General features: G+C 51.3%; 209 protein-coding genes, 1 tRNA gene, 2 pseudogenes, 7 riboswitches and 1 other annotated feature (1 of these 220 cut by a window edge). Of the genes and pseudogenes, 151 read left to right on the top strand and 61 right to left on the bottom strand.

Annotation, left to right across the window (positions count from 1 at the left end; translation table 11 throughout):
• The 7 genes from B212_RS0124875 to B212_RS0124845 all read left to right on the top strand — a co-directional run.
• On the top strand, window positions 1-27 hold the end of the coding sequence (locus tag B212_RS0124875; RefSeq protein WP_019913920.1) for an ABC transporter permease subunit. 963 nt of this gene lie to the left of the window's left edge; the window shows 27 of its 990 coding nt (coding positions 964-990); the start codon falls outside the window, past its left edge; the stop codon is at window positions 25-27.
• A gap of 19 nt (window positions 28-46) precedes the next feature.
• Entirely contained in the window at window positions 47-937 is an 891-nt protein-coding gene (locus tag B212_RS0124870) for a carbohydrate ABC transporter permease (RefSeq protein WP_019913919.1), read from the top strand.
• 85 nt (window positions 938-1022) lie between these two features.
• The gene (locus B212_RS0124865; RefSeq protein ID WP_019913918.1) at window positions 1023-2717 is read left to right on the top strand and encodes an extracellular solute-binding protein; all 1695 of its coding nucleotides are present in this window, start codon (window positions 1023-1025) and stop codon (window positions 2715-2717) included.
• Between the two features lie 87 nt (window positions 2718-2804).
• Window positions 2805-4715, top strand: coding sequence for a cache domain-containing sensor histidine kinase (locus B212_RS0124860; protein WP_019913917.1), 1911 nt, complete (start codon window positions 2805-2807; stop codon window positions 4713-4715).
• A complete protein-coding gene (locus B212_RS0124855; protein WP_019913914.1) occupies window positions 4712-6295 on the top strand; it encodes a response regulator in 1584 nt (527 codons plus the stop codon). The genes B212_RS0124860 and B212_RS0124855 overlap by 4 nt, the downstream gene beginning before the upstream one ends.
• 60 nt (window positions 6296-6355) lie before the next feature.
• The gene (locus B212_RS0124850) at window positions 6356-7159 is read left to right on the top strand and encodes an aminoglycoside N(3)-acetyltransferase (RefSeq protein ID WP_019913913.1); all 804 of its coding nucleotides are present in this window, start codon (window positions 6356-6358) and stop codon (window positions 7157-7159) included.
• A 47-nt stretch (window positions 7160-7206) separates the two neighbouring features.
• Complete coding sequence (locus tag B212_RS0124845; protein ID WP_019913912.1) at window positions 7207-7845, top strand: histidine phosphatase family protein; 639 nt, start codon at window positions 7207-7209, stop codon at window positions 7843-7845.
• Between the two features lie 83 nt (window positions 7846-7928).
• Here B212_RS0124845 and B212_RS0124840 read toward each other — a convergent pair whose 3' ends face one another.
• Both B212_RS0124840 and B212_RS0124835 read right to left on the bottom strand, forming a co-directional pair.
• On the bottom strand, window positions 7929-9212 hold the full coding sequence (locus B212_RS0124840) for an MFS transporter (RefSeq protein ID WP_019913911.1): 1284 nt from the start codon (window positions 9210-9212) through the stop codon (window positions 7929-7931).
• Between the two features lie 28 nt (window positions 9213-9240).
• On the bottom strand, window positions 9241-10146 hold the full coding sequence (locus tag B212_RS0124835) for an ArsR/SmtB family transcription factor (RefSeq protein ID WP_019913910.1): 906 nt from the start codon (window positions 10144-10146) through the stop codon (window positions 9241-9243).
• A 203-nt stretch (window positions 10147-10349) separates the two neighbouring features.
• On the opposite strand from B212_RS0124835, the gene B212_RS0124830 reads away from it, so the two are divergent.
• Together B212_RS0124830 and B212_RS0124825 are read left to right on the top strand one after the other, a co-directional pair.
• Window positions 10350-10943 (top strand): RNA polymerase sigma factor, encoded by a 594-nt coding sequence (locus B212_RS0124830; protein ID WP_019913909.1) that lies wholly within the window; start codon window positions 10350-10352, stop codon window positions 10941-10943.
• Window positions 10915-12003, top strand: a complete 1089-nt coding sequence (locus B212_RS0124825; protein WP_019913908.1) for a DUF4179 domain-containing protein — start codon at window positions 10915-10917, stop codon at window positions 12001-12003. Before B212_RS0124830 ends, B212_RS0124825 begins: the two co-directional genes overlap by 29 nt.
• A 114-nt stretch (window positions 12004-12117) precedes the next feature.
• Here the strand turns inward: B212_RS0124825 and serS are convergent, their stop codons facing one another.
• A complete protein-coding gene (serS, locus tag B212_RS0124820; RefSeq protein ID WP_019913906.1) occupies window positions 12118-13413 on the bottom strand; it encodes a serine--tRNA ligase in 1296 nt (431 codons plus the stop codon).
• A gap of 395 nt (window positions 13414-13808) precedes the next feature.
• Here serS and ssuE point away from each other — a divergent pair, with 395 nt between their 5' ends.
• Window positions 13809-14363, top strand: coding sequence for an NADPH-dependent FMN reductase (gene ssuE, locus B212_RS0124815; protein ID WP_019913904.1), 555 nt, complete (start codon window positions 13809-13811; stop codon window positions 14361-14363).
• A gap of 202 nt (window positions 14364-14565) precedes the next feature.
• Here ssuE and B212_RS0124805 read toward each other — a convergent pair whose 3' ends face one another.
• The 3 genes from B212_RS0124805 to B212_RS33425 form a co-directional block, all read right to left on the bottom strand.
• Window positions 14566-14928, bottom strand: coding sequence for a hypothetical protein (locus B212_RS0124805; protein WP_019913902.1), 363 nt, complete (start codon window positions 14926-14928; stop codon window positions 14566-14568).
• 812 nt (window positions 14929-15740) lie between these two features.
• A complete protein-coding gene (locus B212_RS33430; protein ID WP_019913900.1) occupies window positions 15741-16361 on the bottom strand; it encodes a hypothetical protein in 621 nt (206 codons plus the stop codon).
• A 77-nt stretch (window positions 16362-16438) separates the two neighbouring features.
• Entirely contained in the window at window positions 16439-16984 is a 546-nt protein-coding gene (locus tag B212_RS33425; protein ID WP_019913899.1) for a hypothetical protein, read from the bottom strand.
• 268 nt (window positions 16985-17252) lie between these two features.
• Here B212_RS33425 and B212_RS0124785 point away from each other — a divergent pair, with 268 nt between their 5' ends.
• From B212_RS0124785 to B212_RS0124760, 5 genes are all read left to right on the top strand, one after another.
• A complete protein-coding gene (locus tag B212_RS0124785) occupies window positions 17253-17444 on the top strand; it encodes a hypothetical protein (protein WP_019913898.1) in 192 nt (63 codons plus the stop codon).
• A 159-nt stretch (window positions 17445-17603) separates the two neighbouring features.
• Window positions 17604-18374 (top strand): ABC transporter ATP-binding protein, encoded by a 771-nt coding sequence (locus B212_RS32375; RefSeq protein ID WP_019913897.1) that lies wholly within the window; start codon window positions 17604-17606, stop codon window positions 18372-18374.
• The gene (locus B212_RS0124775; RefSeq protein WP_019913896.1) at window positions 18371-19000 is read left to right on the top strand and encodes a hypothetical protein; all 630 of its coding nucleotides are present in this window, start codon (window positions 18371-18373) and stop codon (window positions 18998-19000) included. The genes B212_RS32375 and B212_RS0124775 overlap by 4 nt, the downstream gene beginning before the upstream one ends.
• Window position 19001: 1 nt before the next feature.
• Window positions 19002-19685: a hypothetical protein gene (locus B212_RS0124770; protein WP_019913895.1), complete on the top strand. Its 684-nt coding sequence runs from the start codon at window positions 19002-19004 to the stop codon at window positions 19683-19685.
• A gap of 283 nt (window positions 19686-19968) precedes the next feature.
• The gene (locus tag B212_RS0124760; protein ID WP_269636975.1) at window positions 19969-20517 is read left to right on the top strand and encodes a S41 family peptidase; all 549 of its coding nucleotides are present in this window, start codon (window positions 19969-19971) and stop codon (window positions 20515-20517) included.
• A gap of 244 nt (window positions 20518-20761) precedes the next feature.
• Here B212_RS0124760 and B212_RS0124750 read toward each other — a convergent pair whose 3' ends face one another.
• The 4 genes from B212_RS0124750 to B212_RS0124735 form a co-directional block, all read right to left on the bottom strand.
• Entirely contained in the window at window positions 20762-21793 is a 1032-nt protein-coding gene (locus B212_RS0124750) for a ribonucleotide-diphosphate reductase subunit beta (RefSeq protein WP_019913891.1), read from the bottom strand.
• Window positions 21794-22294: 501 nt separating this feature from the next.
• Window positions 22295-24628: a ribonucleoside-diphosphate reductase subunit alpha gene (locus tag B212_RS0124745; RefSeq protein WP_019913890.1), complete on the bottom strand. Its 2334-nt coding sequence runs from the start codon at window positions 24626-24628 to the stop codon at window positions 22295-22297.
• Between the two features lie 117 nt (window positions 24629-24745).
• Window positions 24746-25261 carry an anaerobic ribonucleoside-triphosphate reductase activating protein gene (gene nrdG / locus B212_RS0124740; RefSeq protein ID WP_019913888.1) on the bottom strand — a complete coding sequence of 172 codons (516 nt, stop codon included), beginning with the start codon at window positions 25259-25261 and terminating at the stop codon, window positions 24746-24748.
• Window positions 25258-27243 (bottom strand): anaerobic ribonucleoside triphosphate reductase, encoded by a 1986-nt coding sequence (locus B212_RS0124735; protein WP_019913886.1) that lies wholly within the window; start codon window positions 27241-27243, stop codon window positions 25258-25260. The genes nrdG and B212_RS0124735 overlap by 4 nt, the downstream gene beginning before the upstream one ends.
• Window positions 27244-27545: 302 nt before the next feature.
• Window positions 27546-27775: riboswitch (cobalamin riboswitch) on the bottom strand.
• 363 nt (window positions 27776-28138) lie between these two features.
• On the opposite strand from B212_RS0124735, the gene B212_RS0124725 reads away from it, so the two are divergent.
• From B212_RS0124725 to B212_RS0124715, 3 genes are all read left to right on the top strand, one after another.
• On the top strand, window positions 28139-28447 hold the full coding sequence (locus B212_RS0124725) for an MTH1187 family thiamine-binding protein (RefSeq protein ID WP_019913883.1): 309 nt from the start codon (window positions 28139-28141) through the stop codon (window positions 28445-28447).
• A gap of 131 nt (window positions 28448-28578) precedes the next feature.
• Window positions 28579-28650 (top strand) — tRNA-Thr (locus tag B212_RS0124720).
• Between the two features lie 418 nt (window positions 28651-29068).
• Window positions 29069-29944 carry a hypothetical protein gene (locus B212_RS0124715; protein WP_019913882.1) on the top strand — a complete coding sequence of 292 codons (876 nt, stop codon included), beginning with the start codon at window positions 29069-29071 and terminating at the stop codon, window positions 29942-29944.
• A 60-nt stretch (window positions 29945-30004) separates the two neighbouring features.
• Here the strand turns inward: B212_RS0124715 and B212_RS0124710 are convergent, their stop codons facing one another.
• The 3 genes from B212_RS0124710 to B212_RS0124700 form a co-directional block, all read right to left on the bottom strand.
• Window positions 30005-30469, bottom strand: coding sequence for a L,D-transpeptidase family protein (locus B212_RS0124710; RefSeq protein ID WP_019913881.1), 465 nt, complete (start codon window positions 30467-30469; stop codon window positions 30005-30007).
• A 217-nt stretch (window positions 30470-30686) separates the two neighbouring features.
• Entirely contained in the window at window positions 30687-30911 is a 225-nt protein-coding gene (locus B212_RS32370; RefSeq protein WP_019913880.1) for a hypothetical protein, read from the bottom strand.
• Window positions 30912-31101: 190 nt separating this feature from the next.
• Complete coding sequence (locus tag B212_RS0124700) at window positions 31102-31377, bottom strand: helix-turn-helix domain-containing protein (RefSeq protein ID WP_019913879.1); 276 nt, start codon at window positions 31375-31377, stop codon at window positions 31102-31104.
• Between the two features lie 551 nt (window positions 31378-31928).
• Between B212_RS0124700 and B212_RS32365 the strand changes: the two genes are divergently transcribed.
• The 4 genes from B212_RS32365 to B212_RS0124675 are packed head-to-tail and all read left to right on the top strand — an operon-like array spanning window position 31929 to window position 33327.
• Window positions 31929-32153 carry a hypothetical protein gene (locus tag B212_RS32365; RefSeq protein WP_156830211.1) on the top strand — a complete coding sequence of 75 codons (225 nt, stop codon included), beginning with the start codon at window positions 31929-31931 and terminating at the stop codon, window positions 32151-32153.
• A complete protein-coding gene (locus tag B212_RS0124685; protein ID WP_019913876.1) occupies window positions 32143-32469 on the top strand; it encodes a hypothetical protein in 327 nt (108 codons plus the stop codon). Before B212_RS32365 ends, B212_RS0124685 begins: the two co-directional genes overlap by 11 nt.
• Window positions 32459-32863 (top strand): RidA family protein, encoded by a 405-nt coding sequence (locus B212_RS0124680; protein WP_019913875.1) that lies wholly within the window; start codon window positions 32459-32461, stop codon window positions 32861-32863. Before B212_RS0124685 ends, B212_RS0124680 begins: the two co-directional genes overlap by 11 nt.
• Window positions 32864-32907: 44 nt before the next feature.
• Window positions 32908-33327, top strand: a complete 420-nt coding sequence (locus B212_RS0124675; protein WP_019913874.1) for an ASCH domain-containing protein — start codon at window positions 32908-32910, stop codon at window positions 33325-33327.
• A gap of 352 nt (window positions 33328-33679) precedes the next feature.
• Here B212_RS0124675 and B212_RS32360 read toward each other — a convergent pair whose 3' ends face one another.
• The gene (locus tag B212_RS32360) at window positions 33680-34057 is read right to left on the bottom strand and encodes a hypothetical protein (protein WP_019913873.1); all 378 of its coding nucleotides are present in this window, start codon (window positions 34055-34057) and stop codon (window positions 33680-33682) included.
• 833 nt (window positions 34058-34890) lie between these two features.
• A riboswitch (cyclic di-GMP riboswitch) is annotated at window positions 34891-34980 on the top strand.
• A gap of 81 nt (window positions 34981-35061) precedes the next feature.
• Between B212_RS32360 and B212_RS34050 the strand changes: the two genes are divergently transcribed.
• The 12 genes from B212_RS34050 (at window position 35062) to B212_RS0124610 (ending at window position 48933) form a co-directional block, all read left to right on the top strand.
• Window positions 35062-37215 carry a choice-of-anchor A family protein gene (locus tag B212_RS34050; RefSeq protein WP_198015886.1) on the top strand — a complete coding sequence of 718 codons (2154 nt, stop codon included), beginning with the start codon at window positions 35062-35064 and terminating at the stop codon, window positions 37213-37215.
• A gap of 380 nt (window positions 37216-37595) precedes the next feature.
• A complete protein-coding gene (locus B212_RS34760) occupies window positions 37596-37847 on the top strand; it encodes a hypothetical protein (protein WP_156830210.1) in 252 nt (83 codons plus the stop codon).
• Window positions 37848-38001: 154 nt separating this feature from the next.
• On the top strand, window positions 38002-38943 hold the full coding sequence (locus B212_RS0124655) for an alpha/beta hydrolase (protein WP_019913870.1): 942 nt from the start codon (window positions 38002-38004) through the stop codon (window positions 38941-38943).
• Between the two features lie 508 nt (window positions 38944-39451).
• Window positions 39452-40993 (top strand): HD domain-containing phosphohydrolase, encoded by a 1542-nt coding sequence (locus B212_RS0124650; RefSeq protein ID WP_051128333.1) that lies wholly within the window; start codon window positions 39452-39454, stop codon window positions 40991-40993.
• A 215-nt stretch (window positions 40994-41208) separates the two neighbouring features.
• Window positions 41209-41598, top strand: a complete 390-nt coding sequence (locus tag B212_RS0124645; RefSeq protein ID WP_019913867.1) for a NusG domain II-containing protein — start codon at window positions 41209-41211, stop codon at window positions 41596-41598.
• Window positions 41582-42133 (top strand): Gx transporter family protein, encoded by a 552-nt coding sequence (locus tag B212_RS0124640; protein ID WP_019913866.1) that lies wholly within the window; start codon window positions 41582-41584, stop codon window positions 42131-42133. The genes B212_RS0124645 and B212_RS0124640 overlap by 17 nt, the downstream gene beginning before the upstream one ends.
• Before the next feature lie 29 nt (window positions 42134-42162).
• Window positions 42163-43020 (top strand): ATP-binding cassette domain-containing protein, encoded by an 858-nt coding sequence (locus tag B212_RS0124635; protein ID WP_019913865.1) that lies wholly within the window; start codon window positions 42163-42165, stop codon window positions 43018-43020.
• On the top strand, window positions 43005-43910 hold the full coding sequence (locus B212_RS0124630; RefSeq protein ID WP_019913864.1) for an energy-coupling factor transporter ATPase: 906 nt from the start codon (window positions 43005-43007) through the stop codon (window positions 43908-43910). Before B212_RS0124635 ends, B212_RS0124630 begins: the two co-directional genes overlap by 16 nt.
• Window positions 43903-44694 (top strand): energy-coupling factor transporter transmembrane component T family protein, encoded by a 792-nt coding sequence (locus tag B212_RS0124625; protein ID WP_019913863.1) that lies wholly within the window; start codon window positions 43903-43905, stop codon window positions 44692-44694. Before B212_RS0124630 ends, B212_RS0124625 begins: the two co-directional genes overlap by 8 nt.
• Before the next feature lie 20 nt (window positions 44695-44714).
• A complete protein-coding gene (locus B212_RS0124620; RefSeq protein ID WP_019913862.1) occupies window positions 44715-46640 on the top strand; it encodes a peptidase U32 family protein in 1926 nt (641 codons plus the stop codon).
• Window positions 46641-46748: 108 nt separating this feature from the next.
• Entirely contained in the window at window positions 46749-48047 is a 1299-nt protein-coding gene (locus tag B212_RS0124615) for an aspartate aminotransferase family protein (protein ID WP_019913861.1), read from the top strand.
• Window position 48048: 1 nt separating this feature from the next.
• A complete protein-coding gene (locus tag B212_RS0124610; RefSeq protein WP_019913860.1) occupies window positions 48049-48933 on the top strand; it encodes a UbiA-like polyprenyltransferase in 885 nt (294 codons plus the stop codon).
• 565 nt (window positions 48934-49498) lie between these two features.
• Here B212_RS0124610 and B212_RS0124605 read toward each other — a convergent pair.
• The 4 genes from B212_RS0124605 to B212_RS0124590 form a co-directional block, all read right to left on the bottom strand.
• Entirely contained in the window at window positions 49499-50479 is a 981-nt protein-coding gene (locus B212_RS0124605) for a polyprenyl synthetase family protein (RefSeq protein WP_019913859.1), read from the bottom strand.
• Window positions 50480-50496: 17 nt separating this feature from the next.
• On the bottom strand, window positions 50497-50946 hold the full coding sequence (locus B212_RS0124600; protein ID WP_019913858.1) for a hypothetical protein: 450 nt from the start codon (window positions 50944-50946) through the stop codon (window positions 50497-50499).
• 235 nt (window positions 50947-51181) lie between these two features.
• On the bottom strand, window positions 51182-53062 hold the full coding sequence (locus B212_RS0124595; protein ID WP_019913857.1) for an FAD-dependent oxidoreductase: 1881 nt from the start codon (window positions 53060-53062) through the stop codon (window positions 51182-51184).
• A gap of 48 nt (window positions 53063-53110) precedes the next feature.
• Window positions 53111-54019, bottom strand: a complete 909-nt coding sequence (locus tag B212_RS0124590) for a hypothetical protein (RefSeq protein ID WP_019913856.1) — start codon at window positions 54017-54019, stop codon at window positions 53111-53113.
• Window positions 54020-54523: 504 nt separating this feature from the next.
• On the opposite strand from B212_RS0124590, the gene B212_RS0124585 reads away from it, so the two are divergent.
• The 8 genes from B212_RS0124585 to B212_RS33415 all read left to right on the top strand — a co-directional run bounded on the left by B212_RS0124585 (window position 54524) and on the right by B212_RS33415 (window position 65715).
• Window positions 54524-55942, top strand: coding sequence for a sensor histidine kinase (locus tag B212_RS0124585; protein ID WP_019913855.1), 1419 nt, complete (start codon window positions 54524-54526; stop codon window positions 55940-55942).
• 95 nt (window positions 55943-56037) lie between these two features.
• The gene (locus tag B212_RS0124580; protein WP_019913854.1) at window positions 56038-57312 is read left to right on the top strand and encodes an MFS transporter; all 1275 of its coding nucleotides are present in this window, start codon (window positions 56038-56040) and stop codon (window positions 57310-57312) included.
• 17 nt (window positions 57313-57329) lie between these two features.
• Window positions 57330-57995, top strand: a complete 666-nt coding sequence (locus B212_RS0124575; protein WP_019913853.1) for an oxidoreductase — start codon at window positions 57330-57332, stop codon at window positions 57993-57995.
• Between the two features lie 100 nt (window positions 57996-58095).
• The gene (locus tag B212_RS0124570) at window positions 58096-58476 is read left to right on the top strand and encodes a RidA family protein (RefSeq protein WP_019913852.1); all 381 of its coding nucleotides are present in this window, start codon (window positions 58096-58098) and stop codon (window positions 58474-58476) included.
• Between the two features lie 316 nt (window positions 58477-58792).
• A complete protein-coding gene (locus B212_RS0124565) occupies window positions 58793-61243 on the top strand; it encodes a glycoside hydrolase family 31 protein (RefSeq protein WP_019913851.1) in 2451 nt (816 codons plus the stop codon).
• 123 nt (window positions 61244-61366) lie between these two features.
• Window positions 61367-61672, top strand: coding sequence for a hypothetical protein (locus B212_RS34755; RefSeq protein ID WP_156830209.1), 306 nt, complete (start codon window positions 61367-61369; stop codon window positions 61670-61672).
• Between the two features lie 137 nt (window positions 61673-61809).
• Window positions 61810-64899: a DEAD/DEAH box helicase gene (locus tag B212_RS0124560; RefSeq protein ID WP_019913850.1), complete on the top strand. Its 3090-nt coding sequence runs from the start codon at window positions 61810-61812 to the stop codon at window positions 64897-64899.
• Window positions 64900-64932: 33 nt separating this feature from the next.
• Window positions 64933-65715 carry a hypothetical protein gene (locus tag B212_RS33415; protein WP_019913849.1) on the top strand — a complete coding sequence of 261 codons (783 nt, stop codon included), beginning with the start codon at window positions 64933-64935 and terminating at the stop codon, window positions 65713-65715.
• Between the two features lie 340 nt (window positions 65716-66055).
• Here B212_RS33415 and B212_RS0124550 read toward each other — a convergent pair whose 3' ends face one another.
• Entirely contained in the window at window positions 66056-66772 is a 717-nt protein-coding gene (locus tag B212_RS0124550) for a hypothetical protein (protein WP_019913848.1), read from the bottom strand.
• A gap of 298 nt (window positions 66773-67070) precedes the next feature.
• Between B212_RS0124550 and B212_RS0124545 the strand changes: the two genes are divergently transcribed.
• From B212_RS0124545 to B212_RS0124530, 4 genes are all read left to right on the top strand, one after another.
• A complete protein-coding gene (locus B212_RS0124545) occupies window positions 67071-67847 on the top strand; it encodes a zinc ribbon domain-containing protein (RefSeq protein ID WP_019913847.1) in 777 nt (258 codons plus the stop codon).
• A gap of 35 nt (window positions 67848-67882) precedes the next feature.
• Window positions 67883-68716: a TrmB family transcriptional regulator gene (locus B212_RS32340; protein ID WP_019913846.1), complete on the top strand. Its 834-nt coding sequence runs from the start codon at window positions 67883-67885 to the stop codon at window positions 68714-68716.
• Window positions 68717-69029: 313 nt separating this feature from the next.
• On the top strand, window positions 69030-69335 hold the full coding sequence (locus tag B212_RS0124535) for a hypothetical protein (protein WP_019913845.1): 306 nt from the start codon (window positions 69030-69032) through the stop codon (window positions 69333-69335).
• Window positions 69336-69380: 45 nt separating this feature from the next.
• The gene (locus B212_RS0124530) at window positions 69381-69977 is read left to right on the top strand and encodes a xanthine phosphoribosyltransferase (protein WP_019913844.1); all 597 of its coding nucleotides are present in this window, start codon (window positions 69381-69383) and stop codon (window positions 69975-69977) included.
• Window positions 69978-70404: 427 nt separating this feature from the next.
• Here the strand turns inward: B212_RS0124530 and B212_RS0124525 are convergent, their stop codons facing one another.
• Window positions 70405-71346: a diacylglycerol/lipid kinase family protein gene (locus B212_RS0124525; RefSeq protein WP_019913843.1), complete on the bottom strand. Its 942-nt coding sequence runs from the start codon at window positions 71344-71346 to the stop codon at window positions 70405-70407.
• A 92-nt stretch (window positions 71347-71438) separates the two neighbouring features.
• The gene (locus tag B212_RS0124520) at window positions 71439-71777 is read right to left on the bottom strand and encodes a DUF4870 domain-containing protein (RefSeq protein WP_019913842.1); all 339 of its coding nucleotides are present in this window, start codon (window positions 71775-71777) and stop codon (window positions 71439-71441) included.
• Window positions 71778-72283: 506 nt separating this feature from the next.
• Here B212_RS0124520 and B212_RS0124515 point away from each other — a divergent pair.
• The 3 genes from B212_RS0124515 to B212_RS0124505 all read left to right on the top strand — a co-directional run bounded on the left by B212_RS0124515 (window position 72284) and on the right by B212_RS0124505 (window position 73531).
• Window positions 72284-72472 carry a hypothetical protein gene (locus tag B212_RS0124515; protein ID WP_019913840.1) on the top strand — a complete coding sequence of 63 codons (189 nt, stop codon included), beginning with the start codon at window positions 72284-72286 and terminating at the stop codon, window positions 72470-72472.
• 454 nt (window positions 72473-72926) lie between these two features.
• Window positions 72927-73064 carry a hypothetical protein gene (locus B212_RS34750; protein WP_019913839.1) on the top strand — a complete coding sequence of 46 codons (138 nt, stop codon included), beginning with the start codon at window positions 72927-72929 and terminating at the stop codon, window positions 73062-73064.
• A gap of 2 nt (window positions 73065-73066) precedes the next feature.
• Window positions 73067-73531, top strand: a complete 465-nt coding sequence (locus B212_RS0124505) for a DUF420 domain-containing protein (protein ID WP_019913838.1) — start codon at window positions 73067-73069, stop codon at window positions 73529-73531.
• A gap of 122 nt (window positions 73532-73653) precedes the next feature.
• On the opposite strand, the gene B212_RS0124500 is transcribed toward B212_RS0124505, so the two are convergent.
• Genes B212_RS0124500 through B212_RS0124490 form a run of 3 tightly spaced genes read right to left on the bottom strand, consistent with a single transcriptional unit; the run spans window position 73654 to window position 77714 of the window.
• Complete coding sequence (locus B212_RS0124500; RefSeq protein WP_019913836.1) at window positions 73654-75243, bottom strand: methyl-accepting chemotaxis protein; 1590 nt, start codon at window positions 75241-75243, stop codon at window positions 73654-73656.
• A gap of 44 nt (window positions 75244-75287) precedes the next feature.
• Window positions 75288-77255 (bottom strand): chemotaxis protein CheA, encoded by a 1968-nt coding sequence (locus B212_RS0124495; RefSeq protein ID WP_019913835.1) that lies wholly within the window; start codon window positions 77253-77255, stop codon window positions 75288-75290.
• A 30-nt stretch (window positions 77256-77285) separates the two neighbouring features.
• Window positions 77286-77714, bottom strand: a complete 429-nt coding sequence (locus tag B212_RS0124490; RefSeq protein ID WP_019913832.1) for a chemotaxis protein CheW — start codon at window positions 77712-77714, stop codon at window positions 77286-77288.
• A gap of 212 nt (window positions 77715-77926) precedes the next feature.
• On the opposite strand from B212_RS0124490, the gene B212_RS0124485 reads away from it, so the two are divergent.
• Both B212_RS0124485 and B212_RS32335 read left to right on the top strand, forming a co-directional pair.
• The gene (locus B212_RS0124485; protein WP_019913831.1) at window positions 77927-78892 is read left to right on the top strand and encodes a tyrosine-type recombinase/integrase; all 966 of its coding nucleotides are present in this window, start codon (window positions 77927-77929) and stop codon (window positions 78890-78892) included.
• 369 nt (window positions 78893-79261) lie between these two features.
• On the top strand, window positions 79262-79582 hold the full coding sequence (locus B212_RS32335) for a hypothetical protein (protein WP_019913830.1): 321 nt from the start codon (window positions 79262-79264) through the stop codon (window positions 79580-79582).
• Between the two features lie 217 nt (window positions 79583-79799).
• On the opposite strand, the gene B212_RS35840 is transcribed toward B212_RS32335, so the two are convergent.
• The 3 genes and pseudogenes from B212_RS35840 to B212_RS35830 all read right to left on the bottom strand — a co-directional run bounded on the left by B212_RS35840 (window position 79800) and on the right by B212_RS35830 (window position 82041).
• Window positions 79800-80336: a cellulose binding domain-containing protein gene (locus B212_RS35840; protein ID WP_442950122.1), complete on the bottom strand. Its 537-nt coding sequence runs from the start codon at window positions 80334-80336 to the stop codon at window positions 79800-79802.
• 276 nt (window positions 80337-80612) lie between these two features.
• A pseudogene (locus B212_RS35835) lies at window positions 80613-81314 on the bottom strand (endo-1,4-beta-xylanase); the annotation flags it as partial.
• Window positions 81247-82041, bottom strand: a complete 795-nt coding sequence (locus B212_RS35830; RefSeq protein ID WP_332258151.1) for a carbohydrate binding domain-containing protein — start codon at window positions 82039-82041, stop codon at window positions 81247-81249. The pseudogene B212_RS35835 and the gene B212_RS35830, both read right to left, overlap by 68 nt.
• Window positions 82042-82424: 383 nt before the next feature.
• Here B212_RS35830 and B212_RS0124470 point away from each other — a divergent pair, with 383 nt between their 5' ends.
• From B212_RS0124470 to B212_RS0124390, 17 genes are all read left to right on the top strand, one after another.
• Window positions 82425-83153, top strand: a complete 729-nt coding sequence (locus B212_RS0124470; protein ID WP_019913829.1) for a hypothetical protein — start codon at window positions 82425-82427, stop codon at window positions 83151-83153.
• Window positions 83154-83213: 60 nt separating this feature from the next.
• Entirely contained in the window at window positions 83214-83609 is a 396-nt protein-coding gene (locus B212_RS0124465) for a GntR family transcriptional regulator (RefSeq protein ID WP_019913828.1), read from the top strand.
• 15 nt (window positions 83610-83624) lie between these two features.
• Window positions 83625-84551 (top strand): ATP-binding cassette domain-containing protein, encoded by a 927-nt coding sequence (locus B212_RS0124460; protein WP_019913827.1) that lies wholly within the window; start codon window positions 83625-83627, stop codon window positions 84549-84551.
• A gap of 4 nt (window positions 84552-84555) precedes the next feature.
• The gene (locus B212_RS0124455; protein WP_019913826.1) at window positions 84556-85458 is read left to right on the top strand and encodes an ABC transporter ATP-binding protein; all 903 of its coding nucleotides are present in this window, start codon (window positions 84556-84558) and stop codon (window positions 85456-85458) included.
• Window positions 85451-86755, top strand: coding sequence for an ABC transporter permease (locus tag B212_RS0124450; protein WP_019913825.1), 1305 nt, complete (start codon window positions 85451-85453; stop codon window positions 86753-86755). The genes B212_RS0124455 and B212_RS0124450 overlap by 8 nt, the downstream gene beginning before the upstream one ends.
• A 328-nt stretch (window positions 86756-87083) precedes the next feature.
• The gene (locus B212_RS0124445) at window positions 87084-87278 is read left to right on the top strand and encodes a hypothetical protein (protein WP_019913824.1); all 195 of its coding nucleotides are present in this window, start codon (window positions 87084-87086) and stop codon (window positions 87276-87278) included.
• Window positions 87279-87543: 265 nt separating this feature from the next.
• Window positions 87544-89418: a DEAD/DEAH box helicase gene (locus B212_RS0124440; RefSeq protein WP_019913823.1), complete on the top strand. Its 1875-nt coding sequence runs from the start codon at window positions 87544-87546 to the stop codon at window positions 89416-89418.
• Window positions 89419-89431: 13 nt separating this feature from the next.
• Entirely contained in the window at window positions 89432-89767 is a 336-nt protein-coding gene (locus B212_RS0124435) for a hypothetical protein (RefSeq protein ID WP_019913822.1), read from the top strand.
• Window positions 89768-89906: 139 nt separating this feature from the next.
• Window positions 89907-90620, top strand: coding sequence for a hypothetical protein (locus B212_RS0124430; RefSeq protein WP_156830207.1), 714 nt, complete (start codon window positions 89907-89909; stop codon window positions 90618-90620).
• 491 nt (window positions 90621-91111) lie between these two features.
• Complete coding sequence (locus tag B212_RS0124425; RefSeq protein WP_019913820.1) at window positions 91112-92194, top strand: hypothetical protein; 1083 nt, start codon at window positions 91112-91114, stop codon at window positions 92192-92194.
• A gap of 701 nt (window positions 92195-92895) precedes the next feature.
• Window positions 92896-93366 carry a hypothetical protein gene (locus B212_RS0124420; RefSeq protein ID WP_019913818.1) on the top strand — a complete coding sequence of 157 codons (471 nt, stop codon included), beginning with the start codon at window positions 92896-92898 and terminating at the stop codon, window positions 93364-93366.
• A 620-nt stretch (window positions 93367-93986) separates the two neighbouring features.
• The gene (locus B212_RS32325; RefSeq protein ID WP_019913816.1) at window positions 93987-94913 is read left to right on the top strand and encodes a ParA family protein; all 927 of its coding nucleotides are present in this window, start codon (window positions 93987-93989) and stop codon (window positions 94911-94913) included.
• Entirely contained in the window at window positions 94906-95589 is a 684-nt protein-coding gene (locus B212_RS33410) for a HEPN domain-containing protein (RefSeq protein WP_019913815.1), read from the top strand. The genes B212_RS32325 and B212_RS33410 overlap by 8 nt, the downstream gene beginning before the upstream one ends.
• 247 nt (window positions 95590-95836) lie before the next feature.
• A complete protein-coding gene (locus B212_RS0124405) occupies window positions 95837-97804 on the top strand; it encodes a hypothetical protein (RefSeq protein ID WP_019913814.1) in 1968 nt (655 codons plus the stop codon).
• Between the two features lie 619 nt (window positions 97805-98423).
• Window positions 98424-99113, top strand: coding sequence for a hypothetical protein (locus B212_RS0124400; RefSeq protein WP_019913813.1), 690 nt, complete (start codon window positions 98424-98426; stop codon window positions 99111-99113).
• A gap of 265 nt (window positions 99114-99378) precedes the next feature.
• Window positions 99379-99572, top strand: a riboswitch (cyclic di-AMP (ydaO/yuaA leader).
• A gap of 171 nt (window positions 99573-99743) precedes the next feature.
• Entirely contained in the window at window positions 99744-100238 is a 495-nt protein-coding gene (locus B212_RS0124395; protein ID WP_156830205.1) for a hypothetical protein, read from the top strand.
• Window positions 100239-100263: 25 nt separating this feature from the next.
• Window positions 100264-101685, top strand: coding sequence for a flotillin family protein (locus tag B212_RS0124390; RefSeq protein WP_019913811.1), 1422 nt, complete (start codon window positions 100264-100266; stop codon window positions 101683-101685).
• Between the two features lie 147 nt (window positions 101686-101832).
• Here B212_RS0124390 and B212_RS0124385 read toward each other — a convergent pair whose 3' ends face one another.
• On the bottom strand, window positions 101833-103011 hold the full coding sequence (locus B212_RS0124385; RefSeq protein ID WP_019913810.1) for a serine hydrolase domain-containing protein: 1179 nt from the start codon (window positions 103009-103011) through the stop codon (window positions 101833-101835).
• Between the two features lie 164 nt (window positions 103012-103175).
• Between B212_RS0124385 and B212_RS33405 the strand changes: the two genes are divergently transcribed.
• Window positions 103176-103628 carry a hypothetical protein gene (locus B212_RS33405; RefSeq protein WP_019913809.1) on the top strand — a complete coding sequence of 151 codons (453 nt, stop codon included), beginning with the start codon at window positions 103176-103178 and terminating at the stop codon, window positions 103626-103628.
• 93 nt (window positions 103629-103721) lie between these two features.
• The gene (locus tag B212_RS0124375; RefSeq protein ID WP_019913808.1) at window positions 103722-103907 is read left to right on the top strand and encodes a hypothetical protein; all 186 of its coding nucleotides are present in this window, start codon (window positions 103722-103724) and stop codon (window positions 103905-103907) included.
• On the opposite strand, the gene B212_RS34740 is transcribed toward B212_RS0124375, so the two are convergent.
• The 5 genes from B212_RS34740 to ytxJ all read right to left on the bottom strand — a co-directional run bounded on the left by B212_RS34740 (window position 103851) and on the right by ytxJ (window position 106433).
• On the bottom strand, window positions 103851-104261 hold the full coding sequence (locus B212_RS34740) for a hypothetical protein (protein ID WP_156830203.1): 411 nt from the start codon (window positions 104259-104261) through the stop codon (window positions 103851-103853). The two genes, B212_RS0124375 and B212_RS34740, sit on opposite strands and share 57 nt — an antisense overlap.
• Window positions 104262-104283: 22 nt before the next feature.
• Entirely contained in the window at window positions 104284-104736 is a 453-nt protein-coding gene (locus B212_RS0124365; protein ID WP_019913806.1) for a hypothetical protein, read from the bottom strand.
• Window positions 104737-104764: 28 nt separating this feature from the next.
• Window positions 104765-105274, bottom strand: a complete 510-nt coding sequence (locus B212_RS0124360) for a hypothetical protein (protein WP_019913805.1) — start codon at window positions 105272-105274, stop codon at window positions 104765-104767.
• A gap of 155 nt (window positions 105275-105429) precedes the next feature.
• Window positions 105430-105597, bottom strand: a riboswitch (cyclic di-AMP (ydaO/yuaA leader).
• Window positions 105598-105867: 270 nt separating this feature from the next.
• Window positions 105868-106110 (bottom strand): glutaredoxin family protein, encoded by a 243-nt coding sequence (locus B212_RS0124355; RefSeq protein WP_019913804.1) that lies wholly within the window; start codon window positions 106108-106110, stop codon window positions 105868-105870.
• Entirely contained in the window at window positions 106107-106433 is a 327-nt protein-coding gene (ytxJ, locus tag B212_RS0124350; protein WP_019913803.1) for a bacillithiol system redox-active protein YtxJ, read from the bottom strand. Before ytxJ ends, B212_RS0124355 begins: the two co-directional genes overlap by 4 nt.
• A gap of 195 nt (window positions 106434-106628) precedes the next feature.
• Between ytxJ and B212_RS0124345 the strand changes: the two genes are divergently transcribed.
• Complete coding sequence (locus tag B212_RS0124345; protein ID WP_019913802.1) at window positions 106629-107351, top strand: SDR family NAD(P)-dependent oxidoreductase; 723 nt, start codon at window positions 106629-106631, stop codon at window positions 107349-107351.
• A gap of 125 nt (window positions 107352-107476) precedes the next feature.
• On the opposite strand, the gene B212_RS0124340 is transcribed toward B212_RS0124345, so the two are convergent.
• Complete coding sequence (locus B212_RS0124340) at window positions 107477-108928, bottom strand: DHA2 family efflux MFS transporter permease subunit (protein WP_084673427.1); 1452 nt, start codon at window positions 108926-108928, stop codon at window positions 107477-107479.
• Window positions 108929-109217: 289 nt separating this feature from the next.
• Between B212_RS0124340 and B212_RS0124335 the strand changes: the two genes are divergently transcribed.
• A complete protein-coding gene (locus tag B212_RS0124335; protein ID WP_019913800.1) occupies window positions 109218-110678 on the top strand; it encodes a methyl-accepting chemotaxis protein in 1461 nt (486 codons plus the stop codon).
• A gap of 44 nt (window positions 110679-110722) precedes the next feature.
• Here B212_RS0124335 and B212_RS0124330 read toward each other — a convergent pair whose 3' ends face one another.
• From B212_RS0124330 to B212_RS0124315, 4 genes are all read right to left on the bottom strand, one after another.
• The gene (locus B212_RS0124330; RefSeq protein ID WP_019913799.1) at window positions 110723-111244 is read right to left on the bottom strand and encodes a hypothetical protein; all 522 of its coding nucleotides are present in this window, start codon (window positions 111242-111244) and stop codon (window positions 110723-110725) included.
• A 159-nt stretch (window positions 111245-111403) separates the two neighbouring features.
• Window positions 111404-111937 carry a hypothetical protein gene (locus B212_RS0124325; RefSeq protein ID WP_019913798.1) on the bottom strand — a complete coding sequence of 178 codons (534 nt, stop codon included), beginning with the start codon at window positions 111935-111937 and terminating at the stop codon, window positions 111404-111406.
• A gap of 184 nt (window positions 111938-112121) precedes the next feature.
• Window positions 112122-113189, bottom strand: coding sequence for a HAMP domain-containing sensor histidine kinase (locus tag B212_RS0124320; protein ID WP_019913796.1), 1068 nt, complete (start codon window positions 113187-113189; stop codon window positions 112122-112124).
• Complete coding sequence (locus B212_RS0124315; RefSeq protein ID WP_019913794.1) at window positions 113186-113857, bottom strand: response regulator transcription factor; 672 nt, start codon at window positions 113855-113857, stop codon at window positions 113186-113188. The genes B212_RS0124320 and B212_RS0124315 overlap by 4 nt, the downstream gene beginning before the upstream one ends.
• 201 nt (window positions 113858-114058) lie before the next feature.
• On the opposite strand from B212_RS0124315, the gene B212_RS35555 reads away from it, so the two are divergent.
• From B212_RS35555 to B212_RS0124300, 3 genes are read left to right on the top strand one after another with little or no spacing between them, the layout of a single operon-like run.
• The gene (locus tag B212_RS35555; RefSeq protein WP_019913793.1) at window positions 114059-114238 is read left to right on the top strand and encodes a MerR family DNA-binding transcriptional regulator; all 180 of its coding nucleotides are present in this window, start codon (window positions 114059-114061) and stop codon (window positions 114236-114238) included.
• Between the two features lie 24 nt (window positions 114239-114262).
• A complete protein-coding gene (locus tag B212_RS35550) occupies window positions 114263-114421 on the top strand; it encodes a MerR family transcriptional regulator (protein WP_232231581.1) in 159 nt (52 codons plus the stop codon).
• 36 nt (window positions 114422-114457) lie between these two features.
• A complete protein-coding gene (locus B212_RS0124300; RefSeq protein WP_019913791.1) occupies window positions 114458-114796 on the top strand; it encodes a thioredoxin family protein in 339 nt (112 codons plus the stop codon).
• A 51-nt stretch (window positions 114797-114847) separates the two neighbouring features.
• Here B212_RS0124300 and B212_RS0124295 read toward each other — a convergent pair whose 3' ends face one another.
• Entirely contained in the window at window positions 114848-115756 is a 909-nt protein-coding gene (locus B212_RS0124295; RefSeq protein ID WP_019913790.1) for a CHAD domain-containing protein, read from the bottom strand.
• 233 nt (window positions 115757-115989) lie between these two features.
• Between B212_RS0124295 and B212_RS0124290 the strand changes: the two genes are divergently transcribed.
• Complete coding sequence (locus tag B212_RS0124290) at window positions 115990-116946, top strand: lipoate--protein ligase family protein (protein ID WP_019913788.1); 957 nt, start codon at window positions 115990-115992, stop codon at window positions 116944-116946.
• A 241-nt stretch (window positions 116947-117187) separates the two neighbouring features.
• The gene (locus B212_RS0124280) at window positions 117188-117406 is read left to right on the top strand and encodes a hypothetical protein (protein WP_019913785.1); all 219 of its coding nucleotides are present in this window, start codon (window positions 117188-117190) and stop codon (window positions 117404-117406) included.
• 26 nt (window positions 117407-117432) lie between these two features.
• Here B212_RS0124280 and B212_RS0124275 read toward each other — a convergent pair whose 3' ends face one another.
• Window positions 117433-118212: a carbon-nitrogen family hydrolase gene (locus tag B212_RS0124275; protein ID WP_019913784.1), complete on the bottom strand. Its 780-nt coding sequence runs from the start codon at window positions 118210-118212 to the stop codon at window positions 117433-117435.
• A gap of 383 nt (window positions 118213-118595) precedes the next feature.
• Between B212_RS0124275 and B212_RS0124270 the strand changes: the two genes are divergently transcribed.
• The 8 genes from B212_RS0124270 (at window position 118596) to B212_RS0124235 (ending at window position 125035) form a co-directional block, all read left to right on the top strand.
• Window positions 118596-119024, top strand: a complete 429-nt coding sequence (locus tag B212_RS0124270) for a MarR family winged helix-turn-helix transcriptional regulator (RefSeq protein ID WP_019913781.1) — start codon at window positions 118596-118598, stop codon at window positions 119022-119024.
• A gap of 40 nt (window positions 119025-119064) precedes the next feature.
• Window positions 119065-119700, top strand: a complete 636-nt coding sequence (locus B212_RS0124265) for a nitroreductase family protein (RefSeq protein ID WP_019913780.1) — start codon at window positions 119065-119067, stop codon at window positions 119698-119700.
• A gap of 60 nt (window positions 119701-119760) precedes the next feature.
• Window positions 119761-120057: a putative quinol monooxygenase gene (locus B212_RS0124260; protein WP_019913779.1), complete on the top strand. Its 297-nt coding sequence runs from the start codon at window positions 119761-119763 to the stop codon at window positions 120055-120057.
• Window positions 120058-120085: 28 nt separating this feature from the next.
• Complete coding sequence (locus B212_RS0124255; RefSeq protein ID WP_019913778.1) at window positions 120086-121261, top strand: pyridoxal phosphate-dependent aminotransferase; 1176 nt, start codon at window positions 120086-120088, stop codon at window positions 121259-121261.
• 193 nt (window positions 121262-121454) lie between these two features.
• The gene (locus B212_RS0124250) at window positions 121455-121829 is read left to right on the top strand and encodes a hypothetical protein (protein WP_019913777.1); all 375 of its coding nucleotides are present in this window, start codon (window positions 121455-121457) and stop codon (window positions 121827-121829) included.
• 93 nt (window positions 121830-121922) lie between these two features.
• Window positions 121923-122249 (top strand): ArsR/SmtB family transcription factor, encoded by a 327-nt coding sequence (locus B212_RS0124245; RefSeq protein WP_019913776.1) that lies wholly within the window; start codon window positions 121923-121925, stop codon window positions 122247-122249.
• A gap of 106 nt (window positions 122250-122355) precedes the next feature.
• Window positions 122356-124131: a SulP family inorganic anion transporter gene (locus B212_RS0124240; protein ID WP_019913775.1), complete on the top strand. Its 1776-nt coding sequence runs from the start codon at window positions 122356-122358 to the stop codon at window positions 124129-124131.
• A gap of 202 nt (window positions 124132-124333) precedes the next feature.
• Window positions 124334-125035: a DUF1361 domain-containing protein gene (locus B212_RS0124235; RefSeq protein WP_019913774.1), complete on the top strand. Its 702-nt coding sequence runs from the start codon at window positions 124334-124336 to the stop codon at window positions 125033-125035.
• Here the strand turns inward: B212_RS0124235 and B212_RS0124230 are convergent.
• On the bottom strand, window positions 125011-125352 hold the full coding sequence (locus tag B212_RS0124230; RefSeq protein ID WP_019913773.1) for an MGMT family protein: 342 nt from the start codon (window positions 125350-125352) through the stop codon (window positions 125011-125013). The two genes, B212_RS0124235 and B212_RS0124230, sit on opposite strands and share 25 nt — an antisense overlap.
• A 336-nt stretch (window positions 125353-125688) precedes the next feature.
• On the opposite strand from B212_RS0124230, the gene B212_RS0124225 reads away from it, so the two are divergent.
• The 6 genes from B212_RS0124225 to galU all read left to right on the top strand — a co-directional run bounded on the left by B212_RS0124225 (window position 125689) and on the right by galU (window position 131854).
• Window positions 125689-125985 carry an antibiotic biosynthesis monooxygenase family protein gene (locus tag B212_RS0124225; protein WP_019913772.1) on the top strand — a complete coding sequence of 99 codons (297 nt, stop codon included), beginning with the start codon at window positions 125689-125691 and terminating at the stop codon, window positions 125983-125985.
• A 14-nt stretch (window positions 125986-125999) separates the two neighbouring features.
• Window positions 126000-126812 (top strand): phosphotransferase family protein, encoded by an 813-nt coding sequence (locus B212_RS0124220; RefSeq protein WP_019913771.1) that lies wholly within the window; start codon window positions 126000-126002, stop codon window positions 126810-126812.
• A gap of 25 nt (window positions 126813-126837) precedes the next feature.
• Window positions 126838-127404, top strand: a complete 567-nt coding sequence (locus B212_RS0124215) for a DUF1697 domain-containing protein (protein ID WP_019913770.1) — start codon at window positions 126838-126840, stop codon at window positions 127402-127404.
• Between the two features lie 202 nt (window positions 127405-127606).
• Entirely contained in the window at window positions 127607-129829 is a 2223-nt protein-coding gene (locus B212_RS0124210; protein ID WP_019913769.1) for an ArnT family glycosyltransferase, read from the top strand.
• A 90-nt stretch (window positions 129830-129919) separates the two neighbouring features.
• Complete coding sequence (locus B212_RS0124205) at window positions 129920-130903, top strand: glycosyltransferase family 2 protein (protein WP_019913768.1); 984 nt, start codon at window positions 129920-129922, stop codon at window positions 130901-130903.
• Between the two features lie 21 nt (window positions 130904-130924).
• Window positions 130925-131854 carry a UTP--glucose-1-phosphate uridylyltransferase GalU gene (galU, locus tag B212_RS0124200; protein WP_019913767.1) on the top strand — a complete coding sequence of 310 codons (930 nt, stop codon included), beginning with the start codon at window positions 130925-130927 and terminating at the stop codon, window positions 131852-131854.
• A gap of 500 nt (window positions 131855-132354) precedes the next feature.
• On the opposite strand, the gene B212_RS0124195 is transcribed toward galU, so the two are convergent.
• From B212_RS0124195 to B212_RS0124180, 4 genes are all read right to left on the bottom strand, one after another.
• On the bottom strand, window positions 132355-132921 hold the full coding sequence (locus B212_RS0124195; RefSeq protein WP_019913766.1) for an FAD-dependent oxidoreductase: 567 nt from the start codon (window positions 132919-132921) through the stop codon (window positions 132355-132357).
• 86 nt (window positions 132922-133007) lie between these two features.
• The gene (locus B212_RS0124190) at window positions 133008-134582 is read right to left on the bottom strand and encodes a sensor histidine kinase (RefSeq protein WP_019913764.1); all 1575 of its coding nucleotides are present in this window, start codon (window positions 134580-134582) and stop codon (window positions 133008-133010) included.
• Window positions 134579-135265, bottom strand: coding sequence for a response regulator transcription factor (locus B212_RS0124185; RefSeq protein ID WP_019913763.1), 687 nt, complete (start codon window positions 135263-135265; stop codon window positions 134579-134581). Before B212_RS0124185 ends, B212_RS0124190 begins: the two co-directional genes overlap by 4 nt.
• A 204-nt stretch (window positions 135266-135469) precedes the next feature.
• A complete protein-coding gene (locus B212_RS0124180; RefSeq protein ID WP_019913762.1) occupies window positions 135470-136351 on the bottom strand; it encodes a LysR family transcriptional regulator in 882 nt (293 codons plus the stop codon).
• 123 nt (window positions 136352-136474) lie between these two features.
• Here B212_RS0124180 and B212_RS0124175 point away from each other — a divergent pair, with 123 nt between their 5' ends.
• The 10 genes from B212_RS0124175 (at window position 136475) to B212_RS0124130 (ending at window position 148819) form a co-directional block, all read left to right on the top strand.
• Window positions 136475-137392, top strand: a complete 918-nt coding sequence (locus B212_RS0124175) for an ACP S-malonyltransferase (protein WP_019913761.1) — start codon at window positions 136475-136477, stop codon at window positions 137390-137392.
• Window positions 137389-139035 carry a malonate decarboxylase subunit alpha gene (gene mdcA, locus B212_RS0124170; RefSeq protein WP_019913760.1) on the top strand — a complete coding sequence of 549 codons (1647 nt, stop codon included), beginning with the start codon at window positions 137389-137391 and terminating at the stop codon, window positions 139033-139035. Before B212_RS0124175 ends, mdcA begins: the two co-directional genes overlap by 4 nt.
• A 3-nt stretch (window positions 139036-139038) precedes the next feature.
• Entirely contained in the window at window positions 139039-139863 is an 825-nt protein-coding gene (locus B212_RS0124165) for a triphosphoribosyl-dephospho-CoA synthase (RefSeq protein WP_028531026.1), read from the top strand.
• 26 nt (window positions 139864-139889) lie between these two features.
• The gene (locus B212_RS0124160; RefSeq protein WP_019913758.1) at window positions 139890-140189 is read left to right on the top strand and encodes a malonate decarboxylase subunit delta; all 300 of its coding nucleotides are present in this window, start codon (window positions 139890-139892) and stop codon (window positions 140187-140189) included.
• Window positions 140179-141852 carry a biotin-independent malonate decarboxylase subunit beta gene (gene mdcD, locus B212_RS0124155; protein ID WP_019913757.1) on the top strand — a complete coding sequence of 558 codons (1674 nt, stop codon included), beginning with the start codon at window positions 140179-140181 and terminating at the stop codon, window positions 141850-141852. The genes B212_RS0124160 and mdcD overlap by 11 nt, the downstream gene beginning before the upstream one ends.
• Entirely contained in the window at window positions 141846-142466 is a 621-nt protein-coding gene (locus B212_RS0124150) for a malonate decarboxylase holo-ACP synthase (protein WP_019913756.1), read from the top strand. Before mdcD ends, B212_RS0124150 begins: the two co-directional genes overlap by 7 nt.
• Before the next feature lie 80 nt (window positions 142467-142546).
• Window positions 142547-143668, top strand: coding sequence for an acyltransferase family protein (locus B212_RS0124145; protein ID WP_019913755.1), 1122 nt, complete (start codon window positions 142547-142549; stop codon window positions 143666-143668).
• A gap of 388 nt (window positions 143669-144056) precedes the next feature.
• Window positions 144057-145220 carry a glucose-1-phosphate adenylyltransferase gene (locus B212_RS0124140; protein WP_019913754.1) on the top strand — a complete coding sequence of 388 codons (1164 nt, stop codon included), beginning with the start codon at window positions 144057-144059 and terminating at the stop codon, window positions 145218-145220.
• A 23-nt stretch (window positions 145221-145243) separates the two neighbouring features.
• Window positions 145244-146347: a glucose-1-phosphate adenylyltransferase subunit GlgD gene (gene glgD / locus B212_RS0124135; RefSeq protein ID WP_019913753.1), complete on the top strand. Its 1104-nt coding sequence runs from the start codon at window positions 145244-145246 to the stop codon at window positions 146345-146347.
• Window positions 146348-146386: 39 nt separating this feature from the next.
• Window positions 146387-148819 carry a glycogen/starch/alpha-glucan phosphorylase gene (locus B212_RS0124130; protein WP_019913752.1) on the top strand — a complete coding sequence of 811 codons (2433 nt, stop codon included), beginning with the start codon at window positions 146387-146389 and terminating at the stop codon, window positions 148817-148819.
• A gap of 108 nt (window positions 148820-148927) precedes the next feature.
• Here the strand turns inward: B212_RS0124130 and B212_RS0124125 are convergent, their stop codons facing one another.
• Window positions 148928-149407, bottom strand: a complete 480-nt coding sequence (locus B212_RS0124125) for a GAF domain-containing protein (protein WP_019913751.1) — start codon at window positions 149405-149407, stop codon at window positions 148928-148930.
• 168 nt (window positions 149408-149575) lie between these two features.
• Here B212_RS0124125 and B212_RS0124120 point away from each other — a divergent pair, with 168 nt between their 5' ends.
• Window positions 149576-150130, top strand: a complete 555-nt coding sequence (locus B212_RS0124120; RefSeq protein WP_019913750.1) for a GNAT family N-acetyltransferase — start codon at window positions 149576-149578, stop codon at window positions 150128-150130.
• 30 nt (window positions 150131-150160) lie between these two features.
• Complete coding sequence (locus B212_RS0124115) at window positions 150161-151675, top strand: MDR family MFS transporter (RefSeq protein ID WP_019913749.1); 1515 nt, start codon at window positions 150161-150163, stop codon at window positions 151673-151675.
• 130 nt (window positions 151676-151805) lie between these two features.
• On the opposite strand, the gene B212_RS0124110 is transcribed toward B212_RS0124115, so the two are convergent.
• Window positions 151806-152273 carry a MarR family winged helix-turn-helix transcriptional regulator gene (locus B212_RS0124110; RefSeq protein ID WP_019913747.1) on the bottom strand — a complete coding sequence of 156 codons (468 nt, stop codon included), beginning with the start codon at window positions 152271-152273 and terminating at the stop codon, window positions 151806-151808.
• 336 nt (window positions 152274-152609) lie between these two features.
• Between B212_RS0124110 and B212_RS0124105 the strand changes: the two genes are divergently transcribed.
• Window positions 152610-153926 carry an MFS transporter gene (locus tag B212_RS0124105; protein ID WP_019913746.1) on the top strand — a complete coding sequence of 439 codons (1317 nt, stop codon included), beginning with the start codon at window positions 152610-152612 and terminating at the stop codon, window positions 153924-153926.
• An 88-nt stretch (window positions 153927-154014) separates the two neighbouring features.
• Here the strand turns inward: B212_RS0124105 and B212_RS0124100 are convergent, their stop codons facing one another.
• Window positions 154015-154422 carry a hypothetical protein gene (locus B212_RS0124100; protein ID WP_019913745.1) on the bottom strand — a complete coding sequence of 136 codons (408 nt, stop codon included), beginning with the start codon at window positions 154420-154422 and terminating at the stop codon, window positions 154015-154017.
• A 441-nt stretch (window positions 154423-154863) separates the two neighbouring features.
• Here B212_RS0124100 and B212_RS0124095 point away from each other — a divergent pair, with 441 nt between their 5' ends.
• Window positions 154864-155637: an ABC transporter ATP-binding protein gene (locus B212_RS0124095; protein ID WP_019913744.1), complete on the top strand. Its 774-nt coding sequence runs from the start codon at window positions 154864-154866 to the stop codon at window positions 155635-155637.
• Window positions 155616-156884 (top strand): ABC transporter permease, encoded by a 1269-nt coding sequence (locus B212_RS0124090; RefSeq protein ID WP_156830201.1) that lies wholly within the window; start codon window positions 155616-155618, stop codon window positions 156882-156884. Before B212_RS0124095 ends, B212_RS0124090 begins: the two co-directional genes overlap by 22 nt.
• Before the next feature lie 88 nt (window positions 156885-156972).
• On the opposite strand, the gene B212_RS0124085 is transcribed toward B212_RS0124090, so the two are convergent.
• Complete coding sequence (locus B212_RS0124085; RefSeq protein ID WP_019913742.1) at window positions 156973-158241, bottom strand: NAD(P)/FAD-dependent oxidoreductase; 1269 nt, start codon at window positions 158239-158241, stop codon at window positions 156973-156975.
• Window positions 158242-158411: 170 nt separating this feature from the next.
• On the opposite strand from B212_RS0124085, the gene B212_RS0124080 reads away from it, so the two are divergent.
• The 3 genes from B212_RS0124080 to nadE all read left to right on the top strand — a co-directional run bounded on the left by B212_RS0124080 (window position 158412) and on the right by nadE (window position 161593).
• Complete coding sequence (locus tag B212_RS0124080) at window positions 158412-160133, top strand: two-component system sensor histidine kinase NtrB (RefSeq protein WP_019913741.1); 1722 nt, start codon at window positions 158412-158414, stop codon at window positions 160131-160133.
• Window positions 160134-160252: 119 nt separating this feature from the next.
• Window positions 160253-160687, top strand: coding sequence for a BrxA/BrxB family bacilliredoxin (locus B212_RS0124075; RefSeq protein ID WP_019913740.1), 435 nt, complete (start codon window positions 160253-160255; stop codon window positions 160685-160687).
• A gap of 96 nt (window positions 160688-160783) precedes the next feature.
• Window positions 160784-161593, top strand: coding sequence for an ammonia-dependent NAD(+) synthetase (gene nadE, locus B212_RS0124070; protein WP_028531023.1), 810 nt, complete (start codon window positions 160784-160786; stop codon window positions 161591-161593).
• A 79-nt stretch (window positions 161594-161672) separates the two neighbouring features.
• On the opposite strand, the gene B212_RS0124065 is transcribed toward nadE, so the two are convergent.
• Window positions 161673-162491: an alpha/beta hydrolase family protein gene (locus B212_RS0124065; protein ID WP_019913738.1), complete on the bottom strand. Its 819-nt coding sequence runs from the start codon at window positions 162489-162491 to the stop codon at window positions 161673-161675.
• Window positions 162492-162731: 240 nt separating this feature from the next.
• On the opposite strand from B212_RS0124065, the gene acpS reads away from it, so the two are divergent.
• Together acpS and mutY are read left to right on the top strand one after the other, a co-directional pair.
• A complete protein-coding gene (gene acpS / locus B212_RS0124060; RefSeq protein ID WP_019913737.1) occupies window positions 162732-163142 on the top strand; it encodes a holo-ACP synthase in 411 nt (136 codons plus the stop codon).
• The gene (mutY, locus tag B212_RS0124055) at window positions 163142-164416 is read left to right on the top strand and encodes an A/G-specific adenine glycosylase (RefSeq protein WP_019913735.1); all 1275 of its coding nucleotides are present in this window, start codon (window positions 163142-163144) and stop codon (window positions 164414-164416) included. Before acpS ends, mutY begins: the two co-directional genes overlap by 1 nt.
• A 525-nt stretch (window positions 164417-164941) precedes the next feature.
• Here the strand turns inward: mutY and B212_RS0124045 are convergent.
• Complete coding sequence (locus tag B212_RS0124045; protein WP_019913733.1) at window positions 164942-165550, bottom strand: superoxide dismutase; 609 nt, start codon at window positions 165548-165550, stop codon at window positions 164942-164944.
• A 600-nt stretch (window positions 165551-166150) separates the two neighbouring features.
• On the opposite strand from B212_RS0124045, the gene B212_RS0124040 reads away from it, so the two are divergent.
• The 11 genes and pseudogenes from B212_RS0124040 to folE all read left to right on the top strand — a co-directional run bounded on the left by B212_RS0124040 (window position 166151) and on the right by folE (window position 177726).
• Window positions 166151-166570 (top strand): GNAT family N-acetyltransferase, encoded by a 420-nt coding sequence (locus tag B212_RS0124040; protein WP_019913732.1) that lies wholly within the window; start codon window positions 166151-166153, stop codon window positions 166568-166570.
• A gap of 225 nt (window positions 166571-166795) precedes the next feature.
• Window positions 166796-167413 (top strand): signal peptidase I, encoded by a 618-nt coding sequence (gene lepB / locus B212_RS0124035; RefSeq protein WP_019913731.1) that lies wholly within the window; start codon window positions 166796-166798, stop codon window positions 167411-167413.
• Between the two features lie 18 nt (window positions 167414-167431).
• Window positions 167432-168616 (top strand): annotated as a pseudogene (gene queG / locus B212_RS0124030) (tRNA epoxyqueuosine(34) reductase QueG); the annotation flags it as partial.
• A 265-nt stretch (window positions 168617-168881) separates the two neighbouring features.
• Complete coding sequence (locus tag B212_RS33395; protein WP_084673344.1) at window positions 168882-170723, top strand: sensor histidine kinase; 1842 nt, start codon at window positions 168882-168884, stop codon at window positions 170721-170723.
• A gap of 3 nt (window positions 170724-170726) precedes the next feature.
• Complete coding sequence (locus B212_RS0124015) at window positions 170727-171560, top strand: response regulator transcription factor (protein WP_019913727.1); 834 nt, start codon at window positions 170727-170729, stop codon at window positions 171558-171560.
• 260 nt (window positions 171561-171820) lie between these two features.
• On the top strand, window positions 171821-173116 hold the full coding sequence (locus tag B212_RS0124010) for an ABC transporter substrate-binding protein (RefSeq protein ID WP_019913726.1): 1296 nt from the start codon (window positions 171821-171823) through the stop codon (window positions 173114-173116).
• A 122-nt stretch (window positions 173117-173238) separates the two neighbouring features.
• Entirely contained in the window at window positions 173239-174123 is an 885-nt protein-coding gene (locus tag B212_RS0124005) for a carbohydrate ABC transporter permease (RefSeq protein ID WP_019913725.1), read from the top strand.
• 12 nt (window positions 174124-174135) lie between these two features.
• Window positions 174136-174963, top strand: coding sequence for a carbohydrate ABC transporter permease (locus tag B212_RS0124000; protein WP_019913724.1), 828 nt, complete (start codon window positions 174136-174138; stop codon window positions 174961-174963).
• A gap of 22 nt (window positions 174964-174985) precedes the next feature.
• Window positions 174986-176743 carry a bifunctional metallophosphatase/5'-nucleotidase gene (locus B212_RS0123995; RefSeq protein WP_019913723.1) on the top strand — a complete coding sequence of 586 codons (1758 nt, stop codon included), beginning with the start codon at window positions 174986-174988 and terminating at the stop codon, window positions 176741-176743.
• A gap of 88 nt (window positions 176744-176831) precedes the next feature.
• Window positions 176832-177083: a YneF family protein gene (locus B212_RS0123990; RefSeq protein ID WP_019913721.1), complete on the top strand. Its 252-nt coding sequence runs from the start codon at window positions 176832-176834 to the stop codon at window positions 177081-177083.
• Between the two features lie 49 nt (window positions 177084-177132).
• The gene (folE, locus tag B212_RS0123985; protein WP_019913719.1) at window positions 177133-177726 is read left to right on the top strand and encodes a GTP cyclohydrolase I FolE; all 594 of its coding nucleotides are present in this window, start codon (window positions 177133-177135) and stop codon (window positions 177724-177726) included.
• 141 nt (window positions 177727-177867) lie between these two features.
• Here the strand turns inward: folE and B212_RS0123980 are convergent, their stop codons facing one another.
• The gene (locus B212_RS0123980; RefSeq protein WP_019913718.1) at window positions 177868-179067 is read right to left on the bottom strand and encodes a Fe-Mn family superoxide dismutase; all 1200 of its coding nucleotides are present in this window, start codon (window positions 179065-179067) and stop codon (window positions 177868-177870) included.
• 99 nt (window positions 179068-179166) lie between these two features.
• Window positions 179167-180207 carry an alpha/beta fold hydrolase gene (locus tag B212_RS0123975; protein ID WP_019913717.1) on the bottom strand — a complete coding sequence of 347 codons (1041 nt, stop codon included), beginning with the start codon at window positions 180205-180207 and terminating at the stop codon, window positions 179167-179169.
• Window positions 180208-180451: 244 nt separating this feature from the next.
• On the opposite strand from B212_RS0123975, the gene B212_RS0123970 reads away from it, so the two are divergent.
• Window positions 180452-181201 (top strand): IclR family transcriptional regulator, encoded by a 750-nt coding sequence (locus tag B212_RS0123970; protein WP_019913714.1) that lies wholly within the window; start codon window positions 180452-180454, stop codon window positions 181199-181201.
• Between the two features lie 116 nt (window positions 181202-181317).
• On the opposite strand, the gene acnA is transcribed toward B212_RS0123970, so the two are convergent.
• Complete coding sequence (gene acnA / locus B212_RS0123965) at window positions 181318-184062, bottom strand: aconitate hydratase AcnA (protein ID WP_019913713.1); 2745 nt, start codon at window positions 184060-184062, stop codon at window positions 181318-181320.
• Window positions 184063-184278: 216 nt separating this feature from the next.
• Between acnA and B212_RS0123955 the strand changes: the two genes are divergently transcribed.
• The 10 genes from B212_RS0123955 (at window position 184279) to B212_RS0123910 (ending at window position 192797) form a co-directional block, all read left to right on the top strand.
• Window positions 184279-184788 carry a hypothetical protein gene (locus tag B212_RS0123955; RefSeq protein ID WP_019913711.1) on the top strand — a complete coding sequence of 170 codons (510 nt, stop codon included), beginning with the start codon at window positions 184279-184281 and terminating at the stop codon, window positions 184786-184788.
• A gap of 71 nt (window positions 184789-184859) precedes the next feature.
• Window positions 184860-185888 (top strand): amidase domain-containing protein, encoded by a 1029-nt coding sequence (locus tag B212_RS0123950; protein WP_019913710.1) that lies wholly within the window; start codon window positions 184860-184862, stop codon window positions 185886-185888.
• Between the two features lie 19 nt (window positions 185889-185907).
• Window positions 185908-186999, top strand: a complete 1092-nt coding sequence (locus B212_RS0123945) for a D-alanine--D-alanine ligase (RefSeq protein WP_019913709.1) — start codon at window positions 185908-185910, stop codon at window positions 186997-186999.
• A gap of 47 nt (window positions 187000-187046) precedes the next feature.
• Window positions 187047-187364, top strand: coding sequence for a hypothetical protein (locus tag B212_RS0123940; protein WP_019913707.1), 318 nt, complete (start codon window positions 187047-187049; stop codon window positions 187362-187364).
• Window positions 187361-188368, top strand: a complete 1008-nt coding sequence (gene uvsE, locus B212_RS0123935; RefSeq protein WP_019913705.1) for a UV DNA damage repair endonuclease UvsE — start codon at window positions 187361-187363, stop codon at window positions 188366-188368. Before B212_RS0123940 ends, uvsE begins: the two co-directional genes overlap by 4 nt.
• Window positions 188369-188586: 218 nt before the next feature.
• Window positions 188587-189471, top strand: a complete 885-nt coding sequence (locus B212_RS0123930) for an inositol monophosphatase family protein (RefSeq protein WP_019913704.1) — start codon at window positions 188587-188589, stop codon at window positions 189469-189471.
• 16 nt (window positions 189472-189487) lie between these two features.
• Entirely contained in the window at window positions 189488-189751 is a 264-nt protein-coding gene (locus B212_RS0123925) for a hypothetical protein (protein WP_019913703.1), read from the top strand.
• 100 nt (window positions 189752-189851) lie between these two features.
• The gene (locus tag B212_RS0123920) at window positions 189852-191147 is read left to right on the top strand and encodes a stalk domain-containing protein (protein ID WP_019913702.1); all 1296 of its coding nucleotides are present in this window, start codon (window positions 189852-189854) and stop codon (window positions 191145-191147) included.
• A 321-nt stretch (window positions 191148-191468) separates the two neighbouring features.
• Window positions 191469-192032, top strand: a complete 564-nt coding sequence (gene def, locus B212_RS0123915) for a peptide deformylase (RefSeq protein WP_036669979.1) — start codon at window positions 191469-191471, stop codon at window positions 192030-192032.
• A 144-nt stretch (window positions 192033-192176) separates the two neighbouring features.
• A complete protein-coding gene (locus B212_RS0123910; RefSeq protein WP_019913700.1) occupies window positions 192177-192797 on the top strand; it encodes a hypothetical protein in 621 nt (206 codons plus the stop codon).
• Window positions 192798-193181: 384 nt separating this feature from the next.
• Here the strand turns inward: B212_RS0123910 and B212_RS0123905 are convergent, their stop codons facing one another.
• Both B212_RS0123905 and B212_RS0123900 read right to left on the bottom strand, forming a co-directional pair.
• A complete protein-coding gene (locus B212_RS0123905; RefSeq protein WP_019913699.1) occupies window positions 193182-194498 on the bottom strand; it encodes a glutamate-1-semialdehyde 2,1-aminomutase in 1317 nt (438 codons plus the stop codon).
• 139 nt (window positions 194499-194637) lie between these two features.
• A complete protein-coding gene (locus tag B212_RS0123900; RefSeq protein WP_019913698.1) occupies window positions 194638-195690 on the bottom strand; it encodes an LCP family protein in 1053 nt (350 codons plus the stop codon).
• A gap of 103 nt (window positions 195691-195793) precedes the next feature.
• Between B212_RS0123900 and bcp the strand changes: the two genes are divergently transcribed.
• Window positions 195794-196261: a thioredoxin-dependent thiol peroxidase gene (gene bcp / locus B212_RS0123895; protein ID WP_019913697.1), complete on the top strand. Its 468-nt coding sequence runs from the start codon at window positions 195794-195796 to the stop codon at window positions 196259-196261.
• 118 nt (window positions 196262-196379) lie between these two features.
• Window positions 196380-200675, top strand: coding sequence for a 2-hydroxyacyl-CoA dehydratase (locus B212_RS32305; RefSeq protein WP_019913696.1), 4296 nt, complete (start codon window positions 196380-196382; stop codon window positions 200673-200675).
• A 179-nt stretch (window positions 200676-200854) separates the two neighbouring features.
• On the opposite strand, the gene B212_RS0123885 is transcribed toward B212_RS32305, so the two are convergent.
• Entirely contained in the window at window positions 200855-201541 is a 687-nt protein-coding gene (locus tag B212_RS0123885; protein WP_019913694.1) for a DinB family protein, read from the bottom strand.
• 225 nt (window positions 201542-201766) lie between these two features.
• Here B212_RS0123885 and B212_RS0123880 point away from each other — a divergent pair, with 225 nt between their 5' ends.
• Both B212_RS0123880 and B212_RS0123875 read left to right on the top strand, forming a co-directional pair.
• Window positions 201767-202222 carry a MarR family winged helix-turn-helix transcriptional regulator gene (locus B212_RS0123880; protein ID WP_019913693.1) on the top strand — a complete coding sequence of 152 codons (456 nt, stop codon included), beginning with the start codon at window positions 201767-201769 and terminating at the stop codon, window positions 202220-202222.
• Window positions 202219-203757 carry a DHA2 family efflux MFS transporter permease subunit gene (locus tag B212_RS0123875; protein ID WP_019913692.1) on the top strand — a complete coding sequence of 513 codons (1539 nt, stop codon included), beginning with the start codon at window positions 202219-202221 and terminating at the stop codon, window positions 203755-203757. Before B212_RS0123880 ends, B212_RS0123875 begins: the two co-directional genes overlap by 4 nt.
• A gap of 519 nt (window positions 203758-204276) precedes the next feature.
• Here B212_RS0123875 and B212_RS0123870 read toward each other — a convergent pair.
• Complete coding sequence (locus B212_RS0123870) at window positions 204277-204573, bottom strand: zinc ribbon domain-containing protein (protein WP_019913691.1); 297 nt, start codon at window positions 204571-204573, stop codon at window positions 204277-204279.
• Window positions 204574-204670: 97 nt separating this feature from the next.
• Window positions 204671-205612: a helix-turn-helix transcriptional regulator gene (locus B212_RS0123865; RefSeq protein ID WP_019913690.1), complete on the bottom strand. Its 942-nt coding sequence runs from the start codon at window positions 205610-205612 to the stop codon at window positions 204671-204673.
• Window positions 205613-205760: 148 nt separating this feature from the next.
• Here B212_RS0123865 and B212_RS32300 point away from each other — a divergent pair, with 148 nt between their 5' ends.
• Window positions 205761-207023: an MFS transporter gene (locus B212_RS32300; RefSeq protein WP_036668471.1), complete on the top strand. Its 1263-nt coding sequence runs from the start codon at window positions 205761-205763 to the stop codon at window positions 207021-207023.
• Between the two features lie 28 nt (window positions 207024-207051).
• On the opposite strand, the gene B212_RS0123855 is transcribed toward B212_RS32300, so the two are convergent.
• The gene (locus B212_RS0123855; RefSeq protein ID WP_019913688.1) at window positions 207052-207708 is read right to left on the bottom strand and encodes a DedA family protein; all 657 of its coding nucleotides are present in this window, start codon (window positions 207706-207708) and stop codon (window positions 207052-207054) included.
• Window positions 207709-207820: 112 nt separating this feature from the next.
• On the opposite strand from B212_RS0123855, the gene B212_RS0123850 reads away from it, so the two are divergent.
• The 4 genes from B212_RS0123850 to guaA all read left to right on the top strand — a co-directional run bounded on the left by B212_RS0123850 (window position 207821) and on the right by guaA (window position 214811).
• Complete coding sequence (locus B212_RS0123850; protein ID WP_019913687.1) at window positions 207821-209170, top strand: polysaccharide deacetylase; 1350 nt, start codon at window positions 207821-207823, stop codon at window positions 209168-209170.
• Window positions 209171-209322: 152 nt separating this feature from the next.
• The gene (locus B212_RS0123845; RefSeq protein ID WP_198015884.1) at window positions 209323-210657 is read left to right on the top strand and encodes a DUF58 domain-containing protein; all 1335 of its coding nucleotides are present in this window, start codon (window positions 209323-209325) and stop codon (window positions 210655-210657) included.
• Entirely contained in the window at window positions 210626-212938 is a 2313-nt protein-coding gene (locus B212_RS0123840) for a DUF4129 domain-containing transglutaminase family protein (protein WP_019913685.1), read from the top strand. Before B212_RS0123845 ends, B212_RS0123840 begins: the two co-directional genes overlap by 32 nt.
• A 334-nt stretch (window positions 212939-213272) precedes the next feature.
• Window positions 213273-214811 (top strand): glutamine-hydrolyzing GMP synthase, encoded by a 1539-nt coding sequence (guaA, locus tag B212_RS0123830; RefSeq protein ID WP_019913683.1) that lies wholly within the window; start codon window positions 213273-213275, stop codon window positions 214809-214811.
• 259 nt (window positions 214812-215070) lie between these two features.
• Here guaA and dgt read toward each other — a convergent pair whose 3' ends face one another.
• Entirely contained in the window at window positions 215071-216534 is a 1464-nt protein-coding gene (gene dgt / locus B212_RS0123825) for a dGTP triphosphohydrolase (RefSeq protein ID WP_019913682.1), read from the bottom strand.
• A 368-nt stretch (window positions 216535-216902) separates the two neighbouring features.
• Between dgt and B212_RS0123820 the strand changes: the two genes are divergently transcribed.
• The 9 genes from B212_RS0123820 to B212_RS0123780 all read left to right on the top strand — a co-directional run bounded on the left by B212_RS0123820 (window position 216903) and on the right by B212_RS0123780 (window position 229878).
• A complete protein-coding gene (locus tag B212_RS0123820) occupies window positions 216903-217841 on the top strand; it encodes an NADP-dependent oxidoreductase (protein WP_019913681.1) in 939 nt (312 codons plus the stop codon).
• Between the two features lie 438 nt (window positions 217842-218279).
• Entirely contained in the window at window positions 218280-218888 is a 609-nt protein-coding gene (locus tag B212_RS0123815; RefSeq protein ID WP_019913680.1) for a DUF6707 family protein, read from the top strand.
• 107 nt (window positions 218889-218995) lie between these two features.
• Window positions 218996-219095, top strand: a riboswitch (purine riboswitch).
• Window positions 219096-219220: 125 nt separating this feature from the next.
• The gene (locus B212_RS0123810) at window positions 219221-220621 is read left to right on the top strand and encodes an NCS2 family permease (protein WP_019913679.1); all 1401 of its coding nucleotides are present in this window, start codon (window positions 219221-219223) and stop codon (window positions 220619-220621) included.
• A gap of 183 nt (window positions 220622-220804) precedes the next feature.
• Window positions 220805-222793, top strand: coding sequence for a hypothetical protein (locus B212_RS0123805; RefSeq protein WP_019913678.1), 1989 nt, complete (start codon window positions 220805-220807; stop codon window positions 222791-222793).
• Window positions 222790-226614 (top strand): phospholipid carrier-dependent glycosyltransferase, encoded by a 3825-nt coding sequence (locus B212_RS0123800; RefSeq protein WP_019913677.1) that lies wholly within the window; start codon window positions 222790-222792, stop codon window positions 226612-226614. Before B212_RS0123805 ends, B212_RS0123800 begins: the two co-directional genes overlap by 4 nt.
• Before the next feature lie 49 nt (window positions 226615-226663).
• Entirely contained in the window at window positions 226664-227656 is a 993-nt protein-coding gene (locus tag B212_RS0123795; protein ID WP_019913676.1) for a glycosyltransferase family 2 protein, read from the top strand.
• Window positions 227646-228050, top strand: coding sequence for a GtrA family protein (locus tag B212_RS0123790; protein ID WP_019913675.1), 405 nt, complete (start codon window positions 227646-227648; stop codon window positions 228048-228050). The genes B212_RS0123795 and B212_RS0123790 overlap by 11 nt, the downstream gene beginning before the upstream one ends.
• Before the next feature lie 30 nt (window positions 228051-228080).
• The gene (locus B212_RS0123785; RefSeq protein ID WP_019913674.1) at window positions 228081-228737 is read left to right on the top strand and encodes a sortase; all 657 of its coding nucleotides are present in this window, start codon (window positions 228081-228083) and stop codon (window positions 228735-228737) included.
• An 83-nt stretch (window positions 228738-228820) separates the two neighbouring features.
• Window positions 228821-228901, top strand: a riboswitch (cyclic di-GMP riboswitch).
• A gap of 73 nt (window positions 228902-228974) precedes the next feature.
• Window positions 228975-229055, top strand: a riboswitch (cyclic di-GMP riboswitch).
• Between the two features lie 13 nt (window positions 229056-229068).
• On the top strand, window positions 229069-229878 hold the full coding sequence (locus B212_RS0123780) for a transglutaminase-like domain-containing protein (protein ID WP_019913673.1): 810 nt from the start codon (window positions 229069-229071) through the stop codon (window positions 229876-229878).
• A 494-nt stretch (window positions 229879-230372) separates the two neighbouring features.
• Window positions 230373-230686, top strand: a sequence feature (16S ribosomal RNA rRNA prediction is too short).

Genomic DNA, 230686 nt, shown 5'->3' with positions numbered 1-230686 from the left:
AAAATCAACGATACGTCGCTGTTCTAGGACAAGGAGGAATGGATTCATGTTTGCTCTCAAACGCAAAACCAAAGGCGAAGCCCTGTTCGATATCGCCAACAATCTGATTATGCTGTGTGTCTGCTTCCTGACGCTGTACCCGATCTGGTATGTGCTGATCAACGCCTTCAATGACGGGAATGATGCGATGCTCGGCGGTATTTATTGGTGGCCGCGCGTGTTCAGCCTGAAGAATTTCGACGCGGTGTTCGCGAGTCCCGGCATTATGCAGGCTATGGGCGTTACGGTAGCCAAAACCGTGCTGGGCGTGGCGGTGCATGTATTTTTCACGGCGATGGTGGCTTATGCGCTATCACGTAAAGGGCTGATTGGCGGCAAGCTCTATATTCTTCTGGGGACGATTACACTGTTCTTCAACGGCGGATTGATTCCGACGTTCCTCTTGAACAGGGATCTGCACCTGCTGGATAACTTCCTGGTCTACATCATTCCGGTGATGTTCAGCTTTTTCGATCTGATTATCTTCATGACCTTCTTCCGGGAAATTCCCGAGGGGCTGGAGGAGGCGGCGCGGATTGACGGAGCGAACGACTGGTCCATCTTCCTGCGGGTGGTGCTTCCGGTATCCATGCCGGTCATTGCTACGATTGCGCTTTTTCATGGCGTGTATCAGTGGAATGATTATTTTGCCGGCATCATCTATATCAATAACCCGGATCTGCAGCCGATTCAGACGTACTTGTTCCGGGTCGTGGCGCAGTCCAGCTCCAACCAGATGATGGTGGCCGTGCAGGGCAGCAGTGTTACCAAAAGCGTAACCTCGCAGTCGATCAAGCTGGCGACAATGGTCGTTACCACCCTGCCGATTGTGTTCGTCTATCCGTTCCTGCAGCGTTATTTCGTGAAAGGCATGATGATCGGCTCGATCAAGGGCTGAGGCAACAATAACTCCTCCGGCGCCCTGCATACGGGTGATGGAGTTGAGCTTATAATCTACAATCTTAGAAAAGGGGTAAATAAGCATGGGCATGAAACGTAAGCCGAAAACAATGGTGCTGCTCTTGGGGCTGATACTGGCATTCACGGTTGCGGGTTGTTCAAGCGGCAATAATGCCGGAACGGGTGCCAAGGATAATACGGGGAGCGGAACGAACGCGGCGGAGGCCACCAAAGCACCGGCGGAACCGGCAAAAGCTGCAGCTTCAGCGGATGAGCCGGGCTGGAAAAGCGACACCTCACCGATTACATTTGACTGGTATCTGAACTTTGCCTGGTTCCCGAATAAATGGGGCGTAGATCCAACCTCTCAATATGTAACGAAAAAAACCGGCGTAAACATTAACTTCATCGTCCCGGCAGGGAACGAGAATGAGAAGCTTAACACGCTGATCGCCTCCGGCAAGCTGCCTGACTTCATTACGCTGGGCTACTGGGAAGACGCCATTAAGAAAATGATCGAAGGCGAGATGGTGCTGCCGCTGAACAAGCTGGCTGAAGAATACGATCCATACTTCTTCAAGGTGTCCGATGCCGACAAGCTGGGCTGGTACACGCAGCCGGACGGTAATGTGTACGGCTATCCGAACTCTTCTTCTTCACCTGCTGACTATAAAAAATACGGAGCGAACTACGTCTCCAACCAGACCTTTGTCGTCCGCAAGGATATTTATGAAGCCATCGGCAGCCCGGATATGCGCACCCCGGAAGGCTTCCTGAATGCGCTGAAAATGGCAAAAGAAAAGTTTCCTGAAGTGAACGGCCAGCCGCTGATTCCGCTGGGTCTGCATGAGTTCACCGAGAACGGCAACGACTCCCTGGAAGGCTATATTCAGAACTTCTTGAACATCCCTTGGGAGAAGGACGGCAAGGTCTATGACCGCGAGACAGACCCCGAGTATGTACGCTGGATGAAGACACTCCGCCAGGCCAACCAGGACGGACTGCTGGCGAAGGATATTTTTATCGACAAACGGGCTCAAATGGAGGAAAAGATTGCGCAGGGCCGCTACTTCGCTATGCTCTATCAACGGACGGACTTCGCTTCCCAGCTCGGTACGATCTTCCAAAAGAATCCTGAGCAAACCTATATCGCGGTTGACGGACCCGCAGACACTAAGCTGGACCCTCCGGCCCTGAACGGCCCCGGAATTTCCGGCTGGACCGTAACGCTGATCTCCAAGGATGTGAAGGATAAAGCGCGTGCCATTAAATTCCTTAGCTACCTGAACAGTGAGGAAGGAAACAAGGACCTTTTCCTCGGTGAAAAAGGGGTCAGCTATGATACAATTGACGGCAAAGACCAGTTTCTTCCGGAGGCCTTTGATCTGATGAACAAGGACCGTTCCGCATTTGACAAAAAATACGGCTCGTCCTTCACCTTCTGGATGCTGCAAAATACGAATATCACCGACCAGTGGGCTCCCAAATCGGTAGAGCCGTTCAAGCAGCTCGAAGACTGGACCCGCGGCAAAGCCGTCAACACCTCGGAATTCCAGCAGATTGATCCTACAGGCAACTCGCCGGAGGGCATTATCGCCACCAAGCTGAAGAATCTGCGCGGCAAAACATTGCCGAAGCTGCTGATGGCAGCCTCCGATGCCGAATTCGACAAGCTCTGGAGCGATTATCTGGCGAAGAAGGTGAAAGAAGGCCAGGCGGCCTTTGACGACTACCGCCAGAAGAAATATGAAGAGAATAAGAAGAAGCTTGGCATGTAAAATTGCCGGAGACCCAATTGCCCGCTGAGCGCGGGCTTTTGGGTTATTGTCTTTTTTTTGACTACAGCCGTTCAGGTGAGGTGCAAGGTGCATAAAGTGAATATACGCGAACGGGCCAGCGTTTTATGGAATTCATTCTGCTACTGGTGGGGGCGGAGATCGCTCCAGAGCCGGCTGGTGGCGGCATATATTTTTATCATTCTGGGCCCCTGTCTGCTGGTGTCCGTCTATTCCTACAGGGCGATCAACAATACGTATGTCCGGGATGCCATCGACAAGAACAGCTATGTGCTGCAGATGGAGAAGCTGCATATCCTCAATCAGATCGAAGCTATGGAGCGGGCGGCGCAGATGGCGTATTCCGACAAAACGGTGCAGAACTATCTGGTGAATGAGAGCGATCCGTCGCTTAGCGAATTGATAGATTTTAATACAACAACCTTTGTGAACATGAACCGCATTCAGATCAACAACCCGAATATTGAGCATTTGCGACTCTATTCGGGCAGCAGGAATGTGCATGAGATCTGGCCGATTATTTTCCGGGAGGACCGGGTCTCCATGGAGCCGTGGTTTCAAAAGGCTTTGGAGCTGAAGGGGCAGGAGCTGTGGTCTTTTCAGAGCAAGGACCCTGATTTGATGCAGCGGTACTCCGGCAATCCCCCCGAGGGACAGCCGAAGGTCTCTTTGCTGCGGGAGATCAGTATTCCTGCCGGGCATCATGTCGGAATGCTTCAGGTCGATATGCTGCTCAGCCGCTTCACGCCGAAGACCTACACCGATGTGCGCGACAACCAGTCGCAAATGTTCATTACGGGGGATGGGGTGCACCTGTTTACGCGCCCGGACAACTCTTTTGTACTGGAGCACCCGAAGCTGACCGGAGCGATTGCGAAGCGCCTGCAGAAGTATGCGGAGACCGGGGAGTGGGAGGTCCGCTACAAGGAGAACGGCAAATCTTTTTTGCTGATTCATACCCCGCTTACGGAGATCGGCGCGTCGCTGCTGAACGTGGTGTCGATGGACAGTGTCATGGAGCGTATCTCGCATACCCGCAATCTCATTATCGGACTCAATATTGGCTTTATTTTTCTGGTTACGGCGATTGCCTATGTGCTGAATGCCTTCATTCTGAAGAATCTGCGCCGCTTGACGGAAACGATGAAAAGGGCGCGCAGGGGAGAAGCGTACACAAGCATTAGCATCCGCGGGGGCGGGGAGGTTGGCGAGCTGGCGCATCATTTCTCCAAGTTGATGAATACAATCAATACACTGGTCGCCCAGGCGGTGCATAAGCAGGCGCTCTCCAAGGAGGCTGAGCTGCGGACACTGCATAACCAGATTGATGCCCATTTCCTCTATAATACGCTGGAAAATATTAAAATGCTGGCGGAAATTGAGAATCAGCGGGCGATCTCCGATGCGCTGACCTCGCTCGGCGGCATGATGCGGTACAACTTCAAGTGGTCGGGCGAGTATGTGAAGCTGCGGGATGAAATCCGCCATATCGAAAATTACATTGAAGTGATGAATATCCGGTTTGAGCATCCGGTTATGCTGGAGCTGGGGATTGACGCCCCTTATCTGGAGCTTGAGGTGCTGAAGATGTCGCTGCAGCCGATTGTGGAGAACAGTGTAAAGCACGCCTGGTCCACCATGAAGGAAGAGCTTGCCGAGCGGAGCATTTCCATCCGTATTTCGGAGGCGGCGGGAGATATCTTAATCGCGATCCGCGATAATGGCTGCGGGTTAACGCCGGAGCGGCTGTCAGAGCTGCACGAATCCATCTATGCCAAAGAGGAGCCGGGTGCGGACGCCTCCGGGTTTGCAGCGGGCGGCTACAGAGGAGGAGGCATCGGACTGCGCAATGTGCATCAGCGGTTGCAGCTCTTCTACGGCGGGGCCTACGGGCTGGAGGTGCGGAGTGAAGCGGGGAAATGGACGACGGTATTAATGACGCTGCCTAAAGTTCTTTTGACAGGGGATCGACAGACATGAAGAAGCTGCTGATTATTGACGATGAGAAAATGATCCGCCAAGGCCTGCAGGCCATGATTGAACGGGAATATCCGTCCGCATACAGCATCGCGCTTGCCGGGAACGGGGAGGAGGCGCTCGCGCTCTACAGGCAGGAACGCAGGGATATTATTATTACCGATATCCGTATGCCGGTCATGGACGGGATTACGCTGCTGGAGCGTCTGTCCGCTGAAGCGGGGCCTGGCGGCGAGGGACCGGCCGTTGTGATCCTGAGCGGCTACGATGACTTCGAATATGCGAAAAGCGCCATCCGCTACCGCGTGAAGGACTATCTGCTGAAGCCGATCCGCCGCGAGGAGCTGTTCGGGATTCTGGAGCAGATCGGGCGGGAGTGGCGGGAGCAGGAATCCAGCTCCCGCAAGCGTGCGGAGGAAGCGGAAGGCTACCGCAGGGAGCTGCGCACGGCCCGGCTGTGCGGATTGCTGCTGCAGGAGGCGGTCCAGCCGTCCCCGGAGCAGCAGGAGGAGCTGAGCTGTCTGCCGGTTCCTTTTACGGTGGGGGTGCTGAATTTCTATTATAACGACGGCTCCCGAATGAAGCCGGCAGAAGTGCAGGGGAGGGTGGAACGCTTGAGCGGCCCGCTGAAGGAGCGGTTCGCGGAGATTCTGACGGACTGGGAAGGGAAGCTGGTGCTGGTCGGGAGGAGCAGGGACGATTTTCGGGAGCTGTCCGGGCTGGCTGCTTCGCGGGAGCTGTCCGGGCTGCTGATCGGGATCGGCGGTGCAGCCCGGAATCCGGCAGACTTTCATACCGGGTACCGGGAAGCCTGCCGGGCGCTGCAGTACACCTTCCTTCCGCCGCAGGCCAGCTTCATGGATTACGCGGGTCTCCGGGAAGGGCGGCTGCGTTTCCCCGTGCCGGAGGAGGAGCTGCGCAAGCTGCTGAACATGCTGGGCACAGACCGCGAGAAAGAGATCAAGAGCTTGCTCGGGACGATTTTTCAACTGGAGCAGTTGCCGCATTTAGACCTGGCGTATGTGGAGAATGTGGGCCGGAGCATGAACGAACGGGTGCTGGATGAGGTGTTCCGCCTGCATGGAGAGGCCTCTGTAGAGGTACTGAAGCTGTACCGGACGGTAGGCAATCTGTATAATTTCCGCCATTTCCATGACTATTACCGGACACTTGAGCATTTGCTCATCACCGTGAACGACTATATTATAGGAATTAGATCGGCCCACACCGAGCATGCCGACATGGAGGAAGCGCTGGCTTATATCGAGGCGAATTATGCCCGCCAACTGAATATGGCGATGGTGAGCAACCATGTGTCGCTGAACTATTCTTATTTCAGCGAGGCCTTCAAGGCCTACACTGGAGAGAGCTTTGTGCTGTATCTCAAAAGAGTCCGCATCCGCCACGCCAAATCGCTGCTCTCTGAGAACCGGATCAAGCTGGCCGGCGTCTCCGAAGCGGTAGGCTTCGAGACGAGCAAGCAGTTCACCCGCGTGTTCAAGGAGCTGGAGGGCATCGCCCCCGGCGAGTACCGCGCCAAGCTCCTGATGGAGCGGCATGCGGGGGATTCTACCCATAATTAATAGAAGAAAAAGCAAGGTTTAGCTGGGCTGGGCTAGGCAAATGTGGAGGTTGAGCTTTGAATGGAAGAAATCCAAGGAGAATTGATTACTGTAGAGACACTGGCGGGAGATTTCCGGAGGCTGGGCGTCCAGGCGGGGATGACGCTGCTGCTGCATTCATCCTTTAAATCGCTGGGCCAGTGGGTAGCGGGTGGGCCGGTGGCGGTTATTCTTGCGCTGGAACAGGTGCTTGGGGAAGAGGGAACGCTGGTGATGCCGACCCACTCTGCAGATTTAACCGATCCGTCAGGCTGGAGCAGGCCGCCGGTGCCGGAGTCCTGGTGGCAGGACATTCGGGAGCATATGCCGGCGTATGACCCGGACCTTACGCCGCTGCGGGCTATGGGGGTTATTCCCGATACCTTCCGCAAGCAGCGGGGCGTAAAGCGCAGCAGCCACCCGATTCATTCTTTTGCAGCATGGGGCAGGCACAGAGATGTGATTATTGACGGTCATGCGCAGGAGTATGGGATGGGCGAACGGTCCCCCTTGGCCCGAATCTACGATCTGAACGGCAGCGTGCTGCTGCTTGGTGTGGACAGCTTCAATAATACTTCGCTGCATCTGGCCGAATACCGGGCGGAGTATTCCGGGAAGCAGGAGGTCCTCGCGGGAGCGCCGATGCTGGTGGATGGCGTCAGACAATGGGTGGAGTTCAAGGATTACAATTGGGACTCTGAGGATTTTGCCAGGATTGGTGAGGCGTTTGGACAAGAGACGGGACGGATTACATATGGAAAGATCGCGGCAGCCGCAGCCCAACTCATCCCGCAGCGTGAGATTGTGGACTATGCTGTGAAATGGCTGGGACGGAACCGGCGGTAGCTTTGAGAATCAAATCGTAGTTTGTTACTAAAAAGGGGTGGATGAATATGGCCGCAACAACGGTTTTTTTGACACGGCATGGACAGACGGAGTGGAATGTGCAGAACCGGATGCAGGGGCATCTCGACTCGGCGCTTACACCGCTTGGCGTGCTCCAGGCGAAGTGGCTGAACAAAGGGCTGCGGCAGGAGCAGCTTGATGTCATTTATACAAGCGTAAGTCCCCGGGCGCTGCGGACGGCAGAAATTGTCCGCGGGGAGCGGAATGTGCCGCTGATTCCCTGCGATGAGTTCAAAGAGATCAGCATGGGGTATTGGGAGGGCCGTGATTCGGCGGAGATTCAGGCGCAGGACCCCGAGCAGCACCGCTATTTCTGGGAGGACCCGGAGAAATTCGGCGTAGAGGGCAGCGAGACCTTTGCCGGAGTGCAGAAGCGTGCGCTGGGTAAGCTGCGGGAAATCGTGGACGGACATGAGGGGCAGAACATCCTGATTGTTACGCATACGGTAGTGATCAAAGTGCTGATGGCCTATTTCGAAGAGAGAGCGATGAACAAGCTGTGGGAGCTGCCTTATATTTATCCTACCTGTCTATGCAAACTAGAATTTACTGACGGCAAGGCCGAGATTCTGCTCCACGGGGATACAAGCCATTACGAGGACGACGAGGCTTGGATGGAATCTTGAGAATTTGTCTAAAAGAATAGCTTCAGCCTGCAGGCGATGTTCCGGGTGTACCGGCATCGCCTGTTTCGGTGCTGTGCGGCATGTTACCGTTTCGCTAGCACATTCTGTACTGCAGATGCTGGTCTGCTGCTCTTCAGATGTCTGGCTTCAAGCGCGGCAAGATCGCCATCGAGCATCCGGAGGCCGGGAAGCAGCAGGGCCGCTGCGGCGCATGACGCCGGGAGCAGTCCGGCGGCAAAGAACAATGTAGGCACACCGTAGGCCTCGGCAACTGCGCCTCCGATAAAAGCGCCAAAGGGCTGCAGGCTGCCGCCAATCAGAAAACGGATGGAGTTCACCCGCCCCTGAAGGCTTGGGGGAACCAGGCGGCCGTGCAGCGAGGAGCTTAACGAGCCGAAGAAGGGGCCAAGAGCGCCGGATACAAATACGGCAGCAAGAGCAAAGGGAAAGCTTGGGACCAGCCCCCACATAGACGTAATGACACCGATGGTTCCCAGACTGCCAAGCATTACCAGACGCCTGTGTGTAATCTCGCCCATCAGGGAGATCACCCCAAGCCCAACCAGCGTTCCGAGTGCCGATGCTGTGGTCAGCGTGCCCATAGCTGCCGCATTCCGGTGGAGCACTTCACGCACATAAGGGACCATCATCGTCCAGACGGCGATGGAGCTTAGATTGCTGACTGAAGCCATAAACATAATCATAAGCATGGCCGGAAATTGCTTATAGAAGGTGAAGCCTTCGGCAATTTCACGTATGTAGCCGGAAACGGAGAAGCTGCTTCTGCTTGTGGCGGCAGCCGGCTTGGGCTGCTTCGGCAGGCACAGCAGCGTGGCGATAGCGGCAATGTAGCAGAGCATATTGACGCCAAGCGCCGGAAGCGACCCGCTGGCAGCGGTCAATACGCCGGCCAGCGCAGGCCCAAGCAGCGCCGCCGCTCCCTTGCAGCCGTCGATGACGGCGAAGGCGCGCACCAGCTTCCGGCTGTCGGCGACGCCGGGAATAACGGCCATCGCCGTCGGCATGAACAGCGCGGCGCAAGCGCCGCTAAGCCCCGCTGCGGCGAATAAATGCCAGAGCTGGAGCTGGCCGGCGAGGCCCATGCCCAGCGGAAGCGCGATCGCCAGCAGCCGGATCGCGGCCAGGCAGGCCATGAACCGGACGCGGGGCAGCCGGTCGGACAGCGGCGAGCCCAGCAGGCGCAGCAGCAGCTCCGGGATGCCGGAGGTTAGCGCGAGCGCTCCCATGACCAGCTTGGAGCCGGTCAGCTCATAGGCCAGCCACTCCATGGCCAGCAGGCCGAAGGCATCTCCGAAGGCGCTTAGGGAAATCGTTGACAGCAGACCATAATAGCTGCGTTTCAGCATAGGGTATTCACTCCTTTTCGCGGCCCGTTTAGCTTTTCAGATAGTCAGACATTCGCTGCGGCAGTCCATTCAGCGCTTCCAGACGCAGGCTGTACGCCGCGCTTTTGCCACTGGTGTGGACTATAACCAGTCCAGCCGCCCGCAGCGCGATGAGATGATAGTGGATGGTGCTTTTGGACAGGCCGACCTGCCGGACAATTTCGGTGAAGCTTAATTGTTTGTCCGCAAGCAGGCGGAGAATGTACAGCCGGGTCTCATCCGACAGTGCCCGGGTCAGCCGGAGCAGTGCAGGGGCAGGACGCCCTTCCTCCGGCGGAAGCACATCGCAGGAGTAGCTGGTGAACACAAATTCATCGTAGAAAGTGGAAGTGACCAGCGGGCGGGCATGATATTGCGGGATCAATATGATCTGTTTCATTTGTTCCCCGGGGCTAAACCGCATCCCCTCCGTCGCCTGCTCGTAGACCTCCATACCATTGGTACCGTTCAGCGTGTTCTGCCGGAACTCAGCTTCTCGCCCCAGCCCTTCGAGGATAGCGGGATTTATTCCGCTGAAGTACCGTTCATCCCATTCCCGCAGAATTTCAGAAGCGCGGCTGCGCAGCTCGGCCAGATTGGAGGGCACCGATGACCCGAAACGGGCTTTTATCTCATACAGCTCTCCTGAGGACAAGCCATCATACCAATCCAGGAAGCCGGACACGGAACGTTCTCCCGGGCAGCTCCAAATGTAGGGTGTGAGTGTGAAATCCCCGTTATCCTTAGAGAACTGCTGCATCTGCTGAAGCTGCCCAGGGGATAGCTTCTTCTGCACCTCCTGGACCCAGAGCTTTCCTGATTCCAGAGCATTGTGATTCTGCTTCCCGAGAAAAGCGGCCAGGCTGCTAAAGCATTCATACATCGGGGCAAAATCGACTTCAACCTTATAATTCATGCGAATTCCTCATTTCCGATATAAGCTATTGAACCTGAATTTTTGTTCTATAAATATAGAACTTTTATTTTGTTATATTATATACGAACTAATTTTAGATATCAATTAAATAGAACATTCTCCTCAAAAAGAAAATAATTTTGCACCTTGCTGTCACAAATCGCTGTGCTTTTCAGTTATATAGGCGAGAAAGGAGGGGGCTTGTGGATAAAGCGGCAGCCTCCGGGATGAACACCGGAACAGAACTGGAATTATTAGTGGAGCAGGCCCAGCGGGGCGATATGCAGGCCTACACCCAGGTCATCCGGCATTTTCAGAGACCCATTTATTTGTACTGCTATTATCTGCTTGGGAGTCAGGAAGAGGGTGAGGATGCAGCGCAGGATATTTTTATTAAGGCACTGGAGAACATTGGCGGTTTTACGAAAAAGGTGTCTTTTTCAGCCTGGCTGTACCGGATTGCACGGAATCACTGCTTGGACCTTATAAAAAAGAGAAGCAAGGGCTTCCGGCTCCTGGCACTGTACAAAAGACAGCAGCAGTACACTGAGCCTGCCGCAGCCGGCCTCGGATATACCGAACTGGTGCATGGGCTGCTGGAGCAGCTCAGCATGGAGGAACGGCAGATCCTGCTGCTGCGGGCACTGGAGGATTATGCCTTTGACGATATCGCTGCTGTCATGGATATGAACCCGGCTACCGTGCGCAAGAAATACGAGCGGCTGCGCAAAAAGCTGGGCAGACAGAAGGAGAATGGAGGGAAGCTCATTGGAGAACCGTACAACAACAGAGGATGAACGGCTGGAGCACATCAGCAGATTGATCCGCAACACTCCCGTGGAAGTGGAACTGGTGGACCGTACTATGAAGCGTTTTGAGGCAAAGGGGCGGAACAACAGGGCACCACGAAGAAGAAAAGTAGCTGTACTCTTGGCTTCTGTAATGCTGCTGATCTTGTCTCTCCTGGGTGCCGGCTTCATCTCACCAACGCTGGCGGCATCTATTGGGCAAATTCCCGTGCTGGGCTCTATCTTTGAGCTTGCCGGTGATCTGGGTCTGCGGACGGCGAATGAGAAGGGACTGGCGCTGACACCGGACCGGAGCGATAGCCACGAAGGGTTAACGCTGAATGTGCCTGAAGTCTTGTTCGACGGAGTCCGGGTTTCAATTGGCCTTGAGCGCCGGACGACGGAGGAAAGATTCCTGAAGCGTGAGCTTGGCGATCTCTTGGGTGACATTAAGGTCTCAATTAATGGTGAAGACCTGCGTGCTTATGGACTGAAGTATGGAGGGAGCTCCCCGGGTGTATTTATTTTAAAAGGGAAGGATGATGCCTCCAGGATCGTCCAATTCTCCGATATGCGGGGTCAAGGGGGGCGGGCCTTGCCGGATAAGTTCGAGCTGCTGCTGACGGTTCATATGGACGGGATTTTGGATCCTTTCCACATTACACTTCCGGTGGAGAAGAAAACCGCAAACAACCTGATTGCGCAGCCGGTTACCCGGGAGCATGCCGGAATGATCTTTACACTGGATAAGGTAGAGCTCACGCCGATTACAAGCCTTATAACGACACGGATTGAGCTGCCGGAGGGACAAAGGATCAGCGAGAAGCTGCCTTCAATGGGCTTTGAATTGGCCGATGACAAAGGCAATCTGGTAAGGGCAGTGAACGAAGGCGTGGGATTCAGTGCTACAGGCGGAAATGTTTTGACTACCGATACGTTATTTGAACCGCTTCAGCAGCCGGTCAAACAAGTGACCATCCGAACCTACAAGATTCTCAGTATTGATTCCGAAGGCTATGTGGACAAGGAGTATATTCCTGAATTTGAGGTTGTTGTGCCGGTGAAATAGAGAGGGGCCGGATATCAGCCATTCAGCAAGCTGCATCAAAAGAGAGACGGCTCCTGAAGCGCAACTGCGCTCCGGGAACCGTCTCTTTGCAATGTACAATGTGCGTCGCCTGCTCTAATTCCTGTTCGGCGGCGAAGCAGGAAGAATCTCACGCCCGTCCATATATTTGCGCAGCGCCTTCGGAATATAAATCGAACCGTCTTCCTGCTGATGGTTCTCCAGCAGCGGAATCAGAATCCGCGGTGTGGCGACTGCGGTATTGTTGAGGGTGTGGCAATATTGCAGGCGTCCGTTCTCATCCCGGAAGCGGATGCCGGAGCGGCGGGCCTGGAAATCATGCAGATTCGAAGCCGAATGGGTCTCGCCGTATGCGCCTCTGCTCGGCATCCAGGTCTCAATGTCGTATTGCTTGTGCGTCTTCAGCGCCATGTCGCCGCTGCACACAGCCACTACGCGGTAGGGCAGCTCTAAGAGTTGCAGGATATGCTCGGCATTTGCCAGAATCTCCTGCAGCATCCGCTCCGATTCTGCCGGATCATTCCGGCAGATCACGACCTGTTCGATCTTTGAGAACTGGTGTACCCGATACAGGCCGCGCACATCGCGTCCCGCCGAGCCGACCTCGCGGCGGAAGCAGGCCGACATCCCGGCCAGCCGCAGCGGCGGTTCAGCATCAACGATCTCATCGCTGTACAAGGAGACGAGCGAGACCTCCGAGGTTCCGGCCAGCCAGCGCTTTTCTCCGTTCAGCTCATAGGTCTGATCCATCCCGCCGGGGAAAAATCCGGTCCGCTCCAGCGCCTCCGGGCGGACAATAACCGGCACGTCCATCACGGTGAAGCCGCGCCCCGTCAGCACATCCAGCGCCAGCCGCTGCACGGCGAGGTGCAGATACAGTCCCATGCCCTTCAGCACGTAGCTGCGCGGTCCTCCGGCTTTGACCCCGCGCGGAATATCAATGATGTCGTGAAGCTCGCCGAGCTCCACATGGTCGCGCGGCGTGAAGCCGAAGTCCGGCAGGCTGCCGGTCCGCCGCAGCTCCACATTCTCGCTGTCATCGGCCCCGATGGGCGTGTCCGCCGACACCGGGTTCGGTGCGAGCAGCAGCAGCTCGCCGCAGCGCTGCTCCGCCTCGGCCAGCTCGGCCTCCAGCTTCGTCAGCCTGCCGTTAATCTGGCGCACCTGCTCCTTGGCGGCGTCTCCGCCCTCGGCATCCCCCTGGCGCAGCAGGCGCTCGACCTCCTTGGTCAGCCTGTTTCGCTCCGTTCTTTGCTGCTCGGTTTCCCGCCGCAGCTCCCGCCGTTTGTCGTCCCATTCGAGCAGCTCATCCAGCGGAAAAATCACTTTTTTCCACTTGGCCGTATTTCTTACGAGTTCCTCATTTTCCCTGATCCAGTTCATGTCCAGCATGCCGCTTCGCTCCTTTTGATCTAAAAAAATACAAAAAACGCCCTCATCCATGGGACGAGGAGCGTTAGCTCGCGGTGCCACCCAGGTTGACCGAATCCCCTGGCTTCACAGCAGGATAAGGCCCTCTTTGGTCTTCGCGGTAACGGGCGAAACCCGGTAAACTTAGGGAACAAGTAATTTGCTCCGGTCGCAGACGCCTCACGGTTGGATGCCGGTCATGGGCTTGATCGGGATGTAGTATTGCCGCTTATTATAGCTCAGGATAGAGCCCTGCGCAAGGTTTGCAGGTTTGACAATATTCCTTGTAATCTGATAGGATTATCTTAAAATTTGAAGGGATTTGCACCCGGAATAGCGGCAGATCCTTATTATAACGAACGGAAGAGGTGGAGAAAATGGCCAAAATAGTTGTCATCAACGGAACACCATCCCTGGTCTCCCGGGTTAATGCGGTTATTGAATATGCGGAGGCTGATTTGCGCGGGCATGGGTTTGAGGTAGAGCGGATTAATGTGGCGGAGCTGCCTGCGGAGGACTTGATTCATACCCGCTTCGAGAGCGAAGCCATCGTTAAGGCTAACGGCCTTGTGGCCGAAGCCGACGCGGTAATTGTGGTCAGCCCGGTATACAAGGCATCTTATACAGGGGTACTCAAGACCTTCCTGGACCTGATCCCGGAAAAAGGCCTTGCCGGCAAAATCCTGCTCCCGCTCTTCATGGGCGGCAGCCTGGCGCATCTGCTCACGATTGAGTATGCGCTGAAGCCGGTACTCTCTGTGCTGGGTGCGCGCCATATTCTGGGCGGTGTGTATGCGGTAGACTCACAGGCGGTGCGTAATGATCAGGGGGTTGTCGAGCTCGCAGACGAGCTTAAGCTGCGTCTGGACAGCGTGCTTGCAGAGCTGGCGGAAGAAACCGCGCATAAGGTGGAGCGCAAGGCTGGTAAGTAAGGTTGTGAATCAGAAACGCAAGAAAGAACTCTTGAGACAAATCGTCGATCGAGGGGTTTTTCTTTAATTGCTGATGAGTCGAGCTTTCTTCAGAATTTTGTTGTGTTTCTGCTCGATGTTTTGGCGATTACGATCGCCTTCTCGTCCATTAAGGATCTGATTTGTGTACTGTTTTACGGTGAGATTTCCCTCAAGGTAACGATCACGCAAGTTGTTCTTGCTCTTCGGTGCCACTGCCTTGCTCATCAGGATCGCCATTCTCTCTTTGCCCATTAACATATTCAACGAACATTAGAGATGTCAGGGCGTTGGCGAAGTATGTTAAGTAATCGTCTTCGTTTAAGTTATCAAAAGCTTCTTTCTGCTGCTTTACGATTTCTGTCGGTTTGAGATGAATTAAAAAGGCGAATTTAAACTCGTCGCCACCTCGAATTCGTTTTATAGTGAAAAACGTAATTCCTCCGAACAGAACTATCACAATAATACCGATAGCCATCAAAGTCCATGGTTGCGCACAAGCCTTTAAGATTACGTTACCAACTGCCTTGAATATTTTTTTCGTCAAATAGGCCACCCCGACAACATTTTTTAAGAACCTAACCAGTCAAAGGCAACGCTTTTTATTTTTTTCTGTCAATAATAAAAGTTTCTATTGTCATAGAGTACGTATGAATAATGTTCCAGATAATAGATATTGAGATCATACGAAAAAACCGTACCCTGCCATTTTCGGCGGGGTATTTACATAGGGAGTGATAGCTTGAGCATTACATACAAAGTCCTGGAGAGCGACACAGACTTTCTGACTGCGGCCTTGGTGCAATCCAAGGTTTCCGTATGGTACAGGGAGGAACTGTTCTGAATGTTATGGACCTGAATATCACTGGCTACACGCCATAGAAAGTTGGTTTGAAGATTGGAATGAGCGTGGAACAGTTTTTGTTTGGAATATAAAGAAATTTATTCATCAAGGCAGTTTAACCGCTGTAGAGTGGTACTTTAAATGTGAGTATGAGGCTAGAGGTTGGGAAATTGACGGTGTATCATTAATTGAATTTAATTACAATAACTTGATTGTGAACTTAAAAGAGTTCCAATCTAAAATACCACATTATCATCCATACAAGTAAATTTTAACTGCTATACTCTATGTGGATAAAAGCAATGACGTTATTGCTTGTAAACATTGCTTTATTGATTTATTGGTGAAATGAGGTATATACAGAAAACAACCCCGTCATCCTTAAGGTCGGCGGGGTTGTTTTTTTATCTAAAAGTTTTTTAAGTCTAATATAGGGTATAAGTTCCAGTGTTGTAATGCCCCGCATAGTGACTTGAAGTTTGAGAAGCTGTAAAACTAATCTTAAAGACTTGATTTCAGGCTTCTAATCCTCCGGTGTAAGTATATGTGGCGGTAGCGTAGAAATTTCCATTTATTAACCACCATATTTCACTTGCATTTAAAAGTTTTGCTTCAAGATTTCCAACAAATACTTTTGAGCCAACAAAGATTGAACCGGTATTAGCTCCATCTATTTGAACACTTAGCAACTCTTTAAATTGTCTGAATGATCCTGAACTATAATAATAAGCGTATATTTTTAGAGTTGGCTTGTATAGGCTGGTTACATCTTGGACGATTGATATTTCTTTAACCCATGTATCAGTAGCTTTTGCTGAAAAATTATCATTTGATGACTTAGAAGTTTTATCGGGATTATTCCTTTTGGCTTCCTCTATTGTAATGCCCTGTAATTTTGCGATGGAAGTGATGGCCTCCTCATAACTGATGTCTCTAGTAGTTACACCGTCAGGTAAATCATCAAGATTATTCAAGTCTAGTTTTCCTTGATGTACTAATTCATTAGTAACTGCGGAAGTGGTATCTGGTGGATTTGGAACACTTTGAGCATAAGCTGCTAGAGAACCGGAGAAGAACAGATTTGATGATAAAGCGAGAGTTAAAGCAAGAGTAGTAGCAACAATTTTAATCTTCATATACTAGTATCTCCTTTTATATGGAGTACTACCATTATAACCCATGGAAAAATATTGTAAAGAAGATTTAAAAAAACTTATTTATGATTTATTTTAAAAGATTCAATAATATTGGTGATTCTTAAAATCATATCATGATTTTTATCTGTTTCAGTTGGATTATCTGGTAAAAATAATCCCCATTCCTGAATCTTTCCATTAGTTTTTACAAAACCAGATACATTAGCCCCGAATCCGCCTATTTTTGCAGTTTCCAACGTGAGTCTATTATCGTGAAATACATTCGTAAGTAGATTTTCGGTTCCAATGAAGAAGACTGGATAAGTTATATTGCTAAAAAAATCTTTATATTCTTGTTTTACTGCTTCAGAAAAATATTCTTTTGTAATAATTAGGCCATCAAATGTATTGTTCTCAACAGCAGTAATTTCTTCGAGACTTTTTTGGGCATAATTAACATTTTTGATCTTTTCAAATGGATTATCCCCAACTACTGCAATTTCTAATTGAGTTGATGGGAGAGGATAAAGAGCTGCTTGAGAAACAATATTTTTATTGTTGTCACAACCTATTACAAACACTAATGATAACATTGCAAGAAATAATGAAATTCTAACTTTCATGAAGTTCTCCCCTTTTTTTGGTAAATTGGGTTAAAACATTTGTTTATTATAGTATATATAAAGCTATATGTAAATAAATCCTAAAAATGCAAGTGTGGCATGCTGGGATGTGATGTTTGTGTGAAACAGTTTGAATAATTTTGATTCAGTATATACATGTATCGAATTCCTCAACCAATCACGACGCCGGCTACGCAAAAAAATGAAATAAAAAGGAAAATCTAATTCGAGTAACTATTATAAAAAAAGCCCCGGGAGCTTTCAAATCTTGGCAGGTGGTTTTTCAAAAACAAAGCCCATTCCTGTAACGAATAAAAATATGGTGAATGTGGATTTTGATTCTTTTTTTGCAAGGAAATTAGGAGATCACTGCCTTGATAAAAAAGTGCTGGTTACATATGATGGCTCTATATATCCTTTTATGGAATTAAAAAATAAAGTTGGGAATTTTAAAAAATAACGGGTTCCATTTGGCGCTTCAAAAGCTGATGTCTGAGTACTGGAAAAAAAGCGTAGACAAGTATGGAAATAAATGTGCTTATTGTGAATTCCGCTATGCCTGCAGCTCTTGTTCATTTTTTAATACGGAGGGCTGTCAATATGATTTGGAGGAAGGAAAATGGACATCGTCATTAACCAATTAAGTAAAACCTTTGGAACGTCAACAGTGCTTGAGGATATTAACCTAACAGTTAAAACGGGCCAGGTATACGGTTTGATCGGTCCAAATGGGGCAGGAAAAACAACGCTGACACGAACCATTCTCGATATCTACAGACCCTCCAGCGGAACGGTTGCTGTCAATGGAATTAAGAGCAGTGATTCTTCGTTTAATGAGATTAGAAAGCAAATTGGTTGTGTGCTGGATCAGTTGGGATTATATAAAAGTCTGACAGCCTGGGAGAACATAGAGTTGTTTCACCGTGTTTTCTTTCCCAAGGCATCCAAGCAACAAAGGGACAAAGACATCAACGAATGCATTAGAATGGTTGATTTAGAACAGCACAAAGATAGTAAGATTACCTTCTTCTCCCGGGGCATGAGGCAAAGATTGGCTTTGGCCAGGGCTTTTATCGGCAAACCGCAATTGCTTATTCTTGATGAGCCGACCAGAGGGCTGGATGTGGAAGGTAATTATATGCTGAGGAACTATATCAAGGAAATGAAGAGCAGAGGTCTAACCGTATTCATTAATTCCCATCATTTAAGCGAACTGAAAAAAGTTTGTGATGTGTATGGGTTTATTAAAAATGGAAAATTGATCGAGGAGGGCAACTACTCCCATTTAGCTGCGAAGTATCTTACGGGACCTGAGGAAGCAGACATGGAGAAGCTATACCGATTTATATTTCAACTTGAAGAGATGAATGAAATGATGGAATCCTCATGAAAATACTTCAGAACCCTGTGATGTGGCTTTCTATTAAAATGTTCAGGCAGAGATGGGTTACCTTTGTGTTGTATTCCATCATACTTGTTAGCCTCCTCCAATCACAGGTCTATATTAATTTCATTGTGTTATTGCCTTATTTTTGTTTTCTGGCTGTACTGAAAATGCTCTGCACTGATTATTTACGGGGGCATGAAGAGACGCTGGTAGTTCTCGGATACTCGATTGAGAAGATAGTAGGTAAAACCGTCCAAGCGGCCATGCTGTGCTCCTTTTGTATGAGTATTGGAACTACACTTATCGCTTTAGCTGTTATGGAGTTCACAGGCCATAATCTCATACTGAAACCTGTGGATCTTTTATTTACTGGCGGATTGTATGTGTCATTATTTCCTGTAGGGCGGCTGATCCTTATGAGAACGCTGCTACAGAAACGAATGGGTAAAATATGGAATTATCTTATTGAAATAGGTTATGTCCTTGTAATCATGCTCTTGTATTTGTTGCTTCCGGTTAGCTACTGCCTAATATTTTTTATTTTGACGTCTATTCTCATTTTTGGTTTCCAGCAGCAGTTCTTGCCGAAACAAGAGTGGAACAGGTTCTTTGAAGGGAGTATGAGATAGAATGAATGCTCTTTTATGGAAACGGTATAAAGAAATACGCACAAATAAAATAAAATTATTTATCACTCTTGTTTTACCGATTATCTATTTTGCCTTATTAACGGGCTTCTCCGTTCCCCGCCATATTATTGTGTCCTATTTCTCTCTGGCATGCATGTTGATTGGAAATCTGGGGCATTGGAATATTGAGGATCTGGTGCATAGTGAAACATTGTTGACAACACCGCTCACACCCTTCAAATTGTGGTTTGCAAACTGGATGCTGGTAGCAGGATCGGGCTTTATTATTGCACAAATATATTTGTTAATGATTTCGTTTGGCAGTCTGCTAATCAGCGGTCAATTTTATATCAGTGACGTCCTATACTTTATAGAGAATATTGCGTTCTCATTTCTGGGTTTCTCACTCCTTGCGGCAGCGACAGTGCACAATGTGGATTTCACTAAATGGAAGCAGTATTTGACTGGTGTGTTCAGTATATTTAACTTTTTGTTTCCTTTCGCTCCTTTTCTATTTGCTTCTATTCTACCTACGGGAATATGGATCACCTTAGGGGCTGTGGCTTTAGGCATATTGCTTACAACTCTTTCCTTGTTAATTGCCAGAAGTTCAAGACGGGAACGCTTGGTCCTGAATATTCAGAAACTCTCTGAAGCTTATGAGATAAAATTGCTTAACGATTGAACAGAGGGGGGAATCTGATGATTTTTTCGCATAAAAATAATGATGAGTCTGAGCTGGTCAAAGAGTGCATGGAGTACTATGAGTTGAACGATATATTTTTGAATCAGGATCAGCGATATCAACAATTGAAAAATGAGTTAATGAATTCATCCATGGTTGATCTCAAGTCCTTTAAACAATTTATTCAAGATACCAGGGGAACTGTTTTACTGATTTTTTAATTGGAAAAGCCCACTCGGACAGTATTGATATCAAAGAGCAAAAGCATTTTGAATATAGATTGGTGGAGAGTTTTCTCTACATAAACTTGTCTTATTTTACGAAAAAATCAGTGGATCAGGCATTTCAAATCATGAACCAGTATAAGGATCGTCCATATCTAATTTTGGATTTGAGAAATTCCCCAGGTGGTTACATTGATGCTTGTATGTCTTTTTGCCGATTTCTTATTAAAGATAAAAAAGAGATAGTAACCTTATATTATAAAAATAAAAAAGTAACCTACTATTCAGATGAACTTGCGCTGCTAAGCTATGGGAAAATTTATGTTTTTGTTAACGAACAAACTGCTAGCTGTAGCGAAGTTACCGCTTTGACATTGAAGACTAATTTGAAATCGGTTCAGCTAATCGGAGAAAGAACAAAAGGAAAAGAATGCGGCCAAGAAATTATTGTTAATAAATCCAAAGGATTTTCTATGATTGTAGCTTCTTTTATTTGGAAGTGTAATACTTATGGGATGGAAGATCTTCAGTGGTTTATACAAAACGATGTTGGAGCGAATACTCACTTCGCAACGGATGACGACTATTTCAAAATGGCTTTAAATTAATTTAGGGGGGGATTGTTTGACTGACAGAATGAGTGGAGTACTCTGGCTACTGGTTGCATATTTGATAATTGTAGGGGTTGCTGCAATAGCCGGCAAAAGAAATCGAAATTATATACCCGAGCTCAAAAAGACACTCTTAACGATTGGAGGGATTTTCGTTATTGTTGGCTTTTTTGTTCTGTTTATATTTTAAAAGGTAGAAGCCCTTTACATCCCAGATCGGTGTAAAGGGCTTTTTAGATGCTTACAAATCATCGAACCCGTTGTCGTCGCCGACCTTGCCGTAGTTGCGGGACTTGGCTTCGAAGAAGTCGGTTTTGGTCGCGTTCAGCGCTTCGTCGGAGAAAGGCTTGATCCACGGCATGCAGTTGACGTCTACGCCTTGGTAGGCTTTGTCCAGGCCCATCAGGGTCAGGCGTTTGTTGGCGGTGTATTTGATGTAGTCGCTCAGCTCATTCATATCAATGCCGCGCACGTTAGTCAGCGTGTAGTGGCCCCAATTGGTTTCCAGCTCTACGGCGCGGTCAATGGTCCGGTAGACATAATCCATGTTCTCCGGCGTGTTCAGTTCAGGGAAATCGACCAGCAACTGCTTGAATACTTCAGCGAAGAAGTAGCAGTGCTGGTTCTCGTCACGCTGAATGTAGGAGATCATCTGGCTGGTGGCCATCATTTTTTGGTCGCGGGCCAGGTTGTAGAAGAAGGCAAAGGTGCTGTAGAAGAATATCCCCTCCAGAATCAGATCGGCCACCATCGCACGGAAAAAAGTCTCCTTGGACGGCGCATCGCGGAAATCCTGGTAGATGTTCGAAATGAATTGGTTGCGCTCCAGCAGCACCGGATCATGCTTCCAGTATTCAAAAATCTCCTTCTGCTCGCTCTCCGAGACAATGGAAGACAGGACGTAGGAGTAGGATTGGTTGTGTACAACCTCCTGCTGCCCGATGATTGCCGAAATCGCCTCCAGAGAAGAGTCGGTAAAATACCGCTTCACATCGCCGACAAACATCGTCTGCATCGAATCGAGCACCGCCAGCAGGCTGATGTTGATTTTGAACACACGCTGTTCCTCTGCCTCCAGCAGCGGGAACTGCTGCGCATCCTTCGACATCGGAATTTCATCAGCGATCCAGTGGTTCAGCAGCAGCACCTTGTACAGCTTATACATATGCGGCATGCGGATATCGTTCCAGTTCAGAATGCCCGAGCATTCCCCGTCGATGATGCGGGTGGACTGGTTCGGGGCTTCGGTATTAAAAATCTTTTGCAGTTGCATGTTTATTTCCCTCCTGTAATTTGCATGATTCCGCCTGATATTCTTACTGAAACAACTATGACTATATAGTGGAACGTTTGAATGAAAGAACGTTAGTGTGGCAGTCTCCTCGCAGATAAATGCATTTAGTGCAGCTATTTACTGCTGTGGAGCCTTTTTATGAGCTATAACTGTAGTTTCAGCAACTAAAAATAGAGAATTCCTGCAATTAAGCTGATTTCCGCCTGGATAATTGCACAGAGTACAGTTAAATTGTGTTTATCTGCCAAAAGCCAGGCTATAGCTGTACAAAGTACAGTTAGTCGGCAAGGCGGGAGGCGTGTGGAACTGAAGAGGTGAGAACGACCGCCGGAAGGCTCTGCACCGGAAAGCCTTCCGGCGCAAAACCGACAATCCTTAATTTAAGCTGTCTGCGGATTCCACCTCGAACAGCGACCGGAAGCCCAAACATTCCTCGTAGTGACGGCTATAGCGCGGGTGTTTGAAGTTAGGATGAAAGGCTTAGCTCGCGCAAGACTCGCACTCTTCTATGGTTAGTGCACGGCTCCGCACATAATAGGTCGATTTCAGACCGCCCTTCCAGGCGTTCAGGTGCAGCGCCAGGAAATCGGTGGCTTTGATGTCCGGGGTCACGTACAGATTGAAGCTCTGTCCCTGGTCCACATGGCGCTGGCGGGCCGAGGCCATGCGGATGGACCAGTTCTGGTCGATTAGGAACGCCGTTTTGTAGTACCAGATGGTCTTCTCGGACAAATCCGGGGCCGGGTTGGCGATCTTGTAGGTGGTTTTCTCCTCGTAGGAGAGCAGCTCGTAGAGCGGATCAATGCTGGCTGTGGAGCCGGCGATGATCGAGGTCGAGCCGTTCGGGGCAATCGCGAACATCCAGGCGTTGCGCACGCCGTCCGCAGCAACCTCCTGCTGGAGCTGACGCCATTGCTCAGTCGTCACATACTTGCCTTCCTGCTCGCCGCTGGTATAGCCGCGCGAGGTGAAGTAGGCGCCGGTCTCCCAGTCAGAACCGGCGAACTTCGGATAACGGCCCTTCTCGCGGGCCAGTTCCAGGCTTGAGCGCACCAGCAAATAGTTGATGTGCTCGTACAGGTGATTGTTGTATTCCACGGCTTCCTCGGACTCCCAGCGGATACCCTTCAGCGCCAGCAGGTGATGCAGGCCGAAGGTGCCGAGGCCGACAGCGCGGTATTGGCTGTTCGTATACTGCGCCTGCAGCACTTCAATATTGTTGATGTCGATAACATTGTCGAGCATGCGGACCTGAATCGGTACCAGGCGCTCCAGCACACCGGCTGGAACAGCGCGGGCCAGGTGAATGGAGTTCAGGTTGCAGACTACGAAGTCGCCGGGGATTTTGGAGATGACAATCCGGGTCTGGCCGTCCTTCGTAACAAGCTCCTCCTGCTCGATCACTGTAGCCGACTGATTCTGCATAATCTCCGTGCACAGGTTGGAGGAAAAGACCATCCCCTGGTGGCGGTTCGGGTTGGAACGGTTCACCGTATCACGGTAGAACATGTATGGCGTGCCTGTCTCGAGCTGCGATTTCATGATCCGCTTCATGATGTCGATGGCCGGAACCGTGATGCGGGAGAGCTCCAGATTGGCGGTAGCTTCGGCATATTTATCACGGAATGCGCCTTGCCCCAGCGCCTCGTCATAGAAGTCCTCCAGACCCAATGCGCGTCCATTGGCATCCTTCCAGCCCATCACCTTCTTCACTTCATGCGGGCAGAACAGGTTCCAGTGGCCGCGTGCTTCCACAGCCTCCATGAACAGATCGGGCAGACAGACGCCGTGGAACACGTCATGCGCGCGCATCCGCTCATCGCCATTGTTCAGCTTAAGGTCGAGGAAGGCGAGAATGTCTTTATGGAAGACGTCAAGGTAGACTGCGACGGCGCCCTTGCGCGTGCCGAGCTGGTCCACGCTGACAGCGGTATTGTTCAGCTGGCGAATCCACGGGATGACGCCGGAGCTGGTGTTCTTGTGGCCGCGGATATCGGAGCCGCGGGCCCGCACCTTGCCGAGGTAGACGCCGATGCCTCCGCCCATTTTGCTGAGCCGGGCCACATCGGTATTGGAGTCGAAGATGCCTTCGAGCGAGTCGTCCACAGTGTCGATGAAGCAGCTGGAGAGCTGTCCGGCAACCTTTTTACCTGCGTTGGACATGGTTGGGGTGGCAGCGGTCATGTAGATGTTGCTCATCGCCCAGTAGGCTTCTTTTACCAGATCCATGCGTTTCTCTTCCGGCTCTGTGTGCATGAGGAACATGGCGATGATCATATAACGCTCCTGCGGCAGCTCCATTACACGCCCGTCGAAATCATGGGCCAGATAGCGGTCCGAGAGAGTCAAAAGCCCGATATAATCGAACAACAGGTCGCGTGTGTAGTCGATGCAGCCGCCAAGCTCAACAATCTGCTCCTTGGTATAGTGGGTAAGCAGCTCTTCGCGGTAGATGCCTTTCTTCACCAGATCGGTTATTAGGGGGTAGAGCTCGCCATAAGGTTCGTCCGGGTAGGCTTTGTAGCGGCGGTTGACGGCAGCTTTCTTATACAGGGAGGTCAAAAGCGACCGCGCAGCAGCGAACTTCCAGTCCGGCTCTTCTTTGGTTACAAGCTCAAGTGCGCTCATTGTAAAGGCGCTGCTGATCTCTTCTCCGCTAACCTCGTCACGGCGCAGCTTGGACTGCACCCCGCGCAGCAGAGTTTCTTTGCTTAGCTGGTCAAGACCTTTCAGGATACGGTCGGCGTACACGGAGAGGCGGATTTCATCAAAAGCCAATTGGCGGTTGTCGGGTTTCACTACGAGCTGTGGCATGGTTCATACATCCCTTCATTTTTTTGGGTATAATTTTCAATATCAAAAATTGAACTATATGAGCGCAGAAGGCGGCCCGCATGAACGCTTGGCCTGCCCTTTGAAAGTTAACGTAAGTTATAGATCAGCCGGCTGCCAGTGTACGATCTCCGTACCGGCAAGACTGGCGGGAATGTCAATAATCCGCTGGTTGCTGCTTCCCCGGTAGGGGAGGGTGGTATCCTTAAGCTCTTCCACAAACCGGCCGTCAATGACCACGTGGCACAAGCTCAGCAGGTTCCACTCCGGTGAGCCGGGAGCGGTTGTAAGCTCTTCGTAGGTATAACCTGTGTAAATCCAGATGGAGAAGTCCGGCAGCACGCTATGCAGCTCCTGAATGAAGCCCGCCGCCTCATCTGCCGAGAAAAAAGGATCGCCGCCTGCCAGCGTCAGCCCGTCGAGCAGCGGATTTGCGGCCATTTCCGCAATGATCTCCCGCTGCCTCTCCAGGGTGAAGGGCTCGCCGAAATTGAAATTCCAGGTCTTCGGATTGAAGCAGCCCGGGCAGCGGTGGCGGCAGCCGCTGAGGAAGATGACGGCCCGCATGCCCTCTCCCTCGTTGATTGATTCCGGGTAGTAGCCGCAAATATTCATAGATGCTTAACGCGGTCCCGTACTTCAGCTTGCTTGGCGGCGTTGAAGCGGGTCTGATAGTCGCCGGTCAGATAGCCGGTTACCCGGCGCAGACGGCGGATATGCACGTCGTTCTCATGCGCGTCGCAGGAAGGGCAGTTCGTGCCAATCACACCTTCGTAGCCGCAGGCCGAGCAGCGGTCAATCGGGTGGTTGATGCTGAAATAGCTGACCTGCTGCTCCAGCGCGTACTTGATAATCTTCACAAAAGCCGCCGGATTGCTGCGGGCATTGCCGTTCAATTCCACATAAGAGATCGCGCCGGCGTTGCAATATTCGTGGAACGGAGCCTCCAGGCTGATCTTCCGGGCTGCGCTCAGTTCATAATAGACCGGGATGTGGAAGGAGTTCGTATAGTATTCACGGTCGGTAACGCCCGGGATCGAACCCAGCACCTTGCGGTCGACCTTCGTGAATTTGCCGGACAGTCCTTCAGCCGGTGTAGCGAACAGCGTGATGTTGAGGTTAAGCTCATCGCTCTTGCGGTCACAATATTCCCGCATATGGCGGACGATGGCGACCGCTTTGGCGTGAACCTCCATATCCTCGCCGTGGTGCTTGCCGTACATAGCCTTCATGCACTCTGCCATCCCGATGAAGCCAAGCGACAGACTGCCATGCTTCAGCAGCTCGCCTACGCTATCCTCAGGGGCCAGTGCTTGCCCGCCTTCCCAGACCCCTTCGCGCATCATGAAGTCGGAGGCTTTGGCTTTCTGCGCGGCCTGGATGCGGAAGCGGTGAAGCAGTCCATCCAGTGCGATGTCCATATAATGGTTCAAATCATCGTAGAAGCCCTGTTCGTCGGCAACTAGCCTGCGGCCTGTAACCGTGCCGTGAGCCAGCCCTAGACGCACCAGGTTAAGGGTATTAAAGGATAAATTGCCTTTGCCGGAGCAGTGGTTGCGTCCAAAGCGGTCGCCCAGCACCCGGGTACGGCAGCCCATCGTTGCAAATTCAGTATCCGGGTCGGCCGGATCATAATATTGCAGGTTGAGCGGCGCATCCAGATTGGCGAAGTTCGGATACAGTCTGCGCGCGGAGCATTCGGCGGCTTTCAGGAACAGTTCATAGTTAGGATCGCCCTGCTGCTGGTTGACGCCTTGCTTGCATTTGAAGATCTGGATAGGGAACACTGGCGTTTCACCGCTGCCCAGGCCGTTCATAGTCGCCGTAAGCAGTGAGCTGATCACGAGCTGGCCCTCTGGTGAAGTGCAGGTACCATAGTTAATGCTTGTAAAAGGAATCTGACCGCCCGAGCGGCTGGACATCGTATTCAGGTTATGTATCATGCTCTCTGCCGCCTGAAGCGTTTCGCTCTCCGTCTCCTTCAGCGCAAAGCGGAAGGCCCGCGGATACTGCTCAGCCAGATCGCTGCGGCTCATGTTAACTTCGCCGAGATGCTCGCCGGCTTGTCCTTCTTCGAAGTACTCCAGTCCTTTGCGGAACAGCTTGGCGAAGGACTTGGTTACATAAGGAGCCAGATCAAAATCCAGCTTGTTGGCGGACACGCCGCCGTACTGGGCATTTTGCTGAGACTGGAAAATAATCGCCACCAGTGACATCGCGGTCATAATCGAGTTCGGTGGCCGCACACTGCCGTTGCCGGTGTTGAAGCCTTCGCGGAGCAGCCGCTCGAATGGAATAAAGATGCAGTTGGTTGTCCCGATGACGTACTGGTCCAGGTCGTGGACATACACCACGTTATCGAGGGTAGCCTGCATCAGTTGCGGCGGCATCGTGAAGTTGCGGGCATACCACTTGGAGTATTCACTTCCGAACTTGCTCATTTTGCCGGAAAAGCTCTCCCCGTTCAAATTGGCATTCTCACGCAGCAGATCTAAATCCCGGCTGTCGATAATATCGCGACCTAAATGGATAACTTCCTCTAACATAACCTCTTGTGTAGTTTGTTCAGCGTTGTGCCGTTTCTCCAGCAGCGTCATTGTGCAGCACTCTCCTCTCGATATATAAGAACGTTCTAACCAGGTCAACTGACATTAATAAAAAAGCATCTCCCGCCGAGGAAGGCGGAAAATGCCCGGATGCGTGGCGCAAATAACCGAAGCGCGGATATTTGCGGATGGTCTCCATGGAAATAAGCTTTCCCGCAGAAGCCGATACCTGAAGGCAATAAGAATTATCGCCTTCAGGTATCGGCAGCCTTGGCTCCCCGTCTTAGGGAAGGCTACATCTGCTTGTGCAGGCCGCATGCGGACACCTCTCCTGTTCCTCGCAGGCGTAAATGATGGTGCCCGGAATCAAGGCAGGTCTCCTGGCTTCCGGTGAATCCCGGAGGCGCCTTCCCAAGGGGGAATGTCCCTCAGTGGCTTGAGCCTCAGGATACTGCTCCGCAGCGCTTCATGACGCTGTGGGGCATCCGGTTACAGTGGCGGGACCACAGCGGCTTTGCACCGCGTTTCCCTATTAAGCTTCAGCACTCTTGTAAAGGTGAAGCACCTGATTCCACTATATTTTGTTGTCGCTATATAAAATTAACTCAATATATTGTGTTTGTAAATACTTTTTTGCAAGTCCGCGCCCCGAGCGGGTTCAGCCGCTTTACGCACAGATGATCCACAGCTAGTCCACAGATGTACCGGCGTTAGTCCACAATTCATCCACAGATCATCCACAGATCATCCACAGAATAACGACAAATTTTGCCGAATCCAATTCATAAATTGTCCCACAAAACGCCACAAAGGCTTCATATCTGCAGTGAGTGTAATCATAGGATTTCGTGAGGAGGGATGCCGGGACTTTAGGGTGATTTGTGACGCCAGACAGGAGTTGTTACAATAGAAGGGACTGGAGACTTATATATAGGAGGGATTTCGAATGGCGATTGGCGAAGTAACCGTAATTCCGATCGGCACAGGCAGCACCAGCCTCAGCAGCTATGTGGCGGATATGCAGCGGGTGCTGGAGACGGTGGAGGGCATTACCTACGAGCTTACATCCATGGGCACAATTATCGAAGGACCGCTGCCGCGGATTCTCGCTGCTGTAGAAGCGCTGCATGAATCTCCTTTCTCAGCGGGCGCGCAGCGCGTCTCTACTTCACTTAAGATAGATGACCGCCGCGATAAGGTCTCTACGAGCCGCAGCAAGCTGGAATCGGTGGAGCGCAAGCTGCTGGAGCAATAGTTCTGGGAGACTAGGCTGAATGTAGACCCGGCAAGCTGGGGCTAAAAGGTCACGGTCTATGATAGAAAGGGTTGCGTTTTTCTCCGTACGCTGTATAATGTATTTTGTTTGACAGAAAAATCATGCTTTAAGCTGGTGTAGCTCAGGGGTAGAGCAACGCACTCGTAATGCGTAGGCCGGGGGTTCAATTCCCTTCACCAGCATCCTTAAGAAACCATATATAGCGCGGCTTTCCGGATTTTCGGGGGTCGTGCTTTTTTTCATAAAATCGCCTCTGATCTATCATTCATCTACCCTGTAAAGAATTAGATAAATTCGAAGACAGTCAAAAAGAGAAAAAAAATTCAAATAGCTCCTAATGACATGACGAATAACCTCAAGGGAAAACTTGAGGTTATTCGTATTCAATCCATTTGGCATGCAGGTGATGGCGGCCGGATCGTGGCAGCTACAGGATTTTTGGTGATCTTAAACGATTGGGTTGGTATTTAGTGAAACATTATTTAATAATAAGCGTCTAATAAGAAGAGAAAAAGGATGATAATGCCATAAGTGGCTTTGCAGCTCCCTAAGATCATAGGAATTTCCAGCTGTATTCCTTGAAAGGGTGGAAATCGAGAGATGAATAAGATCGCTAGTTTTTCTATTATTTTATTGGCCTTGACATCTATACTGGGTTGTAACAACAACGCTGATGTAAAAGAAACGTCCAGTCAAAGTAACGTATCTCAAAGTAATGTATCCCAAAGTAAAAATGGGAATTCTATTCCTCAAAAAGTTGAGGGCAATGAGGCGGCAGGAAGGAATTCGTTTGATTCTTCGATATATTATGCCTCAGAAAACAATCCAACAATAAAGAATTCTGATAACCAAATCGTTTGGAAAGAAGGGAACGTAGTGCTTACCGCCGCAATTTCTAAGGCGGAGGGGGAACAAGTTCACCAGTCCAATACGGTGATTAGTTCTATAACAGTTGAAAGTAGTAACGGAACTTATACTATTGCACTTGATAAAAAACCATTAGGTATTCAGTCGGTGGACTTATCTAAAAACAACCAGTTAGCTGTTCATGTGAGAGATCATGAAGGATCAAGATTAATACTATTAAGTCTTTCAAGCGGAAAACAGATTGTGCTGAACAACCTTCCCGAGACTGGTAGTGAAAAAATAGATAGTTACAATTGGTCCCCCGATGGGAATACAATTGCTTTTGGCATTGGTAATATAGGTTCCAGTTACATTGCATTGTACAACACTGAGGATAACACTTTTTCGAATCTTTCAGAGAAAGACTTTACACTGATTACATCGGTAGTTTGGCATAAGGACGGTCAAGGTTTCGATTTTTTAAGTCAGACAGATGATGCTAAGAATCCTGTAATTCTTTACCAGTATACATTAAAAGATCATTTGATCAGCAAGGTGACTGCAAATCTCACTGAAAACGAACAAACAACCTTAACAACAAAATATTTACCGATAAAAATAGAAAAATAATATTTAATTAAAAGCAGAATAAGGATGGGCTTAAGCCCATCCTTATTCTTGCTTCTTCGATTAGCTTTCAGTGATAGTCACCTTTCCAGTGCCTCCACCCAATGTTGAAAGAACATAAATCAAACTAGCTTGGTCATCTTCAGATAGTCTTACGCAACCATGCGTTGGACGCAGCGGGTAGTTAATTGCACCTGGATCTGCTGCCGCACCACCGTGAATCCAAAGACCTGAGCGGCCCATTTGTTTTGCGGTCAAAGCATCGCCACTGACAGGGTCCATAACAACATATTTTTGCTTACCATAAGAACGAATGTTATCTGTTGTTGGGGACATTGGACCTTCTATTGTTGCTGTATATACTCCAGTCGGAGTGCATCCGTTGATTACATTCCAAGCGGTATTGAATTCTGAGCGAGCAAGGCATTGTTTTGGGCCAAATACCAAAGCTCCACTATCATTATACATTTTCAACGAACCAAATTGCTTACGATCTGTCTTCAAGGCAATCATAATATGATATCCCATTTTTAAAACCTCCAATTTTTTTTGAAGGGTTAGCTGATGGAGGCGCAGATTAAACTAGATAGCTCCATATCATTGTATTCTGCATCAATCGCCTTCTATTTAATAAGGTGATAGGGTTTGAGTTTTTACAACCTCGGAATACTTTTGTATCTAGGACAGAAGGGTGGCCGCCGGGTACCATCGGTTTCGTAAATATTCAGCCCCTCGATATAAATATTTATACTTGCCCTTCGGCCTCAACCCCGCTACCCTTGATTACATCATTCAAATTTATGCCATGGTTACTTAATAGCACAATGCTATCTTCTATATTCCTTACTTTTTGTTGATGCTCAAGCTCTTTGATCTGTTTGGCTATCTTCCTTAAGTCGTCCTCAATTTTATCTTTTTTCTTTTTTAAAGTTTCTTCCTTCTCCATTAGCTTTAGTAGTTTGTCTTCCACAGAAAAACCTCCTTCAAACTTTAACAATCATAGTAGTCATGCTTGTAACTGATTTTTTTATAGAAATACCATGAGTGCCATCAAAGCAAAAATGGTGATCCCAATAACTATTCATCCGAGCTTGGAATGATAATGAAAGAGCAGTCCAGGCAATCAAAATGATGATTACAAAAAAATGCCCCGTCAGTGATTATACTGGCGGGGTTTCTTCGTTTATTAGCAGATCAGAGATATCACATTCTAAATAAGCGGTTAATCGAGAAAGAAGTTCTCGCGGATATCTTTCCATAGTATCGTTATAAAGGTCCTGTACGGCTCCAAGCCGGTAATCAATATCTCTAGCCACCTGGCGAACAGAAACGCCTTTAGTCCCACCAATTGCAAAAGCAGCGGGCGAACATTCTTCATAGATACTTATGAAAACCCCGTTACTCAAGAGGAAATGGTTGATTTTTTGATAGAACATGATTTATAACCGCCTGATGATGGCCCGAGGGATACGGGCCGAAACCTATCGGCAACCGCCGGGATGGTTAGGGTTGTCAGAAATCTTTCACGAAAACCTCAAAGAACCTTATGATAGAACCGCAGCATTGCCTGCATGAAAATGCTCAGTACTTCTGGGAGTAGTTACGACAGTTGTAAAATTACCATGTTTAATACTAAATAAACTCCCTTATATTAACATGTGATATAAGGGAGTTTTTGATGATACTCAGTAATTCATCTACCTATTCATCTACCGCCTCGCAAGTACTTATCGAACCTTATAGAACCCTAAAAAACGCACTCGTAATGCGTAGGCCGGGGGTTCAATTCCCTTCACCAGCATCCTTAAGAAACCATACATAGCGCGGCTTTCCGGATTTTCGGGGGTCGTGCTTTTTTTCATAAAATCGCCTCTTATCTACCATTTATCTGTCCTGTACTTAAGCTAATTCATTTACAGATTGTTCCAAGTCCAATATACTAAACAGTATTGAGTTCGGAAGTGCCGATAACAATATGGATAGGGGCGTGAAGAAGATGGTGTCGCAGCCGGGTATATTCTTCGGAGGATTTAGTGTATTTGCATTCTTGATTTGGCTGGTATGCACTGGACTAGGGATTTATGCTTTTGTTCTCTTTGTAAAGCTTGCGCGCAGAGGGATTGTAGCTCTGGATCTGTATAATCACGCCAAAAATCTTGAAATCCGCCAGCGGTATGAGTCCGTCAATAAGGATGGTAATGATGGGCACTAAGAAAAAATCCGTAATTCTTTTCACAGCTTTGCTGCTCCTCATGACGGCCTTTTTACAACCCGAACTGATTCACGCGGCGGCTGAAGGAACTATTATCGAAAGTGGAACGGAAGATAGGCTGATAGAGCAATATGGGCTTGAAAAACCGGAGTCGTCAACTTCACCCTCCCCGGGTGGAATGGATGTGGGGACAAGCCATCCGGCGCTATTTTTTGTTACAATGAATAGGCTGATTGTTAATCCTTATCTTTATATGATTCCTGAGCTTATACATCATTGGATTCAATGGAAAGTGGGAAGTCTACATGCAGAATGAACGGTTAAAATTCATAAACCCTGAAGCCTTGCCGGCGTCCTCCGGGTACACGAGTGTGGTGGAAGTCAGAAATGCACGGACAATCTATATCTCCGGACAGATAGCCATGAACAAGGATGGCCAAGTTGTAGGGGCAGGCGATCTGGCCGTACAGACCAAGCAGGTATTCGAAAATATCAAAGGCGCCTTGGCGGCTGCGGAAGCCAGCTTTGAGGATGTGGTGAAATTGACGTTTTTTGTGACCGATATTTCTAAAATGCAGGTTGTCCGCGACATTCGGGACCAGTACATTAATACTATCAATCCGCCGGCCAGCTCAGCAGTTGAAGTCCGCAAGCTGATCAGGGATGATCTGCTGATTGAGATTGAGGCTATCGCCGCCGGGAGCTTATAGAGCTTGGGGGCTGCAATTTTGGTTAGGGCGAGGAGGCGGCGACAATGAGATGCTTGACGATCCGGCAGCCCTGGGCGACATTGGCCGCTCTTGGGGAAAAGCAATTTGAGACCCGTTCATGGAGAACGGCTTATCGTGGTGAGCTGGCTATTCATGCAGGGATGGGTATCGACAAGTCCGTGTGCAGGCAAGAGCCGTATAAATCGGTATTGGCCCGGCACGGATTCACCGCTGACAATCTGCCCGCCGGAGCTATTATCGCCACATGCCGCCTGACCGATTGCCATGAGGTGACTTCTGAGGATGCCGTGGAGGGCTGGCCGGGCGGCAATGAATATATTTTTGGCGATTATACAGAGGGACGGTTTGCCTGGAAGCTGGAAGGCGTAGAGCTGCTTGCTGATCCCATACCTGCTAAAGGACGGCTAAGCTTCTGGGAGCACCCTGTCCGGGAGAGAGAGTAATATTCTATTCTTTTTGGGGAGATGTCCAAGCTGTCTGGTGGTATGAATGGGTTAGCTCGCGGGTAATCTTAGTATATATGTTCTGAAGCGCAGTTTTGCGCCAGGAGCTACTCTGGGTACACAGGAAAGGGCGTATGCATAAGGAATGGGAAGTCTTCTTATTGCGTGGCTATGTATGCTTTGCTTGTTTTTTACGTTTAAGGACAGAGTGAGCCGAAAAATTCTATATCCCGTAGCACTGGTGGTTATTCTTGGCTCGCTGGGCTATTGGAAGGTATTAATGTAATTGTTATCCACTGATGGTCTTGCCGACTTTTATGGCGAGGCCTTTTTTGTGGGGGAAATAAGGCATTTAGCTGCTCCGCATCCGGGAGGTGGAAATATCCAGCTTCAGGTATTTGCGCATATGGGTCGTGGCCTGAGTGGCAATGATATGGTCCAGCAGCAGCATTCGTTCATGATACCCCCGGCAGACAAATTTGACCTCGATACCGTCCTCCCGCCGCAGTTGTTCGTAGACCTTGACGCCCCGTGTTCTCATTTCAGCCCGCACATCACGCAGATCAGCGGTTGCCGCGTTTGCGGCTGCATGCAGAACCTCTATGTAGGGGGCGGGGGTGCGCAGCTCTTTGGACAGAATGGCAGCATCGCGCTCAAAGGCCGATATAACCAGCGGCAGCATGATATAAGATTTAACCAGCGTATTGTCTGTACTCTCCGACCTATGCATGGAATCTACCACCTCAAAAAAAGAACATATATTCGTATTTTAACCCAGGCTTCAAAAAATAATCAATAGTATTTTAAAAAAACGCAATAAATGTGATAAATTTCACAATAAAGTCCGAAGAATTATTTTATATTAAAATTGAAATATTAAAGATTGAAGCTTAACAAATAAAGCATCTCAAAAGGAGAATAGTGATGAGTCATGAAGGAAGTCTCCGCCGTGGTTTGGTATTCGGTTTGCTCCTAAGCATTCCGTTGTGGGTGTCCATGATTGGCTGGATGCAACTGTTATAAAATACAAACCCGCTATATCCGCATTGCCTGGCCACGATAGCGCATATAGCATACATAGATGTCGACAAGAAGAAACGGCTTCGTCGTCCTCTAGAAGAGGCGGCATCCGTTTCTCCAGAAAGATAAGGATAATTTGTTATGGCGTAAAAAATATACATTTTTATCTTTTGAAATACTGCTGCCGGTAACTTTCGGTGACAGTTTTTTTGCATTATTAGGACGTAGTGACTTGATGCAGCATTGTTCGACAAATAGTTCCGAAAGACTAAATTTTAATATTAAAAATTAGTGATTTTAAATAGCGGAAGGATCACATGAAGCAGAAGAAGCTGCCGCATACGCTGTTTGTTGAACGCTGTTTCAGACGGGAGTAAGCTGGTTAATCCTTATGCATAGCGGACTGTAGCGGATTTTCGCATCCAAGCTTCCAAAAAAATAAAAAGGAATAGATTGACAATATGGAGGTGGAACAGCTAAACTTACATTAGGTCAAAAGTAACAAATGTCATAGACTATCTGGAACTTTATAAATTTATACGATCATGTAAAACGCAAACCGTTCGAAAGAACGGGACGCAAAGTCAGGAATCTAACGCCCGCTAGACGGGTTATGATTGTCCGGCCGCCGTGAAGCTAACCCTTCTTGGCGGTCTTTTTGTTGTTATAGTTTTTTCTTGAAATCATAGAGTATTTAATAGGAGGTGCATGCGATTGAAGAAAAGAGTGCAAAAGACGGCAGCTCTGCTATTGGCAGGGATGCTGACAGTAGGCAGTGTGATTACTGGGGGATGGGAGGTTAATGCAGCGGCTAGTATGCCCTATACGCCTACACCGGTTTTGGGGGTAGCCGGCAATTTTAATGCTTTTATCTTTGGGGACTTCACGCAGTCATACGATCAGATTCATGGAAGGCTTGCGGCCGCAGGGAATATTACTTTGCAGGGGTACGGTGTATCCAAGGACGCCCCGGGCGGAGACGTGCTTATCGCTGGCAAGAACATTACCTTCTCGAATGGGACGGTTCATGGAACAACTGTATACGGTGGTACTCTAACGGCCGATCAAAGCACTACGCTTCAGGGGGGCTCGCGAAAGGATACACCGATTAATTTCGCAGCGGAGGAGCAGTTTTTGATTGCGCGTTCGGGTGAGCTGGCCGCTTTGCCGCAGACACAGCCCTTTGTCAGGGATTCCGGAAAAGTAACGATCAATGCCCCGAAACCCTACAATGTCATTAATATGACGGCTGCCGATTGGGCAGCGACCAACAATATGGTGTTCAATATAACGGGGAATGCAACGGTTGTTATCAACGTAAGCGGGGCCTCAGTGCACATCCCGAGTTTTCAAATTGATGGGAGCAATCCCAATAAGGTATTATTTAATTTTTATGACGCCGTTAGCTTGAAAATCGACAACACAACCATCAATGGTACAATATTGGCGCCACGGGCCGAGGTGTACTATGATTATGCGGAACTGCACGGCACACTCATTGCAAAATCGTTCAACGGCCATGTGCAGATGCACCATTATCCGTATGAAGGAACGGAACCACCTTTGACACCAACACCAACACCGAGTGCGACACCGACGGCAACACCGAGTGCGACGCCAACACCAACGGCGACGCCGACGGCAACACCGACACCAACACCGACGCCGACGCCGACACCAACGGCGACGGCAACACCGACGCCAACACCGACGGCAACACCAACACCGACGCCAACACCGACGGCGACACCAACGCCAACGCCGGAGCCAACACCGACGCCAACGCCAACGGCAACACCGACACCAACGCCAACGCCGACACCGACGCCAACGGCAACACCGACACCAACGCCAACGCCGACACCGACGCCGACGGCAACGCCGACACCGACGCCGACGGCAACACCGACACCGACGGCAACACCAACGCCGACGCCGGAGCCAACACCGACACCAACGCCAACACCGACACCAACACCAACGCCAACGCCGGAGCCAACACCGACACCAACACCAACGCCAACGCCGGAGCCAACACCGACGCCGACACCAACGCCGGAGCCAACACCGACGCCAACACCGACACCAACGCCGGAGCCAACACCGACGCCAACGCCAACGCCGACATCAACACCAACACCGACACCGACGGCAACACCAACGCCAACACCGACACCGACACCAACGCCGGAGCCGACACCAACGCCAACACTAACGCCAACACCGACGGCGACATCAACGTCGACGCCAACACCAACGGCGACATCAACGTCGACGCCAACACCGACGGCGACATCAACGTCGACGCCAACACCGACGGCTACATCAACGTCGACGCCAACACCGACGGCGACATCAACATCGACGCCAACACCGACGGCGACATCAACATCGACGCCAACACCAACGGCAAGCACGTCGCCGGCACCAAGCACGTCGCCGACGCCTAGTGCGACACCGGTGCCAAGTGCAGCACCAACGCCAACTCCCACTACCTCGGTCGAATTTGTTCCTCCGGTAGTGGTACAGCCAACACCAACACCAACAACGATAATTGGCACAATTGTGGATAATGAGACGGTGATCAATGAAGATCCTATACCTTTAGGTCCTGTAGCAACTGCCGTTCCTGTGAAGCCTGCGGCATCTATACAGCCAACGCCGGCTCCTGCTCCAACCGCAGGTCCGGAACCGGATGAACAAGTCGTTATTGATGACGAGGTTCCTCTGGGTACCGTGGATACGGTCGATAAGCTTCCGCAGACCGGGGAATCCAGCCCGGCCCCTTACTATATCGCCGGTTTAGCCATTGCCGGAGTGGGGCTGCTGCTCGGAAGAAAGGCAAGAATAAGCAAGCGTAAGCGCTAAGGCTAGGCCAAAATCAGTAGATGAACCGTAAAATAGTAAGCTGCTTCTTGGAGATTCAATCTCCATGGAAGCAGCTTTTTTAACTAGCTCAATAGCAACAGCAAAAATGCCGCTGTTGAGGATAAAGGGTTATTTAGCTCAGTAACAGCAGCAAAAATGCCGCTGTTGAGGGCAAATGGTTGTTTAGCTCAGTAACAGCAGCAGAAATGCCGCTGTTGAGGATAAAGGGTTATTTAGCTCAGTAACAGCAGCAGAAATACCGCTGTTGAGGGCAAATGGTTATTTAGCTCAATAGCAACAGCAAAAATGCCGCTGTTGAGGGGCCAATGGTTGTTTAGCCCAGTAGCAACAGCAGGAATGCCGCTGTTGAGGGCAAATGGTTGCTTAGCTCATTAACAACAGCAGAAATGCCGTTGTTGAGGGGTAAATGGTTATTTAGCTCATTAACAACAGCAGAAATGCCGTTGTTGAGGGGTAAATGGTTATTTAGCTCAATAGCAACAGCAAAAATGCCGCTGTTGAGGGGCAACTGGTTGCTTAGCTCAGTAACAACAGCAAAAATGCTGTTGTTACAGCACGAACGGTTGGTTTGTTCAGTTGTTGAAGCACGAACAGGCGTGTTTCTCCTGTGACTCTGCTAAATAAAAATTCACCGCAGCTACAGAATAGCCGAACCGGCATTTTCAGCTCCTCCCAGGGCCATGTTATACTATGCTGAAGTCAGAAGTGTGCTACGCCTGGGCAGCGTCTGGGGGTTAACTAGTTGAAGGAAAGGTGGCGGCGTCTATGTGGAGTGTAATCATACTTGCAGTTGTTATCATTATTGCGGGCGCTGTTATATATGCCGGATTTTTTTTCTATGGAATCGCGGTCAAGCGGGCGCCCAAGGAGTTTATGAGCAAAACCCCTGATCTGAAGGTGGACCCGCCGGTTGCCGGGGCGTCCTGGGGGGAGGGGGCGGAATGGATTGCCAGCCACAGCTTCAGAAATATTGAGCTTACCTCAGATGAGGGGTTGAAGCTGCGAGGCTATTATCTGCCGTCAGACCGCGCTGCCGGACGGACAGCGATTATTGCCCACGGCTATTCCGGGAAAGGCAAGGATATGGGGGCATATGCCAAAATCTATTATGAGAATCTGGGCTACAACGTACTGATTCCCGATGCCAGGGGACATGGCGACAGCAAGGGCGATTATATTGGATTTGGCTGGCCGGAGCGCAAGGATTATTTGCGGTGGATCGGGCACGTTGTGGCGGAGAGCGGACCGGAGGCACAGCTTGTGCTGCATGGGGTATCCATGGGCGCAGCAACGGTGATGATGACAGCAGGTGAAGAGCTTCCGCCGCAGGTAAAAGCGATCGTCGCCGACTGTGGATATACCTCGGTTAAAGCGCAGTTGTCTTATCAGCTATGGCGGATGTACCGTCTGCCCAGCTTTCCTTTTGTCCATAGCGCCAGCCTGGTTACCCGGCTCAAGGCAGGGTATTTCTTCGGGGAAGCTTCAGCGCTGAAGCAGGTGCGCAAAGCCCGGGTGCCTATCCTGTTCATCCATGGGGATGCTGACAGATTCGTGCCTTATGCCATGCTGGATAAGCTGTACAAGGCATGCCGGGGGCCGAAGGAGAAGCTTGTAGTGCAGGGGGCGGGCCACGGACTCGCTTACGACACGAACAAGGCGGAGTATATCGGCAGAGTTAGTGATTTTGTGAGGCGTTATGTACAGTGAGCTTGAAAAACTCCCCTTAAACGTAGACGCGCCCGATATCTGCGATAAAGCAGTTATCGGGCGCTAATATGTTCCACACATGGGGCCGTTCCTTATGATTCAAGAAAGCGGCGAAGCCATGTCTTCTCGTATATTTAATCCCCCGCCGTCCGTGAGAAAAACGGGTGTCTTGGTTCCTTGTTATTTCCAGCAGCCGTGTGGCGAGAATAATCCTTCCAATACGACAAAAGCCCTACCTCTCTTTTGTCCTTGCGGCTCCATGACCGCGCCAGTGCGAATCGGATAACTATGTTCGAATTTAATCTCATAAAAAGGAAGAGTACTGCAAGAAAACGTAAGATTTTGTGTCCAAAATGCCGATACTAAGTAAAAAGTAGTAACTGATCGGCCTGACATCTTCTTGATGGGATAAGTACACGGAAAAACAAATATCTTCTATATTACCACGATGTTTTTGAAAATGCAAATATATAACAAGCTGGGCGGCAAGGCTGGAAACGGGGGACTGATGGATTTATTCGCAGCTTTTTTGAGGAAGCAAATTCGTAATTACATGTTCGGCTCGGTTGTAGCTGTGCTTGCGGTGGGAAGTCTTGTTCTGCTCTCCTCACTGCAAATAAGCAAAGTGGAGTATCTAAGGCTGTCGATAGTGCTGCTGCTTTCCTTTGTAATCATGGTCTTTACGGAGATCAGTATTTTTATCAAGCAAATGAAGCCGCTCCGCGCGGCGCTGAACGAGCAGAAGCCGACACTGGCTATGCTGGAAAAGGCGTATTTGCAAACGCATCGGCTGCCGAAGGTTGCGGTGCATCGTATACTTGGGCCTCATTTGCTGGGACTTTCTCTGCCTGCATTTCTTATGACCGCGTGGCTGATCTGGACTGGACTCGTCAGTTTTCCTTATTACTATTTATTGATTGCGGTTGTCGGGGCTGTTCTGGTGGCCTGCATGCATGCGCTGATTGAATTTTTTCTGACGTGCTCGGCCATTATTCCGCTCATCAAGGAATTTAGAAATCGGGCTTTGGAAATGTACGGTGTCGATTTTTCGCTGGAGGGGCATGTTTTTGTATCTATCCGGCCCAAGTTTCTGGTTAGCTGTATGCTGATCGGCACGTTTCCGCTTTTTCTGTTCATCATGGCAACACAAATCCGGCTGCTGACGCTGAAGAGTGTGCCCGCTTCAGACTTGAATGGTTATTGGGAATGGGCGGGGCTGGTCCTGGTGATCGGTATTTTGTTCTCTTCCGTAGCGGCCTGGCTTCTGACCGCCAGTGTGCAGCATCCCATCAATGAACTGTACCAGGCAATGAACAACGTTAAGGATGGGCGTCTCCTGCAGGTGCAGGATGAATATTCCGATGAATTCTCCAAGCTTGTGGCCGGATTTAATATGATGGTCCGCGGGCTGCAGGCCCGGGAGCAGCAGAACAGGCAATTGCTCGACAGCTATTTCACTACGCTTGCCGTAGCGCTGGACGCCCGTGATCCATATACCGCAGGCCATTCGCTGCGAGTGGCGGAATACTCGGTTATTATCGGGCAATTGGCCGGCCTGGCGGGCCAGAAGCTGGATAATCTGCGCAAGTCGGCCCTGCTGCATGATATCGGCAAAATCGGTGTGCGGGACAGCGTTCTGTTCAAAGAAGAGAATCTGACGGATGAAGAATTCGACCAGATTAAAAGCCACCCGGTTCTGGGAGAAAATATTCTGCGGCAAATCGAGCCGGTGGAGATTATGGCCCCCTACCTTGGCGGTGTGAGATCGCATCATGAACGTTATGACGGCAAAGGATACCCCGACGGCTTAGCGGGAAGGGCTATTCCGCTGTTCGGACGGATCATAGCGGTGGCGGATGCGTATGATGCCATGACCTCAGACCGTCCCTACCGTAAAGGAATAAGCCATGAACGGGCTCTCGAAATTCTGGAACAGGGAAAGGGAACCCAGTGGGACCCTGAGTTTGCCGGCTTGTTCATCGCGTATTTCAGCAAGAGCGGAAAGTCCGGGAAATCTGCTGAATCGGGGTATCCGGGCCGGACGGGGTAATCGTCCTTTATGTGTTTTAACATAGCAGTATCCTAATATTTCTTGCTGAAGCGGATGCTATCCATTTAATAGGAGGTATCCGCTTCGGCTTGCGTGCCTATTTTGTGAACTGCTCCCTAAAACCGACAATTAACGAGTACATTCATTGAAGGATTGAAGACGGACCGTTATAATTAATAAGTCTGGATTTTAACTAAAAAATAAGGGAGATCATTATGAAACGCGCAGATGTGCTGCTGGTTTCCATCGTGCTCATTGCCGCGCTCGCTTTTCTCGTACCGAGATGGTTCTCGAACGATGCTGATAAGGCCGGGCCAGGCAAGAATCTTGTGGCTAATATAACGGTGGACGGCAAGCTGTATAAGACAGTGAAGCTTACAAAGGAAGAACAAACGATTGATATCCGCACGGAACGCGGCTATAACATTCTGAAGGTGCATGATTATGGGATTGAAATGTATGATGCGGACTGCCCCGACAAGGTATGCCTTGGTTTTGGCACGATCAACCGTCCCAAACAGACCATCGTCTGTCTGCCGCACAGGGTGCTAGTGGAGGTTGCCGGCGAGTCGGGGGAGGATGGTATAGATGCCTATGTCCAGTAGTGAATCGGCAAAGGCTTTGAAACGAACGGTGATTGTGGCGATTTTCGCCGCAGTGGCTGTAGTGCTGAGTATTCTGGAGGCCCAAATTCCGCTGGTCGGCGTCGGGCTGATGCCGGGTGCCAAGCTGGGTTTTGCCAACATTATGATTCTGACTTGCATTTTCTTTTTACGCGGACGTGACGCTTTTGTACTGGTGATTCTGAAGACTTTGCTTACCGCATTCCTCCTGGGGACTTTCTCAAGCTTGCTGTTCAGTCTGTTTGGCTCGCTCTTCAGCTTTGTGGTCATGTTCCTGCTGGTGAAATGGGGCGGCAAAAAATTCAGCGTAATCGGAATTAGTATCGCCGGGGGACTGGCCCACAATACCGGACAATTGCTTGCCGCTTCGATAGTATTCAAATCCATGAGTATATTCTACTATCTGCCGATCCTGCTGATTACCGGGATTGTGACGGGGATTGCCGTCGGGTTCGCAGTTCGTTATCTGGTGGCGTCGCTGTCCAAAATATCGCTGTTTGAAGAGTTTTTGGGCTGACGGTTCACATCAGCGGAAGGATGACTAACATGAGTGAAACAAATAAAGAGATAGAAGACGGGGCGGCGCAGGCTGTTATTGCTCTGGATGGAGTTTCGTTCGGCTATGATCCGGAGCATCCTATTCTTCATAATATTACGTTGTCCATCCCGAAGGGACAATGGGTAAGTGTGGTGGGGCCGAACGGCTGCGGCAAGTCTACGCTGGTAAAGCTGATGAACGCTCTGCTGCCCAAAAGCGCTGGAGACATCGTCATTTGCGGCCATATACTTAATGAAGACAACATTGGAACGATCCGGCAACTCATTGGCATGGTGTTCCAGAATCCCGACAATCAGTTCATCGGGGCTACGGTTGAGGAAGATATCTTATTTGGCCTGGAAGGGCTGTGTTTGCCATATGCGGAGATGGAAGAGCGGCTCAGCATCTATTCCGAAAAGCTGGGCATCCGCCATCTGCTGTCCAAGCATCCCGGTGAGCTGTCGGGCGGGCAGAAGCAGCGGGTTGCCATTGCCTCCATTCTTGCCATGAAGCCAGGCATCGTCATCTTTGACGAGGCCTCTTCCATGTTGGATGAGGGGAGCCGCGATGAGCTGCTTGGCATCCTTCAGGATATGCGTGCGGAAGGGCAATACACGATCCTGATGATCACACATGATGCGGACGAAATTCTGGCATCGGATCGTGTGCTTGCCCTGCATGACGGCGGCCTTGCGGCTGATATTACCCCGGGCGAGCTGTTTCGAAATGCGGAGCTTCTGGAGAAGTGCCACCTGCGGGAGCCTTATGCTTGGCGGCTAGCCCGTGAATTGCAGAGCCTGGGAATCAGGGTGGATGTTCCCGCCAGTGAAAAGGAGCTTATAGATACGTTATGGCCATTCAACTAGACCAAGTAAGCTATACCTACGCTGACAAAAGCCTGTGGAGGCAGACAGCGCTGCACGATATTACCCTGGGCATCCCCAAGGGCTCGCTGACCGGGATTGCCGGGGCGACAGGCTCCGGCAAGTCTACGCTGCTGCAACTGTTCAACGGAATTCTGAAGCCGACCCAGGGTGCAGTGAACGTGCTGGATGTTGTCATCCGCGCCGGGGAGAAGTCGCCGAAGCTGCTGCCGCTGCGCCGCCGGGTCGGGCTGGTCTTTCAATTCCCCGAGCAGCAGATGTTCGAGGATACCGTGGAGAAGGATTTAATCTTCGGACCGCTGAATTTCGGCATGAGCCTGGAAGAAGCCAAGGAGCGTGCGCGCAACGCGCTGCTCGATATGGGGCTGGATCTCGCCCTGCTGGACCGCAATCCGTTCCGTTTGAGCGGAGGACAGATGCGCAAAGCGGCCATTGCCTCCGTACTGGCTATGGACCCGGACATCGTCGTGCTGGACGAGCCGACGGCAACGCTGGACCCTGTCAGCCGCGCCGAGCTGATCGCGCAGCTTGAGCGGCTCTGCCGCGAGCGGGGCCGGACGATTATCATCGTCACCCACCGGATGGATGAGCTGCTGCCCTATGCCGACCGCTGGGTTCTGCTGAAGGAGGGCCGGATTGCCTTTCAGGGCAGCGGCGGGGAACTTGCCGCAGACCCGGCCATTCTGGAAGGCTGCGGACTTACGGTGCCTCATTCGCTCCGCTACTGGCGGGCGGTTGCTGACCGCTTCGGTCTGCATGGCGAGAAGCCCCGGCTCACTGCGGAGAGCCTCGCGAAGCTGATCGCCGGCTTATCGCCGGCTGGGGCAGAGCGTTCCGGTGAGCACGAAGAAAAGAGGGATGCCCATGAATGAGCGGCTGCTGCTGGGACGCAGCATTGAGACCGGCTCGTGGGTGCATAAGCTCGATGCCCGGTCCAAGCTAACAGGAATGATGCTGTATGTAGCCGTCATTCTGCTGTCGAACTCGTGGCCGGCGATGGCGCTGCTGGCTGTATTCTCAATTGCGGTGATGGCTTCGACACGCATACCGCTGAAATATTTCATCAAGGCGGCCAAGCCTTTGCGTTATATGATGCTGTTCATTTTCATTGTGCAGCTCCTGTCCGTTAAGGAAGGGGATGCAATATGGTCTGTCGGCTCATTCTCGCTGCATGAGGGCGGCCTGCGTCTGGCAACTTTTTCAGTTATCCGCATGCTGTTCCTGATTACGTTCACGGCACTGCTTACCTTCACGACCACTCCGGGCAAGCTGAATCAGGGTCTAGAGGGTATATTGTCCCCGTTCAAGCGCCTTGGGCTGTCGCCGGACCGGATTACGCTGATGATCAGCATTGCCCTGCGGTTCATTCCGACGATTCTCGATGAAGCGCAGATTATCATGAAAGCCCAGGCCTCAAGGGGAGCGGATCTGAAGGAGCTGCCTTTGAAGGAGAAGGCGAGGATGCTCGTTTCCCTGCTTGTTCCGGTGATTGCGAGCGCGTTCCGGCGGGCTCAGGACCTGATTTACTCGATGGAAGCCAGGGGCTTCCGCATGGATGCCCCGCGCAGCCGGTATCACCGTCCAAGGTGGGGCGGGGCCGATACAGTTTTTGTAGCGATGTTTGTCATCATGGGAGTTGCAGTGGCGTTATTGTGAAATTTTAGGGGGAACTGACAATGGCAAGATATTTTAACGGTAAGGAAATCGAGCTTCTGGCGCCAGCCGGGACGTTTGATATTTTTAAAGAGGTGATTCAGTCCGCTTGTGACGCTGTATATTTTGGCGGCCCGGTACTGAATATGAGAATGATGCGCAAGGGCTATAATCTGTCACATGAAGAAATTATCGAGGCAATTGATATCGCCCATAGCTTGGACAAAAAAGTATATATCACTGTAAACAACCTTTTCAGCGAGGAAGATGTGGAAGAAGCCAGAGAGTACCTGCGTTTTCTTGATGGTGCCCGTCCCGATGCGCTGATTGTTCAGGATATGGCTGTGCTGGAGCTGATCCGGGAGATGGGGCTTACCCTTCACGTTCATGCTTCGGTCATGATGAATGTGCATAATCTGGAGATGATCTACGCGCTGCGCGATTTCGGAGTTACCCGTGTGGTGACCTCGCGGGAGATGGATCTGCAGACGGCAAAGCTGCTGGGGCAAAGAAGCGGGATGGAGCTGGAATATTTCATTCATGGCGATATGTGCTCCGTGCACGGGGCGAACTGCTATTTCAGCTCCCAGGTGTTTGGCATGAGCAGCAACCGGGGCAAATGCATGAAGCCTTGCCGCTGGGATTACCGGATTAAACGGGACGGCTATGTGTTCCCTGCGGAGTACCCGCTCGCCGTGAAGGATATGTTCATGTATGAGCATCTTCCCGAGCTGATCGAGTCAGGCATTACATCTTTCAAAATCGAAGGCCGGATGCGCGACAAGGAATTCATGGTCTCCCTGGTCAACAGCTACGGCGCAGCCCTTGACCGTTATATTGATGATCCGCTGGGTTTTGACCGGACGGTGGACTCCAAAGAGCTGCATAAGAACCGGAAACGTGATTTTTCAACGGCATATGCTTTTGGCAAACCGGGTCTGTCGAACATCAACCGCCGGTATGAGGGTACAGGCAAGTTCTACAGCACAGGCAAAGTATTCAGTACGCCAACTGCAGAACGTGAATTGTCCGAGAAACGTGTGCTGGAGCTGCGTGAACGACTGGCAGAAGCCAAACGTGCGCCGAAGGGCAAGCCGGAGCTGGCAGTCCGGGTCAATAACATGGATCAAGCCCGGTTAGTGCTGGAGATGGGCGTGGATAGCCTGTACCTGCCGGGAGATGTATTTGAGCCGGACCAGCCGTTCACGAAGCAGGACATTAAGGAGCTTGGAGCCATTAAGGGCCAAACGAAGCTGTACCTTGGGATGCCGCGGATGATGACGGAGCTGCATTTTGACCAGTATGACCATCTGCTGAACGGAGAACGCCTGCCGATTGACGGGCTGATGATTACCAACCTTGGAGCCATTCGCCGCTACAGAGGTACAGGATATCCGATGATTGGCGATGTCAATCTGAATGTGTATAACCACCTTGCTGCCGAACTGTATACCGGACTTGGGCTGGAGAAGCTTACGGTCTCGCCGGAGATGACGATGGAGCATTTTGCCGCCTTCACCTCACATTGTGAGCTGCCGCTGGAGGTCGTTGTACATGGTACACCGGCGCTGATGTATATGGAGCATGATCTCTTTGAGAATACCGAGGTTATGGAACCGATTGGCGAAGAGGATAATCTGTATGTCAACAACAGTGTGCTGGTGCTCAAAACCGATAAAGGCGAAAATCCCGTCTACCGTGACCAATTTGGCCGCTGTCACCTGCTGTTCTCCAAAGAGCTCTGTTACCTGCCTATGCTGAGTGAAATGAGCGGATTGGGGATTTCCAGCTTCCGGATTGAAGGTGCGACTTACAGTACAGAAGAGCTGCGTACAATCATTGCCGCGTATCAGGCTGCGATTAACGGTTCGGGTGGGCAAGAGGATCTGCTGGGCGGACTGAAGCCTGTGTATGCGGGGTATACCTTAGGTTCTTTGCAGTTCAATTAATATATTTAAATTTTAAAAGATTAGGTTAGCGCGTATAATAATGGTAAGTGGTAATATGATAAGTTACTATTTTCACAAAGAAATAGGCTGAAAGAGAGGGGACCCATCATGAAGCAACAAGAAACCATCGGAAGAGCAGCGGTTGCCGCCAAAAGAAAACAATACTTCTATCCGTGTACAGCGCACTTTTATCGGGATGCACCGCAATTGGTACGTGGAAGCATGCAATTTATCTATGATGAACATGGCAAGCGGTATACCGACTTTTTCGCCGGAGTCTCCGTCGTTGCCTGTGGTCATTGCAATCCGGTTATTACGGCGCGCACGATAGAGCAGCTTCAGCAGCTCCAGCACACCTCGACGATCTATCTCACACAGCCCAACGTGGATCTGGCGGAACGGCTGGAGGAGGTGCTTCCAGGGAATCTGCGCCGGAGCTTCTTCGTCAACAGCGGCTCTGAGGCCAATGAGGGGGCACTGCTGCTGGCCAGAATGCATACCGGACGCAAAGGCTTTATTGCGCTGGAGAGCGGCCTGCATGGGCGGACCAATCTGACGATGAGTGTAACCGGACTGCAAATGTGGAGAACGGACAACTATCTGGATGAGGATGTAACCTTCATTGAACGTCCTTACCATCCTGAGCTGACCCTGGAAGAAGCTGCTGCGGTTTCCCTGAAGAGCTTGAAGCGGGTGCTGGAAGAGAAGGGGAACACTATCGCGGCAATGATTGTAGAGCCAATTCAGGGAAATGGGGGCATGATTATGCCTGCCCTCACCTATTTCCGCGAGGTTAAAACGCTGCTGGACCAATACGGAGTGCTGCTGATTGCTGACGAGATTCAGACCGGCTACGGACGCACGGGAACAATGTTTGCCATGGAACATTTTGGCGTGGTGCCGGATATCATCAGCATGGCAAAAGCGCTGGGCAACGGGGTTCCGGTAGCCGCTTTTGCGACCACAGATGAAATCGCGGCTTCACTGAACCGTCCTTCCGCTTCGACCTTCGGGGGCAACCCCGTGTCGGCGGCGACGGCACTTGCCGTGCTAGATTATATCCGTGATGAACAGTTGCCGGAGTGTGCGGCTGAGCTTGGGGCACGGCTGAAGAATGGGCTGCTGTCGCTTCAGCAGCAGTTCCCGGGAATGATTGCTGATGTGCGCGGAACCGGGCTGATGCTGGGAGCGGAGCTAACGGCGGCAGACGCAGCCGGAGCGGCAGAACTGACTGATGCTGTGCTGGAAGAGATGAAGGACCGTGGGTATCTGATTGGTAAAAATGGCGTGGGCCGCAATGTACTGGCCTTTCAGCCGCCGCTGGTCGTTACCGCCGGGGATATTGACGGTATGATTGCAGTGCTCCATGAGGTGCTGCTGCAAGCTTCAAGTGAAAAGGAAGAATGATATGGCGATATTGAATGCGGTCAAAACCTCTGCGCTCAAGCTGAAAATGTTCAGTGAGCTGGTGATGTTCTCCCACACGCTGTTTTCCCTGCCTTTCGCCATCATCTCGATGGTATGGGCAGCAGGCGGCTGGCCTTCCGGCCATATGATGCTGTGGGGGCTGATTGCGCTGATTGGCGCGCGTAACGGAGCGAATGCTTTTAACCGTCTGGTTGACCGGACCTTTGACGGTAATAATCCGCGTACAGCACATCGCCATCTGCCGCAGCGGCTGCTTGTGGAAAAAGAAGTCATCCTGTTCATCATCATCAACTATGCTCTGTTTATCTTCGCTTCCGGAATGCTTAATTTGCTCTGCCTGCTGCTGTCTCCTGTGGCCATTGTCCTGATTTCCAGCTACTCTTATACGAAGCGCTTCACCTTTCTCAGCCATTTGTACCTGGGCTTTGTCATCGCTTCGGCACCCATCGGCGCCTGGTTTGCCGTGACGGGGAACATTGCGTTCACTCCGTTCGTGATTGGTACGGTTGTTATGCTCTGGATTGCCGGCTTTGACATTATTTACGGCACCCAGGATATCGACTTTGACCGGCGGAACGGCCTCTGGTCGATCCCGAGCTTCTTCGGGCTGGAGAACGCCCTGCGCATCTCCAAAGGGCTGCATTTCATTATGATTATGCTGCTGCTGTTCCTGTACTTCTGGCGCGATCTGGGCTGGATGTACCTGGTGGGCATCGCCATTGCTACCGTGCTCCTGATGACGGAGCACAAGATCATCAGACCTCATAACCGGCGGATGATGAAGGTGGCTTCTTATAATTTGAATCAAATCATCAGTATGGTGATTTTGCTGTGCACGCTGATTGATTATTTTGTTGTTAGCTAGGGTGTGCGGGGGCGGTTAGGAGAGGCTCCACTCCGGGGAATGTTTGGACTTCCGGCCGCTGTTATGTTTGGATTTCCTGATTTTGTTCCGCTGTCCGCGGTAGAAATCCAAACATAAAGGCGGACGCTACCGCTCCTCCAGTTCCAAAATTCCCCGCAGTGAAGTCCTAACCTGCTTAGCTAACAACAAAAAGACAACATGCCTGCCCAGCAGCTGTGGGCAGGCATGGCGCGGAAAGCTGGCTTCGCGGCTTTCCTGGCGGGGGAGTGCGGCCTTCAAGCAAGGCCGGTTGGCCGAGATTGAAGCGGGGTTGCTTTCCGAAACGGAAAGAAAGCAAGTAAAAAGACAAGCAAGACCAAAGCAAGACCAAAGCAAGACACAATGAGCTAAACATCATAGCTAAACTCACTTACGGGCGCTTCGCTGCGTTCGTTAGTTTAGCCTCCGAATCACCTGAAGACGCAAAAAAGCTCCCGACTGGGAGCTTTTTTGCGTCTTATCGCGTTATTGAGGATAACGCGTAGGCCGATAGCAGGTTTGCTAGTCTCCTCCCCACTAAGCCCCCTTACCGGTCACGCCCGGCAAAATACTGCAGCAGTGTCTCCAGGTCGGCATGTGCCGGGTAGCTGGATAACTGGTCAACAATGGCGGCGGCCTGCGCAAGATAGTCCTGGCTGACGCCTTCGGTGCGGGCGAGAGCATCGCTGCGGTTGATCAGGCTCAGCACATGGGCAACCTCTTCGTCGGAGGAGGCGGGGCCGATTGTACGGATGGCTGGAGCCAGCTCGGGGTCCTGAAGGGCGAACAGGACAGGGAGTGTAACCTGCCCGTGGCGCAGGTCGCTGCCGGCGGGCTTGCCGAGCACATCGGCAGACTGGGTGAAGTCCAGCAAATCATCCTGGATTTGAAAAGACATGCCAAGCGCCTCGCCAAAAGCATAAAGCAGATTAGCAGTCTCCTCTGTGCTGTCGGTGGAAAGTGCGCCTACCCGCAGGCAGGTGGCCATCAGCATTGCCGTTTTGTTGCGTGATTTCTCCAGGTATTGCTCAAATGTAAGGCTGTAGTCGTAGGCATGCTCCATTTGCTGATATTCACCAAGACAAAGCTGGGCGGTAGCTACAGAGGATAAATCGTGAACGTAGCGGTTTTTGTCTCCGGTGTATTTACTGAGCAGCTCAATGATGCGGGCAGACATATAGTTGCCGATATGCACTGCCGATAAGACGCCGGTCTTAGTGTGCAGGGCCGGAGCGCTGCGCCGCAGCTCGGCATCGTCAATAATATCATCATGAATTAATGAGGCCACATGAATAAATTCAGCAGCAGCGGACAATTGCAGAGTTCGGCGGCTTGAGGACTTGCGCCCGAAACGGCTGCCAACAATGACCATGAGCGGACGGAGCCGTTTGCCGCCGGAGCCGGTCAATTCCAGAATACTCTGTGCGAGTTGTGATTTTTTGGGTACATCTCTGTCACGGGCCACAAGATTTTGAATTTCAAGGTTAATTTCATTCAGGTCTATATTTAAGGCTTCATGGAGCTTCATTGTATAGTTCCCACCTGTCAAATGGCTTTGCTTGTGCGGCTTCGCTGCCTGCGCTCTTGAATCAGGAACTGTTCAATCCCAGCCGCCGGGTTTTGTTCCGAGAAGTCTCCATTTGACCGCGCGATTTGCAATTTTTTAATTGAGGGTGCCAAATAGGCAACGAGGTCCAGCTCACGGCATTTCACCGCAAACTGCAGATAAAAGCTGTATAAATAATCTCCATCCAAAATGTTGCGGGTCAGGTCAGGATGATGTGGGACACATTCCATATGGCGTCCAGCCGCCATAGTAAGAATGGTATAAATGCCAAGCAAATGGATTTTGCGGTCATATTCCAGATCATGGCGTTCCAGTACCGAAAGTAGCTGCTCACATTCTGCCGGAGAGAGATGCAACTGAATTCCGGCGATGGGTGACATCTCAGCCTCAAGCAGCCGGAAGGTATCTTCAATGAGTTTTCTGTTCACAAGATTCTCTCCTTCTTGTCGGTTTTGCCGGAAGAAACCATAGCCTTGATTATCCCTACAAAACCATTATTGAAAACAAAAACCAGCTAAATCACCTTGGTAAACAAGGAGAGTAATGTGTCCCAGGGACACATTACTCTTAAGAACAACATATTCAGTTGCAGCAACATAAGAAACACATAAGTCACTGCTATTATAAATTACATGGTGTACAGAACAGTCAACCGCTGAATCGTCAGTCGGTAAACAGATACCATCGCCGCACGAGCGGGATTCGTTTCCACTGCTTTTTCAGCCAAGGAAGAACGTAGTAGTCGAGACCGAACACGCTGCCCGATCCGCCGATGCAGGCAATAGCCGCCCCAACGTACCAGAGCATTTCGGTAGCCGCCATCTTGGTCGACCAGATCATCACGGCCATGGCTATGGTCGCCAGGGAAGAAAGAGCTGTGAACAGACCTACGATAAGCATAACACCAAAGACGATTTCGGCACAGACCATACCGATTTGGAACCATTTTGCCAGGAAGGTATAACTTCCGTCGTTGTTGTAGAACATTAAATCCATGAACCAGTTGGTAATGTCATAGACAAAGCCTGGAACCGGCAAGGCCGATACGGCTTCTTTGGCAGTGGACACCGCCGAAGCTGCGGACTGCGCATCTACCGTTGTTTTAACGGCATCCACGGCAACGCTGGCTGAAGAGGCAGCATCTGTTGCAAATGGAGCAGCAGGGATCAGGAAGATCTTATTCGGATCAACCCAAATCTTTCTCAGCTTATCTATACCTTCATATAACCACATACCACCGAGAAGCATACGGAGCGGAACCAGCCAGAAGTTCGGTGAGCGTTTGGAGAAATAGCCGCCCACAAAGCTCTTGCGGTTTTCAACATGGAAGAACTCGTGCATCATGTAAGTCCATACCTTGTTAAAACCTACCACTTGAGACAGGTAGAACATATTGATAAAATGCTTGGACAGCATAGCCATAAATCCAGTGAGCATAAAGAGCTTGCCTGGAAGACCTACGTTGGCAACGCCGTAGCGGCTGCCGATGGAGACCATCGTACCGTGGAAGCCTGGCTTGTATGCCTTCTTAGCTGTACCGCTAATGTCAGCGGCAATGTTGTTAGCGATGATTGGAGCAGCTTGTTCAGCATTCTCAACCATTTGCGGAACCGGACGGGTCTCACCTTCCGGAATGAAGAAGATGTTGTCCCCTACAACGTACACGTTCTTGTGGTCAACACTTTCCAGATGCTCATTCGTCACGATCCGTTTGCGTCCTTGCTGCTGTACTTCAAGACCGCCGACGATATCGGAGCCTTCCACACCTGCGGTCCAGACAATAGTCTTGGCATCGACGATGTTCTTCTCGCCGAGAGCCACGCTGCCATCGCCAACTTCGGTGATCTTGGCGCCGGTCACGATTTCGACCTTCAGCTTGCGCAGACGCGCCTCAGCCTTCTGAATCAGCTTATCCGGCAGGATTGGCAGAATCTTCGGAGCCATATCGGCCACGATCAGGCGTACTTCAGACGGGTCAATAAAGAATTCCTTGCAGAGCTCTTCACGCTGTTCAGCCATTTCCCCAACCAGCTCGACACCAGTGAAGCCGGCACCGATAATGACAAAGGTTAGCATTGCGCGGCGTACTGCAGGGTTCTTTTCTTTGGCCGCTTGAGTATACATATCGCGAATTTGGCGTTTGAGCGCAACCGCGTCATCGTAGGACCAGAAGGAGAAGGTATTCTCCTCGGCTCCCGGAATGCCGAAGAATGTTGGCTTGCTGCCTGTGCCGATTACCAGGTAATCATAAGCATAAGTAGCTTTGTCGGATTTCAGCTTGTTGCCCTTGAAATCAATGTTGCTGATTTCGTCCAGAACAACATCCACTTTGAGACCCGCAAAAATTTTCTTCAAATCAACTTTGATAGAATCCTCAGGCGCACGGTTCGCTGAAACCTCATGCAGCTCAGTCAAAAGAGTGTGATAAGGATTGCGGTCGATCAGTTTGATTTCTACATCTTTGTTGTTCTTATACTTTTTTGCCAGTTTCTTAGCCGTGAGCACGCCGCCGTAGCCGCCACCCAAAATGACTATTTTCTTCAAGAGAAACTCACCTCATTCGTCTGATTAGCTGCAAAAAGGTAGCGAATGTTATTTCGCGCCTTCGAGGGCTTTTTCTGCCAGTGTAAAGTATTCACCAACGTGGATGGATACGCCGGAAATAGCGTCAGTTTTGCCTTCTGCATCAATGGTTGGGGCAGCGCCTTTATTATCAAGGAAGTATTTCTCGGCCAGGGCGATTTCTTCATGCCATTCAGCGGAAGCGCCGCCGGCTTTCATGCCGTATTTGCCATCTATGGAATATTGCTTTTTGTCATCGCCGGCAGCATTCACGCCGCTGAAGTTAGCAGCTACGATATTGCCGTCCGCAACAGTAATAGCAACAGTGGATTTCCAACCGGATTCTTTGTCCATTTCGCCTTCAGCAGTGTATCCGCCGTCTTTGTAAGGACCAGCTTGTGTAGGACCAGCGGCCAGAGCGGCTTGAGATGCCGTTACGAAATCACTAACGCCTACGGAAACACCGGAGATGGCATCAGTTTTGCCTTCGCCATTTACTACAACTGCTGCAGGGTCTTGTTTTTCAACCAAAAAGGCTTCAGCTTTAGCAGCTTGCTCATGCCATTCGGCTTGGCCGCCGCCTTTGGATACCAGACCGTATTTGCCGTCTTCAGAAACTTTTTTCTTCAGGTCGCCTGCGTTTTTAACGTTGAAAGCGTCCCAGTCAGCTTTAGTGATTTTTCCGCCTTCAACCGTCAGGATTACGAAGGATTCCCAGCCGGTTTTTTCATCAGCAGGAGCTGTGCCGTAGTATGTTCCATCTTGATACTTGCCTGCTTCAGTTGTGCCGGCATCGGATGCTGCAGCAGTTGCGGCAGGTGCAGTGGACTCAGCAGGGGCATTGGTTGCAGCAGCGTTGTTAGAGTTGTTGTTGCCGCATCCGGCGAGCAACGTACCGAGTACCAGAGCGCTCGACAAGATTACAGAAGCTTTTTTCATTTTAAGATGACCTCCAAAAAAATATTTTAAAATATATATATTAAAATGTAAAACATTTTAATAGTAATTGGAAGTGATAAAAATCACTTTATAAATGACATTTATCACTTTTGAATCCGACTAAAGACCCTTTTTGTAGCAGCTACATGACATATATCGGCTGGTGATAAGAAAAAATTTAATAAATCCGTTTCTTCTTCGATGGCATTCTAGCACAAGCGGGACAATAATCATGTGAAAATAATCACTTATCTACGAAGAAATTTATTAACACTTGAATTATATCAAATTTTAAAATATTTAGATATATATTTAGAAGATATTTAGAAGACTATTATGTGACAAAAAATGACTTTATCCTTATGAAATCAAATCGAGTAATGCCGATATAGTCCTATTTCCGATATATGACAAATAGGACTGTGATTCCATGAATTTATTCTACTATTATGATAATATGAATAATGAGTGTTACAATTTTGTAATCTTTATCGGAGGAATGCTATGGAATACCTGAAGATTTTTCTTATAAATTCGGCTTTGCTTATAACTGTCGCTTATCTGGCGAATTTAATATACAAATATACTCTTACGTATGCACCTGTACCGGTAAAAAAGGCGAGCTGGGTGCTGCTGGCAATCTTTGGCGGATGGATAAGTTCATGTTTCGGATACAGGCTGGACGCTCATGTCATCTTTGATTTGCGTTTTGTGCCGTTGATTATCTCTACACTGGCTTTCTCTCAGCCTTTCATTCTTATATTGATCGGAGTCGGCACAGGGCTGACACGGCTTACCTTCGGGATCAACGAAGCGGCTGTCGCCGGCGTTCTAAATTTATCCATTCTGGGCTTTGTATGCGCCGGACTCTGCTTATGGATGCGCCGCTCACCTGCTTCGGTAGTAAATAAAGGGCTAATTGTCATTCTGGTTGTGAATGTGGTGAACGCGGTAAATATCCTTGTATTTGGTGTGATACCTGATCAGGTATACATAATGAAAATTATGCCGACGACTTTCCCGGCAGGGGTGATTCTCAGCATATTGTTTGCGCTTATTATCCGTGATTTTCAACTGGACCTGCAGCGTACCGGACAGGTTGTCAGGGCGAACGAGCTGCTGTCCGCACAGGCGGAGGAGCTGCACAAGAATAAGATCGCATTAGAGGAGCGGGCGAAGCAGCTTATGCTGGCCTCCCAGTTCAAGTCGGAGTTCCTGGCCAATATGTCGCATGAGCTGAGAACGCCGCTGAACAGCATTATTAGCTTATCGCAGATGATTGAAGAAAATGATAACCTGAGCAGCGAGGAAACCACGGAGTATGGAAGGATAATCTACCGTTCGGGCAGCGATCTGCTGTCGTTGATTAATGATATTCTCGATCTGTCCAAAGTGGAAGCGGGCAAGCTTGATGTGGTTCATGAGGAGCTGAGTGTCAGCGAGATACCTGATCTGCTGGCTCAGCAGTTCAATGTGGTGGCCAAGCAGAAGGGGCTGAATTTCAGCATTGCGCTGGAGGATGATGTGCCGGATGTCATTCATTCCGATCCTCAGCGGGTGCAGCAAATTCTCCGCAATCTGCTCTCCAACGCCTTCAAATTTACTGTGAACGGGTTTGTTTCAATAAACGTGCGCACTGCGGAGCGAAAAGAAGCCGAGGTGCTGCGGCGCTGGATTGTTTTTGACGTGCAGGATAGCGGCATCGGAATTGCCGCCGAGAAGCACGCGGTGATCTTTGAGTCCTTTCAGCAGGCGGACAGCACCATCAGCCGCAACTACGGCGGGACGGGGCTTGGTCTGTCCATCAGCAATGATCTGGCCAAGCTGCTTGGCGGATTTATTACTTTATCCAGCGGGGAGGATCAGGGGAGCCTGTTTTCACTATATTTACCTCTCCAGGCATCCGGTCATGAGGCGGTGTGAAGCTCCAATTTTATTTGTGATTTTGGCGTATTGACAGGAGATTGCTGTCGGTTAGAATGAAGCCAAAGCCGCATCGAAGGAGATTTTATACCCCTATGAACATCATAAGAAACAGGCAGCGCGTTGTCCGTCCCAAGGCCGTCCGCAAAACCTCTGTACATCGTAAGAATCTGGAGATTGCAACGTTTGAGGGGATACCGTCAACGATATTTCAGGTGCTGCTTCAAGGGCAGTTTCTGACCGGCTTTCTGCTGTATCTAGGAGCCAGCTCCAGCCAGATCGGTTTTGTACTGGCGCTTACCACTCTGGTTAATGTAGCGCAAATCGGCGTAGCTTTTCTGATTCAGAAGCTGCCGAGCCGCAAATGGGCGATGGTGACGTTTATCGGCCTGCACAGGGTGCTGTGGAGCTCCACCGGGCTGATTCCGTTTATTTTCCCAAAAGAGCACTGGGTCACCGCATTTATCGTTTTGTATACGATTGCTTTTATTGTCAATACGGCGGGCGGTATGCTGTGGAACTCGGTAATCAGCGACCTGGTTCCCGCGCGGGTGAGAGGCCGTTATTTTGGAATCCGCAATACACTCCTGAATGCTCTCGGATCTCTGGTCATGTATGGCGGCGGCGTTGTGCTTGACCGTTATCCCGGGGGACACGGGTTTTTGATTCTGTATATTGTAGTATGGATTTTCGCTTTATCGAATGTTGCTGTATTCTTCTTCTATCCGGATGTGCCCTTTGAGAAATCGGACGAGAAGGATTTTCTGCCGATGCTTAAGAAACCGCTTCACGACAAGCTGTTTATGAAGTCCACGCTGTTTCTTTCGGCCTGGCTGCTGCTGCAGAATTTGAGCGTACCGCTGTACTCTTATGTCATGCTTCAGCTCCTGCACATTAATTATGAGACATTGTCCCTGCTGAACGTGTCCCAGACGATCTTTATGATGTTAAGCTTCTATGTGTGGGGCAATTTGAACGCGAAATACAGCAATAAAAGACTGCTGCTCTGGACGCTGCCGATCATCGCCTTATCCTCGCTTTTCTGGGGGCTGCTCTCCGTGCTGCCGATGCTGCCGGTTCTGTTCGCCGCTCATATTATTTTTGGGATGGGGGTTGGCGGCTTTAACCAGTTGGCCTTCAATTTCATTATTGGAGATACGCCGAAGAAGGAACGCCCGATGTACATGGCGATGTATGCGGCGCTGACAGGGCTTGCGGCATTTTTCGGCCCGCTTATCGGCGGGAAAATCTATGAATGGATCAAAGAGTGGCCGCACTGGACACAGGTGTATGGCATGCAGCTAGTTGTTGGGGTGCTTATGCTTGCCTTGGCGCTGCTGCTGGGCCGCCGAATTCTCAGGGACGACTAATTAAAGGAGACAGGTCAATGACTAGAATCGCCGTAGTTCTAGGGGCAACAGGCCTGGTAGGCCGTGCGCTGACGGAGGATTTGCTGAATGAAGAGGCTTGGGATGAGGTGCGTGTGCTGGTCCGCCGCCCGCTGAAGCTCCAGCATCCCAAGCTGAAGGAAATAATCATTGATTGGGAGCAGCTTGGGCAATATAAGGAGCAGTTTACAGGGGCCTCGGCTGTCTTCTGCTGTCTCGGGACAACGATTAAGAAAGCCGGCTCGCAGGCCCAATTCGAGCGCGTTGATCTGGGATATCCGCTTGCCGCCGCCGAATTGGCCAGAACATGCGGTGTGAAGCAGTTCCTGGCAGTCTCCTCTATGGGGGCCAGTGCCAAATCACGTAATTTCTACTCCCGCACCAAAGGCAAGGTGGAGGAGGGGCTGATGGCTTCCGGCTTTGAGGGGCTGCATCTGTTCCGCCCCTCCCTGCTGCTTGGCGAGCGTGAGGAGCACAGGCTGGGCGAACGGGTGGCTTCAGTGCTGATGAAGGCGCTGGATTTCGCTATGATCGGCAAAGCGGCCAAGTACCGGGCGATTCCCGGTGCCACAGTGGCTAGAGCCATGATGAACATTGCTCTGGCCGAAACCCGCGGTGTGCATATCTACACCAATGACGTTATTCATGTGATTGGAGGAAGCTGACGGCGCAGGTTTGCGTTACACGGAGCTCAGGACGTACAATTAAGACATCAATCATATGTACATAACGGAATGTGTACAGCGATAACAGGAGGAGCAGAATATGAGTAAAAAACAGGTAGCAACTTCAAAAGCACCCGGAGCCATCGGCCCTTACAGCCAGGCAATCGTCGCCGGGAATTGGGTATATACTTCAGGTCAACTGGGACTGAACCCGGAGACTGGAGCATTGGCCGAGGGTGTGGAGGAGCAGGCACGCCAATCGCTTAGCAATGTGAAAGCCATCCTTGAAGAGGCTGGAGCATCCCTTGATCATGTTGTAAAGACGACGGTGTATCTGAAGGATATGAACGATTTCGCAGCGGTAAATGAGGTGTACAGCACCTTCTTTACTGAACCTTATCCTGCCCGCAGCGCTGTTGAGGTTGCTCGTCTGCCCAAGGACGGGCTTGTAGAAATTGAAGCGGTGGCACGTAAGAAATAAGCCTGTTCTTCTGCGGAGCGCTATATAGTGAATAAACTGTGAAATAAGAAGGTTGTCCGGCTATGCGTAGCTCAGGGCAGCCTTTTTTTGGTATTTTTTGGGGCCGCCGCAAAGTACCTGAATTGGCATCGAAGCAGGGGCCTCACTTTGTGGGGTTATTTTGCGTTAGAGGGGTTTCGGGGTCCCGGCAAACCACCTGAATCGGCATCGGAGCAGAAGCACCGCTAGCGGGGTTGCTTTGCGGATAGCACTCCCGGCAATCTGGGCAACATGTAAGTATTAGCAGGCCGCAACAGACGAAGGGGGAAAGCGAGCTATGGAGAGCAGTGAGGCGATACGCCCCGAGAAAATAGGTCCGCTTGTGATAAAAGAGACCTGGAGCACAACCGGCAGTCTGGTTTCCTGGCAATGCCAGGAGAATGTTTATATTTGCCGCGGGGAGCGAGGGGGGATTGCTTTTGTTTTTTTGAGCGATGATCTGTTTCGGATGAAGGGGTTTCGGGATCAGGCGCCTGATTTGACAACGACCGAAGCGGTGCTGGCGGAAAGCTGCATTCCGCATTTGTTCCCGGTGAAGGAAGCCGAGAATCAGTTGATCTTCACAACCGGGGCTATCCGGCTGATTATTGAGAAAACCACGTTTCTGCTCCGGGTGGAAAAATTGGACGGCACAATCATTATGCAGCAGAATCTGATGAGCTGGAATCCGCGGGGCGCGGGACATGCGGAATATGATATGCAGCCGGATTCACATTTTTACGGACTCGGAGAGAAGGCGAGCTTCCTGGATAAACGCGGGGAGCGTTATACGAACTGGAATACGGACGTATTTGCGCCCCATCTGCCGGAGATCGAAGCGCTCTATGAGTCGATACCTCTGCTGATTCATATGCACGGCGGTCTGTCGTATGGCTTGTTTCTGGATAATCCGGGCCGGAGTGATTTTGATATGCGCTCGCATGGGGTTGCGTTTACCATCGGCTGCTCTACAATGGCTTATGATGTCTATTTCATCAACGGGCCTGACATGAAGGATGTGGTCAAAAGATACACCTCGCTGACCGGCCGGATTGCGCTTCCGCCCAAATGGGCCATCGGCTATCACCAGTCGCGCTACAGCTATATGAATCAGCAGGAGGTGCTGCAGCTTGCGCAGACGTTCCGGGACAAAAAAATTCCCTGCGACGTGATTTATCTGGACATCCACTATATGGATGAGTACCGGGTCTTTACTTTTGATCCGGTCAATTTCCCTGAGCCTGACAAAATGATTGCCGAGCTTGGCGGGCTGGGTGTGCGGATTGTGCCGATTGTAGACCCCGGTGTCAAAAAAGACCCCCAATTTGAGGTGTATAAGCAGGGGGTGCTGGAGAAGCATTTTTGCCGCCGTCTGGAGGGCGATATTTTCTTTGGGGAGGTGTGGCCGGGCATCAGCGCGTTCCCCGATTTCAGCGACAGCCGGACCGCCGAATGGTGGGGAGGTCTGCACAAGTACTATACGGATCTTGGCATTCAGGGCATCTGGAATGACATGAATGAGCCGGCGGTATTCAATGAGTCGAAGACGATGGATCTCGATGTGATGCATTCGGGCAACGGGCGGCTTCTAACGCATGAGGAGTATCATAATCTGTACGGGATGATGATGTCGAAGGCCACGTATGAGGGGCTGATGGAGCATATGGGCGGCGAGCGCCCTTTTGTGCTGACCCGGGCCGGTTATGCCGGCATCCAGCGTTACGCCGCAGTGTGGACGGGAGACAACCGCAGCTTCTGGGAGCATATGGCAATGGCGATGCCGATGGTGCTGAACATGGGCTTGTCGGGGCTGGCCTTCTCCGGGCCGGATATCGGCGGGTTCGCCCACCATACCTCCGCGCAGCTCTTGGTGCGCTGGACGCAGATGGGGGTGTTCTTCCCGTATTGCCGCAATCATTCCTCTATTGGCACGCTGCGCCAGGAGCCGTGGTCGTTCGGGGAAGAGGTGGAGGGAATTCTGCGGGAGTTTATCGGCCTGCGTTACCGCTGGATGCCGCATTTATATAACCTGTTCCATGAAGCGGAGATGAGCGGCCTGCCTGTAATCCGGCCGCTTGTTCTGGAATACCCGCGCGACCCGCATGTGACCAATCTGTGCGACCAGTTCCTGCTGGGGGAAAATGTGCTGATCGCCCCCGTCTACCGCCCCGATACGGACCACCGCTGCGTGTATTTGCCGGAGGGACGCTGGATTGATTACTGGGACGGAGAGATTCATGAGGGCAGCCGCCACATTCTGGCTGCTGCGCCGCTGCGGATTATGCCGATGTATGTCAAGGCGGGGACCTTTGTCGTCGAAGGCCCGCTGAAGCAGTATGCGCTGGAGGATACGGAGGAAACGTTGATTTTTCATCTGTACGGGGCGGAGGCGCGAAGCGGGTTCTCTGCCGCTTGTACCCTCTATGAGGATGATGGACACAGCTTCAGCTACAAAAGAGGGCAGTATGCGGAAATCAGTGTGCAGGCCGCCGGCGATGAGGGCACATTGCGGCTGAGCTGGTCGTATGCCGTGCGTGAATACGTTCCGCGCAGAGAATCGCTGCGGTTCACTCTCTGTTATCCGTTCTTTACGGCGGCTATGGTGGAGGGGCTTGCCGAGATTAGTCTGGAGCAGCTTAAGGAAGGGTGCTCCGGCTGGGCCTATGATGGAAAGAGAGGGGCGATTATTATCCAGGTGGCTGATGATCCGGAAGGCGGGGAGCTGCATATTCGTGCGGCGGAGATGTAGCTGGTGGAAGGAGCTGGCTCATGTGGACTTACGGGAGTTTGAAGAGCGCCGGAGCTTAGGGTGAGGGGATACCCCTAGTGGAGGGGAGGCTGCCGGGGAGTTGGCGCGGGAGCAACGGCAGAAATGCCGTTGTTGGGAGGGCGCTGGGGAGTTTGTGTGGAAATAGCGGCAGAAATGCCGTTGTTGAGAGGCCGCTGGGGAGTTTGTGTGGGAATAGCGGCAGAAGTGCCGTTGTTGAGAGGGCGCTGGGGAGTTTGTGTGGGAATAGCGGCAGAAATGCCGTTGTTGAGAGGGAGCCGGGGAGTTTGTGTGGGAATAGCGGCAGAAGTGCCGTTGTTGAGAGGGAGCCGGGGAGCTTGTGTAGAAATAGCGGCAGAAATGCCGTTGTTTTTGTGCTGTCCTGTGCCTTACGGGAAACGCTCAGGTTAGGCCGCGCAGACTGCATAATCCTGTATTTTTCGCTTTTTTGCAGATCATCTGCAGAAAAAATGCAGAAAGGTTTTTAAATATGGGGTTTTTCGTATAAGATGAAGGGATGAAGAAAAAAACGTTATGGGAGATCATCAATGATTAAGCATCTGTATGCTATATGGTTAGGGGACGTATTGTTTTGCTTCTCCGGTGAAACTTCAGAGCCGAAGGTGGATGCATGGACGCGTGTAGTCAAGCGGCTGGAGCTTCGGAGCGGCTGGCGTCCTTTTGCAGGTGCTGCGCTGCGGCTTACGGAAGTGAAATATCCGGCCGCCGCCTCGGCGGAAGGAAAGACGACGCGGCGGGGAGTGCCGGGACGCACGCTTGAAGGGCTGGCCCTGTCGCCGAAGGACGCGTTCGAAATGCTGCTCGGCTGGGATGAGCAGCTATGCCGCAACCAGGGAATTGAGCCGGGAGGAGAGCTGCGCTATTGGGCGGCAGCGGCCCGCTTCGCGCTGGAGCTGATGGGCACAGGCGGCATTGTGCCCGGAGCGCTGCCGCCAAGGAAGGCAGGCTCGCGGCGGCGCGGCGGCGAGCAGGCGGCATCTGCCGTCTGGTCCCCGGCTTTTCGTCAGGAGGCAGACAAAGAGCTGTTCCTGCAAATGGCGGCATCCATGCCGGTGCTTGCGCTGGGTACTCATGTGGCCGAGGAAGGAGATTTATCTTCACGCGAGGATGCCGGTGCTTATGTGCTGTATTCTTTTTTGCAGGCAGTAATGACGGCAGAGATCAAGCGGGTCGTGGCGGAGAATGAAGGAAAGCTTGCGCCGTATAAGGCAAATTACCGGCGCGGGTATTCCCCGCTTACGGAGCTGTGGTGGAACAGCCTGCTTACAGGCAGCCGGGATATCCCGGTTCAGGGGACTCCCGCGGAGGTGGCGGAGCTTCTGAACGCAGTGAACGGAACAGCGGGCAATGAGGTGCCTCATGCGGAGACGGAGGAGGCGCGCAGCGGCCAGCTCAGTCTTGGCCTGCGTCTGGAGCCGCCGGCGGACGAGAGTGAAGAGTGGCGGCTCTCCTTCTGGGTGGAGAGCCGCGAGGAAGGGGAATTCTGGCTTCCGGCAATGGCAATCTGGAGCAGCCGGGAACGGGAATTTACGCTCTGGGGCAAGCGCTACCGCAACATCCAGCAGCAGTTGCTTGCGGCTCTGGGCCGGGCAGGCAGAATATCGCCGGATATCCAGCGTGCGCTCTGCGTACCGGCTCCGAGCGGTGTAGAGCTTGCGCCGGAGCGGCTCTATTTCTTCCTGAAGGAGAGCGTGCAGCCGCTGCGCGAACGGGGGATCACGGTGCAGATGCCTTCCCGCTGGAGCCGCGATGGCCGGCGGCGGGTCGGCATGAAGATGAAGATGCAGCCGCCCCCCGGCGGGATAGACGGCCCTGCTCAGGCTTCGCTTGGCCTGGAGCAGTTGATCTCCTTCCGCATCGAGGCATCCCTGGGAGATTCGGATATCAGCGAAGAGGAGCTAAGTGCTTTGGTGGAAGCCGGCGTACCTTTTGTACGGTTCCGGGGGGAATGGATCGAGATTGATCCGAAGGAGATCCGCCAGGTGCTCCGATATATGAAACGCAATGAAAACGGAGAAATGACGGCGGCGGATTGGATGAGGCTCGAAGCCGAAGACGGCGACGAGCGTCTCTGGAAAGGGATGTCGGTCACCGGAATGGAGACCTCCGGCCTGCTCGCATCGCTTATGGAAGGCGATGTGCTGCGGAACCTTTCGCTGCGTCCGGTGCCGGAGGCTCTGCATGGGACGCTGAGACCTTATCAGGAGCGCGGTTATCAATGGCTGGCTTCGCTGAGCGGACTGGGGTTCGGCGTCTGTCTGGCCGATGATATGGGGCTGGGCAAAACCGTGCAGGTGATTACCTGCCTGCTGGACCGCTCCCTGAACGCTCCGCCGGATGAGAAGCACGAGCCGGTGCTGATTCTCTGCCCGACCTCGCTTCTGGGGAACTGGCAGCGGGAGCTGCAGCGCTTCGCGCCTTCGCTTAGCCTGCACATCCATCACGGAGGGCGGCGGGTCCGCGGAGCAGGCTTCGCCCAGCTTGCCGCCAGCCATGAGATCGTATTGACCACCTATCACCTGGCGGGCAGAGACAGCGAGGATCTGGCGAGTGTGCGCTGGTCAACCGTCGTGCTGGATGAGGCGCAGTACATCAAGAATCACCGCACCAAGCAGGCGCAGAGTGTGATGAAGCTGACGGCGCCGAACCGCATTGCCATGACGGGGACTCCGGTGGAGAACAGACTGGGTGAGCTGTGGTCGATTTTTCATTTCTTGAATCCGGGATACCTGGGAACTTATCATTTTTTCCGCCAGCGTTATGTCTCCGGGGAGGGCGGAGAGCGGCTGCGGGAGCTGCATCGGCTTGTTTCGCCTTTTCTGCTGCGGCGGCTGAAGAGCGACCCGGACATCTCCAAGGATCTTCCTGAGAAGCTGGAGCTGAAGTCGTATTGCACATTGAGTGAAACGCAGGCAGCGCTGTATCAGGGTGTGGTTAATGAGATGCTCGGTGTAATCGGTGAGAGGTCGGGCATGGCCCGCCGGGGATTGGTGTTGTCCTCGCTGACCAAGCTGAAGCAGATTTGCGATCATCCCCAACTCTTCCGCAAGGATGAAGGGCGAAGTGTGCGCACGGAGCAATCCGGCAAAATGGAAGTGATGTTCGAGCTGCTGGACAGCATCAACGAGCTTGGAGAATCTGCACTTATTTTTACCCAGTATGTGACAATGGGCGAGCTGCTGGTCAGCCGGCTGGCAAGAAGGTACGGCAAAGCGCCGCTGTTCCTGCACGGCGGAGTTTCCAAGCGGGAGCGGGATGAGATGGTGCATGCTTTTCAGGAAGGGGAGGGCGCTTCCTTCTTCGTGCTTTCGCTTAAGGCTGGGGGTGTGGGCTTGAATCTGACCCGGGCCAACCATGTGCTGCACTATGACCGCTGGTGGAATCCGGCGGTGGAGAATCAGGCGACTGACCGGGCTTTTCGTATCGGCCAGCACAGAAATGTGCAGGTGCATAAGCTGATCTGCCAGGGAACGCTGGAAGAGCGGATTGATGAGCTGATTGAACGCAAAAAAAGTCTGTCGGAGCAGGTCGTTGGCTCCGGTGAACACTGGCTGACCGAAATGTCCAACCATGAGCTGAAGGAACTGGTTGAGCTGCAGGGCCAGGACTGGATGTAGCCGGAAATAATCAGTACAAAGGAGGAGTGAACCATGAGCGGACCACTTGAGCTGCGGCTGGAGATTGTGCCCGGAAGGCTGCGGGCGACGGAGCTTCAGGGAGCGGGGCAGGCTGCGGTAATGCAGACTAAGCAGACGGCGGGCGTTGCTGCCCGGGACAGGGAAGCGGCGTATGCTCTCACTCTGGAAGTTCCGCTTTGGCCGGCTGAGCGGAAGAATAAGGTGCTGCGGGAGCTTGCCGCACATCCGGGAGAACTGTATGAGCTGCTGCAAGGCAGACTGAACGACAGGCTTGCGGGGCTGGGGGTGCTGCCTGCAGCGGCGGAGCTGGAAACAGCGGTCTATGAGCAGGGTGAGGGAACGGCAACCCGGGCAGAGCTGCAGGAGCTGATCAAGCAGCAGCTATCCGAAGAGCCGCTGCTGGCCTTGTCGCTGCGCGGCCTGGACAAAGAGGAGCTGCTGGCGGGAGTATTCGGCCTGTGGGCGGAAGAAGAGGCCCCGGAGGCCGGAGCAGGCAGACCGGCGGGCGGTGCACTGGCGGCAGAGCTGGCCCGCCTGGAGCGCAAGGGGCCTGCGGTGTCCTCGGGAGAGTGGCTGGCTGAGGCCGCCGCCGAAGGCTCACTTCACCAGCCGGGGCCGCTGTTTCATGAGATTGCCGCCCGGCCGTTCCCGGTATCCCCGGTGATAGCGGAGCCTGCGGAGAATTGGCCCGCCCTGCTGCCTCAGACACCGGGAGCCACCGAAGGGCTGACGCTTATCATGCGGCGTGTGGCTGAGGCGGCTGCCCGCCGGGCAGCGGCACTGGGCAAGCTGTAGAATTAAATAGGACAGCCGCACCCTGGGAGATGCGGCGAGGCTGTCGGGAAGGGTGCGGCAGTTATTTGTATGCCTTATTAATTCGCTGCTGCCCTGCGTTACTGTCAGGGCCTTGATCGGTCATTCATCCCATATGGAACGATTAATAGAATTGGTTGTCCGATAGAATATGTTGGGCTGGCGAAATCGCGTGGTCCTATGAAGGTGAGACATCAGAATAAGCCGAAGAACGATTGTCTATTAAGAATGACGATATTAGAAAAGGGCAGCACATGAACAGGTAATAAGCTGTCATGTGCTGCCCTTTTAGATGGTATAAGACCGTCTCCTCCTGAAGCGATTATTCCTTGGCGGGGCCTTCGGTCAGCTCCAGAATTTCGCGGCGCAGGCGGAGCATCTTCTGATCCAGCTCATCGGCGGCGCGGGCGGCTTCCTTCAATTCTTCGGCAACATGCGGAGGCAACTGCTTGTCGAATTTATAATAGAGAATATGCTCCATGCTGGCCCAGAAATCCATGGCAAGCGTACGTATCTGAATCTCCGCCTTCACCCAGCGGGTTCCTTCCAGCAGCACGAGCGGAATGGCTACAATGACATGAAGACTTTGATAGCCGTTAGACTTGGGATTGGCGATATAGTCCTTGATCTCCAGCACCCGGATGTCTTCGCGTACGCACAGATGATCCACCAGACGGTAGATATCCTTCACAAAAGCACAGACGATACGCATACCTGCAATATCATGAATGTGCTGCTCCATATTCTCTATGGTGAACTCATGGCCCTTGCGCTCCATTTTTTGCAGAATGCTCTTGGGTTCCTTGATGCGTGACTTGACATGCTCAATCGGACTGAAACCGTCGCGCACCTGCCACTCTGTCTTAATGATATCAATTTTATTCTCAAGCTCATTCAGAGCATGGCGGTAGAGCGCCGGCAGCGCTTTGAAGTCTTCACCCTGTTTGGCGAAATCCTCGCCCATCTGCCATTTTTGCAAATCCTTTACATGTACCTGCAACTGATTCAGCGTAACTTGTGTACTATCATTTTCTTCCACTGAGACTCTCCCGGTTTACGTCGTTAGTTGTGACTGATTGCTTCTTTATTTTACTCCATGTGCCGCCCTGGAAGCAAAATTAGTCTGGGGCTCCCCGCTTGTTCAGGATAATTTTACAGAAACATTTTGGTAGTGGCAGCGTATTAGCACACATAAAGTATGTATTAATGAATCTGTTCGAGACATTTGGTATGATAGAAGCACGTTTTACGCTTCAGCATGGAGCGTAGGGGCAACTTGAACCATTACCGGGGCTGCGAATCAGCCCTGTTCTCACTCTGGAGAAGGAGGAACTGCAATGAATATACTTAAGCGCATCAAAGACGGTGCCAGCCGGGTGAGTGAAAAAGCACAAAGCTCGGTGGAAATCGGCAAGCTGAACGGACATATCTCTGATATTGAACACGAGATGGAAATTGAATTTATGAAGATGGGGAAGCTTTTCTATGAAGGCTACCGTTCCAGGGATATGTCTGAGGCTGAAGGTAAAATGGTGGAGCTCTCGCGGGGCTGCTTCAAGCTTCAGGAGCAGATTGACGAACTGCGCGCACGGATTGCCGGCCTGAAGAATGAACAGCTCTGTGCCTGCGGGCAGGTGGTCACTCTGGGAGCCAATTTCTGCCCGCACTGCGGACGCAAGCTGGAGCCTGCTCCCTCGCTGAGAAAAGAAGAGCCGGCAGTGAACGTACATATCGTTCATAAGCATGAAGAGGAAGAGGATGAATACTACGGCGAAGAAGAGCTGACAGAGGCCGAGAAGGAATTGGCCATGCGCCACGATCTGCGTGCGTCAAACACGGAGAAGCCCCCTGTGAAGGAGGAGCTGCCCCCGGAGTATTTCGAAACCGCCCAGGAGGAGGAACGCGGACGCCGTGAGGCGGATGAGCTGGAACGCGAACGTGAGAGACAGCTTGAGCTGGACCGCCGGATTCGGGATTGGCGGGCTACCGAGCCGGAGGAAGAGGCGGCGGTCAGCGAGGGCGGCGTGCGCGAGCTTGTGAAATGCCAGATCTGCCGGGCGGATCTGCCCAAGGGCTCGATGTGGTGCCCACGCTGCGGCTCGGAGCAAATTTAGACAGGAGTTACAGTCAGCTTAGGGGGACAACATAGATGGAACAGTTGCTGCTGCATTTGCGCAATTTGGGTTTCACGGAGATGGAATCCAAAATCATGGTCGAGCTGGCCACCAAAGGCCAGGCTTCGGGCTACGAAGTGGCAAAACAGCTCGGAGTATCGAGATCCAACGTATATGCGGCGCTTCAGCGCTTGACTCAGCAAGGATATGTAAGATGCGGTGAAGGGGAGCCGGCGCGCTATAGCGTGCTGGACCCGGAGGAGCTGGCGACAATGATTTCCGGCCGGGTACAGGCTTCGCTGGCATATATGGAGAGTGAAATGCCGCGCGGCGGACCGGTCAGCCCGTCCTTCTACAATGTGGAGGGTGACCGCAATGTGCTGGGGGCGCTGATCCGCCAGCTTAATCTGGCCGGTCAGGAAATTGTAGTCGATGTATGGCGGGAGGAAGCCTCATTGCTGCGCAGCGAGCTTGAGCAGGCGGAGAAGCGCGGGGTGAAGCTGCTGTGGGCCTTTGACGGCGGCAACGCCGCTCCGGCTCCCTATCCGGCATGGCCGCCGCTTAGCGGGAAGCCGGGCAGAAGCGGGGGACGGAAGTTTTCTTTTGTCATCGACCGGGCCTGGTGCATGCTGGGCATGCGGTATGAGGATGGTACCGCGCAGGCGGTCATCACTGAGCATCCGGTGCTTGTGGAGCTGCTGCTGAACCACTTTGCACAGGAAATGGTGCTCTTCGAGCTGGAGGAGGACATGGGGCCTGAGCTTGCGAAGCGGTACGGGGAGCGCTACAGCCGCATTTTCGGCAAATATGTGCTGCATGATCAAGATAGCCGGGAGCCGGCGGTTGAAATAGCGGAAGAGACAGAGTAAGTGTATGAACTGGCGGAACAGCTCCGTAGCCTGAAGCTGATATTAAGCTGTATAAGTTGAACTGAAAAAACATAACAAGGGCAGAAGTGATGAGGGGAAGTTTGGAACTGTAGGAGCGGCAGCGTCCGCCTGAGAGCCTTCCGTAGGAAAGCTGGCCGTATGATTAGGCTGTCTGCGGATTTCATCCGCCGAAGCGGTATAAATCAAGAAATCTGTAGATGGGCAGTGGCGGAAGTCCAAACATTCCCCGCAGTTACGGCTAGGCCCAAATATGAAAAACTAAAGTTCAACTTATATAGGGAGGTGAAAGAAAATGGAATGTATTGTTCATTTTGAAGTGGAGCATCCGGAAGGCATCAAGAATTTGCGTGGCCTGCTGTTTCTGGATGAGGATCAGTCCCCCGGAGAACAAGAGCTAATCAGCATGTTCAAGGATATGAAGTTCGATGTGCGGCTGGATGACCGCGAGAAGCTGATCTTTAAGCCGGTGAATCCGGGTGAAAAGTATTCGCAGATCCGTATTACGAGCTTTGACACCGGGAAAGAGAACAGCGCAGAGGATCACAATCTGAAGTCAATTGTCGGCAACCTGCTGCCACAGAAGCCAACAGGACTGTAATAATGGCCGGAGTGGGTCCATTTCAGAAGAGAAGGGGGAGCACGGATGGAGCTGCTCAGACAAAAGGTTCTCGATGAAGGCATTGTACTCGGTCAGGGTGTGCTTAAGGTGGATTCTTTTCTGAATCACCAGATGGACCCTTTCCTGATGCGCGAGGTGGGCCGTGAGTTCACCCGCCGTTTCGCCGGGGAAGAAGTGACGAAGGTGCTCACTATTGAATCCTCGGGAATCGCCCCCGGGATTATGACCGCGCTGGAGCTTGCGGTGCCGCTGATTTTTGCCCGCAAGCGGAAATCGCTGACCCTGACGGAAGATATCTACGTGGAGAAGGTCTACTCGTTTACGAAAAAAGAAAGCAATGAAATCACTGTCTCCAAAAGGTTCATTGCTCCCGGCGAACGTGTGCTGATTGTCGATGATTTCCTGGCCAACGGCGAGGCCGCCTTCGGCCTGGCCCGGATCGTGGAGCAGGCAGGCGGCACTGTGGCCGGAATCGGCATCGTAATCGAGAAATCCTTCCAGCCGGGCAGCCGTCTGCTTAAGGAAGCCGGCTACCGCGTGGAGTCCTTGGTCCGCATCGCTTCGCTTGAGGACGGTGCAATCTCCTTTGCCGAAGAGGATGGGGAGCCGCGCTCCGAATAGAGAAACGCCAATAAGAACCTTTCTGCCACTTGCTGTGGAGGAAGGTTCTTTTGTTTGTGGGGCGGAGACAGCATCATTCCTAGATCTGCGGATTAGAACGGAGCCTTTGTGGTTTGGGAAGAATGGGGAGAAAGGGATTCGTCGTATCCATCCTCCTGTTTTTTACGGACTGTAGGGTCCTTATTATCCCGAAAGGGACACATTTAGCCGAGCGAACGGACCGTAAAGCGCTTATCGCCTCTTCGGCAGGTGTATTTAGGGTAAATGATTCCCCATAACGGCTCTGGAGTCCGTTCGCTTGCGGAGAAATGACTTCCAGTAGAAATAAGAGCTGCTCAGTCTGCTACAAACGGGCAGTCTCTTCCGATCAAGAGCTGACTCTGGCAGAGCTTGGTTTAAATTCGAACAGTTAGCGTCTGATAATCTACTAGCCGCTGGCGGAGCAAGGACCGGCTGCGCCCTGGGTGCCGGCCAGCGGCGAGAGCACGCGCAGCGCGCAAGGCTCGCAGCGCACGGTCATCGGCGCCGCGCCCAGGCTCTCGCCGTCGCCGATGGCATGGCGCGGCTGCGCGAAGCGGACAGCTACGCTGTGTCCGCGCAGCATGGTCACGAAGGGCAGCGCCGTATGCGTGCCCTTCATGACCGTCGGGAACAGCCGCAATAGCTGCCAGCGGCTGATCCCGTGCACGACGCAGACGTCGAGCAGGCCGTCATCGGCCTTCGCCTGCGGGCAGATCAGCAGCCCGCCGCCGTAGCTGGGCAGGTTGCAGATCGAGACCAGCCACGCGTTCTCGAAGGCCTGCTCTTTCCCGTCGCAGGTGACGCTTACGCGGCAGGGCTTGAAGGTCATCAGCGTATGCAGAATGCCGATGAGGTAGGCAAGCTGTCCGGCGCCGATGGCGTTGCACAGCCGTTTGTAGGGGCCGTTATTGACATTAACGGCCACCTGGGCATCGAAGCCGCTGGCCACGGCGGTCAGCGTCCAGCCCTCCGCGCCGGACAGCAGATCGGCTGTCCGGCAGCGGTCCTGCAGCGCGGCATCCAGCGCTGCCTCTGTGGCCAGCGGGATGCCGAACCCGCGGGCCGTGTCGTTGCCGGAGCCGGCGGGGATTACCGCCAGCGCGACGGCTCTGATCCGCAGCGCGCCCAGCACGCTGTGGATCGTGCCGTCGCCGCCGATCACGATGGCGGCGCGCCAGTCCTCACGGCGTGCAAGCGCGTGCAGGACCTGGGTCTCTGCGCTGTCCGCGCTTTGCGTGAACAGCGCTTCGCAAGGGGTGGCGCGGGCCTGGAGCATGGGCTCCACGGCATGCCAGGTCCGCTGCCCCGCGCCCCCGCCCGAACGGGGATTTATGATGAATAGATACATGGATGTTCCTCCAGCCTGCAGATTCGTGTATGTCTTGAATCCATTGTACGAAGCGGAAGGGCAAAAGGGAATCTTTTTAACAGCGGGAGGGGCTACAACTGGCGGAGCTGACTCTCGGCGATGTCGCCTGCCCAGGGCAGCTTATACCATCTTCCGCCCAGCGCATGATAGATCATAAGCAGCCACACGGCGAAGCTGCACAGGGAGATGAGGACGGCGGCCAGGTGACCCAGCAGCGGAATGAACCCGCTTAGCGCATGACCAATGGTCAGTGCACCGAAGGCAATCAGCGATTGCAGCGCATGAAAGAGCACAAAGCGGCTGCGCTTCTCCAGAGCAAGGAAGATAATTCCTCCAATTAAGGGAAAAAAGTAGCAAATGGCCGCAGCGATATTATCAGGCAATCCGGTGGATGATCTGAATGGGGACAATCTGGCTCACACTCCTTGGGGTTCTGTGAAGAGGCGGTCTCGTCTTTCCCGCTTCTCTACAAGCCTATGAACGGTCTGTACAAAGTATGAGGGCAAAAGGCACGCCCCAAGCCAAAGGATTGCAGCCCTGACATGCAGTGAAAGGTAAATGAATAAAATAAAACTCATCCGCACATTTTACAAGGAAAGGTGGAACTTGGACCGGAATATGATACAATATAACGATAAGGCCCGAAAGGAGTGATTCAGCAAGTGGCTCTTCGGGTAACCAAAGTGTCTAAGGTGTCTATATTTAAGACATCCTTATTCTCAGCCCAAATCACGACGAACCTGCTTCACCGGCAAGGCGGCTTTCCGGAACACCGGAAACACGGTCTGGACGGATAATGCAAGCCACGTATGTGTAATGGTTTCTTTACTTGCATTTCAAGGTTACGGCGGACTTTTCATCATGCTATTCTCTACAACGGAGCATTCATTTTCAATGTTTTGGGAGGGAACTGATCATGGCAAGTAAAGGTCATAACGAAGTCAAGGAAAGTCTACGGGAAATGACACGAATTTTCCGGCCCAAGGATCCCAAGAAATTTGTGAAGGAGTACGTCCGGAAGTACCGGATTACGGGAGGCTACGAAGAGGAGCTGACCATGGTCGTGGAGCATGAGCTGGTGAGAATGAACTCATCTGTCTCCTAGCTAACAGACAGGAATGCGCTGCTTGCTTTGAACAACATCATTTTGAGTTATCACATCCATGAGGATTCTCATAAACCGTGCCCGCGCGGCTTCTGCCGCAGGAAGCGGTTTTTTTTGTATGCTTTTTTTGCGATCTGGCAGTCACGCAATAGTTAATTGAATTTATATACATAAATGAACATGTATGCGTTTTATCAATTATAACACATATTCATTCAATTTATGAAAGCGTTCTTAAATCCAGCAAAGACAAAACACCCCTTCATAACTATATGAGTAGTAATTATTATAATTGACGGAACAAGTTCAATGGACTGTTCTCGCTGTACCATGTTCCGGTGGTCCATGATTATCCGTATCGGGAAGTCCGGCAGCGCTTCTATAGGCTTTTGGCGTTCCGGCTTTTTTTGGCTGGCTGGCTCGCAAGGCTGATCAGCAGGTAGGCGGAATTGCCATGAAGTTCATTCAGGCATTTATTTTTGCCTCGATGCTTGTCTTTGTGTTCTATCATTGGTATAAAAAAGAGAACGGACAAGATGGAGCGGCAGACTCCGTTCCATCATCCGGGCAGGTAGAGCACCGAGGAGGATAGTCATGGACATATTTACAGTGTTTCCAACGATCAGCACATCGTTCATCGTGATTAGCGCGATACTCGTGGCTATCGGCTGGAGACAAATTATTAAGGGCAAACGCGAGGCGCACAAGAAGACGATGATTGCCGCTGCTGTAGCAGCCATCCTGTTCTTCATCGTATATGCGTCAAGAACGGCGTTTGTGGGCAATACATCCTGGGGCGGTCCTGCGGATCTATCGCTGCTGTATCACATCTTTCTGATTTTCCATATCGTGCTGGCGACGGTAGCGGCTGTATTCGGGATTACGACGCTGATACTTGGATTTAAGGCGGAGTATGCCAAACACCGGAAATGGGGCAGAATCACTGCTGTGATCTGGTTCATTACAGCCATTACAGGGGTGGCGGTATACGTGCTGCTGTACATCTTCTATCCGGGCGGTCATACGAAGCCGGTGTGGGAAATCATTCTGGGCGCATAATGGCACAAGTGCTGCTGTAAAAGAAAAAAGACCTGTGAGCTCTGCAATTCCGCTTGGGAATGCAGGCTTACAGGTCTTTTGTTTGAACGTAAATCTTCGCGCTGATTAAGTCCCTCCGGGATTTACAGACGGAAGGTGGATACGGTGTTCTGCAGCTCTTCGGCCAGATTGGCCAGGGATTGGGCGGAGGAAGCCGTCTCCTCGCTGCTTGCGGCGGATTGCTCCGTGGTTGCGGAAATGTTCTCGACAGCGGCCAGGACGTTAGTCGATTGTGCGGCTTGTTCTTCACTTGCAGCGGCAATCTCGGAAATTTTCTGGCCGGAATTATTCACCATTGAGACAATCTTGTGAAAGGAAACCCCTGTTTTCTGGGACAATTCGGCACTTTCCTGTACGGCATTCACACTATAGCGTGTGTTCACCTGCATGCCTTTGATGATGCCTGTAATCTGCTTGGTTGCCTCGCCGCTGCGTTCGGCCAGCTTCCGCACCTCATCGGCTACAACGGCGAAGCCGCGTCCTTGCTCTCCGGCTCTTGCCGCTTCGATGGCGGCGTTCAGTGCAAGCAGATTCGTCTGGTCGGCAATATCCTCGATGACATCAATAATATCCCCGACCTTTTGGGAGTCATCCTCCAGCCGGGACATCTGTTCGCTTACCGACTGCATGCTCTCCATGGATTCCCTAATGATATTGTTGCCCTCCTCGGCAATCTGGACGGTTTCATCCGAGATGGACGAAGCCTGTTCCGTGTTCTGGGCCACGGAGTGAATCGCGCTGGAGAGCTCCTTGAACAGCTCGCTGATTGTGCCGGCATCGTTCGCGGTGCTTGCGCTGCCGCTGGCGACCTCCTGCGTACTGGCGGAGATTTCCTGGGCGGATGCGGCCAGGCTTTGGGAATGCGATAATATGGCGCCTACGGTGTTGCGGAGATTGAGCACCATTTCGTTCACCTTGGACGCCAGCAGCCCTATTTCATCTTTGGTATCAATATCCACCTGGCTGCGCAGATCACCATCCGTTACTTTTACGAGGGTCTGGACCACCCGGGCCAGCGGCTTCGAAATGACACGGGAAATAACAATGCCCAGAACAATGCATAGCAGCACAGCTATAATAATGACGGCAAGGGTAATCGTCCGCGAAGAACTGTACAAATCAGCCCCGCTTATTCTGGCCTGGTCGGCTTCCTTGATGTTGATGCTGATAAGATTATTAATGATTTGCTTGAGAGCATCTGCCTGGTTAGACAGTGTGCTGCTGCGGATTTTGCCCAGCAATTCATCGTCCCGCCCGGCAAGGGCCGAGCTGACAATGGACTCGTATGTAGTCAAATATGCGTTCCAGGCGCTTTCGAACGGCTCAATCGCTTTGATGGAGTCCTGGCTGAGTTTTGTTTTACGGAACGCTGCTATATTATCCAGTACATTTTGTTTTTCAACCTTGTAGTTCTCCACCTGCTGCTTCCGTTCGTCCAGAGATTCTTTGAAATATAACTCCCGGGCAATGACGCGCATGGTGGTGAAGCTGTTCTGGGAGGCTTGAAGCGAGGAGACGGGAATTAGATTGTTCTTGTACATGTCGTCCAGACTGTTGTTGATTGAGCCGAGGTTGGTCAGTCCATAGACGCCCACAAATGCCAAGATAACAGCGACCAGCAGGAAGGAAGAGATTAATTTCACGCTTGTTTTTAAGTTGTAGAACCATTTCATACCGGTTTCCTCCAGTTAGCATATATTTGTTGAACCGTAACGCCTCATTGGATAAAAATGCTGCCAGTGTCGATGATCAGTGCGATTTTGCCGTTCCCCAGTATGGTTGCCCCTGCAATGCCATCGGCCTTGCCTATGTATGAACCCAGGGATTTAATGACGATATCCTGAGTTCCGACCAATGCGTCTACGGTCAGCGCGATCCTTTTCTCGCCACGGCCAAGAATGATTAGAGGGAGCGAATCCGTTAACTCTTCTGTTCTTGGATAGTGAAAATAATCATGCAGCCACACAACAGGCACGAGCTGGCTGCGGACTGTAACGACGGGGTTGCCCCGGACAGTCTTGACCTCGCCAGCCGCCGTGCGGATAATTTCAGCTACATTGCTCATGGGAATGACAAAGGTTTCCTTGCCTGCCTTAACCAGAAGACCTCTGATAATGGCCAGGGTCAAGGGAAGCTTGATCCGAAAGCGGGTTCCCTGTCCTTTGACGGTCTCAATGTCAATGATTCCGTTGATCCGCTCAATATCGTTGCGGACAATATCCATGCCTACCCCGCGCCCGGAGATGTCGCTCACCTCAGTGGCAGTAGAGAATCCCGGTCTGAAAATAAGGCGCAAGGCTTCATCCTCATTCATATAGCGGGCCTCTTCGGCTGTAAGGATGCCCTTGTTCACGGCTGATTGCGCAATTGCCTCCGTATCTATGCCTGCCCCGTCATCTTCGATAACCAGAATGATCTGATTATCCTCATGAGCCGCAGAGATACGGACGATTCCCGTTTCATTTTTGCCAGCGGCACGCCGGATTTCAGGTGTCTCGATTCCATGATCAAGGGCGTTGCGGAGAAGATGGATCAGCGGATCGCCCAGCTCCTCAATCAGTGTCCGGTCCAGCTCCGTCTCTTTGCCTTCAATCACCAGTTCAATTTGCTTGCCCAGCGAATGCGACAAATCTCTGACCATGCGCGGCAGCCGGTTGAACAATTGCTCAATGGGCAGCATCCGGACTTTGATCATGCTCTCCTGCAGCTCGCTGGTGATGGCTGTCAGATGGCCCGATAGCTGTCCCAGCTCATCTGTCAGACTATCTGCGCCGAATTTCTGGTGGAAGCTCCGGTGGAGCTGCCCAAACCGGGTTTGATCAATAACCAGCTCTCCCGCCAGATTCATCAGCTTCTCCAGCCGGTCCACCCGAACGCGAATCGTTTGCGACTTCATTTTATCGGCAGAAGATGAACTTGTTCCCGAGAGCTCATGATCTTCCGGACCCCCTTGAGGCTCCGCTCTGTTGCTGCTGTCTTGCTGCAGGGGGGGCTCCTTCAGTTGTTCTATGGTGATGCTCTCGACATCCATTATGGAGGCAATGGTCTGTCTGATTTCCTCTACATCGCCCCTTGGAGCCAGCATCCATGACGCAGCTTCCAGGCCGCTGTCATCAATATCCTTATCCTCCAGCTCCGGCTTCATTTGCAGGACCGTGGTCAGGCTCCGCAGCCTGGCGTCGATCAGATGCAGGCGCGGCAGCCTCATTTCGCATGACGGGGACAGCCGGACATGGAACCATAGAAGCAGGAGAGGGTCTGCATCTCTATTGTGATGCTGTACAGCGGGACTGCGCACATCGCCCTTGGCTCCAAAAGAACTCAGCCTGTGGACCAGCTCGGATACGTCAGTGATTTCGTTGTCCCCGGTGGCGATTTCTGCCTGCAGCGTCCGCATGCCGTCCAATGCCTGGAAGAATAGCTGGATGAGCTCCTGCGTAACATGCCGGTCGCCGTTTCTCATTTGATGAAGCAGATGCTCAAGGTGATGGGTAACCTCTTTGAGCTTGTTGTATCCCATTGAAGCCGAGGAGCCTTTGAGCGTATGCGCCGCCCGGAAAAATTGCTGTATGCCGCCTTCCGTTTCCCCAGCCTGCTCCAGCCGGAGGATCTCATCTTCTATGAGCTGGAGCTGCTCCTCAAGCTCCTCCAGAAAAATCCCCCGGTATTCTGACAAGTCAACCATAATGCACCTTCTCTCCCATGTTGCCTTCCGTTATTCGCGCAGCAGTATCTCATCCAGCTTCAGAATCCCAACGAGTGCTGAAGAGGAGAAACCGATGCCTGTAAAAAGGGAGCCGCTGATCCCGGAGAAGCTGTCCGGCGGGGGCTGAATATCACTGAACGTAGTCACTTTATTTACCTTGTCCACAATGACGCCGACGGCTTCCTCCTGATGGTGCACCACCAGAATGCGCGTATGCTTAGTCCCGGCAGCTTCCTCCATATCCAGAAGAACCCGCAGGCTCAGCACCGGTACAATTTTGCCCCTAAGGTTGATAATGCCTTTAACATAGTGGCGGCAGTTCGGGATTTCCGTAATTTCCTGCATTCTGATAATTTCATGAACATCGGAGATGGGAATTGCATAATGCTCGTCCTCTACCCCGAACTCGACGTACTGTTTCTGCGCTGTCGACTCCATATAGTTCCTCCGGTTTCTCTACGAGTGGTTAAGAATCGCCGCTTCTCTGGAGCGGGTGACTTAAGTCCTCCCTTCCTCAAGTCTCCGCCGCCTTGCAATTATCCAGCGGGATGAACATTTTTCTTCGTTTTATGGGGAAATAACAAAAAAACCGGGAAGATGTCGTACAATATCACTTATGCGACATTCCATAACCTAAGAGGAGCAATGAAATGACAGGAGAACAGGCAAAATCTAATGAAGCTCAGTTGGATTTAGTGGAGGGCGGGGATGGCCTTAGCAGCGACGAGAATATCGTGCAGATGTTTCTGGCAACCTGCTGCGCAAATGCAAATACACGCCGTAACTATGGGCGGGCAATTGCTGCTTTTCGTAAATTTATTTCAGGCAAATCATTGCGGGAGGTTACCTGGAGGGAGATTGAGGCTTATAAAATCTTTCTTACACAAGGCGGCTACAGTTATCCGAAGCAGCTTGCCCCGGCCAGTATTGCTGCTTTCATTGCGCCCATAAAATCATTTTATAAATGGGGCAGCGATCTTCATATCGGCTTCTTCAATAACAATCCGACCTCCAGCGTACGGATTCCCAAAATAACGATTAACAGCAGAAGAAATTTTTTGACAAAAAGAGAAGTGGGTAATTTGCTTGGCGAGCTGCAGAAGCAGGGGCTGCGGAATTACCTGATCGGGCTGACGCTGGTCATGCTGGGCTTGCGTGTATCGGAGCTGACGGCGATGAGATGGGGGGATTTCCATACAGACCCTCTGGAAACCTCGATTTGGCTGACCATTGCGAATGCCAAGGGCGGCAAACGCCGTGAAATCAAAGTACCTCCTACACTGTGGCAGCTATACTCCCAGCTCTCAAGCTCCCTTGCAGAAAATGGGGAACCGAACGGGTCCCTTCGGATGTTTCCCTTATCTTCAAGGCAAGTGGAGCGGATCATCAAGACAGCCGGAGTGATCAGCTCCATTGAGAAGGAGCCTACTCCGCACTGGTTGCGGCATACCAATGCTACACTTGCGCTGCTGCAAGGCGCCTCGCTTCAGCAGGTGCAGGAATCGCTTGGGCATTCTCACATCAATACTACCCAGCGCTATCTGCATACGGTGCAGCAAATCCAAAAGGCCGCCCCCGATTTCGTCGAGGACAGCCTGCGTATTTTTATTCAATGAGACAAGGTTTGACAAATAACGATATTTTTCTGATGAGTTCCTATACAGCGTTATGAAAATAACCTATAATGTAGGCATAACAGCTTCGATATGCATAAATGTGCAATTATCCCTTTTTTTAACGGGAAAAATGTCGCATAAGTGATATTGTACGACATTTTCAGTCATGATATACATACTTATTGGATATGCATCTATAAAATATCTACATTTTCCCAAATAACATGGTTGTTAAACCCCCGCTGTCGAACATGGCGAACAAATCGGTTCGAAGGATTACGAGAATGGCTACCGCAACCTGTATGAAAAAGGAGCGATTTCGGGTTCACTGCATTTTCCAGCAGCAACTGGATTCAAGGCGGAATCAGCATGAATCTTCAGAATGATTCTACATGGCTCAACCAAGCGGTTAACGTTGAAAAAATGTATAACCCCGATGGCAAGGTAACACGCTCCGGTCTGCTGTACGGCGCCTCTCTGAATCTATATCTGATCACCACACCAACGAGTTGTACATCTGCTGCCTTTAGAGCAGCCATTAAGGAAAAAGTGGAGCCAAGCAATAAACTGGAAGGTATTTTCCTGGACGGTGCAGGGGTGCCGCAAATGAAATGTCCAGAGTATAGAACGACTGACCAGACACGCATCATGCCTACGATTTTGCGGGTTTCCCATAATGTGGATCTGTAGGTACAGCAACGTTAAAGGGCTGTCCCATAAGTAGATATTCTACTTGGTGGAGACAGACAGGATCACTATCTTTTCAAAAGCCTGAAATTCAAACAGAGCAGCGATTCTCCTGTTATCGGAACCGTACATCCTATTCAAAACCAGGGGGCGTCCCAAGCAGCCGTTTCATGGCTTTTGGAACGCCCCCTTTTCATTTGCTCACAATTGTGTACACCGCTTACGGCTCGGTTCCCCAGACAAGCTGGCCGTTCTGATATAGAGTGACCCTGCTCCAATTGGCGTAGGAGGTTTTGGCCGGGTCAAACGAATAGTCATTCGCTTCATTGAAGCTGGACCAGTCATTTTTGTTGATACGGGTCTGAATATCCCCGGAGGTTCCGCCAGCGGGAATACTGCCTGCCGCAGCACTGAAGCTAACCTCCATGTAATAGTCGGCTCCCGTCTTGGGGGTATTCAGCTTCACGAAGCTGCCCAGTACATTAGTATTGCCCAGGGCGGCATAGTCGGAATGAAAGGTTAGAGGCGTATCTCCGTCAATAGTGAACCAGTAACGGATTTTCAGGCTGCTTGCGGGTACTGCGGCGGTTCCGTTATTTTTGATGATAAAAAATGGCTTCATCTGGTTATCTGACGCGTTAGTATCTGCGGCACGGTACTGCAGGGCAAGATTGCCCGGCGTGCCTTGCTGCGGAGTGGCGCTGACGGGCGGCGCGGAATTGGCGCTTGTACCGGCAGTGTTCCCTGCACTGACCACGTAGTAGTAGGTGACTCCGTTGATTACGGCGCTGTCTGTATAGCTAAGCCCGGTAACTGTTGCGACTGGGGCATAGGGGCCGCTGCTGGCAGATGCACGCTTGACTGTATAGCTGGTTGCCCCTGTGGAGGCGTTCCAGCTTAAGTCAACGGCAGCGCTTCCTGCGTTTGCAGCTACACCGGTCGGCACAGCCGGGATGGTGGGAGGCGGCGAGCTTTCGATGACCGACCAGTATGCGGGCTTGGACTGCAGCCGTTCATCGAACAGCAGCGGCCAGTTATTGCGGGCTACCGGAGAAGTCCGGAGCCAGGTGTTGCTGTCATCCTTGCCCCAGAGGGTGACGCTCGTTACCGTATCTTTATGTCGCTTGAACACATCGAATAATTGCTTATACAGAGTGGCCTGCTTTGTCTTGAGGTTATCCGGGAAGGTCTCGTATTTCTGCGAGTTGTCCGAATACACACTCATATCCAGCTCAGTGATGTGAGTCTCCAGTCCAAGCGCCTTGAACTTGACGATCGAATTCTCGATTTCTGCAATGGTCGGGTAGTACAGGCTGACATGGGTTTGATGTCCTACCCCGTCAATCGGGACTCCCTTGGCCTGCAGCCGCTGAATCAGATTGTATAACGCCTGCCCCTTGGCGCTCTCATGGGTGTTGTAGTCATTGATGAACAGCTTGGCCTTCGGGTCTGCCTCACGGGCATATTCGAAGGCTTTCTCAATATATTCCTCTCCGGCGATCTGATACCAGAGGCTCCGGCGGAGTCCGTCCGGCTGGGAAGCGTCTATGACTTCATTGACAACATCCCAGGCATAGATTTTATCCTTGTAGCGGGTCATGACAGTCTGTATATGGTTGCGCATGCGCTGATACAGCAGCTCTTTGCTGGCCAGCTTGCCATTTGCATCATAGAACACCCAATCCGGGGTCTGCGAATGCCAGACCAGCGTATGGCCCCGGACCTGCTGCCCGTGATCTACGGCGAACTGTACCGCTGCGTCGGAGCCGGTGAAATTGAATTGCCCCTCCTGGCGGTTCGGTGCTGTCCCATTTCAGAACATTGCCCGGAGTGACGCTGTTAAAATGCTTGGCGAGCAGTTGTTTGTCGGGTTCTGTCAACAGCTCATTGTTGGTGAAGGCTGCCCCAATCAGGAAATCGTTCTTAAATACATCCTTCAAGGAAGGGATATTGGGTTCTATGACAATTGGACCAAGATCGGGCAGCCGTTCCAGACGGAAATCATCCATATAAAAGGAAGCGGTTGCATTGCCCGGAATCTCAAAGTAGACCGATATCGGATCGGGGGCTTCGAGCACTTTGTATTTTGCATCCAGCTTCACCCAACCGCCGGAGGTTACGGCAGCCGCAGTGAGATTCTCGTAATAGTTGGTTGTCCCCACAGTGCGCTGCAAAGACATGGAGACAGAAGCGCTGGAGGACCCTGCCGGCAGCTTGACCCAACCGATCATTTCATAGGTTTGTCCTACCTGCAGATGGCTGGTTATATTCAGCGAAGGGCCATGCCAGGTTTTGGTGCGGCCGCTGACACTCAGACCGAGGGTGCCTGTGTGCGCTGCTTCCGGGACAGCGGTCAATACCTCTACTCCGCCGCGCCCTGCCCAGCTCTGCAGCGTACCATCCTCAAAGTCGGTTTGGGTAAGCAGGGTATTCTCCGCATGTGCGGGGGCGGCAAAGGACATCGGCAGCAGAAGACATAGAGAGAGTACAATATAAAGCGCTTTCAAAAATGATTTGCTTTTCATCGTTCCATTCTCCTTTCATAGTGTTTGGAACACATTCTACTAGTAGCCCATGTCTGTCCCTGGTTCAGCATCACCATCCTCGCAAGAAAACCTATTTATGGCAACAATATACTATAAATGTAATACTATTACAATCCCTATTCTTATGTTTCTAGTAGAATACAGGCTACCGAGAAAAATATGGAATAGTCATTGACATTGGAAATATCAGGTCATATACTGTGTATATAGATATATACAGTAAGCACACAGCGATACACAATAGGCACGGTATCCGCTGACGCCTACGCTCATGAGATGACAAAGCGAGGTTAGAGTTCATGACAACCCTAAGAAATGCCTGGATTATTGTCCGGAGCGACCTCCGGGCCGACAAGCTGAAGCTCCTGCAGGCGCTAATATTCGCCATTTTATTTATGGGTTATATGTCCATATTTAACGGGATGATTTTTGAGGATGTCCTGCGAGAAGGGGACGGGAAGGTTCTGGCTGATTTCCTTCTGCTCGCTATGATTCCGATGCTTGGCTTCACCTTTTCCAAACGTGCGATGAAGTACTGGAGTGAGGATTCGTATACCAAGATGCTCGCTTATATGCGCACTCTTCCGATCCCGGCTGCTGTGATTCTGTGCAAAAGAAAACTGCATGCCGTGTGCTCCTTCGCCCTGAACGGTGTGCTCTATTTCGGTCTCATATATGCCATCAGCGGCCAAGTCCGCAGTGAATTTTCCGTCCCCGGTTATCTTGCCTTTGCGCTGACCTGGATCGGCTTCGGACTTATGGTGTCGGGACTATACATCTTTATCGAATTATCGTTCAGCGGCAAAATCTATTTCTGGTTCCTTCTGCTCATTACGCTCCTGTGCCTGGGCATAGCGCTGCTGATCCGGCTTGCGGGAGGGAACGTGTTCCTCTTCAGCGTTCAAAATGCAAAGGAATGGGGCTTCGCTTCCCCGCTTATGTGGGCAACCCTGCTGCTGGGAACGCTATCGGTACAGCTCTTTTCCAAATGGACCATACACCGGCTGAAGAGCCGTGATCTCGTATGAAGAGGCTGAATGGCAAGAAGGCCATCCGGCTTGCCGGGGCCTGGAAGGTTGGTGGAAATCATGTGGATTCCGATTCAAATAAATGAGAATAGCGCCGAGCCGCTGTACCACCAGATCGAAACCCAGCTCAGATCGCTGATTATCAGCGGAGTCATCACTGAAGGTACGCTGCTTCCTTCGATCCGTGAATTTGCCGGTGATCTGAAATGCAGTGTGATTACCGTGCGCCGGGTCTACCAGGATCTGGAGAATGAAGGCCTGCTGCGGACGAGACAGGGCACGGGCACCTTTGTCTCTCATGTGGGTGGTGACGCGATGGAAGGCTACAAGAGAGAGGCTATCCTCAAAGCGCTGGAGGGTGCGGTGGATGTCGGCTTATCGGTAAAGTGTTCTCAAGAGGAACTGATCGAACTGTTCATGGAGATTGTGAAGAACAAATATAAGGAACAGAAATGAAGGGTGGGGTCATTCATGGTACAGCAGGCTATAGAGCTGCGGAATGTAAGCAAGAAGCGTCGCAACAGAACCATAGGGCCGCTTAATCTGAATCTCCCGCAAGGCTATATTACCGCATTGGTGGGCCAGAATGGCTCCGGCAAAAGCACGCTGCTGCACATGCTCCTGCAGCTTACGTACCCCGAAGAAGGAGAAATCCGCTGGTTCGAGCAGCGATATGTCGACAGTCTGCCGCTGGAGGTCCGCCAGAGCATTGCCTACGTCCCTGAGACCTCGCAGCCTGAAGAGAGGTATTGGACTGCCGAAGGTGCGGGCGAATTCCGCAGCCATTGGTATCCGGCCTGGGATCATGGCTATTTCGAGGAGCTGCTTGCGAAGTTTGAAGTGCCGAAGGGGGCAAGGCTTGGCAAAATGTCCAAGGGCGAACGCCGGAAATTCGAAATTGCGGCTGCGCTTGCGGCCCGCCCGCGGCTGCTGCTGCTGGATGAGCCGTCCTCTGGGCTGGACCCTTTTGCCTGGAAGGTGATGATCGAAACGCTGCGCAAGTATATGGATCAGACCGGTGCTACGGTGGTGATCTCTACCCACATCGTTGAGGAAGTGCGGCGGCTTGCCGATTACATCGTGCTGATGCATCAGGGACAACTGCTCGGCATGGCCGAGAAGGACAGCTTGTTCGGCTCCTGGAGCGAGATCTCCGTTCAGGTGGAGCAGGAAGAGCTGGATGAGCTGGCGGCAGAGCTGCCGGGAGCGAGGGATTTTACTGTGGAGACACCGGGAGTTGCATCATTTATATCCCCGCAGGCAGAGCAGAATGAGAAACGCATCCACGATTTGGGCGTAAAGGTTATCAAGACCCGAAGCTTGGAGCTGGATGAAATCTTAAGCTTATGGACTCAGGGGCATCGCCCGATTCTGATTGACCAGGAGAGAGGAGAATAGAAGAATGGAAGCTTTGAAGCTGGAGAACGTAGTGAAGCAATATGGAGACAAAACTGCAGTAAATGGAGTCAGTCTGAAGGTGGAGCAAGGCGAGATTTATGGACTGCTTGGTGCCAACGGCGCCGGCAAAACAACGACCATGCGCATGGTGCTCGGCCTGATTTATCCTGATGGAGGAAACATACTCTATAACGGCAAGGCGTTCAGCAATGAGCTGCAGCATCTCATGGGTTATCTCCCGGAGGAACGGGGGCTGTATCCGAAGGTCAAGGTCAGCGACCAGATCATTTATCTGGCCCGTCTGCGCGGCATGTCAGCAAGCGATGCGGACAAGAGCCTGCGTTATTGGCTGGACCGCTTCGACGTCCCGGAATACTACAATAAGAAGATTGAAGAGCTCTCCAAGGGCAATCAGCAGAAAATGGGCTTTATCGCCGCCGTTGTCCATAAACCGCAGATTCTGGTGCTCGACGAGGCTTTCAGCGGTTTGGACCCTGTCAATGTGGAGCTGCTCAAGGATACAGTAAGGGAGCTGCGCGATCAGGGCACCGGCATCCTGTTTTCTACCCACCGGATGGAGCATGTGGAGGAGCTGTGCCGCCATATTACCATTCTCGACCGTTCCAATACGGTTGTGCAGGGTGATATCCGTGAGATCAAGAAGGGCTACCCCCGCGAGGAGGTTATACTGCGGACGGTGGGGGAGGTCAGCGGACTGGAAGGCATTCCTGGGGTAAGCGCAGTACAACGGCAGGAGCGCGGTTATGTTCTTTCGATCAGCGAGCTTAGTGCAGCGCAGCGTATACTGCAGCATGCCATGTCGGCAGGCGAAGTGGAGCATTTCGAAATCAAGGAACCAACCTTGAACCAAATCTTTATTAGAGCGGTGGGTGAATCTAATGAATAAGATGGGAACTATTATCGGCTTTACCTTCAAAAATAAAGTGAGAACCAAGTCGTTTACGATTACGACACTGATACTCGTGCTGCTGATCAGCATCGGTATGAATATTCCGTATATGATTAAGGTATTCCAGGGCGATGATGGCGCAGCCAAGACTACGCAGATTGGTGTGGTGGCTGAGCAGGGCAACCGTGTTGCCGGTCTTCTGACGGCCTTTACGCCGCCTGCGCCTGCGAATGCGGATAAAGCAGCAGACAAGGTATTGCTTACGCCGTATGCATCAGCGGATGACGCTGCTCTGAAGAAGGGGCTGGATGACGGAACCATTGAAGGCTACCTTACCTTTGCCGCACAGGCCGGGGATGGCGTGCCGCCGGTAACCTATCACAGCAAAGACGGAGAACTGAACGGAGACGTGCAAACCTATCTCCAGAACGCACTGCAGCAGGTCAACACCCAGTTAATCGTCGGCGATAAGCTGACCCAGGAGCAGGTGGCTGCCATGTTCGCCCCGGTATCCATCGGTACACAGCAGATCACCACGGATGGAACTGCAGGCGCCGATATGCCTGAGAAGCCCAAACCTATCATCAACTATGTCATCGTGTATGCCCTGTTGTTCCTGTTCTTTATGTCGATTATGATGACCGGCAACATGATCTCGGCCGAGGTGACCTCGGAGAAAAGCTCGCGTATTATGGAAATACTGATTACCAGCGCTTCGCCGCTTACGCAAATGTTCGGCAAGGTCATTGGTATCTTCCTGGTCGGCTTGCTGCAGATTGCAATTATTACCGCCAGCGTCGCCGTCAATCTGATGCTTCCGCATAATGCCAGCATATTGTCCGACTTTAATTTGGATCTGGGCCAGCTAAATGTTGGAATCCTGGCATATGGTCTTATTCTCTATATTCTTGGTTACTTCCTGTATGCGCTCATGTATGCAGCCGTAGGCTCTATTGTCAGCCGTACAGAGGATCTGGGCCAGGCATTGATGCCGGTCCTGATGCTGGGCCTTGTCAGCTTCTACATTCCGATGTTCAGCATTTCGGCCCCGGATACCATGCTTATCAAGGTAGCCAGCTATATTCCGTTCACTTCACCGCTCAGTATGCTGCTGCGTATCGGTGTAGGGGAAGTCGCGTTCTGGGAAATTGCCGTTTCGCTTGTGATCCTGCTTGTGACCACCTTCGTTATGGGCTGGCTCGCCGCCAAGATCTACCGCACCGGCGTCCTGATGTACGGCAAACGCCCAAGCATCAAAGAGATCAGAAAAGCGATGAAGGCTTACAAGATTTAGAGCGTGGAAAAGTGTATGTGAGTGGCCGCTATAATTCGGACTGATTATCTCAATAAAACGGACAGATTCACCGCATATGTTTGAGACATTCCGGACCTTTTATTTAAAGAAAACGTTGATATTTCAAGGATTTAGCCCGTTAAAGATCAATTGATGCAGAATTGATTATTGCGAGGAAAGTTTTCAGCGATATCAAATAAGTGGTCATTTATAAATCGGATTAATCGTTATCTTTGCCGACTATTTAGGTGTCAACAAAGGACTTTATTTTAGTTTTAATTTATTACTAAGTTCTCGTTATATGTACTTTTACTAAGGAGTGGGGATAATGAATAAAAAGCAACAACAAAATGTAGCTTTACTGTTTTTGGCCTCTTTTTCATCGATTATTTCTAGCCAAATCATCCAATCCAACGGAAGCAATCTAATGGATTTCTCACAAGGGGTGCTGACTGGGATCGGAATTGCGGGGATGTTGCTGACCATCGTAACCATTGGGAGATATAATAAGCGCAGTCAATAGTAAGAATTTATAACAGGTGAAAAAGCTCAGCAACTTGCGCGTACCGATACTCAATTGGTGCGCGCTGTTTTTTCTTTATTTGATAAGTTTTAAATTATAAAAATAGATATATTATTCTGCTGCATCCTTTAAAAACACCATATAAGCAATTATTCACACTGTGAAATTTTTATTAATATTTACCAAATATATAGAGGTAAATGCTTCTAAATGAAGAAATAACTACAAGGAAGTGGTATTTAATAATCACAATGGAGGAAGTAATATGCAATTTGATATCAACTATTTTATGAATGCTAAACCTGCAATAGTGGAAAATGAAGAACTAAGAGAGCCACAAGTGTTAGCTTATATTGATGCTTTTAATCATTTTAAAGAAGAGGGCTCGAGTAGAGATGCTGTAATTATTTTGCCTACTGGTGCCGGCAAAACTGGAGTAATAGGTTTAGTTCCATATGGGATGTGTCAAGGACGTGTTCTGATAATAACTCCACAGCTTGTTATTAAGGATCATGTTGTTGAATCACTTGATCCGTCCGAACCAGGAAACTTTTGGCTTAAAAGAAAGGTGTTTAATGAATTTAAAGAACTACCAATTGTAAATGAATTTGATAATGATATTAATCAAGAAGAATTGGAAAATAGCAATATCATTATTTTAAACATTCATAAACTAAGCTCACGATTTAGAAACTCTCTTCTTAAAAAGGTTGATCCTAATTTTTTTGATATGATTATTATCGATGAAGCCCACCATTCTCCAGCGGAGACTTGGCAGAATGCATTGAATTATTTTAGCAAATCAAAAGTGGTAAAAGTTACTGGTACGCCATTTAGAACCGATAGAAAGCCTATCGAAGGTAAAATTATAACTGATTATGGACTTGGCAGAGCCATGCAACAAAATATAGTGAAATCCTTAGAAAATTTCAAATTACTACCCGAAGAGGTTTACTTAACAATAGACAATGACTTTACTCAAAAGTATACAATAAATCAATTGCGTGAACTTGGCGTTAAAGATGAAAATTACATAGCTCGGAGCGTAGCTCTTTCAAAAGAATGTAATGAACAAATTATAAATGAAAGTATAAGAGCTTTAAATTCTAAAAGACTTGGATCAACAATTCCCCATAAAATCATTGCTGTAGCTTGTAGTATTGATCATGGAGAAACACTTGAGACAATGTATCAGGAACAAGGGCTTAGAGCTCGATTAATACATAGTGAGTTAGAGCCTGAAACGAGAAAGAGGATTTTATCCGATGTCGAGAATAACAGATGCGATGTAATTATTCACGTGGCAATGCTAGGTGAAGGATATGATCATATATTTCTATCAGTTGCTGCGATATTTCGACCATTTAAATCACTTGCGCCATATTCTCAGTTTATAGGACGAATATTAAGATATATTGATGGTTCCGATGTAGTTAAACCTTCAGACAATATTGGAACTGTTATAGCTCACAGAGATCTTGGACTTGATCCTTTATGGAGAGAATATCAGAAAGAACTAAAAATTAAAGAAGTAATAGAAAAAGTTAAACAGCAAGAGAAATCGGAAAGAGCACTAACAAGGGAATTTGGCCAAAAATATAATAAAGGTATTGCTGAGGTAGAGCTATTAGGAGCATTGGACACAGAATCAGATTACTATTTGTCTACAGCATTAACTGAAGAAAACGAGAGATTTGAAGCAGAAATGAAATTGAAAATTGAGTCATTTAAAAATCTCTTACCAAATTCATCAGAAGATGAAATAAGAAAATTTATAATAACGCAGGAGAAGCCAAAAGATGAGAATCCTTTACTCAAATCACCAAAAAAATACCGTATGTTTGTCCGCAAGGAGTTCCATGAAAACGTACGTATGAACATTCCTGCCAAACTAATAAGTGAATTTGGGGTTGAAAAAGAAGGGCGGGAATTTGCTAAAGCATTACCTTCAAAGTACTTTTATTTGAAGAACAATGAAGAACTGGATAACGCTGCTCTAATTGCACTCTATCTTAATGATAAACTGAAAGAGGAATTCGGTCAGAGAGACGTTTGGACATTGGATAATTATTTCAGAGCACAAGATTATCTAGATGAGCTTGTTAAGCACTTAGCTGAAATGATACAATCCACATTGTAAAGGAGTGAGCAGTATGATCGAAATTACAAACGAATTACATGAATTAATTTACAAAAATTCAGTGTGGCCACAGGATTTATTGGAGAACCTTAGAGATCCGGATTATCTAAGTGTTAATTTCGACTCTTACATGCAGGGAACCAAGGCAGAAGTGGTTTTTTTAGATGAAGGAAAGAAGATTATTTCCAACTACTACTTTAACAGCAAAGGCTTCGTTCAAAAAATCGAAATGATTGAGAATGAGAGTACATTTACTGTGTACAGCCGTATTGATGAGATTGTAAAAATATTAATCAAAACAGACAACATCCAATGTTTACAGGAAATCACGAATCTTCTAGCAGCATAGTATTGAGTTATCGCCCCAATTTGGGGCTTTTTTTATTTAAAGGAGAATTCTATTTATCGTCACATACATAATGCTGAGAATGGATTATATTTCAATAGATGATATACTTTACTTATTTTATTTCTATGAGGTGCGAACTGTGAAGGGAAAGTTGCTCGATTATTACAAGGACAACGTACGTGCGTATGCCTTGGTTTTTGTTTATGTTAAGAAAGAATACAAAATGTTTAATTTATTCTTTTGGTTCATGGTATTTTGTTTATTCTTAGTTGCTGGCGCATCATTTTCTTATCATTGGAATAAAGTGTTTTTTAACTACTCCCTTCTATTATTTCCACTTTCTATATTTCTATTTGTTTGGGGGAAAAGGAAATTAGACTTAGCGGCGAGAACATTTCTTGAGAATGAGCTTGAGCTTATGGTTCCCTTAAAGGGTTGGAGAGGAGAACAATTTAATCTTCTTCAAATAGAATTAATTCAAACATATTTGCTAGACAATGGATTACATTATAAATGGAAAATTGAAAAGTTAATCGATTCATATGAATTAGAAGTGAAAAATAGAAAACTGGCACCTTTGATCGCTCCAAGCATACTGCTTACATTGACAGTTCCAAACATAAATCAATATCTTCCTTATCTATATAAAAGTCCTGATGTAATAAAGTATAATGCTCAGGGTTATATTTTTATTGGTATATTTCTTCTATCATTGGTAGTCCTTATGCTAGTGACAGTACTGAGTAGGGCATATCAGGAAGTAAAAGAAGAAGTCTTAATTCAAGATTTAATACTAAGAAAAAATCTCATTTCAATATTACAGGATGTATTATTAAAACTCGAAGAAAAATAATTTGAATGCCACATTTAAAGACCTAGAGAGTGAAAACGGTTGATTTCTTTTTGGTCGCACTGGCGTAATCTAAAGTATCTGTCTCATCCCGCTAAGGTTCGAACTCCAGTGGGCACCTAATGAATTAGGGGGAGCTCAGGAGGGATGTATGTTCTGAGAAATGAAGTATTAGAATGGCATAATTTTCATTAAGCTAACGGACAGATTACGCTAGTCTCATCTGATGATAAAAAGTTTTAGTTCGGTGAATGTAGTAACAGGTTTAACTTCAGCTGTCCGAGTAAGGGAAACATATCTAAAACCAAATACTGGATGCCGTTGTTGCATTTTTGTTAGCATGCTGCATATAAACACGATATAAAGTAGCAGCCTAATATAATTAATAAATGAATTCTTAGATTAGTATATAAAAACACATTTTGCTAGCTTTCTAGAGAGAGTCTCTGATTTGGTAAAAGTGTGAAATCACTTTAATTTGGAGGAGATTAAAGGTGGATGATGTTTCTTTACTTAAGCTAGGGTTAACGGAAGATCAGAAAAAAGATTTTAATAAAAAGAAAGTTGAATTCAACAAAAGAATAGGGAGCTTTCTCAAGGTAAGTAGAGCTGATGCTAAAAATGCTGAGTGCTTTATTTGTAGGAAGAAATGTAGTAGTTTCTGCAATTCACACTCGGTACCCCAGTTTTGCCTTCAGAACATATCTGTTGCCGGTAAATTCTATCATGCAGGCAATTTAGTTGATATGCCTATGCTGGATAAAGATAAAGGAATAGGTGAGGCTGGTACTTTTAAGATAATCTGCAGTGATTGTGATAATTCGGTTTTCAGTGATTATGAAAATCCTGAGGCTTACTATCAAGGACCAACAGACAAGATGCTTGCTCAAATAGCAATGAAAAACAACCTTAAAAGTATTAGCAAACGGCAATTCGAAATTCAATTATATAGGAATATGGCTAAGCAATTTGGTAACGATAAGATGATGAGTCACATGGAGGCTGTTGGGTCATCAGATCTAAATGAGTATATTTATGAACTCCAATATGCTAAAAAAGCTTGTCAGTCCAAATGGGACAATAATTATTATTTATCATATTATGAATCCATTCCTTATGTTGTGCCAATCGCATTCCAGAATAATATCGCCTTAGTCTCGGATCTTGAAGGGGGTACCATCAATGATATATATAATCACTTAAGAGATTACGTAATAAAAAGTGTTCATATATGTGTCTTTCCACTCAAAAACCATAGCGTAATAATGATGTTTTGTAAAAATGGTGAACATAGATATTCTAAGTTCTTTAAACAATTTAAAAATTTATCGTTTGAAGAAAAATTGAAGGTCATTAACTACATTATTTTTAGCTATTCTGAAAATTATTATTTTTATAAAGGAATCGACCAAGAAATATTAAGCCATGCGAACTTAAAAGATGTAGCAAAAACGACATCCGTTTCTGTCAAAAATAGTCCGTTTGCTGATTCTTTAAAAGTTGCCAAGGAAGCTTATGATCTAAATAAAAGAGATACCATACCAAACTTTTTAAGTGAAACATTTAAGGTTGTATAATTAAAACTTACATTATAAGCGATCCTAATCTGTCTGGTTTTTTTCGCTTTATCTTGTCTATAGTCACAGTTCCTCTTATATGGGTAATCTCACGGTGGACAGATCAAATGAGCCTGTCCAAATTGATTACATTACATTTGCGAGGCTCTAGCAGGGCCTAATAATAACTATTACTCGGAATGGGATTGGCATTGCGCTAACGGGAAACGTTAGCTCAAATACGAAAGGGCAGCCGGTCAGTATAAGCGATCGGCTGCCTTTATTCAATTAACGAGCAGATTAGTTGAATATCAATCACTCTGAGTCGTATCATAAGTGAGGCGAATTTTTTTGTGGAATCTCTTTTAGAAAGCCCTTAAACGGTTTCGAAAGGTATCGGGTATACCCTGTGCTTACCTTCTTTATAAAAGCAGCGGGAAGGCATTAAACTAGTTGGTAGTGTCATTCTAATCATGTTAAAATTATCTATATCTCGGTTGAGATGATAGTTGGAAGTACCTACGTGTATAAAAGTTGCTGCGTGCGTAACTGATTCTTCCGTGTCTCACACTTGTCACCAAGATAGATATCTAAACCAATAGTGCGGGTTTTCGGAGTTTACGTCAATAACTAGTAGAAGTGTAAATGGGACAACAAAGAGTGAGATGTCCGGATGAATAGTGGAGAAACGCTTTAAGTAAAAGGAAAAGTAGGTGTAGCTGATGGATTATGAAGACAACAGTAGAGGAATTACTGTTTTTAAAAATAGAGGAATCGCAGTAGATAGCCAATTACGAGAGGATCAGATAAGAGCATTGGAACGGTACTGTGATTATAAAGATTATAATATACGGCTCATTTTACAATGGGATAGAACTAAGACACACACAGACCCCTTTGATATCTTAAAAGCCTCAGAGATACTCCAAGATCGATTATTTAAAGAGTGGGTTTCTTGGAACAATGACAGCATCCAAGCAATTGTAAAATCTATTTTTGAAAAAAGAGATCACAACCATTATGAAATCCCCTACGACATGTTAAAAGATACCGTACAGGAAATATATAAAGCCGAGAGTAGCGGTGTAAACATTGAAGATCACATCTCTGGGTTGGAGAAATACTCCAATTTAGATTTTCTAACCTGGCTTCGGAAGAATCGATCGTTTAACTTCGCCCCGATGAAAAAATGATCCACAAGCCACCGTAAAAGAGGCTCTTTACTTTTCATCAATTTAATATATCACTAGACAAAGGATGCGCTGCTGCTAGCAGTCGAGACAATCATCGGTGATACGCACAGCAAACTCGACCGAACGATAGAACATGTTAGTCCTGAGCAGTTATCAAATATTGATTCGCTATTCTGGCGCGTATTACGGCAATTCAAAAATAACTTGTGTGGGTGCTTTTCCTTTGCGCCCGGGAAATGAAAGAGGAAAGAAGTTTGCTTTTGAATCACCTGGAAAGTTTTATCAATTCTTATGTGAATGAAAAAAGCAACTATTAAGAGGAAACAGGATTTATCGAGCAAGTGGAATGAGATATTCAGTATCGACTGAGCCCTAAGGTCGAAATCCAGACCTCAGCATAACAATTGAACTGATAAGTTATTTAGTTGGAAATTTGGTGACAAATTTAATTATTTGGTCAAACTAAAGATGAGGATTAAGAATAATTACTGAGGGTAATTTCATTGATTGTAACTAATGTAGATAAGAAACATGACTCATTTATTGATCCTCAAAATTTTTAGAGTTTGCTGTAAACAGAAATGTTTTTATAGTGGTCTTCATTAAAGGGGGAAGATTTTGTGGATATTATCACGTTATTTAGCCAAAAAGGTGGAGTCGGGAAAACAACGTCAGTAACTAACCTTGCCTATTCGCTTAATACTAGAGGAATACGAACACTACTTGTAGATGCAGATCCACAATGTACGCTTACATACTTGCTCACAAGCTCAAAAGGTGAAAGCTTAGAAAATGTATTTAATGATGAAAGTAATACAATTTTCGGAGGTCTCTCCCCTGCGTTCCAGTCATCAATGAGGTCAGTAACGCCGGTAGATTGTATCAAAATTGAGAAAAATTTATTCTTGCTTCCAGGTCATATCAATTTGTTTGAGTACGAGAGCATTCTGTCCATGGCTCAAAATTCATTTTTACCGACACTTAAAAATATTCCCGGTGCTTTTCGATATCTTATAGAAATAACTGCAAAGCAAGTTAACGCCGATGTAGTCCTCATTGATTTAAGCCCTAATCTAGGATCGATTAATCAAAATATTATTATGACGAGTGATTATTTCATTATTCCTACAAATTTAGACGAATTAACAACCCGTGCAATATCTTCTATACAACATGTATTAAAAAAGTGGGTGTACTCAGCTGAAAGAATAAGAACAGCAGAAATTTTCAAGGATTCAGTATATCCTTTTCCTATCGAAAATCCTAAATTCTTAGGGTTAATAATATCGCAAACAAAAACTTACGTAGACAATTCTTATATTTTGAACAAATTAACACAATATTTAAACGAGGACTTTTATACAGGCTTAAAAAAAATAAAAATGACTTTGCCTCACGAAAAGTATGCATATATTAATGATTTTTTACTGGCACAAATACCACACTCTAGGGCTCTAACTAGAAACCATGCGGATCAAGGAGAGCAGTTAACGGATTTATATTTTCAATTGACGGAAAAGATAATAAGGATGATTTCCCATGAGTGAAGCATACAATCAATTTCTTGGAAACTACAGTAGGGTTCTAAATATTCACAAAATATTTGAATCTATAAATGCAAATGGAATCGGTTTTGATGCCAATGATATCTTGAGGGCAGAAATTGTCCTGACTGTTAGCGCTTTGGATCAGTACGTACACGAGGTTGTTAGAATCGGTATGTTGGAGATTATGAATGGGGTTAGAACCGAAACGGCTTTTTTTAATTCATATGAGGTATCAGTTAGTTTACTCAGGACAATGATCGTTGATACGAGGAATGCTATAGTATTAGCAGGCGATGGTGATGATATTACAAGTCAAATCTCGCTATTTTCCTCCTCATACGAGTGGTTCAATAATGAGATACGAACTAAGCATAGTCATAAAAGTTTTCAGCAACCTGATAAAATTAAAGACGCATTACGAATTGTATGCCAAGAAAACCATCTGTGGCAAAAATTATCAGTTAATTATTTGGGCTCTACAGAGGATGATGTGAAAAGAAGATTAAAACTAATTATTGATCGACGAAATCAAATTGCTCACGAAGCTGACTTAGAACCGATAAGTGGACAACCATATCCAGTTGATGATATCGATGTTCTGGACTCAGTTAGTTTTATACATAGTTTGGTTACTGCAATAGATAAAATTGTGTTTCCAATAGAATATACCGGATGAATTTTGAAATTACGTACGGCAGAGAATTGTGCACTTGCTAATCCATGTTGCGCCGCGATAAACTCATTTCTATGTCTTCCACAAAGTTCAGGGCTCCCTTGTTTAAGGGGGCCCTGAAAATTTCGCCTTAGAGATGATATGCTGAAGCTTATTACAAATGATGGTAATGGAAAAGTATGAGCTAACTATTCCACATATGTTGATAATTGATGTTTTGCTCATAAAACTGTGACGAAAGAAACCCTTCTTGAATGTATTTGTTTGGGAAGGGTTATTTTTTATTATAAAAAATTACACTAACAAAGTATTTGCTTTAACTAATGAAACGGGATATGATGTATACGAAACAATAGCTGTTTATAAAATAAACAACCTAATTAACGTTGTTAACAAGAGAGGGTGGAGGATTATGAGTGGCCAATTTGTCGGCATGTACGAAATAGCAAAAATAGCAAATGTAACGAATGCCGCCGTAACGAATTGGAGAAAAAGGTACTCAGATTTTCCTAAAGCAGTAGCGGAGTTAAAGTCAGGCCCTATATTTAATGCATGGGAGATAGACTTGTGGCTTGATAGAAGAGGAAATATTACTTCTGAATTATTAGAAACTAAAGGAGGGAACAATGTGTTTAAAAAAATAGTGCTTATCGGAAGGGCTAGACTAGGGAAAAGCAGGATTACCGCTCGGTTCATTCGTTATCAGCAACTGTTCTTCAAGTATTTTGTAGGGCAAGGACGTGACTTCACAAAAGTTAATGTACGACTTGTTGTGAAAAAAAACTGCTCTGATCAAGGCAATCACATCAGATTTATTAGTCCTAATTCTACAATTAACGGAATACAAGAAAATTTTGATGAAGATGGGGTAATTAGATTTCTTGATAACATTAAGAATCATAACAATTATTCAAGAAATCATGAAAAAGCTGGAGAAAAGAAGGAACTAGATCCGAAGGAAGATTTTATTGAAATTACTACAGAAGCAAGTGACCTCGCAATCAGCATAATGAGCAGTACCGATGAAGGACTGATTGTAACAGATACTCCTGGAGTATCAGGAGATGTTGAAGGATTACAAGATGTAAGTGATGCAGATGTTTACATATTTGTAATGAGATCGGACAATGGGAGTGAATTTACTGACTCAATAAATAAAATGTTTCCTGTTCTTGCTGGCTCAAAAACAATGTTTATCTACAATATGGGAACTAGTGTAGAAGATGAAACAGATTATGAGGATATGACACAACACGCTCAAATAGCCATGCACGATTTTTCGAAAGATTTGGCAAAATTGAGTAGCGGATCAATTATAAGTACATCAATTGAGGTGCTTAATCCAGCTGCAACTGTAATTCCTATGGGCAGTTTCCATGACAGAAGAGTCAATTATGCAGAACAGAAATTTAATGAACAATTATCAGTAACATTAAAAAAAGTGCTACATGAAAATCCCCATACTTTAGCTGAAAAAGATATTGCGGAGGTACTAAATAATCCTGAATATTCTCAAGAAGAAATAATTGAGTTTATCAAAACAATACTAAGTACCTACAATGTAGCAACGCCTGTCGAAGAGCATTCGACTTTTGTAGAAACCTTTTTACTTCAAAGACATGATAGAGTTAAATTCAATGATAATTTACGGACGTTAAGACTTGTGAGAGAAAACAGAGTTGAGATTCTAAAGGAGCTTTTTGATAAATTTGATGTTTTAAAAGTGAATGAGAATCTTCCATTACCTAAGATGATTCAAGAATTAGTTATACAATATTGCTATAAAAAACTTACTCTTGCAGTGAAGTTTGATTGTGGAATATCGCGTGGAGAACATCCGTTTGAGAGCAATCCGCCAATTACAATGTGGGCAGAGGAGGCTATTATTGCTGAAGATCTGATTAAATCTAATGCAACAACTAGTTCTAACGCATTCTGTTCTGTGATGAAAGCAAAAGGTTATACCTCTAGTTCATGGAATTATGTCCGTGTTCCTGAAATTCCATATTTTGGTGAATATCAGTACTGTAATAAAAAACTTGAAGTTATTGAAGCTTGTAGATTAAATAAGCTTCCGTCTAAAAATTCTAAAGAATTAATATTCAACTCATATAATTTGGCACTACTAAAGCTAGGGCAATATTCTGTTTGTACTTTCGTAATTGAGGCAATCAGTTCATCGGATGACGCCATGATTTGGGTTAAATCACTAAAGTAACAGTTTCCGCTTAGAATATGAGAAAGTGCCATTTTTATATCTTGATTTACGGGAAAGTGCTAAATCATTGTACTCAAAGTGTCATTTTATGAGAGAAATCAGGTGTTTTTCCTAAGCTTTTAGTGACAGCATTACGTATTACCCACATGTATAATTATCTTTAAAGTTGAAATCCCGTGCCGGTAAATTCGGTGCGGGATTTTACTTTTCGTGATATCTAATCACACATAAATATGTAGTTCTCTACTCAAAACCTGTGATTGTTGTTATATGTAAAATGTATACATAGATAGATATAATAACTTGTCTGTGTCTTCGATTCTATCTTTTTTTTCCACAGCAAGTGCGCACTGTCCCTTTCGGACCGTAAGGCCCTTATTTTCCCAAAAGGGATACATTTAGCCGAGCTAACGGACCGTGAAGCGCTTATTGCCTCTCCGGCAGGTATATTTGGGGTGAATGTCCGCCCATAACGGCTCTGGAGTCCGTTCACTTGTGGAAAAATGACTTCCAGTAGAAATAAGAGCGGCTCAGTCTGTTACAACCGGGTAGACTCTTCCAATCAGGAGATGACTTTGTTCGCGGGGCTTGATATTAAGAATATTAAAGGAGGTTTGAGATGAATATTAAAAAACTAATAACATCCACCATTGCATCAATAATGGTATTCGGATTCATAATGGGTTGTTCCGATCGTTCTTCCGAATCAGATAAATTTGCGGCCGCAAGTCTTTCGCCAGAGAAAATAAAGGAACTTCGTAAAGAGTATCCTTTATCCACCGGCTCGCCAAAAAATGTTGATTTGAGAGATTTAACATTTAAAGAGGTGTTGGATTATACTGACTCGGTCATAATAGCTGAGGTAGTTCAGCAAATGCCCGATTTCAGTGTAGATTTAATTACAGAACCTGGAACTCCGGAAGGTGATTTAGCCGAGAAATTAAAAGAATCTGGTCTACAACCATATAAGCCCGAGTTTACCTCTTTTCAAGTTAATGTAGATGAAGTAGTTACAGGCGAAAAGGTTGGAAGTACCATTAACCTAATCTATAACTCTGAGTTCAAGGGAGTAGAACCAGACCTCAAACCGGGAATGAAAATTGTTGTCGCAATAAAAAATGGAGTGGGGGAGGAGCAAAAAGGAAGCTACTCTTTTACCCGTTATGGTACGTATTATGTAGTAGAAGGGGACTATGTTCTATCAGCATTCGAGGGACAAAGTGAAGAAATGAGAACCTTCTCACGGGACGCTAATGGAAATAAACTGGAAAATCTTATTTCTGAAATCAAAGCTCTAAAAGAAAATTGAAAGTATATCCTTTTAGGGTCTATCTAAACTGAAGTCCTTTTCTTGTTGTATAGGTGGCGGCATCTTCGGAATCTTGGGCGAATGGGACATCTTGCGAGAAACGGAGCAAAAGTGAGCAAATCATCGGCCGTTTAAGAGCGAAGCCAAAGAATGCGCCTTCATTCGTGAAGGGACGGCAATCTTTGGCTTCTTTTGCCATCCGTTACGTTTTACATTAAACGGCCACGGGCGTAAGATTCAATCAACAACCGAATGTAATGAAACTGTTCTCAAATGGCTGAATTCCAGGTAGTGGGAACGGGGGAACCAATGGTGAATGCGGCTTGTGCCCAGATAGCTGCCGCTTCACCTGGGGTGAATCCTTGCTTCGTGCGTGCTGAAAAGCCGCATCTTGCAAGGTAGGGCAATCTCGCTGCCCGAATCCGTCAGCTAACCCCGTAAGCCTCGAAGAGAGAGGATGAGCGCCATGATCAATTAACCGACCACGGAGAGCCCTGCCGCTTCTGTGGTCTTTTTGCTGTGCATGAGCTTATAACAACGAAAATTAGAGTATTTAGGCACTGTCCGAATTGCTCGAAAGAAGGGATTGTTATCGTTACTGTTTATATCGTGTGCTTCTGGGTAGGGCTATTGCTGCTTCTCAGCGGCGGATTTCATGGACATGGCCTGACGGGTCATTTGCATGCGGGGGGCGGCGATGCTGGAGGTCCGGGCTTTGTACCCATACTCCCGCTGATGGTGTTTGTCACGGTCTGGGGCGGCACTGGTTATGTGCTTTCCCGGTTCAGCGGAATGAATATGCTTGCAGTGGTGCTGATCTGCACTGTGGTTGCTTTGCTGCTGGGCTGTCTGATATATGGGGTGCTGGCCCGGGTGATGACCCGGTATGACAGCAGCATGAATGAATTGGATTATGAGCAGGTAGGGCAACTCGGGTACATCAGTATTTCTGCAGTGGATGGAGCGGTTGGGGAAATGAAATATGTGCTGCATGGAACGATGCGCTCCATTGGAGTGCGGGCAGAAACCGGCCAGCGGCTCGCTAAGGGCGACAGAGTGATTATTTTGAAGGTGGATAAAGGAATGGCGACGGTAACCCTCTTCGAGAGGGACATTGAGCAATGATAAATAACGGGGAGTGTTGAAGCGAATGGCTATTCTATATTTAATCGCGGCAATTGTTGTTGTTATCCTGCTGGCTTTGTTCAGTATCGTGAACGCTTATAAGAAGGTTCCGCCCAATCAAGCGATGATTGTGTATGGTCTCGGCGGAAAAAGAGTGGTGCAGGGCGGCGGGACCTTTGTCATCCCCGGCTTCCAGAACAATAAGACCATCTCCATGATGCTGATGAGCTTTGATGTCATCCCGGCGCAGGCGATGTTTTCCCGGCAAGGCATCAAGCTCAACCTGGAGGCAGTGGCCCAGATTAAGATCAAAAGCGATCCTACCGCGATTCTGACTGCCAGCGAACAGTTTATCGACCGGCCGGAGGAAGACCGCGAGACCATTATCCTGCATTCGGTGGAAGGCCATTTGCGCGGTTTGATCGGGCAATTATCGGTGGAATCCATCCTAAAGACACCCGACGAAATCAACAGTAAGATGCGGGAGACGTGCTCGGAGGACCTCGACAAGATGGGGCTTGAGGTGGTCAGCTTCACCATTAAAAAAATTACCGACGATAAAGGGTATATCGACAATATGGGAGTTCCGGAAATTGAGCGCATCCGCCGCGATGCCAGCATTGCCAAGGCAGAAGCGGAACGCGACATTCAGATCAAGCAGGCTGAGGCGGTGAAAGAATCCTCCATTGCCAAAGCCGATGCGCATCAGGCTACCATTGAAGCGGAAACCGCGGCCCGCGCCAAGGAATCCCAGTTCGAGAAGGAGCTGAACATTAAGCAGGCGGACTTTAAGCTGGAGACGGAAGTGAAGAAAGCGCAGGCCGATCTTGCATACGAATTGCAGCAGAATAAAATTAAGCAGTCGCTCGTTACCGAACAGGTCAAAATCACGCAGATGGAAGCGGAAGCTAACCGGACCGTCCGGGAAATCGAAGTTGAGCTGAGACAGAAGGAACTGGAGGCAACGGTGATCAAGCCTGCCGAGGCGGAGAACCAGGCTACGATTATGAGAGCGGAAGCAGCCAAGCAGCGGCAGATTCTTGAGGCGGAAGCAGAGGCGGCCACCACGACCAAACGCGGGCTGGCAACGGCGGAAGCAGAGCTGGCGAAGGGAAAAGCCAATGCGGAGATTGTTCAACTGGCTGGAGCGGCGGAAGCGGTGGCGCTGGAGAAGAAAGCCGAAGCGTACAAACAGTTCACACAAGCGGCGCTTACAGTGGAATTCTTGAAGATTCTGCCAGATCTGGCTGACAAAATTGCTTCCCCGCTGGCCAAGGTTGATAAGATTACAGTGATTTCCCAGGATGGAGCTTCATCCGGCGTGAACAAAATTACCGGCGATATTGCCAAAATCATGGCCCAGGTTCCTGAATTGACCCAGACGCTTACCGGTATGAACGTGACTGAGGCGCTCAGCGGGTTACTCGGCCGGGATAAAGAGCAGTAATATAGGAGTTTTCCCGCCTTAAAAATCAAAGCGTGTGTAATCAACGTCACCCAGAGATTCACTAAAAATTGCATGGCGTTATCCTAACAAAATCAATGAAATAAGAAAAATGAGACACGCGCGAGCAATCGTGCGTGTCTTATTTTTTTATTCTAAGCTGCTAAAGATGATATTGCGTAACTTACGCGTAATCGACATGGTGCCGGCATCCTTCTTCTGAACCATAAATAGGATCGTTAACTCCTCTTGGGGACTGTTAGTGAAATAAGCACCTAACCAGCCATCCCAACCATATTCGCCAGTGCTGCCTATGAACCCGGCTTTAGCAGGATCAGTCATAAAGCGCATTTGGTTTCCGTAGCTATGGCCGCATAAGGAATGCCAATTGGCGAACTCTTTTTGCTGATTAGTCGTTAATGAGGCTGATGTTAAAAATTCAACAGTTCTGGGTTTTAAGAGTTGAACGCCATTCAAGGAACCTTGATTCATTAACATCGTTGTAAATTTGGCGGCATCATCAATAGTTGACGCTAAACCTGCGCCTCCCGATTCGAACGCTGGGGTGCGATCCATTTGATGATTAATGCCAAGATGATTTCCTGAGTACAACTTCAAGCCACCTGTACCATCATCCTGATAGGTTTTCGCTAAGCGCGCGCTCTTTTCTTCTGGCAACCCAAAACCTGTGTCATGCATGTCCAAAGGATCAAATAATTTCTTTTTCAAAAATTCCCCATATGACATTCCACTAACTGCTTCGACTATTGCGCCGAGTACATCTGCAGATGTACCATATTGCCAGCTTGTCCCTGGATCAAACGATAATGGACCTTGTCCCAACCGGCTGGCAAATTCCATAGTGGTCATTGGATTTACGCTGAACAGTCGGCTGTCCAATTCTTGAAACAGTGCATAAGAGTGCTGGCCTGCCAAATCTGGTCCATCATACAGTAAGCCGGAAGTCATATTTAACAAGTCGTGAATAGTAACCTCTCGGCTTGCTTGAACTAACTCGCCTTCTTTTACAACCATTTGGTTTCTAAAAGAAGGAATAAATTTGCTGACCGGATCAAACAAGTCAATTTCTCCTTGTTCCAGCAACATCATAATGGAAGTGGCGGTAACAGGTTTTGTCATTGAATATAAACGAAAAATTGAGTCCCTTGCTATAGGGCGTCCCGTTTCAATATCAGCCAGACCGTCATCGTGGTAAAAAACTTCTTGGCTGTTCTTAATGACCATAAGATTTGCCCCTGCGATTTCATGGTTGTTTATACTTGCTCTCAATGTTTCTTTTAATTGGGCGACGGTGTTTGGCTCCAGCATTTCTCGAACAACCTCTTTCCGGGAAAAGTTTAATAAAAATCAATAATCTCATATATATCAATATACAGAATGGAAAAACACAAATATATATGAAATTCTTGCAGCGCAGAAAAAGGGGATTTATTATATTGACTTATAGTTAAAGTGTGGATGGTGGTGTGCCAATGAGGATTGATGAAGTAATGAAGCCGGGCGTAACCGGCTTTTCAGAAGAAGAATTGAGCCAACAAAAAATCAAAACATTTGAAGCTTATCTATTCCATGCAATTAGGAATGAAAACGCAAAGATAGTTTATAAGGAACATCCATTAAACTATAAAACGTTCTGCACCTATCAAATAAGTACAAGAGAAATGGACTTTTATATTCTCTTACATACTATTTATCCTTTCGTGACATTTGCTTCTGAAGTGGACTTTAGCGGAATCAAATTTATAGATGGGCCCGAACCAGTAAAATCAATAATTGCGGAGAACTATACAGTAATAGATAAAGAACTACTGAATCAAACACTAACCCAAGAAGCCACTATAACCTTAAGAACAGCCGAACAAAAAATGATTAAATACTGGAATCCAAAAACAATCGGTGAAGTGATATTTAACTACTGGGACTGAGTGGTCCCTGTTATAGATTAATTCTACCTCTGCGGCTTGTCTGGTGGAATATTCTTTTATAGTGTACCTTATAAGTAAGGAGTGGTGCTGTACATGAAAAAAAGACAAACGCCTCTGCTCGTAGCGGCTTCGATCCTGCTGATTATTGTCAGCAGCCTGATCCGGCCGGAAGGCTCGACCTGGCTTGGTGCGCTGCAGACGTTACTGCTGGGTGTAGGTTTATTAGGCTGCTGTATGGCCTTCCTGAGGTTTACTAAGGGCGGCAAGGGTAAGCGCTGAGACAAAATAAAGAGAGCTGCGGCATTCCGCCGCAGCTCTTTGACTGCTGTTAAGGAAACTATGATTTTCGTCAATAGGTGAAATCTTGAAAAGACGAATTTGTACTTTAACAACGGCAGAAGTGCCGTTGTTAAGGCACAAATGGCTGATTTGTTCAGGAACAGCGGTAAAAATACCGTTGTTAAGGCACAAATGGCTGATTTGTTCAGGAACAGCGGCAGAAATGCTGTTGTTAAGTCGCAAATGGCTGATTGGTTCAGGAACAGCGGTAAAAATACCGTTGTTGAGGCGCAGAAGGCTGGTTTGTTCAGAAACAACGGCAGAAATGCCGTTGTTAAGGCGCAAGTGGCTCATTAGTTCATCTGCTTACGCTCCCTCATCCGGCGGTTAAGCTGGATTTCGGCAGCAGGTTCTTCTGCGCTGCCATCTGTTCGCGCACCTGTCTGAGCTGTGCCTTCAGGTCAGGCACACTCCGCTGAAGAATGGCGCTGATCTCGGGCAGGGGAAGTTGAAGGCCGTAGCGGAGCGCCTGAACAATCCGATTTTCCCAGGACAGCATATTTGCATAGATGGGCTTGTAGGTTTGCGTAAGCCGGGAGCATTGCTGGATGCACTCACGGTAAGCGTTCCGGGAGAGGGCAAGCGGGTCTAAACGCTTTTGCAGGTAAGGCTCATAGAGTACTGCGAAGGTCCTCGCTGTAGCTTCCTCTGCTTCGGTTCCCTGTCCGAGCAGCAGGCTGCTGAGGGTATGGACGCTCCCGCTGTATTTCTGAACATACTTCACGTACCCGGCTGCGGAAGCCGGCTGATGCGATAAGGGGTCAGGCATAATCTCACGGTCCTCTCTGAATATGAATCTATAATATCGAGTAATAAGCGATGGATTTGTCGATGAGCTCTGCCGTGTCCAGCTCTGGCCAGCTCCGCTGGTGCAGCAGGCTTCCCGAAGGCTTATAATATATCCGCCCCGGACTTGAGCCGTTGCCCGCGGCAGCTACATGAAGCCGCGATTCTGTCTGGATGTGGGCAGACAGTACTTTTCCTTGCAGCTTCGCTTGTAAATCTAGCAGGGCTGTCTGTACCATCTCCTGCTGGGTTTGTTCCCATTCCGGGCTCAGGCAGCGGACGATCTCTATGGCTTCATCCAGCCGGCAATGGCGGATGGTGCGCAGGAAGCCGCTCCATTTCATCAAGTCAAATTCCGTATCGTCTTCGCACAGCAGGCCCTGGGCCAAGCTGTACCCTGCCTTGCAGGTAAGCTTCAGAATGCCGCAGCGGGAGCTTCCCGATATTTCCAGGCCACCAAAGGCGGGCCAAGGAGCCTTGAATACAAACACCTCGATACGTGACAGCCTGCGCTGCTCCATTTCAGCTTTCCTCCTCAGCATTCCATAAGTCTTCCACCATTGTATCCTCCAAATCAGCTTATGCGGGTACAACAAAAAACCGCAGCAGAGGAGGACCTCTGCTGCGGCTCCGATACAGGCTTAAATAAGCCTGGCGCAAAAGCGTGGCGGATCAGGATCTCTCTCTTTACGCTTACGAGGTTAGCTGTCGGATTCGGACGGTGAGAGTCGCCCTACCCTGTGAGACCGCACATCAATGGTCTGCTTAGGATTCACCCCAAGTAGGCTTATCGCCTGGTGGTTCCCCCGTTTCCTGCGTGGCAGGAATTCAGCGTTCATGTAACTTTTCATGAATTACTTTCAAAACGAATCATACTACTTCGGGGAGGTCCTTGTAAAAAAGGAAAAGGGAGGGCAGCGGCAAGCTTTCATTGAATTGCGGGGATTGGGTGAAATTAGTTGGCTAAAAGCATATATGTTGACGTTTATCGGCCCGTTATCTCGCTCGCACGCTGTTTTTCATTTTTAGGGAGAAAGGAGCCATGTGACGGGGGATTATGACAAAGAAAAAGGGTCCCCGGTTGCTGCCGGATTCCCTTTTGTATATCAGTCTTTTATTTTCCGGCTGCTTCGATCAGCACTTTAAGCTCAGGCAGATTGAAGCCCTTGACGGCGTGTTCTCCCGATACAGTAACAGGAACGCCCATGAACCCAAGCTGCTCTACTTCCTCCTGATAAGCTGTGCTCGTCATAACATCCCTAACCTCAAAAGAAACGCCTTGTTCTGTCAGCAGTTGCTTCACCTGGTTGCAGTCACTGCAGTTCGCAGTGGAGTATACGATAACTTGTCCGCTCATTGGTTCACAGCTTCCTTGATGGCGCTCTGGGTGATTTTCCAGTGGGAGGTATTCCAGCGGACTTCGCTGCCCTCCAGCAGGAAAATTTGCGGAGATTCATGCTTGATGCCGAAATCCTCAGCAATCTGGTTGGAAACCGGACGGTCCTCAATTACATGAACCACGGCTGCCGGAGTGCCGGAATCCTGAACGTAGGCTTGAAATTCCTCATTTGCTTTGGCGCTGATCGGGCAGGTAGTGCTATGTTTGAAGAGCAGCTTCTTACCTGGCTGTTCCACATATTGATGCAGTTCATCCAGAGTATGGATTTGTTGAATGGACACCTTGAATCACCTTCCTGAGTATGATATTCCTGATTGTAACATAGTTCAAAATTAAATCAAAAGGGAGATCAAGCAGTCTTGTCCGGGAAAATACAGTCCTGTACAGGACATTGTAAAAATATAGGGGCCATGCTAAGGTGAAGGGAACGCGACGGTACTTGTTACTTAGACCTCAGGAGAGGGGGTGTCCATTTCATGATAAGAATTGCATGTGTTACCGGTGCTGACCGTGGACTCGGATTCTACCTTGTACGCTGGCTCCTTGAGAATAAATATACGGTTTTTGCCGGTAAATATATGGCGGAGCCGGGAGAGCTTGCAGCGCTGAAGGAACAATACCCGGAGCGCTTGAAGCTGATTCCCCTTGATATCGGCAGCAGCGAAAGTGTGAAAAGCGCGGCACGCAGCATTGCCGGCAGCACCGGCCACTTGGATCTGATTATCAACAATGCCGGTATTATTCAAAGCGCGGATGATGCTACGATACTCGTTGATATGGATGACGCTTCGCTGGCCCATTTATATAATGTAAATGCGCTCGGCGCTTTACGGGTCAGCAACGCCCTAATGGGCCTGCTGCTTCAGAGCAAGCAGAAGCTTATTGTGAATATCTCCTCCGAAGCCGGCAGCATCAGCCGTAATCGGCGGATTAACATGTACGGATACTGCATGTCCAAAGCAGCGCTCAACATGCAATCCTCCCTCCTGCACAACCATCTGCGGGTGATGGGGGGCCAGGTCATGGTCTTTCATCCCGGCTGGCTGCAATCCTATATGAGCGGCGAGAAGGATGAGGGGGCCCCGATACCTCCGGAAGAGTCCGCCCGCAAAATTATGAATATTGTGCAGGAGCATAAAAAATACATAGGCGAGGAGCCGGCTTATCTCGATCTTGACGGAAATGTCTGGCCCTGGTAGCATGCTTTAATCTGAAAAGACATCAAAAATCCAACCGCAGTCTGAGGCCGCGGTTGGATTTTTTGTGCGCGCATTGGGCGGCTGAGCCTGGGGGGAAAGGCACGACGGCTATTCAACCCGAATTTTTAGGCTTCGTTGGTTTTGATCTTTTGTACCTTTGCCGCCGACTGCATTTCCGGCTGCTTCTCGCTGCTATCCTGCCGGGTGTTCTTGATGAACAGGGAGAGCAGCAGTCCGGCAATGCTGATGCCGATGATTACGAGATAGGCATCATTGATACCCTGGATGGAAGCCTCCATGATCAGATGCTCCTTCGTTGCGCTGCCCGCAGTATTGGCGGCTGCCAGACTCGTCATGTGGGCGGCAGTCCGGTTCGTCATAACGGATACCAGCAGTGAAGTGCCTACCGCGCCGGCTACTTGCTTAACGGTATTGGAGATGGCTGTGCCGTGGGCGTTCAGCTTGGACGGCAACTGGTTCAAGCCTGCGGTCTGTACCGGCATGAGGATCATAGCCATCCCGATCCGGCGGCCGGTGGACATGAGAACGAGATAGAGATAACCGGTTGAATCGGTCAGATTGGTGAAGCTGAAGGTTGTTGCAATCATAATCAGCAAGCCGAGAATGGACAGCCACTTGGCTCCGAACTTGTCGAACAGCTTGCCGGTAATTGGCATCAGGAATCCCATGACGAACGAGCCGGGGAGCAGCAGCAGGCCGGATTCCATCGCCGTATAGCCGCGGGCGTTCTGAAGGTACAGGGGGAGCAGGATCATATCCGCATACATAACAATCGTAACGGCGACGTTGATGACGGTGGTCAGGGAGAACATGCTGTACTTGAAGGCCCGCAGGTCAAGGAGCGGATTGTGGGAAATCAATTGTTTCCAGGTAAATGCGGTCAGCATAACCACGCCTGCGCCAAGCGACCAGAGCACTACCGCGCTGGACCAGCCGTCCACACCGGCCCGGCTGAAGCCGTACAGCAAAGCGCCGAAGCCGATGGTAGACAGAATCACGCTGACTACATCAATTTTGGGACGTGAGCGTTCGGTAACATTCTTCAGGAAGATAAATCCGCTGATGATTACAAGGGCTGTGACTGGAAGCATGCCATAGAACATCGTCTGCCAGTTGTAATGCTCCAGGACGTATCCGGCGAGCGTGGGTCCCACCGCAGGGGCGAATATAACGGCCAATCCGACCGTACCCATAGCCGCCCCTCTTTTTTCGGGAGGGAAGAGGGTCAGGATTACATTGGTCAGCAGCGGCATGATAATCCCTGCACCGACTGCCTGAATCAAGCGTCCGCCGAGCAGAACATGGAAGCTGCCCGCCACAGCGGAGAGGAGGGTACCCATTAAGAAAATGATCATCGAAGTCTGAAATAACTGCCGTGTGCTGAACCGGTTCATCAGATAGGCTGTGATCGGAATCAGCACACCATTGACCAGCATATAGCCCGTTGTAAGCCACTGGGCAGTCGATGCCGAAATATTGAAATCCCCCATTAGCTCCGGCAACGCAACACTCATTACCGTCTGATTCAGCGTCGCAAGAAAAGCGCCCAGTATCATGATGAACACGATCGGTCCTTTTCTTATGGAACTGAGATTTATTGCTGTTGTTTTACTCACTGCACTCCATCCTCTCAATTGTTCTGATCTATTAGCTGCTGGATCTAATTTGCCTTAGAAATGTTGCTGACTTGTGTTTCTCTTGTTAACGAAATGTTAATTGTAAGAGGAGACTTTCCGTTGTCCGGGAAGCTTTAACAATTCTTAAACAACTGTAAAAGATAATAGAGCAGCAATGAGACTTGCAGATTGGAAGAGGAAACTAACAGGCCGCTGGGGGGAATGTGCAATGAATGAAAGCTTTATGAAGACAAACGCACAAAAGGTTAACAAGATTGTCGCAACAATTCTTTGGCTCACTTTTATCGGATTTGTCTACGGTTTTATTACGGGAGAGGTTAGGGCCGAGGTGGTCTTCTCCCTGTTGCTGGAGCTGCTGCTCGCCACCTGGTTCATTTATGTGAAGAAACATCAGATTCGGGGTATGGTCTTTATCGTGCTCGCCACCTTGACCTCTACAGTGCCGTACATAGAATTGCCTATCGCGGGAATGCTGATCATCACTATGCTCTGCATCGTTTCCCTGTACTTGAACAAAGGGTTGCTCTACGGTTTTGGCGCAATGTACAACGTTGCCTATATTGTGATCTACTACTCTAACCATAAGCAATTCGATACGAACTTTTACTCGACTATAGGGTTCATTGAGCTGACTATCGTGGCCTTATATTTCGTATGTAAACGAAGCGCGGATTTGATCGAATTATCCGTCCGCAAAGAAGCGGAGGCCAAGGAACTGCTCGGGGCAATGGATAAAATGGTCAGCGTTATTCACGGCAGTACGTCCGCGCTGAATACCGATATCGCCAATTGCAACAATGATATCGGGGTGCTCAAAAATATCAGCGATGCCATAACGGCGAATATCCGGGAAGTGGCGTCAGGGATTGTGGATCAGTCGGAGAGCATTGCCGAAATTAACGACAAGATGAATGAGACCGACGGGAAGATGGCCCAAATCAATGAGCTGTCCCACAGCCTGGCCGAAACCTCGGAGACGACCGGTCAAATTGTCCGCCACAGCTCGGAGAGAATCCGGCAAATGGGCAAACAAATGGAGATCATCAACTCGGCGGTAACGGATTCCATGACCACTGTCGAAGCGCTTAACCATAGCATGGATGATGTAAATACCTTTCTGGCGGCAATCAACCAGATTTCCGACCAGACGCATCTGCTCGCCTTGAACGCCAGCATAGAAGCCGCAAGGGCAGGAGAAGCCGGAGCAGGGTTTGCGGTGGTGGCCAGCGAAATTCAGAAGCTGGCCCGGCAATGCTTGAATACGGTCAAACAAATTGACGGGATTATTCAGAATATCAAGACAAGAACGCGGCTTGTGGTCGAAAAATCGAATAACGGCAGCGAGGCGGTAAAAGAAGGGGAAGCAATTACCAGGCAGGTGCTTGAGAGCTTCGGCGACATCAGCACGATCTTCCAGCGTGTCGACCGGTATATTGCCAGCGAACTGGATATGACGGATCATATCAGTCTGATTTTTACGCAGGTGCGTGACCAGGTGGAGCTTATCACGGGTATTTCCCAGAAGCATGCGGCAGCGACGGAAGAGATGCTGGCAACGACACATGAGCAGGAAAGAAATATTGATGTCATCTATGAATCCATCGGCAGCATTAACAATTCAAGCATCAGCCTGCAGGAGCTGGTCGAGACAAAGCCGGGACAAGCTTGAGCCAGGCTAGCCGTGCTTGAAGTATTCTTTGAGGATGAGGTAGCCTACTTCTTCTTTTTGAGCAGCATGTAAATCCCCATAAGGAAAAATACAACGCTGCAGCCCATTCCCAGCAAGGCGCTCGAACTTATGGCATGGCTAGAATCGTCTTCCAGCATAATCAAGGTATATTGAGTCACCACAATGGAAACCATCGCGTCTGTAAAGCTGATCATTTTGAGGGCGGACACAATAGGGCCTTTGAGATGCCGGTTAGTCAAGGTTCCGTAGATGGCAATACTGAGCTTGGTGAAAGCGACGGTTGCTACCAGAAAAACGATATTTCCTTGGAAAACGATAGCGTCTCCGTAAAAATACATTCTCAGGCAGACCAGCAGATAAGAGATTCCCAGTAGACAAAGGAAGATGCCGCTTCGTTGATAGACGGCAAATTCCAGCGTATTTCTCGGCTTGGAATCTTGTAGGCTTTTGGCTCTGGTATATTTATAAAGCGCGTACCCTCTTGCGGCGCAGAGAATCAGGTAATACGCCGCATTGGTCATGAGACAGCCGGAAAGGAGATACATCCCAAGGATCAGCTTGCCGATGCCGATCAGGGCGTTGATTGTAAGTGAAGCTGCGTTTGTTATGGCTGCCCGGTCTTGATAATCTGCCAGGTATCGGCCAAGTAAATCTTTGATAGATAGCTCTCCTTTCTCACATGCGCTCTCCTGATGCGGGCAAGGTTAACGGGTCAGCAGGCCGTTGGCCTTCTCACACACCTCGTAGATTTCGTCATATTTCTGATCAATCAGAGGCGACACCCTGGAGGTCTTTTTCCTGCGGATGCTGCAGTAGGTGAAATAAGGGAGGACCCAGCCGGCGAAGCCGGGGACAGCCAGAATGATGGACAGCGCAAGCCTGTCATCCAGATATGCAAACACAGAGCCGGCCATAAATGCCGTTCCGGCAACACCGATAAGGTAGGCAACAGCCGAGGAGAGCAGGCCCTTGGAGCGTTCCAGCATATCAATTTCGGACACACAGGCGTCGAATTGGCGCTGAAGTCGGGTCAGCTCGGTTTTATTGCGGATTTTGCGGTCGCGTTTGAATTTCATAGTGATGGAGCCAACGCTCTGAATAGGGGGGGAGGTTCCCTCCAGCGACCAGCCGAAATTGCGATAGCCGTCGGCGTACACCGCCTCCATAGTGCGTTTTACCGTAACGTCCTTGTACTCGTAGCCTATAAAATTTGCTTCGTTCTTCGTAATTTCACCCATAATGACCTTATCTCCTTCAGGTTGATATTTATCAAATGAACCCTATGCGGGAATCATTGACGTCACCCATAGTACCCTGATGTTATTTATGAATTGCTTGCAAAATGTTAGAAAAATGTTAATAGAAGCTTTAAAAAGAAAAAGCAGTCCGATTCCGGCTGTGCCGCATTCAGACTGCTCTTACTTATATGCCAGATTTCAGTTTGACAGTAAATGCCGTACCCTTGTCCGGCTCGCTTGTCACAGAAATGGCGCCGTCCACCAGCTCAATGACCCGCAGGCAAAGCGCAAGCCCCAGGCCGTTTCCCTCTCCGGAATGGGAGGTATCGCCTTGATAGAATTTGTCGAATATATGCTTCAGCGTCTCATCGTCCATGCCGCAGCCGGTGTCCGATACCATGACCGTGATCGAGTCTTCGTCCGAAGTCTGTGTTAATGTGATTTTCCCGCCGGGAGGGGTGAATTTCAGCGCATTGGAAAAGAGATTGTGCCAGATAATCTCCAGCAAACTCTCCTCGGCATAGATGACGGCGCGGTCCTCAAGGTCCGCCACAAACTCGATATTCTTTTCCTCCCATAAATTCTCGAAAGAAAGCGCACAGTCGCACAATTGCCTGCACACATCATAAGGCTCGGAGGCGCGTTGAATTTCCTGATTCTCCAGTTTACTTAGCTTCAGAATGTTGCTCACCAGGGTCGTCAATTTTTGCGAGGCGGAGATGATGGTGTCGGTATAATCCTTGCGGAGCTTCGGCTGCAGATCATCCTTTTGCAGCGCTACTGCGTAGCTCTGGATGACGGACAGCGGCGTTTTGATCTCATGGGACACATTGGAGATAAAATCATTCTTCAGCGTCTCGATGCTCCCCAGCTCCTCTACCATCTTGTTGAAGTCGTCGAACATCACATCCACATAATCCCGCTTGTCGGCTCTGTGCATCGGCTCCAGATAGACGGAGAAATCGCCTTCCGCCACCTGCTTCGCCGCCTCGCTGAGCTTTTGCATCGGTTTATCGAAGGTTTTGTACTTTTGCCGTGCGGTAATGAGACAGAAGATCGCGGTGACAATCGTCCAGTACCCCAACATGCCAAAGATATACGGAGTCGGGACGCTTCTGGCCGGAACATAGGCTTCGTAGATCATCGCCTGCCCTGCGGTCAGCACGGACAGGACAATATAAATCCACATAAATTCTTTCCAGGAGAAGCGTTTCGATCTCATTTGAGTTTTTTTTCGTTCCAGTTTGCTCATTGCAGCACTGCCTTGTAACCAAGCCCATGCACTGTCACGATCTTGAAATCCTCACAGGCCGAGAACTTATCCCGCAGCTTGGCAATGTACACATCCACGGCGCGCAGGCTGGTCTCGCTGTCAAGGCCCCAGAATTCGTCCATAAGCTGCGCTCTGGAATAGGTATGCTTGGGATAGGAGAGCATCTTGTAGAGAATGTTGAATTCCCGCACCGTCACCGGTATGTCACTGCCGTTCAGGGTTGCGGTCATTTCGTCGCCGTCCATCACAAGACCGCCTACCGTCAGTCTCCGTTCATGGGCGATATTCGCCCGCCGCAGCAGGGCACCGACACGCAGTACCATTTCGTCCATATTGACCGGCTTAACCATGTAATCGTCAATTCCCGCCCGGAACCCTTTTTGCTTCGAGGAGATATCGTCACGGGCCGTAACGAACAGAATTGGAATCGTCTTGTTGATCGCCCTTACCGTCTCCGCGAATTCAAAGCCGTCGATCTCCGGCATCATGACATCCGAGATAATGAGGTCATACAGCGTGTTATACATCAAATCATAGGCCTCGCGCGGGTTCAAGCAGCCTTTCGCGTCATAGCCGTTGTTGCACAGATAGGTACAGAAAATTTGATTGAGCTTAATGTCGTCTTCCACAACAAGTATATTAAGCATAGAAACATCCTTTCACAGGGAAATAACATGATTATACCAGCCAGATGTTAAAAAAATATTTCCGAACTTAGGAACAGACTGGTGAAAAGGCCGTTTATGCCCTAAGATTGCGGAGCGCCGCAGAAAAGCCTTGACCCTCACACTGGTGTCAGGGTTTATACTAAGGGCAGACCATTTCTCATGAACCCCGGGGAGAATGCCATGAAGATAGGTGAGCTTGCAGCCAAGACGGGCGTCAGCGTCCGTTCTTTGCGATATTATGAGCGTCAGGGGCTGATCGCCCCGCTCCGGCAGGCCAACGGATACCGCGAGTATTCGCCGCTGGCCGTGGAGACGGTGGAGACAATCAAGCTTTATTTGAATCTGGGCTTGTCGACTTAGGAGATCGCCGGCTTCTTGAATTGCGTGCTGAAGAACAAAGAGGCCTTCTGTGCGGAGGTGATGCCGCTCTACCTCAGCAAGCTGGAGGATATCGAGCGCCAGCTCGTACAGTTGAACCAGATCAAGCTGAATCTTCAGCAGCGGATCGCTTCTATACAGCAGGAGCAGATCGAATCAGAATAAACATAATGTGTACACATACATTAGGAGGTAACCGTGATGGCGATAATAAATGCGGAGCATGCAGCTACGCTGCGCTCGAAGCTGGGCGAGGGAGGAACGGTGCTGGTCGATTACGGTGCGCCGTGGTGTGCGCCATGCCGAACGCTGCTGCCTATTCTGGAGGAGTTGGACGAGGAGTATGGAAGGGACGTTACCATACTGAAGGTGAACTGCGATGAGCTGCCGGAGCTGGCGGCCGAAGCCGGAGTGATGGGCCTGCCCACTGTGGTTGTGTACAGCGGGGGCCAGCCGATGGAGAAGCTGATTGGCTTGCGTCCGAAATCGGTCTACCAGGGTGTGCTGAACAGATTGTCTGCCGCAGTAACGGGCAACTGAAAAAGGCAGGAGGGGGATATCATCCGCCTCCTGCCTTTTTCACAGGGCATATTAGGAGTGATGGGACGGCTTCGGCTGCTCGGTGAAAGGAATTACCTCATTATGTTGCAGCGCTTCCAATACTTCAGCTCTGAGACTGTCTGTGAATTCATCCCACACCCTTCTGCTAACACCCAGTTTATCAGGTGAAGAGGCCCCGAGCACTTCCAGCCATATGCGTCTATCATTAATGCTGCCGAGCTGTTCCTGAATGTCCTTGTAGATTTCTTCGTCGGCATGGAACTTCTGGTTAAGTGCAAAGGCCGCGGCATTGGCAGTATAACGAAGCTCCTTGGCGGCAATACGCAGCTTATGCAGCGCGTCGAAGGCAGCGGCGGATTCGGCCTCGGGACCTTTGAACAGGGTCCTGCAGGTCTTTTTCTTCTGCTCAAAGGCGACTTCAAGCTCGCGCATGACGACATTCGCATCTCTTTTGGCAGCAAGCTGCTCCAGTTCTCCGCTTAAGAAAACCTCCCATTGTCTGTTCAGACTCTTGCCGGTAAGCTTGGGCAGCTTGTCTGCCAGCTTCTTGCGGTACGTCTTCCGCTCACCCTTCTGTTGCTCAATCACTGCCTTCAGCAGCTCAGCGGTTTCACTTGCGCCAGCGTGTTTCGCCTGCTTGCGTTTGTCTTTGAAGGCTTCGATCAGCACATCCGCGTCTCTGACCTTGCCGAGTCTCTTCTGCGCCTGCTTGAGTGTACCGTACAGCTTATCTGTGACGGAGTGGCCGGGATCGAGAATGGACAGCAGCGTCAGCAGCTTGCGGCTGTTCACCCTCGCCTGATGGACGTCCTCACTGTCAAAATCCCGCAGCACTTTCTTGCAGTATTTCTGATAGTCAGTGTACAGCCTGGTCAGCGCCTGCTCCCATTGTCTGGTCTTGCTGATTTGCCTTTCCTTGGCTAGTTGCAGGGTAGTCATGCGGCATCACTCCACTCTTGTAGGTTGTGTAAGCATGAGCTTCAGCGCAAAGCTTGTCCAAATGAATCCTCTTCTTATACCCTAAGAATAACGGTATCCCGCGGCTATTTCAAATGTCTGATTCACCGTCCCGCTTCGCGAGCGGGCAGCGATCGGTTACAATGAGAGTATTGCCCGAATCATAGAATTTTACTGGAGAGCGGGTAGATAGTGGAGACTTGGAGGTTATATTTATGAGCAGCGGACCAGCGGACAAGCGGGAGCAGGCGGCGGAGGGCGGCCTGCCTGCGGTTATGGCGCTTTTTGAACACTTAAATGAAACGGATAAACCGCAGGCTGACAGAGCTTGCGGAGGTACGGCAGCAACGGGTGACAGCGGGACGGTGACAGCTACGGAAATTGCCGGAGACATGCTGCTTCCGTTCGCTTTTGAGGAAACGCTGTGCCGCGATATCGGAGCGGGCGAGGCGCCTCCTTCAGTGCATTTGTGGAGCCATCCCGGCGGTGTGGCGCTGGGCCTGCGGGACAGCAGGCTGCCCCGGGCGGGTGAGGCGATGGCGGAGCTGGAACGGCAGGGCTTCCGCACGGCGGTCCGGCATTCCGGCGGCGCTGCGGTGCCGCTGGATGCCGGGGTCGTCAACGTGTCGCTGCTTCTCCCGAAGCCTGCGGGCAAGCTGGACTTCCACGATGATTTCCGGCTGCTGGCTTCGCTCATCACCGAAGCCGTCGCCGTGAGCCATCCGCAGGCAGCTTCGCAGATCAGGGCGGGCGAAGTCGCCGGCTCGTATTGCCCCGGCGACTTCGATCTCGCCATCGGCGGCCGCAAGTTCTGCGGCATCGCCCAGCGGCGCCAGAGCAACGCGTACTTTGTGCACGCGTTCGTGATCGTCTCCGGCTCCGGACGGGAGCGCGGAGAATTGATCCGCGGCTTCTACGGGATTGCCGCGGGCGGGGAGGGTTCGCTGACGTATCCGCGCGTCAGCCCGGAGACTCTGGCCGCGCTCGAAGAGCTTGGCGGCCCGGCTTCGGCGGCGGTGTTCGCCGAAGGGTTCCGCCAGGCGCTGACCCGGCGCGGCGTCAGCCTCCAGCCCGCCGCCCTGCTGCGGCAGGCGGCGGGCTATGATCTCCAGTACGGCGATCCGCGCGTACTGGAGGCCGCGTCGGTGCTGCGGGAGCGGTACGCCCGCTAGCCCTGCCGGGGGCGGTGCACCGGACACCGGCCCGGGAAGTTCAATCCGGGTGAAACGGAGTAAGACAGGCAAGGCGAAAGGCGCTGCAATTCTGCTGGTTTCAGCAGGTGCGGCGCCTTTTTTCGGTCTGGTGATTTCCCGGCGGCTGTGGATAAGATGCGCATAAAGTAGGAGATAAGCGGCTTGGGTTTTTTAACCTAACAACGGCAGAAATGCCGTTGTTTAGGCGCACTCGGTCGGTTTGCTCAGAAACAACGGCAGAAATGCGGTTATTGAAGCGCGCTCGGTCGGCTTGCTCAGAAACAACGGCAGAAATGCCGTTATTGAAGCGCGCTCGGTCGGTTTGCTCAGAAACAACGGCAGAAATGCCGTTGTTGAGGCGCGCTTGGTTGGTTTGCTCAGAAACAACGGCAAAATTACCGTTGTTGAGTTGCGCCAGGCCGGTTACTCCAAGGTCTAATGATGTATATGCACCTTCTTCAACAGCTACCGGTACAACTCCGGCCTCCGGTCAGCGAAGATAGGGATCTGCTGACGCACCTCCCGCACTTTGGACAGATGGATAACGCCGCTGACCATTTCCTCGCCTTCAGACGCTTCACAGACGATTTCGCCCCAAGGATCAATAATCATCGAGTGTCCGGCGAAGGTGTTCGCCGGGTCATTGCCCGCACGGTTGCAGGCCACGACATAACATTGGTTCTCGATTGCCCGGCTGATCAGCAGCGCCCGCCAGTGGGACAAGCGCGGCAGCGGCCATTCTGCGCTGATGAACAGAATTTCGGCTCCAAGCGCAGTGTGGGCGCGGACCCATTCGGGAAAGCGGATATCGTAGCAGATCAATCCGGCACATAATGCCCCGTCCAGAGTGAAAAGCCCTTTGGCGGCTCCGGGTTGCAGGTACAGATGCTCATCCATCAGCCGGAACAGGTGCAGCTTGCTGTACTCTCCGGCCAGTTCTCCGCTGCGGTTGAAGATGTACATGCTGTTGGTAGTGCCGTTGTCCTGCTTGCTCGCGACAGAGCCGCCCACGATGTGGATTCCCAGCTCCCGGGCAAGGCCGGACAGCAGAGTCTTTGCCGTGTTCCCTTCAGGATCGGCAATCTCCGTCAGCCGGGTCAAATCATACCCGGTGGTCCACAGCTCGGGAAGGATCACAACCTCCGCGCCGTCCGCCGCCGCCGTCCGAATTTGGCGTTCCGCCGAAGCATAATTCGCCTGGGGATTGCCGAATGCTATATCGAGCTGGATCAGGGATATTTTCATGGACGGGCCTCCTTATATAAGAAAACTGTACTTATATAAGTTGAACTTTAGATTTTCATAATGGGGTCTGGTCGTAACTGCGGGGAATGTTTGGACTTCCGGCCGCTGTTGTCTTCAAATTTCTTGATTGTTACCGCTCTTACCGGATGAAATTTGAAGACAAAGGCGGTCGTTTTCGCTCCTACAGTTCCAAACTTCCCCTCCGCACGCCTACCCTTTATATATTTTCTTTAGTTCAACTTATATAGATTGTATGGGCAAGCGGCTCTGTAAGCAAGAAAATCAAGTACGTAATAATAATAGTTGACGGGTCAATGATGTAGGTGTAAACTGATGAATGTTAAAAAGATTTTGCACAATATATTTGCGTTAGGGGGTTAATTTTGACTGGACATCTGCCTGAGGAAGAACGTGTCTTTGAACTGCTGCAGGGGCTGAACAAAGCGGTCACTCCGAAATTCGAGCGCTGTGCCGGCATAAGTCCCACACGCCTCCGTCTGCTCCATGAGCTGTTTCAGGTTGACGAGATCAGCCAGATTTCGCTGCAAAAGCAGGTTGACATCGACGCGGCAGCCGTCACCCGCCACCTCAAAAGTCTGGAGGATAGCGGCATGATCTCCCGCCGCAACAATCCTGCCGACAACAGAGTTACTCTTGTTACGCTGACCGGGCAGGGCCGGGAGAAAATTCGGTCTTACCGGGAAGAGAAAAGCCGGTTCATCAGCAGCTTGCTTAGCGGCTTCAATGAACAGGAGCGCATTACGCTCGCAGATATGCTTGCCCGGCTGCAGCACAATATTAATCTGCTGTAGCTATAAACTATAATCCAACTATAAAGGAGTTTATTGTACAATGAACACTACCAAAACCAATGATTTCACAAGTATTATCACAGGCCGCCGTTCCATCCGCAAATATGACACATCCGTCAAAATCAGCAAAGAGGAAATGACCGAGATTCTTACTGAAGCTACGCTGGCCCCTTCCTCGGTGAACATGCAGCCTTGGCGGTTCCTGGTGATTGAAAGCCCGGAAGCCAAAGCCAAGCTGGCGCCTATCGCCAAATTCAACCAACTGCAGGTAGAGACCTCCGCAGCGATGATTGCCGTGTTCGGGGATATGAACAACTTCGATAATGCCGAAGAAATTTATGGTACGGCTGTTAAACGCGGACTGATGCCTGCTGAGGTAAAAGAAAGACAGCTTGCGGCCCTGACTGCCCATTTCTCGGTTCTGCCCGCTGATGTGAACAGAGAAACCATTATGATCGACGGAGGTCTTGTCTCCATGCAGTTGATGCTGGCCGCCCGTGCCCACGGCTACGATACCAACGCTATCGGCGGCTTCGAGAAAGACAAGATTGCCGAAATCTTCGGCATGGACAAGGACCGTTATATTCCTGTAATGCTGATCTCCATCGGTAAAGCCGCAGATGAAGGTTATGCTTCTGTACGCCTGCCGATTGATGCCATTGCACAGTGGAAATAAACTAATAAACTAAGCGTATGCTTCCGTAGCATGCCAACCATACTTTAGGAGGAACTGTCCATGATCATTATTCATGCCTTAATGCAAGTTAATCCTGCCCGCGAGGAGCAGTTTTTGGCTGAAGCCAAGACGCTGCTTGCTGCTACCCATAAGGAAGAAGGCAATATTTCTTACGAGCTGTACAAGCATGCTGAACAGGAGAATTCCTATATCATGGTAGAAACCTGGCGCGATATGGAGGCTGTATCCAGCCACAATTCAAGCGCCCATTTTACCGGCTTTGCGGCAAAAGCAGGCGAGTTCCTAACGGCTCCGCTCGACGTTAAGGCCTTTAACGGCGAACTGCTCAGTAAATAATTAATGCCGGAGAGGGTGACTCCTGCCAGTGAACATTTTCGAGCCTTCTACAATGCTCCAATCGTTGCCCAAGCAGTTTTTTGCTGCGCTTGTCGGGAGAGCGGCCCTTGCCTCGGCAGCGGGGCATGATGTGATTAATCTGGGCCAGGGCAATCCCGATATGCCCACCCCGGATCACATTGTCGAGGCGCTGCAAGCGGCGGCGGCGAACCCTCTGAATCATAAATACCCTCCGTTTCGCGGTCACAGCTATCTGAAGGAAGCCGTGGCCGGGTTCTACGAGCGGGAGTATGGCGTGGTGCTGGAGCCGGAACGTGAAGTTGCCATTCTGTTCGGCGGCAAAACCGGACTGGTAGAAGTGGTGCAATGCCTGCTGAACCCCGGAGATACGGCGCTTGTGCCTGACCCGGGGTATCCCGATTACTGGTCGGGCATTGAGCTGGCCCGGGCGGTCATGGAGAGGATGCCGCTGACTGCGGCGAACGGCTTCCTGCCCGATTACGGGAGCATACGCCCTGAAGCCGCGGCAGCCGCCAAGCTGATGTTCTTGAATTATCCGAACAACCCCACAGGTGCAGTGGCGACGGAGGAGTTCTTTCGTAAGACGGTGCAGTTCGCGGAGGAACACGGCATTTGCGTGGTGCATGACTTCGCGTATGCCGCAATCGGCTATGAAGGCCGGCAGCCGCTGAGCTATCTTCAGACACCGGGGGCGAAGGACACGGGGATTGAAATTTACACCTTGTCCAAAACCTATAACATGGCCGGCTGGCGTGTGGCTTTTGCCGTAGGGAACCCCAGTGTAATCGAGAGCTTGAACCTGCTCCAGGATCACATGTATGTCAGCCTGTTCGGTGCGGTGCAGAAAGCGGCGGCTACGGCCTTGTCGGGTCCGCAGACCTGCGTTCAGGAGAATGTGGCCCGCTATGAAGCGCGGCGGAATATCCTGATCGGCGGTTTGCGCGAGCTTGGCTGGAAGGTTGAAGCTCCGGGCGGGTCCTTTTTCGCCTGGCTGCCGGTTCCCGAAGGCTACACCTCACAGAGCTTCGCCGATTTGCTGCTGGATGAGGCGAAGGTGGTCGTCGCTCCCGGCATTGGTTTTGGAGCCTATGGCGAAGGTTATGTGCGGGTAGGGCTGGTGAGCAGCGAAGACCGGCTGGCAGAAGCGGTGAAGCGGATTGCGGGTCTGAAGCTGTTTGTGTGAACTTAAGGCCATAAAGGATTCATGCCATAAATTAACATTATTTTCTCGCTGAGCAGGGGAAGTTTCGAGAGCCGAAGGGCGCTTGGAGCTTCCCCTGTTTGCTCTGTGCCGCCGCCCGGAAGTATACTTGATCGCGTAACCGGGCTGGCAGCGTGTATAATATGCAGTAAACTTAAGCAGACGGGGCAGAGCGATGAATATTGAGATTACGGGTAAGGGTCTAAAAAAGGATGAAGTACACTTTGGGACAGACTTTGGCGAAGGCAAAGGAATCTGGTGCGGAACTCCCGTGAAGCCGGGCGACCAGTGTACGGCGGAGTTCGAGCTTCCCGCCTTGCTCATGCGCTGGGTCGATATTGTTCCGGTAAGCGGAGGCGGGTATGGCATACGGACCGAAGGGAACGATGTTATTCTGACCGGAGTGCTGGAGAATATTGAGGAAGACGGAACCGGCTGCCTGCGTCTGGGTGAAGATTCGATCATGCTTGAATGCCTCGGCGAACCGATGGCACTGGGCGGTTTCGTGGAGATCAGGGCGAAAGAAATCCGTATGTACCCCGCACTCTAGCCCGAATAAATTCCCAGGCGGCATAGCCACTCTTGGCTAAATAAGCTAAGATAAACATTAAACAAGAAGTAAGCTATGAGGAGCAGAGGTTCAATGAACAGCGAAATTCAGCAATTCAAGACGGAATTTTTCAAGGCGCTGGCTCATCCGATGCGGATTCGTATTCTGGAGCTGCTGAGTGAAGGCGAGAAGAATGTGAACGAGCTGCAGGCGATTCTGGGGTCCGAAGGGTCTGCCGTATCCCAGCAGCTAGCCGTGCTCCGCGCCAAAAATGTGGTAGCGAGTGTAAAAGAAGGCACGACGGTAATCTACTCGCTGCGTGATCCCCTGATCAAAGACCTGCTGGCGGTAGCCAAACAAATATTCGACAACCATCTGGTGAATGCCATCTCCCTTCTGGAGGGTATCCGCAGCGAATAACCCCGGGTCTCCCGGGGCGGATTACCCGTTGACAAGAGCGGTTTGCAGGAGTAATGTTGCTCTTATATTCAAATAATCAGATATTTAGAGAAAAGAAGGTTAAAGGATGATAGGGTGGGGCCGTTTCAAAGGCTACAATATTGCTGCGCTGCGCAAGGATCTGATTTCAGGGTTAATCGTCGGCGTTATTGCCATCCCGCTGGGGATGGCATTTGCTATTGCTTCGGGCGTAAAGCCGGAGTACGGAATTTATACAACCATAGTTGCAGGGATTCTGATTTCCTTGTTCGGCGGTTCAAAGTTTCAGATCGGCGGACCTACGGGTGCGTTTATTCCTATTTTGTTCGCCATTGCCATGCAGTACGGCTACGAAAATCTGCTGCTTGCCGGAATGATGGCAGGAGTCATTCTGGTTATTATGGGGCTGCTTCGGCTGGGAGTGCTGATCAAGTTCATCCCGAAGCCCGTAACCATCGGGTTTACAGCGGGAATAGCCGTCATTATTTTCACCGGGCAAATTGCGAACTTTCTCGGCCTGAAGGGTATAAAGCGGCATGAGAGCTTTGTGGATAATATGAAGGAGATTGGCCTGCATATCTCAACCATTAATTTGTACAGTGTTCTGACGGCTGTAATTTGTCTGGCTGTTCTTGTGCTGGGAATGCGTTTGGCGCCGAGAGTGCCGGGAGCACTGGTTGGGCTGCTCTGTGCAACAATTATTGCGGCACTGTTCTTCAGCGGTAAGGTGACCACAATCGGCTCTGCCTATGGAGACATCCCCAATACGCTGCCGAGCTTCCACTTCCCGGTTATTAGCTGGGAGAGAATTAGGCTGCTGATTCGTCCAGCCTTTGTTATCGCCATGCTGGGTGCGATTGAGTCGCTGCTGTCCGCTGTTGTTGCCGACGGAATGTCGGGCAGCCGCCACGACAGCAACCGCGAGCTGATCGGGCAGGGGGTTGCCAATATTGCCGCTCCGCTGTTCGGCGGGATTCCGGCTACCGGAGCGATTGCCAGAACCGCTACCAACATTAAGAGCGGAGCCGTGTCCCCGTTGTCGGGTGTGATTCACGGCGTTGTGGTCTTTCTGATTCTTTTGTTGTTCGCCCCGTATGCGTCAAGCATTCCGCTGGCTGCAATGGCGCCCATCCTGATGGTGGTGGCCTGGAATATGAGCGAACGCAAGGAATTTCTCCATCTGCTCAAGCTGAAGACCGGGGATTCCCTGGTGCTGTTCATTACTTTTCTGCTGACGGTCTTTGCCGATTTGACGCTGGCGGTAGAGGTTGGCCTTGTGCTGGCGGTGGTGCTGTTCGTCAAACGGATGGGCGAGGTTCATATGGTGTCCAAGGTGCTGCCTGATCCTTCTTCTGTAAAGGTGGAGGCGCATATGGTCACGGATAGCCACGATTGTCCGCAGATTGGTATTTATAGTGTGGAGGGGCCGCTTTTCTTCGGGGCTGCTTACCGTTTCGATGATACGATGCCGGGTCTTGGACCCGACCAGCCGAAGGTAATCTTGCTGCGCATGGGCAAGGTGCCTTTTATTGATACTACCGGCGAAGCCAATCTGGCGGGGCTGGTGAAGAAGCTGCAGGAGGATGGCGGGCAACTGATGATTTCCGGCATTCAATCCCAGCCGCTGGAGCTGCTCAAGAAGACCGGGCTGTATGACCGGATCGGGGAGACGCAATTCTATGCGCGTACGGGAGAAGCGATCAATGATGCGCTGAAGATGATTAATTACAATAAATGTCTGGGCTGCCGGCATGCGGCCTTCCGGGAATGCGCAGCGTTCTCCGGGCTGGAGGAAGTCGCTGGACGCAGCGCGTTCAAAGGCCGCACGCCTGCGGTGGCCCGTAAACTGACCGGAGAGATATAGACAACGGAAGCTTTGCAGCCATTGATTTCTTTTAAACATTAGCATTTACTATAGCAGCAGCAATCTTAAGCCCGGGCGCTCAGTCGTCAGGGCTTTTATTTTGTCATAACAATACATGTAATATTTGTACAAGGCACGTAAATATTTGTACAATTACAAGAAGCCTGTACCGAATTCTTACGGATAAGGAGATTATACACTTATGAAGGAATTGAACTATTCCAGAGTAGTTCTGCTTTTGGCGGGACTGACTCTGGCAACGCTCGCGGTCTACAGCGTAGTGTCTCAGCGGACGGATGACTATTTCGAGTTCTTGATCTGGAATCTGTTTCTGGCCTGGCTTCCGTTTGTATTCTCTATGGCGGCCCATGAGCTGGATAAGAGGAAGATCGGCGGACTGCTGGTGTTTCCGCTTGGCATAGCCTGGCTGCTGTTTTTTCCGAACGCGCCTTACATTATGACCGATCTGGTGCATTTGATGATGCGCAAAAATTTGTATTTTGTAGGAGGAATCGTTCAAAGCCGCTTCTGGTATGATCTGGTCATGCTGCTGCTGTTCACCTGGAGCGGCTGGCTGACGGGCTTCTTCTCCCTCTATCAGTTCCAAGCGGTCATTTACCGCAAAAGCAACCTGCTGCTCTCCTGGGTCTTCGTGCTGTCCGCCTGTGCACTGGGGGGCTATGGTGTATTGCTTGGCCGGGTCTACCGGCTGAATAGCTGGGATGTGCTCACCGACCGGCATCAGCTATATCAGCTCGTTATGGATAGCCTGAACCGGCAGTCTGTCTTCTTCAGCCTGTTCGTTGCCTGTGTGCTGCTCGCGATTTATGCGACGATGTATTGCCTGCTGAATGTGCTGGGCAAAGGGGGCGGACGCGCCTATTCCGGGGGCGGAAGAAGATAATCTTCATCTGGCCCGGGGTGGTGCAGGTAGCGCTGTAGATCAATCACGCCCTTGTCATCAAAAACGATTCCCTCGCTCAGCAAAAATAGCTGCTGCAGTGAGCTGGATTCATCATCGGTCAGGGCGATTCTCCCCTCAGCATTCACGACTCTGTGCCACGGCAGCTTGTATTTGCGGCTCATGGAATGGAGAATGCGGACGACCTGTCTGGCCCCCCGGGGACTTCCTGCTGCGCGGGCAATGCCTCCGTAGGTCATGACGCTGCCTTCGGGAATTGAACGGATAACGGAGATAACCTTTTCTGTAAATGGTGTCATTAACGGGCTCCTTTGGCTAAGAGAAGCAGTATTTTCATTGCAACTACAGCTTATATAGCTGAATTATATCAGAAGTTCCCGTGCTATTATGGATCAAGATTACTATATAAGTCGAACTAAAGAAAATATAGAAAGGGCCGAAGTGACGGAGGGGAAGTTTGGAACTGGAGGAGCGAACGCGTCCGCCTTTGTATTCAGATGTTATCCGCTAAGCGATATAATAAAAAACATCTGAATACAACAGCGGCCGGAAGTCCAAACATTCTCCGCAGTTACGACCAGACCCCAATATGAAAATCTATAGTTCAATTTACAGGCAGCAAGGAGACGATGATTATGATTCTGGAAGCAGCCATGCTTCAGGTGAAGCCGGGGCTTGCCGGCCAGTTTGAACAGAGCTTTAAAGAAGCGTCCGTGCTGATTGCCTCTATTGAGGGGTATTTAGGCCATGAGCTGCAGCATTGTCTTGAGGATGACCATAAATACCTGCTGCTGGTAAAATGGCGCAATCTTGAGGATCACACTGTAGGGTTCAGAGAATCCGGCCAATATCAGGAATGGAAGGCGCTTTTGCATCATTATTACAGCCCGTTCCCGGTAGTGGAGCATTTCGCTCGTATCAATCTGGAGTAGATGGGGGAAGAAGCGTGCAGGGAAAAAAGGTTGGAGAAGGCAGAACCGCAGAGGTGTGGGAGCATGGAACCGGAGCGATTCTGAAGCTTTACCGGGATAATATTCCCGGGCATCACGTGGAACATGAATATGAAATCAGTAAATATGTGCATGGGCATAATGTCCAGACTCCGCAGCCCATGGAGCTTATTACATCAGAGGGCCGCAAAGGCATTGTATTCCAGCAGATTCATGGCCGGTCAATGCTGAAGCTGATCAGCGAGAAGCCGTGGAGGCTTGGCGGGTATGCCCGGCGGATGGCGGCACTTCACTATAAGCTGCATAAGCTTGAAGGCCCGGAAGGATTGGGACGGCAGAAGGAAGCTCTGCACAAAACCATTATCGCCGCGCCCATGCTCACGCTGGAGGAGAAAACGGCTGTGCTGGGCGAGCTGGAGAAGCTCCCTGAGGGAGAGCGGCTGCTGCATGGTGATTTCCACCCCGACAATGTGCTTATGGGCGAGCAAGTCTGGGTCATCGACTGGATGACCGGAATGTCCGGCAATCCTGCCGGGGATGCGGCACGAACCGTGGTGATGCTCAGTATGGGAGCCGTCCCGCCGGGGGCATCCTGGTTAACCAGGGTGTTGTTGGCTTTTATGAGGCAGAGGCTTACTAAAGGATATATTCGGGAGTACCTCAGATTATCGGGCGGCTCCTACGCCGAAATTAATGCCTGGGTGCTTCCGGTAGCGGCGGCAAGGCTGGTAGAAGGAATTCCGACTGCTGAAAAAGAGCAGCTTGTCCGTGAAATCCGCAGACGTCTGAGTTCTATATCGACCCTTTAATGGGGTTAAGGAAAGAAGGTGTGCTATGAATACCTATATTGCGCTGCTGAAGGGCATCAACGTTGGCGGCAACAAAATCATCAAAATGCAGGCGCTGAAGGCCATGTTCGAGTCGCTCGGATATGACCGGGTCCGAACCTATATCCAGAGCGGGAATGTAGTGTTTGAGAGCGGGGAAACAGGTAGCGCGCTGCTTGCGGATACGATTCGTGCGAAGATTATCGAAACGTTCGGGTTCGATGCTTCCGTGCTGATCCGCACTCTGGAGGAGCTGGAAGCGGTGATCGCAGGCAATCCGTTTGAGCTTTTTGAGGAAGAGGAATATAAGCGGCTGTATGTTTCTTTTCTGGAAAAAGAGCCTTCGGCGCAGGCGCTGGAGCAGCTTCGCCCTTATGCGGATGGCGCGGACAAGCTTCGTGTGGTTGGCAGAGAAATGTACACCCTGTATGAGGTGAGTGTAAGTAAATCCCCGCTGTTCAAGGTTCCGCTGGAGAAGCTGCTGGGCACGTCCATCACCGCTCGCAACTGGAATACGGTGAATAAACTGGCCGCGCTGGGCCGCAGTGAACAGGAGACTGCTGCACGCACCTGAGGCACCCGGAGCAGGTCTTGAAGCAAGCCCCGCTTTGTGGGGCTTTTTTGGCGTGCCCGCATCCTCCAGGTTAATCCGGGTTTCAGCAAACATTCAGCTTGATTTCATTATGGGTTAAGGTACGGGTGCAATAATACACCTAAGTAAAGCTGAACCGGGGGGAATAGCACTGCCGGAATAGATGGATGGGAGTGGAGTGGAGATGAAACTGATTAAAAAGCTGGGTTCCGATGTTGTACTGCTTGCCATCCTGCTGCTTGCAGCATTTCTGTACGGGTATGGAATCTGGAATGATCATTATGTTAACACGTACTATACAACGGCGGTAGGGAGCATGCTGCAGAGCTTCCACAATTTCTTCTTCGCCTCGCTGGACTCGGCAGGCTCGGTAACGGTCGATAAGCCGCCAGTCACCTTCTGGCTTCAGACCCTCAGCGCTCTGATCTTCGGACTGCATGGCTGGAGCGTTATTCTGCCGCAGGCGCTGGGCGGTGTTGGCTCGGTCCTGCTGGTGTATCTGCTGGTGAAGCCGACTTTTGGAAGAACAGCAGCGCGGTTGGCCGCACTTGCAATGGCCTCGACTCCGGTAGCTGCCGCTGTCAGCAGAACGAACAATATTGATGCGATGCTGGTATTTACACTGCTGCTGGCAGCTTGGTTTCTGTTCAAGGGAACAAAGAGCAGCAAAATTGGCAGTCTGCTTGCCGCATTTGCACTTATTGGCGTAGGTTTCAACGAAAAAATGCTTCAGGCCTACATGGTATTGCCTGCATTTTACCTCTTTTATATTCTGGCAGCGAAGGTGAACTGGAAGAAAAAAACCGGGGTGCTGGCAGCCTGCACGGCAGTGCTGCTAGTGGTCTCCCTGTCCTGGGCGGTGATCGTGGATTCGATCCCGGCCAGCAAACGCCCTTATATGGGCAGCAGCGGCACCAACTCTGTACTGAATTTGGCTTTTGGCTATAACGGGGTATCGCGTTTGACCGGTGACCGCAGCACGGGCGGCAGCGGCGGCGGTTTCCCTGGCGGCGGCGGGGGCATGTTCGGCGGCGGTGAAATGCCGGCATGGAACCGCGGCGAGATGCCGGCTATGAATGGTGCCGGCGGTCAAGGGATGATGAACGGCGGTGGCGGTCAGGGTGCTGACGGCGGCCAAGGCAATGGTACAGACAGCCAAGGTACTGGCGGCAGCCAAACGGGCAATGGCGGTCAGCCGCCGGGGCAGGCTCCAGGCGGAATGGATGACGGCTCAACCGGCCGCGGACAGACCGCAGGTGACGGCGGAACGCAGGGCCAGGCCCAAGGCGGGCGAATGGACAGAGAGGGCCGCGACTCCGGCAGAGGCCAGGGCGGCCAGTTCAATGGCGGGCCAGGCGGGATGAACCGCGGCGGCGGAATGTTCAATACAGGTACCGCAGGTCCGCTGCGCTTGTTCCAATCGGCGTTGTCCGGTCAAGCTAGCTGGCTGCTGCCCTTCCTGCTGTTCGGCTGCATTGGGATTTTTGCCAGCCTGCGCAGAAGGAACTTTACACAGAAGCATAAAGAAGCGCTGTTCTGGCTGGCCTGGCTGGTGCCGGTTATGGGATTCTTCAGCATCGCCGGATTTTTCCACCAGTACTATCTCATTATGATGGCTCCGCCGATTGCAGCGCTGGCCGGTGCAGGGTGGCTGCAACTCTGGACCTATTATAAGGAACGTTCAACCTGGCTGTCCTGGCTGCTCCCGGCGGCAACGCTGTCAACGGCTGTGTTCCAGTGGTACATTATTCATCCGTACGACGATAAGATTGGAAGCGGCTGGTCCATCGGTGTGCTTGCGGCGGGAATTGCAGTCTCCCTGCTGCTGCTCATCCTTCGGATACTGCAAGGCAAAGAGAAGCCGCTAATTCATGTGGCGGCTGTGCTTGGGTTGCTGGTGCTGCTGATCGGACCTACGTACTGGGCGTTTACGCCGATAACGTACGGCCTGAACAGCATGACCCCGGCGGCCGGCCCGGACAGCGACAGTGGTTTTGGCGGCATGGGCGGCGGTGGCGGCAGAAATAACACCACGGGTGTCAATGAGAATCTGCTGTCCTACCTGAAGGAGCATAATACAGGCGAGAAGTATCTGTTCGCGGCGATGGATTACGGAACGGCAGGCCCGTATATCATCGACAAAGGCGAATCGGTAGTCATTCTTAACGGGTTCAACGGTTCGGATGTGCCGTACACCACCGATACATTGAAGGCGCTGGTGGCCAGCGGCAAAGTGAAATATTTCCTCGTCACTACCGGCGGCATGGGCGGCGGCGGCGGACGCGGCGGCAATTCAGAAATTACCAGTTGGATTACGGAGAACGGGACAGTGGTTCCGACCGCAGATTGGCAGGGAACAGAGACAGGTGTCAATGGCGGAACCTTGTATGAGGTTACGGTGAAATAGGATGTCGCTTAGCAGGCTGTATATGAAGCGCGCTGCAGAAGCTTTTGCGGCAGGCGCGCTTCAATATTTATATTTAAGGAGGAGCTGCTCATGAGCACCAGCGTGCGCTATTCCGTAGTCATACCAATGTATAACGAAGAGGCGGTTATTCAGGAGACCTACCGGCGGATTAAGAAGGTGATGGGAACGACAGGGGAGCCCTATGAACTGCTCTTCGTTAACGACGGCAGCACCGACAACTGTGCGCAGATGATTGAGGAGTACAGCTATTGGGATGAGAGCGTGAAGCTGATCGACCTGTCCCGCAACTTCGGTCACCAGATTGCCATCACCGCGGGTATGGATTATTCGCTGGGGGATGCGGTGGTCATTATCGACGCCGATCTGCAGGACCCGCCGGAGCTGATTTTGGATATGATCGAAGAGTGGAAAAAAGGCTATGAGGTCGTGTACGCCAAACGCATCAAGCGAAACGGAGAATCCCTGTTCAAAAAATGGACCGCAAGCGCCTTTTACCGGGTGCTGCGCTATTCCACGGACATCTCGATTCCTGTGGATACCGGCGACTTCCGCCTGATTGACCGCAAGGTGTGCGAGGAACTGAAACGTCTGCCGGAGAAAAACCGCTTTGTGCGCGGCCTGGTGAGCTGGGTAGGCTTCCGCCAGAAGGCGATCGAATATGAACGTGATGAACGGCTGGCCGGAGAGACCAAATATCCGCTGAAACGCATGATTAAGCTGTCGCTGGACGGCATTACCTCTTTCTCCTATAAACCGCTGAAGCTGGCAGGATACCTGGGAGGATTGTTGTCCGCAGCCGGGTTTGTGTACCTTATGTATGTGTTGTACCTGGTGCTGTTCACGGACTCTGCTGTTAAGGGCTGGGCGTCCATGATCGGCATTACGCTGACCTTCAACGGATTCGTGCTGATCATGCTGGGGATTCTGGGTGAATATGTCGGCCGGATCTATGACGAGACCAAGCGGCGTCCGCTCTATATCGTTCAGGAATTCTACAGCGGCAAGAAACAGCAGAATGTGACTGAGCAGAGAGTTGCGCAGCTAAATAAATAACAGGCAAGGGAGTGGTCCATTATGAAAATTAGAAAAGCTGTCATTCCCGCCGCCGGACTGGGTACGCGATTCCTGCCCGCCACCAAAGCCCAGCCGAAGGAGATGCTGCCCATCGTCGACAAGCCGGCGATCCAGTATATTGTGGAGGAGGCGGTCCGCTCCGGCATTGAGAGCATTATTATTGTGACCGGCCGCAACAAGAAGTCTATTGAGGATCATTTTGACAAGTCGGTGGAGCTGGAGCAGACCTTGCTGGACAAAGGGAAAATGGACTTGCTCCGCGAGGTGCAGGGAATCAGCGCGCTGGCCAGCATCCACTACATCCGGCAAAAAGAGCCGCTCGGCCTTGGCCACGCCATCCTGTGCGCGGAGCAGTTCATCGGGGATGAGCCGTTTGCCGTGCTGCTTGGCGATGACATCATGGTCTCCCAGCCTCCGGCGCTCTCGCAAATGATGAAGCTGTACGAGCAGTCGGAGCAGACGATTGTCGGTGTACAGCAGGTGCCGGAATCAGAGGTAGGCAAGTATGGCATTATCGCCTCCGGCGGCTCCGTGAAAGGGGTACATGTGGTGAACGGATTGGTGGAAAAACCTGCACCGCAGGCTGCGCCTTCGACGAACGCCATCATGGGACGTTATATCCTGAAGCCCTCGATCTTCTCAGTGCTGAGCAGGCTGGAGCGGGGGGCCGGAGGCGAATACCAGTTGACCGATGCACTGCATGAGGTGTGCCGCAGCGAAGGATTGCTGGCGCTTGATCTGCAAGGCAAGCGTTATGATATCGGCGACAAATTCGGCTATATCCAGGCCACGCTGGAGATGGGCCTGCAGCGTGAAGAATTGCGGCCCTTGCTGCTGCCGTACCTGCGCGAGCTGCTTGGGAGCCTTAGCAACGGCGCGGAAGCGCAGGCGGTGCTGCAGGGTCCAGGCGCAAGCAGCCGGAGGAGCTGATGGACGGACACGGACAACTGACATCTAACCGCATAAGGCGGTTTCAGAGGAGCATAGCGGGCAGCCGGTAATCCTCTGGAACGGCCTTATGTGCCGTCTGGGAGAAGTTTGTTTTCCTGCTGTCCCGTGGCTACCCGCCGCCGCCCTGCTTCTTACCTTTGCTGGAGAAAGTTAATTGTATTTCCTGCAGCTATCTGGTGCGGAAATGTCTGATTGCAGAGCTTAGCTGCACTTCGTACAATTAAAAATCAGGAGTGAGGGCATTGTAGCGGAAATCAGCAAATATAAGTGTACGAACTGCAACTAAATCATTGTTAAGCGAAAAAAGTGAGGTTATAAGTGTACAAAATACAACTATCTTCCCAACCTTCTCTTAGCTGCTATATCATGCCGGATCAGCGAATTATTCTGCGTGCGGAACGAACAAAAGGCCAACCCGAAAGGTTGGCCTGCTGATGCGAACCTGCTGCCCACCGGCAGAGGCTCATTGTGAGCGCAGCCTAAGCCTTCAGCACATCATGATCGACGTATCTAGCACCGTTCAGCTCGCTAATGACATTAACGGCGACCTTCGCACCGTCTCCGGCGGTAATAATGGCGTGTACGCTTACTCCGGCTACCGTTCCTGCCGCCCAGATGCCCTCGACGTTGGTTTTGCCTTGCGCATTAACCGCTACAACCGTTTTGATTCTCGGTTCGGTGCCGTCCTTGGTTTCCACACCGGCTTGGGCGGCCAGGTCGGTCAGCACGCCTGTGGCGAGAATGACATGCTTCGCTTCATAAGTGGCGCCGCTCTCAGTCTCGATGACGAAGCCTTCGCCTTTTGCGGCCAGGTTCACCGCTTGATCAGCCACCAGCTCCGCACCAAATTTGACCGCTTGCTTATGACCGGTTTCCACTAGATCAGGACCGCCAATTTCCGTGATGCCGTAGTAATTCTCGTACCACCCTCTGCGTGTCATACCTTTGTCATTGTCGATCAGCAGCGTTTTTTTGCCCGCCTTTGCGGCGAACAGGGCTGCGCTTGCACCGGCAGGGCCGGCTCCGATTACGGCGATTTCATACATAAGATCAACCTCCTGTAGACTAAAAGTTGGGATAAGCGCTATCCATCCATTCGGTTACTATTATAACGTTAATTACAGCTCAATAGCTAATGAAGCAGGCAGGGAAGGGTAACCTTGAAGGCCGTGCCTTCCCCGGGAACGCTCTCCACACGGATATCCCCGCTGTGCGCCTCTACAATTGATTTCGTAATGGACAGACCAAGGCCTGAGCCGCCGTATTTGCGCGTGCGCGAGGAATCGCTGCGGTAGAACCTGTCAAAGACATGAGGGATATGCTCAGCCGTGATCCCTGAGCCATTATCTCTTACAACCAGCTCGGCTTCCGTGCGGCGGGCATGCAGCGAGATATGTATGGTTCCTGTCTCTGCATCGGTATGCTGCACCGCATTGTGGAATAAGTTAAGAATAACCTGCTTCAGCTTGTCGGGGTCATACATTCCGCGGATGCCAAAGGATATATCGAAAGTCACCTTGCGTTTGCCGGAGAGCAGCAGAAGCTGGGGCTGCATCTCTGTGATAACCTCCCCCAGCAGCAGGTTTTTGACGTTAAGCTGCGGCGCTCCGTCCATACGGGCCAGCAGCAGCAAATCCTCAACCAGCTTATTGATGCGTTTGGACTCGCCATGCATGCTGTTCAGTGCGCTGTAGAGCTGATCTTTGTTATCTGCCGCCCCGCGCAGCAGCACCTCCAGAAATCCGTGAATGGAAGTCAGCGGCGTTCTCAACTCATGGGAAGCATCGGCGGCGAAACGGCGCATTTGCTCCTTGGCTTCACGTTCATTGTGAAAAGAAATCTCCAGCCGCTCCAGCATTCCATTAAACGAACTGGACAGCTTATCTATCTCCGACTGTCCCTGATTCACCGGGAAACGCTCGTTCAGATTGCCCGCGTCGATGATCTGTGCGGCTTCGCCCATCTTGGATAAGGGAATCAGCGTCTTCCGCAGCGCGGGCAGATACAGCAGCAGTCCAGCCAGCAAGGCCACCACCGACAATGCGGCAAAAATCAGGAGCTGCTGCATGATCACATCCCGCAGAGGCCCCGTTTCGACACTCATCTGCAGCAGCATCTTGGCTTCTCCCGGTTTGCCGAGATTCATGAATACGGCGAGGTGCTCTTTCCCGTCTGCCGCTGTAATGAGCCTGTACTTGCCGGACGCCTTGTCTGTGGTGTGCTTCAGCAGCTCATTGTATTCCGCATTTGATAATCTGGGGGCGATGGAATCAGACAGCGTTTCCTCCTGGAAATCCTTGAAAGTACCGTCCGCGCTGTAAATCGCGAGGGTCGTATGGGCATCCAGCAGAAGCGGGCGTCTGTTCCCGTTGTTCCGTAGGCTGCCAGGGTTTATGTTCTCGCTTCCGGGGGCTTCGCCACCGTTCAGACCGCTGCCTAAAGGCGGCGGCCCGGGAGTGAGCGTATTCGGAGTACTGTTGTCTGCTGCAAACGAATTGAAAAACAATTCACGCGGTACAGAGCGGATCTGGGTCTCCATTGAGTCCGCTCTGTTGTTGTAAATAAAATCCCGCATCAGCACATATTGCAGCACTCCGATCAGGAGGAGCAGCCCCGAGAGGATCAGCAGGGAAATGGCCAGCAGTTGCTTGCGCAGGGAACGCGGCGCCGGAAATTTGCCGAAGAGGCCTTTGGCGCGGGCAATCATATCAGATCCACACGATAGCCCGCCCCGCGCAGCGTGCGGATAATCCGGTGCTCCTTATCGCCGAGCTTCTCGCGGAGGGAGCGGATGTAGACCTCGACGATATTCTCCTCGCCCCCGAAGTCGTAGCCCCATACCTTGTCCAGAATCATCGGTTTGCTGAGCACCAGGCCGTGATTGATCACCAGATATTGCAGCAGCTCATATTCGGTAGGCGACAGCTCCAGCACCTCGTCCTTGTGGCGGATTTCCTTGCGCCGTCCGTCAATCCGGAAGGGGCCACAGCGCACTTCTCCGAGCAGTCCCGGGAACTGGTTGCGCAGCCGTGCCTGAATCCGGGCCAGCAGCTCGTCGAAGCTGAACGGCTTCACCATATAGTCGTCGGCTCCGATGGACAGTCCTTTGACGCGGTCATCCACCTCGTCTTTTGCGGTAAGCATAATCACGGCAATTTCCGTTTCTTCCGAGCGGAGGTACCGGCATACCTCGAATCCGTCCATGCCCGGCATCATCACATCAAGAATAGCCACATGCGGCTTGAATTCAGCAGCAACCGCAATTGCGCTGACTCCGTCCGGCGCGGTTCTTACTTCAAATCCCTCATTGATCAGGCCCAGCTCCAGGAACTGGAGAATATGAGGCTCGTCATCGACGAGCAGCAGTCTAACACCTTGGGCAGCCTTCATTGTTTGTTCCTCCAAATGGGTAATAGTTAGCTACATTATGACATACCACGTTGAATGTTTGCTGAAGATGTTTGGTAGTGAAGGGATAGGGAGCGGAGGGGGGAGGTAAAGTAAATTAATGTATCAACTCGCTGGAATACCGGGACAAGTCTATACGCGGGAGCGGATTTATTAATCCTGTTCGAGGAATAATTATGCTGGAGATTATGGGCGCACGGCAACTCCGAACCCCCTGAAGAACTTCAACATAAAATCGAAAAACGATTTCTCAGTATCCGTAAACACCTTGCCGGCCGGCCAGGATAAGTATATGGTACGCATACACAGCGGTTCGCTGATGTGGACCAGCTTGATGTCGTCGGTGACTACCCGGTTCCACAGAATTGAAGGGATAAAGGATATACCAAGCCCGGTCTGAATTAAGCCCCTTACCGTGGCCGGATCATCGCTCTCAAAGACGATATCCGGTTCATACGGGAGATGTGCGAAAAAGAGGTCTGTCGTCCGCCGCAGCGCATTCCCGTTGGTCAGGCTGATGAATTTTTCACGCTCCAGATCCTGCAGTGCTACGGTGCTCAGCGAGCTCAGCGGGTGAGTCACGGGAACCCCGAGAACGATTTCTTCCTCCAGCAAAACGACCTGTTCATTGCCCTCCAGAGTCTCCGACGTTATCGCAAAATCATAAGCCAACCCCTTCTTGTTCTGGCCAGGATGTTGGCTCAGGTTGAAGCGGATATGAGGGTAGCTGTCGCGAAATTGCCGGACAATGTCCGGCAGCAGCATAGAACCCACAGCGATGAAAAGGATAATAACCTCCATTTTCTCCTGCTTCAATTCCTTAACCTCCGTCAACCCCTGCTCCAGTGCGTAAAGCGCCTGATCCACCCGCTTGAGAAACTTTTTGCCGCATACATTCAGCGTGATGTGCTTGCCTTCCCTGTCGAACAGCTTTACGCCCAGTTCAGTCTCCAGATTGCGGATCATTTTGCTGAGCGCGGGTTGGGAAATGAACAGTTCTTTGGCGGCTTTAGTTACGTTCTCATGTTTTGCAATGACTTGAAGGTACTTTAACTGTAGCAGATCCAAAGAGACCGACTCCCTTAATATAACCTTGAGGTTATTAAAAATATGTAGATATAGCTATTTTACAATATTACTGCTGCTCTATACAATTGGGATGTGAACGAGTTCGAGTCTGCTAAAGGGGGTATGATTCTGAAGATCGTATTTATGTTCCCAGGTCAGGGATCTCAGACTCCGGGTATGCTGCAGGATGTGCCTGAGCTTGTGAAAAAAGCAACAAGTATTCTACAGACGGAGATGCATGATGACGAAGAAGCGCTGAAATCAACCGTCTGGATACAGATGGCTTTGTTTCTGAAGGAGCTGACTGTAGCCCAGCAGTTGATGGAGCGGGGCATTACTCCGCAATTCGTGGCGGGGCATTCAATCGGTGCTTACCCGGCTGCAGTCATCTCTGGAGTTCTATCGTTCGAGGATGCGCTGAAGATCGTTTGGCAGCGGGCAAATTTGATGGAAACTGCGTATAACAAGGGATATGGGATGGGTGTCGTAATCGGGCTAACGAAAAATGAAGTTCAGCGAGCCATCGACCGCGCTCATCGCGAGGAAGCGCCTGTATATCTCTCCAATATTAATGCGGAGCAACAAATTGCTGTATCGGGTTCATTGGAAGGTATACAGCTAGCATTCAGGTTTGCCACAGAAATGGGGGCGGCCAAGACAAGGCTATTGAAGGTACCTATTCCTTCGCACTCTCCGCTGATGTCCGGTATTTCTCGGGAATTATCAGAGATAATCTCCAAAGTACCTTTGAGAAATGCGCTAATTCCGTACCTGTCCAACCACAGGGGACGGATACTCAGAGATAAGGATAAGATTGCGGAGGATTTGGCGCTTAATGTTGCCTATCCTGTGCGATGGAACGATATGGCCGGTGTTTGCGTCGAAGCTGGAGCCGACTGTTTTGTAGAAATGCCTCCAGGCAAAACGCTAACCCATCTGGTCCAGCAATCTCATCCGGAGATCCGCCGGATTTCCGTCTGTGAAGTTGGAGTGGAGGCGGCGTTATATTTAATCCAAAAATGGAAGGGGCAAGAAGAATGAACAAAGTGCAACGTTCCTGGTCGCAAAAACGCGACCATAAACTTGAAAAACTAAATAAAGTTCAACAATGGCTGGAAGGAAAATACGTCGATGCCTCACGTATTGTTGAAGTAATGGAGGTACTGCTTGAACCGGGAGCCAGAGTGGTTTTGGAGGGGGACAACCAGAAACAGGCATCCTTCCTGTCGCAGAAACTGCTGGAAGTCGATCCGGGCAAGGTACACAACCTGCACATGATTATGTCGAGCATCTCCAGACCCGAGCATCTGGATATCTTTGAACGCGGAATAGCCGGCAAACTTGATTTTTCCTATTGCGGCTCCCAGAGCTTGCGTGTTGCGCAAATGATTGAGGACGGAACGCTGAAGCTCGGTGATATTCATACGTACCTGGAACTGTTTGGACGTTTGTTCGTCGATCTTATTCCGGATGTGGTGCTGGTTGCTGCCGATAAAGCTGACCGCGAAGGCAACCTGTATACCGGTTTTAATACAGAAGAGACACCGACAATCGTAGAAGCCGCCGCGTTCAAGGATGGCATTGTCATTGTACAGGTCAATGAAATCGTGGATGTGTTGCCGAGAACGGACATTCCGGCATCCTGGGTGGATGTCATTGTGCAGGCCGACAAGCCTTATGCGCTAGAAGCGTTGTTTACCCGAGATCCGCAAAACATTACAGAGCTGCAAATCCTGATGGGAATGATGGCGATTAAGGGGATTTACGGCAAACACCAGGTACAGTCTCTGAATCATGGCATCGGCTTTAATACAGCCGCAATCGAACTGCTGTTGCCGACCTATGGCGAACAGCTTGGGCTGAAAGGCAAGATTGCCAAGCACTGGGTGCTGAATCCGCATCCGACGCTGATTCCGGCAATTGAAACCGGCTGGGTAGAGAGCATTCACAGCTTCGGCGGCGAAGTGGGAATGGAAAAGTATATTTCGGCACGAAGTGACGTATTCTTCGTCGGAAAAGACGGCAATATGCGCTCTAACCGGGCGATGGGCCAGGTAGCCGGTCAATTCGCCGTGGATATGTTCATCGGATCAACGCTGCAGATGGACCCGCTCGGCAATTCTTCTACCGTGACTGCCGGCCGTCTATCCGGCTTCGGTGGAGCGCCGAACATGGGGCATGATCCCCGTGGACGCCGGCATGCTACGCCGGCCTGGCTGGACATGATCGAACATCCGCATGAGCTGTCCAAAGGCCAGAAGCTGGTTGTGCAGATGATCGAGACGTACGGTGCCAACAAAAAGCCGGTCTTTGTGGAATCGCTGGATGCGATTAAGGTGAAGGAGGAGTCTGGACTTGCCGTTACTCCGATCATGATCTATGGAGACGATGTTACTCATGTCGTTACCGAAGAAGGTATTGCTTACCTATATAAAACAGACAGTATTGAAGAAAGAAAGCAGGCGCTGGCAGCCGTTGCCGGAGTTACTCCGCTCGGTATGGAGAGCAAAGAAAGCGATGTGACCGTACTCCGCGACAGAGGAATTGTGGCGCTGCCTGAGGATCTCGGCATTATGCGCAGACAAGCTAAGCGTTCCCTGCTTGCGGCCCAGACCATCAATGATCTGGTGGACTGGTCTGATGGATTATATCAGCCGCCGGCCAAATTCCGGACCTGGTCCTAAGTTATGCTTACCGCAGCCAGTACGACGTTCGGGGCCGACTTGGCCGCCAAAGCTGTGCAGGCGCTTGTGGACGAGGCGCTGCTAACACCTAAGCCGGGACTGGTCGATACCAGGGACAGCGGCTCCCATAGCGATATGTCCATCGGGCTGATGATTAAATCGGCCCGGGCCTTAGAAGAGACGTTTCAACGAATCGCCGATGCCTCGTATCTTCATCCGGTCGATCAGTCCCTGCGTGAGAAGATCGCCTCAATCGGACGCGAGGGGGAGCAGCAGATGTTCTCCGCCACGAATGGAGTGAATACACACAAAGGGGCGATCTGGGCACTGGGTCTGCTGACCAGTGCGCGTGCGGCCTGTCCCGGAGAATGTGATCCGCACCGCATCATGAGCACCGCCGGTCAAATTGCCTCATTTGAAGACCGCTACCAGCCATCTGCACCTACCAATGGCCAGGCAGTACAGCGGAAATACAAAGTGATGGGGGCGGCCGAGGAAGCTAAGCTGGGTTTTCCGCATATCAGGGAAGCCGCATTGCCAGCCTTGCTCCGGGCCAGAGCCGGTGGGAAAGCAGAGGATGAAGCGCGGATTGAGGCGCTGCTGGCTCTGATGTCCAAGGTGGAGGATACCTGTATTCTGCACCGCGGGAGCTTGGAAGATCTGGCGGCAATTCAGCGGATGGCCGGTGCTTGTCTCAGTGCGGACGGCTTCCGCTCGCAGACAGGTCGAAAGCTCTTTTACCGTCTGTCCGAATATTGCACCACTAGACGCCTCTCACCCGGAGGCAGTGCTGATCTGCTCGCCGCTACATTATTTCTTGTGCATTGAACTTTACCTTGGAGGTGTTCCCAGAAATGGAGAAACTGCAATTTCAATATAAAACGGATAAGCCGATTGAGAGACCGGTGCATATCGGTGTTGTCGGATCAGGAGATCTGGAGATTATTATGGAGCCGTTGGAAGGCGGTGTGACCACAGTTAGCCTTCTTACCGGAAGCGATGGCTTCGGACAGGTATGGGACAACGTACTGGGCCGCTTCTTCACACGTTATCAGATTACGGCTCATGTAACAGTACATGACTTCGGTGCGACTCCGGGGGTTGTTGCTTTAAGATTTGCCCAAGTTTTGGAGGTGCTTAATTATGCAGAATAGTTTTGTTGAGCTGAACGGACGCGAACGTGCCAAAGCACTGCTTGATCAAGGAACGTTTCGCGAGCTGCTAGGCCCGCTGGACAACATACAATCTCCGCATTTGGAACCGCAGGGCATTGTCCCGCAAAGTGATGACGGCATTGTACTGGCACTTGGAACGATCCGTGGCCAGAAGGTGTTGATCATCTCGATGGAGGGCGCCTTTCAGGGCGGAGGCATCGGGGAAGTCAGCGGTGCCAAAATTTCCGGTGCATTGGAGCTTGCCGTGGAAGAGAACCAACAGGGCCATACGCTTTATCCAGTCATGATCTTCGATACCGGTGGTGTCAGACTGCAGGAAGCGAATTATGGACTGCTGTCAATCTCGGAAATCTGCACGCAAATCGTGGCGCTCCGCAAGTATGTTCCAGTGGTTGGGCTGATACCTGGACGCGTCGGTGCCTTCGGGGGGATGTCCATTACAGCAGAGTTGTTCACAACCCTGATTGCTACCAAGAAAGCACGGCTTGGTCTTAACGGGCCGGAGGTTATTGAGCAGGAAGCCGGCGTGATGGAATTTGACTCCAGTGACAAGGCGCTTATCTGGAACACGATTGGCGTTAATCAGCGCTTTGCGACGGGATTGGTGGACGAGGTCGTGGAAGACACGACGGAAGCTGTAATTGATGCGGTCAGTACGGCGTTTGCTGCACCGGCCAAACCGGCTAAAACCGAACAAGTTGATTTTCACCTGAGCTTGCTCGCGAAGCTGGATACCCAGGGTGAATGGACACCTGAGCGTTACCGGGAATTTTATAGCCAGCATACATCCACTCCGCAGTCTGTTTCATTAGCACAGGAGGGTAAGGCGGATATTGCCGACAGCCGGGGCTACCACTGGTTCTCACTGCTGACAGGCATTGTTCATCCAGTCAGTGAAGTGCCTTCGGTACTGGCCGCTGATGTTACAAAGAACGGCGTACTCACCAGGGTCATCTCTGTCGTGCCGGATGCCCGCAGTCGCTTCCAGCGCGCCCGTAAAGGGGAGGTTGGTCTTCTGGAAGGCTGGACACTTGCGCAAATCGTGCGTGATGCCATCAAGCAGGATGAGCACAAGGAAGTGAAACGCCCAATTATCGCCGTAATCGACGTGCCGAGCCAGGCTTATGGCTACAAAGAAGAGATGGTCGGTATCAGCCTGGCGCTTGCCGCCAGTGCCGACGCTTACGCTACAGCCAGACTGCAGGGCCATCCCGTCATCGGTGTCATTGTTGGCAATGCAATCTCCGGTGCTTTCCTGGCTCATGGCTTGCAGTCCAACCGCCTGATTGCATTGAATGATGACAAGATCAACATTCAGGCGATGTCGAAAGCCTCCGCGGCCCGGATTACCAAGCGGACGATTGCAGAGCTGGAAGAGGCAACGAAGAAAGTCCCGGCCATGGCATACGACGTGAACAGTTACAGCACGCTGGGACCTCTATACCGTCTGCTGTCCGACATTGAAGCGGACGCACCGAAAGCCGCTGATGTGGCCGCAGTCGAACGGGCCATTGCCGAAGCTATTTCTTCAACCGTGGGAGCAAAGCGTGATCTTAGCTTCCGCCTGCAAACGCAGGAAGCCTTGGCCGGCGGTCGTAAAGCCACGCTCAAGGTGCGTGAGGTATTACGGCAGCAGTGGTAATCCGGCCGCATGACCTGATTGAGGTGTCCGATTTGTCCTATCTTGTAATGGATGAAGAAAGGGAGTGGGTCACCACTTCACTGCTACGTACTCCCTTTGTTGTCGTCCGGCGTGCGGAACGGTATCAAGACGGCAGCGTTCCAGTGGGGATTCGGGGAGCCCAGCGAAATCAGCGGGAGCCTGCCTTCCTTGCCCCGCAAGGCATCGGGCGCATTATCTCGCCGTATGAGATTGCCGAGAACAGGATGTGGAAGGTGGTGCCTGCGGAAAGACAGGCCTTGCCTGTTCTTCGGATCATGGATCAGGTTGCAGAGCTGATGACGAACTGGCGTTGGGGACCGACCGGCAGTGCCGGTTTTGAACTGGTAACGGGTACTCCGTCGCTGAAGGAAACCAGCGATCTTGATCTTGTTATTGATTGGGAGTGCCATTTCAATTTCGAAACGGCAGCCAATCTTTTGTACGAGTTTGATCAACTGGAAGCGCGGATCGACATTCAAGTCGAGTGCGCGGAAGGAGCCTATATTTTGCGTGAAATCATCGACAGCCGGGCTGAAACAGTAGTGCTGCGGACGCCTCTGGGGCCGAAGCTGGTCCGGAGCCCTTGGCGGTGATATGAGCTTTTATCCAAGGTGAGGGGGAGAGCACGATCGTTTAGCTGAGAGATTAATCGGCAAACGGTTATGTGCGTTTTATGGAAAAAACATCGGAATTAAAATTAAATATTAATGAAAGTGATATTTTAAAGGTATTTGCCGTCAGCGGAGCCATCCTGCAGAGCGTGCTTGGAATGTTCCTGAAGCATGCGGACGGAAATGGAGATTTAGCATTGTTAGCTGTAATCTATAATCTGGTAAAGTATACAGCCCCAGTCTTTATTTTTGCCATCGTTTATGGAATGGTTAAAGGGAATCAGCATACGAAGGTGGGCCATTTTTACAAGGAAAAGTTCTACGAGCTGGTCATCCCCTACTTTCTATGGGCGACGGCAAGCCTGATCTTAATTCCGAGTGTGCAGGTTAACACCCATGCCACCTCGTTCTGGACACTGATTGAATCCTATGTCATCGGTAATTCCTCGCCACAATATTGGTATACGGTGATGATGCTACAGTTCCAGATTCTGATGCCGGTGCTGATCTATGTCAGCTACAATTTCCTTGCCAAGCCATCGCGGGTCATTCCGACACTAATCGTAAGCTTCCTGATCTTTGGCGCGTGGTTGTGGATGTATGACACCTATGTCTTCCGTGCTGAATACGCAGTTAGCTTGCGCTACCTGGACCGTGTATTCGTCAGCTATTTTATTTACGCTCTACTGGGAGGAATCGCCTGGGTATACAAGGACCGATTCGACGGCGTGCTCCGCCGGGTCCAATTTATCCTCATTCCGGTCATGCTGCTGCTGCTTATCTGGACCAATAGAGAGTTCTTCAGTTATGGCTTCAAGGATATGAGCTTCGGCAACCTGATCTACCTGAAGCCATCCATGACGCTATATAGCCTGGTTGTAATAGCTTTGATCTACATGCTGGCGAGACATCTAATAGCCCGCCAGTCGCGTGCGCTTCCGTTCTATAAATGGCTGTCCACATATGCGTACCGCGCATTTACCGTGAATGTGTTTGTGTTGTACTTCGTGTTGAAGCTGTTTGGCGGACTGGTCGACCAACTGCCGTTCTTCGTGGCTCTGCTGATGGTCTATCTGACAACGGTAGCCTGCTCGTTCTGCTTGGTGTATGCTTTTGCCAAGGTGTACGCTTTCCTGAAACGGTTATTTGTGAAAAAGAAAATAGTGGCTCCGGCGCATCATTGAGCGGGTTCGGAATTTTACACATAAAATGCACTCCAGCATACTGCTGGGTGCTTTTTTTCGCTTCAGTGCTGTACTTGTTGAGGATGAGGATGCAATTCGAATACATCTAGCTTCATAAGAAATACAGTTAGAATTTTAAAGTTTTCAATTGGGGGCAATAAAGGGTTTTGACGGCGGCTATAGAACACTTTACAATAAGGATACAAACCGGTCTTGAGTCTTATCCTGGACCTGGTGAATTGTCCATATTCCATCGTTTTCCCCGTTTTTGACCTTATCACATTTCCTGTCAAGATCATCTCTTTTGCAGCACCTCTTTCTGGAATGCTCTATTCAACCATCTGATTGATTACATGCTTCAATACCCATAAGTCAAGGAGGCTCTTCCATGATGAAAAAAGAAATGGTAGCCATGCTATTGGCGGGAGGCCAAGGGAAAAGGTTGAAGGGATTGACCAAGTCGCTTGCTAAGCCCGCTGTTTATTTTGGGGGAACCTATCGGATTATCGACTTCCCCTTGAGCAATTGCTCCAATTCAGGCATTGACACAGTGGGTGTGCTGACGCAATATGAGCCGCTTGTGCTGCACTCCTACATTGGAGTAGGCAGTGACTGGGATTTGAACCGCAAGGATGGCGGTGTATTCGTCTTGCCGCCGCATGAACGGGAGAACGGAAGCAGTTGGTATCGGGGAACAGCCGATGCGATTTACCGTAATCTTAAATTTGTTGAACAATTTGACCCGGAGCATGTGCTTATTCTGTCCGGCGACCATATCTATAAAATGGACTACAACGCAATGCTGCAGTACCACAAGGCGAGAAATGCCGATTGCACGATTTCGGTCATTGATGTTCCCCTTGAGGAGGCCAGCCGATTTGGCATACTTAATACTGAGGATGACCTGAAGATTTACGAATTTGAAGAAAAGCCAGCTAAGCCCAAGAGTACACTGGCATCAATGGGTGTCTATATTTTCAAGTGGGAGGTTCTGCGCAAGCATCTGCTGGAGGATGGGGAGAATGCCGGCTCGTCCCATGATTTCGGCAAGGACATCATTCCGCTCATGCTTGGGGACGGCCAGTCCCTGTACGCTTATCCTTTTGAAGGGTACTGGCGGGATGTGGGTACGGTGACAAGCCTATGGGAAGCCAATATGGACCTGCTGAGCGATACCCCGCCGCTGAATTTGAATGATCCGGGCTGGCGTATCTTCACCCGTAATCCGAATCAGCCGGCGCAGTATGTCGCTCCCGGAGCGAAGGTATCGGGCTGCATTATCAATGAAGGCTGCATCGTACGCGGAGAAGTGAAGCATTCGGTGCTCTTCTACGGGGTGGAAGTGGGCGAGGGCAGCATGATTACCGATTCGGTCATTATGCCTAAGGTCAAAATCGGCAAAAACGTCAGAATTCATAAAGCCATCATCAGCGAAAACACGGAAATTGAGGATTATATGGAAATTGGTACCGAGCGGGAGAACGAGGATGAAATTCTGCTGATCGACAATCGTAGCAAGAAACGGAAAAGCATAGCGGCCAAAACCATATAACCAGCAGAGGACGGTGGACTCCAATGAAACAACTGATGGGCGTCATTAATCTTGACCATGAACTGGATAAACTAAATGAGCTGACCTATTTCCGCTGTGGCGCGGCCGTGCCTTTTGCCAGCCGTTACCGGCTGGTTGATTTTGTCCTCTCCAATATGATGCGGGCGGAGCTGGAGAGCGTGGGACTGTTCGTCCGCCGCAAATACCGCTCCCTGATGGACCATCTTGGCGACGGCAAGTCATGGGATATGAACCGCAAGCACGGAGGATTGTTCATCCTGCCGCCCGACTGGAACGATCCAACGGATACTTCCCTTGGGGATCTCCAGCATTACCACAACAATCTCGATTTCTTCAAAAGGGCTTCAGCCAAATATATTGTGTTCTCCGGCAGCCAGCATATTAACACCGTTGATCTTCAGGAGGTGTATCAATATCATCTGGAGCAGGAGGCTGACGTTACCCTTGTCTACAAAAAAATAGACCAGCTTCAGCCTGAGCATGACCTGTGCCTGCGCGTTGAGGTGAACGAAGAGAATGCCGTAACGGAAATTCACCATGAGAAGGATCATCCGAATGTGTATTTGGATATTTTCATTATGGAGAAGAAGCTGTTTTTGGAGCAGGTGGAATACTGCATAGCTCATGGGGAAAGCTATTTCTTTCGCGATGTTATCCAGAAGAACCGCCACAAGTTCAAAATCGCCGCATATGAGTATACGGGGTACCATGCGGTAATCAACTCTCTGGAGAGCTATTATAAGAATAGCCTGAGCCTGCTTCAGCAGGATAACTATTTCGGGCTGTTCAAGGAGAACCAGGTACAGACCAAGATTAAATATGAAGCCCCGACCCGGTATCTGGACAGTGCAGAGGTCAGCAACTGTCTTGTCGCCAACGGCTGCATTATCGCCGGAACGGTGGAGAACAGCGTGATTTTCCGGGGAGTGCAGATCCGCAAGGGGGCGCGCATTGTCAACTCTGTCATTATGCAGAAATGCGTAATTGAAGAGAATGCCGTGATCGAAAATGTCATCATGGATAAAGACGTGCATTTGAGCAAGAACAGGATACTTGTCGGAGACAGCAAACGTCCATTTGTAATTGCCAAGAGCAGCAAAATCTAAAAGCAAATAAAATAAACATTTGTCAGGAGGAACCTGCTGTTGTTCAACGATAAAGAGACTTTCAAACAAGTGTTCCGCGAGACACTCATCGGAAAATTGGGCAAGCCGCTGGAAGAAGCATCTAATGCCGATATTTACAACATTCTCGGCAATATGATCCGCGAGAGCGCGGGCAAGGATTGGGTGGAAACCAACCAGAAACTAAAAGCCGATAAGGATAAGCAGGTATACTATTTTTCAATGGAGTTTCTGATCGGCAGGCTTCTTGGCAATAATCTTCTGAATATGGGCGTGCTTGAGGTTGTACGGTCAGGACTTGAGGAGCTGGGGTTCTGTCTCCGGGATGTCGAAGAAGAGGAAGCGGACGCTGGCCTTGGCAATGGCGGTCTCGGCCGCCTTGCCGCCTGCTTCATGGATTCGTTAGCCTCCCTGCAATATGCAGGGCATGGCTGCGGCATACGTTATAAATACGGTCTGTTCGAGCAGAAGATCATCGACGGGTATCAGGTAGAGCTGCCTGATTACTGGCTGCAGAATGATAACGTATGGGAAGTGAGACGGGAAGACAAACAGGTGGAAGTCCGGTTCTGGGGACATGTTGAGACCTCTGCAAAGGACGGGGAGCTTGTCTTCGAGCATAAAGACTATGAAGCGGTGCGCGCGGTTCCCTATGATGTTCCGATTATCGGGGCAGACCGCAGGCACGTGAATACGCTGCGCAACTGGAGCGCAGAGTCCATTACCCAGCCCTCGAGAATGTTCGGTTCACTGGCAGGAAGCGATTATCACAAGTTCCTGGAATACAAGCGTTCGGTGGAGTCGATCTCCGAGTTCCTGTATCCCGATGATTCGGAGTATGAGGGCAAGCTGCTCCGTTTGAAGCAGCAGTACTTCCTTTGCAGCGCGGGACTGCAGAGCATTCTGCGGACCTACAGCAAGACGGGACTTCCGATTGAGCAGCTCCCGGACAAAGTAGCCCTGCATATCAATGACACACATCCCACACTGGTGATTCCTGAGCTGATGCGAATCCTGATGGATGTGCATGAACTGGGCTGGGATAAGGCCTGGAGCATGACCAACCGCATGGTCTCTTATACCAACCATACCATTCTCAGCGAAGCGCTGGAGAAATGGCCGATCGGGATGGTCCGGGAGCTGCTGCCGCGTATCTTCCTCATCATTGAGGAGATCAATGCCCGGTTCTGCGGCGAGCTGATGAGCAAGTATCCCGGGGACCAGAACCGGATTAATCAAATGGCGATTATTCATGACGATCAGGTGCGGATGGCCAACCTGGCAGTTATAGCCAGCCATAGCGTCAATGGCGTAGCTGCGCTGCACACAGAGATTCTGCAGAAACGCGAAATGCGCCTGTTCAATGAGATGTATCCGCACCGGTTCAATAACAAAACGAACGGCATTACCCACCGGCGCTGGCTGCAGCATGCCAATCCCGAACTGGCCGGACTGATCAATGATTCCATCGGCACCCGCTGGATTCACCATCCGCAGGAGATGATTGGTCTGATTAAGTACAGCGAGGACGCCTCCTTCCAGGAGCAGGTAGCCGGCATAAAACGCCGGAATAAGGTACGTCTGGCAGAGTACATTGCCGGCAAGCATGGCGTGCAGGTTGATCCGGATTCCATCTTCGATGTGCAGGTCAAGCGGCTGCATGCCTATAAGCGGCAACTGCTGAATGTTCTGCATATTATGCACCTGTACAATCAGTTGAAGGACAACCCTTCAATGGATATTGTGCCGCGCACCTTTATCTTTGGCGCCAAGGCGGCGCCGAGCTATCATCTGGCGAAGCGGATTATTAAGCTGATTAACACTGTGGCGGATGTTGTTAACAAAGACCCGGATATCAAGGGCAAGATTCGTATTTTTTTCCTGGAAAATTATTCGGTCTCGCTGGCAGAGAAGATCATTCCGGCCGCCGATGTCAGTGAGCAGATCTCTACAGCCAGCAAGGAAGCCTCCGGCACCGGAAACATGAAGTTTATGATGAACGGCGCGCTGACCATTGGCACAATGGATGGGGCTAACGTAGAAATGCATGAAATGGTGGGGGACAACAATATGTTCCTGTTTGGTCTGCGGGCCGAGCAGGTCATGGATTACTACCAGTTTGGCGGCTACCATGCACGCGATATTTACAGTGGTGATTCCCGTGTGAAGGAAGTGCTGGACCAACTGATTACACCGGGGCCAATCTGCTGTAATACCCAGGAGTTTGAGATACTGTACCAGTCTTTGATTGACAACAATGATGAATTCTTTGTGCTTAAGGATTTCGCATCCTATGTTGAGACCCACGTCAAGATTGACCTGGCCTACCGCAACCGTAAGGAGTGGCTGAAGAAATCAATTATTAATATTGGACACTCCGGCAAGTTCTCCAGTGACAATACGATCAGCCGCTACGCTGCCGAGATCTGGAACATCAGTCCTGTGCGCCGGTAAGCTTAAGCTGTTCCCGTACCAGAGAGAAGCTTAATGAACGAAACAAGACCCTCACGGTGCGCAGGTTATTCTGCGCCCGTGAGGGTCTTGTATGTCCCGGGGGACAGATTAAATAACGTCCGAGACCATTGCTGCGAACCGCTCCAGGAAGCGCCGTTCTTCATCATCAAAACGGTGCTTGAGCGGGCTGTCGATGTCAAGGACGCCGAGCAGGACGCCGCCGCGTACCAGCGGAACGACAATCTCGCTGTTCGAGGCTTCGTCGCAGGCAATATGTCCGGGGAAGGCATGCACGTCACCCACGACAAGGGTGCGGCGCTCCGTTGCTGCCGTGCCGCATACTCCCTTGCCGAGCGGAATGCGGATGCAGGCCGGCAATCCCTGAAATGGCCCAAGTACAAGCTCCTTGCCGTCAAATAAATAGAAACCGGTCCAGTTGGTATCCGGCAAAGAGAGCTTAAGCAGCGCCGAGGCATTGGCCAGATTGGCAATGGCATTCGGTTCGCCTTCCATCAGTGCTCCGAGCTGGGTAAGAACCGCCTCAAACCGCTCGCTGCGTGTGCCGTCATAGGGCATGGCTTGAAACATGAAGCATCACCTTCCTGTACGATAAGTCAGCATGATTCCATAACTGTAACTAACAACATAGTACAGCTCAGCGGGATACGTCAAGCCTTATGGAGATTTTGCCGAAAAGCTCCAGGTGCTGAACCGGATGATGAGGTATACTGATATAGTTGAAGGGGGATGAGTGCATTGTACATATGTGGCGGAGCAATACCGGCCCTTACAGGACAGAGAGTGAAGCTGCGCGCAATGGCTGCTCAGGATGCAGCGGCGCTGTATGCGGTCTGGTGTCATCCCCTGGTTGTCCCTTGGCTGGACGCACCGCCGCTCGCTTCACCGGAGGAAGCAGAGGAGCTGATACGCCTCCTTGAACAAATGTCGGCCGTGGAAGAGAGTCTGCGCTGGAGTATTGCCGGGCCGGAGGGTGAAGTGATCGGCAGTTGCGGTTATAACAATTGGCAGCTTCAGGGAGCTTACCGGGGCGAGATCGGGTGCGAGCTGCTGCCGGCCTATTGGGGCCGTGGCTACATGCGGGAGGCGCTTGCGCTTGTGCTGGCTTTTGGCTTCGGCACGATGGGATTGAACCGGATTGAGGGGTTATGCCATCCTGACAATACCCGGGCCGGGGGGCTGTTCCGGGGGCTAGGATTTCAGCGGGAAGGCTTGCTGCGTGAGTACCGGCATACCGCGGCTGGTTTTCAGGATGTTGATCTGTATGCCCTGCTGCGCAGCGGTCAGCTATAAAGCAAGAAAGGGATTACGAAGAGAGAGGATATGGATTCATTGAACGCAATTGCAGGAACAGAACGTAAGCTTATATTTACAGGGGTGCTGCTGGCCACATTTCTGGCGGCCATTGAAGGAACCGTAACCGGACCCGCTGGACCGGCTATTGTCAGCGAGTTTCAAGGCATGCAGTGGCTGAGCTGGATATTTACTGCCTACCTGCTGGCGATGGCGGTTACAACACCGATCTTCGGCAAGCTCAGCGACCTGATTGGCCGGAAGCCGGTGTTCATCGGCGGAACGGCTGTTTTTCTCATGGGCTCGCTGCTGTGCGGTGTCTCGCAGAGTATGGAGCAACTGATTATTTTTCGGGGTCTTCAGGGAATTGGGGCAGGTGCGCTGATTCCGATGACCTTTACGATTATAGGCGATATTTACAGCATTAAGGAACGGGCCAAAACCCAGGGACTGGTTAGCTCCGTATGGGGGATCTCCTCACTGATAGGTCCGCTGCTGGGCGGGTATGTGGTGGATTACCTGAGCTGGCGCTGGGTATTCGTATTCAATCTGCCTTTTGGGCTGTTATCCATTGTTTTTATCACCCGCTTTCTGAAGGAAGAGAGAGTTAGGCGCAAGACAAAGATTGACGGGTTAGGGGGAGTGCTGTTCGCGGCAGGCATGGGGGCTCTGCTCTTCGGACTGACTGTAGGAGGCCAGAATCTGCCTTGGACCTCTCCGCTGCTGCTGCTCACACTCGCTGCCGCCGTCTGCCTGCTGGTCTTCTTCTGGTTGGTGGAGCGCCGGACTAAGGAGCCGATGCTTCCGCTTGGACTCTTCTCTATCCGCAATATCGCGGTGTCCACCGGGGCCAATCTGCTGGTCAGCACCCTGATTATTGGCTTAACGACATATGTGCCGCTTTGGGTACAAGGAGTGCTGGGAAAAAGTGCAGCCCTATCAGGACTGCTTCTGGCCCCGATGTCCGTAGGCTGGATGCTGGGCTCGATCGCCGGGGGAAGAATGATTCTGCGTTCCGGCTCCCGGCGGACAACCATGCTTGGTCTGACCTTAATCGCAGCAGGGGCCATCGGCCTGACATTGATGACCGCGGAGTCTTCGCAGCTTCTCCTCCTGTGTCTGATGATGTTCTGCGGCGTAGGCTTCGGTTATGCCTCCACCGTGTTCACAATTATCGCGCAGTCCTCCGTTGAGCACGACCAGCGCGGAGCTTCTACAGCACTTAATACCTTTACACGTTCGCTTGGACAGACAGTAGGGGTGGCGATTTTTGGCTCCTGGCTGAACCTGAGCATCAGCAGGCAACTGGCCGAAGATCCGGGCTCTGCTGCAGCCGGCACGGATATCAATCAACTGCTTCACCCGGAAGGTGCGGCGTTGTCCGGCGAAGCCTGGAACAGTCTGCGGGGCGCGCTGGAGGGCGGTCTGCATTCGCTTTTTATAGTGATGGCCGTGTTTGCTGTTCTATCGCTGGTGATATCCTCAGGGCTGCATAAAGGCCTGCCGTCGGTCGTGGAGGAGAATAAGGCGCTTAAGAAGGCGTAGCTCCTGTTGTTCGAAGCATACTTCCCATGCAAAAAAAAGCTGCGCACCCTGAAAAGGATGCTGCAGCTTTTTGCATCATATCACCGATAATCCGGTAAGTGAATTGATTCACAACCCCTGTTGACTTAAGCTACTTGCGGGGAAGAGGTGAGAGCTTCTCAGCCTGCAGGCCCATCTTCTTCAAAAGGGTGATCATTTGTTCCTTCTCTTCATCACTCAGTCCGCTGAACGCAAGATGCAGCCGCTCTGAATACTTCGGATACATTTCGTTCATCAGGCGTTCGCCCTCTGTAGTCAGCTCGGCAAAAATCACCCGCCGGTCGCTCGGACAAGGCTTGCGCTGCAGGTAGCCGCGTTCTTCCAGCTTGTCGATGACATAAGTAACGTTGCCGCTCTGCAGCAGCAGCTTGGCGCCGATCTGCTGGATCGGCTGTGGTCCTTTATAATAAAGAACCTCCATTACGGCAAAGGCTGTAGGATTGAAGCCTTCGATCTTGCTGCCGGTTACGGCGTGCTCATTAATGCTCTTGAAGGACTTGGCAAAAACCCGGTACAAATGCAGTGTCAGTTGAGTATCGCGTTCATAGGATTGTATCATGCTTCTCCACCTCTATTGTTAATCGTGAGGGTTGCCCCGCACGGTTTGGAATATAAACGTTATTGATATAAACCTACAATACGGCAAAGAATGGACGAAGAACATGTGATTTGTCACAATGAGCACACTTTTAATTATTAAAAATCAAACAATTTTTCGACGGTGCCTTAAATTTGTGACAATCCTTTATTATTGGCGGCATCCGCCCCAGGTTGGAGAGGATATTCAGCCTCTGGCGCAGCAAAGAGTTACAGCTACGGGTCGATGAATACACCTTCAAATTTCCTTAAGATGGGTTACAGGAGATAACCAGTCGAACGGGAGAGTGAATGAAGGATGAGAAAGTCTCACGGTTATGAAGAAAAGACGGGTAAGCTGACCGCGAATAAGCCGTTTATGCTGCTGATCTCAGCACAGCTTGTGTCGAACGTGGGGGATTGGCTGCATGTGCTGGCGCTGTTGACTATGGTTGGCTTGAAGTGGCAGGCTACACCTTGGGAGATTACGGCCGTATCGCTGTGTATGGCGGTGCCTATGCTGCTGGGGGGACCGTTTGCGGGGTATTTAAGCGATAAGATGGACCGCAAAGCAATCATGATCGGATCAGATCTTGTGCGTGCGGGAATCGTAGTTTGTCTGGTATTTGCCGGATCATTATGGCAGGTGTATATTCTGCTGCTGGCTAAGGGGGTTCTGGATGTGCTGTTCTCTCCGGCCAAAAGCGGCAAGCTCAAGGAGCTTGTGCCTCCCGGACAAATGGACCAGGCTGTGGCAATTAGCGCATCCATCGAGCAAATTACGAAGATTGTCGGCCCGGCCCTTGGCGGTCTGCTCGTTGCAGCCTTCGGCATCGCAGCTTGTTATGTAATCGACTCGGCAAGCTATCTGGTGTCTGCGGTCATCCTGCTGGGACTGCCGCGGGTGGGGATGTTCAAGACAGAACGGGCAAGTGACAATGCGGAGAACCCGCAGGAGCGCAAATCGTTCCGCAGTGAAGCGGGCGCCGGATTGCGCCTGATTGCCAGTATGCCGGTAGTGCTCAGCGGAGTTGTGATGATTGTAGCGGTGCTTCTGGTGCTTCAAATCGCGGATTCCCAGACGATAACCCTGTTCCGTGAAATTCCTGGTGTGAGCGGCGATCTGCTGGGCTGGTGTGTAGCCGCCAGCGGCTTCGGCACACTGCTCTCGGCAGTGACAGCAGGACGGCTGGGCAGCGGCAAACGTCCGCTTGTCTTTATGGGGGCGGGCACTTTTCTTATGGGCTCGGTCTTCACCCTTGCCGCACTGGTGACCGCTTACGCCCAGGCAGGCCTCTGGATGAACATTGCGCTGTTTATGTCGTTCGTTCTCGCAGGGGCGGGCGCGGGATTTGTCATGATCCCCTTTAACTCAATGCTGCAGAACCGGACGCCGGAAGCCTACACGGGCCGGGTATTCGGAATCGTTGGCAGCCTGACGAGCGCGGCGGTTATTCTTGGGCCGGTAGCCGGGGGAGCACTGGTTACAGCCTCAGGACCGATTCCGGCTTTTATAGTCTCGGGGGTGCTTGCGGCGCTGCTCGGAGCCGGGCTTCTGGTCCTGCGCACCGGAATTGAGAACAGGGATGCAGCGGCTGCGCGAACCTTGGCTGAACGGGCAGCAGAACTTTCCTAGCATCAGCACCAAAGCCAAGGTGAGCCTTGGCGTATGCTATGGGTTACGGGAGCTGGTCCCTAAATTTCAAGAAAGAAGGTCCATAGTCTTATTTGATTTCTTCTATTTGTTCCATTCTTAATTCCTCTCGGTTTAAATTAATTTTCTTGATCTTTTTTTCTTTGACTAAAAAAACCTTTTCAAAAGTATGATCAGAGGCTATTGGATTTACTTTTATATTTAACTCCTGATCCTGGTAATCTATGTTTACCATTGAAACTGTGTATTTTTCGTTGTTTTTTTCATTTTTAAAATTTATATATACGTATACGCTATTTTCATTGTTAATTCTGCCCAGGTATATACCATTATTATCAGCTTTACTATTTATCCACTTGCTTACTATTTCATTAGTTTCATTTGTGTCCAGGTACTGTATATTTATTGTGCTGCGATTCATGCACCCAGTTACCATGGTCACTAAACACACTAAAAGTAATAATAAATACTTTTTCATAATTTAACCGTCCTCTTTTATATAAGGTATATTTTATAGTTCGTGACTTAACCCCAGATAGAAAAATCACTGTCGGTGAACCTATAGCCAAATAATTAGGTTGGATGATTTCCACATCATTCACTTTGCTGTTTATGGTTAATCTATAATTGCCCCCATTTATATGAAGCCACAGTAGCATTAATATCATTTAATGTAAACAGATTCCTAATTAACTACTGCGGGCAGGGCGCAGATACATCAATCAGCCTGACGAGCGCGGCGGTCGTTCTTAGACCGGGATTGAGAACAGGGATGCAGCGGCTGTGCGAACCTTGGCTGAACGGGCAGCAGAACTTTCCTAGCATAGGGCCGCTGAGGGTGATATGATCGGATTACTGGATTCTACTCTATCCGGTAAGCGAGATATACCAAAGCTATTAATGTAGGAGATGGAGCTGCATGGAAGAGACGGAAGCGCTGCAGGCACAGAAGCCTGAAGTTATCAAAGCAAGTGAAGAGGACAGCACAGAGCATGACATCGTACTCGATGTCTTCATTGACCAGGCTGGTTACGAGGCTGGCGATGCAAGGATTTCCAACATCTCCTTTCAGGTGCGGCGGGGCCAGCTTCTGGGATTAATTGGACCGAACGGAGCCGGCAAAAGCACTACGATCAAGACACTGCTTGGGCTGCTGAAGCATGCCAAAGCCAAGGTGAGCCTTGGCGGAGAGAACAAATCGTATGCTTACGTGCCGGAGCAGCCTGTATTTTATGAGGATTTAACGCTGTGGGAGCATCTGGATTTGGCTGCCGCAGCCTATGGCTTGACTTATGAGACCTTTGAGGAGACCGCCGGGAAGCTTCTGACCCAGTTCGGTATGGAGCATGTGCGCAACGATCTTCCGGCAGGCTTCTCCAAGGGCATGAAGCAAAAGATGATGCTGATGCTGGGCTTCCTCGTCCAGCCTGATGTCTACATCGTGGACGAGCCGTTTATCGGGCTTGATCCGCGCGCGACCAAGGACTTCCTCCGGCTGCTTGCAGCGGAGCGGGAGCGGGGAGCCGGGGTGCTGATGTCCACGCACGTGCTGGATACGGCTGAGAAAATTTGCGACAGCTTCGTGCTGATCTCCGGCGGGAGAATGACCGCCACGGGTACACTGGAAGAGATCCGCGCTCAAGCGGGATTGCCGGAGGGGTCGTTGTTCGATTGCTTCGACGAATTGACATGAGCAGGGATTCATTTGCTTTTCCTACGGCACAGAAATTGTTTCGGCGGCGGCTGACCTCCCACTGGCGTGAGCAGTGGGCAATTATCCGCACGGCGGCAGACTGGACGGTGCTGCTGTATATTATTATTCCCGGGGGGCTGCTGGGCGGACGGTTTTATTACGGGTTATGGAATCATGCTCTGCCTTCTTGGGTGACAGCTCTGCCCTTCATGCTGCTTCCGGTCCTGCTGGCTATTCTTGTGGCAACGGGAGGGATGGTTCTGCTGCTGCAGGAGGGCGATCTGCTGTTCCTCAGGCAACGGGTCGACTGGATCAGGACGATTGTGCTGCGTGGAATGGTCTACAGCCTCATAGTCACAGCGCTGAAGATAGCTGCTGTGTATGTCATACTGCTGCCCTTTATTGTCCGGGGCTACGGAGTCAGCCCGGGAGCAGCCTGGGCGCTGCTCGCCATGACCATTGCCTGTAGCTGGTGCGTCAAGCTGCTGGGGCATATCGTCAAGGTCCAGCGTCAAGGGTTCCGCCGCTGGCTGTGGCTGATTCCGGCGGTGACCGTGCCCTGTGCCATCTATATCCGGGCTGCGCTGTATTGGAAGGACCGCCCGCTGCTTCTGCTGCTGACCACCGCCGCATTTGCGGCAGTGGCGGCCTGGGCCATCCGCTGCCGGCTAGGGCTGCGCGGCACGTTCATGAATGATGTGCGCGAGGATTATAAGCAGCGGATGAGAATTGCCGCCCTCATGCTGCGTGGTGTTCTGGACAAGCCGCGCCCTACACGGCATAAGCCGTGGATCTTCCGCAAGTCGCAGCCGCTGCTGAAATCCAAGCAGCCGGAGAGCCGGTTCACGGCGGCGGCAATCAAAGCGCTGCTGCGGAATCCGGCACATTTCAAGCTGTACCTTCAGTTTACCGGAGTGGGGCTTGTAGCGGTATTGATCGTGCCTTCCGTGCTGAAATGGCTGATCTTCGCGCTGCTGATCGCGTTAATGTCTTACTGGCTGTCATCCTTCTGGCTGCTGTTCTCCGGGGATGATTACATCGGAATTCTGCCGTTTACCAAGCAGCAGAAGGCGGAGGCCGGCTCGAAGGCGCTGCCGATCATGCTGATGCCGTTTGCCCTGCTGTGCTCGGCGGCTGTCTGCCTGCCGCTGTATGGCTGGTGGGGGCTTGTGCTGTTTATCCCTATCGGCGGTGTGGCCGGATATATGATTGCCAGCATGTTCAGCGCATTTCGTTTTGCTAAATAATTCCCTGTTAAAAAAGCCATCCTCCGGTTGTATTGGGGGCTGGCTTCTTTACTATTATTATGAACTTGCCCGAAGTACTGGCGGTTCCTTATTGATCCCGCTGCAATGCCGCATGTTTGCCTGCGGTGTATCCCGTGGAGAAGGCGGCGGTAATATTGTAGCCTCCGGTATACCCATGAATATCGAGCACCTCGCCGCAGAAATAGAGCCCCTGCATCAGCTTCGATTCCATCGTTTTGGGATCAATCTCCTTTAGATTGACGCCCCCGCCGGTAACAAAAGCTTCTGCCAGGGAGCGTGTACCGTGCACATGAACAGGCATCCGCTTCAGCAGAGCCGCTATCGCCTGTTGCCCGCTTCTGGGCAACTGATGGCCGGTGGTATCGCCGCTCAGCCCTGCTTTGTCCAGCAGCAGCGGAATCAGGCGCTCCGGGAGCAGCCCCTTCAGCGAATTGCGGATCGCTTTCTTCGGCTCCAGATCCAGCTTGCCCTGCAACTGTGACTCCACCTCCTGCTGATTGAGATCAGGGAACAGGTCGATGGAGAGTTCTACGGTGTCTGTCCCTGTTTTGCGCTGAACCTGGCGCAGAAATTGGCTGCAACGCAGCGCAATTGGCCCAGACAGGCCAAAATGGGTGAAAATCATGTCGCCCCGGTGCGAAATTACCTTCTTGCCCTTGGGATTCCAGACCGTAAGCGTGACATCGCGTAGAGAGAGGCCCTGGAGCTCCCCCGCCTTGATCCATTCCTCCCGGGAGACAATGGGGACCTCCGTAGGGAAAAGCTCGGTGATGGTATGCCCTGCGGCAATGGCCCACGGATATCCATCTCCTGTAGAGCCGGTCTGCGGCACGGATTTGCCGCCGGTGGCGATTACAGCAGCGCCTGCGGTCAGCTTTTTACCAGAGGACAAAAGAACGCCTTCCACCCGTCCATCCCCGTACAGCACTTCCTGCACCGGACTATCCGTTATGATCTGCACACCGAGACTGCGAACTTTACTTACGAGTGCGGAGACGACGCTTGAAGCCTTATCGGAGACGGGGAACATTCGGCCGTTGTCTTCTTCTTTCAAGGCAATGCCAAGCTCCTCGAAGAAATTAATAATATCGAGATTGTTAAAGTGATCAAACGCGCTGTACAAAAAGCGGCCGTTGCCGGGAATATGGGCGATCAGCTCGGAGGTTTCCTTGACGTTGGTCACATTGCAGCGGCCGCCGCCGGATATGCCCAGCTTCCGGCCCAGCTTGGCCCCTTTATCCACCAGCAGAACGGCTGCTCCGCGCTCGGCGGCGGCGATACTGGCCATCAGGCCGGAGGGCCCCCCTCCAATGATGATCACATCGTAGTTGCTCATGAATATGCTCCTTTACATGTTAAGGCACTGTGAAAATCGGTGCTTCTCTAACCGCATCATACCATTCCGGCAGCGGATGGGCCAGGGCTGGGGGGCGGTGTTTTACATTGTCAGGAAAGCGCGGGTATGTTTTAATTTAAGAGAATAGGGTAATTTGTCCAATTTGAGGAGTGATTGCAATTATTTATGCTGTAAAGGATATTTTATTGCAAATCTCGGCGGCGTGCTCCTTTTTGTTCATGTTTCAATGGTGGCTGGATCAGAGCCACATTGTCCGCAGGAAACACAGGTTCCCGGACGACCAGTCTTTTTTGATTATCTGCTGTGCGATTAGCATTGTGTTCTGCATGATTCTGTCCACAACCCTGTTTGGGGCCGTTTATCTGAATTTAGCGATTTTACCGGCCTATATCGGCATTTTGTACGCAGGCTTCCGCTCGGGGATCAGCCTGGCTGGTTTTTTTCTGCTCTGTACCGCCTTATTTTCCGAGCCGCCCGGAACCACCCATCTGGTGCTGAATACAGGAGTGCTGTTCTATCCGCTATTGTTCGCGATCGCCAAATCTTTTAAGAAGGGCACACTGATGGAGAAGATCGGCATGTTATGGAGTGTTCTGTTCCCGAGCATGCTGTTTATTGTGCTTGCACCCAAAATATACGGCAGGAGCCTGTCCGAAGCCTACTCCAGTGAAATGCTTCTGCTCAGCATATATTTCCTGCTCGCGGTCATTCTGGGAGGGAGCTTTGTATATTTTATAGAAACCGCTTGGGATAGGCTGCAGTTCAAGGAACAGCTCAAGGGAATCTCAGAGAAATTTGAGCGGGAATCGGAGAAGCTGCAGCAGATCACTAATGTGGTGCCGCTTAATATAATGACACTTGATGATAACGGTTATGTGACAGACCTTAATGAATGTATGCTGAACCTGATCCGGTTCCACATTCCTCAGATCACCAGAGAGGCGATTATTGACCGGCCGGCCAGCCAGTTGATCCGCCATCCAATGGACGATACGATACGGCGTCTCTCGGAGACCTCCAATAAACAACAACGGTACAGTGAGAAGATTATTTATGATTCAAGAACCTATCATGTGTTCTCTGCTCCTCTGCAGCATGGAATCGGTGGAGGGTCAGGCGGAAGTGTGATGATTGTCCAGGATTTGACCGATGAGGAGAAGCTCCGCAGCGAGCTGGACCACGTGGAACGGCTAACCCTGGTCGGGCAGATGGCGGCTGGAATTACCCACGAAATCCGCAACCCGATGGCGGTTGTGCGCGGATTTCTGCAGCTTATGCGGGAGAAAAGCCCCGGAGAGCTGGACTCCTATTATCAGATTGTGATGGAGGAGCTGGACCGGGCCAACGGTATCATCAATGATTTTCTATCATTGGCGCAGAGCCGGATCTCGGACAAGGAGACTGTGCAGCTCCATCATATAATAGAAGAGCTTACTCCGCTCCTCTGGGCAGACGCCAACCTTCGCGGCCAAAGCGTGGAGCTGAGATTATGCCCGTCGCTGCCGCTGCTCCAGTTAAATAAGAGAGAGATTAAGCAGCTCATTCTCAATTTGGCCCGCAACGGCATGGAGGCGATGGAGGCTAAGGGAGTGCTGGTTCTGGAGACACAGATAAGCGCGGACCGGGCAGAGCTGATTATACGGGATACGGGAAGCGGCATTCCGCAGAGTCAGCTTGACAAGCTGTTTGTGCCTTTTTTTACTACAAAAAGCCAGGGAACGGGCCTTGGATTGCCGCTGTGCCTGAGTATCGCCGAACGGCATTATGGCACAATTACGGTGGATTCCCGGGAAGGGGCCGGCACGGCGTTCACCGTATCGTTGCCATACGGGCAGGAATACAGGCTGGATGCCGCGGCTGCCAAGGAATAAAGACATATGCACAGGCTCCTGTGTTATGCAGGAGGGACGGGTCTTTTAGTTTGCTTTCACAGAGTATGTATGTATAATAAAGTTAGTAAAATTTAATGGATTAAAGGAGAGTGCCAAGAATGTCCATGTCATTCAACCAATATATGAAAGATTCTATTCAGCCAATGCGTGATGATCTGACAAGCATCGGGTTTCAGGAGCTGTTGACTCCAGAAGAGGTGGAAGCCGCTTTTCCCGCCGCCAAGGGAACTTCACTTGTTGTCATTAATTCCGTCTGCGGGTGTGCTGCCGGTCAATGCCGTCCCGGTGTAGCCCAGGCGCTGCAAAATGAAATTCTGCCGGATCACTTGTTCACTGTATTCGCCGGACAGGAGAAGGAAGCCACCGCCAAAGCGCGCGAATACTTTGCTCCATATCCGCCTTCTTCGCCTTCCATCGCTCTGATGAAGGATGGGGAGCTCGTTCATTTCATCGAACGTCATGGGGTAGAAGACCGTTCGGCTGCCGAAATTGCCGCTGAGCTGAAGGATGTATTCAACCGTCTGTGCCAATAAAATAATTGGGTATCATAGGTCTCGCAGGCAACCGGAAGTCCGGCGGTCTGCGGGATTTTTTGGTTTTTGTTGAAGACGACGAAACGGGGTGTCTTGATGAGTATGCAGGCAGAGATTATAGCCGCCCTTGGGGTAAAGCCGTCCATTACGGTGGAGGCAGAGGTGCGGAAACGTGTGGATTTCTTGAAAGCGTATGTGCTGGAATCCGGGGCAAAAGGACTGCTGATCGCCATTAGCGGCGGGGTGGACAGCGCGGTGGCCGCAGGACTGTGCAAGCAGGCGACGGATGAGCTTACCGCCGGGGAAGGCAAGGAGTATATCACGCTTGGCGTCTTCCAGCCTTATGGTGTTCAGGAGGATATCGGGCACAGTTATGCAGTGGCTGAGGCCTTCAAGCTGGCCCATACGGTGGAGACTAATATTGAGGATACTGTTAACGAAATTGCGCTGGAAGTCGAGCATAGCCTGAAATCGCTGGGGCAATACCGTCACCTGACACATCAAGGCAAAGGCAATGTAAAAGCGAGAACCCGCATGGTCATGCAATATGCGCTTGCCTTCGAGAATAACCTGCTGGTAGTGGGAACAGACCATGCTTCCGAAGCTATAACCGGTTTCTATACCAAGTGGGGGGATGGTGCAGTGGATATTACGCCGCTTAGCTCCCTGAACAAACGTCAGGTGCGCCAGTTGGCTGAATTTCTTGGAGTACCTGCGGATATTGTGACCAAAGCGCCGACGGCAGGCCTCTGGCCGGGACAGACGGATGAGACCGAGCTGGGCGTGACTTATGATGACAACAGTGATTATCTGGAGGGCAAGCCGGTCAGCCCCGAAGTGGCGGAGAAGCTGGAAGGCTTCTACCGGAGAACCGCGCATAAGCGGAATGCGATTCCAGGCATCTAAAGGCTTGTGACAAAAGAACCGCCGGGGAAGCTGTGATTCTTCGCAGACTTTGCGGCGGTTCTCTATAATTGTGAGACGGTTACCCGGCTAAGATGTTGTTAATGAACTCTTCGGTAGCGGCTATCGCCTGCTCCAGTTGTGGGGTAGCTCCGGCAAAAGGATGGACGGTGCCAAAGGTGTGATTGCCGCCCGGTACTCTCACCCAGCCGATGTCCGGGCGGAGCCTGACGAGCTGCTCCGATCCGCGCTGCAGCTTCTCGCCGTCCTCGCTTCCTTGAATCAGAACGGCCGGGAAGCTGGCCTGCTTCATCCGCTCCAGGATATTGTACCGCTCTGCCTGCTGCTCCAGATCCTCCATGATTACGGCATCCAGTGGCATCTGCTGGCCTGTCCGCCCATTGAGCACATGTGTCCGGCCCGCTTCTCTCATTTCTTGCTTCTGATCCTCCGTGAGCAAATCAAGATTGGTTACACCGTTCCAGGAGATGACACCGGCAATTTCATCCGGATGGTCCAGGGCGTACACCAGGCTGATACCGCCCCCCAGACTGTGTCCCAGCAGGAATACCGGCAGACTTCCGAACTTGTGGTGCTGGCTGAGATAGGAGAGCAGAATCTCCATATCCTTGATCTCGCGCTGGGCGGTATTGCGGGCGAATTTCTCAAGCTCAGTGAAATTCTGCGGGTCCTCGCCGATCCCGCCATGGGAGAAGTTGAAGCTGATCACCTCATGCTCACGGCTCAGCGCAGCGGCGGCGTAAGGGAACATGCCCCAGTCCTTAAAGCCCTTGTATCCGTGTGCAATAACAATAAGGCTCTTGGCTGCGCTTTGGGCAGGGAAATGGGAGCAGCGGAGGAGGGTGTCCTCTCCGGCAGGCAATTCAAAATTACGGGTCATAGGGTAATCTCCCTTTTTGTCAAAATATAAGATTAGGACCGGAATAGACTTTGGCGGTTTTTTCTTCTAAGATAGCAGAAAGAACGCGCTAAGACTATCATCTATAGCATTTACAAACCGTGAATATTGGCTATCTTTGTAAAGAGCATTCAGGAAGATCATACCATCACTACCCCCGTTAAGGATAGAAGGTATATTATAGCGGTTAACGACTGCACGTCCATGAGGAGCGTGGGATTTTTGATTTACGGAATCGGACATGATGTGCTGGAAATTCAGCGGATTAAAAATATAGCTAGCCGGGGGGCTGGCTCCAAATTTATCTCCCGCATTCTTACAGAGCAGGAGCTTGTACTGGCTGAGCAGCGGGGCGGGAATTCGGCGGAATTCATCGCCGGACGGTTCTCGGCCAAGGAAGCGGTGGTGAAGGCGTTTGGCTGCGGCATCGGCGCAGAGGTGGGGTTTCTGGATATCGAAATTCTGCCTGATGCGCACGGCAAGCCTGTAGCAGCACTCTCGGAACAGGCTTGGCACCGGCTTCATCTGGCGGAGCGGGAATATACGATTCATCTTACGATTACACACAGCCGTGATTTGGCCTCGGCGTTTGCTGTGGTGGAACAAATCAATCGGAGGCAAGGAGAAGAATGATGACAACGAATCAGCAGCAGGAGCAGGCGCAGCAGGAACCCAAGTTGTATTTCAGCCGCTATCTGCTGGAATGGTATCAAGGACAGAAACGGGATTTGCCTTGGCGGCGCCACCGCAATCCATACTACATCTGGATATCAGAAATCATGCTGCAGCAGACGAGAGTGGATACGGTGATTCCTTACTTCAACCGTTTTATCGAGCGTTTCCCTACGGTGGAATCCCTTGCTGATGCGCCGGAGGAGGAGGTACTGAAGTGCTGGGAGGGGCTGGGGTACTACTCCCGCGCCAGGAACTTGCAGCATGCAGCGCGGCAGGTGAAGGAGCAATACGGCGGGCAAGTGCCGGATGACCGCGATGCCGTGTTTGGCCTCAAGGGTGTTGGCCCCTATACGGCAGGGGCGATTCTCAGCATTGCCTTCAACCGGCCTGAGCCTGCGGTGGACGGCAATGTCATGCGGGTGCTGTCCCGGTATTTCCTGATCGAGGACGATATCGCCAAGGGGCCTACCCGCGTGAAAATGGAGCGCCTGGCGGCAGAACTGATCCCGGAGGGAGAGGCCTCGCATTTCAATCAGGCGCTGATGGAGCTTGGCGCGCTGGTCTGCACGCCGAAATCACCGCGCTGCCTGCCCTGCCCGGTGATGAAGCACTGCGCCGCGCGGCTGGCGGGCTGCGAGACCTCGCTGCCCGTCAAGACCAAGGCCAAGCCGCCGCGCCCGGAGGAGCGGCTGGCGGCCCTGGTGGAGGGCCGCGGCGCACACGCGGGCCGGGTGCTCATCCGGCAGCGGCCATCCAGCGGGCTTCTAGCCCGCATGTGGGAGCTGCCGCACTGGCCTGCGCCGCCTGCGGAGGGCGGCGTGACCGGGGCGCTGCCGCCGGAGGCCGCAGCGCAGGACCGGCTGCGCCGGTCCCTGCGGCAGGCCGGGATTGCCGCCCGGCCTGAAGGGCACTGGATGGCTGCGGAGCATACGTTCAGCCATATTGTGTGGACCCTGCAGGTCTACCGCTGCGGGGAAGAGGCCGCCGGCAGCCTGCCTCTGGCGGCGGAAGGGCGCGCGGCTTACAACGCGGAATCTGCCGGTAGCGGCAATATTCCGCCCGATTTGTTCGCCGCTGACAGCTCCATAGAGCTGTTCGCGGACGGAAGCGGAAACCCCGGGGACGGGGGAGCCGTAAGGTGGATCAACCGTGAGGAAATGGCAAACTATGCGTTTCCGAACGTGTTTTTGAAGCTGCTGAACAGCTACTTTGACGAACAGGCTGCTACGTAGCAGGGACAAAGGTATCTCTTAGCGCATAGGCCGCGCAAGAGATACCTTTTTTGTTACGGCAAAAATGCCGCTACTGAAGCCGCGCTGGGCGATACGCCCAGCACCAATGGTAGAAATGCCGTTAATGCACCCGCGCCGACCGGGTACGCCCGCCAACAACGGCAAAACTGCCGCTACTGAAGCCGCGCCAGCCGATACGCCCGCCAACAACGGCAAAACTGCCGNTACTGAAGCCNCGCCAGCCGATACGCCCGCCAACAGCGGCAAAACTGCCGTTACTGAAGCCACGCCAGCCGATACGCCCGCCAACAACGGCAAAACTGCCGCTACTGAAGCCGCGCCAGCCGATACGCCCGTCAACAGCGGCAAAAAAGCCGCTATTGCACCCGAACCGGCCGATACGCCCAGCAACAGCGGCAAAAAAGCCGCTTTGGATTTGCCCCGCAATCCGCTCAGGAATCCGGCAATAAAAAAACCCCGCCCTCCACATAACCGTGGATGGCGGGATTTTTCTTGAACAGCCTTTTATTTTGCGCTGTCGTAGCGTTTGCCGACTTCTTCCCAGTTTACTACATTCCAGAAGGCTTTGATGTAGTCAGGGCGTTTGTTCTGATAGTTCAGGTAGTATGCATGCTCCCATACATCCAGTCCAAGGATCGGAGTTGCGCCTTCGCTGATTGGGTTGTCCTGGTTCGGTGTGCTGGTAACCGCCAGCTTGCCGTCTTTAACTACGAGCCATGCCCAGCCGCTGCCGAAGCGGGTAGTTGCTGCAGTAGCGAAATCTTCTTTGAATTTATCGAAGCCGCCGAGCTCGCTGTCAATCGCAGATGCCAGTGCGCCGGTTGGAGCGCCGCCGCCATTTGGTCCGATAACTTCCCAGAACAAAGTGTGGTTGGCATGTCCGCCGCCATTGTTGCGAACGGCAGTGCGGATAGCTTCCGGTACAGCGTTCAGGTCTGTGAGAAGCTCGTCGATGCTCTTGCTTTGAAGTTCAGGTGCCTTTTCCAGAGCGGCGTTCAGGTTTGTCACGTATGTGTTGTGGTGTCTGTCATGGTGAATTTCCATCGTCAATGCGTCGATGTGCGGTTCAAGTGCGTTGTTCGGGTAAGGAAGTGCCGGTAATTGAAATGCCATGGAAAAATCCCTCCTGAGTATATTGTAGTTGTATAGATAAAGAATTTTGGCGGTCTTGGCGTCAAAACCCCTTATTTCCAATGGATCTTATAGGTTATTTACCCGATAAGATACTTTTATTAAACCGTATTTGGAACAATAATGCAACACTAAATAAACAAAAATGTTTAAAAAGTGAGTTCGGCGGGAAGCTTGCGGCAAGTGTTAACGCCGTGTTAATGTCATAGTCTTCCGCTGCGGAACCGCGTTTACACCGGGTTAATTACCTTATTAAGAAATATGTGTAAGTAAATCTAATGTAATCGCTTTATATTAAGCGCTTTCAAAAGAAAAATGGTGATAACACAAGAAAAGTATGCTTTAATAGACTTAAAAGCAGGTATTCCTCGGTTTTTGATGATTGAAGAAGCTGCTGACCTCCTTAACATTAGGTTAATACTTCTCTGATCATAAGAAAAGCTTTTGGGATTGATGGATTCGCCGATTTCCTCGGGCTGGCGTCCATATTGCTTTTCTTTGCTGTTTCCTCTCACACCGTCGTTACGGGAGCTTCCTTCTTTTTGTTAAATTCTAAGCCATAGAAAAGGGAGATTTTAAAGAATGCACTTTCGTTCCTTTCAATTAAGCGACGTTACCCCTGTAACTGAACTGCTGCAGACCGCATTATCTGAAGAATGTTTCGAGAGCACTATGGAACCTTTCTCCAGGCAGCTTTCATGGGATTCCGATCTCATTGTAGTAGCCGAAGATGAAGGAGAGATTGTTGGTGCGCTGATTGGTACGATTGAGAAGAATCACGGCTGTTATTTCCGCATTGCCGTCCATCCCGATTACCGCCGCCAAGGGGTTGGCAGAGGTCTTGTATCGGCGATGGAGCACAGATTCCAGGCGCGTAAGGTCAGCGGTATTTTTGTAGCCGTTGATGAGCATAATTCCTTTGCACTGCCGCTGTATGAAGCAATGGGTTATGACGAGAACCACATCTTCAAATCCGTACGTAAGCTCAGCATTGTCGGATAACGAACTTCGGTTTCGGTACTGCGTAAGCGGAAACATTTACTAGAATAGAGAACTATAGCGACCTGTACGACTGCATGATTGCCCGAGCGATTGATGCCTTAGCGCGTACTTGCATAGTCTGTTTCATTATACTGAAGCATATCCACCGTCCATTGCAAATGGCTGGGAGATATGCTTTTCTATTGTTATGGATTTATAATTCCAATTGAAGCTAGAGGGTGGCCTATGAACCGGGAGCTTGAAGAAAATTCCCTGCGGAGCCGTAAGCAAAGATACCGATCTGTCACACATCAGCGTCCCGGATTGCTGCCGGGAAAAGGCTGGATCGCGGAACTGCGGGATTGGATCATTACCGCCGCTATAGTATTTGCAATGATGTCGCTGCTTAACATCTACGTGTTCAATATCTCTACCGTTGTAGGCCAGTCCATGCAGCCGACGCTGCTGGAGGGCGAGAAGCTGATTATTAACAAAATAATTTTGACGTTTGCCAGCCCCCACCGGGGGGATGTTGTTGTTCTGCACGACCCCAGCCTGGGACCGGACCGTAAGGAATATTTGGTGAAACGGGTCGTCGGAATACCCGGAGATCGCGTCGAGGTGCGGGGCCATAAGCTGTATGTGAACGGCAAACTGGCTGACGAGCCTTATGTAAATTCGCAGATAGAGGACTCCGATTTCTCGCAGCTTACGGTGGAAGAGGGAACCTATTTTGTGATGGGCGATAACCGGCATGCCGGAGCCAGCAAGGACAGCAGGTATTTTGGCGCTGTTCCGCAGAGCCGTATCGTCGGCAAGGCTGCTTATATCTGGTGGCCTTTTAACAAAATGAACGCATTATAACAGAAGGAGAAGGCGGAAATGAATAACAACATCCAGGCATCTTACGCTCCCCCGCCTTCGAAGTGGGAAGATCTCAAAGCTGAAATTAAGGCGGCCGCACCGGCGCTTGGTATTGACGATATCGGGTTTGCTACTGCGGAGCCGTTTTTATATTTGAAAAATATTCTTCAGGAGCACCGCGATAACGGCTATGAATCCGGCTTCGAGGAGCCTGATCTGGACAAGCGGACCATTCCCGCCCTGAAGTCCGGTGAGCAGCCGCAGTCTATCATCGCGATCGCTGTAGCTTATCCATCCAAAATGCAAAACCCGCCCAAGTCGGAGCCGGGCGCACGCCGGGGGATTCTGGCCCGGTCCTCCTGGGGCAAAGACTATCATCATGTGCTGCGGGAGGCGCTGGCGAAGCTGGATAGCTTCATCCGGGAGCGGGTGCCGGGAGCGGAGCTGGACAGCATGGTGGATACCGGTGTGCTGGTGGACCGCGCGGTAGCTGAACGTGCGGGAATCGGCTTCAGCGGCAAAAATTGCGGCATCATCTCCCCCAAATGGGGCTCATGGATCTATCTGGGGGAGATGGTGACGAATATCCCGTTCCCGCCGGATGTCCCGGTGCAGGAGGGCTGCGGGGACTGCACGAAATGTATTGATGCTTGTCCGACCGGGGCGCTGGTAGGCCCGGGTGAGCTGAATGCCCAGGCCTGCATCTCCTACCTGACGCAGACCAAAGGATTCCTGAGCGAAGAGTATATGACCAAGATCGGCAACCGGCTGTACGGCTGCGATACCTGCCAAATCGTCTGCCCGCATAACCGCGGGAAGAATTGGAGCCACCGCCCGGAGCTGCTTCCTGATCCGGAGATTGTGAAGCCGCTGCTGCTGCCGATCCTTGAACTCAGCAACCGTGAGTTCAAGGACCGGTTCGGCAGCAGTGCGGCAGCCTGGCGGGGCAAGAAGCCCATCCAGCGCAATGCGGTGATCGCGCTTGGCAATTTCAAGGAGGCCGGCGCTGTGCCGAAGCTGACTGAAATTGTGCTGCGGGAGACCCGGCCGGAAATGCGCGGAAGCGCGGCCTGGGCGCTCGGGCGCATCGGCGGGGCAGAGGCACAGGCGGTGGTAGAGCAGGCGTTGCACCGCGAAGAGGATGCCACGGTCCGGGAGATGCTGGAGCGGGCGCAGGATAAGCTGCGTAAGCAGGAGGAGGCATAGGGGCTATGCGGGAATCTTCTGCCACCAATGGCCCGCCGCTGCTCAGCTCAGCAGCGCTAAGTCTATGCCCAAGCAGGTTCGGCGTTTGCAGGGAGGCCCACCCGTTGGGCCTGCCCGTAAGTGCCGGAGCCTGCTTTTTTATGCATTTTGTTCAGAATTTCATCTTCATGTTGCCACCGCATGGCCCTCTGCTTGTTCTCCGCTTTACATAATCCTCCTGTTCTCTTTACGTTCTTCTAATGCTCATAAATTATGCTGAAACATGAAATATACATCGGTGGGGTATTGTAGGGAGGAGGTTCAAGCTATCGCTCTTTTCCCGGTCAGACGCAGCATGCCGCTTCGGCAAAAAATTCAAATCAGCAACATCCTTATCGTCTCACTGGCGCTTGTTTTCTTTATTATAAGCATCTACCGGATTGTATTTAACCAGACCCTGGAGAGGACAACCGCAAGCTCGCAGCAGGAAGTGAACCTGGTGAAGAAGTCGCTGGCAACCATGTTTCTCTCCGTGCAGAACTTTTCCAAGTTCGCCTTAATCAATCAGGACACACAACATGTGCTGAGTGAGAATACAGGAGCAGGCTCCGATGTATCCGCTCTGAAATCCATACATAATACGCTGGCTGCGATGCTGGAGACGGAACCGAATATCGACTCTGTCATCATAGAATCCGGAAGCGGAGAGTTATATTACACCTCCAACCTGACGGGTGTATCGCTGCAAAGCCTTGACGTCTATCCAAGGGAAAAGATTGATTCGGCAAGGGGCGGAGCCGTCTGGGTGGATACGTTCCGGCCGTCTTTTTACTCTGGCATGAAACGCAAAAATATGATCGGCCTGGGCAGAGTCATTATGAGTATGGAGAAAGGGACTCCCCTGGGTTATATCTATGTAAATATGGACGAGCGGACACTGGCCCGGCTATACCAAAATGGGCAGGGTGCTCAGAATCCTACAATGGTCATCAACGGAGATGGCCTCATTGTATCCGCAAGTGATCAGTCGCTGGTAAGCCGGTCGGTCCGGGGATACTCCTTCTCGCAGTGGGTCCGGGCAGGGGATGAGGGCAGCCGGATTTTTGACGTGGCCGGAGTTACATATCTGGTCTCCTTCCAAAGCCTTGAGCCATACGGCTGGAAGGTTGTCCATCTGGTTCCGACTTCAGCGCTGACCTACGGGTATTGGAAAATCGCCCTGCTGATGATCGTCTTCGGGCTGATCAGCATGGTGACGGCGGTGGGGCTGTCTATTGTGTTCTCGCGGCTGCTGACCCGGCCGCTTAAGCGGCTCAGCGAGGCGATTGTCGAGGTGGGAGCCGGAAACCTCAATATGCGCGCACCTGCCGAGACTGACGATGAAATCGGACGGCTGGGCGCAACGTTCAATGAAATGGTTGACCACATTCAGGGGCTGGTCCTCCGGGTAGAGGAGGATGCGAAGACCAAGCGGCTGCTGGAGCTGCGGCTGCTGTATTCACAGATCAAACCGCATTTTCTGTATAATACGCTGGATACGATACGTTCGATGGCAGTGATGGCGAACGCCAAAGAAATCAGCAATATTCTGCGGGCGCTAGGTGAGTTCTTCCGCAGCTCGCTTAACAACGGACAGGAGCTTATTGCGGTTGCGCAGGAAAAAAAGCATCTGCAAAGCTATCTGTATATTCAACAAATCCGCTTCAAAAAGCTGAAATACCATATTGAGTTCGAACCGGAGATAGAGGCCTGCAGAGTGCCGACGATGCTGCTGCAGCCCCTTGTCGAGAACGCCATTCATCACGGCATCAGGGAGATGCCGGACGGAGGGCTGTGTGAAATCTTCGGTTATGCTGAAGGCGAGGGGGAGCAGGGCAACCTCATCTTTATTGTGCGTGACAACGGCAAAGGCATGGATGAAGAGCAGCAGCAGCGTATCTGGTCGAACGAGGGGGAAGGCGAGCTGTACAGCTTTGGCCTCAAAAATATCCAGGACCGGATTCAATTGCGGTTCGGCGGGTCCTATGGCATTGAGCTTTCGTCTGAGCCCGGCAAAGGAGTGGAGGTACTGCTCCGCTTGCCGCTGATCCTGAACACGGACGACCCGGAGGAGGTTGATGAATAGCCTATGAGCACACTGCCGGCAAGCCGCGTCTTGATTGCGGATGACGAATACTATTTCAGACAGCTTCTGATTCATCTGATCGACTGGGACGCTGCCGGCTTCGAGGTGGCGGCCGAGGCAGAGAATGGTTCAGAAGCTCTGAAGATTATGAAAGAGCAGCCGATTGATCTCATGATTACGGATATTGAAATGCCGCATATGAGCGGGCTGGACTTCGTAAAGGAGGTCCGTGCCCTGAATTCTTCCGCCAAGCTGATTTTCATTACAAGCTACGACAACTTCAATTATGCACAGAGGGCCATTTCGCTTGGGGCAAGCCATTATTTGCTGAAGCCCATTGATGAGACGCAGCTTGAACAGGCACTGGGCGGAATACGCGCTGAGCTGACCGAGAAATGGGAGGGGCTGCGCTACATTGACCGCTTGAAGCGGGAGGCGGGTTATACTCAAGCGACGGAACCGGGACTGCTGCCGGGAAGCGGGAACCGGCTGATCCGCGAAGCGGTTGCTTTTGTGAATGAGCGTTACGCCGATGAGAATCTGTCACTCCAGCAGACAGCGGGCACCCTGTTCGTGAACCCGAGCTATTTGAGCCACACCTTCAAGAAGGAGACCGGCGAGTCTTTTGTAGAGTATGTGACCAATATCAGGCTAGGCAAAGCGATGGAGCTGCTGCGGCACAGTTCCTTTTCCGATGAAACGTCGGTCCCCAAGATTGCGACAATTGCCCATCAGGTGGGCTATAGCGACCCATTCTACTTCAGCAAATGCTTCAAGAAGAAATTCGGGATTACTCCAAACAAAGTGAACAGCGGGTTGATTGTGGACAGACATTGACCTGCTGCTGCCAAGGTCCGGTTATTCAGCCGGGCTTTTTTAAATGATAAGAATTTATATGTTTCACACTATAAATTATCCTTATATTTCTCGCTGAAACGGATACCGTCCTTATAAGGACAGCGTAACCGTTTCCACTTGACATACCTAAAAATTTTACCGCCAGAACTAACAGATATCCATTCGAACCCTGTCCGGCGCTTGCTAAGATTGTACCTGTAGTTCGAATCCTTTACATTTTGAAAGGTGGTTCAAGTCAGATGTTTGGTAAAAAGTTTGGGGTTATTGCAGCATCGGTCACTCTCTTAAGTGTAGTGCTAACTTCCTGCGGAGGAGCGGCAGACAACAATGGGGCGGCGAATAGTCAGGAAACGGCCGGGGCAGACGTGAAGAAGTCAATATCGTTATGGATGTTTGACGCAGACCCGATGTACCAGGCTTCTGCTGATGCTGTTGCTGAGGAAATGGGCCTGGATTTGAAGTACGAATATATACAGGATGAGACGTACAAAACCAAGCTTAGTGTCGCTCTCGCCGCGAACGAACTGCCGGATGTATTCCAGCAGCATGCCGGACAATCGTTCCGAACCCCGGTTTTGCAGTCGAAGACGGTAGCTCCGCTGAACGATACGCTGGATTCGACAGGACTGGGTGCGCAATTTCTGGACAATCAACTGGTGAAGGAAGAGGATGGCAACATTTATTCCGTTCCGTCCAATATCAGCACGACACTGGTGCTCTATTATAATAAAAAGCTGGTCAATGAGCTTGGCGCTTCAGCCCCTAAGACATGGGAGGACCTTCAGTCGCTTATTCAATCCGCCAACGATAAGGGAATCATTCCAATTGCCCTGGGAGGAAAAGAAAGATGGCAGGCGGATCTGCTCTACAACATGCTGGTAGCGCGCGAGAACGTGGATGCCTTTGATCATGCGATGAGCGGTCAGGGGAAATTTACAGATGCGCCATTCGTTGAAGCGGCTAACCGCGTGCTTGAGCTGGTGAAAACGAATGCCTTCCAGAAGGGATTCATCGGTTCTGCCTACCTGGACGCGCAGGAGCTGTTCAAGAACGATAAAGCATTGATGTGGATCGACGGAAGCTTCAACTTCTCTGCGCTGTCGACGGCAATGGGCGATAACCTGGGTTACATCGTGTTTCCTAAGACAGGCGCGGAAGATGTATACAGTGCGACCATCGGTTTTCAGAACGCGAAAGCACCTTACTCCCTGTTCGTGAACAACAGCTCCAAAAATGTGGAACCGGCCAAAGAGTTTGCCATTCGCCTGTCCTTGAAGCTCAATGACGGTTTTGTCAAAAAAGGGCTGCCCGGCTATGCCAAAAGCGATGTGAAATCCGAAGCCCAGAACGAGCAGCTTGCAGCGTATGCAACGGATATCGGCAAGACAGCAAAAACACAGGCTATGTGGTTCGGTCTGCTCCCGGCGGCTGTCGGGCAGGAGTATCGCGATCTGACACAGCAGTTGTATGGCGGGATGCTGACTGCCGAGCAGTTCACAACTCAATTGGAGACGCTGCTCCGCAAGGCGAATTAGGACGGCGCAACCCGGACAAGGCCCGGAACGCAGGGTGTTTCGGTTAGAAATATACTTTGGGAAAAGCGATGCCGCCCGTGAGGACCGCATCGCTTTTCTGCAACCTGGCAGGTGGATAATTTATGGAAAAAGCGCTCTCCAGCAAGAAAATGCTGACTTTGTTTTTATTGCCCGGCTTACTCCTGTTTCTGGTTTTCTATTTTGTCCCTATTGTGATGACGGGATATTACAGTCTCCAGAAGTGGGACGGCATCAATCCGATGACCTATATAGGACTGGACAACTATGTTCAGATGTTTACGGAGGACAAGAGCTTCTGGAAGGCGGTATGGAACAGTCTTGCTTTTATAGGCGCAGGTGTGTGTATCCAATTGCCGCTTTCATTCGCCCTGGCGCTACTCGTCTCCCGAAAAGTAAAGGGGCGTAAATGGTTCCGCAATATCTATTTTTTCCCTGTAGTGATGTCAACGACAATGGTGAGCCTGCTGTGGGTCAAGATCTACGATCCGAACATCGGCATGCTGAATGCGCTGCTGGAAGCCGCCGGGCTGGGCAGCCTGGCACAGGCATGGCTCGGTGACACCGGGACCGCATTGCTGTCGGTTCTGATCGTAACAACCTGGCATTATGTCGGCTACAATATGCTGATGCTGTTCGCCGGTATTCAGGGCATCCCCGAGCAGTATTATGAAGCGGCGAAGCTGGACGGGGCCACAGGCTGGAAGGCTGTGCGTCATATTACTTTGCCTTTGCTGGCTGATGTGATGCGGATATGCGTAGTCCTGAACGTCATTTATGCGCTCAAGACTTTTGAAAGTGTGTATGTAATGACAAACGGAGGTCCGCTTGATTCTACAACTATGATCGCCCTGAAAATGTTCCAGGAGGCCTTCCTGAAGCAAAATTTCGGTTACGGCAGCGCGCTTGCTGTATTTATGGTGCTGGAATGCCTCGTCATTGCCTGGGTGCTGAACAAGGTGCTAACCCGGGAAAAAATTGAATATTAAGGAGGGACGGACATGCTCAAAAAAACGAAAAAAGCAGGCATCTACGCGCTGATGGTTATCATAGCCGCCCTCCAGTTGTTCCCGCTGTATTGGCTGATCATAAGCGCATTTAAGGATAATTCGGAGATTATTGGCGGGACGGTGTGGGCGCTGCCGCAGACATGGCGGTTAGGCAACTTCACGGAGGCGTGGGTAAGCGCCAGGGTTGACCGGTATTTTTTTAACAGTCTCTTCGTTACGCTGGTTACTCTGGGGTGTGTGCTGCTGCTCTCTTCCATGATGGCATATGCCTTGACGCGCATGAGGTTCAGATGGAATGGTGTGATTCTATTCATTCTGCTGATGGGAGTTATGATCCCGATTCATGCCACGCTGATCCCGCTGTTTATGATATTGAAGAACCTGGGCGTTCTCAGCTCAAGATTGTCTGTGATTTTGCCGTACATTGCTGTGAATTTGCCTATTAGCGTATACATGCTCTCGGCTTTTCTGCGGACGATGCCGAAGGAGCTGGAGGAAGCCGCGTTTATGGACGGCTGCGGCGTCTTCAAGTCGTTCTTCCGGGTGGTGCTGCCGCTGCTGAAGCCTCCGCTCGCTTCGGTGGCCATCTACGTATTTCTGGCGGTCTGGAATGAATTGCTGATGGCGGCCACCTTTATTCAAAAAGAAGAGCTGCGTACGCTCCCGCTGGGATTGATGAACTTCAGCGGACAGTACAGCATCAGTTGGGGGCCGCTGGCAGCGGCGATGGTGATCTCCACCCTCCCGATTCTGCTGGCTTATGTGCTGTTCAGCGATCAGATGGAGAAGAGCTTCACGGCAGGGGCAGTTCTAAAGTAAATCGACAGGAGAGGGATTTAGCATGATCAGTTCCGCTGGAACGGGAAATACGGTGAACCTTGTGATTCTTGCGACCTCTGATCTTCACGGCAACCTGTGGGGATACCGCTACGAAGACGGCGCAGATACGGCAAATGACGGTATGGCAAGGGTGGCCTCTTATGTGCAGGAGGTAAGGCAGAGTGGAGCGGCGGTCATTCTAATTGATAACGGTGATGTATTTCAGGGGAATATACTGACTGACGATGTGTACAACAAAAGGCTGGACATTGTGCACCCGGTATCTGTGGCGATGAATGCCATGGGCTATGCGGCCATGACCCTGGGCAATCATGATTTTAACTTCGGATTGGGCCTGATTGATAAATTCAGCAAGGAGCTGAATTGTCCCGTACTGGCGGCTAATGCTTGGTACCGCAGCGGGGAGCGCTTTGCACAGCCATATTCCATAATAGAGGTGCAGGGCATTAAGGTGGCAGTAATCGGGCTGACGAATCCGAACGTTCCGCGATGGGACGGAGACAAGGTGAGCGCTCTGCGGTTCGAAGCTATGCCTGAAACGGCGCGGAGCCTGAGCGCGGAGCTAAAGGCCGGCAAGAAGGCGGATATCATCGTGATCAGCGCGCATGCGGGGATGGTAGCCGAGTTCGATGAAGAGGGAGGCTCCGATTCCGCAGAGCATATCGCCAGGCTGGTCCCTGAGGCCGACGTGCTGATGGTTGGCCATATGCACATTACCGTCAAGGAGCGTTTCGGCGATACCGTGATCGGCGGTCCACGCGACCGGGGCCGGGAAGTGGTCCGCTTCGACCTTGAGGTTCAACTGGACGGAGATCAGCCCCGCGTTGTAGGGCGTGAGGTTTCGATTATTGATATGGGAGGCTGGGAGCCGGACCCGGCTATCCGCAGCATCGTCTCGGAGGCGCACGAAGCGACCCTCCGGTTCATAGAACAAGGCGGCAGAGCGAATTCTTCCGGGGAGGGCGGCAGAGTGGCTGAAGCGGCAGCCGATTTTCAGCCGCGGGATGAAATCAGCGGCGTACCGGAGGGGAGACTGCGGCCTACGGCGGTGATCACCCTTATCCAGAAGGTGCTGCTTCAGGCCAGTGGAGCGGACGTAGCTGCGACAAGTCTTTTCTCCGACAAGGCAGATCTGAGAAAAGGGCCGCTGACCTATGCGAATGTGTTCAGCATCTATCCGTTCGACAATCTGTTGTACGTCGTGACTGTAACTGGTAAAGAGCTGAAGACATACATGGAAATCTCGGCAGCGCATTACAATCAGTGGAAGCCGGGCGATCTTTCCGTCAGCTTCAACCCGGAGGTGCCCGCCTACCTATACGATATGTTCGCCGGCATTCATTACCGGATCGACCTGTCGCAGCCTTCCGGCAAACGTATCAAAGATGTGGTGTACAACGGACAGCCGCTGGCTGATAACGAGCCGCTGCAGCTTGCGGTCAACAATTATCGTTACAGCAGCTTGCTGAAGGCATCCAGACTGGTGAGGGCCACGAAGCATTGGGAGTCGCCGCAGAGCATCCGCGATTTAATTGTGGACTATATCCGGGAACGTCAGACGATATCGCCTGAAACTGATGACAACTGGTCCATTGCGGGGATCAACCTAAGCAGTCCTTACCGTGATGAAGCTATCAGGCTGGTGAACGAGGGGAAGCTGGAGCGGCCCACCCATAAATCGCTGAATGTGAAGGAGCTTCAAGCCGGAGGCTGGATTTCACTTTCACCGCTGAACAAGCCCTCAGATCGAAGGATTTGACAATTGCTGTCCAGTTCTTGAAATGCTATGATATATTCGCATGCCCACAGCGGTATTGCAGACAATCGAGCACAAAGGTGGACTTTAGATGAACATTGCATTGCCAATTATTACGCTTGTCGTAGGTCTGATCGGCGGATTCTTCATCGGTGTATATTATCTCCGCAGACAAATGACAACGATGCAGAATGATCCTGAAATGCTGCAAAAGGTCGCCAAGCAAATGGGTTATAACCTGAACGGAAAACAAATGCAGCGTGCCCAGCAGATGATGAAGAACAACAATCAGCCGGGCCGCGCTCCTGCGGCTAACAGAGGGCAGCGCCGTAAGGGAAAGTAACAGGCCCAAATAGATGAAATCAGCTACGGGTACGGAAGGGGGAGGCTTCATGGGGGGCGTCAAGGAATACATCAACGGCAAGGTTGCTGCGAACCGGGAGCAAATCGAGTACCACGTTGAGAAAATATTGGAATTGATCGGTGAAGACACAGGCCGCGAAGGACTGCTGGAAACACCGGCCAGAGTTACAAGAATGTACGAGGAGATCTTCGGCGGCTATTCGATAGATCCCCGTGAGGCGCTCGGCGTGACCTTTGATGAGTCTCATGAAGAGCTGGTCATTGTAAAAGATATCGTATATTACAGTCAATGCGAGCATCACATGGCTCCGTTCTTCGGCAAAGTGCATATCGGCTACGTTCCAAGCGGCAGAATAGCCGGACTCAGCAAGCTGGCCCGCCTCGTTGAGGCGGTGAGCCGGCGTCTGCAGGTGCAGGAACGCATCACGGCGCAGATTGCCGACATTATGACAGAGGTGCTGAACCCGCATGGTGTGATGGTCATTGTGGAAGGGGAGCATCTGTGCATGTGTTCCCGCGGGGTGAAGAAGCCCGGCAGCAAGACCGTTACTATGGCAACGCGGGGGTCCTTCCGTGAGGATGCCGCTGCCCGGGCGGAGTTCCTGGCTTTGATCAAAGAATAGAAGATAGCATATACAAAAATCCCGTTCATCACGCAAAGTGACGGACGGGATTTTTGGTTGCATCTAGCATCGGCAATCAATCGGCGGGGGAGCTTCTTTTTACGGCGGCCTTCACAGCTTGGGCAGCCTATTCGCTGACGGTTAATAAGGCTCCCAGACAAGCTTGCGGGCGGCGGCATACCGTTCGGAGACATAGGGCCAGTTGACAACCTTCCACCAGTCCTTAATATAATCTGCCCGGTTGTTCTGATGCTTGAGGTAATAGGCATGCTCCCATACATCCAGAGCGAGCAGCGGAACCACATCCCATTGCGACAGGTCCTGGTGCTTCTCCGCCGTCAGAATTTCCAGCCTGCGGCTGCGCGGGCTCCAGACAAGAATGGCCCAGCCGCCGCCCTCGACCTTATTCGCCGCTTCGGTGAACTGCTCTTTGAAGGCATCGTAGCTGCCGAAGCTGCGTTCAATGGCATCCATCAGCGCACCGGTCGGACGGCCTCCGCCCTGCGGGGACATGACGTTCCAGAAGATGGTATGCAGATAATGTCCGGCCCCGTTAAAGGCAAGCTCACGCTCCCAATGCTTCACAAGATCAAAATCCTTGGTTTTGCGGGCCTCGGCCAGCTTGTTCTCGGCTTTGTTCAGCCCGTCTACGTAGCTTTGATGATGCTTGTCATGATGAATGATCATCGTCTTCTCGTCGATGTACGGCTCCAGTGCATTGTAAGCATAGGGAAGCGGCGGCAGAGTATGGCCCCCTATGGGAACGATGCCTTGCTCCCGTCTTTCTGAGAAAGTAACGGCTAAGGGACCTGGTTGATCATGCTCCGCCGGGCTGCTTCCGCCCTCAGTAACCGGTGCAACTGCTGCATCCGGGTCTGAACGTTCTCCGGGTTCCTCGCGCATCCACCCGGGGTTGTGGCTCGCGATGGTCAAGCCGTTCAGCTTGACCAGGAAATATTCCGATTCCCGGATGATATGCAGCAGGACGGTCACGGCCAGCGGTTGGGCCTTCACGGCGGCGCTTCCTTCCATCAGCGCATATAGCTGCCGGACGAACTCCCGGGACTGGGCGCAGGCCACGTGCAGCAACTGCTCTGTTTCGGCAGCCAGCGCCGGCTGGCCGGAGGTTGCCGGGGCCAGCCAAGCCGCCAGCAACTGCTGTGCCGCCTGCTCTGTAGCCCCAAAGACAACGGCCCATTCATCCAGCAGTTTAACGTAAGGCTCCTCGAGCTGAGGGACAATGGCTTTGATTACAGCCGTATGCTCCTGCTCTTGTTTTTTCCAGAATACGATTTCTTCCAGAATGCGTACTGGCATCAGCGGCCCATATATATCCAGCATTGCATGCAGTCCTCCCGTCATAAGTCATTTAACAGTTCATTGTATGAGGGGAGGAAGCGGCTTATGTGGCTTGGGAGGATGCTATTATGGATAAGACGGCTATTTGCTCGCGGTTGAAGTCTCCTTGTGCTCCTGGGCTTTAGCCAACTGCACATTGCCCAAAAAAGCGGACACACGCCGCAGATATTCACGCGGATGCTCCCGGAACAGCAGCTCATGGTGGCTGTCCTTCACGATCCAGGAAGTGGAATACGGATTGCTCTGGTTGGCTGCCAGCTCCTCCGCAATCGGATAAGGCGCTTTTTCATCCTGGGTGCCGTGCATGAACAGTATCGGGAACGGATAATCCTCCGATTTCACCTTGGTATAAGGGATCTGGTTCAGACCTGTGCCGTTCAGCACCGGGAAGAGCAGCTTCATAATCTCCAGGGAAGGCTGCCGGGGCAGGTCGATATTCTGCTTGATGTTATGATACAGCGTATCCGGCTCGAGCAGGAAGGTGCTGTCCAGAATCATGGCATCCACATCCTTGGTAACCAGTCCAGCCTGCAGCGCAGTGCCCGCACCCATGGAGAAGCCCCAGACGACGATTTCTTTGGCTCCGCGTTCCTTGGCGAATTTTATGGCTCCCAGGAGCTGCTGGGATTCCTTTTTGCCGCCGGTGGCGATATCCCTGTTGGTCTTGGAGGCAAAGCCGTAATCGAACATGATGACATTAAAATGAAGGCTGTGCGCATAATGGGCAAGATCGTACATGGGCACCCAGGTTTCTTCGCGATTGGCGCCGTAGCCGTGGCTGAATACGATGGTTTTGGTCGCGCCTTTGGATGGAATATACCAGCCCTGCATTGTACGGCTGCCGTCGAGTGCCGGAAAGGTGATATCCTCATAATCCAGTCCCTTGGCCAGTGACGGGTTGGAGTAGAGCGGAGCCACTGTAGGATTGGAGAGCACCCAGGCGATATAGCCGTGCAGTGCGATGAAGCAGAAGGCAAAGAAGAAAAAAACGGACAGCAGCAAAGCGACGATAATATGCTTGAAGCGGATCATCCGCAGTGAGAGCTTGAGTGCAGAGCTCGGCATTGGCTCATCGGGTTGACGGGAGACCGGCCTGCCGGTACGCGTGGTTGCTAAATCCATAAGGTCCCCTCCAATACATGGTCGAGAATTACGAAATTAATTCATATATTTAATCGTATGATTCTACCCTTACAAAGTCAATGAAATCGCCGCTTTTGTAATCTAACTGTAAAGTGTGGTCCAGTCTTTTCCGCCGTCTGAATATGCTGGACTTTTCTTGGGCTGTTGCTCTAAGATAGAGTTGATCAGAATTAAAATATGTAACCGGGTTTCATTTAGTGAAACAGCCGAAGGGGAGATCGCTGTGGAGGACCGTAAACTGACCGTACGCGCCGTGGAACGTGCGCTGGATATATTGCTTTGCTTTACGCAGGAAAGTGACAGTGATCTGAGCTTGACGGAGATTGCTTCCGCAATCAATTTACATAAAAGCACCGTCCACCGGCTGCTGACGACTCTGGAGGAGAGGGGCTTCCTGCTCCGCAATGAAGCCACAGAGAAGTACCGTCTGGGCATCCGCATCTGGGAACTGTCCACGCATTTGCCGACGCTGGATGAACCGGCAGTGCTGCTGCTTCCGGCGATGGAACGGCTGCGGGACCGGCTGGGAGAGACCGTCAGCCTGTATTTGCGCGACGATCTGGAGCGTGTGCGCATTCAGGCGGTGCAGAGCCAGCAGGCCATCCGCCGGGTCGCGCAGATTGGCGCCCGGCTGCCGCTGTCGGTGGGCGCGTCAAGCAAGGTGCTGGCCGCATACGCGCCGCATGAGGTGCAGGTCCGGCTGCTGGCTGACCCCGGCTGGCCGGAGTCTGTTGACAGAAGCGTGTACATGGAGCAGTTGCGGGAGATTACCCGCCTGGGTTATGCAACAAGCTTCGAGGAACGGGAGCCGGGTGCGGCTGCGGTAGCAGTGCCCATCGTCGGGCGCAGAGGTGCGGTGGTGGCCGCGCTCTCCCTGTCGGGACCTGTCAGCCGCCTATCCCCGGAGACACTGGAGGAGTATGCGGTGATTTTGAAGGAAAATGCTGCCGAAATGGGACTCATGATGGGATAATTCATAACATTAAAAGCCTCCGACCAGTCCCTTAGGGAGATGTCGGAGGCTTTGTTGTAGTTTGAGAAGAGGGTAAGCAGACAGTGAAGTCCGCTTACCCTCTTTGGCGAAATAGTCTATTCTACCGTCAGTGCAGAGTCCGAAGTGGCGGCATCGGCCAGCATCTGGCGGAGCACGGTCTGCAGAATGCCGCCATTGCGGTAGTAGTCAATATCAACGGTGCTGTCGAGGCGGGCGATAACCGGGAACTCGAACTGTGTGCCGTCTTCGCGGGTAGCGGTAACGGTAAGCTCCTGACCCGGGAGGACATCGTTGCCAAGCCCGGTGATATTGAAGGTCTCGCGTCCGGTCAGCCCCATGCTGCTCCAGCTATGGCCTTCCTGGAATTGCAGCGGCAGTACGCCCATGCCAACGAGATTGCTGCGGTGAATCCGCTCGAAGCTCTCGGCGATTACGGCTTTGACGCCCAGTAGCAGCGTGCCCTTGGCGGCCCAGTCGCGCGAGCTGCCTGTGCCGTATTCCTTGCCCGCGATAACGATCAGATTCTGTCCGGCTGATTGATACAGCATGGACGCATCATAGATTGACATGACCTCTTCGCTTGGCAGGAAGGTGGTAACGCCGCCTTCCGTTCCAGGAGCGACTGCGTTGCGGATACGGATGTTGGCGAAGGTGCCGCGCATCATCACTTCATGGTTCCCGCGGCGTGAGCCGTAGGAGTTGAAGTCGGCGCGTTCCACGCCATGACTCCGCAGATATTCACCGGCCGGACCGGAGGTGGAGATATTGCCCGCTGGTGAGATATGGTCGGTGGTCACGGAATCGCCCAGCAGCGCAAGCACGCGGGAGTTGCGGATATCCTTGATATCGCCTACGCCGTCTGCCAGATCCTCGAAGAACGGCGGGTTCTGGATGTACGTAGAGTTATCATCCCATTCGTACAGCTCGCCTTCCGGAACTGGTATCGAATTCCAGCGTTCATTGGCGGTGAATACATTCTCATATTTGCGGCGGAACATCTCCGGACTAAGGGAGAGTCCGATGGCTTCATTGATTTCAGCGGAGGTCGGCCAGATGTCGGCAAGGTATACGGGTTCGCCTTGCGGATCATAGCCGAGCGGCTCGGTCTTCAGATCAATGTTGACCGTACCTGCCAGCGCATACGCAACAACAAGCGGCGGGGAAGCCAGGTAATTCGCTTTGACCTGGGCATGCACACGGCCCTCAAAGTTCCGGTTCCCGGAAATTACGGCAGCTACCGTCATATCATTGTCCGCAATTGCCTGGCTGACTTCATCCGGCAGCGGGCCGGAGTTGCCGATACAGGTGGCGCAGCCGTAACCGGCCAGATAGAAGCCCAGCGCTTCCAGCGGCTTCAGGAGGTCTGCCTTTTCCAGATATTCAGTCACGACCAGCGATCCCGGTGTGAGGCTGCTTTTTACATAGCCGGGTTTGGTCAGTCCGCGTTCTACGGCCTTCTTGGCAAGCAGACCGGCTCCGAGCATTACACTTGGGTTCGAGGTGTTGGTGCAGCTTGTTATGGCTGCGATTACGACCGCGCCTGTGCTGAGCTTGCTCGTGCTGCCGTTCTTGTGCTGCACTTCCACGACCTCGCTGATTTTCTCGTCACTGAGGCCATAGCCGCCTTTGTCTACAGGAGTGCGGATAATGCCTTCGAAATTCTCTTTCATCTGCGTCAGCTCAACCCGGTCCTGAGGACGTTTAGGTCCGGCAAGGCTGGAAACGACAGAAGCAAGATCAAGCTCAATGACATCGCTGAACTGCGGGTCTGGGGTATCCGAGGTGCGGAACATGCCCTGTGCCTTGTAATAGTCTCCGACCAGTTGCACTAGCTCCTCCGGACGGCCGGTACTGCGCAGATAGGCCAGAGTCTCTTCATCCACCGGGAAGAAACCGATGGTTGCTCCGTATTCAGGAGCCATATTGGCTACGGTCGCGCGGTCTGCCAGACTGATGTTGGCCAGGCCCGGTCCGTAGAATTCGACAAATTTGCCGACTACGCCTTTTTTGCGCAGCATTTGGGTGACGGTCAGCGCCAGATCGGTTGCTGTAGCGCCTTCCATCAGGCTGCCGGTCAGCTTGAAGCCGACAACATCCGGGGTTACAAAATAAAGCGGCTGCCCCAGCATCCCGGCTTCCGCCTCGATTCCGCCAACGCCCCAGCCTACAACGCCGAGGCCGTTGATCATCGTCGTATGCGAGTCGGTGCCGACCAGGGAATCCGGGTACACGACGGTTTCGCCGTTAACAGTCTTGGTGGCTGCCACTGAAGCCAGATACTCCAGATTGACCTGATGGACAATCCCGGTTGCCGGAGGAACGGCACGGAAATTGTTGAAGGCCGTCTGCGCCCAGCGCAGGAACCGGTAGCGCTCCTCGTTGCGCTCGAACTCCACGTTCATGTTGTATTCCAGCGCATCGGCTGTACCAAAAGCGTCAACCATTACCGAGTGGTCGATAACGAGGTCAACCGGCACGAGCGGGTTGATTTTCTTGGGATCGCCTCCGGCTTTTTTGACAGTATCGCGCATAGCCGCCAGATCGACAACCACCGGTACGCCGGTGAAGTCCTGCAGCACGATCCGCGCCGGGATGAAGGGGATTTCTTTATTGCGGTCGATGCCGCCTGCCCAGCCGGCCAACTGCTTCACATGTTCTTCTGTAATCGCCCGTCCGTCATATTGGCGGACAGCCGCCTCAAGCAGTACTTTGATCGAAAACGGCAGAGAGGAAATGTTGCCTGTTCCCTGCTCTTCCAGAGAATTAAGATGGTAGTAGCGATAGCTTTTGCCGCCTGACGTAAGGGTACGGGCCAGCGAAAAATGGTCCTTGATTGGCATATATGCGCCTCCTTGTTTCATCTGGTGAAACCACATTTCATATTGAGTATATCTCAAGTATAACGGTTACAAAGGGGGGAGTAAAGTTTTTTTTGCTGCTGAAAAGCCTGGATTTTCCCCGCCGCATGCGGTTTTTCGCGGCTGGGAAAATGAGGAAGGCGCCCCGCGCGGGGAGTGGGCGGAACACCGGCAAAAATGCCGTTGTTGGAGGGCCGCATGCGTGAAGTGGGCGAAACACCGGCAGAAATGCCGTTGTTGGGGGGCCGCCAGCGGGAAGTGGACCAAACACCGGCAGAAATGCCGTTGTCGGGGGGCCGCATGCGTGAAGTGGGCGAAACACCGGCAGAAATGCCGTTGTCGGGGGGCCACGTGCGGGAAGTGGGCGAAACACCGGCAGAAATGCCGTTGTTGGGGGGCCGCCAGCGGGAAGTGGGCGAAACATCGGCAAAAATGCCGTTGTCGGGGGGCCACCAGCGGGAAGTGGGCGAAATAACGGCAGAAATGCCGTTGTCGGGGCGCCGCGCGCGGGAAGTGGACCAAACACCGGCAGAAATGCCGTTGTTGGAGGGCCGCGTGCGGGAAGTGGACCAAACACTGGCAGAAATGCCGTTGTTGGAGGGCCGCGTGCGGGAAGTGGGCGAAACATCGGCAAAAATGCCGTTGTCGGGGGGCCCCGCCCTAATGCCCCGCCCTATTGCGCCCGGCTCCGCTGCTTCTTACTTCTAGCTGTATAGCTGCGAGGCTTTCTTCATATACATAGAACAGCAGCCAAAAAGGGATGAAGGGGCGGGGATGGAATGGAGCAGCAGTGGAAGCAAAGTCTCTATGTGTACGTGGATCAAGTGAATAAAGGGAGAGTTGCACCGGGGACGGATCTGCAGCGCAGCAGTGTCAGGGACCCGCGGTTTCTGCTGGAGCACGGAGAGCGTTCCCGGCGGCTGTCGCAGTGGTATAAGCGGCGCGGGATTACTCCGCTGCGCGGAGAGACGGGGGTGCGTACCCTGCGGACTGTGCGGCAGAATCCTGCGGAGGTGGTGGCGGATGTGGCGCTGCACAGTGCGCTGTATTATGAGAAGGGAGGAATCACACACCGCGAGGATGTTATCGAGTCTGAACGCCTGACCTTTGTGCGGGAGGGGGGCGCATGGGAGATTGCGACGGTGGAGCGTAGCGTGCCGGAACGGAACTCCGTGCGCAAAGTAGTGGGTGCAGAGCCGGCGCTGCGGCTGTCTAAATGGGGCGAGATTCTCCCGGCTCCGCAGCCGTCCCAGCCCCTGCTCAACCGGAATGTTCTCGGGGGGATTACAAGCAGCAGGGAGGTGCGCTACAACCGGGAAGAGGCGGCGGACTACGCCGACCGCTGGTGGAAGGACGGCAACCCGGAGTTCGAGGTTTTTGACGTGGACTGCACCAATTATGTCTCCCAATGTCTCTTTGCAGGGGGAGCGCCTATCAACTATACTGGTAAAAGAGAAACGGGCTGGTGGTACAAAGGCTACAACGGCGCGCAGGAATGGTGGAGCTTCAGTTGGGCAGTGTCTGACAGTCTGCAGCGCTATTTGAGCGCAGGCCGCAGCGGCGGACTTCGTGCCGAGGTGATGGATCGGGCCGATCAGCTAATGCTTGGCGACGTCATCCAGTACGATTGGGACGGCAACGGCCATTTTCAGCACAGTACGATTGTCACCGCTTTTGACGCGGGAGGCATGCCGTTGGTGAATGCACGGACGGTCAGCAGCCGTCACCGTTATTGGGATTACCGTGATTCCTATGCGTGGACCGACAGAACGGCCTACCGTTTTTTTCATATTAATGACTACTTATAAATCAGAAAGAGGTTAGGGCATGAGCAGCACAAAATTAACCGTAGGACTGGTGTACGGCGGCAAATCCGGAGAGCACGAGGTATCGCTGCAGACGGCATTTGCGGTCATGAACGCTTTTGACTACGCTAAATATGAGATTGTACCTTTTTATATTTCCAAGCAGGGGCTGTGGAAGGCCGGGGCAACGCTTAATGCTCCTTTCGGCGGGATTGAACAGCTCAAACTGGGCGGGGAAGCCGGGGATATGGGGGTGGCCCTAAATGCTGTATTCAGCAGATTGACCGGCGGAGAAGCAGCGATTGATGTGATGTTCCCGCTCCTGCACGGCACCAATGGGGAAGACGGAACGATTCAAGGCTTGTTCGAAATGGCTAATATTCCTTATATCGGTGCGGGAGTGCTGGCTTCATCGGCGGGCATGGATAAGGTAGTCATGAAGAAGCTTTTTGGGGAAGCGGGTCTGGATCAGTGTGAATATTGTTATTTTAATGCGGGGGCGTGGAAAAGCAAAAGCCACGAGTTGATCGTTGCTGTGGAGGATAAGCTGGGTTATCCCGTCTTCGTTAAGCCGGCTAATCTGGGCTCCAGTGTGGGCATCTCCAAAGCCGTTGACAAGGACAGCCTGACCAAAGCCATTGACTTTGCTTTCCGCTATGATACCAAAGTCATTATTGAAGAATTCGTCGATGCGCGCGAGGTGGAAGTCAGTGTGCTGGGGAATGAAGAGCCGGAGGCTTCGGTTCCGGGTGAAATCGTCTCTTCCGGTGAATATTATGATTACGCGGCAAAATATACCGACGGCAAATCACAGATGCTGATCCCGGCTCCTGTAGACCCTGAGATTGCCGACCGCCTGCGCGAATCAGCCATTCAGGCCTTCAAGGCAATCGAGGGCAGCGGGATTACCCGTGCAGACTTCTTCCTGCGCAGATCCGACGGCAAAATCCTTATTAATGAAGTGAATACGATGCCGGGCTTCACGCCATACAGCATGTATCCGCTGCTGTGGCGCGAGACCGGTGTATCTTATCAGGCGCTGCTGGACCGTATGATTGAGCTGGCGCTGGAGCGCTATAACTTCAAGCAGAATCTGAAATACGACAATGAATAATATTAAGCAGCGGCGGGAGCATTCCGGCCGGGAAGGAGCGGAGAACCATGGGGTTTCTATCAGAATTTAATTCAGTTTGCAAGTTCAAGAATGAGCAGGAGCTGTACGAATTGCTTGAATATGGCCGCACCAAAATGGTGAAGATGGGCTTCCGGGTATATCCGACCGGCCAGAAGGTTATCGCCTACACACCAGAGAATGTTGCGGTAGCGATTGTCAAAATTTCTGCCTCCATCGCAGAGATCAACTTTCAGGGCAATGAGGTTACGGCGGTTGAGATGGAACTGGTGCGCAAGCTGAATGAGGAAGAATCCCGGGTGCAGACGGCGCTGGCCCATGAGATGTTTTTTGGGGAAGAGGGATGATCGTCCGCTTTGGTTATGTAGCCATGTCCACAGTAATTCCGGACTGCTCGCCTTCCAAGACCATGACGATGGCAAGCTTCAAGAAGCTTGACGACCGTGAAGCCGGACTGCGGCGGCTTGCAGCCATCTCCCGGACGAACCTTCATAACACGCTGCGCCTGCTCAAGCATAATGTCGGTTCGGATATCAAGGTCTACCGCCTGACCTCCAAGCTGATTCCGCTGGCCACCCATCCTGATCTGCTGGATTGGAATCCTTTTGCTGAACTGGCCGGAGAATTTGCTGAAGTGGGCGACTATGTGAAAAAACACGGGCTGAGAGTATCCTTTCATCCCGACCATTTTACCGTGCTGAGTACGCCCCGGCCGGAGGTCCTGGTGAACTCAGTCCGTGATCTGCAGCATCATGTGGACATGCTGAAGGCTATGGGCCTCCCGGCAACCGCCAAGAGCAACATCCATATCGGCGGAGCTTACGGGGACAAGCCGGTGGCTGCGGCACGTTTCTGTGAGCACTTTACCCTCCTGAAGCCGGAGCTGCAGGAACGTCTGACGCTGGAGAACGATGACAAGACCTTTAATGCGTCGGAGACCCTTGAGGTCAGCCGGAGGCTGGGCCTGCCGATGGTACTGGATATTCATCATCAGTGGGTCAACAATGAAGGGGAGCTCCCCTGGGAACTGTGGCCGGAGATCCAGAAGACTTGGCAGAGTCCGCTCGCAGTGAAAGATGTGCTTCCCGGTGAATCACTGCCGCCGAAAATTCATGTCTCAAGTCCCCGCAGTCCTTCTGACCCCCGCAGTCATGCGGATGGCGTGGAACCTGTGCCGCTGCTGGCTTTTCTTAAGCGGATTGCTGCAGATACCCCTGCTGTGGATGTCATGATTGAGGCGAAAGCGAAGGACGGGGCGCTGTTTGGACTAATGGAGGCGCTGAAGGAGCTGGCGGAAGCCGGAAGCGGAATTACGGTTTTAGATGGTGCAAGCGTCAATATTGAACCATAAACGGCAAGTAACCTGGTGTTAAAGGCCGGAAACGGGCCAAGGTTTGACTTGATAAGTAGCCTGAAATAGGGTACGTTGAATGAAACTTTAGCAAAAACAAGGCCGGCGCTCTCAAGGCTCATTGCCTGGCCTATCGCCGCCGGATGTCTGTCTGGAGCAAGAGCGCACCTTGTCTTTACATAAGAGAACGATCATGTTCAAGAAAGCGGAGTGAAGAGATGAATCCTACGAATTCTGATAACCGGAATGAACGTGAGCCTTACGTCGTGACAAGTAAGGGGCATACAGCCGTAGCGATCAATGCGGCTGCCAAAGCGGGCGAATGGATCAAGAGCAGACAAGGCCAAGTGAAGGAGCTGGGCAGCAAGACCTCGGCTCAGGATCTGGTGACTGAAGTGGATAAAGGCGTGGAGCAGATGATCCGCCGGCTGATCCTGACCCATTTTCCCGACCATGCCATTCTTGGGGAAGAAAGTGTTCAGCCCGGGGCGGACGCTTTGACCACTGCCCTGGAAGAAGGACGCAAGCATGAATACTTGTGGATTGTGGATCCGATAGACGGGACTACTAATTTTGTACACGGGTTTCCTTTTTACTGTGTCTCTATTGCACTGGTTATCAAGGGAGAACTGACGGTTGGGGTAATTTATGACCCGATCCGCGATGAGATGTTTGTTGCCGAAAAGGGCAAAGGAGCCTATATGCACGGCATCCCTACCGCTGTATCTGCTGAAGCTGACCCGGGAAGCAGCCTGATTGCAATGGGCTTTCCGCCGGACCGCATTTTCGCCCAGCCTGCGAATATGGCGGGGCTGCAGCATATTCTTCCGCAGATCCGCGGTATCCGCGCCGGCGGCTCGGCGGCGCTTCATCTGGCTTATGTTGCGGCAGGCCGGGTGGACGGTTACTGGGAGGTCGGCCTCAGCCCGTGGGACTGTGCGGCTGGCGTACTGCTGGTACTGGAATCGGGCGGCAAGGTTACGGATACGCTGGGCAACCCCTACGACATCGGCACCCGTCATATTGCGGCAAGCAACGGGCGAATTCATGATTTTCTGATTGCATCGCTGAAGGAAGCGGCAGCAACGGGGTATAAGGGCTAAGGAGGCAGCCGGGGGCATGAGTGATAAGGATGATCTGGAGCGCAAGCTAAGCGAGCTGCTGGAGGACGGAGAGATGGAAGAGGGCGAACGGACAGCCAAGGAAATTCGTCAGATTTCGCCTAAGTATGAGATCCGTATTCAGACCACGCTTGATCCGATTGTGGAAGAAACGCTGCGTTACCGTACAATAGGCCATGAGCTTGATGACAGATACGATAAGTATCTGGAGCGGGCAGGGAAGAAACCCGGACCGGAGGACACAGACGGTCCTAATAAATGATAGATGTATCCTGAGCGGTTTCCCGATAATGGGAAACCGCTCTTTTGTATAGGCGGGCTGGATGATAGAATGGAATTATATTAAATTTGGGAGGGATACGATGCTTAACACATGGAAAAAAGTAGCCGCAGCCGCCTCAGGCAGCCTGCTGCTGTTCAGCTTGCTGATCAGCACAGGAGCAGGCTCGGCTAGTGCGGCTGAAGCCGCCGCAGTAACACAAGGATCGGAGGCAGATGTATTTCGCATCGTAGCGCTGGGGGATTCCATCACTGCCGGCTATGAGCCGGGAATGACCGATCCCAATGTGAAGCCTTACGGATATGCGGAGAGATTGCTGGAGCAGGGCTGGTATCACGGCAGAAGCGCTCTCTTCAACTATGGCATTCTGGGGCTGACTTCAACGGGGCTGCAAAATTATACGGCAGCGATTAAGGATGGGGCCGCCATTACTGCGGACGGGATACAGGCTGGTCTTCCTGACCCGCGGATTAGCCGCTTTGCCGGGCTGCCTCCGCAGATCAAGACTGAGCTTGCCGAAGCGGATCTGATCACCCTGACGATTGGCGGGAACGATGTCAGCAGCCTGCTGTTAACGGCCAAGGATCTCTCGGACGATGAATTCAAGGCTAAGCTGGACGAGGTTCTGGCAAGCTACAGCAGTAATGTAAAGGCGGCGCTGGAGAATATTCGCACCGTCAATCCGCAGGCTACCATCCTGCTTGCCGATCAATATCAGCCGGCACCTAGAATCGCTGTTAGCAGCTCGTATGACAAGCTTATGAGCGCAGCCCAGCAGTTCACTGCGACAGCGGAAAGTGTAGCGGCCAGCGTCAATCAGGTCAATGCACCGGTCAAAGTGGCGCATGTAGCAGAGAAGTTCGCAGGTGTGGAAGGCTCCTTGACGCATATCATTGGCGTGGGCAAAGCGGATTTTCATCCTACCCAGTTGGGATATGAGACGATCGCCCGGGTGTTTGCCGAAGCGTATTGGGGAGAGTACCGTACTCCGTCCGTCTCTGCCTGGACTGCCGCATCGGCGCCTATGACGATTGTGGTGAAGGGTGTGGAGCTGAACACGCCGAACAAGCCGATTCTGAAGAATGGCCAGAACTTTCTGGCGCTGAAGGATATTCTTAATGCCGTGGGAGCAGCGGGGAAATGGGATAATAAAACCTCCAGCGCAACCATTATATACGGCGGAAGAACAGTGGTCATTACTATAGGTTCCAAGACGATTAAGGTAGATGGAAAGGCTGTGGCAATTGATACGCCGGCTTTCCTACAAAAGGTTGGCAAAGAGGAAAAAACCTATTTGCCGCTCGGTGCGCTTGCCACCGGACTTGGATTCGATGTGAATTACAGCAGCAAGCTGCGGACGGCTTTCATAAATCCATAAACGCGCATAAGCTATATAAGATGAACTAAAGAAACTATAAAAAAGGGCCGAAGTGACGGAGGGGAAGTTTGGATACTTACGGAGCGGTAGCGACCGCCTTTGTCTGCGGATTCCCACCGCGAAGAGCGGTAACAATCAAGAAATCTGCAGGCGGGCAGCGGCCGGAAGTCCAAACATTCCCCGCAGTTACGACCAGACCCCAATATGAAATCTATAGTTCAATTTATATCTATTAGATAAAATTAAATTCAGCCCGTACGGCATAAAGGTGGATGAAGGTAGTTGTCTAGCGCAAAATATAATGCAGAATATATCATCACAATGGATGACATTGTACGGGAGGGCGATCCTGTGCTGCGCGCCGTAACAGAGCCGCTGCAGCTTCCGCTGCAATCGGAGGATCAAGAGGCCCTGCAGTGTATGATGCAGTTTTTGAAGAACAGTCAGGATACGGAGCTTTCCGCCAAATACAAGCTGCGCTCCGGTGTGGGCCTGTCGGCGAATCAGGTCGGGCTTCAGCAGCGGATGTTCGTGATGTACCTGAAGGATGAGAAGGGAAGAACCGTGGAGCATGCCTGGGTTAATCCCAAGATCATCAGCCATTCGCTCGCCATGGTGTATCTGCCGGAGAGCGAGGGCTGTCTGTCCGTTGACCGTCCCGTGCACGGCTTTGTGCCAAGATATGAGTCGGTGAAGGTGAAGGGCTATGATATGGGCGGCAAAGAGGTTGTCATGAAATTCAAGGGCTATCAGGCCATTGTGATTCAGCATGAAATGGACCATCTGAACGGAATCATGTTCTACGACCGGATTAATCAGGAGAACCCGTTCAAGCTCCCTCAGGGTGTGGAGATCCGCAGCCTCTACGATAAGCAGAACGAGTAAAGTTAATATGTGTATGGCATAAGCCGGGTCTCCGATAGGGGATTACGGCTTTTTTCGACTTTGGACAGTTTTTTGTATATGGAAAATAATGCTATACTGTCAGTGTTGTAGCTCAGATAATACTGACAAAGGGGGATTCGCACAATGGATTGGGCAAGAATGCCAATAAGGGGTATAGCGTTTGAGTATAATGATGAAGCGAAGCAGATTGATGCACAAATTCTGGAACTGTTCCGTCAGCGCAAGGCGGTTGCGGGAGGTAAAGGGCTTTTTCCCGAAATGGAGACCATAGAGCAGTGGTCTGCTGAATTTGGGCTTGAGGCCACCGAGATCACGTTTATTCTGAGCCATCTGAATGAGGCGCGGCCGAGACGGCACTTTTGGGATGAGTCCGGCGGTTTGATCGGCGTGCTGCCAATTATGAAAACTACGCTGGAGGGCGATGTCGAATACACCCTGACCCATGCTATGCAATATGAGAAGTACAGTATCGTCACGCTGGAAGTTAAGTACTTCAAAGAGACAGTGTCTCCTGTAAACATTCAGCCAGAGCTTACTCTTGCGGTTCAGGGGGACGCCGATTACGAAGTGGACGGACATGGCGCGCGCGGTGGAGGCCCGCACCTTCAACTGCAGTTTATGGTTTCGCCGCCACTTCCCAAAGACCTGAGCAACGTTAGCTTCTCACTGGTACCCGGCAGCAGCGGCTTCATACGGCCCCGGTTAGAAGAAGTTGTATTGGACAAGCCGGTTAGCTTTCAATAACGGATTACGTATATCAGTTGAACTTGAAAATGATTAAAAAGGGCCGAAGTGACGGAGGAGAAGTTTGGATACTTACGGAGCGGACGCGTCCGCGGCGCTGGAGTCCGTTCACTTGCGGAAAAGGGGCTTTCAGCAGAAATAAGAGCCGCTCAGTCCGTTTACAAACAGGAAGACTCTTCCAGGCAGGAGATGACTCTGTTTGTGGAGCCTGATACACCTGTGGCATGTCTCCACGCCCTAATTCGTTCGGCACACTATCGTTTGAAATCCAGCATTTAGAGTAAGGCGATCTACTAAAGTTCAACCTCTCTACAACCTGTGCAGCAATAAAAAACCCCGCTGCGCAAACAACGCAGCGGGGTTACATTTCTTATAGCAACAAGTTTACTTCTCTGCCGCCATAGCCTCGAACGAAGCCTCCGCCGCTGCCAGTGTGGCATCAATATCGGCATCGGTATGCGCCGTGGTCAGGAACCAGGCTTCATACTTGGACGGAGCCAGATTGATGCCGCGGTTCAGCATATGGCGGAAGAAGCTGGCGAACAGCTCGCCGTCTGTGTCCTGCGCTTCATCGTAATTGGTCACCGGATGCTTGCAGAAATGGGTGGAGAACGCACCGCGGATGCGGTTGATCGTCATGGGGATGCCATGACGGTCAGCGGATGCCTGCAGCCCTTCAGTCAGGCGGATCGCCAGCCGTTCCATCTCGTCGTAGACGCCTTCGGCGGCAAGCACCTCCAGACAGGCGATGCCTGCGGAGATGGAAGCGGGATTGCCCGCCATTGTACCGGCCTGATAAGCAGGGCCGAGCGGAGCAACCTGCTCCATAATATGCTTGCGGCCGCCGTAAGCGCCAATGGGCAGGCCGCCGCCGATGATTTTGCCAAGCGCCGTCAGGTCAGGGATGATCTCTTCATGATTTTGCAGCCCGGCATAGGTCTGCGTAGAGCCGTAATGGAAACGGAAAGCGGTAATGACTTCGTCGTAAATGACCAGTGAGCCGTTATCATGAGCCAGCTTGCACAGCCCTTCCAGGAAGCCTGGCTTCGGCATAACCATACCGAAGTTGCCGACAATCGGCTCCACCATCACCGCAGCCACATCGTCGCCCCATTTGCGGAGTGCCTCACGCAGCGCGTCCAGATCATTGAAGGGAACGGTAATAACCTCTTGGGCAATGCTGGCCGGTACACCGGCGCTGTCCGGTATGCCCAGGGTGGACGGGCCGGAGCCTGCGGCCACCAGCACCAGGTCGGAATGGCCGTGGTAACAGCCGGCAAATTTGACGATCTTGCTGCGCTTCGTATACGCGCGGGCTACACGGATCGTGGTCATGACGGCCTCTGTGCCGGAATTGACGAAGCGCACTTTATCCATTGACGGAATAGCCTCTTTCAGCATCTTCGCCAGCTTAATCTCAAGCTGGGTGGGCGTGCCGTACAGCAGGCCATTCTCTGCCGCCTTGGTAATCGCGGCTGTAATATGGGGATGGGCATGGCCGGTAATAATCGGCCCGTAGGCAGCCAAATAATCTATGTACTCATTGCCGTCTTCGTCCCAGAAGCGGGAGCCGCCGGCGCGTTTCATGAAGACTGGAGCGCCGCCGCCTACGGCTTTGAAGGAACGGGAGGGACTGTTGACGCCTCCGACGATATGCTGCAGGGCTTCCTCATACAGATGTTCAGATGTGTTACGGTTCATAATTAGTCATCCTTTCTTTCGGTATGCCGGCGCAAGGGAACGGGCGAACCGCGGAAAGTTCCGCTGTTCGCCCGCCCTTAGGCCTAGCATGGGTAGATTGTTGTTGTATTGCCCTTCTATGCGCTTAACCTGCTATTGCCTATTTGCTGCCGGCGCTTGCGGAAGGGCTGCTGCCTGGCGAAGCCTCCGGTGAAGGAGACGGCTCGGGGGCAGTCAGGGTGTCTTGCACAAATTGCTTCAGCTTTTCTTCGCTGCTGATGCCAATGACGGCGGAGCCGCCTTTTGTCGTCTCTTCGGTGAGCAGATTCATCGGCGGAATCTGTTCACTGCCGTCCATAGAGCTGTCGTAGCCGACGGTAGCCAGCTTCCACATATCATTGACATCCAGGTTGGTGTCAATATAAGGGGTAACCTGGGACAGGATGCTTGGCAGCTTGATGATAGAGGTTGTGCTGATCACTTTATCCGCTACAGCCTTAAGGAAGCCGCGCTGGCGTTCCGTCCGGGTGAAGTCGGAAGTGGCATCGTGACGGAAGCGCACATATTGCAGCGCCATATTGCCATCGAGGTGCTGGAAGCCTTTTTTCAGATCAATGTCATATTCCGGCCCGTCAGCCTTGGTCTTGTAGAGCATGTCCTTCTCAACCTCGTAATCGACGCCGCCGACCGCATCTACAAGCTTGATGAAACCCTGGAAATCGGTATAGACATAATATTGAATCGGAATGCCGAGCAGGTCGCTGACCGTCTGCATCGCCGTATTGGGACCGTGGGTAATCGCCGTGTTGATGCGTTCTTTTCCATATTTAGGAATATCTACATAGGTATCACGGAGAATGGAGAAAACATAAAATTTCTTTTTAACCGGATCAAGGGAGGCGACCAGCATCGTATCGGAGCGTGGGACTTCACCCTTCTTCACCCCGCGCGCGTCCACACCCATAAGCAGGATATTGACTGGCTCCGTACCTTCCCATTTAGGCGGTTGAACCACTTCGGCAGAAGGAGAGGGGAGTGCTGCAAACGGTGAGTCTTCGCCGGTCTTATGCAGGTTGTCGAGCTGATTGTAGATGGAGGTAAAATAAATAACAGCCCCGCCGATAATCAGGAGAAGTATGATTGCAAGAGTCCAGAGCAGCGGCTTCTTCTTTGACTTTCCGGCCTTTGCGTGCCGTTTCTTTCTTGGTGGCATTTCGTTCTTCCTTTCCCATTCACATTCTCTACATTATAATTTCTTTTAGGTATACAAGCAATTTCGGAATATTTAACCATAAATTTTAGGAGTGGACCTGAACATGAATGAACTAACCATCGGACAAGAGGTGCCGGACTTCACCCTTCCCGCTTCAACCGGACAGAATATCAGCTTAAGTGATTACCGGGGCCGTAAGGTGCTGCTGTATTTTTATCCCAAAAATATGACCCCCGCCTGCACGCAGGAGGCCTGTGAATTCCGTGACGCCGAGGACCCGATTGCCCGGGGAAACGCAGTCCTGCTGGGAATCAGCACCGACAGTCTGGCTTCTCATAAGAAGTTCATTGCGAAGAACCATTTGCCGTTCCCGCTGCTCTCCGATGAAGAGCATACCGTAAGTGAATTATTTGGAGCCTGGCAGCTCAAGAAGCTGTACGGCAGAGAATTTATGGGCATCGTTCGCTCGACCTTTCTCATTGATGAGCAGGGCATCCTGGTCAAGGAATGGCGGAAGGTCCGGGTCAAGGGACATGTCGAAGCGGTATTGGAAGAAATCATGAAATATTAAGTATGCTAGTCATTAATTGTAAAGGTCTGTTACATTTTTAACAGCTTTCATTAGGCGCTCTCATGATATAGTTGCCTCATATTACTTCAAATTTGGAGCAAGGCATGGTGATAAATGCATGATGATGCTGCGTATCGGGCTGGATGTCGGATCGACTACGGCCAAATTGGTTGTTATGGAACATGACACGATTGTATATCAGGATTATGTAAGACATTATAGCGATATAAAAAAAGCCGCGCTGTCCCTCCTGTCAGATGTGCGGGACAGGTTCCCGGATAGCGAGGCAGCACTGACTGTAAGCGGTTCCTCAGGCTTGTCGCTCTCGAAGCTGGGCGAAGTGCCTTTCGTTCAGGAGGTGATTGCCTGCACCAAAGCGATCAGCTCACTGATCCCGCAGTGTGATACAGCCATTGAGCTGGGGGGCGAGGATGCCAAGATTATTTATCTCAGCGGCGGCATTGAGCAGCGGATGAATACAGCCTGCGCCGGGGGGACGGGGGCGTTCATCGACCAGATGGCTTCCCTGCTGCAGACGGACCCCGCGGGACTGAACGCCCTGGCGGAGCAGCATGAACGAATATACCCTATCGCATCGCGCTGCGGCGTATTTGCCAAGAGTGATGTGCAGCCGCTGCTGAACGAAGGCGCCCGCCGCGAAGATGTGGCGGCTTCGATTTTTCAGAGCATCGTTAACCAGACGATCAGCGGACTGGCCTGCGGCCGTCCAATCCGGGGGCGCGTAGCCTTTCTTGGCGGTCCGCTCACCTTCCTGCCTGCGCTGCGGGAGCGTTTTGCCGAGACGCTTGGGCTTAAGGAAGGCGAGATTCTGTTCCCTGAGCGCTCACAGTATTTCGTGGCGATTGGGTCCGCCCTGTCGCAGAAGGACCCGCTGGTGCTGCCGCTTTCCGGCTGGCTGGCGCGGATTGCCGCCGTAGATTTCAGAGCCGACCGCGCCGAGGATGCCGAGCTGAAGCCGCTGTTCGCTTCGCCGGAGGAACTTGCGCAGTTCCGGCAGCGCCATGCCAAGGCTGCGGCGCCCCGGTCTGAACTTTCTACATACCAAGGGCCTTGCTATCTGGGTATTGATGCCGGGTCTACCACCACGAAGCTGGTCATTACCGGATCAGCGGATGAAATTCTCTATACCTTTTATGGAAGCAACAAAGGCAACCCCCTCCAGTCGGTCAGCGATGCCCTGAAGGAGATTTACCGCATACTGCCGGCGGGCTGCCACATTGCCGGAGCTTACGCAACCGGTTACGGCGAAGGCTTGGTGAAGGCGGCGCTGCGCACTGACGGCGGCGAAGTGGAGACGGTGGCCCATTACAAGGCGGCCTCCAAATTCATGCCGGAGGTTGATTTCATCCTCGACATCGGCGGCCAGGACATGAAGTGCATCAAAATCCGGGGCGGAGCCATCGACAGCCTGATGCTGAACGAGGCGTGCTCGGCGGGCTGCGGCTCTTTTCTGGAGAGCTTCGCCTCCGCGCTGGAGCTGGGAATCGGAGAATTTGCCGCAGCGGCGCTGGAATCCAGGGGACCGGTCAACCTGGGCTCGCGCTGCACGGTGTTCATGAATTCCAAGGTGAAGCAGGTGCAGAAGGAAGGGGCTTCTCTGGCCGATCTGTCGGCTGGCCTTGCCTATTCTGTCATCAAGAACGCGCTGCAAAAGGTTATCAAAATCCGCAATCCCGAGGATTTGGGGCGCAACATTATTGTGCAGGGCGGGACGTTCTATAACGAAGCGGTACTCCGGGCCTTCGAGCTGTTGACCGGCAGAACCGTGGTCAGACCGGATATTGCCGGCGTGATGGGAGCTTACGGCTGTGCGCTGATCGCCAGAGAACATGCAGGACTTGACGGCAGCAGCACCCTCCTCAGTCCTGAAGAGCTGGAAGCCTTCACATATGAGGTATCGCCGGGCCGCTGCGGCCGCTGCGGCAACAACTGCGCACTGACGATCAGCCGGTTCCCGGACAAGAGCTTTCACGTTACCGGCAACCGTTGTGAGCGCGGGGCGGGAGGCAAGAAGGAGAAGAACAGCCTGCCGAACCTGATGCAGTATAAATATGAGCGGTTTTTTGATTATGAGGGGCTGCCTGAGGAGCAGGCGGAGCGGGGAACGGTCGGTATTCCGCGGACGATGAATATGTTCGAGAATTACCCGTTCTGGCATACCTTCTTCACCGCATTGCGTTTCCGGACTGTGCTGTCTCCGAAGTCCAGCAAGAAGCTCTTCGAGAGCGGAATGGATACCATTCCTTCGGAATCCATCTGCTACCCGGCGAAGATGGCCCACGGGCATGTGCAGAATCTGCTCGGCAAAAAAGTCGATTTTATCTTTTATCCGGCGGTCGTATATGAGAAGAAGGAAGATGACGCGGCGCAGAATCATTTCAACTGTCCGGTCGTGGCTTCTTATCCCGAAGTAATCCGCAACAATATGGACGGACTGAAGGAAAAGGGCATTCCGCTGGTCAGCCCGTTTCTGACCTTCGACGATATTCCGGCTCTGACCCGGGTTCTGGTGAAGACCTTCGCGGATATCCCCAAGGAAGAGATCGCTGCTGCAGTGCAGGCGGGACTTGTGGAAGCTGAGAATGCCAAATATGATCTGCGGAGCAAGGGCGAGGAAACGCTGGAGTTCCTTACACACAGTGATACCAAGGGCATTCTGCTCTGTGGACATCCCTACCATGCCGACCCGGAGATCAACCACGGCATAGCAGAGATGATCACCGGCATGGGGCTGGCTGTGCTGACGGAGGATGCAGTCTGCCATCTGGACCGCAGTGAAGGGGATGTGGCGGTGGTAAATCAGTGGACCTACCATGCCCGGATGTACCGCGCGGCGCGTCTGGCTGCCAGCAGAAACGATCTGGAGCTGGTGCAGCTTACCTCCTTTGGCTGCGGCATTGATGCGATTACGTGCGATGCGGTTCAGGAGATCATGGAGCGCAATAACAAGGTGTATACCCTGATCAAGATTGATGAGATCAGCAATCTCGGTGCGGCACGCATCCGTCTGCGCTCGCTGCTCGCCGCAATGCGCGAGCGGGAGAAAGGCAACGTTCAGCCTCAGCTCCTGTATAAGACCCAGGCCAATGTGCCGTTTACGAAGGAAATGAAGGATACGTATACGATTCTTGCGCCGCAGATGTCGCCGATCCATTTTGAACTGTTCGAACGGGTCTTCCGCGATGCCGGATACCGTCTCAAGATTCTGGAAAGCACCGGACCGCAGGAGACGGAGGAAGGTCTTAGATATGTGAACAATGATGCCTGCTATCCGGCAATTGTCACCATCGGTCAGATGCTGTCGGCGCTCAAGAGCGGCGATTATGATCCGAACCGCACCGCTGTAATCATGTCGCAGACGGGCGGAGGCTGCCGTGCGACCAACTATATTTCACTGCTGCGCAAGGCGCTGAAAGATTCCGGGCTGGGGCAGATTCCGGTGATTTCGCTGAATGCCTCCGGCATGGAGAACCAGCCGGGCTTCCGCATCAGCCTCAAGCTGGCTAACCGGCTGATTGCTGCAGCGTGCTACGGCGACCTGATGATGCGTCTTTTGCACCGCTTCAGACCGTACGAGGTCATTCCGGGAAGCACACAGGCCCTGTTCCGCAAAGGCATGGAACGCTGCAAGTCCAGTCTGTCGAACTTTTCGTTCCGGGAATACAAGCGGCTGACCCGCGAGATCGTCGCTGAATTTATCCAGTTGCCGGTGACGAAGACTACTAAGCCGCGAGTGGGAATTGTGGGGGAAATTCTGATCAAATTCCATCCGGACGCCAACAACCGCATCATCGAGATGATTGAGGCAGAGGGCGGCGAAGCGGTGATGCCGGATTTCCTGGACTTTATCTTTTATTGCGTCTACAACCCAATCTACAAAGCAGAGCAATTCGGCAAAAGCAAAAAGCTGGGCTACCTCAATCCGATGCTGATCTCCTATTTGGAAATCTACCGCAGACCGGTTAAGACGGCGCTTGTGGAAGCCGGGCTGGCTAAAGGCCGCGAGAATATCTACGGATTGGCTGAGAAGGCCAGCCGTCTTGTATCTGTGGGCAACCAGATGGGGGAAGGCTGGTTCCTGACGGCGGAAATGATGGACCTGCTGGATAACGGGGTGAATAATATTGCTTGTATTCAGCCATTCGCCTGTCTGCCGAACCATATTACCGGCCGGGGAATGATAAAAGGGCTGAAGGAGCTGTATCCTGGCGCCAATATTGCTGCCATTGATTACGATGCCGGAGTCAGCGTAGTGAACCAGGCGAACCGGATCAAGCTGATGATGTCGATTGCCAGCGGTCTGGAGAGCCAAGAGCAGCCGGTTCCCGCAAAAGCAAAAACGGGCAGCAAATTAAAGCCGGTTGTGGCGGGAAGCATCGAAAACGGGCTATAGCAATTATATTGTATAGAAAGAGCGTACCCTGAGCAGTTAAAGGGTACGCTCTTTTTTGGGGAAATATAAGAAAGTATAAGCTTAGCGCTATCCTTTATCCTTATAGTTCTCGCTGAAACGGCTGCCGCCCCTTTATGGACGGCGCAGCCGTTTCTACCTGATATGTACTGTGCAGCCGGCTATTTCTGCAGCTTTTGCTTGATGCGCATCGCTTTGTTCAAGTGGACAAAATTATGCCTTGTAGCCGGCATCAAGACCAGACCTGCGGTGGTTTTCCCTCCCCAGTAATCTATGAGCCATTGCTCGGAGGCTTTGACTGCACCTTCATCGGTAATTCTGCGGATCTGTGCAGGACCGGGCTTGGCCCGGAATTGTCCGGGGAGCAGTGCAGTGATGATAGAGCGCGTTCTGGCTGCAACATCCTTCCGGTAGGCGAGCAGTGCATCAATGTGGATGCCGGAGCTGAGCTCGGCGACCTCCTGCTCCTCCATGCCGTTTCCCGAGTCGTGGAAAGGGATGTGCAGTCTGTCTGCATATTGCTCAGACCGCAGAACCTGCTCCCCATCAGCGACGAGAAGATTCATCGTGATGTCCTCGATACGTGCGCTGTGCCAAAGATGCCACACAACCGAATTGCGGCTGTCAGGCGTATGTACCGGATAACTGCGCATGGTCTGCTCGCTCAGCTCCTGCAGCAGCTCGTCCTCATAGGTAATCTGCTGCGGATCGCTTCCGTCTGAAGCGTACAGGCGGGCATGCTGCTCCAGGAACAGCGCCACTGCATTAGCGTGCTCTTCCGGTTTTGTGATTATTCCCGTTAATTGCTTGTGTTTGGCGTTCCAGACTTTGCGTGCTTCAAGATTCATGGGTTTCACCGCTTTCGTTATTATTTATACCGTCAATCTAATTATATTAAAAATTCTCCAAAGTTGGGTGATTTTTAAAAGAGTCTGTCACAAGGAGGAAGTCCACACTAAGATGATGGGTCAAATTCCATGTTTCAGAAAATTTCTGCAAACCCTTGACGCATAAATACGTAAATAGTAAAATAGTTCGTATACGAAATATTAATCAGTATACGGAGATGATGAATGTTGGAGGATAGAGAGCAGCAATTGGACGAAATCTTTTCTTCATTCCGCTGCATCATTCATAATTTTCAACAGCTTATGTGGAAGGATGCGGAAGAGCTGGGCATTACCTCGACCCAGTTAATGGTCTTGCGCAAATTGGAAGCACACCCCGATGTGGGCATCACGGAGCTTGCCGACCTGCTGCACTTGGGAAACAGCGCCGCGAGCGGTGTAGTTGACCGGATGGTGAAGGCCGGACTGATTACCAGACAACGCTCAGAGAGCGACAAACGGATATTTAAGCTCGCAATGACCGACAAGGGCTGGGAGATCAGGGAGCGAAGCAAACAGGCGCTCAGAAGCCATCTGGAGCCATTGTCGAACATACCCGCAGAGGATGCTCAAGAGCTGCTGCGTCTGCATGGGGAAATCATTAAAATTATGGAGCAAGGGAGAGACAATAAGAAGCTATGAGTACAATTAACGCTAATGCCGCCGCGCCGGCCAAGACGATACGCAGGGGTCCGATCATTGCGGCGCTCCTGATCGGGGCATTCGTGGCGCTGCTCAATCAGACGCTGATGAACGTGGCGCTGCCAAAAATGATGGAGGACCTGAGCATTGCCGCCAATACCGCGCAATGGCTGACAACGGGATTCATGCTGGTCAACGGCGTGCTCATTCCACTCAGCGCGTATCTGGTGGAGAAATTTACAACCCGTCAATTGTTTACAACTGCAATGATCCTTTTTTCTATAGGGACCCTGGTCTGCGCCTTAGGTACCGGGTTTGAAATGATTATGGTCGGCAGAGTCATCCAGGCTGTCGGCGCCGGCATTTTGATGCCGCTGATGAACATTGTGTTCCTGCGTATCTTCCCGATTGAAGAGCGCGGCAAAGCCATGGGGCTTATGGCGGTAGCGATGATTTTTGCCCCGGCTGTCGGCCCTACGCTGTCCGGTTGGGTTGTTCAGCATTATTCCTGGCGGGTTCTGTTCTATATCGTGCTTCCGCTGGCGGTTCTCTCTACACTGCTTGGCATGAAGACGATGCAGAATGTCGGCAAGTTAACCTCGCCCAAGCTGGATAAGCTGGGGATTGTTCTGTCGACCCTCGGCTTTGGCGGACTGCTGTATGGCTTCAGTGACGCCGGTACAGACGGCTGGAACAGCGCGACTGTATATAGCTGTCTGATCTTGGGAGTTGTAGCTTTGGCCTTGTTTGTATGGCGTGAGCTTAGTCATGATAATCCGCTGCTGGAATTCCGCATTTTCCGGTATAACATGTATTCACTCACCACAGTGATCAACATTATTGTTACGATGGCGCTGTATTCCGGCATGATTCTGCTCCCGATCTATTTGCAGACCATCCGCGGATTCACACCGGTGGAATCTGGACTGATGCTGTTGCCGGGTGCGATTCTGATGGGCGTAATGTCTCCGATCACAGGCATTATTTTTGATAAAATCGGAGCAAGATGGCTGTCCGTCATCGGCCTGGTCATCACTACCGTTACCACCTGGGAGTTCAGCCAAATTACCGATTCTACCACGTATACTCATCTGATCCTGACATATACAGCGCGGATGTTCGGGATGTCCATGCTGATGATGCCGATTGTAACCGCCGGTCTGAACCAGCTTCCGCAGCGTTTGGCAACGCATGGCACGGCAATGTCCAACACACTGCGGACAGTAGGGGGAGCACTCGGAATGGCGCTGTTCGTCAGCCTGATGACCAACCGGACGAAGAGTGTAATTACAGATGCCGTGATGAGCGGGGCTGTATCGCAGACTGACAAGGCAGGCATGCTGAAGCTAACGCAGGAAGCGACGATTAACGGGATTACCCATTCGTTTACCGTAGCCACCTGGGTTACAGTTGCAGCCTTGGTGCTCGCTCTATTCATCAAGAAAACCTCGCCGCAGGCGGACTTCCTGAAGACAGAGGAAGCGGAGCCTGTGAAGCCGGAACAGCCGCAACTGGTCAAATCGCAGCAAGCTTAAGCTTTAAATTGATTTAAGATCCGATTTTGTTGAAAAAGGACTATCCTGCCGGCTGCTCACTCAGCGCGCATGGGTAGTCCTTTTTGCTGATAGCTGCTGTTGGTAGATCGTCAGACTCTAAATGTTGGAGTTCAAACGATTCGCCGCCGGATGGATTAAGACGCAAGTTCACGCTGTAGGCGTATCAGGCCCCGGGAACAGCACCGTCTCCTGATCAGATGAGCCTCCACGCTTGTAAACGGACTGAGCAGCTCTTATTCCAACTGGAAGTCCATTTTCCGCAAGAGAACGGACTCCAGCGCTGTTATGGGCGGACATTCACCCCAAATATACCTACCTTAGAGGCGATAAGGACTTTACGGTCCGCTCCCTCGGCTAAAATGTATCTTTCGTGAAAATAAGGGCTTTACGGTCCATAAGGAACAGGAGGATGGACACGACCAGCCTATCTCTCCACAGGCCACAGAGGCTCCGTTCTAAGCCGCAGATTTAGAACTGCTGCTAACCTTGCCCTGCTTCCTAGTTAGCTTCGCTTACTGTGCTCCAGCGTTTCAGCCGCGGCAGAGAGTCCGCCAGCATTTTCCGCGCAACGGCTTCATCCATGCCTTCCTGGACCATGAATCCGGCGCATAGATCGGTCATTCCCTCCAACGTGATATTAGGCTGCTTGAATTCTCCGCCTTCGTAGCAGTACACGCAATATTCTGTTGTTTTATTACCTTCCCGGTCACTGCCCTGCATCTCCTCTTCAGGCATAGGCATTCCACAGCTTTGACAATAATGAACCCCGTTTTGATGCGATGCTGCTGTTTCCATTTGCACACACGCTCCTTTATTTTTGGGAGGGGGCTTCGGCCCCGACATATTCCTGTCCATTATAAAATAATAAACCTGACAGCATTCGTTCAGGTTATTATGTATGGCTGCTATATTTTGCAGCGATTCCGGCCGCTATCTCCCCAAGCCTGCAGCGGATATGCTCCGGCTCCAGCACCTCAACCATGGTCCCGAAGCTCAGCAAAAATCCATACAGCCAGCCGTTTTCGGGATAATTAACTTTAACGGTATATCCGCCACAGCCATCGGGCTCAAGCTCCTCAGAATCAAAGTGATCCTCTGCAAGATGCCTGCCCTCCGCTGAAAAATGCAGGACAACCGGCAGCAGGTTCACGGCTTCCTTCCATCCTTCGCCCCAAGGCAGATCCTGCACCGGAATCTCCTGCCGGCTGTATTTCTGCTTCTCCTTGACCAGCGTTCGCATGCGGAGCAGCTTAAAGAGCCGGAAATCCTGGCGCTGTGTGCAGTAGCCGTATAAATACCAAGCCGCTCCTTTATGCACAAGAGTATAAGGCTCAACCAGACGGTGGCTTACATGGCCGTCTGCGCTCACATAATCAAAGCTGACAGTAGTTTTTTCCTCCAGCGCTTCCTTCAGGAGGGTCAGACGCTCCTCCAGCGGCCCCTGCAATCCCCAAGGGGAGAAATCTACAATCAACTGGCTGGTTTTGCTGCGGAAGGCATCGGTCTGGGAAGGAGGGATCACACTGCTGATTTTCTCCATGAGCAGGTTGTGTCCGTTGCCTCCGTAAGAGGAGACGCTCTGCAACGCGGTGAAAATCTCAGCCAGCTCGCGCTCCGTAAGCAGATTGCGGTCCAGACGGTATCCCTCCATAAGGCCAATGCCGCCATTTGCCCCCTGATAGGTAACGACAGGAATGCCGGCCCCGTTGATGCTGTCGATATCGCGGTAGATGGTGCGGACAGAGACTTCGAACATCTCAGCCAGCTCCTTGGCTTGAACAAGGGGGCGGTTCATCAGCAGGATGACGATGGAGAGCAAACGGTCTATTTTCAAAGTGGCTTCCTTCTTTCCCGGGAATATTACACTAATCCATTATCCTAATATTGCACGTGGAGTCAAAAAAATAAAGTCTTGCGATCTATCGTTGATTTGATTATTATCTAATTAGATAATTATTAAATTGAATGTGAGGATTAATGCTGTGAACAAAAGATCACTTGCAAGGGCTGGACAAAATTATAAGGGATATTCAAGGCTGTTCGCGGCGGGAATAATCAATGGGATGGGTGACCGTTTCAGCGGTATTGCCATTCTGGCACTGGTGCTGGAGGTAACCGGATCGGGGATGGCGGTCGGAATCTCGCTGGGTGTAAGAGTGATTCCATATCTGTTCATGGCCCCGCTGGGCGGATTGCTGGCAAGCAGGCTTCCGCGCAAAGCCATTATGATGGCCGTCGATCTGCTGCGTATACCGGTGGCCCTGTCCTTTCTTTGGGTGAATGGAGAGAACAGATTATGGCTGCTGTATGCGGGGAGCTTTATTATGGCGGCGGGTGAGGCTATTTATAGTCCGGTGCGTAAATCTGCCATTCCACTGCTGGCTGGTCCTGATTCTCTGCTCAAAATTAACAGTCTGGAGCAGTTGATGACCGGCTGTGTGCTTATACTTGGGGCTTTTACCGGGGGAGTTGTATCGCTGTGGTGGGGGCCGGACATGGCCTTTATTATGAACGCAGTGTCTTTCCTGGGGGCGGCTCTGCTGATCTGGGGCATTCATTTTCCTGAGACCGTAGTAGATAGCAGAGTAGAACAAGACGTATCTGTGGCTGACGAAGAGACAGGATTAAAGAGCAAAGAGCAAGGTCGCTGGCAGACGCTTAAGCTTCTGGTGGGCGGAAGTCTGATGCTCCAGATCGTTGTTGCCTCTGAACTGCTGCTGCCGATCCTCAATGGCTGGGACAATGTGCTGATCAGTGTGTACGCCGTTCAGGTGTTTCATGCCGGAGATATCGGGGTGGGGGCCTTCTATGCCGCACTCGGCATTGGGCTTAGCCTCAGCTTTTTTGCCGGACGGCTGGTGAAGCGGAGACTTCTTGCGGCAGCGCTGGCCGGATTGCTGTGTGAAGGGATTATACTTATGAGTATCAGTGCCAGCAGGCATTTTGCGGTGGCTTTTGTACTCTATATTCTGCTGTCGTTATGCGGGGGGATCGGCAATGCCTGCCTGGACACGCTTGTGATGCGGGAGACACCGCCTGAGCAGCAGCCGGTCATGTTTGGAATACTGTCGGCGGTGAGCGGTTCACTGCTTGGCGTATCCATGTTCAGCGCTGGCTGGCTGCTTGACTTGGTGGAACCCAGAACACTGGGTTTCGCAGGCGGTGTCGGCTTCGCCGGGGTGGCCCTGCTGTTGGGCGGATATGTCCTGCTGCGCAGCAAATGGAGAAAGGTGCCGCGCCTGTAGTCCGGTGATATTTTGGATAGCTGCAGATTTACTTGGTAGTTTCTTTCACTTTAGCCTTCAGGCCTGCTTTGCGCCGGAGCAGCCGGGAGCGGATGGGATGACGGTAACGGTACAGAAGGACCAATGCGGCGATGGCTGCGAGGCCTGAGATGATCCAGAGGGCGTACAGCTCAAACAGGTGGAAGATGCCCATCCACTGCGGACCGAATACTTTTCCAATGCCAAGGAAGAGCACTACCCAGAGCATAGCGCCGCTGTAGGCATACATAGCAAACTTGCGAAACGGCAGGGCGATGATGCCTGAGAAGTAACCGGTAAAATGGCGGACGCCCGGAATGAAGTAGCCGATGGAAACAAGAATGCTTCCGTACCGCTCGAACCAGCGCTGTGTTTTTTCCAATTTGGCCGGGGAGAACAGGAACCATTTGCCGTAACGCTGGATAAAAGGCAATCCGGCCTTGAGGCCGACGAAATAAGTGATGGTCATTCCAATTGTGGTTCCGGCAAAGGCTACGGCAATCAGCGGGATAAAATCAAGTCTGCCGGTATAGGAAAGAAACCCCGCAAAAGCCATTGTAGTCTCTCCGGGAAAAGGCAGAGCGACGAACTCCAGCAGGAGTCCGAAGAACAGCACACTATAGCCATAGCTGGCGAACAATTCCTCGATCCATTTCAGCATTTCCATATGTTGATCACTCTCCAAAGGCTTAAATGCCTAATTCTATTTCAGGGCTTGTCTTCATACAATCTACCAATAAGGCGCGTAAAGCGCCAGTAGAATGCTGGAGGTAGAGAAGATGAAGAGTAGCTCTAAAAAATATATCCGCCGGTTGCTGATCTGCGGGTTGCTTGCTATGGCAGTCATAGGGTTCGTAATGCCTGCACTCTCTAAGAATAATCGCCCTGCTGCTGTGAAGCAAGATTTGCCCGCGGCTTCTCCGGCTGTCGGGAAGGTGCAATCACCCCAAGCTCCCGCTTCAGCCTCCGCAACGCTCAGCATGGACCGCAATCCGCAGACAGTGGCAAAGGTTACTGCGGCTTCAGCTTCCAAGTCTTCGGCGGATTCGGCCCTTCCAGCCGTGAAGAAGCATAAAACGGTCTACTTAACATTTGACGACGGCCCGAGCAGTATCACTTCAAAGGTTCTGGAGATTCTGCGCCAGCAGGGGGTTAAGGCGACCTTTTTCGTGCTTGGGGAGCAGGCCAAAAGCCGCCCGGAGCTGATTAATGCCATATGGGAGCAAGGCAACGCCATCGGCAATCATTCCTATAATCACAATTACCATGATTTATATAGCAGGTTTACGGAGTTCTGGACTCAAATCAAGCAAACCGAAGAGATTGTCAGGGGAATTACAGGTGTCCGTCCGCAGCTTGTACGCGCCCCGGGAGGAACGTTCGGGCATTTCGACGATACGTATTTCTACCTGCTTAAGCAAGCGGGTTATACGGTGATGGATTGGACGGCCGACAGCGGTGATTCCAAACGGCGGGGGGTACCTGCAGCAGATATATTAAGGGATTCAACCGCAGATCTTAACGCCTCCGAGGTGATTCTGCTGCTTCATGACGGAGGAGGCCATGAGCAAAGCGCCAAGGCGCTGCCGGAGATTATCGGGCGTTACAAGGCGGCAGGCTACACCTTCGGCGTGTTGAATGAAGAGGTGCGGCCGGTACAGTTCAGAGTTTCAGCCAAAGCGGCGGGGGCTGGACGGGTCAAGCCATCGCAAGCCTGGATTGCGGCGAATATTGTCCCGAACAGCAGGCTGTTTGCACCCGGCCTGCCGCTCGCGCTGGAGGTCGGGATGCTGGAAACGAAGCTGCAGCCGGGAGAATACCAGATCAGCGGGGAGCAATATAAGGTTCCGCTGCGTGCGGCGGTCGAACGGCTGGGAGGGCTGGTAAGCTGGGATACGGCCACCCGCAGCGGCAAAATTGTCTGGAATGGCCGGACGGTAACGGCAGATGCGGAGCATAAGCGGCTGACTGTGACCTTTGCGGACGGCAGGGAGAAGCAGCAGAATGCGGATGTGCAAATGATCGGCTCCTCGCTGTGGGTGCCGCTGCGGAGTCTGCTGGAGGCTGTAGGACATCCGGTGCTGACGGCCGGTGTGACTGGACAGGAACGCAGAGTCAAGGCGCTCTGATGAAATCGGGCAACCCCTAATTTTTACGGTCTCTAAATGTCTGGGTATCCTTTTTGGTGGGAAGAATAGACAGTAACAGGCTCCTGGCCGCCGCTTAAATACGGTGCAGTGGTTAAGGGGAGCTAGTCTATGACCAAAGGATGGGTATCCCATTGTCCTCATCATCACTAACGGAGCACACCGAAAATGTCAAAAGCCTGACTCTCCCCAGCGGGCGGACAGCCCTGGGAGAATGGCTGAGAATGCTTCTGGCGGCGGGGGTTATCGCCTCCTTGTATGCCTGGAGGGGAGGCGCATCGCTGCTGTTCCTCTTGACGGCCTGCGGATTTCTTATGCTGGGCGGACTGCTGCTCCAGCTCCTGGGGCCGCGGCAGGTGAAGGTTACCCGCAGTCTTTCTCCTCTCCGCCCGGTGGCGGGAGATACCCTGACCGTAGAAGTGCAGGTCAGCTTCTCGGCAGGGATTCCGCTGCCATGGATGATTGTCGCCGACCACTATGGCGGCGGGGTGCATCAGCACTTGCTTTTTCCGGGATTCCGGCGTTCATTGGCCTTCACATATAAGCTGTATGAGGTGCCCAGAGGCATTCATACGCTTCATGGATGCAGTGTAAGCTGGGGAGGGCTGACCGGCTTGTTCACAGGCGGCTGTCAGCCTGAGGGCAAGGACAGCTTCAAGGTTTTGCCCAGACCGCTGTACCTGGGCGGGGCAGTGCCTGACAGCGGCGTAATCGCTGGAGACATTATGCTTAAGCGCCGTAACCGGAACTACAATGCTGAGGCGGCGGATATCCGCGAGTATTCCCCGGGTGATCCGCTCAGCCGGATTCACTGGAAGAGCAGCGCCCGCAAGGGGGCGCTGCAGAGCAGAGTGCCGGAGCGGGAAGAAGGGCATATGTCCTGTATTGTTCTTGCAAGCAGTCCCCGGGATTATGAAATTCCTTCCGGCGCGCTGGCCCCGCGCAGCCAGCGTGGCATAGGGACTCCGGCGTTCGAACGGGCTGTTTCTGCAGCTATGGGTCTTATGCTGTCAGCCGAGCGGTCCGGTTCTTATGTGCAGCTCTTCAGCGGCGGATGGCCCGAAGGCATGGCCAGACATGAGGGACTCGGCCAAATCCCCGGCAGGGTGCAGGATATGCTCACGGAGATTGCACCGGACGGCGAACGCAGTCTGAGCAGGCTGCTGGAAGACGCTTCACGGGGCTGGATTCCGGGAATGACCGTTGCCGTCATTACAGGCCGGCTGACGGAAGAGTCCGCCCGGACGATTGTCCGCTTCCTCGTGCAGGGGGTCAAGGTCGAGCTGTATTATGTCTGGGATGGACCCGCTCCAGCGGCCTCCGAACCTAAAAAGCGTGCAGCAGATACAATCGGCGGCAGCCTGGCAAGACTGGGGGCGCGGGTGTATTGCCTGAGCGATGTTTCTCCGGCATATGGCTACAAGGGGGCGGATATTCGTGAATGTTCTGAGAAATCAACGCCGCGGTAGAGTTCTGCCGGAAACGGAAGGATACCTGATTCAATTACCGGAGCGTGAGGAATATAAGAACGGGCAGGAAGGGCAATTCACAGCAGGGAAAAAGGCGAGCGGCACAGAGGACAGCCATGACGATATCAGGGGCAGTATCCCCCTGCACTATCGTTTGCTGTTCTCTTTGGCCATTTTCGGCCTGTTCGCAGAATGGCTGCTCCCGCTGCACAGGTCTGCCAAAGTGGCGGATACGGCCCATCTGCTGGAAATTCTGATGCTCTCCGCGGCAGCGCTGCTGCTGTGGGGGAGCTGCCGGCTTCCGGGTGCTCTTCAGCTTGCCGGACAGTTCCTGCTGATTGCTCTGACCTGGCTCTATATATGCGTCGCCAATGAAGGCATAGGGTGGCTTGGAGTGTACATTGCCCAAATCCCGGAGGATGCCGCTCTGCTCTTGTCAGGCCGGCTATCCTCCTTGAGTGGTGACAGCAGACTGCTGATCCTTGTACTCGGTTGGGGACTGCTGGTTACTTCTGTGCAGCAGCTTGCGCTGTACAGAGGCAGCACGGCGTTGTTTACTCTTGTAACACTGGTCTATCTTCTGGTGCTGGATATGGGCTTCGCTGTAAATACAACCGTTGATGTGGTTATCTCCGCAGGGCTGATTCTATGGATGCAAGCCATGAGCCGGCTGCTGTACCTGAAGGAGCGAACCGGTGCTGCTTCTCTCCCGTATGGCCGCTGGGGAGGTTCTGCGCTGGCCGCTGCATTCATTATAGCGGGAGCCGCCTGGGCTGGCAGCCAGTTGCAAGGCTCGCGGCCGGGAGTTCCAATCACGCTGCAGCCGGTTTACGACACAATCCAGGTCTGGGCCGCAGGAGAGCTGTCGAAGTCCTCTGAGGAGCTCCAGCTTCAGGCCGGCAGATCCGGCTACGGTTCAGGAGACACTGAGCTTGGCGCTCCGCTGTCTCCCAGCACGGAGGCTGTTTTTAGTGTCTTCACCAATCAGCCGTCCTACTGGCGGGGGGAGAGCCTTGCCTATTATGACGGACGCCGCTGGATCAGGGAGAGTGAGGAGCTTATGCCGTTTAGTCTGACCGGCCTGCCTGTTTCCGGTCAGGATTTGATTGAGTCTGGTGCCGGGGAAGGCCGCAGGGTGGTTCAAAGAATTCAATTGGCTGCTCCATCTTCCGGCAGCCAGCCGCTTTTCAGTGCGGGAACCGTGACTGATGTGGAATCCATTAAGCTCACAGACGGGAGCCGCCTTGGCTACGTGCTGACCAATGCAGCGATGAACAGCTTCCGGCTCCCGGAGACCGCCAGCTCCGCCAAAGTGGCGGAATATACCGTTGACTCTCTTGTGCCGGAGAGTGATCCGGCTAGTCTGCGCAAGGCATCAGGCGATGATCCCTCCGCAGTCAAGAGCCTGTATTTGCAGTTGCCTGCACTGCTGCCTGTAAGAGTAACCGGCCTGGCCGCTAAGCTCACAGCTTCTGCGGGCAACCGCTATGATGCCGTTACCGCTGTACGGGATTATCTGCAGCGCGGCTACACCTACACCTTGAAGACACGGGTGCCGCCGTCCGGTGCGGATTTTGTGGATGACTTCTTATTCACAACGAAGCAGGGCTACTGCGTGCATTTTGCCACCTCAATGACCGTGCTGCTGCGAAGCGCGGGCATTCCGGCCCGTTACGTCCAGGGCTACGGGCCGGGAACGCTGGCGGCCGATCCCCTGCCGCAGCGCTATAATGTCACCCAGGGCGACGCCCACGCCTGGGTGGAGGTTTACTTTCCCGGCGCGGGCTGGGTCCCCTTCGACCCCACGCCCGCCGCCGCTCCCGCCGCTGCCGCAGGCCCGGCGGCGCCCCCCGTGTCCGCCGCTGCGCAGCGCGCGGACGTTCTGCCCGCCCTGCCGCAGGCGGGCGGGCACTTGCCAGCGCCGGCTGCGGCCGCGGCGCTGGGGCTTGCCGCCGCCTGGCGCTGGCGGCGCTGCCTGGCTCTGCTGCCGGCGGTGCGCCGCACCGGCAGCGTGAGCCGCGAGCGGCAACTGCGCGCAGCCGCTCTGGCTTGGCGCGGGCTGGCGGCGCGGTACGGCCCGCCGCCGCCCGGCGTGACAGCCAGGGAGTACGCAGCCTCCCTGGCGATTGAGGACGCGGGGCTGCGCACCGCGGTCCGGCAGTTCGTACGCCAGTGGGAAGCCCTGGCGTACAGCAGCCCCGCCGCACCCGCCGTGTACGGGCCATCCCGCCCGGCGTCCTTCGTCAGCACCTGCCTGACCATTGCTTTTCGCTTAAGTTAATCAGCAAGGGGGTTCGCCGCCATATGCGGGGAATGCCCTGCTGTTCAAAGACTATATGGAGCATGGCAGCTCCTTCAGCAAAGTGTGATAATCCACCAGTATTCCGCTGAGTTAAGCATCATCTCCTTAACTTTTCCAATAGAAAAAAGACTGCGTCCTCATATTCAAAACGCATACAGTTCCAAAAGCTGGTGACCCTCTTTTTCGCCCCTCTTGAAATCGTCCCATCCCCCGCCCGGCAAGGACAAAAGCATCTCCTCCAACTGCCCTCCTTTCCTTGACGGTAAGAATTAACCATGAGTATAATGAATCCAATAATCAAGGGAGGCACGTAATGAACAAGCCAAATGAAATTATCGTCGTTCTCGATTTCGGGGGACAATACAACCAGCTTATCGCGCGCAGAATTCGGGATCTGGGGGTTTACAGCGAGCTTCTGCCGTACAATACGCCAATTGAGAAAATCAAGGCACTTTCGCCAAAGGGGATTGTTTTCTCTGGAGGACCAAGCAGCGTTTACGCCGAGGATGCACCACATGTAGACCCGGCTATTTATAATTTGGGGCTGCCGATTTTCGGTATCTGCTATGGCATGCAGCTCATGGCCCATCAGCAGGGCGGGAAGGTTGAACGTGCGGATAAACGGGAATACGGCAAGGCTAATGTTGATTTTGAGCAGGGTGCTGTGCTTGCAGCCGGACTTGAGAGCAGCCAGAGTGTATGGATGAGCCACGGCGACCATGTAGTGGAGCTTCCTGCCGGATTCAAGCTGGATGCCGGTACTGCGAGTGCTCCAATTGCGGCAATGAGCCATGCGGACCGCAAATTTTTCGCTGTGCAATTCCATCCCGAGGTACGCCACTCTGTGAAAGGCAACGAGATAATCTCGAACTTTCTGTACGAGGTTTGCGGCTGCGAGGGCAAATGGACCATGGAATCGTTTATCGAGGATGCCATTAAGGATATTCGTGATAAAGTCGGAGACAAAAAAGTGCTGTGCGCACTCAGCGGCGGCGTAGACTCCTCTGTCGTGGCGATGCTGATTCACCGGGCCATCGGCGACCAGTTGACCTGTATGTTTATTGATCATGGCTTGCTGCGCAAAGGTGAAGCCGAGAGTGTAATGGAGACCTTCGTAGGCAAATTCGATATTCATGTGGTAAAAATTGATGCGCGCGCCCGTTTCCTGGACAAGCTGGCGGGTGTATCCGACCCCGAGCAGAAGCGCAAAATCATTGGCAATGAGTTCATCTACTGCTTCGACGAAGAGTCAGCCAAGCTGGGCGATTTTTCTTTCCTGGCTCAAGGCACACTGTATACCGACATCGTTGAGAGCGGCACGGCAACTGCACAAACGATCAAATCGCACCACAATGTCGGCGGACTGCCGGAGGATATGAAGTTCAGCCTGATCGAGCCTTTGAACACGTTGTTCAAGGATGAGGTCCGCAAGCTCGGCGAAGAGCTGGGCATGCCGCATGCCATCGTCTGGCGTCAGCCTTTCCCGGGTCCGGGACTTGCCATTCGTGTACTTGGTGAGGTTACTGAGGAGAAGCTGGCCATTGTGCGTGATTCAGACTATATCCTGCGCGAGGAAATCGCCAAAGCGGGTCTCGACCGCGAGATCTGGCAATACTTCACTGCCCTGCCGAACATGAAGAGTGTGGGCGTTATGGGTGACGAACGTACGTATTCCTACACCGTAGGTATCCGCGCCGTAACCTCCATCGACGGCATGACCGCCGACTGGGCCCGTATCCCTTGGGATGTGCTGGAGAAAATCTCCGTCCGCATCGTCAACGAAGTGGACAACGTTAACCGCATCGTCTACGACGTTACTTCGAAACCGCCTGCTACAATTGAGTGGGAGTAGGTTGGAAATATTTATACTGGCGGATGCTTAATAGCCACATTGTTAAGGATCTGTAGTATCGCTGATTATAAAGTTTCAATCCCACCTGCGACTATAGATTGCAAAAAATACTCTCTTTTATCTGTGTTGTGTTGCAGATAGAAGGGAGTATTTTTTATGACTAAAATTAAGAAAGAATATCAAGTTTTTTAGATTAATTAAGAAATGGCGGAATTATTAGTTAGTGACAATATCATTTTGTCTACGAGTATATAAAACGTCAGTTTGATTTGGTTCCTTGTAAACTATTATACAAATCCCTTGCGTACGTATCGGTCATTCCGGCTATAAAGTCGACTGCGACAAGAATGCGATGGTATAACTTATGCATCTCCAGTTCGCTTCCGTCCATTTCAGCCTCAAGTTTATTGGCAACAAGTTTATAATTTTTAAGATAATTGTCAGAAATTAATTTAATAAACTTCTTATCCACTGGGGACATTTCACTTGTTTCATATTTGATTAGTGCTGGTACAAGTTTATTCAAGAAATACTCTATAATCACTTCTGAAGAAAGTTCTAAAACATTTACATCTTTGTTTGAGAAAGCATACTGCACTGAGACATCCTTTAGTATTTCCATAGTGTATTCATGATAAGTGTTTTTGAATAAATCATTATTGTATGTACCAACCATTATATCTTGATAGTTATTTGTGAAACTGAACTTTGCTGCATTCATCAAATGAATTTGAACATCAAACAACCATGTATTTAGTACGTTATAATCGCTATCAGTGTCTTCCGCATTACGTAATTCCGACAATTCTTTTATTAAGAGGGTTGTTTTATCCAAATTCGCTTTGGATTGATAATGTTGTAATCGTCCATTCATATAACTTATCAGGTCTGACAACGATACTAATCCTTTTTTGAAAGTGTCTTCTAAATCAGCAAGTCGATATGCAATGTCATCTGCTGCCTCTACAATAAATGAAAGTGGATGTCTATGTATTGTCTTTTTATCATCTGCAAGTGTTCCCACATCCTTAGCAATAGCAAGTATATCGTCCTTTTCTGAGTAAAAGTATCCTATTTTTTTGGCTGTAATCTTTTTATTTTTACGAATTTCTGTACAAGGTACGGTATACTTCCCAATCGCACTCAAAACAGCATTCGTCAAATTCAACCCAGACATACCGCGATCAATATGTAAACGATTTACAATTCTAAATGTGTGGGCATTCCCGTCAAAGTTGCAAAAGTCTTTAGCCAAATAATCTTCAAGAACGCATTCACCTTCATCTACATAAAGTGGCAATCCTTTGAATTGAAGAATTTGAAGATTCCTTTTGAACCATGATTGAATGACATATTCACCAAAATGACCAAAAGGTGGATTGCCTAAATCATGAATAAGACCAGCACACTTCAACACATCTGGTAATTCTTCAATATCGTCATTACTGTTTTTCAAATGATATTCATATAAGTTTTTGACAATTAATTGTCCGATACCTTCAGCAATAGCTGAAACTTCCAGGGAGTGGGTTAGCCGAGTTCGTACGAAGTCAATTTTTTCTAATGGATAAACTTGAGTTTTATCCTGAAGGCGTCTAAATGAAGCACTTTGCACAATGCGGCGATAATCAAAATCAAATGGGTTGATTGTAACATTACTTTCCATTCTTGTGATCTCACTATTATTCTTTCTTTTTACGCTTAACAGTTCTTTCCAATTCATCATCATTCCTCCTCTAAATTACTTAATAATTGAAGCGGTTTCCACATAAAACATAAGCACGGCAAAAGAAAAATCCAGTATTTCAGAATATTAACAATCAAACAAGTTAATTATATCAAAAAGAAAAGAAAGGGAAAATCAGGTTACGACATCAGCCGTGGGTTTGAAGGTTTTTTTGTCTGGAAATTTATAATTTTCCTTCGTTACAAATAAAGTCCGGTCATCCTTGATTACTTTTTAATTAAGAGTATAATACTTGATATATTAATTGATAGGTCAACTAATTTGCTTCATCGTATGCATTTTTTGTGCAAAGAGATGAATAATACCTTTGAAGATCAGCTAAAAATCTGTGAGGAGGACAAGAAATGAAAGCCATCGTCATTGATCGTTATGGGGGTAAGGAAGAGCTGCAGGAAAGAGAAGTGCCAAATCCTATTCCACAAGCCAATCAGGTCGTAGTCAAAGCGGCGGCTACCTCAATCAATCCCATTGACTGGAAGCTCCGTGAAGGCTACTTAAAGCAAATTATGGATTGGGAGTTTCCAATTATTCTGGGCTGGGATGTTGCCGGAACAATTACGGAAGTCGGCAGCGGGGTAACAGACTGGAAAGTGGGAGACGAAGTGTTTGCCCGTCCGGATACTACCCGGTTTGGAACTTATGCCGAATATACTTTGGTGGATGATCACCTGCTTGCACGGAAGCCTGCCAATATCTCCTGGGAGGAAGCTGCGTCCGTTCCGCTCGCAGGGCTGACGGCCTGGCAGGCGCTTTTTACGCATGGAAGACTGGCTAGAGGAGAAAAGGTATTAATTCACGCAGGCGCAGGCGGCGTGGGCATGTTCGCAATTCAGTTTGCCAAGCAAGCCGGAGCCTACGTTATAACAACTGCCAGTGAGCGCAACCATGAGCTGCTTGCTTCACTCGGAGCTGACCAGATTATTGACTACCGCACGACCAATTTTGAAGATGTTTTATCCGATGTGGACGTTGTGTTCGATACGATGGGTGGAGACGTTCAGAAGAACAGCTTCAAAGTGCTGAAAAAACATACCGGACGAATTATATCCATTGTCAGCAATTTTGATGAAGAGCTGGTCAAGGAATACGACGTAACCGCTAAAAACATATGGCTGGAGCCAAATGGACAGCAGCTTCAGGAAATTGCCGGCCTGCTCGAGCAGAAGAAAGTAAGATCAGTAGTCGGAGCTACGTTTCCTTTTTCGCAAAAAGGATTGTATGATGCCCACGCATTAAGTGAGTCCCATCATGCTGTCGGCAAAATAGCCATAACGTTCGCCTAAGGAAGCTGGTGTTTTGACCGGAGATAAAATATAAGGATTTATATGTTTTACACCAATCATCCTTATATTTCTCGCTGCGGCGGATACCGTCCTTCTAAGGACGGCGTAGCCGTTTCCACTTATGCTATAGGCCAAGCAGAGGGGCATCCCTAACCAGGATGCCCTTTTGCTTGTGCAGCAAAGGGAACGCCTACTGTCTATTCCAGTTTATTACAGAGATGACAGCACTTTGTGTATTAGAATGATTATTTTGATGCAGGAAATGGCCTTCTGCTGTAATTCGTACAATTGATTCTCCGGTTTCCGGGTGCAGAGGAGCTTTTTCACATAATCTGCTGCACAGAACGCAACAGATCCTATTTTTCGGCGGATTTGAGTTTGATCTGCTGTAGAAATTACTATAGAGTTACACCCGCACATAAAGGAGCGCTGAACCATATGGAGGACACGGCAACATTATTCACGCAGATTGCTGCAAACAGCCCGAACAAGAAAGTAGGAAGCCTGAGCCGCAAGCTTGCCAAGAAAATATCTTTTCAAAGCGCAGCGGACATGGAGGCTCTGTCGGATCTGGTATTGCTGCTGTATATCAACGGAGATATAGGCTCTGCGAAGCAGGGTTGCAGTCTGACAGACGGATTGGTGTTCAACAACAACTATAATGTGTGGACGTTTATACATATTGTACGGGCGCTGCAGGCAAGGATTTTGCGGGAGGAAGGGGAGCTGGAGCAGGCTGAGGCGATCATCGCGCAGATTGAGGCGGATCATCTGACACCGGGCAAGCTGATGGACCGTGACGCGAAGCAGGAGCTTCGGCTGCGCATCAAAAACCGCACGGCCTTTGAAGACCTCACCGCTCAGGATAAAATCGGACAAGCGTCAACGTCTGCAATCGCCGCAGCTTACCGCTTCTCCGCTCTGAAAGGCATGATGGAATGCCGGGAAATGGAGGGATACCCTCTCATAGACAAGGACAAGCTAGAAGATGAGATTAAGAAGTACATCGCTGAGCTGCTGAAGCTGCCTAATTACAGCTACCATTAGGTTAGAGACGTGAAATTGTCCGAATTACGAACAATAACAAAAACATTACGCATAATGTTCGTATTTACCATTGACAAGTCATGTCACCTACACCTAAAATAAAAAAGCGCTAAAGCAGCATAAACATTCGTATAATTCCGGGAATCGGCCCGGAAGTCTCTACGAGGTCACCGTAATGACCTGGCTACGATTAAGAAGAGCAAGACCTCTATTAACCTTCGGATTTTCATCCGCAGGGGAGGAGAGCTGTTCTTTTTTTCGGGCCGGTGTCTTCCAAGATACCGGCTTTTCTGTTGCTTGCAGACAACATACAACCTTAGGGGGAGAACAATTTGAACCGCTTTTTCAAGTTGAAAGAAAACGGCACGACAGTGCGCACAGAGATTATGGCCGGTTTGACCACGTTTATGGCAATGGCGTATATCCTGTCGGTTAATCCGGGCACACTTACTGCCTTTGGCCGCATTGAGATGGGCTGGTATCCTGTATTCCTGGCTACCGCGCTGGCGGCGGGAATTTTCACAATTGCGATGGGGCTGTTCATTAATTTTCCTGTAGCGCTTGCGCCTGGTATGGGCCTTAATGCATATTTTGCTTCCGTAGTTTTGTCCTCGCAGACCACTGACCATCCGTTTACTTGGCAAATGGGTCTGACCGCCGTATTTATTTCCGGGATTATCTTCATCCTGCTTACGGTTACCCAGGTCCGGCAGATTCTGCTTACCGCTATTCCGGACAGCCTCAAGCATGCTATTACCGTTGGTATCGGTTTGTTCATTACCATTATCGGTCTTAAAAACAGCGGACTGATGACGATCGGCGTTGAAGCCGGCAAAGATATCGCCGCTAATAAATTTACAGATGTGCTGTCCTTTGAAACGGTTATCCATATGGGCAGTCTGGAGAACAGCAACGTACAACTGGTGATCATCGGCCTGCTGCTGATTTCCATCCTGATGGTGTTGAACGTGCGTGGTGCAATCTTGTTTGGTATTCTGGGCACGACAGTAGCTGCTATGCTAATGGGTGTCGTTGATTTCAGCAGCCTGTCGAGCACTGACAATCACTGGGTTCCTGATTTCTCGCAGCTCAACTTCTGGCAATTTGACTGGGAAGGCATTATGCACACCGGTATCGTTTCCGCGATTGCCACATTCACCTTCGTAGAATTGTTTGATACCTTTGGTACACTTGTTGGTACGGCACAGCGTGCAGGAATTATGAAGAATCCCGAAGAAGGAAAAAAACGCGTCGGCAAAGCGATGTTCGTTGATGCGGTAGCTGTTGCCGGTGGTGCAATGCTCGGTACTTCCACCACTACTGCTTATGTTGAGAGTGCTGCCGGGGTTGCTGAAGGCGGACGTACAGGTCTGACTGCCGTCACAACCGGTGTCTGCTTCCTGCTTGCGTTGTTCCTGGCTCCAGTAGTGGCGCTCATCCCTGGCCCCGCTACTGCGGCTGCACTGATTATCGTCGGTGTACTGATGGCTCAATCCATCCGCGAAATTGATTTTCAGGATATGGTCCTGGCGATTCCGGCCTTCCTGACCTTCGCGATTATGCCTTTCACCTATAATATTGCGAACGGAATTTCCTTCGGGATTGTTACGTATGTCATTCTCGCTTGTGTAGGCAACCTGGCGGGCAAAAAGAAATATGACATCCACTGGATGATGTGGGTGCTTGCCGTTCTGATTGTGCTGCGCTATATCCTGATTGGAAGCCAAGGCTAAGCGTATCGTCACTTCACCTTATTAGTATTTTTCAAGTTCTTTCTATAAGTGTTCCGGCCTCTTCGCTATATGAAGGGGCCGTTTTCTCATTTACAGGAGCCTTTTTACGTGGAGTTTGGGACAACCTCCGATACGGTCTTTTATTCACCCAATATTTAGATTATATTGTTGAAGAGGTGATTCATGTTGTCCGGCTTATTGAAACGGGCTTATCGGGCCTGCATAGACAATCCGTGGCCAGTGCTGCTCTTTTTGGTGGGGGCCATTATAAGAACGATATATATCGGCTCCATCCCCCAGGGGCTGAATCAGGATGAAGCATCCATCGGATATGATGCCTATGCGATTCTGCATTACGGGATAGACCGCAACGGCGTTCAACTGCCGGTTCACCTTATCGCCTGGGGGAGCGGGCAGAATGCGCTGTACGCCTATCTATCCATGCCTTTCCTGCTTCTATTCGGGCTGACACCGCTATCCGTGCGGGCGCTTAGTCTGGTGATGGGCCTTCTTGGGATGATTTTTTTCTGCTTATGTATGAGACAACTATTTCCATCCAGAGCCGCAGGGATTTTCGCCATGTTCTTTATCGCCATCAACCCTTGGCATATTATGATGTCCAGATGGGCGCTGGAATCCAATTTGTTCCCTACCCTAATATTAATTGCCGTTTTGTTTCTATTGAAATCATTCCAGACTCCAAAATGGTCTTACGGTTTCACCATAATCCTGGCAATTTCACTTTATGCTTATGGTACAGCCTATTTTTTTGTTCCAATATTTGCTATTTGCTCAGCATTTCTTCTATTGTATAGTAGAGCGCTGAGAATTCGGACGATGATATGGAACGTTATTCTATTTGTGCTCCTTGCTCTGCCTATACTATTATTTATAGTAATTAATCATTATAAGCTTGAAGAGATTGCAGCGGGGCTCTTTACGATTCCCAAGCTGACAACGCCGCGGGTGGAGCAGATTTCCTCTGTATTCAGCGGACAATTGCTGCAGACTGCAGCCGGACACTTTAGCAGCTTCATCCAGCTCATGCGCAGTGGAAGCGATGGGCTGCTGTGGAACTCCATTTCTCCTTATGGGTATGCTTATCCGATTGCGCTGCCTTTTGCGTTGCTCGGGCTTATTGTCATGATTCATGCGCTGCGGACAAGCGGCCGTGAGCGTCCACTGCAAGCAGTCATGCTGCTGTGGCTGCTGGTCGCCGTGCTGATGGCCTTGATTACCGATGTGAACATCAACCGGATCAATATTATTTTCTATCCGCTGATTATGCTGGTCGCTGTAGGTGCAATGTGGCTGTACCATAAGGTGAAGCTTGTCGGTATACTGTCTGTCGCTGCTTTCGCCGTAATGTTTGGCTTTTTTACAAATGCCTATTTTCGGGAGTTCCCCAAGCAGATCGGTCCGGCTTTTTATGATTCACTCGGTGCTGCCGTGCAGTATGCTTCAGAAGCAAGCAGCGGAGAAATCTACGTCACCAATAAAGTGAATATGCCCTATATTTATGTGCTGTTTTATGAGAAAATCAATCCGCATGACTTTCTGAATTCGGTCCATTACACCAATCCCGGAGATGCATTTCAGAATGTTGCTTCTTTTAGCCGGTACCGGTTTGGCGATCCGGACATTGTGCCGGGGCATTCGGCATATATCTTTGGGAATAATGAGCCTTTGCCTGCTGTGGCCGGGGATTATACGATTGAGCGCTTCGCCAATTACAGCGTGCTTATCAATAACACAGAAGCAGCCTCTCCAGATGCAGAGGGCGTTCAGGCTGAGATTCCTAACGGAGGGTTTGAAGCGGGAGCCTCAAGCTGGAGCTTTTCAGCGGGAACGGGTGTAGCTGCCAATAATCCTTACTCGGGAGCAGGCCATGCTTATCTCGATATCGGTTCCGACAAAAGCATAGTGCAGAACTTTATCGCCCGGACTGGCGTCTATAAACTATCCGTTATGGTGAGCGCCGGAGGGGACGGGGGAAGGATTGGCATCCGGGTAAATGGCGCTGTGCGCACGGAGGCCGAACTGACGGCGGGAGAGGAATATCATCCTATTAAACTTCCGGCTGCTACGCTTAACCAGGGTGAGCAGGCCGAGATTTACATAACCGGCGGGAACGGCTGGATTAATATTGACGAGGTGAGGTTGGAACGATGATCAAGAGTTTACGCGCGTCCGCAATCATTGTATTCATGCTGTTATTGTTCACGCTTCCTGTAACAAGCATTTATGCAGAAGGCAATCTATTGCAGAATCCGGGCTTTGAGGATGGGGAGGATGGAGCTCCTTCGGGCTGGACCAAGGATATGTGGATCTCCGGGGACAGCTCCGGGCTGCTCTCGGTACAGTCGGAAGTGGTCCATTCCGGCAGCAAAGCGGCGGTGATTGAGAATCTGGAGCCGAATCATCTGAAATGGGTGCAGAATATTACAGTTGCGCCGAAGAGCTATTACAAGATTTCTGGCTATGTCAAAATCGTCAGCACTGCGGGCCAGGGTCTCGGCGCAAATATTTTCCCGGTAGGCATTGGCAGCGGGTATCCCGCAACCACAGATACAGCCGGAGATTGGCAGTACCTTGAATTCTACGGCCAGACCGGTCCAGAGCAAAAAACGCTTGGCATCGGCGCTGCCCTGGGCGGGTATTCCAGTCTTATTCAGGGCAAAGCGTACTTTGATGATCTGTCAGTAGAGCAAGTGGCTGCTGCTCCTGACGGGGTCAGTGTTATTTCGCTCGATGCGCAAGCAGCAGCCCAGAATGCGGGAAGTCAGGCTGCAGAGACGCCGCACAAGGTTTCTCCCGCCAAGCTGCTGCTGCTCTCGGCATTGTTCAGCGTATTTTTCGCTTTCCTCTATAATAGAGCCTTCCGCAGCAACCGTCTGCTGAGCCAAACGGACGGCATCTATACCAGATGGCTGTATATCGTATTCGGAATAGCTTTTATTCTGCGGATTTGGATTGGTCTGACGGCACAGGGGTATCAGAACGACATGAACACCTTTATCGCCTGGGGCCAGCGGCTGGTTGACCTGGGACCCGGCAAATTCTATGAAAAGGGGTATTTTGCCGATTATCCTCCGGGATATTTGTACATATTGTATCTTCTCAGCCTCATTCGCGGGTTGTTTGGTTTTGCGCATGGCTCGGGCGGAGAGACGCTGCTCTTTAAGCTGCCGGCAATCCTTTCCGACCTGGTGCTGGGCTGGCTGATTTACCGCGCAGGGCGTAAGAAGCTCGGCTCCGGTATGGCCATCGGCTTAATGCTGCTGTTCCTCTTCAATCCGGCGGTGCTGATGGATTCCGCCGCTTGGGGTCAAGCGGATTCTTTCTTTTTGGTATTCCTGCTGCTCAGTATTATGGGCGCATCCGATAAAGCCTTTGTGCGTTCAGCCATCTTTTTTGCCTTAGCCACACTGGTTAAACCGCAGGCGCTGATTTTTACCCCTGTGCTGCTGTTTGCTTTCTATCATCACCGGGCGTGGAAGCAGCTTGCGTTTGGCGCCCTCTATGGTCTGGGGATCTTTGGCCTGCTGGCGGCTCCATTCTTTTGGAATAACGGCGGACTCGGCGGACTTATAGATCTGTATAAGGGAACCTTGTCTTCCTATCCGTATTCTACGGTGAATGCCTTTAATCTATATGCGCTGACTGCACCGATGTGGTCCGCAATTGATTCAATGTGGCTCGGGATCACCTATCGTACCTGGGGATTTATTTTCATCCTGGCGGCGGTTGCCCTTGCAGCGTATTATTCCTTCAAAAAAGACCGCAAGGAGCTGTCCAAGTCCTTCTTCATCGGTATGGTTCTGATCGCAGTCGTGTTCGTGTTTGGCACAAAAATGCATGAGCGGTATATGTACCCGGCGTTAATTCTAGGCCTGTTCACTTATATCGAGAGCCGGGACCGCCGGTTCCTGACAATCTTTCTTGGATTTACTTTAACGCAATATCTTAACGTGGGGTATACCTTGGCCCATCTGAATGCCGGCAATAATCCGCCTTCGGACGGCATTGTTCTTGTGACTGCGATTGCGAACATCGCTTTGGTGTTATATATGCTGTATGTCGGGTATGTGGTATATGTCCGTAAGGAGATCAAGCTTCTTCTCCCGCCGCCGTCAGCGGCAGAGAATCATGAGGCTGATCTGGAGCTTGCCGAAGGAATCCGTCCGGTTCAGCAGAGCGGCAGGCTGGGTTTGCTGAGGCTGCAGCGTAAGGACTGGATATGGATGCTTGGCATTACCGCCGTGTATGCGGCACTGGCTCTGTTTCATCTCGGATCAACCAAAGCCCCGGAGACCTTATGGCAGCCTGCCGCCAGCGGCGAGAGCTTCTATGTGGACCTCGGCCAGAGCAGACAACTGGAGCGCGTAAATATTTTCGGAGGGGTCGGCACCGGCAAATTCAAATTGGAATTCAGCCAGTCTCCTGATAACTGGAGCAGCCCTTTAGATGTCAATGAGGATGTCGGCAACGTGTTTATCTGGAAAAGCCAGCCGTTGAACGTGGCGGCCAGATACGTGAAGCTGACCGTCACCTCTCCGGGCTTCACCTTGAATGAAATGGCCTTTTACGAGCAGGGAGGAGGCAAAACACCGCTTCCGGTAGCCAGCGTCACGCCGGATGCGTCTGCCGCCGCCAAAAGGGGGGCACCGTCCAACCTGTTTGACGAGCAGTCGCTCATCCCGGAAAACTCCGGGTTTATGAACAGCACCTATTTTGATGAAATTTACCATGCTCGGACAGCCTATGAATACACACATGGCATTGTTCCATATGAGAATACCCATCCCCCGCTCGGCAAGCTGCTGATTGCTGTAGGGATGGAGCTGTTCGGCGTCAATCCGTTCGGCTGGCGGATTATCGGTACTCTGTTTGGTGTTGCCATGCTGCCGCTGATCTACATTATGGCCCTGCGGCTGTTCAAAAAGACCACCTACGCCGCGCTTGCCGCCGGATTGTTCGCACTGGATTTCATGCATTTTACCCAGACGCGTATTTCTACAATTGATGTCTACGGTGTATTCTTCATCATGCTGATGTTCTATTTCATGCAGCGCTACTACACGATGAATTTCTACCGCGTTCCGCTGCGCAAGACCTTGGTGCCGCTGTTCTGGTCCGGTCTGTTCTTTGGCATCGGGGTTGCCTCGAAATGGATTGTAATCTACGGAGGCGCGGGACTTGCGATTATGCTGGCGTTTGCGCTTTTTGAGCGCTACAAGGAATACAGAGCTGCGGGGCGTGTGCTTGCTGAAGGCAAAGTAAGCGACCAGGAGCTTAAGGCTGCCTGTCTCAATGCGGAGCAGCGTTTCTGGAAGAATACCATCGTCACACTGCTCAGTTGTGTGCTGTTCTTCGTCATTATCCCGGCAGTCATCTACAGCTTGTCCTTTATCCCAGTACTGTCTGTTTCGGCGGAGGGTTATACAATTAAGGGACTGATTGAAGCCCAAAAGAACATGTACAATTACCACAGCCAGCTTGTCGCCACCCATCCTTTTGCTTCATCGTGGTGGGAATGGCCGTTTATGAAACGTCCGGTATGGTTCTTCAGCGGGGGCGAAGGTCTGCCGCAAGGACAGGTGAGCAGCATCGTCACTATGGGGAATCCGTTGATTTGGTGGACAGGAATCTTCGCCCTGCTGGCCTCGCTCTGGTTGACAGTGAAGCGTAAAGACAAGAGCCTGTACATGATCTGGATCGGCTTCCTTTCCCAGTATGTGCCTTGGATGCTGGTACCGCGCGAGACGTTCCTTTACCATTATTTCGCAATGGTGCCGTTCATGATTCTGGCTATCGTCTATATCATGAAGCTGCTCGACAGCAAGTACCCCCAGGCAAAAACCTGGCGGTATGCATATGTCGCTGTTGCGGCGCTGCTCTTTGTAATGTTTTACCCTGTGCTGTCAGGTATGCAGGTCAGCGAAGATTACGTGAAGGTGATGCTGCGCTGGTTCCCTTCCTGGGTATTCTAGCCGGCCATTCAGTTAGCGTAAGCTCACAAAAAAATTAGGAGGAACGACAGTGAAAGCCAGATACAGTGTAATTGTCCCCATGTTCAATGAGGAGGAAGTCATTCAGCATACGTACGAGCGTCTCAAAAAGGTAATGGACGAATGCGGCGATTCCTACGAACTGGTCTTCGTCAATGACGGGAGCCGGGACCGGACAGCCGGGATTATGCAAGAGGTCAGCAGCCGTGACGAGCATGTCAAGCTGATCGACTTCTCGCGTAACTTCGGGCATCAGGTAGCGATAACGGCAGGGATGGATTATGCTGAAGGCGATGCGGTTGTGGTGATTGATGCGGATCTGCAAGATCCGCCTGAGGTCATTTTGCAGATGATAGCGAAGTGGAAAGAGGGCTACGAGGTCGTCTACGCCAAGCGGCTCAAGCGCCACGGAGAAACTTTTTTCAAAAAAGCAACCGCCAAGATGTTCTACCGTCTGCTCAGCAGCATGACCAGTGTAGATATTCCCACCGATACAGGGGATTTCCGCTTGATCGACCGCAAAGTGTGTGATGTAATGCGTGGCTTGAAGGAGAAGAACCGTTATGTCAGAGGGCTGGTGAGCTGGGTAGGCTTCCGGCAGACGATGGTGGAATATGTGCGTGAGGAGCGTTTCGCAGGCGAAACCAAGTACCCTTTGAAAAAAATGATCCGGTTTGCGCTGGACGGCATTACCTCCTTTTCGCATAAGCCACTCAAAATCGCCTCATACGTCGGCTTTTTTCTATCGTTCTCCAGCTTCCTTTATTTGTTTTTTGTTTTGTTCCAGAGGGTTTTCACCTCATGGACCGTCCCCGGCTGGGCCTCTATTGTGGGCGTGAATTTGCTGTTTAACGGTATTGTCCTGATGCTCCTTGGTGTGATTGGGGAATACATCGGGCGGATTTATGATGAATCCAAGGACAGACCGCTGTATATCGTGCGCGAGACCAGGGGCTACACTAATGAAGAAGATGCTGATGTAGAGAGCTTGGACAAGCGGAAGGAACGGGATTATGTCAGATAAGAAGCTGAACGCGGGATTCATCCAGTTTTTAAAATTCAATGCGGTAGGCCTGCTGAACACACTGATTGATTTTGCGGTATTTACACTGCTGCATTCCCTTGGAATGATGAACACGCCGGCACAGATTATTTCGTATAGTGCTGGTACAGCCAACAGCTTTTTTTGGAATAAAAAAGTGACGTTCCGTGACCGGGACAGGGGGAGCAAAGACAGCTTTGACCGGATGCAGCTTGTGAGGTTTATCGTGCTTAACCTGGCTGTGCTGGGAATCTCGGTGCTGCTGATGCATTTGCTGACGGACCGTTTTGCTGTACAGGTGCTGATTGCCAAAGTGCTGGTCACCTTCGTGACCGTAATTATCAATTTTTTTGGAAGCCGCAAATGGGTATTCTGAGGTATCATAACTAAACGGAGGTGATTGTTCATGCGTAAGTTCTCATTCTTGCTTATACTTGCTGGGATTCTTATCATGCTGTATCCAAAAGCGAACGAGTGGTACAACGATTGGGAGCAGCAGAAGCTGCTGGAAGAAGCCGAACAGGCCTATAGCGAAGTTACGCCTGCGCCGCCGTCAGGGCCAGACCTGAGCAAGCCCTATGCGGCAGTCACCAAGCTGCTGTCAGAGGAATCCTCCGCGGATGAACAGGCAGAAGCGGCTGAATCGCCGGCTCCCGACATTCAGGTAGGGGGCAAGATCATCGGAATTATCCAAATCGACAAAATCAACCTCAAGCTGCCTATCCTTGAAGGGGCAACCAAAGCCAACATGAAGCATGCCGCTGCCCATATGAAGGAGACAGCTCCGATCGGCGAGGTCGGCAATGCCGCGATTGCAGCCCACAGATCAAGAACAACGGGGAGACTCTTCAACAGATTGAACGAAGTCGAGATCGGCGACACCATTTCTGTTACAACAAGCGGGCAGGATTTCAAATACGTCGTTTATGATATCTCTATCGTAGAGCCTACAGATATTTCGGTGCTAAACGGGCATAACGATGACAAAATACTTACCCTGATTACATGCGATCCATTGATCAATCCAACCCACCGTCTCATTGTGCATGCTAAGCTATCCTGATTTTTAAATAAAATAGTGTGAATCTAGTGATTTGGGTCTTGAATATAGAGATATATATGGTACTATATAACTATAAAAGCTAAACACGATAACGGCAAACCTATTGAAAGATAGGGACGCAAAGCTAAAGGGCCTTCCCGTAAGGATGGCAGCCAGCTACCGAATGAAGAGGCTTTTTTTGTTTGTTCTTAAGCTAAATCTAGTAATTTCTAGTAGAAATAAGAACAGATAGAACTTATACGATAACGGCAAACCTATCGAAAGGTAGGGACGCAAAGCTAAAGGGTCTTCCCGTAAGGATGGCAGCCAGCTACCGAAAGGAGTTTTATCCATGAAGAAATTCTTTTTTACATTATTAACATTGTTCGTAGTTGTCACTTCTGTTCAAGCGGGTTCTGCTGAGGCCGCAAGCACGGACACTGGCTGGTTGAATACAGCTCAATTGGATCAGGGGGTTATCTCGGTATCCTATGCCGTTCCCAAGGACAAGCGTGTCAAGCTTATGATCACCAAAGACAGCAACAGCTACACTTACAACCTCTATGCCTCCAAGCAAACCGAAACGTTCCCGCTGCAGCAAGGTAATGGCTCTTATAAAGTTTCTGTACTTGAGAACACTACCGGCAACAAATACAAAGTGATTTCTTCCGAAACCGTAGATCTCAGTCTGAGCAATGCAAATGCCGTATATCTGGGCTCCGTACAGAACGTGAAATGGAGTTCTTCCGATACAACAGTTCTGAAGGCTAAGCAACTAACGCAAGGTCTGACAACTGATGAAGCAAAGGTAAAAGCGATATACAACTATATCGTTTCTAACGTGAAATACGACTACACTTTAGCTTCCAATGTTTCAACGGATTACATCCCTAACAATGACAATACTCTCCTCACCAAAAAGGGGATCTGCTACGACTACGCTTCATTGTTTGCCACCATGCTTCGCAGTGAAGGTATTCCTACCAAGCTGGTTATGGGGAACTCAAGCTACGTTTCTACCTATCATGCTTGGAACGAAGTCTTACTGAATGGCAAATGGGTAATTATTGATACAACTGTAGATGCCGGATTGGCCAAGAACAGCCAGACGGCAGGATTGATCAAAGATGCCAGCAAATATTCTGCAGCTAAGTTCTACTAAGAATAAGCCGTTGTTTTCATAATCTAGCCTAATTCGTAGATAACCCGCTTAAATATTAAGCGGGTTATCTTTCTTTGTTTATAGGGGTTGCTTTTTCATAGGGTTATGAGGTATTATGATTAAGCGTTGTTAGAGCGCGGCAAAAGTTAATAAGAAATAGCGGAGTAAGTTGTTTCGAAAAAAACTGTTGCGTTTCTGAAATCAATGTGATATATTATAAGAGTTGCTGCTGACGAGAACATCGTCGCCAACAACGAGCTTGATCTTTGAAAACTGAACAACGAGTGAGTATCGGAAATCACGCAAGTGACTTCCAAAATGAGAATGCAAATTCTCGTCAGATGTTTCAAAATGAGCAATCGCTCTTTCTATACTGTATCCTCTTCATCCGCTCAGGTTTGAGTTGGACCGAAGAGGATACAGGTGACGCTTGCGAAGCAAGCGTCCTTATTGGAGAGTTTGATCCTGGCTCAGGACGAACGCTGGCGGCGTGCCTAATACATGCAAGTCGAGCGGAGCTTATCCTTCGGGGTAAGCTTAGCGGCGGACGGGTGAGTAACACGTAGGCAACCTACCCTGTAGACTGGGATAACTACCGGAAACGGTAGCTAATACCGGATAATTCCTTTCTTCTCCTGAAGGAAGGATGAAAGGCGGAGCAATCTGCTACTAGAGGATGGGCCTGCGGCGCATTAGCTAGTTGGTGGGGTAACGGCCCACCAAGGCGACGATGCGTAGCCGACCTGAGAGGGTGAACGGCCACACTGGGACTGAGACACGGCCCAGACTCCTACGGGAGGCAGCAGTA

Origin of the sequence: Paenibacillus sp. HW567 (assembly GCF_000374185.1) — a bacterium.
Lineage (GTDB): Bacteria > Bacillota > Bacilli > Paenibacillales > Paenibacillaceae > Paenibacillus_AQ.
The sequence above is the reverse complement of the archived record's forward strand: the minus strand, read 5'-3'. Positions and strand labels throughout refer to the sequence as shown.

Bases quoted from the DNA above. Each gene is read 5' to 3' on its own strand.
- B212_RS0124210 (WP_019913769.1), top strand. From the start codon at position 127,607: ATGAAACTGATTAAAAAGCTGGGTTCCGATGTTGTACTGCTTGCCATC.
- B212_RS0124075 (WP_019913740.1), top strand. From the start codon at position 160,253: ATGTCCATGTCATTCAACCAATATATGAAAGATTCTATTCAGCCAATG.
- B212_RS0124240 (WP_019913775.1), top strand. From the start codon at position 122,356: ATGATAGGGTGGGGCCGTTTCAAAGGCTACAATATTGCTGCGCTGCGC.
- guaA (WP_019913683.1), top strand. From the start codon at position 213,273: ATGAACAAGCCAAATGAAATTATCGTCGTTCTCGATTTCGGGGGACAA.
- B212_RS0124225 (WP_019913772.1), top strand. From the start codon at position 125,689: ATGATTCTGGAAGCAGCCATGCTTCAGGTGAAGCCGGGGCTTGCCGGC.
- B212_RS0124625 (WP_019913863.1), top strand. From the start codon at position 43,903: ATGAATGAGCGGCTGCTGCTGGGACGCAGCATTGAGACCGGCTCGTGG.
- B212_RS0124325 (WP_019913798.1), bottom strand. From the start codon at position 111,937: ATGGGTGAAATTACGAAGAACGAAGCAAATTTTATAGGCTACGAGTAC.
- B212_RS0124570 (WP_019913852.1), top strand. From the start codon at position 58,096: ATGAGTAAAAAACAGGTAGCAACTTCAAAAGCACCCGGAGCCATCGGC.
- B212_RS0124320 (WP_019913796.1), bottom strand. From the start codon at position 113,189: ATGAGCAAACTGGAACGAAAAAAAACTCAAATGAGATCGAAACGCTTC.
- B212_RS0124745 (WP_019913890.1), bottom strand. From the start codon at position 24,628: ATGCCACAGCTCGTAGTGAAACCCGACAACCGCCAATTGGCTTTTGAT.
- B212_RS0124565 (WP_019913851.1), top strand. From the start codon at position 58,793: ATGGAGAGCAGTGAGGCGATACGCCCCGAGAAAATAGGTCCGCTTGTG.
- B212_RS0124865 (WP_019913918.1), top strand. From the start codon at position 1,023: ATGGGCATGAAACGTAAGCCGAAAACAATGGTGCTGCTCTTGGGGCTG.
- acnA (WP_019913713.1), bottom strand. From the start codon at position 184,062: ATGCCAATCAAGGACCATTTTTCGCTGGCCCGTACCCTTACGTCAGGC.
- lepB (WP_019913731.1), top strand. From the start codon at position 166,796: ATGAACCGGGAGCTTGAAGAAAATTCCCTGCGGAGCCGTAAGCAAAGA.
- B212_RS0123910 (WP_019913700.1), top strand. From the start codon at position 192,177: ATGGATTGGGCAAGAATGCCAATAAGGGGTATAGCGTTTGAGTATAAT.
- glgD (WP_019913753.1), top strand. From the start codon at position 145,244: ATGAAACAACTGATGGGCGTCATTAATCTTGACCATGAACTGGATAAA.
- B212_RS0124615 (WP_019913861.1), top strand. From the start codon at position 46,749: ATGAAGCAACAAGAAACCATCGGAAGAGCAGCGGTTGCCGCCAAAAGA.
- B212_RS0124435 (WP_019913822.1), top strand. From the start codon at position 89,432: ATGATCGAAATTACAAACGAATTACATGAATTAATTTACAAAAATTCA.
- B212_RS0124115 (WP_019913749.1), top strand. From the start codon at position 150,161: ATGGATTCATTGAACGCAATTGCAGGAACAGAACGTAAGCTTATATTT.
- B212_RS0124000 (WP_019913724.1), top strand. From the start codon at position 174,136: ATGCTCAAAAAAACGAAAAAAGCAGGCATCTACGCGCTGATGGTTATC.
- B212_RS0124560 (WP_019913850.1), top strand. From the start codon at position 61,810: ATGATTAAGCATCTGTATGCTATATGGTTAGGGGACGTATTGTTTTGC.
- B212_RS0123980 (WP_019913718.1), bottom strand. From the start codon at position 179,067: ATGCTGGATATATATGGGCCGCTGATGCCAGTACGCATTCTGGAAGAA.
- uvsE (WP_019913705.1), top strand. From the start codon at position 187,361: ATGATCGTCCGCTTTGGTTATGTAGCCATGTCCACAGTAATTCCGGAC.
- B212_RS0124105 (WP_019913746.1), top strand. From the start codon at position 152,610: ATGAGAAAGTCTCACGGTTATGAAGAAAAGACGGGTAAGCTGACCGCG.
- B212_RS0124620 (WP_019913862.1), top strand. From the start codon at position 44,715: ATGGCAAGATATTTTAACGGTAAGGAAATCGAGCTTCTGGCGCCAGCC.
- B212_RS0124245 (WP_019913776.1), top strand. From the start codon at position 121,923: ATGAACAGCGAAATTCAGCAATTCAAGACGGAATTTTTCAAGGCGCTG.
- def (WP_036669979.1), top strand. From the start codon at position 191,469: ATGGATGACATTGTACGGGAGGGCGATCCTGTGCTGCGCGCCGTAACA.
- galU (WP_019913767.1), top strand. From the start codon at position 130,925: ATGAAAATTAGAAAAGCTGTCATTCCCGCCGCCGGACTGGGTACGCGA.
- B212_RS0124125 (WP_019913751.1), bottom strand. From the start codon at position 149,407: ATGTTTCAAGCCATGCCCTATGACGGCACACGCAGCGAGCGGTTTGAG.
- B212_RS0123945 (WP_019913709.1), top strand. From the start codon at position 185,908: ATGAGCAGCACAAAATTAACCGTAGGACTGGTGTACGGCGGCAAATCC.
- B212_RS34740 (WP_156830203.1), bottom strand. From the start codon at position 104,261: ATGAGCCACTTGCGCCTTAACAACGGCATTTCTGCCGTTGTTTCTGAA.
- B212_RS0124490 (WP_019913832.1), bottom strand. From the start codon at position 77,714: ATGGAGTCGACAGCGCAGAAACAGTACGTCGAGTTCGGGGTAGAGGAC.
- nrdG (WP_019913888.1), bottom strand. From the start codon at position 25,261: ATGAATATTTGCGGCTACTACCCGGAATCAATCAACGAGGGAGAGGGC.
- B212_RS0123805 (WP_019913678.1), top strand. From the start codon at position 220,805: ATGTTGTCCGGCTTATTGAAACGGGCTTATCGGGCCTGCATAGACAAT.
- B212_RS0124275 (WP_019913784.1), bottom strand. From the start codon at position 118,212: ATGAAAATATCCCTGATCCAGCTCGATATAGCATTCGGCAATCCCCAG.
- B212_RS0124390 (WP_019913811.1), top strand. From the start codon at position 100,264: ATGGCTATTCTATATTTAATCGCGGCAATTGTTGTTGTTATCCTGCTG.
- B212_RS0124345 (WP_019913802.1), top strand. From the start codon at position 106,629: ATGATAAGAATTGCATGTGTTACCGGTGCTGACCGTGGACTCGGATTC.
- B212_RS0124655 (WP_019913870.1), top strand. From the start codon at position 38,002: ATGTGGAGTGTAATCATACTTGCAGTTGTTATCATTATTGCGGGCGCT.
- B212_RS0123930 (WP_019913704.1), top strand. From the start codon at position 188,587: ATGAATCCTACGAATTCTGATAACCGGAATGAACGTGAGCCTTACGTC.
- mdcD (WP_019913757.1), top strand. From the start codon at position 140,179: ATGCAGAATAGTTTTGTTGAGCTGAACGGACGCGAACGTGCCAAAGCA.
- B212_RS0124145 (WP_019913755.1), top strand. From the start codon at position 142,547: ATGGAAAAAACATCGGAATTAAAATTAAATATTAATGAAAGTGATATT.
- B212_RS0124460 (WP_019913827.1), top strand. From the start codon at position 83,625: ATGGTACAGCAGGCTATAGAGCTGCGGAATGTAAGCAAGAAGCGTCGC.
- folE (WP_019913719.1), top strand. From the start codon at position 177,133: ATGGGGGGCGTCAAGGAATACATCAACGGCAAGGTTGCTGCGAACCGG.
- B212_RS0124330 (WP_019913799.1), bottom strand. From the start codon at position 111,244: ATGTATCTCCTTTCCGGCTGTCTCATGACCAATGCGGCGTATTACCTG.
- B212_RS0123870 (WP_019913691.1), bottom strand. From the start codon at position 204,573: ATGGAAACAGCAGCATCGCATCAAAACGGGGTTCATTATTGTCAAAGC.
- B212_RS0124010 (WP_019913726.1), top strand. From the start codon at position 171,821: ATGTTTGGTAAAAAGTTTGGGGTTATTGCAGCATCGGTCACTCTCTTA.
- B212_RS0124440 (WP_019913823.1), top strand. From the start codon at position 87,544: ATGCAATTTGATATCAACTATTTTATGAATGCTAAACCTGCAATAGTG.
- B212_RS0124775 (WP_019913896.1), top strand. From the start codon at position 18,371: ATGAAAATACTTCAGAACCCTGTGATGTGGCTTTCTATTAAAATGTTC.
- B212_RS0124190 (WP_019913764.1), bottom strand. From the start codon at position 134,582: ATGATTGCCCGCGCCAAAGGCCTCTTCGGCAAATTTCCGGCGCCGCGT.
- B212_RS32360 (WP_019913873.1), bottom strand. From the start codon at position 34,057: ATGCATAGGTCGGAGAGTACAGACAATACGCTGGTTAAATCTTATATC.
- B212_RS32305 (WP_019913696.1), top strand. From the start codon at position 196,380: ATGATGATGCTGCGTATCGGGCTGGATGTCGGATCGACTACGGCCAAA.
- B212_RS0123995 (WP_019913723.1), top strand. From the start codon at position 174,986: ATGATCAGTTCCGCTGGAACGGGAAATACGGTGAACCTTGTGATTCTT.
- B212_RS33415 (WP_019913849.1), top strand. From the start codon at position 64,933: ATGAGCGGACCACTTGAGCTGCGGCTGGAGATTGTGCCCGGAAGGCTG.
- B212_RS0124360 (WP_019913805.1), bottom strand. From the start codon at position 105,274: ATGGAGCAGCGCAGGCTGTCACGTATCGAGGTGTTTGTATTCAAGGCT.
- B212_RS0123900 (WP_019913698.1), bottom strand. From the start codon at position 195,690: ATGCCACCAAGAAAGAAACGGCACGCAAAGGCCGGAAAGTCAAAGAAG.
- B212_RS0124260 (WP_019913779.1), top strand. From the start codon at position 119,761: ATGATCATTATTCATGCCTTAATGCAAGTTAATCCTGCCCGCGAGGAG.
- B212_RS0123855 (WP_019913688.1), bottom strand. From the start codon at position 207,708: ATGGAAATGCTGAAATGGATCGAGGAATTGTTCGCCAGCTATGGCTAT.
- B212_RS33395 (WP_084673344.1), top strand. From the start codon at position 168,882: ATGAAATATACATCGGTGGGGTATTGTAGGGAGGAGGTTCAAGCTATC.
- B212_RS0123940 (WP_019913707.1), top strand. From the start codon at position 187,047: ATGGGGTTTCTATCAGAATTTAATTCAGTTTGCAAGTTCAAGAATGAG.
- B212_RS0124195 (WP_019913766.1), bottom strand. From the start codon at position 132,921: ATGTATGAAATCGCCGTAATCGGAGCCGGCCCTGCCGGTGCAAGCGCA.
- B212_RS0124735 (WP_019913886.1), bottom strand. From the start codon at position 27,243: ATGACGCTGCTGGAGAAACGGCACAACGCTGAACAAACTACACAAGAG.
- B212_RS0124515 (WP_019913840.1), top strand. From the start codon at position 72,284: ATGGCAAGTAAAGGTCATAACGAAGTCAAGGAAAGTCTACGGGAAATG.
- nadE (WP_028531023.1), top strand. From the start codon at position 160,784: ATGAGTATGCAGGCAGAGATTATAGCCGCCCTTGGGGTAAAGCCGTCC.
- B212_RS0124650 (WP_051128333.1), top strand. From the start codon at position 39,452: ATGGATTTATTCGCAGCTTTTTTGAGGAAGCAAATTCGTAATTACATG.
- B212_RS0124485 (WP_019913831.1), top strand. From the start codon at position 77,927: ATGACAGGAGAACAGGCAAAATCTAATGAAGCTCAGTTGGATTTAGTG.
- B212_RS0124500 (WP_019913836.1), bottom strand. From the start codon at position 75,243: ATGAAATGGTTCTACAACTTAAAAACAAGCGTGAAATTAATCTCTTCC.
- B212_RS0124685 (WP_019913876.1), top strand. From the start codon at position 32,143: ATGGGCACTAAGAAAAAATCCGTAATTCTTTTCACAGCTTTGCTGCTC.
- B212_RS35830 (WP_332258151.1), bottom strand. From the start codon at position 82,041: ATGTCCTTTGCCGCCCCCGCACATGCGGAGAATACCCTGCTTACCCAA.
- B212_RS0124355 (WP_019913804.1), bottom strand. From the start codon at position 106,110: ATGAGCGGACAAGTTATCGTATACTCCACTGCGAACTGCAGTGACTGC.
- B212_RS0124040 (WP_019913732.1), top strand. From the start codon at position 166,151: ATGCACTTTCGTTCCTTTCAATTAAGCGACGTTACCCCTGTAACTGAA.
- B212_RS0124535 (WP_019913845.1), top strand. From the start codon at position 69,030: ATGGAATGTATTGTTCATTTTGAAGTGGAGCATCCGGAAGGCATCAAG.
- B212_RS0124855 (WP_019913914.1), top strand. From the start codon at position 4,712: ATGAAGAAGCTGCTGATTATTGACGATGAGAAAATGATCCGCCAAGGC.
- B212_RS0124610 (WP_019913860.1), top strand. From the start codon at position 48,049: ATGGCGATATTGAATGCGGTCAAAACCTCTGCGCTCAAGCTGAAAATG.
- B212_RS0123815 (WP_019913680.1), top strand. From the start codon at position 218,280: ATGGAGGACACGGCAACATTATTCACGCAGATTGCTGCAAACAGCCCG.
- B212_RS0124545 (WP_019913847.1), top strand. From the start codon at position 67,071: ATGAATATACTTAAGCGCATCAAAGACGGTGCCAGCCGGGTGAGTGAA.
- B212_RS32335 (WP_019913830.1), top strand. From the start codon at position 79,262: ATGAATCTTCAGAATGATTCTACATGGCTCAACCAAGCGGTTAACGTT.
- B212_RS0124165 (WP_028531026.1), top strand. From the start codon at position 139,039: ATGCTTACCGCAGCCAGTACGACGTTCGGGGCCGACTTGGCCGCCAAA.
- B212_RS0124365 (WP_019913806.1), bottom strand. From the start codon at position 104,736: ATGCCTGACCCCTTATCGCATCAGCCGGCTTCCGCAGCCGGGTACGTG.
- B212_RS0124575 (WP_019913853.1), top strand. From the start codon at position 57,330: ATGACTAGAATCGCCGTAGTTCTAGGGGCAACAGGCCTGGTAGGCCGT.
- B212_RS0123780 (WP_019913673.1), top strand. From the start codon at position 229,069: ATGAAGAAATTCTTTTTTACATTATTAACATTGTTCGTAGTTGTCACT.
- B212_RS0124015 (WP_019913727.1), top strand. From the start codon at position 170,727: ATGAGCACACTGCCGGCAAGCCGCGTCTTGATTGCGGATGACGAATAC.
- B212_RS0124700 (WP_019913879.1), bottom strand. From the start codon at position 31,377: ATGTTCTATCAAAAAATCAACCATTTCCTCTTGAGTAACGGGGTTTTC.
- B212_RS0124215 (WP_019913770.1), top strand. From the start codon at position 126,838: ATGAATACCTATATTGCGCTGCTGAAGGGCATCAACGTTGGCGGCAAC.
- B212_RS0124505 (WP_019913838.1), top strand. From the start codon at position 73,067: ATGGACATATTTACAGTGTTTCCAACGATCAGCACATCGTTCATCGTG.
- B212_RS0124585 (WP_019913855.1), top strand. From the start codon at position 54,524: ATGGAATACCTGAAGATTTTTCTTATAAATTCGGCTTTGCTTATAACT.
- B212_RS0124315 (WP_019913794.1), bottom strand. From the start codon at position 113,857: ATGCTTAATATACTTGTTGTGGAAGACGACATTAAGCTCAATCAAATT.
- B212_RS0124295 (WP_019913790.1), bottom strand. From the start codon at position 115,756: ATGACTACCCTGCAACTAGCCAAGGAAAGGCAAATCAGCAAGACCAGA.
- B212_RS33425 (WP_019913899.1), bottom strand. From the start codon at position 16,984: ATGAAAGTTAGAATTTCATTATTTCTTGCAATGTTATCATTAGTGTTT.
- B212_RS0124065 (WP_019913738.1), bottom strand. From the start codon at position 162,491: ATGACCCGTAATTTTGAATTGCCTGCCGGAGAGGACACCCTCCTCCGC.
- B212_RS0124045 (WP_019913733.1), bottom strand. From the start codon at position 165,550: ATGGCATTTCAATTACCGGCACTTCCTTACCCGAACAACGCACTTGAA.
- B212_RS0124465 (WP_019913828.1), top strand. From the start codon at position 83,214: ATGTGGATTCCGATTCAAATAAATGAGAATAGCGCCGAGCCGCTGTAC.
- B212_RS0124450 (WP_019913825.1), top strand. From the start codon at position 85,451: ATGAATAAGATGGGAACTATTATCGGCTTTACCTTCAAAAATAAAGTG.
- bcp (WP_019913697.1), top strand. From the start codon at position 195,794: ATGAATGAACTAACCATCGGACAAGAGGTGCCGGACTTCACCCTTCCC.
- B212_RS0123955 (WP_019913711.1), top strand. From the start codon at position 184,279: ATGCGTGAAGTGGGCGAAACACCGGCAGAAATGCCGTTGTTGGGGGGC.
- B212_RS0124675 (WP_019913874.1), top strand. From the start codon at position 32,908: ATGAGATGCTTGACGATCCGGCAGCCCTGGGCGACATTGGCCGCTCTT.
- B212_RS33430 (WP_019913900.1), bottom strand. From the start codon at position 16,361: ATGAAGATTAAAATTGTTGCTACTACTCTTGCTTTAACTCTCGCTTTA.
- B212_RS0124265 (WP_019913780.1), top strand. From the start codon at position 119,065: ATGAACACTACCAAAACCAATGATTTCACAAGTATTATCACAGGCCGC.
- B212_RS0124095 (WP_019913744.1), top strand. From the start codon at position 154,864: ATGGAAGAGACGGAAGCGCTGCAGGCACAGAAGCCTGAAGTTATCAAA.
- B212_RS0124445 (WP_019913824.1), top strand. From the start codon at position 87,084: ATGAATAAAAAGCAACAACAAAATGTAGCTTTACTGTTTTTGGCCTCT.
- B212_RS0124470 (WP_019913829.1), top strand. From the start codon at position 82,425: ATGACAACCCTAAGAAATGCCTGGATTATTGTCCGGAGCGACCTCCGG.
- B212_RS0124140 (WP_019913754.1), top strand. From the start codon at position 144,057: ATGATGAAAAAAGAAATGGTAGCCATGCTATTGGCGGGAGGCCAAGGG.
- B212_RS0123975 (WP_019913717.1), bottom strand. From the start codon at position 180,207: ATGGATTTAGCAACCACGCGTACCGGCAGGCCGGTCTCCCGTCAACCC.
- B212_RS0123790 (WP_019913675.1), top strand. From the start codon at position 227,646: ATGTCAGATAAGAAGCTGAACGCGGGATTCATCCAGTTTTTAAAATTC.
- B212_RS0124770 (WP_019913895.1), top strand. From the start codon at position 19,002: ATGAATGCTCTTTTATGGAAACGGTATAAAGAAATACGCACAAATAAA.
- B212_RS32340 (WP_019913846.1), top strand. From the start codon at position 67,883: ATGGAACAGTTGCTGCTGCATTTGCGCAATTTGGGTTTCACGGAGATG.
- B212_RS0124185 (WP_019913763.1), bottom strand. From the start codon at position 135,265: ATGAAGGCTGCCCAAGGTGTTAGACTGCTGCTCGTCGATGACGAGCCT.
- B212_RS0124645 (WP_019913867.1), top strand. From the start codon at position 41,209: ATGAAACGCGCAGATGTGCTGCTGGTTTCCATCGTGCTCATTGCCGCG.
- serS (WP_019913906.1), bottom strand. From the start codon at position 13,413: ATGCTGGACATGAACTGGATCAGGGAAAATGAGGAACTCGTAAGAAAT.
- B212_RS0124335 (WP_019913800.1), top strand. From the start codon at position 109,218: ATGAATGAAAGCTTTATGAAGACAAACGCACAAAAGGTTAACAAGATT.
- B212_RS0124495 (WP_019913835.1), bottom strand. From the start codon at position 77,255: ATGGTTGACTTGTCAGAATACCGGGGGATTTTTCTGGAGGAGCTTGAG.
- B212_RS0124590 (WP_019913856.1), bottom strand. From the start codon at position 54,019: ATGAAAAAAGCTTCTGTAATCTTGTCGAGCGCTCTGGTACTCGGTACG.
- B212_RS0124525 (WP_019913843.1), bottom strand. From the start codon at position 71,346: ATGTATCTATTCATCATAAATCCCCGTTCGGGCGGGGGCGCGGGGCAG.
- B212_RS0124850 (WP_019913913.1), top strand. From the start codon at position 6,356: ATGGAAGAAATCCAAGGAGAATTGATTACTGTAGAGACACTGGCGGGA.
- B212_RS0123820 (WP_019913681.1), top strand. From the start codon at position 216,903: ATGAAAGCCATCGTCATTGATCGTTATGGGGGTAAGGAAGAGCTGCAG.
- B212_RS0123885 (WP_019913694.1), bottom strand. From the start codon at position 201,541: ATGAATCTTGAAGCACGCAAAGTCTGGAACGCCAAACACAAGCAATTA.
- B212_RS0123905 (WP_019913699.1), bottom strand. From the start codon at position 194,498: ATGAACCGTAACACATCTGAACATCTGTATGAGGAAGCCCTGCAGCAT.
- B212_RS0124635 (WP_019913865.1), top strand. From the start codon at position 42,163: ATGAGTGAAACAAATAAAGAGATAGAAGACGGGGCGGCGCAGGCTGTT.
- B212_RS0124235 (WP_019913774.1), top strand. From the start codon at position 124,334: ATGAAGGAATTGAACTATTCCAGAGTAGTTCTGCTTTTGGCGGGACTG.
- B212_RS0124230 (WP_019913773.1), bottom strand. From the start codon at position 125,352: ATGACACCATTTACAGAAAAGGTTATCTCCGTTATCCGTTCAATTCCC.
- B212_RS0124715 (WP_019913882.1), top strand. From the start codon at position 29,069: ATGAATAAGATCGCTAGTTTTTCTATTATTTTATTGGCCTTGACATCT.
- mutY (WP_019913735.1), top strand. From the start codon at position 163,142: ATGACAACGAATCAGCAGCAGGAGCAGGCGCAGCAGGAACCCAAGTTG.
- B212_RS33410 (WP_019913815.1), top strand. From the start codon at position 94,906: ATGAGTGAAGCATACAATCAATTTCTTGGAAACTACAGTAGGGTTCTA.
- dgt (WP_019913682.1), bottom strand. From the start codon at position 216,534: ATGAATTGGAAAGAACTGTTAAGCGTAAAAAGAAAGAATAATAGTGAG.
- B212_RS34750 (WP_019913839.1), top strand. From the start codon at position 72,927: ATGAAGTTCATTCAGGCATTTATTTTTGCCTCGATGCTTGTCTTTGTG.
- B212_RS0124680 (WP_019913875.1), top strand. From the start codon at position 32,459: ATGCAGAATGAACGGTTAAAATTCATAAACCCTGAAGCCTTGCCGGCG.
- B212_RS0123875 (WP_019913692.1), top strand. From the start codon at position 202,219: ATGAGTACAATTAACGCTAATGCCGCCGCGCCGGCCAAGACGATACGC.
- B212_RS0124100 (WP_019913745.1), bottom strand. From the start codon at position 154,422: ATGAAAAAGTATTTATTATTACTTTTAGTGTGTTTAGTGACCATGGTA.
- B212_RS0124250 (WP_019913777.1), top strand. From the start codon at position 121,455: ATGAATATTGAGATTACGGGTAAGGGTCTAAAAAAGGATGAAGTACAC.
- B212_RS0123850 (WP_019913687.1), top strand. From the start codon at position 207,821: ATGAAGAGTAGCTCTAAAAAATATATCCGCCGGTTGCTGATCTGCGGG.
- B212_RS0124870 (WP_019913919.1), top strand. From the start codon at position 47: ATGTTTGCTCTCAAACGCAAAACCAAAGGCGAAGCCCTGTTCGATATC.
- B212_RS0124400 (WP_019913813.1), top strand. From the start codon at position 98,424: ATGAATATTAAAAAACTAATAACATCCACCATTGCATCAATAATGGTA.
- B212_RS0124160 (WP_019913758.1), top strand. From the start codon at position 139,890: ATGGAGAAACTGCAATTTCAATATAAAACGGATAAGCCGATTGAGAGA.
- ssuE (WP_019913904.1), top strand. From the start codon at position 13,809: ATGGCCAAAATAGTTGTCATCAACGGAACACCATCCCTGGTCTCCCGG.
- B212_RS33405 (WP_019913809.1), top strand. From the start codon at position 103,176: ATGAGGATTGATGAAGTAATGAAGCCGGGCGTAACCGGCTTTTCAGAA.
- B212_RS0124750 (WP_019913891.1), bottom strand. From the start codon at position 21,793: ATGCAACTGCAAAAGATTTTTAATACCGAAGCCCCGAACCAGTCCACC.
- B212_RS0124630 (WP_019913864.1), top strand. From the start codon at position 43,005: ATGGCCATTCAACTAGACCAAGTAAGCTATACCTACGCTGACAAAAGC.
- B212_RS0124710 (WP_019913881.1), bottom strand. From the start codon at position 30,469: ATGGGATATCATATTATGATTGCCTTGAAGACAGATCGTAAGCAATTT.
- B212_RS0124455 (WP_019913826.1), top strand. From the start codon at position 84,556: ATGGAAGCTTTGAAGCTGGAGAACGTAGTGAAGCAATATGGAGACAAA.
- B212_RS0124840 (WP_019913911.1), bottom strand. From the start codon at position 9,212: ATGCTGAAACGCAGCTATTATGGTCTGCTGTCAACGATTTCCCTAAGC.
- B212_RS0124845 (WP_019913912.1), top strand. From the start codon at position 7,207: ATGGCCGCAACAACGGTTTTTTTGACACGGCATGGACAGACGGAGTGG.
- B212_RS0123800 (WP_019913677.1), top strand. From the start codon at position 222,790: ATGATCAAGAGTTTACGCGCGTCCGCAATCATTGTATTCATGCTGTTA.
- B212_RS34755 (WP_156830209.1), top strand. From the start codon at position 61,367: ATGCCGTTGTTGGGAGGGCGCTGGGGAGTTTGTGTGGAAATAGCGGCA.
- B212_RS0123785 (WP_019913674.1), top strand. From the start codon at position 228,081: ATGCGTAAGTTCTCATTCTTGCTTATACTTGCTGGGATTCTTATCATG.
- B212_RS0124205 (WP_019913768.1), top strand. From the start codon at position 129,920: ATGAGCACCAGCGTGCGCTATTCCGTAGTCATACCAATGTATAACGAA.
- B212_RS0124300 (WP_019913791.1), top strand. From the start codon at position 114,458: ATGGCGATAATAAATGCGGAGCATGCAGCTACGCTGCGCTCGAAGCTG.
- B212_RS0124580 (WP_019913854.1), top strand. From the start codon at position 56,038: ATGAACATCATAAGAAACAGGCAGCGCGTTGTCCGTCCCAAGGCCGTC.
- B212_RS0124640 (WP_019913866.1), top strand. From the start codon at position 41,582: ATGCCTATGTCCAGTAGTGAATCGGCAAAGGCTTTGAAACGAACGGTG.
- B212_RS0124835 (WP_019913910.1), bottom strand. From the start codon at position 10,146: ATGAATTATAAGGTTGAAGTCGATTTTGCCCCGATGTATGAATGCTTT.
- B212_RS0124085 (WP_019913742.1), bottom strand. From the start codon at position 158,241: ATGAGCAACTACGATGTGATCATCATTGGAGGGGGGCCCTCCGGCCTG.
- B212_RS0124340 (WP_084673427.1), bottom strand. From the start codon at position 108,928: ATGATACTGGGCGCTTTTCTTGCGACGCTGAATCAGACGGTAATGAGT.
- B212_RS0124290 (WP_019913788.1), top strand. From the start codon at position 115,990: ATGAGCAGCGGACCAGCGGACAAGCGGGAGCAGGCGGCGGAGGGCGGC.
- B212_RS0124420 (WP_019913818.1), top strand. From the start codon at position 92,896: ATGGATTATGAAGACAACAGTAGAGGAATTACTGTTTTTAAAAATAGA.
- B212_RS0124175 (WP_019913761.1), top strand. From the start codon at position 136,475: ATGATTCTGAAGATCGTATTTATGTTCCCAGGTCAGGGATCTCAGACT.
- B212_RS32375 (WP_019913897.1), top strand. From the start codon at position 17,604: ATGGACATCGTCATTAACCAATTAAGTAAAACCTTTGGAACGTCAACA.
- B212_RS0124605 (WP_019913859.1), bottom strand. From the start codon at position 50,479: ATGAAGCTCCATGAAGCCTTAAATATAGACCTGAATGAAATTAACCTT.
- B212_RS0123880 (WP_019913693.1), top strand. From the start codon at position 201,767: ATGTTGGAGGATAGAGAGCAGCAATTGGACGAAATCTTTTCTTCATTC.
- mdcA (WP_019913760.1), top strand. From the start codon at position 137,389: ATGAACAAAGTGCAACGTTCCTGGTCGCAAAAACGCGACCATAAACTT.
- B212_RS0123990 (WP_019913721.1), top strand. From the start codon at position 176,832: ATGAACATTGCATTGCCAATTATTACGCTTGTCGTAGGTCTGATCGGC.
- B212_RS0123925 (WP_019913703.1), top strand. From the start codon at position 189,488: ATGAGTGATAAGGATGATCTGGAGCGCAAGCTAAGCGAGCTGCTGGAG.
- B212_RS0124725 (WP_019913883.1), top strand. From the start codon at position 28,139: ATGGCGATTGGCGAAGTAACCGTAATTCCGATCGGCACAGGCAGCACC.
- B212_RS0124005 (WP_019913725.1), top strand. From the start codon at position 173,239: ATGGAAAAAGCGCTCTCCAGCAAGAAAATGCTGACTTTGTTTTTATTG.
- B212_RS0123950 (WP_019913710.1), top strand. From the start codon at position 184,860: ATGGAGCAGCAGTGGAAGCAAAGTCTCTATGTGTACGTGGATCAAGTG.
- B212_RS0123920 (WP_019913702.1), top strand. From the start codon at position 189,852: ATGCTTAACACATGGAAAAAAGTAGCCGCAGCCGCCTCAGGCAGCCTG.
- B212_RS0124530 (WP_019913844.1), top strand. From the start codon at position 69,381: ATGGAGCTGCTCAGACAAAAGGTTCTCGATGAAGGCATTGTACTCGGT.
- B212_RS0124110 (WP_019913747.1), bottom strand. From the start codon at position 152,273: ATGATACAATCCTATGAACGCGATACTCAACTGACACTGCATTTGTAC.
- B212_RS0124375 (WP_019913808.1), top strand. From the start codon at position 103,722: ATGAAAAAAAGACAAACGCCTCTGCTCGTAGCGGCTTCGATCCTGCTG.
- B212_RS35555 (WP_019913793.1), top strand. From the start codon at position 114,059: ATGAAGATAGGTGAGCTTGCAGCCAAGACGGGCGTCAGCGTCCGTTCT.
- B212_RS0124385 (WP_019913810.1), bottom strand. From the start codon at position 103,011: ATGCTGGAGCCAAACACCGTCGCCCAATTAAAAGAAACATTGAGAGCA.